The organism is uncultured Desulfobulbus sp. (assembly GCF_963662935.2).
GTDB lineage: Bacteria > Desulfobacterota > Desulfobulbia > Desulfobulbales > Desulfobulbaceae > Desulfobulbus.
On the sequence record NZ_CAXXTL010000002.1, the window covers coordinates 922,587 to 1,153,272 of the forward strand.

The 230,686-nt window shown below is 53.5% G+C and carries 206 protein-coding genes, 1 tRNA gene, 2 pseudogenes and 1 riboswitch (2 of these 210 only partly in view); of the genes and pseudogenes, 66 read left to right on the forward strand and 143 right to left on the reverse strand.

All coding sequences use genetic code 11. From position 1 onward, the window contains the following. From cysS to ACHZCX_RS08370, 3 genes are all read right to left on the reverse strand, one after another. A protein-coding gene (gene cysS / locus ACHZCX_RS08360; RefSeq protein ID WP_319586774.1) for a cysteine--tRNA ligase crosses the window boundary here: on the reverse strand, window positions 1–688 show its 5' end (the start). It extends 1,640 nt beyond the left edge of the window; the window shows 688 of its 2,328 coding nt (coding positions 1–688); the start codon lies at window positions 686–688; the stop codon falls past the left edge of the window. A 191-nt stretch (window positions 689–879) separates the two neighbouring features. After that, the gene (locus ACHZCX_RS08365) at window positions 880–1,353 is read right to left on the reverse strand and encodes a DUF721 domain-containing protein (protein WP_319586775.1); all 474 of its coding nucleotides are present in this window, start codon (window positions 1,351–1,353) and stop codon (window positions 880–882) included. Between the two features lie 947 nt (window positions 1,354–2,300). Continuing rightward, entirely contained in the window at window positions 2,301–2,504 is a 204-nt protein-coding gene (locus ACHZCX_RS08370; protein ID WP_319586776.1) for a hypothetical protein, read from the reverse strand. Between the two features lie 376 nt (window positions 2,505–2,880). On the opposite strand from ACHZCX_RS08370, the gene ACHZCX_RS08375 reads away from it, so the two are divergent. Further along, the gene (locus ACHZCX_RS08375; RefSeq protein WP_319586777.1) at window positions 2,881–3,390 is read left to right on the forward strand and encodes a hypothetical protein; all 510 of its coding nucleotides are present in this window, start codon (window positions 2,881–2,883) and stop codon (window positions 3,388–3,390) included. A gap of 160 nt (window positions 3,391–3,550) precedes the next feature. Continuing rightward, a complete protein-coding gene (gene ftsH, locus ACHZCX_RS08380) occupies window positions 3,551–5,365 on the forward strand; it encodes an ATP-dependent zinc metalloprotease FtsH (RefSeq protein WP_319586778.1) in 1,815 nt (604 codons plus the stop codon). A 62-nt stretch (window positions 5,366–5,427) separates the two neighbouring features. Here ftsH and ACHZCX_RS08385 read toward each other — a convergent pair whose 3' ends face one another. The 7 genes from ACHZCX_RS08385 to ACHZCX_RS08415 all read right to left on the reverse strand — a co-directional run bounded on the left by ACHZCX_RS08385 (window position 5,428) and on the right by ACHZCX_RS08415 (window position 15,801). Then, a complete protein-coding gene (locus ACHZCX_RS08385; protein WP_319586779.1) occupies window positions 5,428–6,111 on the reverse strand; it encodes a CBS and ACT domain-containing protein in 684 nt (227 codons plus the stop codon). Between the two features lie 109 nt (window positions 6,112–6,220). Then, entirely contained in the window at window positions 6,221–7,180 is a 960-nt protein-coding gene (locus ACHZCX_RS08390) for a helix-turn-helix transcriptional regulator (RefSeq protein ID WP_319586780.1), read from the reverse strand. Window positions 7,181–7,507: 327 nt separating this feature from the next. Beyond that, on the reverse strand, window positions 7,508–8,836 hold the full coding sequence (locus ACHZCX_RS08395; protein WP_319586781.1) for a glutamine synthetase family protein: 1,329 nt from the start codon (window positions 8,834–8,836) through the stop codon (window positions 7,508–7,510). 460 nt (window positions 8,837–9,296) lie between these two features. Further along, the gene (locus ACHZCX_RS08400) at window positions 9,297–11,477 is read right to left on the reverse strand and encodes a glutamine synthetase III (protein WP_319586782.1); all 2,181 of its coding nucleotides are present in this window, start codon (window positions 11,475–11,477) and stop codon (window positions 9,297–9,299) included. Window positions 11,478–11,578: 101 nt separating this feature from the next. Then, window positions 11,579–14,179: a [protein-PII] uridylyltransferase gene (glnD, locus tag ACHZCX_RS08405; RefSeq protein ID WP_319586783.1), complete on the reverse strand. Its 2,601-nt coding sequence runs from the start codon at window positions 14,177–14,179 to the stop codon at window positions 11,579–11,581. Beyond that, window positions 14,179–14,517 carry a P-II family nitrogen regulator gene (locus ACHZCX_RS08410; RefSeq protein WP_319586784.1) on the reverse strand — a complete coding sequence of 113 codons (339 nt, stop codon included), beginning with the start codon at window positions 14,515–14,517 and terminating at the stop codon, window positions 14,179–14,181. The genes glnD and ACHZCX_RS08410 overlap by 1 nt, the downstream gene beginning before the upstream one ends. 63 nt (window positions 14,518–14,580) lie before the next feature. Further along, entirely contained in the window at window positions 14,581–15,801 is a 1,221-nt protein-coding gene (locus ACHZCX_RS08415; RefSeq protein ID WP_319586785.1) for an ammonium transporter, read from the reverse strand. Window positions 15,802–16,378: 577 nt separating this feature from the next. Here ACHZCX_RS08415 and ACHZCX_RS08420 point away from each other — a divergent pair. Further along, a complete protein-coding gene (locus ACHZCX_RS08420) occupies window positions 16,379–16,771 on the forward strand; it encodes a PilZ domain-containing protein (RefSeq protein ID WP_319586786.1) in 393 nt (130 codons plus the stop codon). A gap of 32 nt (window positions 16,772–16,803) precedes the next feature. On the opposite strand, the gene ACHZCX_RS08425 is transcribed toward ACHZCX_RS08420, so the two are convergent. Genes ACHZCX_RS08425 through ACHZCX_RS08435 form a run of 3 tightly spaced genes read right to left on the reverse strand, consistent with a single transcriptional unit; the run spans window position 16,804 to window position 20,269 of the window. Further along, window positions 16,804–18,213, reverse strand: a complete 1,410-nt coding sequence (locus tag ACHZCX_RS08425; protein WP_319586787.1) for a mannose-1-phosphate guanylyltransferase/mannose-6-phosphate isomerase — start codon at window positions 18,211–18,213, stop codon at window positions 16,804–16,806. A gap of 48 nt (window positions 18,214–18,261) precedes the next feature. Beyond that, entirely contained in the window at window positions 18,262–19,635 is a 1,374-nt protein-coding gene (locus ACHZCX_RS08430) for a phosphomannomutase (RefSeq protein ID WP_394708815.1), read from the reverse strand. A 22-nt stretch (window positions 19,636–19,657) separates the two neighbouring features. After that, a complete protein-coding gene (locus tag ACHZCX_RS08435) occupies window positions 19,658–20,269 on the reverse strand; it encodes a CvpA family protein (protein WP_319586789.1) in 612 nt (203 codons plus the stop codon). Here ACHZCX_RS08435 and ACHZCX_RS08440 point away from each other — a divergent pair. Continuing rightward, window positions 20,260–21,210 (forward strand): 4'-phosphopantetheinyl transferase superfamily protein, encoded by a 951-nt coding sequence (locus tag ACHZCX_RS08440; RefSeq protein WP_319586790.1) that lies wholly within the window; start codon window positions 20,260–20,262, stop codon window positions 21,208–21,210. The genes ACHZCX_RS08435 and ACHZCX_RS08440 overlap by 10 nt on opposite strands. After that, a complete protein-coding gene (gene mutM, locus ACHZCX_RS08445) occupies window positions 21,203–22,054 on the forward strand; it encodes a bifunctional DNA-formamidopyrimidine glycosylase/DNA-(apurinic or apyrimidinic site) lyase (RefSeq protein ID WP_319586791.1) in 852 nt (283 codons plus the stop codon). Before ACHZCX_RS08440 ends, mutM begins: the two co-directional genes overlap by 8 nt. A gap of 84 nt (window positions 22,055–22,138) precedes the next feature. On the opposite strand, the gene ACHZCX_RS08450 is transcribed toward mutM, so the two are convergent. From ACHZCX_RS08450 to ACHZCX_RS08470, 5 genes are read right to left on the reverse strand one after another with little or no spacing between them, the layout of a single operon-like run. Beyond that, on the reverse strand, window positions 22,139–23,488 hold the full coding sequence (locus tag ACHZCX_RS08450; RefSeq protein ID WP_319586792.1) for a sigma-54 dependent transcriptional regulator: 1,350 nt from the start codon (window positions 23,486–23,488) through the stop codon (window positions 22,139–22,141). A gap of 1 nt (window position 23,489) precedes the next feature. Further along, window positions 23,490–24,071, reverse strand: a complete 582-nt coding sequence (locus ACHZCX_RS08455) for a hypothetical protein (protein WP_319586793.1) — start codon at window positions 24,069–24,071, stop codon at window positions 23,490–23,492. A 1-nt stretch (window position 24,072) separates the two neighbouring features. Beyond that, entirely contained in the window at window positions 24,073–25,521 is a 1,449-nt protein-coding gene (locus ACHZCX_RS08460) for a HAMP domain-containing sensor histidine kinase (RefSeq protein WP_319586794.1), read from the reverse strand. Between the two features lie 6 nt (window positions 25,522–25,527). Continuing rightward, window positions 25,528–26,487 carry a VanZ family protein gene (locus ACHZCX_RS08465; RefSeq protein WP_319586795.1) on the reverse strand — a complete coding sequence of 320 codons (960 nt, stop codon included), beginning with the start codon at window positions 26,485–26,487 and terminating at the stop codon, window positions 25,528–25,530. Window positions 26,488–26,515: 28 nt separating this feature from the next. Continuing rightward, window positions 26,516–28,093, reverse strand: a complete 1,578-nt coding sequence (locus ACHZCX_RS08470) for a bifunctional sulfate adenylyltransferase/adenylylsulfate kinase (protein WP_319586796.1) — start codon at window positions 28,091–28,093, stop codon at window positions 26,516–26,518. Between the two features lie 338 nt (window positions 28,094–28,431). Here ACHZCX_RS08470 and ACHZCX_RS08475 point away from each other — a divergent pair, with 338 nt between their 5' ends. The 10 genes from ACHZCX_RS08475 to ACHZCX_RS08520 all read left to right on the forward strand — a co-directional run bounded on the left by ACHZCX_RS08475 (window position 28,432) and on the right by ACHZCX_RS08520 (window position 41,813). Continuing rightward, a complete protein-coding gene (locus ACHZCX_RS08475) occupies window positions 28,432–28,686 on the forward strand; it encodes a ComEA family DNA-binding protein (protein ID WP_319586797.1) in 255 nt (84 codons plus the stop codon). A gap of 470 nt (window positions 28,687–29,156) precedes the next feature. After that, window positions 29,157–30,275 (forward strand): hypothetical protein, encoded by a 1,119-nt coding sequence (locus ACHZCX_RS08480; RefSeq protein WP_319586798.1) that lies wholly within the window; start codon window positions 29,157–29,159, stop codon window positions 30,273–30,275. A gap of 497 nt (window positions 30,276–30,772) precedes the next feature. Further along, window positions 30,773–31,777 carry an NAD-dependent epimerase gene (locus ACHZCX_RS08485; protein WP_319586799.1) on the forward strand — a complete coding sequence of 335 codons (1,005 nt, stop codon included), beginning with the start codon at window positions 30,773–30,775 and terminating at the stop codon, window positions 31,775–31,777. Beyond that, complete coding sequence (locus ACHZCX_RS08490) at window positions 31,774–33,096, forward strand: UDP-glucose/GDP-mannose dehydrogenase family protein (protein ID WP_319586800.1); 1,323 nt, start codon at window positions 31,774–31,776, stop codon at window positions 33,094–33,096. Before ACHZCX_RS08485 ends, ACHZCX_RS08490 begins: the two co-directional genes overlap by 4 nt. Window positions 33,097–33,845: 749 nt before the next feature. Next, a complete protein-coding gene (locus ACHZCX_RS08495) occupies window positions 33,846–34,634 on the forward strand; it encodes a hypothetical protein (protein ID WP_319586801.1) in 789 nt (262 codons plus the stop codon). A 190-nt stretch (window positions 34,635–34,824) separates the two neighbouring features. Next, window positions 34,825–37,278, forward strand: coding sequence for a PKD domain-containing protein (locus ACHZCX_RS08500; RefSeq protein WP_319586802.1), 2,454 nt, complete (start codon window positions 34,825–34,827; stop codon window positions 37,276–37,278). Between the two features lie 273 nt (window positions 37,279–37,551). Further along, window positions 37,552–38,007, forward strand: a complete 456-nt coding sequence (locus ACHZCX_RS08505) for a transposase (RefSeq protein WP_394708816.1) — start codon at window positions 37,552–37,554, stop codon at window positions 38,005–38,007. Window positions 38,008–38,051: 44 nt separating this feature from the next. Then, a complete protein-coding gene (locus ACHZCX_RS08510) occupies window positions 38,052–38,627 on the forward strand; it encodes a hypothetical protein (protein WP_319586803.1) in 576 nt (191 codons plus the stop codon). Window position 38,628: 1 nt separating this feature from the next. Next, complete coding sequence (locus ACHZCX_RS08515; protein ID WP_319586804.1) at window positions 38,629–40,284, forward strand: hypothetical protein; 1,656 nt, start codon at window positions 38,629–38,631, stop codon at window positions 40,282–40,284. 260 nt (window positions 40,285–40,544) lie between these two features. After that, entirely contained in the window at window positions 40,545–41,813 is a 1,269-nt protein-coding gene (locus ACHZCX_RS08520; RefSeq protein WP_319585365.1) for an IS256 family transposase, read from the forward strand. Between the two features lie 666 nt (window positions 41,814–42,479). On the opposite strand, the gene ACHZCX_RS08525 is transcribed toward ACHZCX_RS08520, so the two are convergent. Beyond that, complete coding sequence (locus ACHZCX_RS08525) at window positions 42,480–42,839, reverse strand: IS30 family transposase (protein ID WP_319586805.1); 360 nt, start codon at window positions 42,837–42,839, stop codon at window positions 42,480–42,482. Between the two features lie 168 nt (window positions 42,840–43,007). Between ACHZCX_RS08525 and ACHZCX_RS08530 the strand changes: the two genes are divergently transcribed. Next, on the forward strand, window positions 43,008–43,277 hold the full coding sequence (locus ACHZCX_RS08530) for a hypothetical protein (protein WP_319586806.1): 270 nt from the start codon (window positions 43,008–43,010) through the stop codon (window positions 43,275–43,277). A 225-nt stretch (window positions 43,278–43,502) separates the two neighbouring features. Here the strand turns inward: ACHZCX_RS08530 and ACHZCX_RS08535 are convergent, their stop codons facing one another. The 30 genes and pseudogenes from ACHZCX_RS08535 to ACHZCX_RS08680 all read right to left on the reverse strand — a co-directional run bounded on the left by ACHZCX_RS08535 (window position 43,503) and on the right by ACHZCX_RS08680 (window position 77,988). After that, complete coding sequence (locus ACHZCX_RS08535; RefSeq protein ID WP_319586807.1) at window positions 43,503–43,868, reverse strand: hypothetical protein; 366 nt, start codon at window positions 43,866–43,868, stop codon at window positions 43,503–43,505. Beyond that, complete coding sequence (locus tag ACHZCX_RS08540) at window positions 43,865–45,322, reverse strand: UbiA family prenyltransferase (protein WP_319586808.1); 1,458 nt, start codon at window positions 45,320–45,322, stop codon at window positions 43,865–43,867. Before ACHZCX_RS08540 ends, ACHZCX_RS08535 begins: the two co-directional genes overlap by 4 nt. 348 nt (window positions 45,323–45,670) lie before the next feature. Continuing rightward, window positions 45,671–45,951: pseudogene (locus tag ACHZCX_RS08545) on the reverse strand (transposase). A gap of 502 nt (window positions 45,952–46,453) precedes the next feature. After that, a complete protein-coding gene (locus tag ACHZCX_RS08550) occupies window positions 46,454–47,827 on the reverse strand; it encodes a glycosyltransferase family 39 protein (protein ID WP_319586809.1) in 1,374 nt (457 codons plus the stop codon). 334 nt (window positions 47,828–48,161) lie between these two features. Then, window positions 48,162–49,249: pseudogene (locus ACHZCX_RS08555) on the reverse strand (IS630 family transposase). A gap of 710 nt (window positions 49,250–49,959) precedes the next feature. After that, complete coding sequence (locus tag ACHZCX_RS08560; RefSeq protein WP_319586810.1) at window positions 49,960–51,147, reverse strand: glycosyltransferase; 1,188 nt, start codon at window positions 51,145–51,147, stop codon at window positions 49,960–49,962. 60 nt (window positions 51,148–51,207) lie between these two features. Next, window positions 51,208–52,332: a GNAT family N-acetyltransferase gene (locus tag ACHZCX_RS08565; protein WP_319586811.1), complete on the reverse strand. Its 1,125-nt coding sequence runs from the start codon at window positions 52,330–52,332 to the stop codon at window positions 51,208–51,210. Window positions 52,333–52,524: 192 nt separating this feature from the next. Then, entirely contained in the window at window positions 52,525–53,607 is a 1,083-nt protein-coding gene (locus tag ACHZCX_RS08570; protein WP_394708817.1) for a transposase, read from the reverse strand. 194 nt (window positions 53,608–53,801) lie between these two features. Beyond that, the gene (locus tag ACHZCX_RS08575) at window positions 53,802–54,419 is read right to left on the reverse strand and encodes a hypothetical protein (protein ID WP_319586813.1); all 618 of its coding nucleotides are present in this window, start codon (window positions 54,417–54,419) and stop codon (window positions 53,802–53,804) included. Next, window positions 54,416–55,057: a polysaccharide deacetylase family protein gene (locus ACHZCX_RS08580; protein WP_319586814.1), complete on the reverse strand. Its 642-nt coding sequence runs from the start codon at window positions 55,055–55,057 to the stop codon at window positions 54,416–54,418. The genes ACHZCX_RS08575 and ACHZCX_RS08580 overlap by 4 nt, the downstream gene beginning before the upstream one ends. A gap of 26 nt (window positions 55,058–55,083) precedes the next feature. Continuing rightward, complete coding sequence (locus ACHZCX_RS08585) at window positions 55,084–55,299, reverse strand: transposase (protein ID WP_394708779.1); 216 nt, start codon at window positions 55,297–55,299, stop codon at window positions 55,084–55,086. A 172-nt stretch (window positions 55,300–55,471) separates the two neighbouring features. Then, window positions 55,472–56,758, reverse strand: coding sequence for a hypothetical protein (locus ACHZCX_RS08590; protein WP_319586816.1), 1,287 nt, complete (start codon window positions 56,756–56,758; stop codon window positions 55,472–55,474). 76 nt (window positions 56,759–56,834) lie between these two features. Next, window positions 56,835–57,983: a glycosyltransferase gene (locus ACHZCX_RS08595; protein ID WP_319586817.1), complete on the reverse strand. Its 1,149-nt coding sequence runs from the start codon at window positions 57,981–57,983 to the stop codon at window positions 56,835–56,837. After that, a complete protein-coding gene (locus ACHZCX_RS08600; RefSeq protein ID WP_319586818.1) occupies window positions 57,973–59,166 on the reverse strand; it encodes a glycosyltransferase in 1,194 nt (397 codons plus the stop codon). The genes ACHZCX_RS08595 and ACHZCX_RS08600 overlap by 11 nt, the downstream gene beginning before the upstream one ends. A 107-nt stretch (window positions 59,167–59,273) precedes the next feature. Continuing rightward, the gene (gene asnB, locus ACHZCX_RS08605) at window positions 59,274–61,160 is read right to left on the reverse strand and encodes an asparagine synthase (glutamine-hydrolyzing) (RefSeq protein ID WP_319586819.1); all 1,887 of its coding nucleotides are present in this window, start codon (window positions 61,158–61,160) and stop codon (window positions 59,274–59,276) included. Between the two features lie 56 nt (window positions 61,161–61,216). Continuing rightward, window positions 61,217–62,305: a hypothetical protein gene (locus tag ACHZCX_RS08610; protein WP_319586820.1), complete on the reverse strand. Its 1,089-nt coding sequence runs from the start codon at window positions 62,303–62,305 to the stop codon at window positions 61,217–61,219. Further along, the gene (locus tag ACHZCX_RS08615; protein WP_319586821.1) at window positions 62,302–63,807 is read right to left on the reverse strand and encodes an oligosaccharide flippase family protein; all 1,506 of its coding nucleotides are present in this window, start codon (window positions 63,805–63,807) and stop codon (window positions 62,302–62,304) included. The genes ACHZCX_RS08610 and ACHZCX_RS08615 overlap by 4 nt, the downstream gene beginning before the upstream one ends. A 79-nt stretch (window positions 63,808–63,886) precedes the next feature. Continuing rightward, window positions 63,887–65,212, reverse strand: coding sequence for an O-antigen ligase family protein (locus ACHZCX_RS08620; RefSeq protein WP_319586822.1), 1,326 nt, complete (start codon window positions 65,210–65,212; stop codon window positions 63,887–63,889). Window positions 65,213–65,253: 41 nt separating this feature from the next. After that, complete coding sequence (locus tag ACHZCX_RS08625; protein WP_319586823.1) at window positions 65,254–65,943, reverse strand: acyltransferase; 690 nt, start codon at window positions 65,941–65,943, stop codon at window positions 65,254–65,256. A 57-nt stretch (window positions 65,944–66,000) separates the two neighbouring features. Continuing rightward, window positions 66,001–67,188 (reverse strand): glycosyltransferase family 2 protein, encoded by a 1,188-nt coding sequence (locus ACHZCX_RS08630; RefSeq protein ID WP_319586824.1) that lies wholly within the window; start codon window positions 67,186–67,188, stop codon window positions 66,001–66,003. Window positions 67,189–67,304: 116 nt separating this feature from the next. Continuing rightward, window positions 67,305–68,153 carry an exosortase A gene (gene xrtA, locus ACHZCX_RS08635; protein WP_319586825.1) on the reverse strand — a complete coding sequence of 283 codons (849 nt, stop codon included), beginning with the start codon at window positions 68,151–68,153 and terminating at the stop codon, window positions 67,305–67,307. Window positions 68,154–68,158: 5 nt separating this feature from the next. Then, window positions 68,159–68,809 (reverse strand): exosortase C-terminal domain/associated protein EpsI, encoded by a 651-nt coding sequence (locus ACHZCX_RS08640; protein WP_319586826.1) that lies wholly within the window; start codon window positions 68,807–68,809, stop codon window positions 68,159–68,161. 331 nt (window positions 68,810–69,140) lie between these two features. Then, window positions 69,141–69,794: an acyltransferase gene (locus ACHZCX_RS08645; protein ID WP_319586827.1), complete on the reverse strand. Its 654-nt coding sequence runs from the start codon at window positions 69,792–69,794 to the stop codon at window positions 69,141–69,143. Window positions 69,795–69,848: 54 nt separating this feature from the next. Next, window positions 69,849–70,676: a hypothetical protein gene (locus tag ACHZCX_RS08650; RefSeq protein ID WP_319586828.1), complete on the reverse strand. Its 828-nt coding sequence runs from the start codon at window positions 70,674–70,676 to the stop codon at window positions 69,849–69,851. A gap of 69 nt (window positions 70,677–70,745) precedes the next feature. Further along, the gene (locus ACHZCX_RS08655; RefSeq protein ID WP_394708780.1) at window positions 70,746–71,480 is read right to left on the reverse strand and encodes a hypothetical protein; all 735 of its coding nucleotides are present in this window, start codon (window positions 71,478–71,480) and stop codon (window positions 70,746–70,748) included. 257 nt (window positions 71,481–71,737) lie between these two features. Next, entirely contained in the window at window positions 71,738–73,282 is a 1,545-nt protein-coding gene (locus tag ACHZCX_RS08660) for a class I adenylate-forming enzyme family protein (protein ID WP_319586830.1), read from the reverse strand. Between the two features lie 167 nt (window positions 73,283–73,449). Beyond that, on the reverse strand, window positions 73,450–73,701 hold the full coding sequence (locus ACHZCX_RS08665) for an acyl carrier protein (RefSeq protein ID WP_319586831.1): 252 nt from the start codon (window positions 73,699–73,701) through the stop codon (window positions 73,450–73,452). Window positions 73,702–73,708: 7 nt separating this feature from the next. After that, a complete protein-coding gene (gene asnB, locus ACHZCX_RS08670) occupies window positions 73,709–75,673 on the reverse strand; it encodes an asparagine synthase (glutamine-hydrolyzing) (RefSeq protein ID WP_319586832.1) in 1,965 nt (654 codons plus the stop codon). 98 nt (window positions 75,674–75,771) lie between these two features. After that, entirely contained in the window at window positions 75,772–77,211 is a 1,440-nt protein-coding gene (locus tag ACHZCX_RS08675) for a hypothetical protein (RefSeq protein ID WP_319586833.1), read from the reverse strand. Between the two features lie 15 nt (window positions 77,212–77,226). Continuing rightward, window positions 77,227–77,988: a polysaccharide biosynthesis/export family protein gene (locus tag ACHZCX_RS08680; protein ID WP_319586834.1), complete on the reverse strand. Its 762-nt coding sequence runs from the start codon at window positions 77,986–77,988 to the stop codon at window positions 77,227–77,229. A gap of 182 nt (window positions 77,989–78,170) precedes the next feature. Between ACHZCX_RS08680 and ACHZCX_RS08685 the strand changes: the two genes are divergently transcribed. From ACHZCX_RS08685 to htpX, 5 genes are all read left to right on the forward strand, one after another. Further along, entirely contained in the window at window positions 78,171–78,590 is a 420-nt protein-coding gene (locus ACHZCX_RS08685) for a tetratricopeptide repeat protein (RefSeq protein ID WP_319586835.1), read from the forward strand. Then, a complete protein-coding gene (locus ACHZCX_RS08690) occupies window positions 78,548–80,470 on the forward strand; it encodes a tetratricopeptide repeat protein (RefSeq protein WP_319586836.1) in 1,923 nt (640 codons plus the stop codon). The genes ACHZCX_RS08685 and ACHZCX_RS08690 overlap by 43 nt, the downstream gene beginning before the upstream one ends. Window positions 80,471–80,500: 30 nt before the next feature. Next, window positions 80,501–81,022 carry a hypoxanthine phosphoribosyltransferase gene (gene hpt, locus ACHZCX_RS08695; RefSeq protein ID WP_319586837.1) on the forward strand — a complete coding sequence of 174 codons (522 nt, stop codon included), beginning with the start codon at window positions 80,501–80,503 and terminating at the stop codon, window positions 81,020–81,022. A 62-nt stretch (window positions 81,023–81,084) separates the two neighbouring features. Beyond that, a complete protein-coding gene (gene elbB / locus ACHZCX_RS08700) occupies window positions 81,085–81,741 on the forward strand; it encodes an isoprenoid biosynthesis glyoxalase ElbB (protein WP_319586838.1) in 657 nt (218 codons plus the stop codon). Window positions 81,742–81,914: 173 nt separating this feature from the next. Beyond that, entirely contained in the window at window positions 81,915–82,751 is an 837-nt protein-coding gene (gene htpX / locus ACHZCX_RS08705) for a zinc metalloprotease HtpX (protein ID WP_319586839.1), read from the forward strand. 35 nt (window positions 82,752–82,786) lie between these two features. Here the strand turns inward: htpX and ACHZCX_RS08710 are convergent, their stop codons facing one another. The 8 genes from ACHZCX_RS08710 to ACHZCX_RS08745 form a co-directional block, all read right to left on the reverse strand. Continuing rightward, complete coding sequence (locus tag ACHZCX_RS08710) at window positions 82,787–83,464, reverse strand: triose-phosphate isomerase family protein (RefSeq protein WP_319586840.1); 678 nt, start codon at window positions 83,462–83,464, stop codon at window positions 82,787–82,789. A 43-nt stretch (window positions 83,465–83,507) separates the two neighbouring features. Further along, on the reverse strand, window positions 83,508–83,723 hold the full coding sequence (locus ACHZCX_RS08715) for a hypothetical protein (RefSeq protein ID WP_319586841.1): 216 nt from the start codon (window positions 83,721–83,723) through the stop codon (window positions 83,508–83,510). A 13-nt stretch (window positions 83,724–83,736) separates the two neighbouring features. Further along, on the reverse strand, window positions 83,737–84,066 hold the full coding sequence (locus ACHZCX_RS08720) for a DUF167 domain-containing protein (protein WP_319586842.1): 330 nt from the start codon (window positions 84,064–84,066) through the stop codon (window positions 83,737–83,739). Between the two features lie 33 nt (window positions 84,067–84,099). Next, the gene (locus ACHZCX_RS08725) at window positions 84,100–84,396 is read right to left on the reverse strand and encodes a YggT family protein (RefSeq protein ID WP_319586843.1); all 297 of its coding nucleotides are present in this window, start codon (window positions 84,394–84,396) and stop codon (window positions 84,100–84,102) included. A gap of 97 nt (window positions 84,397–84,493) precedes the next feature. Next, entirely contained in the window at window positions 84,494–86,437 is a 1,944-nt protein-coding gene (gene metG / locus ACHZCX_RS08730; protein ID WP_319586844.1) for a methionine--tRNA ligase, read from the reverse strand. Window positions 86,438–86,506: 69 nt separating this feature from the next. Beyond that, window positions 86,507–87,502: a regulatory iron-sulfur-containing complex subunit RicT gene (locus ACHZCX_RS08735; RefSeq protein WP_319586845.1), complete on the reverse strand. Its 996-nt coding sequence runs from the start codon at window positions 87,500–87,502 to the stop codon at window positions 86,507–86,509. A 6-nt stretch (window positions 87,503–87,508) separates the two neighbouring features. Further along, on the reverse strand, window positions 87,509–88,501 hold the full coding sequence (gene holB, locus ACHZCX_RS08740; protein WP_319586846.1) for a DNA polymerase III subunit delta': 993 nt from the start codon (window positions 88,499–88,501) through the stop codon (window positions 87,509–87,511). A 3-nt stretch (window positions 88,502–88,504) separates the two neighbouring features. Then, entirely contained in the window at window positions 88,505–89,605 is a 1,101-nt protein-coding gene (locus ACHZCX_RS08745; RefSeq protein ID WP_319586847.1) for an HD domain-containing protein, read from the reverse strand. A gap of 211 nt (window positions 89,606–89,816) precedes the next feature. Here ACHZCX_RS08745 and ACHZCX_RS08750 point away from each other — a divergent pair, with 211 nt between their 5' ends. Then, a complete protein-coding gene (locus tag ACHZCX_RS08750; RefSeq protein WP_319586848.1) occupies window positions 89,817–91,115 on the forward strand; it encodes an amidohydrolase in 1,299 nt (432 codons plus the stop codon). A gap of 36 nt (window positions 91,116–91,151) precedes the next feature. Here the strand turns inward: ACHZCX_RS08750 and ychF are convergent, their stop codons facing one another. Further along, window positions 91,152–92,222, reverse strand: a complete 1,071-nt coding sequence (ychF, locus tag ACHZCX_RS08755; protein WP_319586849.1) for a redox-regulated ATPase YchF — start codon at window positions 92,220–92,222, stop codon at window positions 91,152–91,154. A 361-nt stretch (window positions 92,223–92,583) separates the two neighbouring features. Here ychF and ACHZCX_RS08760 point away from each other — a divergent pair, with 361 nt between their 5' ends. After that, window positions 92,584–92,754, forward strand: a complete 171-nt coding sequence (locus tag ACHZCX_RS08760; protein WP_319586850.1) for an ankyrin — start codon at window positions 92,584–92,586, stop codon at window positions 92,752–92,754. Between the two features lie 205 nt (window positions 92,755–92,959). On the opposite strand, the gene gap is transcribed toward ACHZCX_RS08760, so the two are convergent. From gap to ACHZCX_RS08780, 4 genes are read right to left on the reverse strand one after another with little or no spacing between them, the layout of a single operon-like run. Further along, window positions 92,960–93,964: a type I glyceraldehyde-3-phosphate dehydrogenase gene (gene gap, locus ACHZCX_RS08765; protein ID WP_319586851.1), complete on the reverse strand. Its 1,005-nt coding sequence runs from the start codon at window positions 93,962–93,964 to the stop codon at window positions 92,960–92,962. A 50-nt stretch (window positions 93,965–94,014) separates the two neighbouring features. Next, window positions 94,015–94,932 (reverse strand): hypothetical protein, encoded by a 918-nt coding sequence (locus ACHZCX_RS08770; protein ID WP_319586852.1) that lies wholly within the window; start codon window positions 94,930–94,932, stop codon window positions 94,015–94,017. Continuing rightward, window positions 94,919–96,574, reverse strand: coding sequence for a glycogen/starch synthase (locus ACHZCX_RS08775; protein WP_319586853.1), 1,656 nt, complete (start codon window positions 96,572–96,574; stop codon window positions 94,919–94,921). The genes ACHZCX_RS08770 and ACHZCX_RS08775 overlap by 14 nt, the downstream gene beginning before the upstream one ends. A 47-nt stretch (window positions 96,575–96,621) precedes the next feature. Beyond that, a complete protein-coding gene (locus ACHZCX_RS08780; protein ID WP_319586854.1) occupies window positions 96,622–97,155 on the reverse strand; it encodes a shikimate kinase in 534 nt (177 codons plus the stop codon). A gap of 151 nt (window positions 97,156–97,306) precedes the next feature. On the opposite strand from ACHZCX_RS08780, the gene ACHZCX_RS08785 reads away from it, so the two are divergent. From ACHZCX_RS08785 to ACHZCX_RS08825, 9 genes are all read left to right on the forward strand, one after another. Further along, a complete protein-coding gene (locus ACHZCX_RS08785; RefSeq protein ID WP_394708818.1) occupies window positions 97,307–98,251 on the forward strand; it encodes a DnaJ C-terminal domain-containing protein in 945 nt (314 codons plus the stop codon). 3 nt (window positions 98,252–98,254) lie between these two features. Continuing rightward, on the forward strand, window positions 98,255–98,560 hold the full coding sequence (locus ACHZCX_RS08790) for a chaperone modulator CbpM (protein WP_319586856.1): 306 nt from the start codon (window positions 98,255–98,257) through the stop codon (window positions 98,558–98,560). A 32-nt stretch (window positions 98,561–98,592) separates the two neighbouring features. Further along, window positions 98,593–99,948 carry a DNA recombination protein RmuC gene (locus ACHZCX_RS08795; protein WP_319586857.1) on the forward strand — a complete coding sequence of 452 codons (1,356 nt, stop codon included), beginning with the start codon at window positions 98,593–98,595 and terminating at the stop codon, window positions 99,946–99,948. After that, on the forward strand, window positions 99,945–100,385 hold the full coding sequence (locus ACHZCX_RS08800) for a glycine zipper domain-containing protein (protein ID WP_319586858.1): 441 nt from the start codon (window positions 99,945–99,947) through the stop codon (window positions 100,383–100,385). The genes ACHZCX_RS08795 and ACHZCX_RS08800 overlap by 4 nt, the downstream gene beginning before the upstream one ends. 22 nt (window positions 100,386–100,407) lie before the next feature. Then, a complete protein-coding gene (locus ACHZCX_RS08805; protein ID WP_319586859.1) occupies window positions 100,408–100,809 on the forward strand; it encodes a secondary thiamine-phosphate synthase enzyme YjbQ in 402 nt (133 codons plus the stop codon). Window positions 100,810–100,830: 21 nt separating this feature from the next. Further along, window positions 100,831–101,046, forward strand: coding sequence for a hypothetical protein (locus ACHZCX_RS08810; protein ID WP_319586860.1), 216 nt, complete (start codon window positions 100,831–100,833; stop codon window positions 101,044–101,046). Between the two features lie 43 nt (window positions 101,047–101,089). Further along, a complete protein-coding gene (locus ACHZCX_RS08815; RefSeq protein WP_319586861.1) occupies window positions 101,090–102,862 on the forward strand; it encodes a UbiD family decarboxylase in 1,773 nt (590 codons plus the stop codon). 54 nt (window positions 102,863–102,916) lie between these two features. Continuing rightward, complete coding sequence (locus ACHZCX_RS08820) at window positions 102,917–103,660, forward strand: pseudouridine synthase (protein ID WP_319586862.1); 744 nt, start codon at window positions 102,917–102,919, stop codon at window positions 103,658–103,660. 122 nt (window positions 103,661–103,782) lie between these two features. Next, complete coding sequence (locus tag ACHZCX_RS08825; RefSeq protein WP_319586863.1) at window positions 103,783–104,070, forward strand: HU family DNA-binding protein; 288 nt, start codon at window positions 103,783–103,785, stop codon at window positions 104,068–104,070. Window positions 104,071–104,085: 15 nt separating this feature from the next. Here the strand turns inward: ACHZCX_RS08825 and rimO are convergent, their stop codons facing one another. The 7 genes from rimO to hemL all read right to left on the reverse strand — a co-directional run bounded on the left by rimO (window position 104,086) and on the right by hemL (window position 109,335). Further along, a complete protein-coding gene (gene rimO, locus ACHZCX_RS08830; protein WP_319586864.1) occupies window positions 104,086–105,441 on the reverse strand; it encodes a 30S ribosomal protein S12 methylthiotransferase RimO in 1,356 nt (451 codons plus the stop codon). Next, complete coding sequence (locus tag ACHZCX_RS08835; protein ID WP_319586865.1) at window positions 105,438–106,154, reverse strand: nucleoside phosphorylase; 717 nt, start codon at window positions 106,152–106,154, stop codon at window positions 105,438–105,440. Before ACHZCX_RS08835 ends, rimO begins: the two co-directional genes overlap by 4 nt. A 78-nt stretch (window positions 106,155–106,232) precedes the next feature. Next, window positions 106,233–106,493, reverse strand: a complete 261-nt coding sequence (gene atpE, locus ACHZCX_RS08840; protein WP_319586866.1) for an ATP synthase F0 subunit C — start codon at window positions 106,491–106,493, stop codon at window positions 106,233–106,235. 72 nt (window positions 106,494–106,565) lie between these two features. Next, entirely contained in the window at window positions 106,566–107,288 is a 723-nt protein-coding gene (atpB, locus tag ACHZCX_RS08845) for a F0F1 ATP synthase subunit A (protein ID WP_319586867.1), read from the reverse strand. Window positions 107,289–107,302: 14 nt separating this feature from the next. Further along, window positions 107,303–107,743, reverse strand: coding sequence for an ATP synthase subunit I (locus tag ACHZCX_RS08850; RefSeq protein WP_319586868.1), 441 nt, complete (start codon window positions 107,741–107,743; stop codon window positions 107,303–107,305). Continuing rightward, window positions 107,736–107,963 (reverse strand): AtpZ/AtpI family protein, encoded by a 228-nt coding sequence (locus tag ACHZCX_RS08855; protein WP_319586869.1) that lies wholly within the window; start codon window positions 107,961–107,963, stop codon window positions 107,736–107,738. Before ACHZCX_RS08855 ends, ACHZCX_RS08850 begins: the two co-directional genes overlap by 8 nt. An 82-nt stretch (window positions 107,964–108,045) precedes the next feature. After that, on the reverse strand, window positions 108,046–109,335 hold the full coding sequence (gene hemL, locus ACHZCX_RS08860) for a glutamate-1-semialdehyde 2,1-aminomutase (RefSeq protein WP_319586870.1): 1,290 nt from the start codon (window positions 109,333–109,335) through the stop codon (window positions 108,046–108,048). A 272-nt stretch (window positions 109,336–109,607) separates the two neighbouring features. Here hemL and trxA point away from each other — a divergent pair, with 272 nt between their 5' ends. The 3 genes from trxA to bamD all read left to right on the forward strand — a co-directional run bounded on the left by trxA (window position 109,608) and on the right by bamD (window position 111,830). After that, window positions 109,608–109,937: a thioredoxin gene (gene trxA, locus ACHZCX_RS08865; RefSeq protein WP_319586871.1), complete on the forward strand. Its 330-nt coding sequence runs from the start codon at window positions 109,608–109,610 to the stop codon at window positions 109,935–109,937. Between the two features lie 70 nt (window positions 109,938–110,007). After that, complete coding sequence (gene trxB / locus ACHZCX_RS08870; protein WP_319586872.1) at window positions 110,008–110,967, forward strand: thioredoxin-disulfide reductase; 960 nt, start codon at window positions 110,008–110,010, stop codon at window positions 110,965–110,967. An 11-nt stretch (window positions 110,968–110,978) separates the two neighbouring features. After that, entirely contained in the window at window positions 110,979–111,830 is an 852-nt protein-coding gene (bamD, locus tag ACHZCX_RS08875; protein WP_319586873.1) for an outer membrane protein assembly factor BamD, read from the forward strand. A gap of 20 nt (window positions 111,831–111,850) precedes the next feature. Here the strand turns inward: bamD and ACHZCX_RS08880 are convergent, their stop codons facing one another. Both ACHZCX_RS08880 and ACHZCX_RS08885 read right to left on the reverse strand, forming a co-directional pair. After that, the gene (locus ACHZCX_RS08880; protein ID WP_319586874.1) at window positions 111,851–112,453 is read right to left on the reverse strand and encodes an AAA family ATPase; all 603 of its coding nucleotides are present in this window, start codon (window positions 112,451–112,453) and stop codon (window positions 111,851–111,853) included. Further along, a complete protein-coding gene (locus ACHZCX_RS08885; RefSeq protein ID WP_319586875.1) occupies window positions 112,440–113,456 on the reverse strand; it encodes a hypothetical protein in 1,017 nt (338 codons plus the stop codon). Before ACHZCX_RS08885 ends, ACHZCX_RS08880 begins: the two co-directional genes overlap by 14 nt. A 143-nt stretch (window positions 113,457–113,599) precedes the next feature. On the opposite strand from ACHZCX_RS08885, the gene larB reads away from it, so the two are divergent. The 5 genes from larB (at window position 113,600) to ACHZCX_RS08910 (ending at window position 119,208) form a co-directional block, all read left to right on the forward strand. Then, window positions 113,600–114,355 carry a nickel pincer cofactor biosynthesis protein LarB gene (gene larB, locus ACHZCX_RS08890; protein ID WP_319586876.1) on the forward strand — a complete coding sequence of 252 codons (756 nt, stop codon included), beginning with the start codon at window positions 113,600–113,602 and terminating at the stop codon, window positions 114,353–114,355. Window positions 114,356–114,534: 179 nt separating this feature from the next. Continuing rightward, window positions 114,535–117,102: a protein translocase subunit SecD gene (gene secD, locus ACHZCX_RS08895; RefSeq protein ID WP_319586877.1), complete on the forward strand. Its 2,568-nt coding sequence runs from the start codon at window positions 114,535–114,537 to the stop codon at window positions 117,100–117,102. After that, window positions 117,099–117,839, forward strand: a complete 741-nt coding sequence (locus ACHZCX_RS08900; protein WP_319586878.1) for a YkgJ family cysteine cluster protein — start codon at window positions 117,099–117,101, stop codon at window positions 117,837–117,839. Before secD ends, ACHZCX_RS08900 begins: the two co-directional genes overlap by 4 nt. Continuing rightward, a complete protein-coding gene (locus tag ACHZCX_RS08905) occupies window positions 117,836–118,531 on the forward strand; it encodes an HD domain-containing protein (protein WP_319586879.1) in 696 nt (231 codons plus the stop codon). Before ACHZCX_RS08900 ends, ACHZCX_RS08905 begins: the two co-directional genes overlap by 4 nt. 23 nt (window positions 118,532–118,554) lie before the next feature. Continuing rightward, a complete protein-coding gene (locus ACHZCX_RS08910; RefSeq protein WP_319588728.1) occupies window positions 118,555–119,208 on the forward strand; it encodes an HAD hydrolase-like protein in 654 nt (217 codons plus the stop codon). Here the strand turns inward: ACHZCX_RS08910 and ACHZCX_RS08915 are convergent, their stop codons facing one another. Next, a complete protein-coding gene (locus tag ACHZCX_RS08915) occupies window positions 119,209–119,841 on the reverse strand; it encodes a DUF4388 domain-containing protein (protein ID WP_319586880.1) in 633 nt (210 codons plus the stop codon). A 271-nt stretch (window positions 119,842–120,112) separates the two neighbouring features. Between ACHZCX_RS08915 and ACHZCX_RS08920 the strand changes: the two genes are divergently transcribed. Next, window positions 120,113–122,491, forward strand: a complete 2,379-nt coding sequence (locus ACHZCX_RS08920) for a ubiquitin-conjugating enzyme E2 (RefSeq protein WP_319586881.1) — start codon at window positions 120,113–120,115, stop codon at window positions 122,489–122,491. A gap of 47 nt (window positions 122,492–122,538) precedes the next feature. Here the strand turns inward: ACHZCX_RS08920 and ACHZCX_RS08925 are convergent, their stop codons facing one another. From ACHZCX_RS08925 to dnaG, 12 genes are all read right to left on the reverse strand, one after another. Next, window positions 122,539–123,510: a KpsF/GutQ family sugar-phosphate isomerase gene (locus ACHZCX_RS08925; RefSeq protein ID WP_319586882.1), complete on the reverse strand. Its 972-nt coding sequence runs from the start codon at window positions 123,508–123,510 to the stop codon at window positions 122,539–122,541. Then, the gene (locus ACHZCX_RS08930) at window positions 123,507–124,514 is read right to left on the reverse strand and encodes a YhdH/YhfP family quinone oxidoreductase (protein WP_319586883.1); all 1,008 of its coding nucleotides are present in this window, start codon (window positions 124,512–124,514) and stop codon (window positions 123,507–123,509) included. The genes ACHZCX_RS08925 and ACHZCX_RS08930 overlap by 4 nt, the downstream gene beginning before the upstream one ends. Before the next feature lie 106 nt (window positions 124,515–124,620). Further along, window positions 124,621–125,370, reverse strand: coding sequence for a biotin--[acetyl-CoA-carboxylase] ligase (locus ACHZCX_RS08935; protein WP_319586884.1), 750 nt, complete (start codon window positions 125,368–125,370; stop codon window positions 124,621–124,623). Window positions 125,371–125,455: 85 nt separating this feature from the next. Continuing rightward, complete coding sequence (locus ACHZCX_RS08940; RefSeq protein WP_319586885.1) at window positions 125,456–125,686, reverse strand: dissimilatory sulfite reductase D family protein; 231 nt, start codon at window positions 125,684–125,686, stop codon at window positions 125,456–125,458. 77 nt (window positions 125,687–125,763) lie between these two features. Further along, a complete protein-coding gene (gene dsrB / locus ACHZCX_RS08945; RefSeq protein WP_319586886.1) occupies window positions 125,764–126,906 on the reverse strand; it encodes a dissimilatory-type sulfite reductase subunit beta in 1,143 nt (380 codons plus the stop codon). 51 nt (window positions 126,907–126,957) lie between these two features. Continuing rightward, window positions 126,958–128,244, reverse strand: coding sequence for a dissimilatory-type sulfite reductase subunit alpha (gene dsrA / locus ACHZCX_RS08950; RefSeq protein WP_319586887.1), 1,287 nt, complete (start codon window positions 128,242–128,244; stop codon window positions 126,958–126,960). A 211-nt stretch (window positions 128,245–128,455) separates the two neighbouring features. Then, window positions 128,456–130,054 (reverse strand): glucose-6-phosphate isomerase, encoded by a 1,599-nt coding sequence (locus tag ACHZCX_RS08955; protein WP_319586888.1) that lies wholly within the window; start codon window positions 130,052–130,054, stop codon window positions 128,456–128,458. A 19-nt stretch (window positions 130,055–130,073) separates the two neighbouring features. Then, the gene (gene rpe / locus ACHZCX_RS08960; RefSeq protein WP_319586889.1) at window positions 130,074–130,736 is read right to left on the reverse strand and encodes a ribulose-phosphate 3-epimerase; all 663 of its coding nucleotides are present in this window, start codon (window positions 130,734–130,736) and stop codon (window positions 130,074–130,076) included. Window positions 130,737–130,857: 121 nt separating this feature from the next. Further along, window positions 130,858–131,823 carry a DNA-processing protein DprA gene (gene dprA, locus ACHZCX_RS08965; protein WP_319586890.1) on the reverse strand — a complete coding sequence of 322 codons (966 nt, stop codon included), beginning with the start codon at window positions 131,821–131,823 and terminating at the stop codon, window positions 130,858–130,860. Further along, entirely contained in the window at window positions 131,820–131,981 is a 162-nt protein-coding gene (locus ACHZCX_RS08970; RefSeq protein WP_319586891.1) for a hypothetical protein, read from the reverse strand. Before ACHZCX_RS08970 ends, dprA begins: the two co-directional genes overlap by 4 nt. A 6-nt stretch (window positions 131,982–131,987) precedes the next feature. Further along, window positions 131,988–133,586: a sigma-70 family RNA polymerase sigma factor gene (locus ACHZCX_RS08975; RefSeq protein WP_319586892.1), complete on the reverse strand. Its 1,599-nt coding sequence runs from the start codon at window positions 133,584–133,586 to the stop codon at window positions 131,988–131,990. A 210-nt stretch (window positions 133,587–133,796) separates the two neighbouring features. Further along, window positions 133,797–135,590 carry a DNA primase gene (gene dnaG, locus ACHZCX_RS08980; RefSeq protein ID WP_319586893.1) on the reverse strand — a complete coding sequence of 598 codons (1,794 nt, stop codon included), beginning with the start codon at window positions 135,588–135,590 and terminating at the stop codon, window positions 133,797–133,799. A 244-nt stretch (window positions 135,591–135,834) separates the two neighbouring features. Here dnaG and ACHZCX_RS08985 point away from each other — a divergent pair, with 244 nt between their 5' ends. Beyond that, window positions 135,835–136,560 carry a hypothetical protein gene (locus tag ACHZCX_RS08985; protein WP_319586894.1) on the forward strand — a complete coding sequence of 242 codons (726 nt, stop codon included), beginning with the start codon at window positions 135,835–135,837 and terminating at the stop codon, window positions 136,558–136,560. A gap of 46 nt (window positions 136,561–136,606) precedes the next feature. Here ACHZCX_RS08985 and ACHZCX_RS08990 read toward each other — a convergent pair whose 3' ends face one another. Continuing rightward, complete coding sequence (locus tag ACHZCX_RS08990; RefSeq protein ID WP_319586895.1) at window positions 136,607–138,049, reverse strand: DNA integrity scanning protein DisA nucleotide-binding domain protein; 1,443 nt, start codon at window positions 138,047–138,049, stop codon at window positions 136,607–136,609. 735 nt (window positions 138,050–138,784) lie between these two features. Between ACHZCX_RS08990 and ACHZCX_RS08995 the strand changes: the two genes are divergently transcribed. Further along, the gene (locus tag ACHZCX_RS08995) at window positions 138,785–138,979 is read left to right on the forward strand and encodes a hypothetical protein (protein ID WP_319586896.1); all 195 of its coding nucleotides are present in this window, start codon (window positions 138,785–138,787) and stop codon (window positions 138,977–138,979) included. A gap of 99 nt (window positions 138,980–139,078) precedes the next feature. Here ACHZCX_RS08995 and upp read toward each other — a convergent pair whose 3' ends face one another. From upp to ACHZCX_RS09010, 3 genes are all read right to left on the reverse strand, one after another. Continuing rightward, window positions 139,079–139,705 (reverse strand): uracil phosphoribosyltransferase, encoded by a 627-nt coding sequence (gene upp, locus ACHZCX_RS09000; protein ID WP_319586897.1) that lies wholly within the window; start codon window positions 139,703–139,705, stop codon window positions 139,079–139,081. A gap of 115 nt (window positions 139,706–139,820) precedes the next feature. Further along, window positions 139,821–140,678, reverse strand: a complete 858-nt coding sequence (locus tag ACHZCX_RS09005; protein ID WP_319586898.1) for a uracil-DNA glycosylase — start codon at window positions 140,676–140,678, stop codon at window positions 139,821–139,823. 71 nt (window positions 140,679–140,749) lie between these two features. Further along, window positions 140,750–141,079, reverse strand: a complete 330-nt coding sequence (locus ACHZCX_RS09010) for a septum formation initiator family protein (RefSeq protein ID WP_319586899.1) — start codon at window positions 141,077–141,079, stop codon at window positions 140,750–140,752. A gap of 33 nt (window positions 141,080–141,112) precedes the next feature. Between ACHZCX_RS09010 and ACHZCX_RS09015 the strand changes: the two genes are divergently transcribed. Continuing rightward, the gene (locus ACHZCX_RS09015) at window positions 141,113–141,526 is read left to right on the forward strand and encodes a DUF523 domain-containing protein (RefSeq protein ID WP_319586900.1); all 414 of its coding nucleotides are present in this window, start codon (window positions 141,113–141,115) and stop codon (window positions 141,524–141,526) included. Window positions 141,527–141,567: 41 nt separating this feature from the next. Here the strand turns inward: ACHZCX_RS09015 and ACHZCX_RS09020 are convergent, their stop codons facing one another. After that, the gene (locus ACHZCX_RS09020; protein WP_319586901.1) at window positions 141,568–142,299 is read right to left on the reverse strand and encodes a twin-arginine translocase subunit TatC; all 732 of its coding nucleotides are present in this window, start codon (window positions 142,297–142,299) and stop codon (window positions 141,568–141,570) included. 193 nt (window positions 142,300–142,492) lie between these two features. Between ACHZCX_RS09020 and serS the strand changes: the two genes are divergently transcribed. Continuing rightward, window positions 142,493–143,764 carry a serine--tRNA ligase gene (gene serS, locus ACHZCX_RS09025; RefSeq protein ID WP_319586902.1) on the forward strand — a complete coding sequence of 424 codons (1,272 nt, stop codon included), beginning with the start codon at window positions 142,493–142,495 and terminating at the stop codon, window positions 143,762–143,764. A 185-nt stretch (window positions 143,765–143,949) separates the two neighbouring features. Here serS and ACHZCX_RS09030 read toward each other — a convergent pair whose 3' ends face one another. Both ACHZCX_RS09030 and ACHZCX_RS09035 read right to left on the reverse strand, forming a co-directional pair. Continuing rightward, window positions 143,950–144,597, reverse strand: coding sequence for a hypothetical protein (locus tag ACHZCX_RS09030; RefSeq protein ID WP_319586903.1), 648 nt, complete (start codon window positions 144,595–144,597; stop codon window positions 143,950–143,952). Window positions 144,598–144,738: 141 nt separating this feature from the next. Continuing rightward, window positions 144,739–145,686 carry a D-alanine--D-alanine ligase gene (locus ACHZCX_RS09035; RefSeq protein WP_319586904.1) on the reverse strand — a complete coding sequence of 316 codons (948 nt, stop codon included), beginning with the start codon at window positions 145,684–145,686 and terminating at the stop codon, window positions 144,739–144,741. Between the two features lie 725 nt (window positions 145,687–146,411). On the opposite strand from ACHZCX_RS09035, the gene rpsU reads away from it, so the two are divergent. Together rpsU and xerD are read left to right on the forward strand one after the other, a co-directional pair. Beyond that, on the forward strand, window positions 146,412–146,603 hold the full coding sequence (rpsU, locus tag ACHZCX_RS09040) for a 30S ribosomal protein S21 (protein WP_394708819.1): 192 nt from the start codon (window positions 146,412–146,414) through the stop codon (window positions 146,601–146,603). A gap of 24 nt (window positions 146,604–146,627) precedes the next feature. Next, on the forward strand, window positions 146,628–147,569 hold the full coding sequence (gene xerD / locus ACHZCX_RS09045) for a site-specific tyrosine recombinase XerD (RefSeq protein ID WP_319586906.1): 942 nt from the start codon (window positions 146,628–146,630) through the stop codon (window positions 147,567–147,569). Here the strand turns inward: xerD and ACHZCX_RS09050 are convergent. From ACHZCX_RS09050 to ACHZCX_RS09115, 14 genes are all read right to left on the reverse strand, one after another. Next, entirely contained in the window at window positions 147,566–149,752 is a 2,187-nt protein-coding gene (locus ACHZCX_RS09050) for a PAS domain S-box protein (RefSeq protein ID WP_394708781.1), read from the reverse strand. The genes xerD and ACHZCX_RS09050 overlap by 4 nt on opposite strands. A gap of 66 nt (window positions 149,753–149,818) precedes the next feature. After that, a complete protein-coding gene (locus ACHZCX_RS09055; protein ID WP_319586908.1) occupies window positions 149,819–150,592 on the reverse strand; it encodes an MBL fold metallo-hydrolase in 774 nt (257 codons plus the stop codon). After that, on the reverse strand, window positions 150,589–151,083 hold the full coding sequence (gene dut, locus ACHZCX_RS09060; protein ID WP_319586909.1) for a dUTP diphosphatase: 495 nt from the start codon (window positions 151,081–151,083) through the stop codon (window positions 150,589–150,591). Before dut ends, ACHZCX_RS09055 begins: the two co-directional genes overlap by 4 nt. A 106-nt stretch (window positions 151,084–151,189) precedes the next feature. After that, window positions 151,190–153,277: a polyribonucleotide nucleotidyltransferase gene (gene pnp / locus ACHZCX_RS09065; RefSeq protein ID WP_319586910.1), complete on the reverse strand. Its 2,088-nt coding sequence runs from the start codon at window positions 153,275–153,277 to the stop codon at window positions 151,190–151,192. Window positions 153,278–153,500: 223 nt separating this feature from the next. Continuing rightward, entirely contained in the window at window positions 153,501–153,770 is a 270-nt protein-coding gene (gene rpsO / locus ACHZCX_RS09070) for a 30S ribosomal protein S15 (protein ID WP_319586911.1), read from the reverse strand. 151 nt (window positions 153,771–153,921) lie between these two features. Continuing rightward, window positions 153,922–154,689, reverse strand: coding sequence for a tRNA pseudouridine(55) synthase TruB (truB, locus tag ACHZCX_RS09075; protein WP_319586912.1), 768 nt, complete (start codon window positions 154,687–154,689; stop codon window positions 153,922–153,924). A gap of 12 nt (window positions 154,690–154,701) precedes the next feature. Beyond that, entirely contained in the window at window positions 154,702–155,451 is a 750-nt protein-coding gene (locus ACHZCX_RS09080; RefSeq protein ID WP_319586913.1) for a bifunctional oligoribonuclease/PAP phosphatase NrnA, read from the reverse strand. After that, window positions 155,448–155,690: a hypothetical protein gene (locus tag ACHZCX_RS09085; RefSeq protein ID WP_319586914.1), complete on the reverse strand. Its 243-nt coding sequence runs from the start codon at window positions 155,688–155,690 to the stop codon at window positions 155,448–155,450. Before ACHZCX_RS09085 ends, ACHZCX_RS09080 begins: the two co-directional genes overlap by 4 nt. Continuing rightward, window positions 155,674–156,069: a 30S ribosome-binding factor RbfA gene (rbfA, locus tag ACHZCX_RS09090; RefSeq protein WP_319586915.1), complete on the reverse strand. Its 396-nt coding sequence runs from the start codon at window positions 156,067–156,069 to the stop codon at window positions 155,674–155,676. The genes ACHZCX_RS09085 and rbfA overlap by 17 nt, the downstream gene beginning before the upstream one ends. 15 nt (window positions 156,070–156,084) lie before the next feature. Further along, the gene (infB, locus tag ACHZCX_RS09095; RefSeq protein ID WP_319586916.1) at window positions 156,085–158,829 is read right to left on the reverse strand and encodes a translation initiation factor IF-2; all 2,745 of its coding nucleotides are present in this window, start codon (window positions 158,827–158,829) and stop codon (window positions 156,085–156,087) included. 36 nt (window positions 158,830–158,865) lie between these two features. Next, on the reverse strand, window positions 158,866–159,072 hold the full coding sequence (locus tag ACHZCX_RS09100; protein ID WP_394708782.1) for a YlxR family protein: 207 nt from the start codon (window positions 159,070–159,072) through the stop codon (window positions 158,866–158,868). Next, window positions 159,072–160,478 (reverse strand): transcription termination factor NusA, encoded by a 1,407-nt coding sequence (nusA, locus tag ACHZCX_RS09105; RefSeq protein ID WP_319586917.1) that lies wholly within the window; start codon window positions 160,476–160,478, stop codon window positions 159,072–159,074. Before nusA ends, ACHZCX_RS09100 begins: the two co-directional genes overlap by 1 nt. Window positions 160,479–160,555: 77 nt before the next feature. Further along, complete coding sequence (gene rimP / locus ACHZCX_RS09110) at window positions 160,556–161,017, reverse strand: ribosome maturation factor RimP (RefSeq protein ID WP_319586918.1); 462 nt, start codon at window positions 161,015–161,017, stop codon at window positions 160,556–160,558. A 186-nt stretch (window positions 161,018–161,203) separates the two neighbouring features. Continuing rightward, window positions 161,204–161,279: transfer RNA gene (locus ACHZCX_RS09115), tRNA-Gly, on the reverse strand. Between the two features lie 289 nt (window positions 161,280–161,568). Here ACHZCX_RS09115 and ACHZCX_RS09120 point away from each other — a divergent pair. Further along, a complete protein-coding gene (locus ACHZCX_RS09120) occupies window positions 161,569–164,253 on the forward strand; it encodes a CBS domain-containing protein (protein ID WP_319586919.1) in 2,685 nt (894 codons plus the stop codon). 112 nt (window positions 164,254–164,365) lie between these two features. Then, window positions 164,366–164,992 carry a site-2 protease family protein gene (locus tag ACHZCX_RS09125; RefSeq protein WP_319586920.1) on the forward strand — a complete coding sequence of 209 codons (627 nt, stop codon included), beginning with the start codon at window positions 164,366–164,368 and terminating at the stop codon, window positions 164,990–164,992. A 52-nt stretch (window positions 164,993–165,044) separates the two neighbouring features. Here the strand turns inward: ACHZCX_RS09125 and ACHZCX_RS09130 are convergent, their stop codons facing one another. Together ACHZCX_RS09130 and ACHZCX_RS09135 are read right to left on the reverse strand one after the other, a co-directional pair. Next, a complete protein-coding gene (locus tag ACHZCX_RS09130) occupies window positions 165,045–166,313 on the reverse strand; it encodes an OmpP1/FadL family transporter (protein ID WP_319586921.1) in 1,269 nt (422 codons plus the stop codon). A 42-nt stretch (window positions 166,314–166,355) separates the two neighbouring features. Beyond that, complete coding sequence (locus ACHZCX_RS09135; protein WP_319586922.1) at window positions 166,356–168,137, reverse strand: AMP-binding protein; 1,782 nt, start codon at window positions 168,135–168,137, stop codon at window positions 166,356–166,358. A 155-nt stretch (window positions 168,138–168,292) separates the two neighbouring features. Here ACHZCX_RS09135 and ACHZCX_RS09140 point away from each other — a divergent pair, with 155 nt between their 5' ends. Further along, window positions 168,293–169,570 carry a serine hydrolase gene (locus ACHZCX_RS09140; RefSeq protein WP_319586923.1) on the forward strand — a complete coding sequence of 426 codons (1,278 nt, stop codon included), beginning with the start codon at window positions 168,293–168,295 and terminating at the stop codon, window positions 169,568–169,570. Between the two features lie 88 nt (window positions 169,571–169,658). Here the strand turns inward: ACHZCX_RS09140 and ACHZCX_RS09145 are convergent, their stop codons facing one another. Beyond that, a complete protein-coding gene (locus tag ACHZCX_RS09145) occupies window positions 169,659–170,030 on the reverse strand; it encodes a response regulator (protein ID WP_319586924.1) in 372 nt (123 codons plus the stop codon). 87 nt (window positions 170,031–170,117) lie between these two features. Further along, entirely contained in the window at window positions 170,118–171,062 is a 945-nt protein-coding gene (locus tag ACHZCX_RS09150) for a DUF1566 domain-containing protein (RefSeq protein ID WP_319586925.1), read from the reverse strand. A 97-nt stretch (window positions 171,063–171,159) separates the two neighbouring features. Between ACHZCX_RS09150 and glgX the strand changes: the two genes are divergently transcribed. From glgX to ACHZCX_RS09175, 5 genes are all read left to right on the forward strand, one after another. Beyond that, complete coding sequence (glgX, locus tag ACHZCX_RS09155; protein ID WP_319586926.1) at window positions 171,160–173,250, forward strand: glycogen debranching protein GlgX; 2,091 nt, start codon at window positions 171,160–171,162, stop codon at window positions 173,248–173,250. 3 nt (window positions 173,251–173,253) lie between these two features. Then, window positions 173,254–173,793: a GDSL-type esterase/lipase family protein gene (locus tag ACHZCX_RS09160; RefSeq protein ID WP_319586927.1), complete on the forward strand. Its 540-nt coding sequence runs from the start codon at window positions 173,254–173,256 to the stop codon at window positions 173,791–173,793. A gap of 116 nt (window positions 173,794–173,909) precedes the next feature. Next, entirely contained in the window at window positions 173,910–174,773 is an 864-nt protein-coding gene (locus ACHZCX_RS09165) for a DNA-binding protein (protein ID WP_319586928.1), read from the forward strand. A gap of 15 nt (window positions 174,774–174,788) precedes the next feature. Then, window positions 174,789–175,367: an HAD hydrolase-like protein gene (locus ACHZCX_RS09170; RefSeq protein ID WP_319586929.1), complete on the forward strand. Its 579-nt coding sequence runs from the start codon at window positions 174,789–174,791 to the stop codon at window positions 175,365–175,367. Window positions 175,368–175,391: 24 nt separating this feature from the next. Continuing rightward, window positions 175,392–175,835 (forward strand): NUDIX hydrolase, encoded by a 444-nt coding sequence (locus ACHZCX_RS09175; protein WP_319586930.1) that lies wholly within the window; start codon window positions 175,392–175,394, stop codon window positions 175,833–175,835. Between the two features lie 27 nt (window positions 175,836–175,862). On the opposite strand, the gene ACHZCX_RS09180 is transcribed toward ACHZCX_RS09175, so the two are convergent. The 3 genes from ACHZCX_RS09180 to ACHZCX_RS09190 form a co-directional block, all read right to left on the reverse strand. Next, window positions 175,863–176,690 carry a hypothetical protein gene (locus tag ACHZCX_RS09180; RefSeq protein WP_319586931.1) on the reverse strand — a complete coding sequence of 276 codons (828 nt, stop codon included), beginning with the start codon at window positions 176,688–176,690 and terminating at the stop codon, window positions 175,863–175,865. Window positions 176,691–176,889: 199 nt separating this feature from the next. Then, window positions 176,890–178,689, reverse strand: coding sequence for a translational GTPase TypA (gene typA / locus ACHZCX_RS09185; RefSeq protein ID WP_319586932.1), 1,800 nt, complete (start codon window positions 178,687–178,689; stop codon window positions 176,890–176,892). 220 nt (window positions 178,690–178,909) lie between these two features. Continuing rightward, window positions 178,910–180,289 (reverse strand): DEAD/DEAH box helicase, encoded by a 1,380-nt coding sequence (locus ACHZCX_RS09190; RefSeq protein WP_319586933.1) that lies wholly within the window; start codon window positions 180,287–180,289, stop codon window positions 178,910–178,912. Window positions 180,290–180,459: 170 nt separating this feature from the next. Between ACHZCX_RS09190 and ACHZCX_RS09195 the strand changes: the two genes are divergently transcribed. Continuing rightward, window positions 180,460–181,083, forward strand: a complete 624-nt coding sequence (locus tag ACHZCX_RS09195) for a hypothetical protein (RefSeq protein ID WP_319586934.1) — start codon at window positions 180,460–180,462, stop codon at window positions 181,081–181,083. 32 nt (window positions 181,084–181,115) lie between these two features. Then, window positions 181,116–181,457, forward strand: coding sequence for a histidine triad nucleotide-binding protein (locus ACHZCX_RS09200; protein ID WP_319586935.1), 342 nt, complete (start codon window positions 181,116–181,118; stop codon window positions 181,455–181,457). A 34-nt stretch (window positions 181,458–181,491) separates the two neighbouring features. Here ACHZCX_RS09200 and ACHZCX_RS09205 read toward each other — a convergent pair whose 3' ends face one another. The 4 genes from ACHZCX_RS09205 to ACHZCX_RS09220 all read right to left on the reverse strand — a co-directional run bounded on the left by ACHZCX_RS09205 (window position 181,492) and on the right by ACHZCX_RS09220 (window position 188,643). Beyond that, entirely contained in the window at window positions 181,492–184,320 is a 2,829-nt protein-coding gene (locus ACHZCX_RS09205) for a response regulator (RefSeq protein WP_319586936.1), read from the reverse strand. A 6-nt stretch (window positions 184,321–184,326) separates the two neighbouring features. Continuing rightward, window positions 184,327–184,872, reverse strand: a complete 546-nt coding sequence (locus tag ACHZCX_RS09210) for a YfiR family protein (protein ID WP_319586937.1) — start codon at window positions 184,870–184,872, stop codon at window positions 184,327–184,329. An 18-nt stretch (window positions 184,873–184,890) separates the two neighbouring features. Beyond that, window positions 184,891–186,921: a TonB-dependent receptor gene (locus ACHZCX_RS09215; RefSeq protein WP_319586938.1), complete on the reverse strand. Its 2,031-nt coding sequence runs from the start codon at window positions 186,919–186,921 to the stop codon at window positions 184,891–184,893. A gap of 423 nt (window positions 186,922–187,344) precedes the next feature. After that, a complete protein-coding gene (locus ACHZCX_RS09220) occupies window positions 187,345–188,643 on the reverse strand; it encodes a CBS domain-containing protein (RefSeq protein WP_319586939.1) in 1,299 nt (432 codons plus the stop codon). Window positions 188,644–188,913: 270 nt separating this feature from the next. On the opposite strand from ACHZCX_RS09220, the gene gltB reads away from it, so the two are divergent. Continuing rightward, window positions 188,914–193,365 (forward strand): glutamate synthase large subunit, encoded by a 4,452-nt coding sequence (gltB, locus tag ACHZCX_RS09225; RefSeq protein ID WP_394708820.1) that lies wholly within the window; start codon window positions 188,914–188,916, stop codon window positions 193,363–193,365. Window positions 193,366–193,387: 22 nt separating this feature from the next. Continuing rightward, window positions 193,388–194,806, forward strand: a complete 1,419-nt coding sequence (locus ACHZCX_RS09230; protein ID WP_319586941.1) for an FAD-dependent oxidoreductase — start codon at window positions 193,388–193,390, stop codon at window positions 194,804–194,806. A gap of 118 nt (window positions 194,807–194,924) precedes the next feature. Here the strand turns inward: ACHZCX_RS09230 and ACHZCX_RS09235 are convergent, their stop codons facing one another. The 7 genes from ACHZCX_RS09235 to ACHZCX_RS09265 form a co-directional block, all read right to left on the reverse strand. Next, window positions 194,925–195,752, reverse strand: coding sequence for a flagellar motor protein MotB (locus ACHZCX_RS09235; RefSeq protein ID WP_319586942.1), 828 nt, complete (start codon window positions 195,750–195,752; stop codon window positions 194,925–194,927). Next, window positions 195,753–196,541, reverse strand: a complete 789-nt coding sequence (locus tag ACHZCX_RS09240; RefSeq protein WP_319586943.1) for a flagellar motor protein — start codon at window positions 196,539–196,541, stop codon at window positions 195,753–195,755. It abuts the gene before it with no gap. Between the two features lie 219 nt (window positions 196,542–196,760). Then, on the reverse strand, window positions 196,761–197,021 hold the full coding sequence (locus ACHZCX_RS09245; protein WP_319586944.1) for a flagellar FlbD family protein: 261 nt from the start codon (window positions 197,019–197,021) through the stop codon (window positions 196,761–196,763). 98 nt (window positions 197,022–197,119) lie between these two features. Continuing rightward, complete coding sequence (locus tag ACHZCX_RS09250) at window positions 197,120–199,147, reverse strand: acetyl-CoA carboxylase biotin carboxylase subunit (protein ID WP_319586945.1); 2,028 nt, start codon at window positions 199,145–199,147, stop codon at window positions 197,120–197,122. 8 nt (window positions 199,148–199,155) lie between these two features. Next, entirely contained in the window at window positions 199,156–200,709 is a 1,554-nt protein-coding gene (locus tag ACHZCX_RS09255) for an acyl-CoA carboxylase subunit beta (protein ID WP_319586946.1), read from the reverse strand. 409 nt (window positions 200,710–201,118) lie between these two features. Then, entirely contained in the window at window positions 201,119–201,694 is a 576-nt protein-coding gene (locus ACHZCX_RS09260) for a VTT domain-containing protein (protein WP_319586947.1), read from the reverse strand. A gap of 543 nt (window positions 201,695–202,237) precedes the next feature. Beyond that, window positions 202,238–202,588, reverse strand: a complete 351-nt coding sequence (locus ACHZCX_RS09265; protein ID WP_319586948.1) for a DsrE family protein — start codon at window positions 202,586–202,588, stop codon at window positions 202,238–202,240. 220 nt (window positions 202,589–202,808) lie between these two features. Between ACHZCX_RS09265 and ACHZCX_RS09270 the strand changes: the two genes are divergently transcribed. Continuing rightward, window positions 202,809–203,780, forward strand: coding sequence for a hydrolase (locus ACHZCX_RS09270; protein ID WP_319586949.1), 972 nt, complete (start codon window positions 202,809–202,811; stop codon window positions 203,778–203,780). 35 nt (window positions 203,781–203,815) lie between these two features. Here ACHZCX_RS09270 and ACHZCX_RS09275 read toward each other — a convergent pair whose 3' ends face one another. The 14 genes from ACHZCX_RS09275 to ACHZCX_RS09340 form a co-directional block, all read right to left on the reverse strand. Next, entirely contained in the window at window positions 203,816–204,370 is a 555-nt protein-coding gene (locus ACHZCX_RS09275) for a hypothetical protein (RefSeq protein ID WP_319586950.1), read from the reverse strand. Continuing rightward, window positions 204,321–205,415, reverse strand: coding sequence for a nicotinate-nucleotide--dimethylbenzimidazole phosphoribosyltransferase (cobT, locus tag ACHZCX_RS09280; protein WP_319586951.1), 1,095 nt, complete (start codon window positions 205,413–205,415; stop codon window positions 204,321–204,323). The genes ACHZCX_RS09275 and cobT overlap by 50 nt, the downstream gene beginning before the upstream one ends. A gap of 8 nt (window positions 205,416–205,423) precedes the next feature. Beyond that, window positions 205,424–206,023: an alpha-ribazole phosphatase gene (gene cobC / locus ACHZCX_RS09285; RefSeq protein ID WP_319586952.1), complete on the reverse strand. Its 600-nt coding sequence runs from the start codon at window positions 206,021–206,023 to the stop codon at window positions 205,424–205,426. Then, window positions 206,020–206,796: an adenosylcobinamide-GDP ribazoletransferase gene (gene cobS, locus ACHZCX_RS09290; protein ID WP_319586953.1), complete on the reverse strand. Its 777-nt coding sequence runs from the start codon at window positions 206,794–206,796 to the stop codon at window positions 206,020–206,022. The genes cobC and cobS overlap by 4 nt, the downstream gene beginning before the upstream one ends. A gap of 10 nt (window positions 206,797–206,806) precedes the next feature. Then, a complete protein-coding gene (gene cobU, locus ACHZCX_RS09295; RefSeq protein WP_319586954.1) occupies window positions 206,807–207,472 on the reverse strand; it encodes a bifunctional adenosylcobinamide kinase/adenosylcobinamide-phosphate guanylyltransferase in 666 nt (221 codons plus the stop codon). Window positions 207,473–207,493: 21 nt separating this feature from the next. Continuing rightward, window positions 207,494–207,629, reverse strand: a riboswitch (cobalamin riboswitch). A gap of 101 nt (window positions 207,630–207,730) precedes the next feature. Beyond that, window positions 207,731–208,165, reverse strand: coding sequence for a CAP domain-containing protein (locus tag ACHZCX_RS09300; protein WP_319586955.1), 435 nt, complete (start codon window positions 208,163–208,165; stop codon window positions 207,731–207,733). Window positions 208,166–208,357: 192 nt separating this feature from the next. Beyond that, window positions 208,358–210,616: an ATP-binding protein gene (locus tag ACHZCX_RS09305; RefSeq protein ID WP_319586956.1), complete on the reverse strand. Its 2,259-nt coding sequence runs from the start codon at window positions 210,614–210,616 to the stop codon at window positions 208,358–208,360. 37 nt (window positions 210,617–210,653) lie between these two features. Beyond that, on the reverse strand, window positions 210,654–211,475 hold the full coding sequence (locus ACHZCX_RS09310) for a transporter substrate-binding domain-containing protein (RefSeq protein ID WP_319586957.1): 822 nt from the start codon (window positions 211,473–211,475) through the stop codon (window positions 210,654–210,656). Between the two features lie 132 nt (window positions 211,476–211,607). After that, window positions 211,608–212,351, reverse strand: a complete 744-nt coding sequence (locus ACHZCX_RS09315; protein WP_319586958.1) for a DUF3047 domain-containing protein — start codon at window positions 212,349–212,351, stop codon at window positions 211,608–211,610. Next, complete coding sequence (locus tag ACHZCX_RS09320; protein WP_319586959.1) at window positions 212,348–213,394, reverse strand: hypothetical protein; 1,047 nt, start codon at window positions 213,392–213,394, stop codon at window positions 212,348–212,350. Before ACHZCX_RS09320 ends, ACHZCX_RS09315 begins: the two co-directional genes overlap by 4 nt. A 150-nt stretch (window positions 213,395–213,544) precedes the next feature. After that, the gene (locus tag ACHZCX_RS09325) at window positions 213,545–213,895 is read right to left on the reverse strand and encodes a hypothetical protein (RefSeq protein ID WP_319586960.1); all 351 of its coding nucleotides are present in this window, start codon (window positions 213,893–213,895) and stop codon (window positions 213,545–213,547) included. Window positions 213,896–214,758: 863 nt separating this feature from the next. Further along, entirely contained in the window at window positions 214,759–215,208 is a 450-nt protein-coding gene (locus tag ACHZCX_RS09330; protein WP_319586961.1) for a hypothetical protein, read from the reverse strand. 118 nt (window positions 215,209–215,326) lie between these two features. Next, the gene (locus ACHZCX_RS09335; protein ID WP_319586962.1) at window positions 215,327–218,419 is read right to left on the reverse strand and encodes an efflux RND transporter permease subunit; all 3,093 of its coding nucleotides are present in this window, start codon (window positions 218,417–218,419) and stop codon (window positions 215,327–215,329) included. Between the two features lie 3 nt (window positions 218,420–218,422). After that, the gene (locus ACHZCX_RS09340; protein WP_319586963.1) at window positions 218,423–219,559 is read right to left on the reverse strand and encodes an efflux RND transporter periplasmic adaptor subunit; all 1,137 of its coding nucleotides are present in this window, start codon (window positions 219,557–219,559) and stop codon (window positions 218,423–218,425) included. Between the two features lie 318 nt (window positions 219,560–219,877). Between ACHZCX_RS09340 and ACHZCX_RS09345 the strand changes: the two genes are divergently transcribed. Continuing rightward, window positions 219,878–220,276: a hypothetical protein gene (locus ACHZCX_RS09345; protein WP_319586964.1), complete on the forward strand. Its 399-nt coding sequence runs from the start codon at window positions 219,878–219,880 to the stop codon at window positions 220,274–220,276. A 71-nt stretch (window positions 220,277–220,347) separates the two neighbouring features. Here the strand turns inward: ACHZCX_RS09345 and ACHZCX_RS09350 are convergent, their stop codons facing one another. Genes ACHZCX_RS09350 through ACHZCX_RS09365 form a run of 4 tightly spaced genes read right to left on the reverse strand, consistent with a single transcriptional unit; the run spans window position 220,348 to window position 223,087 of the window. Beyond that, the gene (locus tag ACHZCX_RS09350) at window positions 220,348–220,542 is read right to left on the reverse strand and encodes a heavy metal-associated domain-containing protein (protein WP_319586965.1); all 195 of its coding nucleotides are present in this window, start codon (window positions 220,540–220,542) and stop codon (window positions 220,348–220,350) included. Then, a complete protein-coding gene (gene rfaE2 / locus ACHZCX_RS09355) occupies window positions 220,539–221,855 on the reverse strand; it encodes a D-glycero-beta-D-manno-heptose 1-phosphate adenylyltransferase (protein WP_319586966.1) in 1,317 nt (438 codons plus the stop codon). Before rfaE2 ends, ACHZCX_RS09350 begins: the two co-directional genes overlap by 4 nt. Beyond that, complete coding sequence (locus ACHZCX_RS09360) at window positions 221,855–222,556, reverse strand: DVU0298 family protein (protein ID WP_319586967.1); 702 nt, start codon at window positions 222,554–222,556, stop codon at window positions 221,855–221,857. Before ACHZCX_RS09360 ends, rfaE2 begins: the two co-directional genes overlap by 1 nt. 18 nt (window positions 222,557–222,574) lie before the next feature. After that, window positions 222,575–223,087 carry a ferritin gene (locus tag ACHZCX_RS09365; RefSeq protein ID WP_319586968.1) on the reverse strand — a complete coding sequence of 171 codons (513 nt, stop codon included), beginning with the start codon at window positions 223,085–223,087 and terminating at the stop codon, window positions 222,575–222,577. Between the two features lie 167 nt (window positions 223,088–223,254). Here ACHZCX_RS09365 and ACHZCX_RS09370 point away from each other — a divergent pair, with 167 nt between their 5' ends. Together ACHZCX_RS09370 and fabB are read left to right on the forward strand one after the other, a co-directional pair. Then, window positions 223,255–224,010 carry an SDR family oxidoreductase gene (locus tag ACHZCX_RS09370; RefSeq protein ID WP_319586969.1) on the forward strand — a complete coding sequence of 252 codons (756 nt, stop codon included), beginning with the start codon at window positions 223,255–223,257 and terminating at the stop codon, window positions 224,008–224,010. Window positions 224,011–224,024: 14 nt separating this feature from the next. Continuing rightward, on the forward strand, window positions 224,025–225,245 hold the full coding sequence (gene fabB / locus ACHZCX_RS09375; RefSeq protein WP_319586970.1) for a beta-ketoacyl-ACP synthase I: 1,221 nt from the start codon (window positions 224,025–224,027) through the stop codon (window positions 225,243–225,245). Window positions 225,246–225,321: 76 nt separating this feature from the next. Here fabB and secB read toward each other — a convergent pair whose 3' ends face one another. Then, a complete protein-coding gene (gene secB / locus ACHZCX_RS09380) occupies window positions 225,322–225,786 on the reverse strand; it encodes a protein-export chaperone SecB (RefSeq protein WP_319586971.1) in 465 nt (154 codons plus the stop codon). A gap of 117 nt (window positions 225,787–225,903) precedes the next feature. Then, window positions 225,904–228,741, reverse strand: coding sequence for an excinuclease ABC subunit UvrA (gene uvrA / locus ACHZCX_RS09385; protein ID WP_319586972.1), 2,838 nt, complete (start codon window positions 228,739–228,741; stop codon window positions 225,904–225,906). Window positions 228,742–228,921: 180 nt separating this feature from the next. Here uvrA and glyQ point away from each other — a divergent pair, with 180 nt between their 5' ends. From glyQ to ACHZCX_RS09400, 3 genes are all read left to right on the forward strand, one after another. Next, window positions 228,922–229,797, forward strand: a complete 876-nt coding sequence (gene glyQ, locus ACHZCX_RS09390; protein ID WP_319586973.1) for a glycine--tRNA ligase subunit alpha — start codon at window positions 228,922–228,924, stop codon at window positions 229,795–229,797. Window positions 229,798–230,344: 547 nt separating this feature from the next. Beyond that, the gene (locus tag ACHZCX_RS09395; RefSeq protein WP_319586974.1) at window positions 230,345–230,545 is read left to right on the forward strand and encodes a hypothetical protein; all 201 of its coding nucleotides are present in this window, start codon (window positions 230,345–230,347) and stop codon (window positions 230,543–230,545) included. Between the two features lie 55 nt (window positions 230,546–230,600). After that, on the forward strand, window positions 230,601–230,686 hold the 5' end (the start) of the coding sequence (locus ACHZCX_RS09400; protein WP_319586975.1) for a cold-shock protein. 115 nt of this gene lie beyond the right edge of the window; only the first 86 of its 201 coding nucleotides appear in the window; it begins with the start codon at window positions 230,601–230,603; the stop codon falls past the right edge of the window.

Genomic DNA, 230,686 nt, shown 5'->3' on the forward strand with positions numbered 1-230,686 from the left:
AATGGGGCAGGGCCTTATCGAAGATGCCCGGCTTGTAAGACTCCTTCATGTTCTTCAGGCCCTGAATCTTGTGGCCGAGATAGGGCTCCACCGCAATCACCCGCACCTCCGGGTGGTGGTCGCGGAACCATCTGGACAGCCCCATGGCTGTACCCGAGGTCCCCAGGGTGACGATAATGTCGGAGACCCGGCCGCCGGTCTGCTCCCAGATCTCCGGCGCCGTGCTTTTGTAATGCGCCTGCCAATTAGCAGGATTATTAAACTGATCGGCAAGAAAATAGCGATCCGGATGTTCGCGGGCCAAGGCATAGGCTTTTTCGATGGCCCCGTCGGTGGCACGCTTGGCCGGGGTAAGAATAATTTCGGCGCCGTAGGCCTGCATGATTAGCCGCCGCTCAATCGAAGCCGATTCTGGCATAATCAGCTGACAACTGTACTGCTTGGCCGCGCAGACCATGGCCATACCTATACCGGTATTGCCGCTGGTGGCTTCAAGGAGGATTTTGTCGTGGGTCAGCTCGCCGCTCTTCTCACCGGCTTCGACCATGGAAAGAGCGACCCGGTCCTTGATCGAACCACCCGGATTGCGGGACTCAAGTTTGCCCAGTAGCTGGACCTTGTCGGCGGCGGGATTCAGCCGGCCCAGCTCCACCAGTGGGGTATTGCCTATCAATTCAACGAGTTTCATACTGTCCGAAGGAATTTCAATGGATCAAAGCGATATATGCGGCAAGCAACATAGCCTATTTCCGGGCAAAGCGCAAAATAAGCCCCCGGCCGGGATGAAATTTGTCAGGGATCGGATTTGAGGAAAAGAGAAGAGCAGGGAAAGGAACCAAGGCAGCGGGCACCTGGAGCAGGCGGTAGACCTGCTCTCATTTACTCAGAGTGAGCGGCAAAAGTCCGCCAAAGTCGCTGTAACGCCTCCCGACACTCCTGGTTGGCAATGCTCTGGGTCAACCGGCAAAACGATTGTTCCTGCTCGCCGTTGATAGCATGAGGCGGGGCAAGGAACCGCTCCGGTGGCGGTGGAGGGAGGGCTTGCAGCTGCCAGCGGATGTCGGAAAGAGGCTGCTCAGCCAGATCCCGGTTGATCCGAGCGAGCAGATCGACCTTGATAAACTGGAGATGGTGCATCCAGGCGGAATCCTGAACATGGATCCACAGGGTCTCCCGACGAAAGAAGGCAGGTGTGGTCAGCCGGGCGACCTCGACGCCGACAATCGCCGGCCAGTCCTGTGCAAGACGGAACAACCGCCACTGGTTGGTCCACTTTTTTGTGGAATAAACCCCGGAGAATAAATTTCCGAGCGCGATCAAATCGCCTTTCTTATAGTCCGATTTTACTTCCATTCTCACAATCACCAGCCATTTCCTCTTGCTCCCCTTGCCTCTTCTCAACCATGCTTTTCCCAATCAAGTGGGATCTTATCCGATTCGCAGTGATCCCGCATGGCAAAATCATTGCCGCCCATCCTGCCGAAAGCCCCCCTCAAATTCGCGTAACGCAGGGTTGCATTCCCCGCATGTAGGCAGCAGCCGGAATCGGGGAGTGGAGTATCTCATTCAGGCCCGCATAGTGGACGGCTATCGCCCCGGAGTCTCCACTGCAGTCGAGGAAATTACACCGGAGAGACAGGTCTGTGGTGTGCGTGAAAATCGGATACCCCCTGCCCCTCTGGCTGTCGAGAGCAGCCATCCATTGAGCGTGGGATGGAAAAAACCGATACACTCCATAGTCTGGACAACTCGGGCTCCTCTTCAAAACAGCCAAGCACTGGCAGAAATAGGAAAGCGAACATCGTTTTCCCCAGAGTGACCGAGAATTCTGCTGAGAGCGGGCACTGGGGAAATTTTCTTCAAGGCGGTACAACTTCCAGAGGGCTTCTTCCCCTCTTTGGACTCAACCCCTTCCACATCATAAGCATACTTCTATTACCAACGATCATCGTGCCAATAATGCCGGCGATAATGTGGGCGGCGGTATTCATTGTAGTACTCCGGAGGAGGCCCATGGTGGCGGTACCATCCCCTCGGAGAAGGCGGAGGCCTCCGATCCCATCGGTCCGCGTCGTAATAATCTGGCGGAGGCCGATAGTGTACAAGCCGGGGGTAATAGTCAACCGGCGCGTACACTCCCCCGAGGTCGAACCCGACATGCACACTCGTGCCAGCTTGGGCTGTGTCGACTTGGCTGGCCATTGTCATCAGGGCAAGTATCATGAGGCTGCTAACAACGAGCATTTTACTTTTCATTTTCGTTCTCCTTTATAAGAAATTAATGTGGCCGGTTATTACCTTCAACAACCTTCCTCCAACTTTTTCTTCGCCGCACGCAGACGCACCCAGTCGTCGGACTGCAAATTTTTTCTCTCAGGGCACTGCAGAATCACCCTGCCGCCGTTCGCCGACAACACCTGGCAGGTGCTCTCTTTTGCCGGTGATTCCAGGGTGACCAGCAGTGTCAACAGAAGCATCAAACCGAGAACTTCTTTGCTGTTCATCGAACATTTCTCCTTTTCCATGGCGAGTCAGGACAATCTTTATCTTTCGCCTCCACTGTAGGCGTTTTTTTTGAGAACGTCAGTGGACATCGGGCGGTTTGGCACCCGGCACCGGGCCATGTCGGGTCCATGTCGAGTGCGACATAATATTGATATTCTGTCTATACAGCCTTAATTCCCGATCAATCGTAGAAAAGTTCCAGCCAAGGCCAACATTGGAAATCTTGTCTGGTAGGAAGGAAATACTGCCTCGAAATACCCGCACCTTTTGCGGATCCAGCCGGTTATGGACTTCCCCGAAAAGGGAGGAATGTGGTAAGGGGAATACAACGATCAAGGAGGCTTACTTTTAAACCATCCATCGGGAGCAAAAGCGGTGAACACCCAGCAGCAGGATCGATTCATCTACATTATCGGCGAACACCAAAACGGCATCATCCCCGAAAGTCCGGAAGTCCTTGCCTTCACCAGGGAAAACATGCGACAGATAGCTACCGATGAACTGGCCTTGGTGATTGCCAATGTATTTGCCAAGGGACAATACTTTCCCGGCCCCGATGGCGCCCTAACCTCGATCATCCACGAATTTATCGGCAGGTCGGACCGCTACAGCCGGGCGAAATCCAAGATAAAAAAAGGCCGCTGCACCCTGATCTCCGCCTTTAAACGCCTGGATGGCGAAATATCGGTCAAAGTGACCGCCATCATTCCCGTACAACCCGGCGCCTTGAACATGGAGCAACCCGAAAGTTTCCACGACCTGCTGATAGCATCGCTCCCTGAATTTCAGGAGGCCTTGACTGAAGAAGCCTATGCCTCCGACTCCAAAATTATCGCCATCATCAAGGAAGCAACCTTGCACCACATTCACGGGAAACTGCAGTGATTATTCCGGCCGCTCTCCTATTCCAACGCCCTGCAACATCGCGCCGCGTTGCCCTCCCTGAAAAACACGGCTCCTTTGAGTGGCACTCTGACGGGTTCGTGCTTACCATCGCCAGTACAAAACGCCCGCTACCTAAGAGAATCCCTACGTGAACACTGACATGGAAAACAAACAAAAATTTAATGTAATCTTCGCTATTTTCGCCATCTTCGGCATCCTCATCATTCACGAAATCTGGGTCGAACAGCAAACCATCACCGCAGTACCCTATAGCCAGCTGGAAACCCTGCTGCAGGAGGGCAAGGTGGCGGAACTATCGATCCGAGAAAAGTATATTGCGGGCGAATTGAAGGAACCCGAGAACGGCAAGAAGATCATCGTCGCCAACCGGGTTGATCCCAGCCTGGCCGAGCACCTCTCCAAATACAACGTGCCCTATACCCAGATATACGAAAGCAAATTCGTAGCGACGCTGCTCTCCTGGTTCGTTCCGGCCCTGATATTTTTTGGGATCTGGATGCTGATCTTGCGTAAATTCGGTGACAAACAGGGCCTGGGTGGTGGCTTCATGAACATCGGCAAGTCCAAGGCCAAGGTCTACGTGGAGCACCAGACCGGTGTCACCTTCGATGATGTCGCGGGGGTGGAGGAAAGCAAGGCGGAGTTGCAGGAGATCGTCGATTTCCTCAAGGCACCCGACGATTACGGCAAATTAGGCGCGCGGATGCCAAAAGGCGTGCTGCTGGTGGGCCCCCCGGGCACGGGAAAAACACTGCTGGCGAGGGCGGTTGCCGGTGAGGCCGGAGTGCCCTTTTTCTCGATCAGCGGCTCGGAATTTGTCGAGATGTTTGTCGGCGTAGGCGCGGCCCGGGTGCGCGATCTGTTTGAGCAGGCCCGAAAATCGGCTCCGGCGATTATCTTTATCGACGAGTTGGACGCACTGGGCCGAGCCCGATCCGCCGCTGGCCTGGGCGGCAACGATGAGCGGGAGCAGACGCTCAATCAGTTGCTCGTGGAGCTGGATGGGTTTGACGTCTCAAGCGGCCTGGTGCTGCTGGCCGCCACCAACCGGCCGGAGGTGCTTGATCCCGCCTTGCTCCGCGCCGGACGCTTTGACCGGCAGGTTCTGGTCGACCGGCCGGACAAACTGGGCCGCATCGCCATCCTCAAGGTCCACATGAAAAAAATCCAGATGAGCACCGATGTTGACGCCAGTCAGGTCGCCGATCTGACCACCGGTTTTTCCGGGGCCGATCTGGCCAATCTGGTCAACGAGGCGGCCCTGTTGGCCACCAGGCGGCAGGCCGCGGATGTCTGCATGGTCGATTTCACCCAAGCCATTGAGCGGATCATCGCCGGCCTGGAGAAAAAAAACCGGCTACTGAACCCCAGGGAGCGGGAGATTGTCGCATACCATGAGATCGGCCACGCCTTGACATCCCTGGCTTTGCCCGGCACCGATTCGGTCTACAAAATATCCATCATTCCTCGGGGAATCGGCGCACTGGGATATACCCTGCAACGGCCTACCGAGGATCGTTTCCTCATGACCAAGGAGGAATTGGAGCACAAGATTGCGGTCCTTCTGGGTGGGCGGGCAGCAGAAAAGCTCATATTCAACCACTTGTCCACCGGCGCTGCTGACGATATCGCCAGGGCCACGGACATTGCCCGCAACATGGTCACCCGTTACGGGATGGATCCGGCTATCGGCTTTGTCGTCTACGAAGAAAACCAGCAGACCTTTCTCGGCCAACAACAAGGCCACGGCATCAACGGCTGCCAGATCAGCGACAGCACGGCCCACCAGATCGACGCCTCAGTGCGCAAGATCATTGATGACACCTTTGCCGTGTCCTACCGGATCATGGAAAACAACCGGACGGTTCTGGAACGATGCGCTAAGCTATTACTCGAAAAGGAAACGCTGCTCGAAAAGGAATTGGTCGAACTGACCGGAGATTTGCAGCGATAAGACAAAAAGGGCCGGAAGGTTTTGCTCCTTCCGGCTCCGCAGTTCTGCATAAAAAACGACGGTTACGAGGCTGCGGATTGCGGCAGAAAAGGACGCAGGTCCTGCTCGTAACGGGTGAGCACCCGGAAACCGTTTGCCTCCAAGGCGCCGATCGCCTTTTCCCCCTCCGCCCTGGCCACCCGAATCACCAGATGGGAGATGTCGGGACACCCCTGAACCGGCCAGCAAAAAAAGCTCTGGATATTGACGCCTTCCTGCTTGAGGATGGAGGTTACCTCGGCTAAACGCCCAATACGGTCATCAACCAGAACCCCGAGACGCACACTCTCTTCGTTTATGCCAATGGCCTGCAGAAGCACGGCCATGACATCGGTGCTGGTGACGATGCCGACCAGGTTGTCACCCACCATGACCGGTAGCGAGCTGATGTTGTGGGCTTGCATGATGGAGGCAGCTCGTTCGATGGTGGTTTCCGGGGTCACGGTCATCACCGTCTTGACCATCATCATACTCACCTCCACCTTCTGCAGGAGGTAGTGCAGTTCATGGGTGCTAAGCGAAGTGGCCGGCGAGGCCCAGTTTTGCTTCAAGTCGCGATCCGAGACGATGCCAACCAGTTTTCCTTTTTTATTGACGACCAGCAAATGGTCAATTTTGTGCGTATCGATACACTCACGGGCCTCGACCAAGGTGGTTTCCGGCGACACGGTGACCAGGTTGGTGTGCATGATTTGGCCGATATACATGGGTTCCTCCCTGCTTCAGGAATAGATCAACTGTCGTCCGCGCTGCTGTTTGTTCTCACCTCAAGATCCCGCCGCTGCGGGGATGATGGCAGTGCCTCATTCCTGGCCTCTATTCCTTACCGTCCGCTAAAGGCGAAGGGACAAAGACCTGCGATTTTTTGTTCCAGGCATACCTGCCGGCCATCCACAACTCCTCAATGGCCGTAAAATTGACCAAATTTTCGCCGGGAAGAGAGTAGGTTTCATAGGCCTTGCGGATCTCGCTGTCGCTGATGACGTAATCCTTGTCGCTGTCGGCCCAGTGGTAGGGGGCGACAACAACCCGCTCCGACCCGCCGATAGCATCGCCAGCACTCTGCCCCTCCCGGGAGATGAGATCCCCGGAAATCCTAATTTCTTCTTCAGCCCGCAGCTTTTTCCCCGGTTCCACCAGGTAAAGAAAAGCTGCCTTGCCATTGGTGAGCTTGCCGATCCATCGTGGATTCTTGCCGAATTGCTTGGGCGGTCCATCGGCGGAAGCCCCGATAGCCCCACAGTCACCCTGCAGTTCCTCCCGGATCAGCAGGGTATTCATTGTCTCTATCTCGCCTGTTACCTGAACGAGCACGGGGAAAGGGCTATTGGGGGCGGTGTGGGTGGGCATGATCCGGACGGCATTGATGCCGGATCGATTCACTAATAGCACGATCGCCACAAGGGCGGTAACGGTCAGGAGACCTCCGCAGGTCGCAATCACATTTCGACGGTGCAAACCAAAATACCGAAAAATGCCGGTCGGTACAGGAGGAGACGATTCGTCGGCCATAACCTGCTCAACGTTTTCCGGCACGTCGGGAACCGCACCCTGCCCCTCATTCTCCAACAATTCATCGAGAGAGACCTCCAGGGCCTCGGCCAGCTTTCTGGCATTGTCCAGCTTGATCGAAGGATAACGGCGATTTTCCCATCGGGAGATGGTATCAGTGGTAACGCCCACGACCGTTGCCAGATACAACTGGGTCAATCCCTTCTGCTCCCTGACCAACCTAATTTTATTGCCGTTGATGTCAACGCTGCTGCTGTTGTTCATGCAAATATATTTACCACTGGATGAAAGAGAAGCAAAACACACTGCCTCATTTTTTCGGAACAAAGATTGTGACGGGCCCGCACAGCAGCAGGAATGCATCCTGCTCCCTGCTTCTCCGGTTCCCCTTGCTCCAAATTGGCGCATTATAAGCGAAGCGGCGGATGAAAGCTACCCGCAGCACCAGGAAACTCTCTTGGCTGCCGGAAACACGAAAGGCCGCCTCCTTTTTCAGGAAACGACCTTCTCCTTGCCACGCATCCCGGTAACAAAAAAGGGCATTCCCGTAAGGAATACCCTTTGACCAACAAGGTTAACCTATTCGGTTAATCAATATCTGCTCAGATAGTTGTCCAACTCCCAATCAGTTACCGCCATGCGGAAAGTATCCCACTCTTTTTCCTTGCCTTCAATATATTTGCCCAAGATATGGGGTCCCAAGGCGTCCTTGGCGATCGGATTAGCCTTGAGCTCCTGAATGGCCTCATACAGATTTGCCGGCAGGCTGGCTATTCCGGCTTCCTCTTTCTCGGCAGCAGTCATTTCGAAGATGTCGACATTGACCGAATCCGGTACCGGCAGGTTGTTTTTAACGCCGTCCAGACCGGAATTGAGCATCATGGCAAAGGCCAGATAGGGGTTGCAGGTGGGATCCGGGCAACGCACCTCGGTCCGGGTACCCAGACCGCGAGAGGCTGGGATACGGATGAGGGCGGAACGGTTGGAGGCAGACCAGGCCACATAGACCGGAGCCTCGTAACCGGCGACCAGACGCTTGTAGGAGTTGACCAGCGGATTGGTAATCCCGGCGAACCCCTTGGCGTGCTTCATGATGCCGGCGATGTATTTATAGGCTACCTCGCTCAACTGCAGCGGCCCTTTCTCATCGAAAAAGGCGTTGGTGCCATCGAGGTTGAACAGGGACTGGTTGGTGTGCATGCCGGAACCGTTGATACCGAACACGGGTTTGGGCATGAAGGTGGCGTGCAGACCGAACTCGGCAGCGATCGAACGGACAACCCACTTAAAGGTGACGGTGTTGTCGGCGGCGGTCAGGGCGTCGGCATATTTGAAGTTGATCTCGTGCTGCCCCTCGGCAACTTCATGGTGCGAGGCCTCGATCTCAAAGCCCATGGCCTCAAGGGTCTGGATGATCTTGCGGCGGCAATCGATCCCGGAGTCGTCCGGCTCGACATCGAAATACCCGGTGACGTCGTCGGTGATGGTGGTCGGTAATCCATCCTCGTCACGCCGGAACAGGAAAAATTCGCACTCGGTGCCGACGTTCATGGTATAGCCCATGGCCTTGGCATCGGCCAGGATGCGCTTGAGATTGTTGCGGGGGCAACCGACAAAGGGGGTGCCGTCCGGCTTGTAGACGTCGCAGATGATACGGGCAGCGTTGTTCCCATCTTTTTCGCGCCAAGGCAGGACAACAAAAGTGTCGTAATCCGGTTTGAGATACATGTCGGACTCGTTGATGCGGACAAATCCCTCAATGGAAGAGCCGTCAAACATGATCTTGCCGTCGAGCGCTTTTTCAATCTGGCTGCGCGGCATGGCGATATTCTTCATCGCTCCGAAAATATCGACAAACTGCAGGCGGAAGAAATTCACATTCTTCCCTTTGATGATTTTCATTATTTCATCACGGGTCATAACGCATCTCCTTATTCTTTTTGGATTCTGATTACCAACAAACTTCAGCCAGGGTCAGCAGACGCTGAGGGGATCGGCTGGGTTTGCGGTGCTCCATAAGCCAACCGGTCAACCATGGGCATTCAGATGAAACCGGCAACTGCAACGATAACAAAATTGTCGTTCTCGCGGCGATATGCGAACGACGTTTTTAAATATGGAAAAGATCCATCCACGAACATAATCAGCAGATACAGTACGAGAGTTGCGCCAGCAGGTCAACCACCAATAGGGGAGTTGGGGTGTGGTTCGCAGTCTGGTCTCGGCTTTCGCGCTGGAAGGAATGGAGCCGGCGAATTCGGCTGCGTTGGCCTCAAGCGAGCTTTGACTGACGAGAGGAGGATGCGCTTACGTCTCGCGCGAAAAAAAAGGCCGCCCCCTGTCGGGAGCGGCCTTGAACGCTTTGGCGATGAAACCGGGATCAGCGGATAAACAGCATCTCCTGGTAGGAGGGCAGCGGCCACAGATCGTCAGCCACCACGGACTCCAGGGTGTCGGCGTAGCCGCGCACCGCCAGCATAGCGGGAAGCACCTTGTCGCACATGTACTTAGCGTGGGTCAGGGTGTCGCCGCCTTCGTGGGCCAGGAGCTTCTCCAGCTTATCCACCTCGGACTGCATGGCACGCAACTTGTCTGTGACATCCTCAAGGGTAGCCATCGTAAAGTCGTGACCGATGGCCTTGAGGCTGGCGCAGGTCTCGGCCAGCTGGCCCTGGTAGCGCATGGCCGCAGGGAAGATCACGGTGCGGGCCATGCGAATCACCAGGTTGGCCTCGGTGGTGATCGTCTTGACGTACTGCTCCAGGTAAATCTCCTGGCGGCTCTTCAGTTCGGCCTCGGAGAGGACGCCATACTTGGTGAAAAGGGCCACCACATCCTTGCTGGTGAGCACCGGCAGGGCCTCGGGGGTGGTTTTCAGGTTAGGCAGTCCGCGCTTGGCCGCTTCTTTATGCCAGGCTTCGGAGTAGCCGTCGCCATTGAAGATCACGGCGTCGTGCTCTTGCATGATCTTCTGGAGCAGCTTCTGCACGCCTTCGTTGAACTGGGTCTTGTTTACTTTGCCCAACTTCTCCAGTTCGGTTGCCACGTAATCAAGCGATTCCGCCATCATCGTGTTCAGGGCCACCTGGGCGCCGGCGATGGAGTGCGAGGAGCCCACGGCGCGGAACTCGAAGCGGTTGCCGGTGAAGGCAAAGGGGCTGGTGCGGTTGCGGTCGCCCGGATCCATTGGCAGCGGCGGCAGAGTATCGACGCCGATGTTCATGACGCCCTTCGTTTTGGACCCTTTGACCTCGCCCTTCTTGATCTGCTCGAACACGTCAGACAACTGCTCGCCCAGGTAGGCGCTCATGATGGCCGGCGGGGCCTCGTTGGCGCCCAGGCGGTGGTCGTTAGAGGCGGAAGCCACGGTGGCGCGCAGCAGGGCGCCGTGCTTGTGCAGGGCGCGGAGGGCGGCGGCACAGAACACCAGGAACTGGGCATTGGAGTGGGGGGTGTCGCCCGGATCAAACAGGCAGCCCAACTCTGCGTTGCCTAAGGAGTAGTTGAGGTGCTTGCCCGAACCGTTGATGCCGGAGAAGGGCTTCTCATGCAGCAGGCAGATCATGCCGTAGCGCTTGGCCACGGTGCGCAGGGTGGTCATGACCAGTTGGTTGTGGTCGGTGGCCAAATTGCCGGCCTCGTAGATGGGGGCAATTTCGAACTGGCCGGGGGCCACTTCGTTGTGGCGAGTCTTGACTGGCACACCCAGCTTGAAGAGCTCATGCTCGACTTCCATCATGAAGGAGAGCACGCGGCGGGGGATCACGCCGAAGTACTGGTCCTCGAACTCCTGGCCCTTGGCGGAAGGAGCGCCGAAGAGGGTGCGGCCGGCGATGAGCAGGTCAGGACGGGAGAACACGAAATTACGGTCGACCAGGAAATATTCCTGCTCAGGGCCGGCGTAGGAGCCCACGGGGAGCTTGGTGTTGACGCCGAAGAGACTCAGCACACGCTTGGCTTGCTTGTTCAGGGCCTGGAGGGAGCGCAGTAGCGGCGTCTTCTTGTCCAGGGCCTCTCCGGTCCAAGAGACAAAGGCGGTGGGGATGCAAAGGAAGGTCCCGTTGGGATTAGCCAGAAGGTAGGCCGGGCTGGTGACGTCCCAAGCGGTATAACCGCGGGCTTCGAAGGTGACGCGCAGTCCGCCGGAGGGGAAGCTGGAGGCGTCGGGCTCTCCCTGGATGAGCATCTTGCCGGAGAACTCGGCCATGGCGCCGCCGTCGCCGTCGGGAACGAGGAAAGCGTCGTGCTTTTCGGCGGTGAGGCCGGTTAGGGGGTAGAAGACATGGGTGAAGTGGGTAGCGCCCTTCTCGATAGCCCAGTCCTTCATGGCGTTGGCGACCACATCGGCAAGGGAGGCATCCAATTTCTCGCCGAAGTCGATGGTTTTCTTCAACGACTTGTAGACATGCTTGGGCAGACGTTCCTTCATGATCTTGTCACTGAAGACGTTGGATCCAAACACGTCGGTGGGTTTTGTTTCGCTGAAATTCAGGGGGGCATGGGATGGCTGGTAGTTGATGATTGCCGAAATGGCGTTCAGACGGGCCTCGATTCCACTCATAGTGCACGCTCCATAAAGGGTTAAAGATGATAATTTCTACAGCTCGGAAGTTAGTGTGTGAATTGATAAAAAAACCCGGCCGTTGCCGGATACGGTTGCTCCTACAGGTGGCGCGGAAGGCCTGCGGTTTCGGGTTCCGCCTCCGCCGCACCGATGATGTGCATGAGGGTCATGCGCACCTTGGCTATTACACTGGGATCAGACAATTTTTCTCCTGCCTGGGTTTTTACATAAAAAACATCAATCAGCTGCTCGACTTCGGTGGCAATACGTGCCCGGTGAATGGTTAAACCGAAATCGGCCAAAGTCTGGGTCAATTGGTAGAGGGTGCCCCGGCTGTCGCCGCCATAGACCTCGACAAGGGTGTAGTGCTGCGAGATCTGGTTATCGACAATGACCTTTCGTTCCAACTGCTGCACCAGTCGGGTGCCGCCATAATTCTGGGGCTGGGTTCGTTCGTGGAGCTGATAGCCAACATCGAGGCGATAGTTGACCGCCAGATTCATATCCCGCTCCACCGCCGGCCAATCCATTTCCTCAAAACTCCGCGTGAAAGCCGGGGTAACCTCGAGGGTGTCGACCACCGTACCGTCCGGCCAGGTGAAGATCTGTGCCGACAAAACCGTCAGATTGTGCAGGGCAAGCACACCGCAAAATTTCGCCAGCAAGCCGACCTTGTCCGGCCCCATGATCAACAGCGGCCAGGACCGCCCGCCCGGTTCCGGAAAGAGCAAAACCTGCTGTTTGAGGCGGGCCGCCTTGTCCGTGTGCACTCGCAGATGCTGCAGCACGGCCTCCAGACTGAAACTCAGAAGATAGTCGGCGGGCAGACTGTGGATATCTATCCGGGTCGGCTGCCCGTCCAGATAAGCTAAAATTTGATCCCGCAGCCAGCGGACCCCCTGCTCGTCCCCATCCGGTTCGCCCCCAGCGACATGACAGTTGCCGCCGAGACAGGCCTTGATGCTCAGATATAACTCTGACAGCAGGCTGGCTTTCCAGTCCGACCAGGCAGATGGCCCCGTTGCCTTGGAATCGGCGATGGTCAGCAGGTATAACATGGTCAGGCGCCCAGCATCGCCAATCAGTTCCGCTGCCTGCCGGATAAATTCACGGTCGCTGAAATCGCGCCGCATCGCATTTTCCGGCAAATACAGGTGGTAGCGAATAAGAAATTGCAGTGCCTCGCAAGACTCCTCCGACAGTTGCAAACGGCGGCCGATGGTGGCGACCATTTCCGCCCCGAGCACCGAATGGTCGGCCCGCTTGCCCTTACCGATGTCATGGAGCAGTGCGGCCAAATAGAGGACTTCAATCTCCTTGATCTCGGCAAACAACTCCGGGCTGCTCTTTCGCAGGGAACCTAACTCGGCCACGGCCTGTAACTGGTGCCGGTCGACCGTATAGAGATGATACAAATCATGCTGCGCCAGTGATTCCACCCCGGCGAATTCAGGGATGTAACGCGTCAGCAACCCCGTTGACAGCATAGTTTCCAGGACCGGAAAAATGGTGTCGACCTGGGTCAGCAATTCCAAAAAGACCCTGGCCACCCTTTTTGAAGAGCGGAAACGATCATCCACCAGGGATAAATGACTGGCCACGATCTGCCGGGTGCGGTGATGGAGGGACAAGCCTACTCGCCCAGCCTGGAGAAACAGCCGCATCAGAAGAAGGGGCCGTTCCGCCAACTCTTCCAGTGAGGTCAACCGCACGGTGCCGCCGCGGATAACAATGGAGCGCTCCAGTTGTTGTTCCACCGCTGAGCCGCTGGTCAAGCCCAAGACCTCGTGCACATGCTCAAAGAACAAATCCGTGACCATGGAAACCGTCTGCAGATGGGTATAGACATCGCGCATAAAGTGCTCGACCCCCAGTAGGCCGCCCTTGTCCCGGTAATCAAAGGCCGAAGCGGTCTCCTGCTGAAACTCGAAGATCAGGTGATCGTTTTTCCGGCGGCAGAGCAGGTGCAGCCGGTTTCGGATCTTGATCAACATGGACCAGGCATCCTCAAAGGCCCTACGGTTGGCGGCTTCCAGCATGCCTGAAGACTGAACGGCATCCAAATCCTGCAGGCCGAAAACCCCCTTGGCGACCCAGCACATAGCCTGGATGTCGCGTAGCCCCCCTTTTCCTTCCTTAATATGGGGTTCCAGCAGATAGGTGTGGCTGCCATATTTCTGCCAGCGCTCCAACTTAAAGGCATCCATAGTCCGGACAAACTCATGGCGGCGGCCGTCAACAACCTTTTTGGTGTACCGCGTTCGCAAGTCGTTGAAGAGTGCCGGGGAACCGGCAATCAAGCGGGCATCCAGCAGAGCCACCTGAAAATGAAAATCATCCAAGGCAAACTGCACCGCATCCTTGACACCGCGGACACTCTGCCCCACCTCGAACCCTTCATCCCACAGCGGGTAGAGCAGGGCCTCCGCCACTGCCTGCATCGACTTTTTCGAGCGCCAGTCGTGCAGCAGCAACAGATCGATATCCGAATAGGGATAGAACTCACGCCGGCCATATCCACCCAAGGCAATGACCGCGATGGAACCGCGCGCTTTGTGCACCGCCGGAGCGTTGTTAAACCGGTCAGCGATGAATTCGTCGACCAGCGCGGCTGAACGGTGCAATATTTCCTGGCCGCTGAGTCCCTGCCGCCATGCATCGACCAGTGCTTCCTGTTGCTGTCGCAACGTCGATGGCATTAAACGGCCTCGCTGCCCGTCTCCCCGGTCCGGACCCGAACAACCCTTTCCACCGGTAAGACGAAAATCTTGCCGTCACCGATTTTACCGGTTCTCGCCACAGAAAGGATGGTCTCAATCACCTGATCGACTTGTTCATCCTGGACAATGATATCAAGTCTAATTTTCGGTATAAAATCGACCACATATTCAGCACCTCGGTAGATTTCCGTATGCCCTTTCTGCCGCCCGTAACCCTTAACCTCGGAGACAGTCATCCCTTTGATGCCGATCCCGTTCAAAGCATCCTTCACTTCATCAAGCTTAAAGGGTTTGATGATAGCCTCTATTTTTTTCATGGCTCACTCCTCACATACGTCTCGTTCGATCCGGACCGTTGATTACCAGGCAGACTTTCGCCTTTAATTGTAAGCTGTTTCCGAATGTTCGGTATAGTCGAGGCCCTGGTGTTCGGCCTCTTCGGTGATCCGCAGTCCCATAACCATATGCACGCCCTTGAGGATAATCCAACTGACGACAAAAGCATAGCCACAGACCACCCCGACACCAATAAGCTGAGCCCACAACTGGGCACCGCTTCCGGCCAACAAACCATCCACCCCGTTCGGATTTGCGGCCTTGGAGGCGAAAACTCCGAGCAAAAGGGTGCCGGTAACCCCACCCACCCCATGAATGCCGACCACATCGAGAGAATCGTCGAACTTATATTTACTTTTCAAGTTGACGGCCAGATAACAGACAACTCCCGCGATCAACCCTATAAAAATAGCGGCGTTCGGTCCAACAAAACCTGCGGCCGGTGTAATGGTGGCCAGGCCTGAAATGGCTCCGGAAGCCGCTCCCAGAGTGGTGGGCTTACCCAATTTAATCCATTCCATCACCGTCCACATGGCCATCCCCGACATTCCGGCAAGATGGGTAGCCACAAAAGCCGTGGCCGCCACCTCATTGGCCGCCAAAGCACTGCCGCCGTTGAAGCCGAACCAGCCGAACCAGAGCAAACCGGTGCCCAGCATGGTCATAGGCAGATTGTGCGGCATGAAATTGGTCTGCCCGTATCCCTTGCGTGGCCCGATAACTATTACCGAAGCCAGGGCGGCAGCCCCGCAGGTGGCATGCACTACCAGCCCACCGGCAAAATCGAGCACCCCCAGTTTAGCGAGCCAACCGCCGCTGCCCCAGATCCAGTGGCAGACCGGATTATAAACACAGATGGCCCAGAGCAGGCTGAACACGACAAAGGCGGGAAAGCGCACCCGCTCAGCAAAGGCCCCGGCTATCAGAGCTGGGGTGATCACGGCAAACATGCACTGGTAGATCATGAACACAGAGTGAGGAATGGTGGTCGCATAGGTGGCGCTCGGGGCAGTCCCCACCCCTTTCAGGGCCAGCCAGGATAAATCACCGATAAGACCATTCATATCAGGGCCAAAGGACAGGGAGTATCCGACGTAGACCCACTCCAGCGAAACGAGCGAGATCAAAATCAGACTCTGCATAATGGTGCCCAGCGCATTCTTGCTCCGCACCATGCCGGCATAAAAGAGGGCCAAGCCGGGCGTCATCAACAACACCAACCCCGCCGCCGCCAGAATAAATGCCGTGTCCGCACCGTTAATCATTTCCACCCTCTTGGTATAAACAAATTTGTAAATTAAAATTCACTTAGCCTAACAAAGAAGGGGCAAGTATTCCTTCCCAAACCTCTCAACAATTGCCGAGAGGTCTTAAATAAAATCCTACTTTCAAAGTAGTTAACAACCGAAGCACACGCATACCCATCTTAAGCTAACGGTCCTCGATCACTACCCGCGCCAGCAACCCGACGAATCCCGAGGGGGCACGCGCCATCGCAAACACCTTTTTTACAAAAACCGGGCCAGTATTCATACATAACGACAAATCATTCAAATAACGAAACAATATTAAAAAATTAGAGGAATCAAATTTGGGAAATTATACATTTTTGAAAATTACAGATGGCTAAAGAACAAAAATGTCGGCCCAACTATTTGCTGGATCCCCAATTTGACAAACGGAAATCCGGGAGGTACACTTTTTTCGTGAGGTGTTATAATTAAAGGCGACAAAGACATCTTTCACCATACAGCAAACGCATTACGCCGATAGCAGCACACAAGATCGCGAATGGTTGTGAAACACGCAAGGGATCCCCATATATTGCACATAGGAACAAGAATGACCACAGAACGCAGACGATATATTCGCCCGGAATCACTTAATTTGCTTGATTACCTTATTGTAGACGAGCAAGGGCGGCCAAGTGAATATTCCATGGCTCGAACCTTGAATGTGAGCAAGGGTGGGATATTAATGGAGACGCACATACCGCTGCCCAAGGGGCAACAGGTGATGATAACTTTAGGACTCAAGGAACAACTTATTGATGTGATGGGAAGGATTGTTTACACATCCAGCTCATCTGGCCGGCACGAAAACGGCATTGAATTCTTTCATGTCTCCGACAACGACAAACGCGTGCTCGATAATTATGTTGCCGCTTTTCATAAGCTGCATGCCGGAGACATTGCCCATTACCCTATGTCGACCATCCACAGGGACCACCCGTAAAAGGTGATGCCCTGTCCTTTACCCCGAGCTCGTCACTCAGGAGCTCGGCCATATTCGTCATCAAATCTGACTATATCATCCTCGCCGAGATAACTGCCGATCTGCACCTCGATAAGCTCAAGAGGAATCACTCCGGGGTTTTCCAGGCGGTGTACCGTGCAGCTCGGGATATAGGTTGCCTCGTCTTCCTTGAGCAGAATAGTTTGCTCGCCATTCTGCACCTTGGCAGTTCCGGAAACAACTACCCAGTGTTCATGCCGATGGTGATGCATTTGCAGCGATAATCGCGCCCCTGGATTAACTGTAATCCGTTTGATCTGGAAACGTTCCTGCATTTCCAAGGTGGTATAACTCCCCCAAGGCCGGAAGACCGTGCGATGCACGTGGTACTCGCCCCGTTTGTCTTTTTTCAGCTTATCGACGATCTTTTTAACATCCTGGGATCGATTCATGGGCGCCACCAGCACGGCATCGGCGGTTTCAATCACCATGGTATCGTGCAGACCTATCGCCGCCACCAGGGTATGCTCGGCGCGGATCAATGAATTGTGGACATCCTCAAGCAAGACATCACCGCGCACCGCGTTTCCCTGCCCGTCCTTTTCACTGACCTCCCAGAGCGCCAGCCAAGAACCGATGTCGTTCCAGCCGAGATCGGCCTCGACCACAGCCGCCCTCGATGTCTTTTCCATGAGGGCATAATCTATGGAGTCCGAAGGGCAAGTGGCCATGGCCTCACTCCCCAATCGAAAAAACAGACCGTCCACTTTACCCGTGCCGACGGACTCGGCCATGCACTCGACAATGGCAGGTGCGTGGACCTGCAGCTCCGCCAGGAGGGTGTCGGCCGTGAAGGCGAACATGCCGCTGTTCCAGAGATAGTTGCCGCTGGCAAGATAGCGCTCGGCGGTGGCCAGATCGGGTTTTTCCACAAAACTCTCGACCGTGCCGCCTTGTCCCTTGGCAATATACCCGTACCCCGTTTCCGGATGATCGGGCACAATGCCGAAAGTGACGATCTGCCCCTGTTGCGCAAGCAGCACTGCCTCGCGGACTGCCTGTGCAAACTCCTCCGCCTTGACGATCAGGTGATCGGCGGGCAGCACCAGAAGCACATCCCCGCCCCGGCCCAGATTGCTCACATAGGCAGCCGCCCCGCAAATGGCGGGCGCGGTGTTTCTACCGCACGGTTCCAGCAGAATGCAAAAATCACGAAACAGGTCGAGTTCTTCCACCTGGGTTTTGGCCAAAAATCGGTGCTCCTCACCCACCACGATAATGGGCGGCAAAGCATCCTCGAGCGCAGCGACCCGTTGCACCGTGGTCTGCAGCAGCGACAATTCGCCGGTCAGACTGATCACCTGCTTGGGATAGAGTTCCCGTGAAAGCGGCCAGAGCCGGGAACCGGTGCCACCCGCCAAAATAATCGGTTGAATTGCCATCAGCGCACCTCAAGTATTCGTCCTGTTAATAAAATCTGTTGTTTCGGGTTATGACCGGATCAACTGCAACAGCTCGTCGGTTTTCCGCTGTAAAAGCACTTGGTCGCCACGGGTTTCGACATTGAGCCGCAACACCGGTTCGGTATTTGATTTTCGCAGGTTGAAACGGTAGTCAGGATATTCGATAGAAATACCGTCGGTCGTGTCCCGTGCGCCATTTGCATACAGCCGTTCTATTTCGGCGATAACCGCGTCGGGATCCCGCACCTTTGAGTTGATCTCGCCGCTCACCGGGTAGGCAGCCATGCGTTCGTCGCAAAGCGTTGACAACTTGGCACCTGAAAGGCTCATCAGCCGGCAGACCAGCAACCAGGGCAGCATACCCGAGTCACAGTAGCCAAAATCGCGAAAATAATGATGGGCTGACATTTCGCCGCCATACACCGCATCTAAAGCCCGCATATTTTCCTTGATAAAGGCGTGACCGGTCCGGGTCAGGACCGGTTTGCCCCCCGCCGACACAACCATTTCCCGGGTGTTCCAGACCAGGCGGGGATCGTGCAGAATAGTCGCGCCGGGATACTGCCGGAGCATGGCGGTCGCCAGCAAGCCGACAATATAATACCCCTCGATGAATCGGCCGGTTTCGTCATAAAGGAAACAACGGTCAAAATCGCCATCCCAGGCAATGCCAAGATCGGCGCCGTGCTCACGAACAGCACGGGCTGTGGTCTCCCGTTTTTCCGGGAGCAGGGGATTGGGAACACCATTGGGAAAATGGCCGTCGGGCTCATGATGCAAACGGATGAACTCAAACGGCAGATGGGGTGCCAGCTGATCAACGATCGGGCCGGCACAGCCGTTGCCGGCGTTAACCACCAGCTTCATTGGCCGCATCACCCGGCAATCAACGGTGGCCAGGAGATGGTCAATGTAGGCTTTCTTGTCAGCAGCTTGCGTGCAAGTGCCCCTTCTCGGTGCAACGTGGCCCATCACGGACTGCACCCACCCCGCATCTCCGGCCATTCGGGCTATCTCGACAAGCCCGCTATCGCTGGAAACCGGTCGGGCCTCGCGCTGGACGATTTTCATACCGTTATATTCGGCCGGGTTATGGCTGGCGGTAATCATAATGCCGCCCTCCACGCCAGCAGCAGCTCCACTGAACACCGCATGATAGACCTCCTCTGTTCCGCAGAGGCCAATATCGATGACATCAACACCTTGCACCAGCAGGCCAGCGATGATTGTCTCGGCAATGATGGGGCTGGTTAACCGCATATCCCGGCCCACGACCATCGTATGAACATCGCAGAACCGGGCAAAGGCCAAGGCTATCCGCAGGGCGATGTGCTCGTCGAATTCATCGGGAATTTTGCCGCGCACATCGTAGGCGGTGAAACAGGAAAACGGAATGCTCATAGTCAGTGGTGTATGGTTGTGATTATGGGGAACGCCGATCGCGTTCCTGCTGCGCCGGCTTGGCCTGCTCATTCTTCTTTTCCAATACTTTTTCCGGCAGCAGTTCATTAAAAATGGCCGGCTCCTTCTGCACAAAGTATTTGCGTAGACGGGGATCATCAATGAGTGAGCGCAACAATTCCGATCCCTGTTTCAGATAGGGTGAGCTGTAGGATTTGCGCAGTAAATCGTTGGTTGTCGACAGACTGGAAGCCAGCAGCATATAGAGCAGGGAGGTGACCACCGCCGCCTTGATGCCACCGAGAGCAAGGCCGGAAAGCCGGTCCAGCCAACCAAGCAGAGTGATTTGCAAAAAGCGATGCAGCACCTTGCCGATCAAAGTAAAGACAAGGGCGGCGGCAAGAAAAAGAATGGCAAAGCTGACAAGGAAGGTTACCTTCGGATTGTCGACAAATTTTTCGGTCCAGGGCAGAATTCTATCCGCATACTGGCCGGCCAGATAGTACCCCCCCACTAGGGCAAAAAAAGCGGCCAACTGACGAACAAACCCTATCCAAGCGCCTCGCAGGAAAAAAAATAGAAAAAGGAAGGCGACCAGAAAATCGAAATAGGTCAAATCATTGAATGTTGGCATATGAAAGTAAACAAGACAGTGAGAAAAGAGAAACGATCCCCTCACCGGAGACCGCTGCCGCCAGATGCATCTACATCGTGGCCAGGAAACGGATCCACGCGGATCCTGCAGCCAAGGGCGGACGGATTATACCGGATTCATGGGTCATGACAAGCATTTGTCCGGAATATATCCCGAAAACCTGCCAACCCCTTTTTACCGGCATGGACAGATTGACCGCACGCTGGCAACCGCTTGCACCGACACACTGCCAACTTGCCCTCCTGGATCTGGATACGCTACAACCCCTGATCGAACAAGCCGAAGCGCTCAGTTTTTTGACCACCCTGCTCTCGCCGGCCGAAACTGAGCTCTTTCGGCGGTTCCGCTATGCAAAGCGGCGACTGGAATGGCTGGGCGGGCGCCTCGCCGCCAAACACTGCCTGCACGGACTCCTCAACGAAGACGTATCGGGACGGCATTTATATGCCACCTATTCCATCCTGCCCGATACCCATGGCCGCCCTCGTTTGGCAATACCGCTGACTGAGTACCCTACAGCCTCCATCTCCATCTCCCACAGCCGGGGATACGCAGCCGCCCTGGTGCACCAGAGAGGTGACTGCGGCATTGATATCCAACAGAAAACCCCGAAGCTGGCCGCGGTTCAGGAACGATTTACATCAGACGAAGAACTGCGCCTGCTCCACCCAATCACAGATACTCTCACCCGGTTGGGCCTGCTCTGGACAGCTAAAGAAGCAGTCAAAAAATGCCTGCTTGCTGATCACCCTTCCTTTTTCGGGATAATCAAGCTGGCCGAAGCCAAGTACGAACCGATCGAAAGAATCTGGACCGTGCATTGTCGCCTGACGCATCCCGCCGCTCTTTCGGCCACGGTTCGAATTGCGGAACTTGATGAACATCTCATCGCCTGTGCCTCCGGAGAACCACATGCCTGAATTGCCGGAAGTGGAAGTCACCCGACGGGGATTGCTGGCAGACCTGCCTGGCAAGACGGTTGTCCATATCTCCTGGAGCGAGCACCGTTTACGCACAGCAATTCCACGCCAGCTTCTTCAGGAGCACATTCTTGGTCAAGAAATTCTCACTATTGATCGCAGAGCGAAGTATCTGCTGCTGAGAATGGGGGGGGGATCAGTCCTGGTCATCCACCTGGGAATGACCGGCAAGCTTGCTTTGGTCGGGGTGGACACCGCACCCCACAAACATGACCATCTCGTGCTGTCGCTGGATAGCGCCAGGGATTTACGCTTAAATGACAGCCGTAGATTCGGCGCCCTTATCGTCTGGCCGGCAGCGCATGCCGAGGCACATGAACGCGAATTTTCCGCCAAGGAAGGCATCGAACCTTTCGGCCCCGAGTTCAAAACTGAACACCTGCTCGCCCTCGCGGTCAAAAGAAAGACACCGGTCAAGTCCCTGCTCATGAATGCCCGGCTCGTCGCTGGTATCGGCAACATCTACGCCAACGAGATCCTGTTCGCCGCCCGAATCCATCCCTTGACCCCGGCCAGCCGATTGGTGGGTGAGGAGTGGCAGGGAATAATAACCGAAGGAAGACGGATTTTGCAGCAGGCCATTGATGCCGGCGGCTCCACCATTGCCGATTTTCTCGGCGCCAGCGGCCACCCCGGCTATTTTCAGTTGCAATTCAAGGTCTATGGCCGCAAGGATTACCCTTGCCCGCACTGTTCACAACCCATCGTCAAAACAACTCTGGCAGGGAGAGCTACCTATTTTTGCCCTTCCTGCCAGATCTCGCCCAACCGTTGTCGCTCTTAAGCAACACCACTTCTCGTTGATTTCACGTCACTTCTTTAAATATCGCTTTTTAATGTTTCCTAATTGCGACAGTGCCCCTGACCATTAATCCTTATACAATGAAGGAACAATGTGATGCCGGTTGAGCAGTTTATAGAAGTCCGTTCGGTTGCGCTGGGCCAGCCGGGCGGCCTGGGAAACGTTACCCTGTGTTGTTTGCAGCAACTGGATAAGGTATTGCTGCTCAAACTGCCTTCGTGCCTCAGAGAGCGGCAGTATTTTTCGCTGGTGTTGCTTTATAGCGTCATAAAGCAGATCCTCGGTAATCAGCGATGAGGTTGCCAGGGCTACAGCATTTTCCACCACATTATACAATTGCCTGATGTTACCCGGCCACTGGGCCTCAACGAGAATCTTCATTGCCTCCGGCGTGAACCGCTTCTCCTGTCCATCATTTTTCTCGGTGAGAATGGTCACAAAATGTTCGGCCAGCAGCGGAATATCCTCCTTACGCTTGTGCAGGGGGGGCAATTCCAAGCTGACCACGTTCAACCGGTAAAAAAGATCTTCACGGAAAGTATTTTCAAGGATAGCCTCTTCCAGGTTTTTATGGGTCGCCGAAATGATGCGCACATTCACCGACACCGGCCGGGAACTGCCCACCGGGCGTATCTGCCGGTCCTGAAGAACTCTCAACAGCTTGACCTGGATGTGGAGCGGCATATCGCCGATTTCATCAAGAAAGAGAGTGCCGTTGTCCGCTGATTGAAACAGACCGGCGTAGCTTTTCACGGCTCCGGTGAACGACCCCTTGACATGCCCGAATAACTCGGATTCAAGCAAGGTCTCAGGGATCGCCGTGCAGTTAACCGGAATAAAAGGCCCCTTTTTGTAATTGCTGGCCTTGTGAATGGCAATGGCCAGCAATTCCTTGCCGGTGCCGCTCTCGCCCCGGATAAGCACGGTGGAATCGGTTTCGGCGACCAGTTTGACCCGGGAAAGCAGTTCCTCCATGACGGCACTCTGACTGATAATCTCCTGCCGCCACTCTTCCCGGTTTTCCGAGGCCTCGCCGACCCCACCTCCGGTCGCCTCGATAGCCTTTTCTATTTCCAGTAAGAGCGCCGCCCCTTCGATTGGTTTAGTCAGAAACGAAAAGACACCCTGCCTTGTCGCTTCGACCGCTTCGGGAATAGAACCATGGGCTGTAATAATGATGACGGGAACCGATTTATTCAAATTACGGATCGCCTCGAACAGGGCCAGGCCGTCGATTCCCGGCATCCGCAGATCGGTCAGGACCACGTCGGGCTTGAAGGCGGAAAAAGTTGCCAGAGCCTCTTCCCCGCTGGCGGCAACCGCGACTTTATAATTCTTGCTTTCAAGGCGCAATCTCCACAGGCGAAGCAGATCTGTTTCATCGTCGACCAGAAGTATCTTGTATTGACGCCCCATGTTACCGCTCCCTGTTCTTGATTATACTTTCAATGTTTTTCAGCTGTTCTATCTGTTTTTGCAATTCTTTGATGCGCGCCTGATCGCTGGAGGCACTTTTTTCCAAAACCTCGTTGCGCTCCAGCAATTCCTTGTTTTCCGCCTCCAACCCATCTTTTTCATCTAGATTTTTATTGCTGAGCGCCCATTTGCCTATCTTTTCCCGGTCGATTCGCTGCATCAGCATATGAACCCCCTGGAGGCCAGGAGCACTCTCCGGATGCGCCTTGATGTACAATGAAAGTGCATCCATCCCTTCCTTGAACTGTTTATAGGAGGCGTACTGATGCAGACTCAAGCAGATCAGCCTGAGTACCTCACCATTCTCATCGCGAGAAGCATTGGCAAAAGCCGTTTTGTAAGCACCATTAAACGCCTGGCGGGACATCTTTTGCTCACCTGCAAGGCAGGAGAGAATCGTATCGGCGTCCGTTGCCTGCACGACAATTTTTTCCTTTGGTTGATCGGCCGCTTTTCTATACTCGGCACAACCACTCATCAGCAAAGCAGACAGGACAACCAGAACAAGGCACAAAGTTTTCATTTCATACTTCCTTCGAACACGGCAGGGTGACCTCAAAACGTGCCCCATGATCACTGGGCAACAATCGAAGCGTACCGCCGCAATTTTGAATATATTCCTTACTGACTGCAAGCCCCAGACCAGAGCCCTTGACAACGGACCGATTTTTCTGTCCCCCTTGAAAAAAAGGCAAAAAAATCTGCGATCGATCTTCCTCGCTGATGCCCGGACCCGTATCCTCAACGACAAGATGCAGGGTGTTTGCCTTTTTTTTCATGAAGATGCCGATTTCGCCATTGTCCGGGGTGAACTTCACTGCATTGGCCAGCAGGTTGTCGACTACTGTCTTCAATTGTTTCAGGTTGCCGTTTACGCTCACCGGAAGCAGTTCGGTCGTTAGATTGATGTTTCTGGCGAGCAGGGCGTTGCGATGGTCTTCGGCTACATCAACAAGCAGGGCGTCCATGCGAATATCCTGAATATCAAGCGGTACTTCCTTGGCTTGTGCCATGTTGAAATCCAGGATATTTTGAATAAGCTTCTGCAGTTTGTTGCAATTGTTGTCAAGGATGCCCACCACTTCAGCTTGATTGTCGCTCAAAGGGCCCACCAATCCATCTTTGAGCAATCCGGCCCCTTCCTTAATGGAAGACAAGGGCGTCTTTAATTCATGGGAAATATGGGCCAGCATCCTGACTTTTTCCCGATCCAAAGTGTTGAGCCGTTTCCTCAACCAATCAAGCTTGGCTCCTATCGATTCGAGATCGCGAGGACCGGAAACAACAATCGGCGTGGCAAAATCGCCCTCGCCCAACCGCTCTATCCCCCTGTCCAATTGACTAACCGGCTTATTAATCAACGAAATAAATAGCACCACTAACAGCACGCTAAAGCCGATCAAGCCCGACACCTGCCAGACCAGGGTGTTCTTGTTATTTTGCACCTGTTCCTTAAGGATATCAACTTCTTGAATCATCAGGGCATTACTCAGACGCTCCAGTTGCGAAACAATCGCGCCGATTTCACTGTAGCCGCCAAGCGCGGCCTCCTGTTCGCCTTTCCTCTTGACAGAATCTCCGGAAGCGTTCGTCAAGGCCGTGACCAGAAAACGCTCCTTGGCCTGTAATTGTGCAATCAGCGGGGCCAATTCGTTTTCCGAATTGAGACCGGCAAACTGGTGAAGCAGATCCTCTACTTCCAAATGCCGTCCGTTGACATCTTCCAAGTGTTCTGCCTCACCCAACACTGTGTACAATCGCGCTGCCCTTTCCTGGCGATGAAGTAAATCGGCGACCTTCCGGCAACTGTCAATTCTACCGGCCGACCGAAACACAGCCACCGCACCCTGCTGCACCAAGCCATCAAGAATCTGAATGGAACTGACCAAGGCCACGATCAAGGGTAAAGCAACAAAGATAAATCCGGTCAATAACAAGGAAAAAAAGGAACGCGGACGATATAATCGATTCACAACACCTCACTTGCTGAGATAGACATAATCAAGGTACAGCACTTGAGGCTGGGACTGCTGCACCACAAAAAGACCGAACCCCTCAATATGCTCCATATCCATTACTCGTCCCTTGGGGGCATTTTTCACTTTCTCCAAAGAAATAACGAGATCATTCCACCCATGCGTAAGAGTAAATTGCTGATTGAAACGATCGTTGAACTCCATATCGTGCTCTTTATGATGGACATCATGAATGCGGCTATTGACGATAAACCCGGCAGGTTGAGGATTATAAACGCTGCAGTGAAACGTCTGAAAGCCACGCCAGTCGTGGGGAAAATAAAAAAGAGCAATCCCGGAAAATTTGGCGGTGGACAACTGTACCCGAACCGCTTTCTGACCGTGCCGAACTATTTCACTTTCCTCTCGAAATTGCTGGGTATTGACCCACCGGTCGCGCTCAAAGGGTGTTTCGAAATCCGAGAGAGCCGGAAACTGTCGGGCGGCCTGGTATTCGTCAATCAATGACCTACACAATGGCCAAACAGCAATGGTCAGCAGAACCAAAACACCACCTTTGAGCAGATAGCGCTTGCAGCAATCTCCAAAAAGCTGCGGGCGGATAAAAAAGGCAAACGCCGTCAAACAACCCAATTGATTGCGGAGCACATCGCCTATATCGGGGGAGCGATTGCCACTGAACATCTGCAAAAATTCCACCAAGAACCCAAGAATAAAAACAAAAATGAAAATGGAGAGGAAAACTGAGAAAGGGGAACCTGCGAACTTTTTCTTCCCCCAAAAACCGTGAAGCCACAAGGAGAGCAACAGAAAAAAGAGAATATGCCCGAGATCCCAGGCGGACTGAAAGGATCGTGTCGAATAATAGCCCGGCCCTCCCCAAAAAAAGAAGGGGAGACCAATCAGTAGGAAAACACTAAGAAAAGCAAGGGAGAGGCTCGCCTGTCGACCCGATTCCATCATTTCCCTCTCCTTGGAGTCGCCCGCCTCATCAAGAAAGATATCCCTGTTCTTCCAGATAAAGCATTATTTCCTGAACAGCCTCGGCCGGCGTCATAGTGCTGGTATCTATGGTTAATTCCGGATTCACTGGCGGAATATAGGGATCGGAAATGCCGGTCACGCCCCTGATCAATCCTTTCCTCGCCTTGGCATACAGCCCCTTGCGGTCCCGCTGTTCGCACACTTCAAGGGGGGTCGACACATAAACCTCGACATAACCACCATATCGGCTGATCAACTCACGGTTCGCCGTCCTTGATGATTCATAAGGGGCGATCGGTGCACACAGCGCAATTCCGCCATTCTTGGTAATCTCGCTGGCGACGAAACCTATCCGAGAGACATTGAGATTGCGATGAACCTCGGAAAAATTCAGCTCAGACGATAGATTTTTCCGCACAATATCGCCATCAAGCAGGGTCACCGGCCGATCACTCATTTCCATGAACCGTACCATGAGCACCTTGGCTATGGTCGACTTACCGGAGCCGGACAGACCCGTCAGAAACACCGTAAACCCCTGCTGGGATCGCGGCGGAAAAGCACGGCGCAACTCCTTGATAACGTTTCCATACGAGTACCACTCCGGAATTTCCAGCCCCCACTCCAAACGCCTCTTGAGTTCCTGCGAGGTGATGGTTTTAACCGAGTCGCTTGCCCCAACATTTCCGAGAAAAATATATTGAGCCTTTTCTTCCACATAGCCCATGGGCAGTTCGGGAACCATTTCTATTCCGGTCTCGCTCTCCATATTGGCTACCAATTGCTGCGCGGCGCCTTGCCGGTAAAAAAGCGAAACATCCAGGCCGGCAAAAGGGTCACCATGGTCGTTGGCCACCATAAAATGACTGCATCCAAAATTTTTCCTGATCATCGCATGCCAAAGAGCCTCCCGTGGCCCTGCATAGCGATCCGCAAGGGACACAATTCCCAGTAGAATCATATTGGCGGGGAAATGTTGGACAAACTCCTGATAGCATTGCACCTGGGTGTAATGATCCCGATTGCCGGGATGATCCAACCCCACCGCCGGATGGATGAAAATGGAGGCATTCTTTTCACGAGCTGCCGCCAGCACCATCTCGCGATGCGCACAGTGCAGGTATTCACGAGTATGAAATCCGAGTACTCGCCGCCAGCCGTATTGGCTAAATCGTCGATGCGTCTCTGCCGGCGTTAAGCGAAGGTTGCGAAAATCATAGTGAATAGGAAGCGATACCCCCTCGACTTGCCCACCCACATACCATTCCGCTATGTTCTTATAGAGATTTTTTACGCCCGGATGCAGGTCAGGATTCTTGGTGCCGTAAACCGCCTCCGCCTCATATACTTTTTCAGGCCTCCAGATTTCACTGACCGTGAGAATGGCCAGGAGAAACCCCTCCTGATCGTTCAGTGCCACCCGCTGCCCCGGCTGTAAGGTCGTGGCCAATTCGGATCTAATATCCAGACAGATCGGCATGGGCCAAACCGCGCCATCGGCAAGACGCATATTCTCCAGAACCTGCACGTAATCACATTGATCGAGAAATCCGACCAAAGGATAGAAACCACGATTCAGGAGCAACTCAAGATCGCAAAGCTGACGACTGTTCGAATCAATTGAGGGTTAATCCAACCGCCTCAACTCGTAAGAGTTCCGCCCGGCGAAAATGAACAATGAGACTTTCAGAATAATCGGCTGATAAAAAGTTTGGCATATCCTTCCTCTCGGGCGCCGAGAATCAAAAAAAAGAGCCGACAACTGTTTGCCCAAATCCATTGCGGCACAACAGATTTTAAAGAATTACCACACTACTTTGAATAGTTGCGTTATATTTCAGTTTGACATTATCTGCGGCTTTTTCGTACCATTGAGCCAAGCAGGATTTACCAACTTCCCCTTACCCCACAAAAGGAGGCCCCATGAAAAAGTTGTACCTGACCCTTATTCTCATTCTCTTTTTTGCGACAGCCGCTTTTGCCAAGGTCAACATCAATACAGCCACCGTGGATGAACTGACAACACTCAACGGGATCGGCAAGGCGAAAGCGGAAGCCATCGTTGCCTATCGCTCCACCAACGGCAACTTCACAACGGTTGCAGATCTCACCAAAGTAAAGGGGATCGGCGACAAAATCATTGAAAAAATCAAGCCCGACGTCACAGTTGGTGAATAAGTAACCCAAGACAGCCGGTCCTGTGTATCTGCGAATGACCGGCTGTCCTTTTGTGACTTACGGAACTTGTAACTGGAGTTGCAGGTTTTGTAACCCCCTCCCATAATGACGCCTGCCTTCCCACATTGTATCGCCCCATCTTTTTATCCCTCTGCCGCACCCGATAGCCACAGATATAGAATTCAACACGATCAAACATGAAGATAATATTTGAAAAATGCGAAAATACCTGCTAAAAGTTTAAAAATTTTTATCGCACCAACCCAAAAAATAGAACCCGGGTTCCCTCAACCAACAACCTGTAACGAACACGCATTCCGTTTTTCATACGTGGTATTCCACCCGTTTGTCGGGATGATTTTGATTGGCATACCATGCTGAAAAACAAGAGCGCAAGCAACATCTGGTGCACCATTTGCATATTCGTTCCTGACTTTTAAGGTACTCATCTTTTTTAAGCAGGAGAAACAATGCCACGCCCCATAACCCTTTTCCTCGTTGCCCTCATTTGCTGCCTGCCGACTTTTGTCTCGGCTGCAACAAACTGTTCGATTCATGCGGAATGGTCACAGTATACTCCCCCCAGCGGATATACTGTGTCGGGCTATAGGCTCTATCAGGAGGGGCAACTGGCCTGCCAAACATCGAACTCTGCAGCCACCTCGATAGACTGCCTGGTTTCCATGGACACCAACACCGCCGATTTCACCCTGACCGCTGCCTTTGCCGACGGCACACAAAGTCCGCATTCGGCCCCTTTTTCCTTTTCCATCCCCTCCATAGAGATGGGAGCGGGAGAAGTGCTGGTTAAGATGGAAGCGGGAGAAGTGCTGGTTAATCATCTTTGGAGGCGGGTCTCTTTTGAATCAACCTTCAACGACCCCGTGGTAATTGCCGGTCCTCTCAGTTACAAAGGGGCGGATCCCAGTATTGTCCGGGTGCGAAATGTCAGCAAGACCGGTTTTGAAATCCGATTGACCGAGTGGAATTATCTCGACGGTGCCCACACAGATGAAAACGTCAATTACCTGGTTATGGAAAAAGGTCGGATAACCCTACCTGATGGTTCGTTTGTCGAAGCTGGCAGATTTACCGGCACCACCAGTTTCAAAACCATACAATTCAGCGGACCGTTTACCAAGACCCCGGTCGTTCTGACCACGGTTGCCTCAATGAACGAAACCGACACCATCAGCGGCCGCATCAAGAACATCGGCCTCACCAGCTTTGCCTACTACTTCAGAGAGCAGGAAAAAAACGTCAACACTCATGCCAATGAGACCGTCAACTACATTGCCTGGGAACCCGGAAAAGGAACCATCGGTTCACTGCAGTTCGAAGTAGCCACCACAAGTAATAGCGTCACTCATGCTTGGTACACAAAAGCATTTCAAAACACATTCAACCAGGCGCCCATAGTCTTGGCTGACATGCAATCAACAAACGGCACCGATACCTCGGCACTGAGAATGCAGCAGCTGACAGCAACTAACTTCGTCGTAAAGGTTGAGGAAGAAAAATCCCTGGACAGCGAAGTCTCCCATGGCTCGGAAGCTGTCGGGTATCTTGCGATCAGCCAGGTTGACTGATTCACACTTCCCCCCTGTTATTACGATTGAAATCAGGAAAAACATAGAATAACCTTCTGATTCTCTCGGACCAAAGTTGATGGTTTCGCAAAAAGTCTATTTCTGTCATTTCGACGAGTACAGCGAGGAGAAATCTAATAATAATTCTAGAGATTTATCGCTGCGCTCGAAACAACAAAACGGAGAATTCCTCCCGAAGCACAGAAAAGGAGCCTTGTAACAAGCTCCTTTTTTTGCTCTCACCTTTCATTCATTCCTCCGACATTATATAATCAGCCGAGGAGGAGGCAATCCGCCCCTTTATTTGTCCACTTATAAACACTGAAATATTCCACACCCTCCTGATTGTTGTACTGAAGTGGGTACTTTGGTATGTTGCCTCTTAATAGTCCACACCAAATCTACCATTAACCTTGGTGCACCTCTGGATATGCCACTGGTTCGGCAACCGGGCCGGTAAAACTTGAAAATGTGCAGCAAGAGGCCTTCTTTTCATCATGGAAAAAATTTTAATCACCGGCGCGGCCGGTTTTATCGGTTCATTCCTGTCCAGGAAATTGCTTGAACAAGGCTGGGAGGTGGTTGGCATTGACAACCTCAACGATTATTATGACCCCAGTCTGAAAAAAGCCCGCCTGCAGTGGCTCAACCTACCCGGATTCACCTTTGTCGAACTCGATCTGGCCGACCGGACAGGAATGAAGCAGTTGTTTACTGCCCACCGGTTCGATGCAGTGGTCAATCTGGCCGCCCAAGCCGGAGTCCGCTACTCCCTCACCAATCCCCACGCTTATGCCGACTCCAACCTCCTTGGATTTGTCAACATTCTTGAAGGTTGCCGTCACTCCGGGGTAGGGCACCTGATTTTTGCCTCCTCGAGTTCTGTCTACGGCGGCAATACCAGTATGCCCTTTTCCGTACACGATAATGTGGACCATCCGGTCTCGCTCTATGCCGCCACCAAAAAGTCCAACGAGATGATGGCCCACGCCTACAGCCATCTGTATGGAATGCGCACCACTGGGCTACGGTTTTTTACGGTCTACGGCCCTTGGGGACGACCGGATATGGCCTATTTTCTCTTCACTAAGGCGATCCTGGCCGGCGAGCCGATCAATATCTTCAACAATGGTGATATGGCCAGAGATTTCACCTATATTGACGACATCGTCGAGGGCGTGGCGAGGGTCATCGATCAACCGCCGGTCCCTAACCCTGCCTGGGATAAGAGCCAACCGGACACCGCCACCAGTTGGGCGCCTTACCGCATTTACAATATCGGTAACAACAAACAGGAAACACTGATGCACTTCATCGAAGTTCTGGAAGGCTGCCTTGGCAGGAAGGCCGTGAAAAATTTTCTCCCCATGCAGGATGGTGATGTGCGAGAAACCTATGCCAACATCGACGATCTTGTGGCAGATGTCGGGTTTCGCCCATCCACTTCGATCGAGGTCGGATTACAGCAATTCGTTACATGGTACCGGAGTTATTATTTATGAAAATAGCTATTATTGGAACAGGTTATGTCGGCATTGTCAGTGGAACTTGTTTTTCTGAGTTCGGGCACGAGGTCGTCTGTATTGATAAAGACGCGGCTAAGGTTGCCGCCCTTTGCCAGGGACAAATACCGATCTATGAGCCTGGCCTGGCCGACATGGTGGCTAAAAACATGACCGGGGGCCGACTTCATTTCACCACCGAGCTCAGCGAGGCGGTACCTGAAGCCGATGCCGTCTTTATTGCCGTAGGAACCCCGTCGAGCCGGCGTGGTGACGGCTACGCCGATCTCAGCTATCTCTACCAAGCCGCTAAGGATCTCGCCCCGCATCTTACCGGGTATACGGTTGTGGTCGATAAAAGCACGGTTCCGGTTGGCACTGCCCGCCAGGTCGCCCGTGTTATTAGTGAGACCAATCCGACAGCCGATTTCGATATGGCCTCGAATCCCGAGTTCTTACGAGAAGGAGCGGCAATCAACGATTTCATGCGACCGGATCGGGTCGTCATAGGGGTGGAAAACGAAAAAGCTGCTACAGTGCTTCGCGAAATCTATAATGCACTTTACCTCATCGAAACCCCGATCGTTATCACCGGGATTGAAACCGCCGAACTGATCAAATATGCCGCAAATGCCTTCCTGGCGGTGAAAATCAGCTTTATCAACGAGATGGCCAATATCTGCGAAGCCGTGGGGGCCGATGCCATCGCCCTGGCCAAGGGAATCGGGCTTGACGGACGAATCGGAAAAAAATTTCTGCATCCCGGTCCCGGCTACGGCGGCTCCTGTTTCCCCAAAGACACGGTTGCGCTGCTCCGTACGGTTCAGGAGCATGGGGTAAGCGCCCGAATTGTAGAAGCCGCAGTTGAAGTAAATGCCGCCCAGAAAGCACGGATGGTGAAAAAAATCCGTGATGCATTGGGCGGCAGCGAAACCGGATTGACAATTGGAGTGCTTGGCCTCACTTTCAAGCCGGAAACCGATGACATGCGCGAATCACCCGCCTTGACTATCCTCCCGGCCCTGATTGAGAAGGGGGCGAAGGTCGTGGCTCACGATCCTCAAGGGATGCGGGAGGCGGCAAAATTACTCCCCGATTCGGTTATATACGTCGAAAACCCTTATGAGGTTTGCCTCGGAGCTGATGCCATTATTCTTATGACCGAATGGAACCAATATCGGGCCCTGGATTTTAAACGAGTCCTAGCCACGATGAACAAACCGGTCTTTGTCGATTTGCGAAATGTCTACGAGCCGAACAAGATGAGGGCTATCGGGTTTGAATACCATGGTAACGGGCGGGGACACGAGAAAAGGTGACACCGTTGAGCCATTGCGTCAGCAATCACTGCTCTTTGGGAACCTTCAAATTGTGCATGCACAACTACTGGCTGCAAGTAAGTAAGTAGTAATCTTCATACATAACGGAGGGTCATGCAAAATGTACGTCCGCAAGTTGTGTCATATAATGGCCACAGCCGAAAACCCTGTGTCTTGAATGGGAGAATTTGCTGCACAAAACTGAACCTTGTTCGCGGGCATGGCCCGCGATGTTTATCCTGAAATGTTGCATCTACTCGGATATCAATTTCGACCAACGGGAGAAATCTCGTGTCGCAAAGGACGAGACTCCTCGCTACAGCCCGAAATTACAAGGGAAAACCGTTTCACTCTTTTTTAGATAATTGGGTCGAAACAAACAACCTTTTCATTTTGCAAAAGACTCTAACGGTTAATGCTGATTGTCTGATTCCTGTGAAAGATTGGCCACGCCATCATCCAAAATATAGGGCTAAACTTCACTCTGGTTTTATCAAAAAGTGCGATCTCACCAAAGCCCCCTTTTTAGGGCGTGAACATCTACCCTCTCCTCTCTCTCGCTTGTTCATGACAGCATATGGCGAACAGGAGAGAGGCAATCAAGCCGGCCTCTGCTCTTTTTTTTTCTCTCCCACCCTTTTATTCCTCTTTGCGGCATTATATAATTCATCTACCTCTAGGTGGGAAAAACACCCCCTCCTCCTTGATTTTCCCCCACCTCAATTTTCGGATTCCAAAGGAGATAGATTATGGCAGCAAAAAAACGTCTAGGCGAAATCCTAATTGATTCCGAACTTATTACCGAAGAGGTATGTAACCGGGCACTGAGAATGCAAGTTGGTGGAACCCGCAGACTTGGCAGGATCTTGGTAAAAATAGGCGCCATAACCAGTGACCAACTGCTGGAAACCCTGGCCACCCAGTTTGAACTACCAATCGTGGACATAGAACAAGAATACAATCCGGAAGCAAAAAAACTGCTTCCCCGATACCTCTGCTCTAAATACGAGGTATTCCCCCTGGAATTGGAGGAGGGTACAATTCTCCGCTTGGCGATGGCCGATCCTTCGGACAACGAGGCGGTAACCGACATCGAAAACTTCACAGGCAAAGCGGTGCAACCCTGCCTGGCGCGGCAAGGTGATATCCACGGAGCCATCACCCGTCATATTGGTTTCTCCCTGCGAGACATTTTCAACCCGCAAAGCTACACCCGTTATGCCAAGGTGGTCTCTTCACTCGCTCTGGTGCTGATTATCCTGGTCGCCGGATTCACCTATCGTTTTTATATCGAATCCAAATACGGTACCGTTACCCGGACAGCCGAGGCAACCATCTACAAAAACCATGATCTTATGGTAGGCATTGAACGGACCGGCAAGGCAACGCTGCTTGGCCGGGGCGCCTACGCCAATGGCTATTACTCCATTTCCTTCGACTCCACCGATGCTTTAACGAAATTCGTTGATTCAAAGAAAAATGATCTTTCGACCAACCAGTATGAGTGGGCTAAATGGGCCGCCTCTAAAGCGCATTGAGAATCTCAATTGACAACACACATTCCGAGTTCAATTACCAAAAAGTAACAAGACGTCTTGGCACGAAACGAACAAGACGAACAACATGTTGAAAAAAATAGAAAAATAAGAGTCACGTCCATGGCACGATGCATGCAAATATAGAGTAAACAGCCCTATGCCCCACAAAACCTTTTACAAGGTGAACACCATGCATCACGCCATCATTCGTTTCCTTCTCACCCTGCTCTGCTGCTTGCCAACGTACGCACTCGCGGCAACCGATTACTCCATTCATGCGGAGTGGACTGGGTATACCGCACCAAGTGGATTGACCGTAACTGGTTTCAATCTCTACCAGGAAGGCGTACTCGCCTGCCAGGCGCAAGGGGCATCGGCCACCTCCGTAGATTGCCTAGTGTCCCTCGAAGCCGACACTACCAATTTCACCCTGGCCGCAGTTTTCAGCAACGGAACCGAGAGCCCGAAGTCCTCATCCTTCGCTTTTACCCCGCCGGTCGTCATCACTCCCCCAGTAAGTGTAACCTCCACTATTCATGCGGAATGGGCGGGTTACACCGCGCCAAGCGGCTATACGAAATCAGGCTTCAATCTCTATCAGGAAGGTGTGCTTGCCTGTCAGACACAAAGTGCCACTGCCACATCCTTGGATTGCACAGTGTCCCTTTCCGCCGACACCACCAATTTCACATTGACCGCAGCCTTCAGCAACGGCACCGAGAGCCCGCATTCAGCACCCTTTGCTTTCACCAAACCGAGCGGAACCGTTGACCCGCTGCAAGCGGCGGTCACTGCCAATCCGACCAGCGGCACAGCGCCACTGGCGGTTACCTTCAACGGTTCAACTTCCACGGGGAACATCACGAGTTACCAATGGGATTTTGGAGACGGGTCAACAGGCACCGGCGCCAGCCCCTCACATACGTACACAACGGCAGGGTCACACACAGCCAAACTAACCGTCAGCAACGCATCCAGCCAGACAAGTGTTGCCACCACCGTGGTAACGATTGCGGCTCCTATCAATACCACCCCCCCGACTGCAGTTTTTTCCGCCTCAACAACAGGGGGCGTAGCACCACTGGCTGTCACCTTCAACGGATCGGGATCGACAGCCGCAAGCGGCAACTCCATCGCTTCTTATGCATGGAGCTTTGGTGACGGCTCAACCGCCTCCGGCTCAACCGCCTCCCATTCCTTTACATCGGCGGGAACCTATACCACCACCCTCACCGTCACCGATAACAGAGGCCTGACCAGCACCGCTTCCACGACGACAACCGTTACCGCCCCAGTCGTCCTTGTACCTCCGACCGCCGTTGTATCCTCCTCAACGGCTGCCGGTTCCGCGCCGTTGGCAGTCACCTTCAACGGATCCGGTTCCACCGCCGCAAGCGGCAGCACCATCGCTTCTTACGCTTGGAGCTTTGGTGATGGCACGACTGCTACAGGTGCCAGCGCCTCCCATTCCTTCACTTCGGCCGGAACCTATACTACCACTCTGACCGTCACCGATAACAAGGGCCTGACTAACTCTGCCAGCACCCCCATCGTGGTTTCCGCTGCTCCTGTTGTCAATAAAGTGCCGACAGCAGTCGTCAGCGCCACACCAACCAGCGGAACCTCGCCCTTGGTCGCCAGCTTCGACGGCTCAGCTTCTACTGATTCCGACGGCACCATCGCATCTTATATCTGGAATTTCGGTGACGGCAGTACTGCTTCCGGGCCAAAAGCCTCGCACACCTACACCACAAAAGCGACCTTTAACGCCACCCTCACTGTGACCGACAATAAGGGCGCCAGCAACACCAGCAGCACAACCATTTCAGTGCAGGATACACCTCAGGCCATCGCCCTCAATATTGAAGTGGGTGAAGTTTCAGTCACCTCAAATTGGGTACGGGTTCCTATCACATCCACCTTCGAAAACCCCATTGTGATAGCTGGTCCCCCCAGTTACAATGTGGCTGATCCTAGTGTCATCCGAGTGCGCAATGTCAGCAAGACAGGGTTCGAGATCATGGTGGATGAATGGAATTATCTCGATGGCGCCCACACTGCCGAAAGCGTCAGGTATCTGGTTATGGAAAAAGGCCGAACCACCCTGCCCGACGGCTCCATAGTCGAAGCCGGCAGCTTTACCGGCACCACCAGCTTCAAAACCGTAAAATTCAGTGGAACCTTTGCCAAGGCACCGGTTGTCCTGACCACCATAGCCTCGATGAACGAGACTGACACCATCAGCGGCCGCATCAAGGGCATTGGGCTCACCAGCTTTGCTTACTATTTCAGAGAGCAGGAAAAAAACGTCAATACCCATGCCAATGAAACCGTGAACTATATTGCCTGGGAGCCGGGAAAAGGAACGATCGGTTCACTACAGTTCGAAGTAGCCACCACGGGTAACAGTGTGACCAACGCCTGGTATACAAGAGCCTTCCAGAGCACATTTAGCCAAATGCCCATGGTTTTAGCCGACATGCAGTCCACCAACGGCACCGATACCGCAGCATTGAGAATGCAAAAGATAACGGCAACCAACTTTCAGGTAAAAGTTGAGGAAGAACAATCCAAGGATTCCGAAGTAGTCCATGGCACGGAGACAGTCGGATACCTTGCGATCAGCCTGACCGAAGATAAGTGAAAAACATTGATAAGTTCACAAAGCAGTGGACATACGGTACAGTGTACCTATGAAACAAATTCGTTGGGCACAAATAGATAACTAGGAACTTGAAGCGATCCGCATACACCCTGTGAACGAGTTGAAGCTAACGAAAGCCTCGAAGTGGTCATTAAAAAAAACTCGCTCTAACTAGAATTCGCGTATGAATTGATTTCCAAGTATCGCGAGGAAGGAGTTGTGGTTGCTGCAGAGCATCGAGGGGAGCGGAGATCCGCCGGGCTTAATCGAAAGATGTATCCATGCCGAAAGTCAGCAGATGGGTTACGCTCAAGAAGGCTAAGGGCCATTCACAGAGGCGCAACTCGATGGGCTGGCCGAATTGAATTCCATGGATCTCCACACCGCCGATGCCTGAAGGATAAAAGAATGCTCGGTGGGGTGCGCAAGGCTACTTCCATGAGAGCGGCTAAATGGCGGTTGACTTGGTTTCTCAAAGTGGCAAAATTAATAGTTATTGATGTTGACCTGCTGCAACAAGTTCGCAAGGCGTTAAAAAAATGTGGAGAAACAATGGAAAGCCATTCTTGCCGGTGGGTTGCAGGTCGCAGCAACACAAGAATAGAAGCACTAAACAGAATCTTTCAAGCCACCAAGTGCCGGGCTAGGAGGTATAGAAATTGTGAGACCTTTATCAGTATCATATACCTACTGGCCGTGCCCATACAAAACTGGCTCAATACCACGTGAAACGAAGAAGAGCCCAAATTACTCTCAAATATTCATTAATTTATATGTTCCTCACTGACGACATCGAAAGATACATAGCATTAATTGATGACAAAAGATTTTTTTACAAATTACACCTTATTCTTTTCACACCATCTATTTGGTTTATTATTAGTTTTCGATTCGGAAATTGGGTCAGACAAGAATTCAACATACCAATAGCTAAGGAATTATTAAAATTTTTTTCACTGATTTCACATACATTTATAAGCTTATTAACAGGAATCGACATACCATTTTGTACAAAAATAGGTAAAGGTTTTTATATAGGCCATCATGGTGGCATAATCGTCAATGGAAAAGCAACAATTGGTGATTTTTGCAACATTAGCCCCGGGGTAGTTATAGGGCAGTCAGGAAGAAAAGAGAAAAGCGGCGTTCCACATATTGGTGATTTTGTATATATAGGCTCAGGAGCAAAAATAATTGGACCTATAAAAATAGGAAACCATGTGGCAATTGGAGCAAATGCCGTTGTTACAAAAAATGTGGAAGATTGGTCGACTGTAGCAGGAAACCCAGCAATAGTAATAAATAAAAAGGGAAGCACTGATTTTATCAGATTAAAAAAAGAGGTATAATATGAAAATGAAAACAGGATCATCATTTGGACAAGTCCAATCTTTTAAGAAAAATATTACAAGAATATCAGTATATAAAAATTTTTACATATTGATATTCATTCTTTCATTTACATTTTTTTTAAGCGGAAATTCATTCGCCATTGATCGGTTTATGGCAAAAACTGGCACAAACACAGGCAACTGTGTCAGTTCTCCTTGTGCCACTCTTCAATATTCAATGTCGCAAATGGCGGCTGGCGACACGTTGATTATTGATGATGGGATATATACTGGCGCTGCAAACCAGATGACAAACTCCGCTCACCCCCCGACATCATCTACTCTATGGACAACCATAAAAGCAAAAAACGACGGCGCTGTTACCTTTGATGGCGAAACTATCAGATGTATGTTTTCAGTAACAAAGGGATCGCTTACCAACGTCCATTGGAGGTTTGAAGGTATAGTATGGGGGAGATCAACTAGTTCAGTTGTTGAAATTAACAGCCTTAGTTATGTCAAATTCCTAAGATGTGGAGGTTATGATGCGGGGGCTGGAAACGCAAACATATTTTTTGCGGGGAGATGTTCCTACGTTTTGTTTGATGGTTGCTATGCTTGGGGTAATGGTAGAACATCATTTACAGCGTGGTCATCTGACGTAAACAATGACTACATTATTTTTCGTAACTGTGTAAGCCGTATTGACCGTAGTTCGTCTGCTCCCATTTATAACTTTGGAATGTACTCAGTGCAGCACGGGTTAATTCAAAATTGCATAGCAATTGATACAGATCAGCCATCACAGTATTATACGGGAGGCGATTGGTCAGGAGGCATTGCGGTTCCTTCTACCGATAGAGATGCTAATGATATCAAGGCATATAACAGTATTGTTCTAAACAGCAATATTGGAGGTGTTTTTACCACTAAAAACACCTATTCAACGAATGATGTTGGTTTCCATAACAGCGTAGTTGCAGGAATATCTAATAAATCAGGAGCTAATCTTAACTCATTTCGGGGTAATAGAAATATCATAGACCATGTCACGTTTGTTAACGGGACTGGCGGTTATATAGGGCTTAATGCTTGGCCTTGGACCGGATCTCCTAACGGTGGGGTGAATATGACCAACAGCATCATTGCAAATTATACCGGGTCTTCGAATGGGACAACTTACGGAATAGCCGGTGATTATCAAGCATTGCATGGTAACTCAACGCCGTTATCAATGGACAGCACCCCACTAGGCACCCACTCTAAGACATCGGTAAATCCAATATGGAACGCATCAACTAATCCCACCGGAGCATTAAAATATATCACCCGTATTGAGCCCGGATCAAACTTATCAGGCCAAGGCTCTTCCGGTGATATCGGCGCAAATCTTACCACATTAAGGGGGACAACCGGCGCCTTGTGGGGTGAGACTGGTTACGATTCTGATACTGGAATATCGATGTGGCCCTATCCAAATGAAGCGTTAATTCAAGCAAAAATGAGCACCTATACCGGTGGCGGCGTGAATGGCGCTAGGGGTTTCTGCGCCACAGGGAAAACACTCACTAATTATATTTGGGGTTATTTGGGGAATGCAGCACCTGCATCAAGTACATCACCTGCACCTCCAACTATTCCAAGTCCAATGCTACAATCAATCAATATCCAATAATGCTACAAAAGTGCCCGACCCTAGGATTCCTGGAACAGAAGAGTGGAGAAATAGCGCCGAAAAATTGAACATGCCTTTAGTGGAAAATCTGCTGTCATTAACGCCCAAGGAAGGGCTAAACTGACGAGCAGACAATGGGAAAAGGAACGAGGTGACGAGCTATGATCGAAAGTGGTGTTTGAGAGAGCCATAAAAAACAAATGACGTATCCTGTTGAAATGAGTTCGCCAAAACTTAATTCCAACAAAAAAGGATACGTCATGAGTAAGAGTAAAATTATTGCCTTTAAAAAGCCAGGGGATATTTCCGAGGATCCATTAACCGAGTTGCTCCGCACCGGAGCCAGGCAACTGATCGCCAACGCTGTTGAAGCTGAACTCTATGGATATCTCCGCCAATTTATCGGCCTCAAAGATGAGAACGGCCACCAGCAAATTGTTCGCAATGGATATTTGCCGGAACGGGAGCTCCAAACTGGTATCGGCCCTGTTGCCGTCCGGGTTCCAAAGATTCGCGATAAACGTGGACAAGGCATCAAATTCAATTCGACGCTGTTGCCGCCCTATGTCCGGAAAACCAGGAGCATTGAGGAGGTGTTACCTTGGCTTTATCTCAAAGGCATCTCCACAGGCGATTTTCAAGAAGCATTACAGGCTCTTCTAGGCCGGGATGCAAAAGGGCTGTCAGCCTCCACGATCAGTCGCTGCAAGCAAATATGGGAGGAAGAGCACGACGCGTGGAACCGGCGGAGGATGGAAAACAAACGGTACGTGTATATCTGGGCAGATGGCGTGTACTTCAACATCCGCAGTGATGACGCCAAGCAATGCATTCTCGTCATTATCGGTGTCACCGAACACGGACGGAAGGAATTTGTCGCCATTGAAGACGGCTATCGGGAATCCGAACAGAGCTGGTCGGAGCTGCTGTTACGCCTCAAAGCGCAAGGACTCGGACATGCTCCCAAGCTGGCGGTCGGCGACGGTGCTCTGGGGTTTTGGAAAGCGTTAAGTAAGGTATTTCCCAAAACAGTCCAGCAACGCTGTTGGGTTCATAAGACGGCCAATGTGCTCAACAAAGTTCCGAAGTTGGTGCAGCCCAAGGTGAAGCAGGCGTTGCATGAGATCTGGATGGCCCCAACGAAACAGGATGCCTTCAATGCCTTTGACGTTGCTCTTTCGACCTACTCGGCAAAATACCCAAAAGCCATGGAATGCCTGGAAAAGGATAAAGAGCAGATGTTGGCTTTTTATAATTTTCCTGCCATTCATTGGCAACATATACGGACATCCAACCCCATTGAATCAACCTTTGCCACCGTGCGCCTGAGGACGGCAAAAACAAGGGGATGTATTGCCAGGCATACGATCTTGGCCATGGTGTACAAGCTCGGCCAAAGTGCTCAAAAAAGGTGGCGTAAGTTGAGAGGCTTCAAGCTACTGGCTGAGGTAATACGAGGTGTTCAATTCAAAGATGGAGAATCTGTCACCTCATTAACTGATAGCGAGCTCAACAGGGCCATCGTTTGAGATTGTTTCCTAAACACCAGACTTGACCATAACTCCGAGGTGACACTCAGCGTGTTTAAAACGAAATTTGCATTAGTGACACTGGACGGAAAAGACTCCGACTGAACTGACACAGCACTTTCAAGCACGCACCAGTCAAATAAACGATTGAAAATGTCACCTCAGTGATTGTGAGCCGTGTTTTTCGGCAAATGCAGCGAGTCGAATCCGCCGGTCGATGTGAAGGCGATGCCCAAGGTTGGGCAATTGACGCAGGAGAACGATTTTTTAGAAAGCGCTCTCTCCGTGGATTGCTGAGCGAAAAGCGATAATGATCGTAAACATGCTTTTTCGATCAAGCGTCAGGCCCAATTGGTCGGCACAAGTCGCAGCAGCGTCTATATTCAGCGCCATACCATCAGTGCTGCTGATTTTTGGAACTCATGCGGGGCATCAAAAAAAAACTGCATCCTGGAGCAACCATTCAGGGTGCTCCAGGATGCTTCGGGAACAACTCAACCGTGTGCCGGTCATGCGTGGGCCGCGGGCATGTTGGCACCCTCATCAAGCGAATAGGCGTTGATGAACAAAACCCATAAAATTTGAAAGTCAACAGCTTTGGGGAAAAGTAGCTTAAAAAACGTTTAGTTGCATGTTTCACGTCAATAATCATTTCAGGCGGCAGATTCAACTCTGAAGTGCAACAGCTAGCGGCGGTTTGGTATAGTGCACTTTTGTTGCGAAGAATACCTCATGCGGCGAACGATATCCCAATACTTTTCGCGGTCGATGGTTGAGTCGGTCAACCGCTCGCTGTACCTGCTCCCCGCTGATATTGCTCAAGTCCATGCGTTTTGGGAAATACTGCCGCAAAAGACCGTTGCTGTTTTCGTTTAGGCCGCGCTCCCATGAGTGATAGGGATGGGCAAAATAGATAGAAGTCTGGAGCGCCGCTGCTAAGCGTTCATGCCCAGCGAATTCTTTGCCGTTGTCGAAGGTGATGGTGTGACAACGGTCTTTGTGGGGCTCCAGTAAGTGCGCTGTCACAGCGGTCACTCCATCGCATGCTTGCTGCGAATGTGACCCGCCAGCACATAACGCGTTTTCCGGTCTGCTAGGGTGACCAAGCCGCCTTTATGATTTTTGCCGATGACGGTGTCACCTTCCCAATCGCCCACTCGCATCTTTTGTTCTATAATTGCAGGACATTCGTCAATGCTGGTGCAGGGCGCCGCCGTTTTTCTTGTCTGCATAGATGTGGCGGTAGACGGTTTCGTGACTAATCAGCAAGCCGCCTTCCAAAGCAAACCGACGTGCAACCTGTTCCGGACTGAAGTCCGATCGGATCAATCGCTCGACATCAGCCCATTCATGCAAAGAGATGCGTTTGCCATTGAGGCTGCTTCGTTTGCGTTCGTCCCGAAACGACTGTGCCTGTTTCGGACGCCAGCCGCGTTGACCTTTGTTGCGGCTAAACTCCTGTGAAATCGTTTATTTATTGACCCCAAGATCGAAGGCAATCTGGCTTTGATCCAAACCAGCTTGTTTCAATCCGTAAATCTGGTATCGTTGCTCACTGGCGAGCTGTTTATATGGTTTCATCGGTGCTCCTTTTGCTTGGTCGTTTAGGTGGCTTCGATCTTAACGCAGCTCACCACTTAAATCCTCTCACAAAAGTTGCACTTCAGAGTTGAATCCGCCGGTCTAATATCAGCTCCGGCTTACGATAAAAACACCTGCGCAGATCATCAAAACCCCTAAAGTGCGCATAAGGGTCACTTGCTCCCCAAGCGCAAAGCCAACGATGACCGTAAGCAAGAATCCTATGCCAACGAGAGGATAGGCTTTACTGACATCCCATCGAGCCAGAACCGCAAGCCAAAATATGGCACCCAGCCCATAGAGCAGGAAGCCCGCAAGCACCTTTGGATTCAACAGGATCGCCATACTGGTCTGAAACCTTAAAGGCTCGGCAAGCATAGCCCGCAGATTAAGACTCGACATTCCCGCCTTGAGAAGAAATTGTGCAGCTACCGAAAGTACGATGCTGGCCACTGCAAAGATTAACGTATTCATATTCCATTGAAATGTAAAAAGTGGGCCGCGATGGTTACGGCAACCATGCAGATCACCGTCACACGACTACCGAAATCCTTTACTGCAAATATTATAGGATCGTCAGGCATCTCTCGGCGCAAGGTCTTTATCCAAAGACGAGAAACCCAGTAGAGCAAACCTACGCCAACCAACCAGAGTAGCTGGGGAGAATCATACCGCGCCTGGGTCTCGGCGGAATTGATGTAGAGGCCAAAAACCACTACTGCATTAAGGCTAGTCCCAATACCAAGAGGCCACAGGACGGTGAGGTCAGCAACTAAATAGTTTCGGCCCTGGGTTGCAGTCTGCCCTGAATCTGCAAGTGAAACCAACTCAGTACAACGTTTGATTATAGCAAGGCCGAAAAAAAGAAATACCGAAAAGGCCATTAGCCAGGAACTGGTGGAAACCTCTATGGCGAGCGAACCCGCAAGAATCCTCAATGTATACAAGAGCGAAAGGATCAACACATCGATCAGAACATAGGTCTTTAAAATCCAGCTATATGCACTGGTGATTGCGATGTAAGTTAATAAGCTGATCAGGAATCCCTTGGAAAGGGTAGCCGCAATCATCAAGGAAACAACAAGCAAAATAAAGGAGGCAAAAACTCCAAGGGGAATCGAAATTCGAGCGCTAGCAAACGGCCTTGAGCGCTTTCGTGGATGCATACGGTCATTATCGATGTCCCAAATATCATTAAGAATATACGTTGCTGAAGCGGCAAATGAGAACGCTATAAAAGCGAAACACGCATCAATGACCTTCGTAGGATCAGAAAATCCGAAAGAAGTCAGAAGCGGAATAAAAACAAGAGAATTTTTTATCCACTGATACACGCGTATTGCCTTGATCCAATCCTTAGGTCCCGTTTGCTCGCGGGGAAATTCCCTCTCAACAAATGTTGACCTCTCTACCATAGACGCCAAGGAGCGTGAAACCGAGACCAAGACCGCTGCCTCGGCCGATTCCCAGATAGGCATGTCAGCTTTGCTATCCCCTGCGTAGGCAAAGCGTTCCCCCACAGATTTCCTGATCATTTCAAGCTTTGCAGAGCCCTTTAAGTTTCCCCCTGCCTCGGTTGCAATGATTTCATCGAACAAGCCAAGGTGTGCGGCAACTGCTTTTGCTATTGAAATATGCGCGGCGGTAGCCAAAACAAGCTTTCTTCCTTTTGCTTTTTCGTCCTTCAGATAAGCGAGTAATTGAGAATGATAAGGAAACAGGTTAACTTTTATAGTTACCCTTGAGGCAATATACCTTTTAAAGGCTGCCCGCCCGGCCATCAAGGAGCTTGGTAAATGAAGCAGGGATAGTGGGTCGCCTTTCACCAGTTGCACCAGTGACTCAACCAAGGTATCAGTAAGGGTAAGCGTCCCGTCTAAATCGACAACAAGTGGAATTAAATCGTTCGAGGTATAATGATTAACCATCGTCATTTCCCAAGGAGGCTTTATAAAAAATGTGATTGGTTTCCAAATAATCCGCTTTTGCCGGAATCGATTGAACACCCGGATCGCGTGTGGCCATTTAGCGTGCCAACAATTTGTTTTACTGACAGATTTTCAGACTTATGCAATCTGAAGAAAAACAAGCTTTTCCCCAATCTATGGGTTGGGGAGCATTGACATATAGGTATTTCTCCACAAAATTTCTTATTTACAATACTTCATCCTGAATCAGTGAAAAGTCATCAATACTAAGCAAACACCGACTTGAAGTAAGTAAGTTTGAAATCGCTGACTGAAAGTCCAGCAATACCGGCAGGCTGCGCAGCCGGTTCACGGCTCGACATTGAAGCCGTCATGAGGCTTGGGTTCAAAATAATGCGAAAGATACTCCAGAAGCATAACTTTCTTCAGTTCGCCGGCTGTGACACAGAGATAGCCCCGTGCCCAAAAATGCTGTCCCCAATACCGCTTTTCACATGCGGAAATTCTTCGAATAACCTTAATCTCGTACCGTTCACAAGTTTTGAGGACAAGTTCTCTTACTCGGGAAGCAAGGTCTCTCTCCAGCATGGATATCGGTACTTGGTGACCCAGACGAAGTGGTATCCGATCTTGTATTTTTTATGGCTACCTTAACGGTAGTCCATGGCTTCCATGTATAAGTCAGCTGCTAGCAGAATGCTACCCGCCTGAATGCGGTGGTTTAAACCTTCTTTTTCGAGCTAGTCAGTGACCACCGGCAAAGCCGATGGCTTGAAAGATCTGGAACAGCTCAAAGCGGCAGGTTCAACAGATTTACTTACCACCATTCGATGGTCAAGTTGTCGGCTATCACTGCGGTACCCGGTCGGGAATTCGTATTTTCTACTTTTCGATTCCTCCGTGTAGGGGTTGGTACAGCAAGTACAATACGAGATATGGAAACTTTTAAAGTTTTCATTTAAATTTTATCCATTACAAACATATTCCATGCCGCTTCTCATTAACACTTGTTCGCTAACGACGAGATCCCAAGTATCTTCCATGGCTCAGGCAACTGTCAAGTTTCAATAATCCTGGAACCGTCAAACTTCTGGGGTCCCTCGGCAAAGCCGAGGGTATAACTTACTGAAATCAGACTTTATTTATCCCAACCAAATTGTCTGCTGCAATAAATATCAGTATCGGGATAAGTTCGAGGTGATGCCTTGAAGAAGGTTCTATAAGAAAATGAATGGAAAATTTTATAAATATCCATATTAAAGCAATATAATAAAAGGAGGGTAAATATGAAACTTTGCTGCTGACAGCTTTCCATGACCAACTCAGCCAAAATAATACTATGACCACCCAAAACGTTTGAGTAATTAATGACATAATTTTTTTTTCTAGCTCTCTTCCATCAAGCACTGCTCCAAGCGTTGTTGTATCAGTTCCCCACATATATGCAGTTCGTTTTAACGATAACAGTATAACTCTAAAAGGATTATTTATAATATAATTAAAAGCCAATTTTGCCATTCTTTCGTCATGTGAAACAATATTTTCTGTATTAAGCGGAGGATAGAGATCACTAAATATTCCATCTGTATATGGATTATTTGAAGAAAGAAGAACTCTGCCAAAATTTGCTGAAATAAATGGCTTGTTGAATGATTTATAAGTATGATACATCCATGGTGCAATAACCATAAAAACTATAATAATAATAAATGACAATCGAACAGCAGATTTTTTAAGAGATAAACCAGATATCCAAAATCCTATGCCAATAATGAAAGGTAATAAAATATATGGGGGATGTGTCAACACCACAATACCACAAAGCAACCCAAGAAAAATTAAATAAAGGAGAATACTTTGCATTAAAGCAGATTGCGTTTTGGTGAAAATAAGCAAAATACTAGGAAATGCAAAAAGTAAAAAATTTTCATATCCAAGCGCACCAGCAAAAACCGCTGATGAAGGTATAATGCTAACTAAAAAACTTGCTAATCGCGCAGTACTTACATCGTATCCTCTTAGCAAGAAATATATTATGATCGATGCTACACCACTCAATATAGCATTAAAAAGAGGTACAGCGTACGAGGAAACACCGAAAAAGAAGAAAACAGTAGCAACATACCCAGACGGACCTGGAGGATATTGGCCACCTATCCCAAATCCATTCCCCTCAATTATTCCTAAAGCACCATCAAAATAACTCTGAAAATCACTTTTTATTATACCAGGGCGATAAATCCAAGGCAATCTCACTAAAATACTTAAAAGAAAAACACTAAAAAGGAATTGCTTTTCAGATATTACTGCAATACATTTAGCAATATATTTTTGCAACAATTTACGATAATAAAATGTGAAAAATGAAATCACTACCCCTAATATGACTGGGACATAACCAATCATCATCTCCTTATAAAAAGGAAAAGAGAAAATTCCATAAATAGCAAAAAGAGAAACAATAAAATTAATGAAAAGTATTATGCGTATAACTTTTAACCTCATAAAATTATCCCCGTTTACTATTTAGTTCAGTAATAGCCGAACACAAAGCTTAACCATCTTGCCAATACCTGTAATTTTACATTTAATCACGGCACGTTATGGCCAGCACAACTTGGTAAAATGTCCGCCGATTAACGACCGCCTTAATAATTTAGCGGGGTATCCACCTGACGCAAGTAGCTACTACCTGCAGCACCTAGTGTCCTGTTTGCTTAATCGTGTCTTTTAATTTTCAAAGGCCCGCGGAGGTTATCCTCAGAAATTACGAGGGTGATTTGCGACAACTTGACCCCAGAACCCTTGTATTGCATGACGGAATTAACCGCACGGGACACTAGTGTCCCGTGCGGTTAGTCTCGTTGTTTAATGAATGTTTTGCTCTTTCCACTTTATCAAGGATACCATCGGCGCTTTTTGTCCACTTGAAAGGTTTTGCCGTCTTTGAATTATGGTGGCTTATGAAACGGTGGATTTCGTTTCTCAGTTCTTTGACACTGGTAAAAACTCCGCGATAAAGAGAACGACGTTCCAGCTGTCCAAACCAGCCTTCTACAGCATTAAGCCATGATGCGCTGGTTGGGGTGAAATGCATGTTGAAGCGCGGATTGGCCTTGAGCCACTTCTTCACTTCAGCTGTTTTGTGTGTACTGCTGTTGTCCAGAATAACGTGGAGGTCAACATCTGACGGCATTGCTTTTTTTATTTGCCGAAGAAAATCGAGAAATTCTTTTGCCCTGTGCCGTGCTGTCGTCCTCCCAATAACCTTACCGGTTACAATGTCAAAGGCAGCGTAAAGGCTGGTGGTCCCGTTTCGCTTATAATCATGTGTCCGACGTTCAATTTGGCCTGGCCGCAACGGGAGCATCGGTTGGGTTCGATCTAATGCCTGAATTTGAGTTTTTTCGTCAACGGATAAAACAACCGCATTTTCAGGAGGATTCATGTACAGCCCAACGATATCTATAACCTTTTCAGCAAAGTGTGGATCATTACTGATTTTGAATGTCTTGAGCCGATGGGGTTTTAAGTCGGCAGCCTTCCATATTTCCCGCACTTGCCAGGTGGTGACATGAGCCGCTTTCGCCATGAGGCGGACACTCCAATGAGTCGCCTCTCGTCCACGGTCATTCTCAGCACTTCCTTGACTTCTTCTTTGGGAAGCTTCTTGGGCTGACCACTTCGAAAACGATCCTGAAGGCCCGTGAGGCCTTGATCTTTGAATCGCTTCCTCCAGCGGTAGACAGTCAGTGCAGTGGTCCCGAGCTGGCTTGCCACTTGCTCAACTGTCTTTCCAGAAGCCGTCAGCAGGATGATCTCCGCACGGAATACAAGGCTTTGCGCTGTTTTAGGTGAACGCAGCAGGGCTTCGAGGCTCCGCTGCTCGTCTTCATTAATTGTGTAGTTTTCATGTGTGCGTGGCATGACGCACTATAACACATAAATTGATAAATGTGCCCAATTAACCGCACAGTGTACTAGTGTCACGATCATTCGGCCGCATCTAATAGTGAAAGTTTGCTCTTTAACCACCTCATTAATCAGATTGCGACGACCGACCCCGCCGGATGTGTCGTTAGGTAGCAATTCGGTGTAACTCAATATCTAGGGGTCACTTGCGCTAAACGGAGAATCCATATAATTTACAAATCAACCTTCTAACCTAACCATATTCTGTAGGGTCATTGTATTTGAGCCTCGTCCGCAGAATCTGTGGGTAGATTTTTGATATTTAGCCCCAGAACCTGAGCCCCGCCGGAGGTGAAGGTGTGGGGTGCCTGCCGCCCCGTCACCCATGCCACTTTCAGGCTGAGCGTGGAGGCTCGGCTCTGTCAAGGCTGTGCGCACAGCGCACACCCGCAGGGCTTGGCCTTGATAGAGTCGGGGCTCCATGCTACCGACCGGACCGTACTAAAAAACGGTGCATGGGGTTGAGCCAACGACCGATCCCAATGCACCTGCTCGGATTGAATAATGTAAAACACACTGAAACAATACGTTGCGGTGCAGAACGTTACCGGTCAACCCACAGATTCTGCGGAGGAACCGTATTTGATCGTTGCCCTACAAACCAGCTCAAATGACCTATCTCCGCTGGGCCAAGATACCTCGTTTAGAGGGCAGGTCAGGCAATATCACTGGCCGCTACCAAGACAAATCTTATCAAATATATTTATAAAATTATGAGCTATTTTTTCCCAGCTAAAATTTAAACCATGTCGCCGAATATAATTCCGATCCCAATTTTTTTCTAATGCCAAACGTAAAGCAGATTCTAACGAGGATACGGAATCAGGTGTAAAAAGCAAACCAAGCCTATCATTAACAATGAGATCTGGTATTCCACCGACTTCTGACGCAACCACAGGAAGCCCACAAGCAAAAGCTTCCCCAATCACAACAGGTGCCCCTTCCCACAATGAAGGCAATACGAAAATATCAGCTGCGGACATCCAAAGATGAACACGATCATGAGGAACATTTCCTAGCAAAAACACATTTCTCTCAAGGTCGTTTTCCTTGATATAAATTTCGAGCCTCTCTCGTTCGGGTCCTTCACCGAGACAATATAAATTTAGCGAAAGGTTATCTGTGTAGCATATAGCTTTAAATGCCTTTAAAAGATTGATATGTGCTTTTTCTTTAGACAGTCGCGCGACACAAAGTATTACCTTAGCTTTCGCTGAAAGATTTAAATCATGTCGAGATTTATAAACATTCCGGGCAGGAAAGAGCTCAAGATCTACTCCACTATGGATGACTGTCATCCTATCAGCAGGAATATTATATGAGGAATAGAGCTTTTGTTGCAAATCTACACTTACTGGGACAAGATGGTCCATACGGTGGACTGTATAATTAACCAACATTTTTCTTAAGGTCGGCGAATCATGATAATGAATACTTTCATTCCCATGGACAACAAGAATAATTTTCTTACCTAGCAATTTTGCAAAAAAAAGGCCAACAAAGGCATCTGGAAATGTCCAGTGGGCAACTACAACATCACATTTTTTTATTTGATTAAATAATATTATGGAACAACCAAATAAATAAAATACAGCATCTAACCATTTCCAATACCTGGGAATCAATAAAAACCTCGGATGCATTATTTTAAGTCCGCTCTCCTCCCTTTCACTTATAATGTTCTTATAGTTTCTGTATTTTTTGAATTTTGACATAAAAGGAAAATATGGAACAGGGGCAACCACAAGTACATGAACCTTATGATTTAGAATTCTTGCTAAATCATAAACAAATTTACCAAGAAATGGATCTGCAGAATTAGGAAACATATGACTTAAAAAGAGTACCGACATTCTAACAACCTTTTCTAACCAAAATTGAAACACATCGCACGAATGAATAAATATCCATCATCATATATGGTTAACGTTTTTTTTACCTTTTAAAAAAAATCTTATTTTTTTGTCCATTTTTAACATTAAAAGCAAATTTCTTATTTTTACATAAAAAGATTGAAGGTAATGTTGTAATCTAGACAAAATTGCTCCTAACGACCATTTTTTTACCAAAAAAATATTATGCGCACTATAAAATTTGTTACCAAAAATTTGTTTATAATCATTATCACCATATCCAAAATCAAGAGTTTTAATATTTCCATCAGAAAACAATATTGGTAACATAAGCATATTTAAAACACTTCCGGGAGCAAACTTGCGCCATGATTTTTTATATCCAATTTCTTCATAATAATATATACCTTTGTGCTGATAACCTCTCAAATATGCTATAGCTTCTCCCGACACATAAAGTGCAAAACAATCCAGAGCACCCAACTCAGCCAATGCGACATTTTTCGCCCGATCTTCTTCACTGTTTCTACAAAAACATCCAAAGGCATGCGCTTGCCATGTATGCTGATAAATATCATTTAAAACAAATAGAAATGGCTCAACATCAACGACCTCTCGATAGCGCTGTAACCGCACATGACCATCGAACGTGCATGTTATTTTTTTAACACGACAATTGAGATTATAGCGTGTTTTATATCTCATTGCCCCAATATATTCGTCCCATGATTCGGGAAACTCCAACAGCCATACATTATCAGGATTTTTTGCAATTGGATCAATGCGAACATTATTATTTGCGCAAGAAAAATGAGATATCAGAGTTGACCCAACTGGAACCGCTTCAAGAAAACCAATATCGTAATGATCTGCATAACGATCAAGAGCATCTTTAAAATAACTATTGAAATCTATAAAATCACAACTATTATCAAAAGCGAAATTGTTACCAAAAATTCTCAATTTCCGCATAGGAACTGAAATCAAATCAACTAATCCTAGTTTTAAATCAAAATTTTCATACACTACATAAAATGGATAAATAGCAATTATATCTTTTTTATTTTTTATTAATATTATATTAAAATTCTTTATATTATTTTTTGTTGATAAAACTTGTTCTATATACACAGGTTGATGATACAAACTGCTAATCACTGACTGCTTAGAAAGGAAGCTAGACATTTCCTCTTTATGCAATTTTAAATCTAATAGAGATCGAATTTCAATCGTCGACAACATAATTATAACAACCAATCCTCACCAAAAAAATACGGTTTTTAATAGTTTATAAAACAATTAAAAGAATATGAGCCTCTTGCAAAATGAACTATTTGCCCAGTTGGGTACAAACCTCATTTTCTGATCTTTGATATTCTATCCGGCCAGTCGAAGCAACTGATCGGCAAACAGGACGACAACACCAAGCATCAGGTGGAGTTTTACCTTGCTGTGCCCTTTGACCATGACATTACTTGCGCCGAAGTCTTCTTTCAGCCTGCTGTTCGCCCGTTCCGCACAAGATCGAATCTTGTAGCGTTCTGCCTCATGAGGCGCCATGGGAACAACCTCCTTGCCCCGTCCATTTCTATCGACAATCGGGACATGCCCAAACTCCCTGCTGGTCTCTTCAATCCGCTGGGCGTGGTAAGCGGCATCCATCAGGTCGTAGAGGTAGGTTACCTTTTTGCTGGTCAGTTTGATCAGCGGAATAGCTACCTGGCTGTCATGCAGAGAGGCAGAGGTAACAAGGGCGCTGATCGGAAGACCGATATCATTGGTATCCAGATGCAACTTGTAGCCGTTCCATGCTGTTTTGTACCCCTTGGCATTCTGCTTGGCACCGCGGTCACAGGCAATCGGTAGTTCGCCAATGGCTTCCTCTGCGGTCTGGTCCACCTGGCGATCCATCCGCTTTATTAAGGGGTCCGCCTCACGTAGTTCGCCCTTGGCGGGACGTCCTCGTTTGCGACGCGGCTGCGGTTCTTTGGCAACCTTCTTCGCCGGTTTCTCGCGGCCAACAATCGCCGTGGAATCCCGGCTTATGTGACCGATAAGCTCATGCGACAGGTATTCTGCTACCAATGCATCATGCACCACATGGCCCAGACTGCCGGCGGCAAATGCGGTAAAGGCCCGCGAAAAGGTGGCCTCCGAAGGGAGACTGCTCAAACCTCTGAATCCACATATCCTTCGCAGGTTGGTTGCCGATTGCAGGGCGCGGTGCAGATCGCTGGTCGTCGGATGACGATAGAGCGCTTTGGCCACGAACGCACGGGCCAAAGCCTGCCGGTCAAGAGGCTTGCGACCGGGATACCGATACCGGGTGACGATTCTGGGTACATGTCGTTCAACCTGGACGATCTCCAGGATCGACACCAACCGCTTCTCCTGATCAGTAAGCGGCGATGGCAAATATTCGTTCAGATGGGGGAACAGACTTCTTTGGACACGCCCCATCAACCATGATATCTTTTCCGTGAGCTTCATGGCATTCTCCTCGGTTCTGTTTTGCTGGATACAAAACTTTACCGTGAAATGCCATTAAGCTCAATTATTTCAGATTGTTAAACTGAAAATTGTGCGGCAGTCGCCCCTCTCGGCTACCGATAGTTCTCGTCTTTTTGCAAAAGGCTCATATATCATAAAAAAGGCTAAATAAATTTCCACCTGAGAAACATTCTACCCCAAAATTTTATTAACAATGCTTTTTTTTCAAGACCTGCTTTCTTAATGCCTTTTATTGAGGAATTATTGGCAATAGAACATTCTATATATAAAAATTTTCCGCCATTTCCAGAAAGCCATTGATTAGTAGCTACTTGTACCAGGCTACGTATTGACCGAGGATAAAAACCTTGGCCCTTAACGGCTGGCAAAGTCGCGCAGCTGTGAATTAACCAGTCTCCGGGTTCCAGGAAAGAATGCTGATTTTTTATGCGTGTTAACCAACACCAGCTGACAGGCTGGTCACTTTCAAAACCTACTGCCAATACTTTATCGTCTTCCATATTCCTCGACACAAAGCCATTGCTTCCCATCAATTTGTCTAACATGCTGTGTAAAGGAGTTGGTATATCATTCAACGTATAAAAAATTTTAACACTCTCTATACAAACAGAATCGCAAGGTAATTCAGCTCTATAAAGGTTATTAAATTCAATACCTAAGCGACCTAAAAAAATTGTGACAAAAAAATACCAAATAGTTAAAATTAAACCTTCTTTAGCAATTCTACATTTTACTATATCCCAAAAAACTGGATAATTCATAGCTCACCCGCTTTAGCAAAGATAACACCTTTAGTCGACAAAGCCGGAACAAGAGTCTCTAAAACTAGAGGAACTTTTTCAGAATTATCATGCATTAGTAATACATCTTGATTGCTTAAAACAGAAAATAGTCGATTGTGTATCATCTCTGGGGTATCTTTGGCCCACACGCCATATTCACCTGATTCCACTGACCACAATACATTTTTCAGATTACTTCGCTTTATTGCTAGCAATGCTGAAAGACTCAGCGATCCATTAGGCGGACGGAAGTATCTTGGATATTCTCCTGTAATGTTATAAATAGTCTGCTGACAACTCTGAATTTCATTCAAATATTGGCAGTAATTCGTACTATAGGCAGAAATATGCGTATGTGTATGATTACCTACGATATGTCCATTTTTCACAATAAGCTTTACTAATTCAGGATATCTTTCTGCTTTACGTCCCAAAACGAAAAATATAGCTTGAGCATTATTTTCTTCAAGTATTTTTAAAATCAATGGTGTTATAATTTCATCTGGACCATCGTCAAATGTTAAAACTACACCTGATGATTTGTCGTTTTTATAAATAATCAGCCATTTTAATAAAAAAAATTTTATAAAATTTTTTAATCTATAATTAAAAAACATTAATCAATATTCTGAAGTTTTGAGTGTTACGACCCAGCCATCGTCTCGATGGCTGGGTCGGGTAAGCCGCCCTGATGTTCTTTGACATTGTGAAACTCTTTTTTACCTCCATAGGGCATTCGGCCTATGTGATTATTTTTCAAATAGTTCCACACCAATTCGTCGAGATTCAGTTTCGGTGAGTAAGGCGGCAAGTAGAAAAGCCTCAGTTTCCCCTTGGTTTCGGTCAAAATTTCCTGCACTTACTCCGAACGATGCACAGGGTGATTGTCCACGGTCAAAAATGAAATATAGGGGGCTGTTACATCGGCAAGCAAACAGCCAAGAAACTCGCAATACACTTTAGCCTCACGTTGATTTCGGTGGGAATCTACCCTAACATAACGGAATTGAAACAGAACTCCAATTAATTATTTATTCATTAAAACATTTGTTTGCAACATTCGATATTGTAAATCTAAATTTCCCGGACTCTTCAATAAAAGAAGAGTTACAAATTTCGATATCGACATGAATATTAGATCCTATGCATTGTTTTGTTTTATAAATCACTGGTTCTAAAACAGACAAACTGAAGTTTTCACCAGGAAGAATTCTTAACCTGATTACATTCGTATCTTCCTGCACAAATTGAAATTGTTCAACTCCTTCAACACCATAAAACAGATGCGTAAAGTATTCCCCATGTATCAACCCGCCATTAGCATCAACAAAAAAATCACTCACACGACCATTAACATCTTTAATGATCGGGAGATTACGCCCACAACCGCAACGCTTAAAACTTTTCGCAGCGACATCGCCCATTTGATAGCGAATAAATGGCATTCCGTAGTTCCAGAGATCAGTGACTATAATCTCGCCAATTTCGTCTTCCGCCGTTTCCTGACCCTTCTTCTCTATCTCTACATAAACACCATCCGTATTGACGTGCAGGCCATTTTGCTCAAGGCACTCACTGGCGATTAAGCCTACTTCTCTTGACCCATAACGGTTCAGAACCTTGCAAGCAAAGGCCTCTTCGATGACAGCGCGCTTTTGCTGAGTTAGCGTCTCGGCAGAACAAATAAGACCCTTTAGTTTCAGTCGACTCAAATCAATATTATTTTTTTTTATGACTGAGGCAAAAAGCACGGCCACATTAACATAAGCCATCACCATAGTAGGCCTTATTTTTTCTAATCTGCGAACATATTCAATAATTTTACGCTCTGATATGTCAAATGCGTTAAAACCATAGACTCGAAAGATATATTTTTCGACTAATGCATATTTTTTTGAAATTTGTTTTTCAAATTCTCTTTGCGCACCCCATAGCTTTACAACTTTTTCGCCAACATCCCATCCGCACCACCGATCGTGGCGATATTGATCTGCCACTCCTTCAAGCCATCGACGTTTATCCTTATAAAAATTTGTTGGTTTTCCTGTTGATCCGCCGGAAGAATCTAGAAATAAACTATTTATAGTATAATTTTTAGCAACCATTAAATGCATATTTTTCTGAACATCATTTTTTGTTAAATACGGTATACACTTTAAATCTGAGAAATCTTTTAAATCGTCAGGTTTGAATCCGACATCATCAAATTTTTTTTTGTAAAATTGTACGTTTGTATAACAATGATCTATTATTTTTTTTAATTTATCAAATTGTTTTTCCTTAATTTCATCAATACTACAATATTCATTATTCTCCATACACCTGAGCCTATGGACAGCACAATTTCCAGTATATTTGTAATATAACGGAATAAGAATACGTTTAGCTAGAAAATTATAAATCATTAAAATATCCTTTTTTAAATAAAATTTTAATATATATATCTTGATATTTGGCGATCATGTTCATAATATCGAATTTATTTTCAACAATTTCTCTAGAAATTATACCAAATGCCTTCCTTTTGACATCATCAGACAATAGAAGATGGATAGCTTTTTCAAGAAGAATAGCATTCTCGGGATTAACCAAAAAACCATTTTTACCGTCTTGAACCAGCCTGCTGTTATCTCCTACATTAGTCGCGACAATGGGGATACCGCATGCCATTGCCTCCAGTATGGTATTCGACATACCTTCACTTAATGATGTTGATACGAATATGTCAAGCAAGGGGGTGACCTGGTAGGGGTTGCTGATCTTTCCGGTGAAATGCACTTTGCCCTCTACACCTAACTCAGTGGCGAGCACTTCCAGTTCTCTACGCAATGAACCATCACCAATCAAAATACAATGAAGATTGTTGTTATTTTTAGACAAATTCGCAAAGACACGCAAAAGCATTGCAAAATTTTTCACTGGCTCTAGGCGTCCAACACTACCAATTAGGGATACCGAAGCCGGGATGGAAAGTTCTTGCTTGACGGTAGCTATTTCTTCACGTGTTAGAGGACTAAATGCCTGAAGATCGACACCATTGGGGATAGTGACAATTTTATTCTTATCTATTTTCAAGATCCTTAACAGTTCTTTTTCCAGGGAGTACGAAACGGGTACATATTTTTCCACCGCTAATGATATTATTTTGTACGCAATTAGTCGTCGAAACTTCTCGAGGTAAAATAATCCATGCTCTCCATTAACAAGAATTGTTCTTAACAAAACTGAAGGTACCGAACAATATAACAAAGTTAGCCAACCATGTGTATGGACTATATTGACCTTTCGCTCTTTCATTGCCTGATATATCTTCCAAAAGAGTCCGAGGGTGAAGCCACCTCTCCAGTTAAGACAAAAAACCGTTACGCCCTTATCGGTGATCCTCTTGCTCATATTTCCAGGATGAGACAGGCAACAAACAGAAAATATGAAGCGCTCTTTATCAATATGGTTGGCTAGATTAACAACTCCATTTTCCATGCCCCCAACTTCAAGACTATCTACCACATGCATTACATGACATTTTTTCATTTTACAGGGCATACACCTCCTCTGCCTTGTCGAAGACCCTCGCGAGGGTGTGTGTGAGTTCCTTCCGGGAAAAGGATGACACATCGGTACCGGAAGTCTTCCTGATAACCAGGATATTAGAAACGATATCCGCTAACGCATTACGAACCCCATCAAGATCATTCGCGTCAACCAAGGACAACTTGTTGTAGTTTCGGCTGAGCAGGTCTTTTGTCTCGCCCTCTGGTACGATAGCTAGAATTTGTTTCCCGGTCGCCATATACTCGAACACTTTACCTGTAATAATTTTTTCAGCCCCAGGCAAATCGCTTAGAGTTAGCACCAACACATCGGCGGCCATGGTTTCCTCCATCAGATCAGCATGCTCGACATAGCCAAACATGCGCAGAACTCCGGTCAGATCGGGATTCTGAAGATATTCCTGTTCACTATCGACAACTCTGCCAAATACCTTCACTCTTAGTACACTCCGCAGGGCAGGGTCCATTTTCAAAAGGTTTTTTAGCGCTGTCACAAAATTACTGAGAGACGTAGCTTTCCAGACTGTCCCAGCGTATACAAGAGTAATCGGCATGTTTCCGCCATGTACAACACCGACTGTCTCCTTGAAATTAAGGTCATCCTCATCGAAGCCGTTAGTGATGACGGTCGCCTTGTCTGGACTAATCTCTGGATATGCTGAGCAGAGACTATTGACGTAGCTCTTATTTGCTGCAGTGAAAGCCGTGCATTGCATAACAGCATAGCGCTCAAAAATCGTGTCAAGTCGCCTCGCCAAGGAATGCTTTATCGCATTTTCCAATTGGGCGCGATAAAATACCCATTCGTCACGATAGTCAAGAATTACGGGAACCCCCAGCATCTTTCCTAAGAACACTACCGGCAAGAAAGTCGAAAACGGTGGGGCGGTGACAAACAGAACCCTTGGCCTTTCTCTCCAGATCACCCGTATTAGTTTGAACATCAAACCAGGCCACCAAAGTACCTGGCTATCGGGCAGCATGAGAGGGGTAACGAGTTTCTTCACCAGTGACTTGATACGCGATTTGAGGTTTTTGCCAGAAGCGATAAACTCCTGTTTTTGGGCGTAGGAAGGTTCAAGGGTTCGTGCCCTGTACACAGTGACACCATCCGGAATGTCTTTGATTAAACTAGTGTCTATAACAGGTACTGAAGGATTTGAAACTGTAAGCACGACAGGCTCCCAACCATAGTCCCGTAGGTATTTAACAAATTTCACAGGGCGTTGCACCCCAGCTCCACCCACAGGAGGGAAACTGTATGAGACGACCAAGACCTTCCTCATAAATTGCCATGTGCCTCAGTGAAGTTACGCATGAACGATTCTCTCCACATTGCAAGAACCAACAAGGACATGATCAGCTTGCCGTTGTCCTCGGCGCGGTTTTGATGCCTGGATAACACAGCATCAAGGGAATCTGCATCAAGCAGTTGCAACAAAATATCAGAGCTTCGAATTTTTTCACTGATGACCGGAAAAAGGTCTTTCCCAAACCATTCTTCGATTGGAACAGGGAACCCCATTTTTTTTCTGTGGACGATTTCGGAAGGCAACTTATTGCCAATCATGTTTTTGAGAATATGCTTACTGGAACCCTTGTTGATTTTCATGGAGGAAGGGAGCGACATGGCAAATTCAACAAGTCTATAATCAAGGAACGGAACTCGCAATTCGATGGAAGCGGCCATGGTCATCTTGTCCGCCTTCAACAATAGATCGTCGACCAACCATGTTTTGGTATCGACATAGAGCATTTTGTTTACGGTATCGGAGCAGTGGGAAACCCTATCAAAATAGAGCTGAAACGTATTTTCAAGATAAGAACCTTTTTGCGAAAAAAATTCTGGAGAATATAATCGCTTTTTTACTGATTCGGTGAGATAGCTTGATGTTCCCTGATACCGCTTCTCCAAAGGGAGAGAAAGCCAATCCAAATACTTCAGGTGCCTGAGCTTCTTGAATCCCTGCGGAAAACAATTGATCATGTGCAAGAGCTCATCCGGAACAAAGCGTTGCGCCTGCCCAATTCTGGCCATGAAGGTGTACAAGTAATACCCGGCAAACAGCTCATCGCTTCCTTCGCCGGAAAGGAGAACAATCGCTTTTTGTCTGGCAAGTTTTGAAATGTGGTAAAGCGAAATAGCTGCGGGTTCGACGACCGGCTCTTCAGCAAAGTTGACCATTGCAGCGATGGAGGAAAAAAAATCCTCCGCCTCTAGTTTAAGAACATGATGATTGGTGTGAAACTTCTCAGCAACCAGCTTCGCGTAACGTTCTTCGCTTTCTTTTGAGTCATACCCAACAGTGAATGTGCTGATAGGCGAATCCGTCAAGCCGCTCATAAGCGAGACGACTACGCTGGAATCAAGTCCACCACTTAGAAACACACCAACAGGGACATCGCTTATCAGTCTCTTCCGTACACTATCTGTAAGGAGCGATTCGAGACGCTGCCTGGATTGTTCAAAGCTCTCGCTAGTCGGCTCGATATTGGCGAAGTCCCAATACTCACTTTCTTTTAGATGGCCATCTTTCAGTGTCAAAAAATGGCCTGATTTTAGTTTGAAGATGTGCTTAAACATGGTCTCAGGCGCAGGGACATAGCCAACGCTGAGATAGGCATCAAGGACATTGGTATTGACCTCGGTCGAGACGAATCCGGTGTACAGGATAGGCTTGATCTCGGAAGAAAAAAGTAAGATCGCACCGTTCCAGTAATAGTAAAGTGGTTTCACGCCAAGCCTGTCGCGAACAATCCAAAGAAAATTATTTCGCGAATCCCAAAGGCCGAAAGCGAACATGCCGTTGAACCGTTGCAGGCATTCGATGCCCCACTCCTCATATGCGTGAATAATCACTTCTGTGTCGCTGCGACTTTTAAACCGGTGCCCCCTCTGCTGCAAATCATTATAGATTTCGGGGAAATTGTAGATTTCCCCATTAAAAACGAGAGCTATTGAGCCATCTTCGTTGAACATCGGTTGATGGCCAGATGGCGACAGGTCGATAATGCTTAATCGCCTATGCCCCAGCCCTAGATTGTTGTTGACCCAGTACCCACTGTCGTCTGGCCCCCTATGTGCCATAAGGCTTGTCGCCCCGACAACCATACGGGGATCGACCTTTCGCTGGGCATCAGCAAAGGCTATTCCAAAAATTCCACACACTTTCAACTCACCATTTAGTCAATTTAGGGGCCCGATGCAAACGCATCGAAAAACGTTTATCTGTTAAGCGGATGCGGGATGATGTAATCTCTGTAGTGGTTTGGGTCCCCAGATTTACCATCCTCGGCCGCCTTGACCATATTGTAGGCCTCACGCGAGGAAACATAGTGTAAAATGTAATTGACACCATCATTGTATTTTTTCTCAAGGTAAGAAAACATTTTATCCGTTGTCTCACTTAAAACATGCTGGTGGTCTTGCCCTCCATGACAAAAAACCTTTACAAATACCCAATCTGGCCGCCCCTCTACACAAATTCCCTGGCGAATCCAGGAATCGACACGCACAGGGTCAGCATGGGTGCAGCTCATACCAATCTCTCCATTCTCAATAGTGGGATGCCACTTGAACCGCCAGTCTTGCCAATTAATTGTGAGAGGTCCCTGGAAAATCATGAATTCCTGTTCCGCCTCCTGGATTCCGACATCCGCCTTTCTACCTTTGAAATAGGCTGCTCTACCCTTTTGAAAACTAGCGTAGTGGATAGAGTTAATCATGCTTGGCTGAGCGAGGCAATGTAAGGCAGGAAAGGTGAAATCACCGTAGCAGCCTGCGGATTTCAGAAGCTCTATCTCATTATCAACACCACAGAATTGATCTCCACGCGAATTATTGAGAGACCAATTGCCATGGATAAACCCAAAACAACCATCCATCCCCTCCTTGATTGGCCGCATGAAACCGAATTGCTGAAAAGTTTTCAATCCGGTTCGCAATTTTTCCTGGAAGCTTTCTGGCGTGTCATGGCTGTGATGCAAGTGCAACTCGACCTCTCCAAATCCTGCCGATACCAAAGCCTTCAACTTCTCCAACTCATCTTTGCGCATGAGGTCAAGTGCATAATACCAAGTGTGTTTTGGGAATGCTCCATCCGCGTCTCTGTGCTGCGACGCAAGTATAGGATATTTTAACAGCCATTCGGTAAGCCTTGGTTGTTTGCCAGCGAGCTCAAAATGATCAACGAATTGAAAAAGAACATGCGTAGGCCCCTCGTGCCTAGGCTTAAGCACGCTGGTAAGGGTTTGCAGAAAATAGCTTCCTAACCAATTTGACAAATAACGGTTATCTATTCTACTGATCTTCATGCCGAAATCCAGCTGTAATTTCGCTTCCCAGGAAAGATAGCTAGGAAAAATTTCTTAAATTTTTCAGGAATGGGTAGGGTGTCTAGAGTCCAATACCCGAAATAATTGGTTAAATAAACAAACGATAAAAAAGTAAAAAATAAAAGATAAAAAAGCTGCGACCATTCATTGCTTAAGACAAATATTTTTTTAGAAAACAGGGGTAATAACAGGCAAGAAAAAGACAAAATTGTTACCTTTATTATATATCGGAAGGGTAATAGATTGCGCCAAAGCAAGGAAAGAATAAATTTTGAATATGCTATCTCAGCACCTACAAGGAAACACCGTGTCAACACAAAGGCACTAATTGCTCCCATCAATCCGAAATATTTAATGCCAAAATAGGTTGCAGGTACCATAAGGAGAAGTGCAATCAATGAGACGAAAAACATGAAACCAGTCCGGGCGTAAGCTCTGGTAATGAGCCCGTAGCGCGTGGACTCCAAAAGAATTGCTATAATTGACACCCGGAAAATCGGCACTGCATCTACATACTTCATTGTGAAAACAGTTGTTATGAATTCGTTGGCATAGGCAGAAAAAAAAATTACTATGGGAATTCCGATTAACATGGACTGCTCGATGGCCCTATGCCATAGCCTCACAACCTCCGAGGTCATGTTCATACTTTTTCGCTGGACTATGAGTGGTAATACCACGTCGCCGATAGAACTGAAGATCACCACAATGACAGGCAATTCGTAGCAGCCTGTTGAATAGATGGCAAACATCTCCTCCCCGAGATAATGAGAAACGAGGAATTTATCTAGCGTTTCTGCCAGCATGGTCCACATCCCTCCGAACCCGATCGGGATGGCATATTTCAAATGAGGTCGCCAATTGTTTTCCACCAGATCAAACAATGAGATCCGGTAACTTACCCTGAAAAACCAGAGTGAAAGGAAAAATTTACCGAGGAGTACGAACAAAAACCCTTTCAAAAGAAGCACGTAGCCGCCAAATAAAGCAGATGCAATAAGGACCGGAACCTGAATGATCTTGGCAATGATCATCACTTTGATGGAGAGTATTACCCGACCATCAGCAAGCAGCACTGTGTCGATAAGCGAAGAAGCGGCAAGCATGAATGCTAATACGCCAATAAGAAGACCGGTTTCAAGATAGTTAGCGTTATTGAAAAAGCGAGAAACGTCTTCGGCGCGTAGCCACATGAACAAACAAAACAAGCCTCCGGTCAGCATCATCACAGCTATTGTTCGCGAAAGATATTTCCCTTTAGCTTCCGGAAAATGAGGTAAAAAATAATAGAGACTGATAGGACAGCCCAACGGGAGGAACATGGCGGCGGTTGTCACGATGAGCATGACCTGCCGATACTCGCCGTATTCGCCTACCGAAAAAATCCTTACCAGGATCATTGGCGTAATAACAGAGAGGAGGAGGGAAGCCCCCCTGCCGACCATCAATGCAATACTATTTTTCGCAGTAGAATTTGACATAGGCTCCTTTGAACCGTCTGGTCACCTGCGAACTTTGGCTTCGACAGGTTTTCTCTTTAAAAAGTAAGCAGTTCATTGCCTATATATTGGTCGCAATAATCGGCACCACTTCACACTTCAATTGCCCTGCAGGAGTGGAATGAGTTGAAACTCGAGCTAATCGATCTTTTTCAATTAATTGCAACCAAGAATGGACCTGCGCGAAAATCAAATAGAACAGCAGTGATAATAGCTGATTACCCCAAAAAAAATAAAACAAAGAACTCAAATACAGCCCGACAACAACAGCCACATTTGTTGTCGGCGATCTATTATTTTTGTGACTACATAGTACTTGATACAGACTTAATCCGACCTTGTATAGATAGTAAATTAAAAAACACGCGCCAATCAATCCAGTTTCGGCGAAAGCCTGAACAAATGTATTATGCGCTACCATTCCCCCGAGTTCATTTTGTAAGTTTTGAAAACCAACCCCTATTAAAGGATATGCTTTGAATACCTGTATTCCACCGTACCTCAGGTCTAAACGCTCTTCAGTAGAACCCTTACTATCAGGCCGTTCTGGAGCGAATGAACTAGAGAAAACAACTACGGCTCCCAGAAATAACATGATGATCAACTTGCTGAAATTAAATTTTATCAGAAAAATCAACGCTAGAAAAAAAATCACAAACGTTGCCAGCCCAGCTCGAGAGCCAGTTAGATACACAACCAAGACAAAAATAGGGATCAGAACCGCAGTAACAGCATAGTACAGTTTTTGCTTAAACTGCACACAGAGAAAAGTGGCATTGATACTACCGACACATGCTATAAATGCTGTTTCGTTAGCGTTGCCCCATTGTCCCCAAGCTTGAAGTCTGGCGAGGTCAGGACGCCCTAAAGAAAAACCATGAAAAAAATTATAAAGCACACTACCAACTGGCTCGGAGTAATGATAATATAGAGCTTCTGCGCAAATGAGAAAACAACTGATCAGTACCACACAGCTGAGCAATTTTGCACCTTTTGTGTTGGTAGAAAAAGAGATAATAGCGAAATACAGGAGTAGACCTGGAGAAATAACCAACATATTATTTATGAATTGATGACGGCGAAAGAGAATAGTCTGGAAAATTATAATTGCTATGAACAAAAGTAATGGAATAGTGCACTTTAATTGTTTTCCGTGCGAGTCTTTATTCCCAAAAAAAATCAAAGCCATAAACATGGTACAAAAAACAACAATTGGGTAGGACGAGATAAAACAATGAAAACGTTCGTTCGGACGCAACAGCATCACAGCAGCAGTGACAGCTGTCATCCTTTCAGGACCAACAACCGATAAGAGAATTATCGCTAACACGATTAACTCAATTACAATATTGGGTTGATACAGATAATGAACCGCTACGTCTTCCATGGATTTTTTATTTGTCCCTAGACAACGATATTATGCCGCGTTTAATAGATAAGGGGAGTGACTAGCGCCTGGGGCCCCTTCACTATCGAATCATGAGGGACATCCTTTGTTACAGTTGTGCCGGCAGCAACGATAGAATTCCTGCCGATCATTACACCTTTGAGGATGGTGCATTTTTCCCCGATCCAAACGCTGTCTTCAATGATGACTGGTCTACTTGTTGCGGGTGGCGGAGCAAGATGCCTCTCAGCAGGATTCAAACAATGCTGATCACAACTATAAATACACACCCCACCAGCAATCAGAACATTATCTCCTATCGTCACATCGCAACCGACTGAAATCTGGAGTTGGTCGCCCAGAACAGTATTGTTGCCCACGCGAAGTGTTGGACTTTCGAACACTTTAGACCCGGTAAATGTAGACCTACCATGCAATGAAACATTATTGCCGAGAATTATACGTAGGTGCCCTTGGATGAGTGGAATCCCACCTACCAAGTGAAGCCCCTTTCCTACTGACTCACACTGACTTTTAAAGAGCGGCTCATAGTAAATGAATTTCCATAAACCGCGCCAAAGGTTTCGCCGAAGTCGAAACTCGTAATAAAGAAAACGATGCAAAGGGTAAATTACTGGAAAATTCACAGCACGAATCCTTTTTAATATCAAATACAGTTTATTGTAAAAAGGAGTCTCTCTTCGTCTGATTTTTAATAGAAAGCTACTCATATATATCCTGAGAATTTAAGAAAGAATACACGACGCCTTCCCCTTACAGTGGGGAAATCAAACTTCTTGCTTGTTTTTATGTGCTGGTTGCCAAACCGTATGACACTGACCCGTTGCCCACTTCCAGAAACCAATGGTAACCGCGATGTTCATTAGCACAAAAAAATAGATTAACTTGACGACCTTGTATTTTCGCGTGGTGGGGATCAGCCAGGCAAGCAGCGCAACTGTATAAACAACCAACTGTAATAGCATAGCAACTTCAAAAAAAAATCCTTCTGCCAATACACTCGCTACTAAAAAAAGCGATAATCCCAGAGGCACTAGCAAACGGAATATCTTGTGGGAAAGAAACCTCCACCAAAGCGGATTCTGCCATGGCAAGAGAAGGGAAGGGGCAATGCTCAAGAGTTGCCAATTGCCCGCCAAAGTTCGAACCTTGCGTTTCCATTCCTGCGCGACATCTCTAGAAAAATTATCGTAGGCAATGGATTCCGAGTTCAACAGACTCCGATAACCTTGCATGACAATATTCATCGGGGTTAAAACATCGTCCAAAAGCGCTCCTTGTGGCAACGTCCGGTAAAGTTTCCGTCGAATCGCATAGATTGCACCGGTCGCCCCAACTACCGAACCAGTGATGCTCTCTGTTTTCCTAATCCATTTCTCATATTTCCAGTAAACACCCATTTCCTCCCGAATGGCACTTTCAGTATCCTGCAAGAAAACCAATTCTCCACTAACGCAACCAACATTTGGGTCAGCAAAGGTATCGTTCAAGTTGCGAATTGCATTCGGGGCAAATGCTTGCCGGGCATCGGTAAAAATGACTAGTTCACTCCTAGCCGCAGCAACACCGACATTAAGTGCCATCGATTTTCCTTGATTCTCTGGCAATGAAATAATCTCGAGGTTGGAGAAACTCAACTTGGACAGTTCATCCATTGTGCGATCTGTCGAGCCGTCGGTGACTACAATTATTTTTAATTTTTCTTGAGGATAATTCTGCCTGTTAATATCAACAACTCGTTTAGAGATGTTTTTTTCCTCATTGTACACTGCGATAACAACGGCAATATCATGCAGTTCGCATGTGTCCACTTCAAAATTATTTCGACTCAAGAAACACTTTTTTCTAAATGCAAGCCAAAATGGGTATCCAAGATAAGTATATAAAATAAAGAAAAGACTGGACCAAAAAATAATTTTCATAAATATATAATAATGTGCATGCAGTTTGTACAATCAGACTCTTTTTTAATATTCAACAATTTTCAATAAAATTTTATAATTTAAGGCATGGCTACATTCAAAGTAACAGAAAAAAGATAAGGAATGATCGATAGGGGAAAACCTACCATTCACATCTTGTTGCTTTGAAGAATTATTTTCGTCAGAACCAACAGCATCAATCCAAACGCAAAAGTGAAAAGTCCAGAAAACTCATGAAGGAAGCCTTGGGCAACTTTTTCTCCATAAAGACTGGCGAGACTGGCTGTTCCGGTGAGCCGGATAATGTTGGCGAATATAGCGACGGGTGCGGCCACCAGAAAAAGTACCCATTTTTTCCAATCAGCGCAGTCGCTGAACCAGGCAAGGGCAGCACTGAGCGCGAACATAGTTGTTAATGAGCGCAATCCAGAGCATGCGTCAACCACCTCCAAAGTAGTCTGCGCCAGATGAAGAACATTGCCTTCACGAAGCACCGGAATACCTGTCACCTGGATCACCTTTTCTGTAATGGCACTGGAATACAGCTGCATGGGAAAGGCGATTTTATTCCAAATAATAGCGGGTAGCGGCACCATAAAAATAAGGTAACCAATCGGAAGCAATAGCTTGCGGACCATTGCTGCTCCCAGAAGGAACAGCGCGATGCCTAGAAGCACGAAGATAATCGAGGTTCTTTGCAGAAAGAACTCTGACCCAACTTTGCCTATATAGAGCTGTGCTAGTCCTATCAGCAACAAAAGCAATCCCCAGTTAGCCGGTCGCAACGAGATATTATTCAATTCAGCCCGCATGGTGAATATCATGTATCCGCTAATCAAAGGGATAAAAAAACCATGGGAATAATTGTCATTGGTTGACCACTCCTGCGTCAGAACAACTAGCACAGGAGAATACAGCCCTACAAGTGCTCCGAGAATGAGCAGGAGACAGACAATATTAAGGGAGTAAAGCCGGTGCTGAAACAATGCTGAAGGCATGCTACCTAACTCCCTGGAAGAAAATTGTCGAGTTCCGTGACAGCAAGACCAGCGAAATGCTGCAGGAACGTCTCAACTTGTTGTATATCACCATTAGGTACGGGTGCAATGAGGCGAACAAAGGTACCGTCTCTTCGTTTCTTCAAAATGGCGTCGAGCACCAGATAGATCTTTTCCCAATACTCCGAATGGATAATTCGTCCCCGATTTTGATACCAGTATAACACCACTTGGTATTCATTGCGGTTCCTGATAATCATCTCACTGACGATCATCGGGGCCCGCCCTTCCTTGGGAACGATTTCGACCGTTTTCACCGCATCAATACCCCAACCTCCGCCAGGAATGCAATTTTTCGGTGAATGATAACTGCTGCCACTACCCACCGATTCATAAAATGCTGCATAAAAATTAATCGGTTGCCCTGACGGGGACGAATAATTGAGTTCAATATAATCATCAACCCCGAGCATCTTGACGACAGCATCCGAAGACTCACGAGAGGACTGCACCTGCCACTCCCCAAGCATTGCGGGAAATTTAGCAAGCGGCTGTTTAATAGGAGTCCGCAGGGGGCCGGAAACATCCCGAATAAGTAAAAAGGTACCACCAAGGAAAATGATGATTATAAGAGTGCGCAGAGGAGAGATTTTCATAGTGAGGAAGGATGAAGAAGTTATACATTCGCAACCATTCAGGTTGGAAATTTAATCGTGCAAAGAAAAGAAGAGACAACTTGAACGCATTTGTTTCAATTTTGATTGCATATCCTGCTATGGTATAAAAAAAGCTGGAGACACCATCCATAAGCATACTCATGGACAACTAACCCATCAAAACCACCCGTCACCTTTTTACATAAAATAAATTTCAACTCAAAATTGCGCGTGGTACGCTGGTTTCAACTGAACACAGGGCGCCCCCACTTTTCCTTCGCCATTTCATCATCTTACAACAAGCAATCATTGGTGCTAACGACCTATTGATTTACTCTGTACGATTCCATAATATGTACAAATCAGGGCGAACAGATTTCCTTTGGACAAAACAAGTATCGTTAAATACTGCTTTCCTGACCTCCGACTTTAATTCCTCAGTCAAATTCTCATGTCGCAAATCTTCACTGAAAAAAACGGGGTTGACTTTAGCCTTCTCCTGGACATTTTCAATTACATCGTGAAAGTTCGCATAAAATCGGGCAGGCACTCCTGCAACACAAGTATCCGGTGGGATACTCTTATTGACAACCGAACCAGCCGCCACAATGACATTGGGACCAATAGTCACACCAGGAAGTATGATACAACTATCCCCTATAAAACAGTTCTCTTTGATATCAACTTTCCCTAAACGTACGAAATTACCCCCAAATTTGACCGGCGCATCATCATGAGCAAAAATACGAACATTCATTGCAATCGAGGAGTTATCACCAATTGAAATTAGATATGGATATGAACCGTCGATCAAAACACCTGTTTCTATCGTGACATTTTTCCCTACAACTAGCCCGCGTTTGATTAAAGTTTGGACATTCGACAGATAATCCTCTTTGTACTTGTCATATACAACAAACTTTCTTTTACACTTTATCACAAATTCAATAATGCTATTAAAAATATTAGCTATATAAGAATTCATTACACTTCTCAAAATAGGAGATTTATCTGAAAAACTAATAAAAAAAATTATTATTCACATTTTTTTCTTCATAAAAACAGAAGAAAGAACATCTAAAAACTTTGCTGCTATATATTGTTGCCCTTGAGCGTTAAGATGCCCTCCATCATTTGTTATAGAAGGATTTAATACTTCTATTTGACTTTCTTTATACGAATGACCTCCAGATCCATTATTTTCAAGTTGAGCTAAATCAAACAAAAATCCATTATTTTTAAAATGATTACGAATAAAATCATTAAACTGTTTTCGTTTATAATTTTCCTCGTAACCATAAAGAGTTCGTCCTAGAAAATTTTTTAACCAAGCCTTAGCGCCACTTTCAACAACCGTGAGGGGACAAGTTATCGCTATAAAAATGGTATTGGGAAATTTTTTACCCATCCTATCAAGGCTATCGATGTAATCTCTAGCTAATTTAATAGCATCGGTTGTAGAATCTATATCAACATAGCAAAGTTTAAACATAGCTATGTCAATATTTTTAAGAGTGTTTGATTCCATCTTTGTTTCGAAATCTTCTATCTTGGATAGAGGATCTGTATTTTTTCCAATTTCAAAATGAATAATACCAGGATCGGTTGTTTCGACTCCTAACTCATTGACATGCAAACTTATTTTTTCTTGTTTCGCTAAATCTTGCACCCCTGTCAAAATGTTATTCCCAACAGATTGGTGTCCAAATACAATTCGTTTTTTTTCCAGAATCTTCCACTGATTTGCGTTGATATGATTTTTATTACCCATCTCCATGTTCCCTTTCTTATTTTCTTCGCATGCCAAAAGTGTGACCAGAATAATAAAAAGACTAAATATAATTATAAGGGAGCTTTTTTTTTTCACGATAACAATCCTTCCCAATTTGTCGCCCATTAAACATTTGAATAAAAAACAGATAGATACGCAAAGAAACTAGCTGTTTTGTAATATATTTCTCGAATACTCCACCATGTGTTGGAGTTCTGGTTGCTCTATTTTTTCCAGCCCTTCCACGCGGGTCATAACACCTTCCCTTACCATATTGGCAATTTCCCACACATAGGGATGAAAACTGTAGCGCTGGCGGTGAATATGATTGGCATAGGCGTTGAGCAGACAGTTCGACGAATTCGGGTCGGTATCGTCCGGTTTGACCCAACCGAGGGTTTTAATCCGTTCGATTATCGTTTCCTCATCGTATGGAAGAAAGGCTAATGGATGAACATTATGGGGAAACTTTTCCGGATTGGTGGAATGACTTCCTCCAAGGAAATAGGGGTTGATGGCGTCGCCGGCTATCTGGTGCAGCGGTTTATAAATTGCTTGAAGTGCCTGCTGCATCAGGGCGGGATTAGTTTTCATCACCGATGCCTGGACAGGCGCTTGACCGGGCGACCAGCCAAAACCGACGAACGGGATTTCCTTTTCAATGGCGGTGCGCAGAACTAAATTCTTGATCAAACCAATGCAGGAGGTGCAGATGGTGGAGGCCCGCTCAAGGGTTTTCATTGAGTAGAGCTCTTGTTTTGCTGCCGTCCTAAAAATAGCATGCAGCATTTTCGGGTTTGGCCTCACAACCAGCAAGTCGGCGCCGAGGTTGCCGCAAACCGTATAAATATTTTCAACAGCCCGGGGTGAAATAAATCCATTGTCAAAGGTCAGGGCCAATACCCTGAGCCGATACCGGTTGACTAAGACATCCAGGGTATAGGTGGAGTCCTTGCCGCCGCTGTATGCAACAAGCACATCGTACGAAGAAGATTTTCTTTCCGTGGCAAGAAGATCACGGAACTTTTGTTCATATTTCTGTTTGAGCGCTTCTGTGGCCTCCGCTCCGCGATAAGAGCGGCAGTGATTGCACACCCCGTGTTCATCAAAAGAAATGCCTGGAAAAGTCTCGGGTAAAATGCATCGGGTGCAGAGTTTCATGAAGTGATCACCGTTGAACGCAGTTCATTTTTTTTAATCTTGCCGGAGGTTGTTTTCGGCAGGTCATCGAGAAAAACTACATCATGTGGTATTTTATACTGAGGCAGGAGCTTTTTGCAATGCGCCTTCAGTTCTTTTTCGCTGCTGGCGGCACCAGGACGGAGAACAACACACGCCCGGATTCGCTCGTCAAGTATTTCATCGGGAATACCAATCACAGCCACTTCATGCACGGCAGAATGTTCCGCGAGCACATCCTCGATTTCCTTGGGTCCGATCCGATGCGATCCGGATTTGATCATATCGTTCTTTCGACTGATAATATACAAAAACCCTTCTTCGTCCAATCGCGCCAAGTCGCCGGTCCATAATCCTTCGGATCGCAGCACTTCCCTGGTTTCTTCGGGACGATTCCAGTAGCCGGCCATAAGGTTCTCCCCTCGGGCCACTATCTCACCGGTTTCTCCGATGCTCACAGGTTTCCCTACTGCATCCCGCAAGGTCAGGTCTACACCAGGAATACCTTTGCCTATTGAACCGGGCTTGCGTTCAATATCGTCCGGATGGAGATAGGCGAGCCGGGCGCTGCCCTCGGTCTGACCGTACATGATGTAAATTTTTGCTGCAGAAAAGACTGTTTTCAGTCGCCGGGCCAGTTCAGGTGACATGGCGGCTCCGGCCTGGGTGAGATAACGTAGAGCAGGAAAGGAAAAGGAAGCTATTGCCGATCGGTTGAGGAGCAGGGCAAAGGTGGAGGGTACACCCGAAAAGCCGGTTACCTCGTGTTCAACCATCTGCTGCAAAATAACATTGGGATAGAGAAAACTCTGGTTCACCACCAAGGAACCGCCAACAGCTATATGTGTCAGCAGGACTGAATTCCCGTAGGAATAGAAAAAAGGCAACACGGCCATTACCCGATCAGTTGACTGAAGATCGAGGTAGGAAACAATGGAGGCGGTATTGGCGGTCAGATTGGCGTGGCGAAGAACAACCCCTTTAGGTTTGCCGGTGGTCCCGGAGGTATAAATTATCTGCGCAAAATCACAGGAGGAACGATACTGCAAAGAATGCATCGCCAAAGGCGAGGAGTCGCAAAGATCGTTAAAATCCTGCGTTTGCCACGGCGTCGTTTCGGATGGTTGTTCTTTCCGGCCAGAAACAACTAGCACTTGCAGGGACGATACCAGAGGAAGAGCGGCCTGCAGATATCGGTTGAATTTACTTGCGGCGAAGAGCACCGAAACCTGGCAATCATTGAGCACATAGGCTAATGACGAATCGGATGTCTGGGTGTTTAACCCCACAACCACGCCGCCGGCCAACAGTATGCCGAAATAGGCGGCTATATATTCGAAGGGATCATCGTTGAGGATTGCACCCCGGAAGCCTGGCTCTAACCGGTATTCCTGCAATCGGGAAGCAATCCCCATGGCGGCGGAAAATATTTCGCTATAGGTGAAAATCCTGGTGTCATGAAATAACACCGGTTTATCAGGATTACGCTCAACAGCTCTCAGCAAATAATCAGTTACAAGCATCGCGTTCATTCCAGTTTACACTCAATATGACACTTAAATCTGTCATTTTCGACCGGGAGTAATCTTGAGATCCTCACCTGCGTTCAGAATGACAAAGATAGCAGCGTCGTCATGCGAAGTATGGCCGGCTAGAAAAGACATCGTCAAGCAAATGTGAACAAGGTGGATCAAGCCGTTTTTCTGGTAATAAACTGCGACAGCCGGTTGACGGAATCCAGATTCTCTGGGATCAGCTCTTCATCATCGACTTTCATGGCAAAGGTCTCCTCGAGCCATTCCACGAGTTCGAGCACACCGGTGGAATCGATGATCCCTTGTTCTAAGAATGAAGTATCGTTGTCGAGGGCGTTCTCTTCAGCATCAAAAAGAAAATTGCTAAAAATAAACGCCCTGATTTTGTCGCTATTGGTTTGCATCATATCCTCACTAATCGATAATTCTTCGGGTATTGGGTAGAGTTTCGGGACAATGTTCCCGCCAGTTTTCAATAAATTGATCGTACAAACATTGGGTCGACAACACACCGACCAATGCCATGTTCTCACGGAATCCTTGCCGAGCCTTTACACGGCATTTTTCGACAAGATTGGTAACCATATCGGCATTAAACAGGCCGGATTTCTTCAAACTCTCAGGCGCAAGGAGGTGCTCCACGTACGACGGCGTTGCAGCACCGAAAAAACTCAGAATATCAGGCGCCATGTAAGGCTGTTTTTTCCGGTCGATAATCTCGGGAGGCAGCAGATCCCGCATAGCTTTCTTCAATAGATATTTTTCGTTCAACCCTTTCATTTTCAATCGAACGGGTATTCGAGCGGCGAACTCCACCACCCGATGATCCAAAAAAGGAAACCGCCCCTCCACCGAATGAGCCATACCCACCCGATCGCCTTGCGAGGATAAGAGATAATTAGCAAGCAACAGCTTCGATTCCACATATTGGGCGCGGGTAAAAAAATTAATACCCTTTAATTGCCCTGCGAAATATTCCATTGCTTTATTCAGAGGTGAGTAGTCCACCATTTTGCAATCATCTGATAAAAAACGAGTAAGGAACTGGCCGTTTTTCCATCGCGGTTGATGCCCATAGAACAAATCTGCCTCTGGGTTGACATCGGTGGCGAAGAACTGCTTGGCATAACTGGCCGAGCGGGTCGGCGAAAGTGCAAGGTAAGGGTAGAGGCGTTTCAACAGCATCGACCGACAGGCTGAATCAGGCTGGGCGGCGATGAAAGCCCGAACCTTCGCCTCCTTGAAGAGATCATAGCCCCCCAGAATTTCATCCGCCCCTTCACCGGTGAGCACAACCTTGTAATCATGCTGCCTAACTAAACCGGAAAGAAGGTAGAGAGGGGTCGGCGCTGTCCGAAGAATAGGGGTTTCGGTGTGATACATCACCGTGGGAAAGGCTTCGGCTATAGTTGCATAGCTACAGACCACCTGGTCGTGATCGGTTTGCAGGTACTCGATAACCTTGGCTTGCTCATGACGCTCATCATACACCTCATCCTCAAAAACCACGGAAAAGGTCCTGAGCGGGTTGCTCGTATAATGCCTGATGATCGAAGTGATGGTAGAGGAATCAAGTCCGCCACTGAGATAAGCGCCGACCGGCACATCGGCACGAAGCTGCAGACGAACGGAATCTATCAGCAGAGCACGGAGTTCTTCGGCAAGCTCTTCGTCCGAAACGGCGGAGACAGGAGCGTGATAGTCAATATCCCAATACTTTTGCTGATTGCCCAGTCCTTGCCGGCTCAGCAGCAGCGTGTGCCCCGGCTGCACCTGCAACACACCGTTGAAGATGGTGTCCGCCCCGACCGGGCTCCAAAAGGTGAAAATATCCTGAAGAACCTGCGAGTCGAGGTGCCGGGGAATGGTGGTATCTGCTGAAAAGATTGCCTTGATTTCCGAACCAAAATAGCATCTGCCCCTGTGCAGACAGTAAAACAAAGGACGGATACCCATCCTATCGCGGGCCAGCAGCAACGATTGTTTGCGCGTGTCGTAGAGAGCAATGGCAAACTGCCCGTTCAGTTCCTTGACGAAATCCGCCCCTTTTTCCTCGTACAGATGCACCAAGACTTCCGTGTCGGAACTGGTGGTGAACCGATGCCCCTGACGGACAAGCTGTTCGCGAAGCTCAATATAATTAAAAATTTCGCCATTAAAGATAACCCAAATCGACTTATCCTCATTGCAGATCGGCTGCCAACCACCTTCCAGGTCGATGATGCTCAAACGGGCATGGGCAAGACCAACCTGTTCGTCCTGAAAAAAACCGAACCCATCCGGACCCCGATGCCGTAACGACCAGATCATCCGTTCCAGCAGGCGCAAGGAGCCCTCGGTCGGAGCTTGCAGGTTAAAATAGCCGGCGATTCCGCACATTATGCTCTAGACCTGGACAGAAAGGGGGGACCAACATTTTGCATACAACAGAGGAGAGGAAAGTTCATTTTTTTTCAAGAGTACCCTGGGTACGTTTCTCACCAGCGGAAAATCTCATGGGCAGCGGTCAGGGTCAGGAGCACCCGGTGCTCATCGTAATTATCACCAGGTTCCGAGTTGTCGGCATAGCGATAGGAAGCAGCAAGGGTATAATAGCGAAGAAAACCGTAGCCGACAGTCAGTCCGGCATCGTATGTCTCCCTGGTATAATTCAAGCGGTCTGAGTCAAAGGCCGTGGTTATTCCACCGGGCTGCTCATAATCGCTCCGCTCATAACCTGCGGTAAAACTTGCCTCTAACTCCGGCGTGAACCGGTAGGAGTACCCCAGTTCTGAACGCCAGGTTTTGCTCAAACCGGACTGCAGGCCATCGAAATTGTCGTACTCATACCCGTAAGATGTGCTTGCTGACAAGGTTGCCTGCTGGAAGGTATAAATCAACCCGGCATAGGCATTGTAACCAGTCTCATCGTCGCCTTCCTCGAAGGTAACCAAGGAAGGACCACCCGATAAAGTCATCCGCAAACGAGGACTGAAGTCATGGTTCCAACCTAAAGTGAACTCATGAATGGTAGAGTTATTTAAACTCTCGTCCTCATACACTGTTTCCGCATACGAATACTCTCCAAAATAGACATCATGGGGCCGCCAACTGTAGTTGGCCCGGATTCTACCATGATATTCTTCAAGATCTTCGTTCGCAACATTTAGCGCGCTCGAACTAGGAAGCACGCTCGAACTAGGCTCGTCATAGATGCCCTTGACATAGCTCACCTCGGTTTCTGCCTGCCACTGGGCATTGAAGCGATAAGAAAGACGGCCTATCCCTTCATGACGGTCATAGTCCGATTCATTGTTGGCCACCCCATTGTCATCATAGCGAAGCACACCAAAATTATACCCCACGCCGACAACGGAATCCTGCGCATAGGTGTAATCGGTGCTCAGGCCAAAATCGTTGCGCCAATACCGCTGCCGCCCATCAATGTCGGACAACTCGCGGGGGGCATCAGCGGGAGGGCCAGCACCTATCGACGTAACCGGTTCCACCCCCCCAGGGATGATAGCTGCCCCACGCCGCTCATTATCGGCAACCGGATCTTCTCCTTTAAAATAACTGTCGGTTGCCCGGACCAGCCAATTACGATTGATATTCTTCTCGGCCAGCAGACCGAGATCATGGCCGACAAAATGACTGCTGTCGATATCATCATAGGTGAAAGTCGGGGCGTAGGTAAACTCGAGGAGGTCGCTTACATCACGCGAAGAAAGCCGCACCCTGGGGCTCGCAAAGAGGTTGCGCGTGTTCTCTGAATCAGAATTGACGGACGTAGAGCCCTGCTTGTAGTTGCGGTCCTGAAAATCATACCCGATCGACAATTCGCCGATCATGATATTTTGCCGCGCCCAAACATCACCTGCCGGGAGGAGTCCGGTCAATGCCAGCAGGGCAGCTCCCGTATGCTTCAAGTTTCCCATTCCGATACCCGCCGGTTAATGGACAATGATGATATCCCCTGATTGTATATAAATATTTTTATCCAGTTTTTTACCTTTGACCAGGTCATCGTAATCGAATTCGAGGGTGTTTTTCCCACCTTCTCCTTGGGAAGTTTTGACACCGTCGCCAGCCCTGACCACCGTGATGTCATGATTTGCCCACTCGGTGAATCCACCGCTCCGGGCTATAACCTGAACCACGGTGATCGGATACTCGATGTTCAAAACGCCTGGCGTCCTGACCTCGCCCATAACCGTATAGCGTCGGCTGTTGCTCTGGATGAGCGCCACCGAAACCATGGGATTGGAGTAAACGGTTGCGTACAACTTTTTCAAATAGTCAGCCACTTGGGTCATTGTCATACCGAGAACATTGACATCACCCACATGCAGCAAGGAAACACGTCCATCCATCCGGACAACCACTCCGCCACCCGCGTGGCCCGGAACATCACGTCCTGCTTGCGGTTCCCCCTCTATTCCGGTGACGGGGCCTGAGGCCGCTGCGGTGGCCGCCATGCTGCCCTCACCGTAGATGCTGACCGACAATACATCGCCATGTCCGATGATATATTCCTTATCTTCTCCTGGAAAAGCCGTTTTGCCGACGACCTCGCTGCGCAACTGTTCCTTCAGTTTGTCAGCAGCGACAGCATCGGCCGCGGCTTGAGCGGCAACCGCGCCCTGAACCATACCCGCAAGCAATACAATCGCCGACATCAACCAAATCTTCAGTGTCTTTCCTTCGCTGCGCATAACCCCTCCTCAATTGCTTTAAGCATCTTCATTTTACACACATACGTTTCTTCTACAAGGTGTCTCAGTTTATCACAACACAGAAAAAAAACTAACTTTTTCTAGGAAGAGGACTCCTCTCTCGGTTATATTTATAACCACTCGAAAAAAGCTTTATTTCTCATTCAGCCAGAGGGCTTGCCATGCAAAGATTTTCCACTTTGACCCTGATTCGTACCTGCTCCGTCCTCCTTCTCCTGTTCATACTTGCCGGTTGTTCCGGAGATCCGGAAAAAAAGAAAGCCACCCATTTTAAAAAAGCCATGGTCTACATGGAGGAGAAAAAAGACAAAGAAGCGGTCATTGAGCTGCGCAACGCCATCCAGATCGATCCCAAATATGCGGATGCCCGCTATCAGCTGGGGCTGCTCTATCTTAAAAGCGGCGAAGCCCGCCAAGCCTTTGAAGAACTCCAGCGAGCTGCAACCCTTGACCCCAACAACTTTGACGCCAAAATCAAGACCGCTGAGTTTTATCTGCTCTCCCAGAAAAAGAGGATGCTCGTAAGAATATTGACGAGGTGCTCAAACAAGCTCCTGACAACAAAGACGCCCTGGCCCTAGTCGCCAACCTGGAGTTGATCGACGGCAAACATGAGGCTGCCCTAGCGGCCATCGATAAGGCCATTGCCGCCTCGCCCCAAGAAGATCGTTTGTATGGAATTAAAGGACGTATCCTGACAAGCAAGCAAGACTTTGCAGAAGCGGAAAAGACCTTTCTCAAGGCCATTGAACTGGATGAAAAGAAAATGGCCAATCACTCCACGTTAGCCGCTTTTTACATGGAGCGGAAGGAACTGGGCAAGGCGAAAAAAGCCCTTGAAAAAATGGCGGCAACTTTTCCTGACTCAGCCCAGCCTTATCTGCAGATGGCTTCTCTTGACCTTTCGCAAAACGATCAGGATGCCGCAGAGCAGCACCTGAATCAGGCGCTGAAGGTGGATCCAAAAAACAGCAAGCTGAAGGTATCCCTCGCCGATTTTTATACCAAGAAGGGAAAACTTGAGCAGGCGGAACAGCTATACAAGGAGGCCATTGAAGTCGCCGAAAAAAAGGATGATTTTGAGGCGCAACTCGCCGACTTCTACTTTGAGCACGGCAAGTTTGACCAAGCAAAGGCAGAGATGGACAAGGTCATTGCAAAAGATGAGAAGAACGCTGCCGCCAAATTGGTGAAAGCCAAGTTCCTGTTGAAAGACGGCAAGAATCAGGAAGCCTTGGACTCAATTTCAGGGTTAGTCAGAGAATACCCTAAATGGGATGAGCTTTATTTTGTCAAGGCACTGGCCCACAGTAACCTCAAAGACCTGAAGCAGGCCAAGGAATCCCTGCTCGAGGCCACCAAGCTCAACCCCGGTTTCGGCAAGGCCCATTCCTTGCTGGCTCTCCTCTCGCTACAGGAGGGTGATTTTGAGGCCTCAAAAAAAGAGGCCGCCACGGCCCTCAAGATCAATCCGCGTGATTTCCAGGCTGCTCTCACCCTGGCCAAAGCTGTGCTCTTTTCAAAAGAATACGAAACAGCAGAAAAAATGTTCACTGAACTCCACAGCAAGGTTCCGGAAAACGTGGAGGTGCTCGGCAGCCTCGGTCTCACCTATATGGCTATGAAACAGGACGGTAAAGCCAGGCAGACCTTTGAAAAACTGCTCGTCCTGCAACCCGAAAACGCCAAGGCTTTCACCTTCGTCCTGCAAATGGCCCAGAAAGAAGGAGCCAAGAAGGAAGAACTTATTAAAATGACCCAAGCCCAGATCGATAAGGCTCCGAAAAGCGGCGGCCTGCAAGTTCTGCTGGCCAATCTCTACCTGAGCATTAATCAACCGGACAAGGCCCTTGAGATCTACCAGAAAGCGCAGGATCTTGACCCGGAGAATCCGCAAGCCTATGCCATGAGCGCTCAGATCCTGACCAAACAAGGCAAGACGGATCAGGCCATTGCCGAATACAAGGACCTGCTGACCAAACAGCCCAAGTCCATCGGTGCCTACATGGGGTTGGGCAGTATCTATGAGCAGACCGGTAAGAGTGATCTGGCCAAGGAGGCCTACACCAAGATCCTGGCGATCAAGCCCGACTTTGCCCCGGCAGCCAACAATCTAGCCTGGATGATCGCCGAGAGCAAAGACCCGGATCTCGGGGAAGCCCTGCGGTTGGCCATGACTGCCAAGCAGCAGCAACCCGACGACGTAAACATCATCGACACCCTAGGGTGGGTGCATTACAAACGAGGTTCGTTCGGCCTAGCCCGTAGTGAATTCGTCCAGGCCGTGCACAAACAAGACGACATGCCCGTTCTGCGTTATCATTTGGCCTTGGCCCTTTACGGCGAAGGCAAGAAGCAGGAGGCGGTCAAGGAGCTTGAAAAGGCGCTCGGTCAAAACCAACCCTTCACTGAAAAGGAAGAGGCCGCCGCCACCTTGCAGAAGTGGCAAAGCGAGCAATAAAAAAACGAAGGCTAACAAAGGGGCAAGCTCTTGGAAAAAAAAGCACGGGAAGAAATCGTCAGCAGCCGGATGATCCAGAAAAGAGTGCAAGAGCTTGGCCGGCAGATCACTCAGGACTACCAGGGCAGGCAGCTGGTTCTCCTGGGGGTGTTGAACGGCGCCTTCATTTTTGCCGCCGACCTGTGCCGGGCCATCGATCTTGATCTTACAATCGATTTTATCAGGGTGACCAGTTACGGCAAATCGACTGTGTCCTCCGGAACAATCCGTCTGCTCAAGGAACCGAGTATCGACCTAGAGGGCAAAGATGTCCTGTTGGTTGAGGATATTGTCGATACCGGCACCACCATGGCCTGGCTGTGGGATCATTTCCAGCAAAGCCCGGCCCTATCCGTTCGTATTTGCTCGCTCATCGACAAAAAGGAACGCCGGACTGTACCGGTCGAAGTCGACTACATCGGTTTTGCGCTTGACCGGGGGTTTCTTGTCGGCTACGGCCTGGATTGCGCTGAAAAATACCGCAATCTTCCGGCCATTTACTCCTTGGAGTAAAACAAAAATCGGCCTGTTTGCATGCGGACAGGCCGCACCCGCCACTTCTAATGGAGGCTGTTATGCGAAAAAAGAATTTTGCCGTGATCCTCTCCGGCTGCGGCCATCAGGATGGGGCCGAAATTCATGAGGCAACCCTCACCCTCTGGGCAATCCATAAAAACGGCGCGGAATTTCAGTGCTATGCGCCTGACATCAAGCAACATCATGTGCTCAATCATATGACCGGACAGGAGATGAACGAGAAGCGCAATGTGCTGATCGAGTCGGCCAGAATTGCCCGGGGCAAGATTGCCTCGCTGGCCACCTTCTCACCCGAATCAGCCGATGCCCTGATCATCCCTGGTGGCTTTGGCGCGGCAAAAAATCTGAGCAGTTACGCCTTTGACGGTGCCAAATGCACGGTGAACAATGATGTGGCCACGGCCATAAAGGCGATGCACGCGGCCGGCAAACCGATCGGCGCCCTGTGCATCGCCCCGGTGATCATCGCCAAGGTGCTGGGCGACGTCACCCTGACCATCGGCCAGGATCCGGGCACCGCCGACAATCTGGCCGCCATGGGAGCCAGACATCAACCGACCCTGCAGGGTGAAATCGTCGTCGACCGTGAGCGCAAGATCGTCAGCACCCCTTGTTACATGCTCAATTCACGAATCGACCAGATCGCCGAGGGTGCGGACAAACTCGTCCTGGCGATGCTGGATTTGATGGAATAATCTTTTTCAATCACCTTCGCTCTTTTCTCTCTTTGCGGGAGTCCTAAATGGGGGAGGAAGCTTTTGCGACCTCCCCTTCTTGACTGCGGCCGCCAGCGGTTTATCTTTTCAGCGCAAAAACCGGTAGCGATTAAGCCGCCGGTCATTGCGACACAAACCACCGAGAGGAAAATATGAACACCATGAAAACCTTCATGCTCATGGCGACGCTCACCGCCCTGTTTATGGTGGGCGGTCAAGCGATGGGCGGTCAGCAGGGCATGACGATCGCCCTTGTCCTGGCCCTTGGCCTTAATTTCTTTGCCTACTGGAATTCCGACAAGTTGGCGCTGGCCATGAACCGTGCCCGCGAGGTGTCGGTAGCTGAAGCGCCTGATCTGCATGCGCTGGTCGCTTCGTTAGCTGGAAGGGCCGGTATCCCCAAACCCAAGGTCTATGTGGTCGACGATCCGACCCCCAACGCCTTTGCCACCGGTCGCAACCCGGAACATGCGGCAGTGGCGGTGACCACAGGCATCCTCCAGACGCTGGACCGTTATGAACTCGAGGGAGTGATTGCCCATGAACTAGCGCACATCAAAAACCGCGACATCCTAATCGGCTCGATTGCCGCCGTCATGGCAGGAGCGATTTCCTACCTGGCCACCATGGCGCAGTGGAGCATGCTGTTCGGAGGCGGCCGTAGCGATGATGAAGGAGGAAGTAACCCGCTAGTGATGATTGTCACCATGTTGGTTGCGCCGCTGGCCGCTTCCCTGATTCAGATGGCCATCTCCCGTGGCCGCGAGTATATGGCCGATGCCACCGGGGCGGAAATCTGCGGTCATCCCAAATCGTTGGCCAGCGCCCTCAACAAGCTCGCCAACTCTAATGCCCAACGGCCAATGAACATTAACCCTGCCTCAGCGCAGATGTACATCGTCAACCCGCTTAGCGGCGGCTCCATTGCCAACCTTTTTTCGACCCACCCGCCCATGGAAGAGCGAATCCGCCGTTTGTTGTCGATGTGACCCGCGCCTCCAGCGAGGTTGCACGGAACGACAACTTACAGACGGTTGACCAAGGCAGCAAAGGCAGCCGCGTCCAGGCAGGCTTGGCCCAGCATGATGCCGCTGAGTCCCGGAAGAAGCCAAACATTTTCGGCATTGTCCACAGTCACCCCGCCCCCGTAGAGTACCGGCCGACTGTCCGTTTTTTTGGCTATTTGGGGCAGCAGGGCGAGGATCTCAGCCTCACCCCTAGCCATCTCCAGCGTGGCTGGAGTGTCCGGCGTATAGGCCCAAACCAGCCGACCTAATTCCTCAACAGCCATGGCAGCGGTCTGTGGTGTCAGCAACTCCCGGTCAAAACAGACAAGGGGTTGCAGGTCTTCCGCCAATGACTCATAGGCCTGCCGGGCCACATCCTGGACTGTTTCATGAAAATAACGCCGCCGCTCCCGGTGGCCGATTAGGGTGTATCGCACCAGGCCGCGGAGCCAAGCCGCCGGTGTCGATCCGGTATAACTGCCCTGCGGATACGCAGAGACCCCTTGGGCCGCCAGACAAACACCGGCGAGATTTCTCGTCCGTTCAGCCACGCGCTCCAGACAAAGCGACGGGACCGCAAGAATTACCTCAACATCTATGCGAGGCTGGTAAACGCCGGCAAAGGCATCGCACCACTGCATCGCCTTTTCCGGCGAGAGACTGGCCTTCCAATTGGCCAACACCATTTTCTTCATAGTCGTTCCTCCAGATTCAGGAAGGTGCAAAAACAAAAAACTCTCAGGAACCTTTGTTACCGTCATCCTGGCGCAGGCACTCCCGGTTCAGCTGGCGCACTTGCGGCACAGTCTTCTTCGCTTCACGGGCGGGAACAGGGTTGTTTTGTGGATACAGGGTTATCAGGGCGCCGATAACGGCGAACAGCAGCAAGGTCAGCGCCAACACCAAGGCAAGGAACCGGAATGTCGGCAACCGCTTTTCTTCGGCTTGGGCCATTGCGCGCCCTACCTCAACTTTCCGGGATAACAAGAAGGGCAGCGAGCGCGGTACGAATCTGTTGCACATCGGCCGCCTTGATAACAACGGTTTTGCTCCGGCTCTGCTGGCCGCTTTTGATGACGAAGGCTGATTTGGGCAAATGGAAGAGTTTGGCCAGATAGGCAACGACTGCCTTGTTGGCCTTGCCATCGACCGGCGGTGTGGTCAAACGAAGCTTGAGCATGTCGCCCTGCAGACCGGCCAAACCATTGGCGGCAGCTCTTGGCTGGACATGTAAGCGAAGCAGCAGGGAGCCATCGGGCAGGGTCTGCAAACAGGGAATTTCCGCCGGAGAGCCCATATCCTCAAATCAAAACCGAGAATAAACAAACATTTATTGCAAATTCACTGCAATCTGCTGCAAGGTAGGCACGAGAAAACTCTGGAGGAAAATGATGATCAGAATAAGAATCATCGGGCTCAGGTCGAGGCCCCCCATGATGGGCACAACCCGACGAATTTTCTCCAACAGCGGGTCAGTCACCTGGCGGAGGAAACGGACAATGGGATTGTATGGATCGGCATTCACCCAGGTGATGACGGCCCGGGCAATAACCACCCAGATGTAAGCACTGAGTGCAAAATTGATCAGTTTGGCGACTGCCATGAGGAAGTTACCGAGCATGAACATAGGAAATACCTGCAAGCTGAAGGATAAGGGGGGGTTGTTTGTTTTTTCCGTTCCAGCGGTCGGCGGCATTCGCTTACCGGCGCCGACGGCACTTCGATCAGGCCACCCGGCTACCGACGGCAACGGAGCCCGCAATCGTGGCCAGCACCAATTTCTCGGAGCCATCGGCCAATTGTTCCTTGGCTGCCAGGACCATGCCCTGCGAAGGAATGCCCATCAGTTTGGCTGGTTTGAGATTGGCCACGATGATCACCCGCTGCCCTATCAGGGCCTCTGGACTGTAATACTGCGCAATGCCGGCGACAATGGTCCGCTCCTCCGGTGCCTTGACGGTCAACTTGAGCAAGCGATCCGACTTGGCCACCTTCTGGGCGGCGACAATCTCCGCCACCCGCAATTCCATCGACTTGAACTGATCAAAGCTGATCAGCCCTTCGCCCAAGGCAGGTTCCGGTTCTGTCTTCGCCTGCTGTTTTCCGGGAGCGGGCGCCGGATCCTCCAGCTTTTTCTCCAGCCGGGGAAACAACTGGGTGCCCTTATCGATCACCGTGCCCACCGGAATCTCACCCCAGTTCAGGGCATCGTCGATGACAGCGTCGATGAAATTGTCCTGCATCCCTAAGGCAGCTGCCATTTTCGCAGCCGTTGCCGGCATGATGGGCCCCAGCACCAAGGCAATCTTCCACAGAGCCTCAGCCAGGAAGTAAAGCACGGTCCGTAGCCGATCAGCTTGGCGCGGATTCTTGGCCAGTTCCCAAGGGGCATTGGTGACGATGTAGCGGTTGAGCAGACCAATCACTTCCCAAATGGCCTGGAGCGCCTTGTGAAACTTAAAATCGTCCATGTATTCCCGATATTGAATCACCATGGCGGAGACGGCGCTCATCAGCTCGCGGTCATCAGGGGTGAACTGACTCACGGTCTCACGCTCCGGGATCATCCCCTGGGCGAACTTGTCGATCATGGTCAGAGAGCGGGAAAAAAGGTTGCCAAGATCGTTGGCCAGATCGGAGTTGTGACGGGTGAGAATGGCGTCATTGGAAAAGGAGGAATCGAGCCCAAAGCTCATTTCCCGCAGGACAAAATAGCGGACCGTATCCACCCCGTAGGCATCGACCAACTCTTTGGGCCGCACCACGTTGCCGATCGACTTGGACATCTTGGTGGCGTCAACATTCCAATACCCGTGGACATGGAGGCGCTCATAGGGCGCGAGTTCCATCGCCCGGAGCATGGTCGGCCAGTAGATGGCATGGGGTTTGAGAATGTCTTTTGCAATGACGTGTTCGGCCGTTGCCCAGTATTTCTCGAACTCCGAGCCGTTGGGATAGCCGATGCCGGTCAGGTAGTTGATCAGAGCGTCAAACCAGACATAAGTGACGAAGTTTTCGTCGAAAGGCAGCGGAATGCCCCAGGTGAGCCGTGAGGTCGGCCGGGAAATACACAGATCCTCGAGCGGCTCGCTGAGAAAAGAGAGCACCTCGTTGCGGTAGCGCTCCGGGGTGATGAATTCCGGGTTGCTCTTGATGTGGTCGATCAGCCAGTCCTGGTACTTGGACATCCGAAAGAAATAGTTCTGTTCGGAAATGGCCTTTGGCTCCACCAGATGATCGGGACATTTGCCGTCCACCAGCTCCTTCTCGGTGAGAAAGCGTTCGCATCCCTTGCAGTACAAACCTGAATATTCGCTGAAATAGATATCCCCCCGGTCATGCACCTGCTGCAGGATATCCTGCACGGTCCTGATGTGGTCGGCATCGGTGGTGCGGATAATGTTGTCCGGATGGATAGCAAGCAGCGGCCAGGTCTCCCTGAAAGTGGCGGCAATCCGGTCAACGTACACACGGGGAGTTTCCCCGGCCTTGGCGGCAGCTTCGGCAATTTTCTCACCATGCTCGTCAGTCCCGGTCTGGAAACGGACATCGTCGCCGCAAAGGCGGCGGAACCGGCTGTAGGCGTCAGTGACAATCGTCGTGTAGGCATGCCCCAGGTGGGGCATGGCGTTGACATAATAGATTGGGGTGGTGACGTAGGTTGGCATTCTGATTCGTTAGGTATTGAAAAATGAAAGGGGGGGGGGCGCCGCACATCCACGTTCGGCCGTGTGGTCTTAGTCGGAGGGGAGATCGTCCTCCGGCCCGTCCTGCATGCCCCAGATATCGATACTTGATTTCCGGGATGAACCAGTCCCTCTCTTGCCCTGCCCTTTACGACCAGTGCATTGAGGAATCGGATCGGCTAACCGCCACTCCTCCTCGGTGAACATCCGTTCCTCGCCTTCGGTTGAAACCGCAGCCACCTTGCCGAGCAAGGGAAACTGCCGGTTGACCTGGTAGGTCTTGCCTTCGAACTGAATCTGCCGCCCGACCCGTGGCATGCCTTTCTTCATGGTCTTATAGGTTTCGTATTCGTAGGTCAGACAGCAAAGCAAGCGATTACACAAACCCGAGATCTTCGCCGGATTAAGCGGCAGATCCTGGGCCTTGGCCATCTTGATCGAAACCGAATCGAACTTGTTGAGAAAGGAGGTACAGCACAACTCACGGCCGCAGGGCCCGAGTCCACCGGTCATCTGAGTTTCGTGGCGGACCCCGATCTGGCGCATCTCCACCCGGGTCCGGAATTCCTGCACCAGCACCTTGACCAGCTCGCGAAAGTCAACCCGGCTTTCGGCGGTAAAATAAAAAATGATCTTGGAACCGTTAAAAAACCGTTCCACCCGGACCAAGTGCATCGGCAAACGCAGCTTTTCAATATGGCGTCGACACAGACGGAAGGCCTCCTGTTCCAATTGCGGCAGCAGAGCCTGCTTTTCTCGTTCCTCGTTACTCGCCCGGCGATGAATACGATAGCCCACCGGCCGGTCCATGGCGGCTTCCACCACCACGGGGGTACGGCTGACCACGATCGCCGGTTCCGGCCCCTGCTCAGCCCGAACCATCACCCGGTCTCCCCGGACGAGATCGGCAAGATGGGCGCTGGCGGTCAGCTCCTGGCCCTGTTCGCGAAATCTGATTTTATAATAATGAAGAACCGCTTCCTCACTGCTGCTTGCCCCAATCAGGGGCGGCTCGGCAGGCTGCTGTTCGATGTGCGCGTCTGTCATGATATTTCAGGCCAAGTGGGTACTGCAGTCAAAAAGATCCAGGAGAAGCACTTCGCTGGTCAGACCACGGTTACAGTTTCTGGCAAGTGCTTGTTCCGCCAGATCAATAGCGGCCATCTTAGCAGAAAGCTGTTGCAAATTCCAGCGTTCTCTTGCCCGCTTCACCTCGGGCGCTTCGCTGCAGACAGAGGTTCCGGTTCGGGCGGCCATGGTATCTTTCAAAAAAATGCGCAGCAGGGCCAGCAAGGGGGCAATCCCCTCCTTGGCCTCGGCCAGGTCGACCGCCAGGGCTAGCGCCTGCTCTACTCGCTCGGCGGCTTTATCGCGCTTGGCGAGCAATGCCTCGACAATCCGCCCATAGAGAGCAAGGATACCATCCGCCTCGAAAGCAAGCGCCTGACCGGGGCACCCGTCGGCCAAGGCCGCCAAGGCCAGACTCCTGGAATCATCGAGCTCCGGCCGGTGCGTGCGGATAATTCCGGCTGCCAAAGCCAGCGGCAAAGGGGCAAAGGGGATGACCTGACAACGGGAAACGATAGTGTCCAGAAGCGATCCGGTAGAGTTACCCACCAGCAGGAGAAGGTTGTTGGCAGGTGGCTCTTCCAACACCTTGAGCAGGCTGTTCGCCGCCTCCCGCCGCATGGTGTGCACCTCCTCAAGTAGCACGATGCGCAGCCGGCTCTCAAACGGGGCGAAATTAAGCGCCTTTTTTAATTCCCGAACCTGGTCGATCTTGATCGCCGCTCCGTCCGGGCGGATGCGCAGGAAGTCGGGATGATTGCCCGACTGATACTTCAGGCAACCGGGACAGGTGCCGCAGGGGTGGTCCGCAAACGGAGCTCGACAAAGGAGAATGGCAGCCAGATCAAGCGCCACGGTGGTCTTGCCGACCCCGTCCGGACCGGCAAACAGGTAGGCATGGGCCAAACGGTTGCTCGCCAAAGCACGACTCAACAGGGTGAGCGCCTTGGTCTGACCGAGAATAGCGGAGAAGGCCATGGCTCAGAACAAGGTTTGCTGCCGCTGCGGCGCCGCCTTCTTGGCTCGCGGCGGGGGGGCAGGTTCCGGTGGCGGAACGTTGTCCACCTCCTGGAACTCCTCCGGAACATCACTCTGAACCGTAGTTGATTCCTCCTCCACGCCGCCAGCCCGAAGATAGAGATACCGTTCCAGATGCCGTTGGTACTCGCTCCATTGCCAACCGCTGCCGCTCATCTTCGCCTGCAGCCCCGCCATGTAGTTCATCTTGGCGTCAATATCGTCTAGATGATGGAGCAGGGTAGCCTCGGGGGTCATCGGCAGGACCGGAGAACCGAAACCGTACTGGCCATGATGACTGAGGATGATGTGCATCAGCTGGTCAGCCTGTTCCGCACTGACCCCGTCCACCTGGTCCATCGCCTTGCGCACCAGCTCGACCCCCAGAACCAGATGCCCGACCAGCCGCCCCCGGTCGGTATAGCCAAAGGGTGGACGGGCGAAATCGAACTCCTCGATCTTGGCCAGATCGTGAAGCAGGGCGCCGGCGATGAGCATGTCCCGGTCAATGAGCGGATAATGGCTTGCCGCCTTTTCCGCCATGCCGACAATGGATAAGGTATGCTCGATTAAGCCGCCGATGTAGGCATGGTGCAGCTTCTTCGCAGCCGGGGCCCGTTGAAACCGGACCAGCGTTTCCCCCTGAAAGATCGCCCGCAAAAGAGCTCGCAGCGACGGCTCGACAATGCCCTCGATCACCGCATCCAATTCGGTGGCCATCTCAGCCAGCGGCCGGGCGCTTGTGGGCATGAAATCCGCCAGATCGACCGCCGAATCCGCCACCCGCTGGAGGGCATTGACGCCCAGCTGCATTTGGTCGCGAAAGGGCTTGGCCACGGCCTGAACCAGGACGAAACTGCCCTCCTCAGCCTGGGCGTCGAACTGGAGGGCATTGTCCCAGATTCTGGCTTCGATCTCCCCGGTTTTGTCCATCAGCCCGAGGGCCAGGTAGGGTTTGCCCGCCTTGGTTTCGGCCAGCGATTTTTTCGAGACCAGAAACACATCCTGGAACGGCTGCCCGGCAGTCAACTGGGCGACAAAAATTTTCTTTGCAGGTACTGGCATGATACGGTCTCCTCATCCCCGGCTTCCCATCCAATGGAACCTTGGCCGGCGAGATCGAGCAGAAGAAGATTGAGAGTAAAACGGAAGAAGAGGTGATCTCCGTCCGCCTCTTGCCGCTGCCGGCATTTCGGGTATAGTGATTTCACTTCTTCCTGGCCGGTCCGACCGGTTCCCTGTGATACACCATCTCCGAGTTCACGTGCAAGCAGTTATGAAAATCGACCTTCTGATAACCAACTGCGCGGTTCTCCCGGTTCCCGGCAGAGAGACCCTGATTACCCCCGGATTCGTCGCCATCGGCTTTTCGAAAATCCTTCTGGCCGGTCCCATGGCTGAATGTCCGGCGGCCGGGACGGGGACAGTGCTGGACGGACAGGGACAACTGGCCCTTCCCGGCCTTGTCAACGGCCATTGCCATGCGCCCATGACTCTGTTTCGAGGCCTGGCCGATGACCTGGACCTGGCCACCTGGCTCTATGGCCATATCTTTCCCGCCGAGGCCCGGCAGGTCAACCCCGAGATGGTCTACTGGTGCAGCAAATTGGCCGCCGCCGAGATGCTGCTCAGCGGCACCACCACCGTTGCCGACGGCTATTTTCTAGAGGATGAAGTGGCGCGCGCCTGCGCGGAAACGGGCCTGCGGTGCGTGGCGGCCCAGGCGGTGATCGATTTCCCGGCCCCAGGGGCGGAGGACCCCAAACGCAACATCGAGGTAGCGGCATGTTTTCTTGAACGCTGGCAGGGACGTGACCCGCTGATCACCCCGGCGGTCTTTGCCCATTCACCCTACACCTGCACCAACACCACCCTTCGCCGGGCTAAGGAATTAACCCGGAAATTCCAGGTGCCGTTTTTCATCCATGCGGCCGAAACCAAGGAGGAACATAAACAAATTGCCGAGCCGCTGGCGCCGACCCCGATCGGCCACCTGGAGGCGCTGGGCATCCTCGACCGGGACACGGTCTGCGCCCACTGCGTCTGGGCGAACGAACGGGATCTCGATTGCCTGGCCGAACGCGGCGCCAGCGTAGTAACTTGCCCCCAGAGTAACGCTAAATTGGCCTCGGGCCAAGCCCCGCTCACCCCCCTATTGCAACGGGGCCTGCGGGTTGCCCTGGGTACCGACAGCGCTGCCTCCAACAATAGCCTCGACCTCTTTCGGGAGATGGATTTCGCCGCGAAGATTCATAAAATCAACCCCTGCAATCCCGTTGCCATTCCAGCTCGCCGCCTCCTGGAAATAGCCACCTGGGGAGGCGCGGACGCCCTCGCCTTGGGCGCTGGTCAAGGCACACTCACCCCCGGGGCCCCGGCCGACCTGATCCTCGTCGACCTCCAGCAACCGCACCTCCAACCCTTCCACAGCCCCAATCTCCTGGTGTACAGCCGGGCTGCCGCTGATGTCCGCACCGTCATCGTCAACGGTCAACTGGTGGTGGCCAACCGAAAACTCCTCACCATTGACCTGCGTGAAACCTGCCGCCAGGTGCGAAAACTCGCGGGTGGGTAAAACGGGAACAACAACCCCATCTGACGTTCGCTCAGCTCAGACATTGAACCTGATATTGAGAATATCGCCATCAACGACAATGTAGTCCTTTCCCTGGACATAGAGCTTGCCGGCCTTTTTCAACTCAGCTTCGCTGCCATGGGCGATCAGTTCGTCATATTTGATTACTTCCGCCCGGATAAACCCCTTCTGGAGATCGGAATGAATGGCGCCGGCAGCCACCGGGGCCGGCGAATTGACCCGGACAAGCCACTGATGGACTTCATCCTTGCCGACCGTAAAAAAAGAAACCCTGCCGAGCGCCTTCAAACACAATTTGGCCAGGACTTCAAGGGCCGGTTCCACGATGCCGAGATCACGCAGGAAATCCTGCCGTTCTTCCTCGCTGTCAAGCAGGGCTATTTCCGATTCGACCTTGGCAGAGACTGTCATCGCCTCCATCTTGCCGGCCGAACAGATGCCGCGTACCCGCTCGAGCAGGGAGGTGTCATCGAGGTTGTCCTCGGCCACGTTGAAGACCAGAATCAATTCTTTCCGGGTGATCAGTGGATAGCTCCGGATCAGCTGTTCCTCCTCTTCGGTCAGGTCCATCAGGCGCAGCGGCTGTTCGTTCTCGAGATGCGACTGCATTCGTTTCAACAGATCGAGTTCCTTGACCTGGCGCTCGTCTTTTATTTTTTTGAGGCTTGTTTCCAGTCGTTCGATCCTTTTTTCCAGGAAAATTTGATCGTGCAGCAGCAATTCCGAGTTAACCGTTTCGACATCGCGCAGCGGATCGACCGAACCCGACGCATGATAGATCGAATCGTCCTCAAAAGCGCGCACCACATGGCAAAGTGCATCGACGTCACTGATATCACGGAATATGTCGCCCTTGGCGATCGATTCCTGTTCCATCTTGGGAAGCAACACTAGATCGATGCGCGCCCGCGTCTCCTTTTTTGGCTGATAGAGCGCGACCAGGCGATCAAAGCGCCCGTCGACAATGTCTGCCGTCCCGGGAATCGGCTTCGGCGGACCACCCGCCTCGTGCACCTCGCTGCCGGTCAATACCTGAAAAAGCGTCTTCTTACCCGTTTGCGGCAAGCCAATGATTCCAACTTTCATATGTTCCTCTAACTGGTCGTAACGGACGTAAAAGTCCAAAGCTGTAAGCGCTGACAGCGATCCCGATGCAAGAGCTTCACTGTTAATAATTTCTGGCACGGTGGCCTCACCGGCGAGTTACCTTAAACCATACAGAGAAAAAAATCCCTGTTCTTCCGGCCAAGGAGCACTTTTTCCCAAGCATTCAGGAGGCAAACTGCGGCACCGATCAAGGATGCGGTCGGTCACTCAGCTCCTTGTGTCGATTGGCTCCTCATTCGAGGAGCTTGCATTAAATTGAACCCATTGATTTTTTCAGATTTTGCTTTATAGTGCGACAACAAAAAAATATTTCGCTTTCTACTATCTAACGGAGGTTGCAATGGCTGACGAAGCAAAAAAAAATGTGTGCCCGACCTGTAATGGCAAGGGAGTTATCGATGGCGTGTGCGAAACCAGCGGTGAATGGCAGGGAAAAAATGCAGACGGACAAGTCTGTACCCCTGACCAAAAATGCCCGACCTGTAAAGGTACAGGAAAGGTAGAAGGCTGATCTTTTTCCTGTTGTCGGAAGCATGTGCAAACATGCTTCCGAAATGTATTGCCCGTAAAAAAACCGGGTTGTTCCTCTCAAACCAGCCGATGTTTGAGAGGAACAACCCGGTTTTTTTTATGGTTCTTAAGAAACGAAAGGGGTCACCCGGCTGAAATTTCCCTGCCGAGCCCCCCTTCCATCACCGCAATAAAATCAATTTTGATCACAAGGCCTTGTTGGCTTCCATATGTAACACCAGATCCAGCATACGGTTGGAATAACCCCATTCGTTATCATACCAGCTCATGATCTTCACCGAGCTGCCCAATACCTTGGTGCAGAGGCCATCGACGATTGAGGAATGGGGATCTCCTTGAAAATCAATCGAGACCAGAGGCTCTTCGGTGTACCCCAGATAGCGGTTGGCGGCAGCGGCCAGGGCCTTGTTGACCTCCGAGACCGTCGTTTCCCGCTCGACCTCGATCACCACATCAACGAGCGAAACATCCGGGGTAGGAACACGAACCGCCAGACCGTCAAATTTGTTCTTCAACTCCGGAATGACCAAAGCCACTGCAGCCGCAGCGCCGGTCTTGGTCGGCACCATCGACATGGCAGCGGCCCGTGCCCGGCGAAGATCGGAATGCGGAAAATCAAGCAAGCGCTGATCGCCGGTGTAGGAATGCACGGTTGTCATTAAGCCCCGTTTAATCCCGAAATTATCCAAAATAACCTGAGCCACCGGCGCCAGGCAGTTGGTCGTACAGGATGCATTCGAGATCACATGATGCACGGTGGGGTCATACTCATCCTCGTTGACCCCCATGACAATAGTCTTGACCTCGCCCTTGGCAGGGGCCGAGATAATAACCTTGGCCGCACCGCCGTCGATATGCGCTTTGGCAGACTCCATGTCACAGAAAAGTCCGGTGCACTCAAGTACGTATTCAGCACCGAGGCTCGCCCAGGGGATCTCGCCCGGTTTTCGATGACTGGTGATGGGAATACTCTTGCCATCAACCACAATGCTGTTTTCCCCAGCGGTTACCTGTTGATCGGAACGACCCATAACGGAATCGTATTTCACCAGATGGGCGATGGTTTTCACATCGGTGAGATCGTTGATGCCGACAATCTCGATGTCGGCAAAGGCGGGATCTTTGCTCAATGCCCTAAAAATGTTCCTTCCAATCCTGCCAAATCCGTTTATGCCTACTTTTATTGCCATGGTATGCCACTCCTTATAAAAAAGTTACGGATTATGTACCTGACTTTTCCCTACGATTCTCCTTGATCCTTCCCCAAAATTGCATGGAGTTGCGCCACTCGGACAAAAGCCTCATGGCAACACCGGTCACAAGCCAGAGCCCTTTCGTACAGCCGCAGGGCCTGCTCATACCACTGCCCCACGAAAAAATTCTCGGCTGCCAGACAAAAACCAGCGGCCGCGCCGCCAGTAAAGATGCCGGCAAACAGTTCATCAAGGGATTCTCCCCAGAGTTCCGTTAAAACTTCTTCCTTCTCCACCAACAGACGAACGACCAGCCTGTTTTCGATCAATGCTGGCAGCATCAACCGGAGCAGGTAATTCACCTGCCCAAAGAGGAAACCGACTCGCTCCATTTGCCGGGAAACATCTCCCGTGATTTGGCCAATCAGCATCCTGACATCTTCAACCAGAGACACGCCGGTACGGTCCCGCTGATGCAAACCCATCTGCTCAACAAGGGTATCCACGGTTGTGGTTCTTGCTCCGTAATTATTGAGGAGATAGAGATTTTCCTTGAGTTTCATGCACTCATGGAACAGGGAACCGGTCAACCAGTCGAAGAGAACTCCGTGAAAATGTTCCTCCTCCTGAGAATGCGGCCAGATCTGATGACAGAGATCTTTCAACTGCCACAGCGGACCGGTGTCCCTTTCGGTCCCCACCATGACGGTGAATTGCTGCAGCAGCTCGGTTTGAACCGCATGCCGCTCTTGGTCGGGTACGGTGCCCTCTGCCACTTTTTGGTGCAGACACCCCTCAATGTAGCGATCGTAGAGTTGTTGAAACCAGGTGATGAGATGGAGAGAGTCGCTCAACACCTGGCGAACGAAATACTCTCTGCGGCCACCAAACCAGTCGCCAGCGGCCATTCCCCCTGTCGTGCACCCAACGCCATGACTCCATGGCACCACCTTAGTGCTGCCCATCCGACATCCTCATCGCCTGGTGGTACAGGTGCAAATATGCCTCCAGCACCTTCTCCCAGGTGTGATTGCGCACAATCCGATCAACCGCCGCCATCTGCATCGAGCGAATTTTGGCGGGATCTTGCCTGTACAGCGCCAAAGCCTGAGCGATGGCCGTTGCCAGGCTGGCCGATGCATTTTCGTCATAGGTAAAACCGGTCTCTCCGTTGATCACCTTAACCAGACCACCCACCCGATGCACGATCGGCAAGTTGCCGAGTAATTGGGCGATGTAATCGGTGAGACCACAGGGTTCATACCGCGAGGGAATTAAAAAGAAATCACCGGCGGCATACACCTGGTGGGCGAGCGATGGATCGTACCCTTTCAGGAAGCAGACCCTCCCTTGGCCCGTCTCAGACGTTGCCAAGTGTTCAAGCTCCTTCTCGAACTGAGGGGCTCCGGATCCAAAAATAAGGACCTGAACCGACGGTTCCTCCGGCAACAGTTCGTCCAGAGCATGGATCAGAATATCCACCCCCTTTTGCTCGGTTAAGCGACCGATGAAGGTGCAGAGCGGCATATCCGGCGAGACAACCAAGGTGCCATACTGCTTCACCTGCTCCCAGGGACCATGCGCCGCGATTGTTGCCAACAGGGAGCGTTTGCACTGCTTTTTTCCTTCTAGTTCGCCTCGAGAGACAGAGTACCCCGCCGCCAGATCCAAGCTCTCGGGAATGCTCGGATCAAAGGACGTGGGATCAATCCCGTTGGTAATGCCGGCAAGGATGACGCCCCTCTCGAGAAGGGCATGCCCCAACCAGCCAGTCCGGGCATCGTCCGGTGTCGCTTGCAACTCCTGGGCATACTGCTCACTGACCGTATTGAGAATTGCATACTCCGAGGCGGCCATGAAGGGATCGAAACTGCCCCCCAATCTTCCTTTCATGATCACCTGCATCGGCAGGCCGGTCACGGCCTGGGCAAAGGCGAGATCGCCGATCTCCTGGTGATATCCCAGACCGGCATTGTGGATAGTGACGACCGCTCCAGTATGACGAAAGTAATGCCGGTAGCCACTGTTCTCCCGCATCATCGCCGGCAGGGTCGCCGCGTGCCCGTCCTGGCAATGGATGACATCAGGACGTTCATCAAGGAGGATCATCAGATCGAGTGCAGCCTTCTGCAGGAGAATGTTCATGGCAAAATAGTCGTAATGCCCCCCCCCTTTGTGCTGCCAGGCCACCTCCCGCTCATCCTCCTCGGTATAGGTGTACACGCCCCGTTTGGTGGCGAAACGATCCGCCTCCACCAGGAAAATGGTTACCCCGTTCACGATCGCCTGCCAGACAGCGACCGATTCCCGTCGCTCCTCCGCAGGGTAATTCATGTCCACTGCAAAAATGTGTTCATAACGGCGCCCGCCGATGCGACCGCTGCCTTGCCCGACACGAAGACGAGAAAAACCAAGACGAGCAGCATCCATGAATCCGTAGCGCGGCAAAATAACCCGGACCAAGCAGTCGCCGCGGGCAGCCATTGTTTCCGCCAACTGACGACAGACATCCTTGACGCCGCCCGCTCCGGCCAGTTTGTCGTATTCCCGGCTGACCATCCACACCAGGCGGATATCTCTATTCTCGTCCTCTGATCTCGCTTCCACGTTCATGCTTTCCTTTGATTTCACGCTGTAGGATGCCCCCCTGCTGCTCACATGTGGCAGGCTTTCTCGATTATCGCGCTCTGTATTTCTTCCGCCAGCCGTTCCGGCGTCTTGCCGGCAGTCTCCAGCCGCAGATCCGAACCGGCCCAATACAGTGGAATTCGTTTATGCAGCAGTTCCTCAATCTCGTCTTGAATGGCATGGCCGGTGAGCGAGGGCCGCTGCTGCGAAGAGTTGGGATCATCCCGCAACCGCTGTCTGATGGTGGCGATGTCGGCATCCAGCCAGACAACCAAGCAGCCTTTCCTCAGCTCCTGCCACTCTTGCCGGTGTTCGATGGCCCCACCGCCGGTGGCCACAACGGTATTCTCCATTGCCGCCAGTTCCCGCAGTAACCGGCCTTCGGCCTGGCGAAAAAAAGCCCAGCCATGACGGGCCACGATATCGGCAATGGGAGCCCCCAGCCTTTGGCACAGCAGGACGTCGGTATCGAGAAAGGCCCACTTGAGTTGTGCGGCCAGCGTCCGGCCAACCGAGGTTTTTCCAGTGGCGCGAAAACCGGTCAGGACAATATTCTTCATGTTTCCATTCATATCAATACTGTTAGCATAAAAGAAACAGGACCGGCTCTTCAAGGAGAAAGCGGTAAATGGTTTTTTTTTCTTTTCTTTTTAACAAGCTCTTCTTACTGTTGAGTGCAGAAAACTCATGGACAGTTCCCGGGCCAACAGCATGGAATACAAAGACTACTATACAATATTGGGCGTTGCCCGCGATGCGACCCAAGACCAGATCAAACAGGCCTATCGCAAGGTTGCACGCAAATTTCACCCCGACATCAGCAAGGAATCCAACGCCGAAGCCAAATTCAAGGATGTCGGCGAGGCCTATGAAGTATTAAAAGACCCCGAAAAACGAGCGACCTACGACAAATTCGGCGCCAACTGGCGCGAAGGCCAGAATTTTGAGCCACCTCCCAACTGGGATGCCGGTTTTGAGTTCCGGGGCGCGGGGTACACCGGCGGCGACACCGGCGGTTTCAGTGATTTTTTTGAATCCTTGTTCGGCCATGGTCAGACAGAAAGGCAACGTCCACACGCCTTCCGAATGCAGGGCGAGGATCAACACGCCAAGGTCATCATCAGCTTAGCGGATGCCTTTAGGGGCGCTCGGCAGACCCTTACCCTGACCCGCCCGGTGGTCGATGCCAACGGCCACGTCACGACCAGCCCGCATACCCTGCATGTGGTCATCCCAAAGGGCATTATTGCAGGCCAGCGAATCCGCCTTGAGGGCCAGGGGCTTCCAGGCTATGGCGGTAGCCCGGCCGGAGACCTCTACTTAGAGATAGCCTTCCAGGAAGACCGCCTTTTTCATGTGGACAAACGCGACATCCACTTGGCGCTCCCGATCACGCCCTGGGAGGCAGCCCTAGGGGCCATCCTCACCGTGCCGACTCTTGGCGGCAATGTACAGCTGAAAATTCCACCCGGCTCGCAAGGTGGCAAAAAACTCCGCCTCAAAGGCAAAGGGTTATGCTCCGCCAGCCAGCGCGGCGACCAGATTGTCACCCTACAGATCGTCGTCCCCGAGGCAAAAACCGAGGAGCAGCGCAGTCTCTACCGGGCCATGGCGGAAAAAATGCCGTTCAATCCGCGTTCCGAACTGGGGACCTGAACAATGACCGAACAAAGACTCTACATCCAGGGCATAGTCCTGAACGAAGAAACTCGCTGCACCCTTGCCGACCTCTGCAGGCTGTGCAGTGTCAATGCCGAACTGATCCATGAGATGATCGAAGAGGGCATCATCACCCCAGAGGGACCTTCCACACGGGAATGGCATTTTACTTCGCTGGCGATCAAACGGGTGCGGACCGCGATCAGGCTCCAGCAGGATCTTCGAGTCAACTTGCCCGGCTGTGCCTTAGCCCTCGACTTGCTCGATGAGCTGGAAGAACTACGCCGCCTCAGCCGTCACCGCTGAGTGCCCGAAGTCTTCCTCCCTTCTTTAATTCCGTGAACCCGATCGCCGCGTTCCTCAATCAACTGCAGATCCAATCCCTCCTCCTGGGGGGAGCGGTTGGGGCCATAGTTGTCGCCATCATTTTTCTTCTTGTCCTCAACCGCTCGCAACGGCGCCAATGGTCTTCCTCCTTTCGCCTGGAACGGCTGCAGGAACAATCTCGCGCCAATGATTCGGAGATTCAAAGGTTGCGCTCGGAACGCAACGAACTCGCCAAGGAATGCCGGAAAATCGACGCCGAAAACGCCTCGTTGCAGACCGCCTGCACACTCATGCAGCAACAGATCCAGGAACGAAACGCCCTGCTGGCCGAAACCCGCAAACAGATCGAGCAAGACTTCCAGTTTCTGGCCGGAAAAATCATCAGCGAAAAAGGGGAGTTGCTCAACAGACAGCATGAATCCTCCCTGACCTTGCTGCTGCGCCCGTTCCGCGACCAGTTGCTGGACTTCAAGAACAAGGTCGAAGAGGTGTACGACCGCGATTCACGGGATCGGGTTTCCATGATCAAGGAGATCGAGCACCTCAAACAACTCAACCGGCAGGTCAGCACAGATGCCGCCAATCTGGCGGAGGCCCTTCGCGGCAGCAACAAACTTCAGGGGCAATGGGGCGAAATGATCCTCGCCAGGCTGCTTGAAGCATCCGGCCTGCGCAACGGAACGGAATTTGCTCTCCAGGTCAGCCTGAAAACCCATGACGGCACGACCTTTCAACCGGATGCGCTCGTCTATCTCCCGGAGAACAGGACGGTCGTCATCGATGCCAAAGTCTCGCTCAAGGCCTTTGCGGATGCCCATAACACTCGTGACGAGGCCCATAAACAACAACAGGTCAAGCTGCATCTCGACTCGATCAAACGCCAGATCAATCTCCTCGCCGGCAAACAGTACCAGCAACTGACCGGGTCCGGATCCCTTGACTTTGTTCTACTGTTTATCCCGATCGAAGGGGCGTTTCAGCTTGCGGTTGAACAGGAACCGGACATCCTGATCAGTGCCATGCAGCGGAAGGTCATCCTCGCCAGCCCCTCGACCCTGCTGGCTATCCTCCGGACTGTTCACCATCTCTGGCGCATGGACGAACAAAACCGCAATAGTTTAGTCATTGCCAAACAAGCGGGGAGTCTTTATGATAAATTCGTCGGTTTCACCGAGGCCTTTGAGGAGATTGGCCTCCGCCTCAACCAGACCCAGCAGGCCTGGCACACGGCACGAAACCGATTGAGCTCCGGCCAGGGTAATCTAATCGCCCGGACCGAAGCACTCAAAGACTTGGGAGTGCAATCGAGCAAGCAATTGCCGGACTCCCTCAAAACCATAGCTTCTGTTGTAGGAGAATCACCATGAAACACCTAAGTATTATTGCCCTGCTTTTTTTACTGCTGTTGTCCTCCTGTGCCACCAAGGGCCAGACCGGCGCTGTCGGCGGCGCTGCGGGCGGCGCCCTCATCGGCCAAGCGATCGGTCATAATACCGGCGCGACCCTGATCGGCGCGGCGGTGGGTGGCTTGCTCGGTTACATCGTCGGCAATGAGATGGACAAATATGACCGCGAGCAGTTAAATCACACTTACGAACGCGGCGTTTCCAACCAGCGTTCCTCCTGGGTGAACCCCGATAACGGCAACCAGTATGCAGTTACCCCGCAGCCGGCCTATCAAAACCCCACCACCCAACGGGTCTGCCGAAAAGCTGAAATCGAGGCGGTAATTGACGGCAAGCCGCAGAGAACCTATAGCACGGCCTGCCGTGACGAACGCGGCGCCTGGCAGTTGCAGCAGTAATCTACGTTCCCGGGGAAAAACAATGCCCAGGGGCGAATTGTCGGTTACCACCGGCAAACGGCAGGAAATGATCGACCTAACCGGTCGGCTGCAGCAGGCTGTGTCGGCCAGCGGCATCGAGGAAGGGATTGTTTACCTGTACAATCCTCACACCACGGCGGCATTAATCATCAACGAGGGGGCTGATCCGGATGTTCAACGGGATATTCTCGGAGGACTGGACCGGATCGTCCCCGCTGAATATCCATACCGCCACGGTGAAGGCAACTCACCTGCCCATCTGATGACTGCCCTGACCGGCTCATCTGTCACCGTTTTTCTCCACCAGGGCCTCCTGCAACTGGGTACCTGGCAACGCATTTTTTTCTGCGAATTTGACGGACCCCGTAACCGCCAGGTCTGGTGGAAAATTCTCGCAGGGTAACTTCCCGCCGACGGAGAGACAATGTTCTTCGGACTTAATCGCACTACAGACGAACAATCTCTTATCACCTTTCTCCATCAGTTCAGCGATGATCGCCTCACCCGTGAGCTTGTTCCCCGAATGAGCGAAGCTGAGATTCATCAGGTGGTTGACCTGCTGACCCTGATCATGCGCAATCACCTGAGCAGCGACGAATATCATCGTCTCTTCCTGGGCGAAGAGCATCACCACCACTGAACGTTTCAGCAACTCTAAACACCCTGCGGCAGCGACACCAACAATGCATGCACTGACCAATTTGCGCGAATTTCTCGAGGTGCTGCGGGTTAACAACCAGCTGCTCACCATTGACACCCCGGTTGACCCCTCCCTTGAAATTGCGGAGATCCATCGCCGGGTCATCGCCAAAGGCGGACCGGCGCTCCTGTTTACCCGGGTCAAAGATTCCAAGTTCCCTGTGGTCACCAATCTTTTCGGCACCAACCACCGGCTGGAATTGGCCTTCGGTCGTCGACCGCTCGATTTTGTCCGGGGATTAGTCGATCTGGTGGAACATTCGATGCCGCCGTCGCTGCCGACCCTGTGGAAAGCCCGTAGCCTGCTGACTCAGGGGCTCCACGTCGGCCTCAAGCAGGTCAAGACCGCCCCGGTTCTTGAATGCTGCCAACGGCCGGCACGACTGAGTGAATTGCCGATGCTCACCTCCTGGCACTCGGACGGAGGGGCCTTTGTCACCCTGCCCCTAGTGTACACCGAACACCCCGACGGTCTCGGTCACAACCTCGGCATGTACCGCATCCAACGCTACGACGACACCACCACCGGCATCCACTGGCAGATTCACAAAGGCGGCGGTTATCATTACTTCGCCGCCGAACAGCAGAACAAAGCACTGCCCCTGACGCTGTACATCGGCGGCCCTCCAGCACTGATGCTCGCCGCCATCGCTCCGCTGCCTGAGAATATCCCGGAATTGATCCTCGCCTCCCTGTTGCAGGGGAAGAAACTGCGGATGGTTGCGGATCCCGACGGCGGCCATAATCTGGTCGCTGAGGCCGAATTTGCAATTAAAGGAAATGTTCCGCCCCATCTCCGCCGCCCTGAAGGACCGTTCGGCGATCACTACGGCTACAATTCCCTGCAGCACGATTACCCGGTCTTCCAGACCACCCACCTCTATCACCGCAAGGATGCCATCTATCCGGCCACGGTGGTCGGGCGGCCCAAGCAGGAAGATTATTTCATCGGCGACTTCCTCCAAGATCTGCTTTCACCGCTCTTTCCATTGGTGATGAAAGGGGTCATTCAGTTGAAGACTTTCGGCGAAACCGGCTTTCATTGCTTAGCCGCCGCCAGGGTAGCAGACCGCTACCCCCGTGAGGCGTTCGCCGCCGGCCTCCGCATTCTCGGTGAAGGCCAGCTTTCGTTGACCAAGTTCCTCCTGGTGACCGATGGCAGTATCGATGTCGCCCATTTTCCCAGGCTCTGGCAGCATATCCTGGAACGGATTCAATGGGATCGGGATCTCTTTGTTTTTGCCAATGTCTCCCAGGACACCCTTGATTACACCGGACCATCGGTCAATAAAGGATCAAAGGCCATGATGCTCGGTCTGGGGCAGGCTAAATGCCGGGATTTACCCCAGGAATTTACTGGATCATTGCCGCAACAATGCAGCCGCCCGAACGTCTATCTGCCCGGAACCCTGGTCGTCCAAGGAACATCCTACGCCGATTCACCGGCTCTGGCGGCAGAACTTGCCCAATTCCCGGGAGTGGCCACATGGCCCGTTATCCTCCTGGTTGATTCGACCGAGGCGGCAACCTGTTCCCTCCAAGAATTTCTCTGGACTTTTTTCACCCGCTTCGAGCCAGCAGCCGACATCTACGGCCGGGAGCAGAGCGTACAGCGGTTCCATGTGGGCCTGCAGCCACCCATTGTTTTCGACTGCCGCATGAAGCCCTGGTACACCGAGATTCTCGAAGTCGATGCCGCAACCAAACAGAAAGTGGACGAGAAAATCGACCAGATGCTGCCCGCGCAGTACCGATAACCCCCTCAATTTTACAGTCATTAACCGCAGGTGTTCATCATCTGAGCTGAGAATATGGAAGAACGGTTGCAAAAAATCCTCGCCAAGGCAGGTATTGCCTCACGGCGGAGCGCCGAGCAATTGATCCGCGACGGCCGGATTCGGGTCAATGGTCAGGTTGTCATGGAGATGGGGTGCAAGGCTGACCCTGCACATGACCGAATCACCTGCGACGGCAAACCGATGGCCTTTGAAGAAAAGGTGTATGTCCTCCTGAATAAACCCGCCGGGTATGTCACTACCCTCTCCGATCCCCAAGGCAGGCCCGTCGTCACCGATCTTATCACCGAAATTCCGCTGCGCCTCTTTCCCGTCGGACGGCTGGATCTTGACACCGAAGGGGCATTGCTCATGACCAATGACGGCGAACTGGGTAACTCCATCCTCCATCCCCGCTTTGAAGTCAAGAAAACCTACGAAGCACTGGTTGTCGGCTGCCCTACCCCGGACAAACTCAACCGCCTGGAACAGGGAATCGAACTCGACGGCTTCAGAACCCGGCCTGCAGCCATCCGGGTACTGAAGCGGCACAAAGACCAGACCCTGATCGAGATAGTCATCCACGAGGGTAAGAAACGGCAGGTTCGGAAAATGTTCCAGGCGCTGAACCATCGCGTCCTGCACTTGAAGCGAACAGCATACGGTCAGCTCAAACTGGGCACACTCCCCCTCGGAAAATACAGGGTCCTGACCCCGGATGATCTAAAAAAAATCTTTTCAGGAAAAATTCCCTTTACAATCAAAAACATACCTGATTAAATTTCAACAACATCCTGGAATCAATTTTTCTTCTATCTTGCGGTAATTTTCTACCGGTTTCCAGGCGGGAAAAGCAGGCGTTTTTCAGTTAATCCGAAAAGGATCCTGGGGGAGAGTAAAGAATGAACAAATCCGAGTTGATTGAAGCCTTGGCCGAAGCAATGAACATTCCCATCCGCGAAGCCGCCTCGATAACCAATACCATTATCGAAACCATGAGCGATGCCCTTGCACGGGGCGAATCGATAGAAATCAGAGGGTTTGGCAGCTTCGTCGTCAAAGAGTATGAATCGTACACCGGCCGGAACCCCAAGACCGGAGAAAGGATCAAGGTGAAACCAAAAAAGCTCCCCTTTTTCAAGGTCGGAAAGGATCTGCGGGAACAGGTTAACAAGGACAACGGCGAGTAAGGCATTTGCCGATATTCAGTCCTCCTTCTGCCCCCCTTCAATGACCTCGCCGACTAGATCGTAGGTGTGCGCCTCGGTGATTTGTACAGAGACAATATCACCGGGGTTCACCTCCCCTGATGTGATATATACACACCCATCGATTTCCGCGGCCTGAAGCCGAGTGCGCCCCTCAAGCAGCAAATCGCTCTCTCCGCTGACACCCTCGATCAACACCTGCTCTACCCGGCCGACAAACCGTTTCTGACGCTGCTCGCTGATGACAGCTTGTGCCTCCATCACCCTTTGGTAGCGAGCCTCCTTCTCGTCGTCCGTCACCTTCTGCGGCAAGCCGGCAGCCAGGCTGCCCTCCTCTTCTTGATACTGGAAGACACCGACATGATCAAGCTCCCATACCTTCAGGGAGTCCACTAAGAGTGCCACATCCTCCTCGGTTTCACCGGGAAAGCCGATAAGCATGGTTGTGCGAATGGCGCATTCGGGAACATGGGTCCTGATTCGGTGAACCAGATCATCAAGCGTGGCCTGGCGATAGTGACGGTTCATCAATTGCAGCACCCTATCGCTGGCATGCTGAAAGGGGATATCCAGGTAGGGGAGGATACGCGGCTGTTGTGCCATCAATTGCAGAAGATCATCAGTGACGCTGGCGGGATAAGCGTAAAGAAGACGCAACCAGGGTATTGCAGTGTTTTCGAGAAGCGATTCCAACAGGGTCACTAGGTTGACAGGCGCCCCCAGGTCCAAATCCCGCCCGTAGGCAGTCAGATCCTGGGCAATCAAGGAAAGTTCCTTTACGCCGGATTGTTCCAGACGGATGGCCTCGGCAATCAGGTCGGCAGGAGTCCGGCTGCGAAGCCGTCCACGAATGGAAGGGATCATGCAGTAGGCGCACCGGTTGTCGCAACCTTCGGTAATCTTCAGGTAGGAGCGGAAAAAAGGGGTGGTAATTCTTCGCGGAACCGAGCTATCCATGAGATAGGTGGCGGCCCCTGGTATGGTGACAACCCGTTGCTCAGATGCAATGCTTTCGATCAGTTGGTTGATGCGCGGAAAATCGTCGAGACCGACAAAAAGGTCAACCTCAGGCAACTCCGCCACCAACTCGTTGCCGTAGCGTTGAACCATGCAGCCGGTGACCACCAGGAGTTGGTGCGGATTATCCTCCTTGCAGGCCCCTAGCTCCAGGATTGTGTCGATCGCCTCTTCCACGGCGGGACGGATGAAGCCGCAGGTGTTGATCAACACAACCGACGCCTGGTCGACCTCTTCCACCACTGTATATCCACCCTGCTCTAAAGTCGCGAGCATGACCTCGGAATCAACAAGATTTTTGGGGCATCCCAAACTCACCATATACAGGGTTTTCATGAGATCTCAACGGTATGAAGTATGGCGCAGAGCTTTTCGAGCACGCGCCTTGAATCGGTACGAAATTTTTTGAATTGAAAGCGGGGCGCCCATTCCCGGTGAAACAATTCATCGGAAACCAGCATGGCAGCCGCGAGGTTGATTCGCCGAAAGGCAGCGACGGAACAGAGGGCCGTGTACTCCATATCGACAGCTAGGATACCTTGGTCGCTGTATCGTTCCACCTTTTCTCGAGTTTCACGATAAACGGCATCCGTTGTCCAAATCGGCCCTTGTTTCGGTTGATACCCTTCGCGGGTCAAGGCGTCAACAAGCTGCAGACGCAGGAAATCGCCACTCCCCGTATTCTGCGACTGATAATGGGTGCTTGTCCCCTCTTCGCTCAGTCCCGTTGTCGGTACAAACAGCTCACCCACACTCAGAGACGGGTTTAATGCCCCGCACCAACCGTAAACGATAATCCGAGAAGCGCCCAAAGCGATCATTTTTTCAAGGCAAATCACGGCCATAGGTGCACCCACAGCCGGGCCCGCAAGAAAAAAAGTGGAATTGCTGTACAATTGAGCATTGAAAAATATGTGTTTTTTCAAGCCGAACTGGCTAGCCAACCCGGTAAAACCGGAGCTGTCGGAAGGATTAACCGCCAAAATGCCGGTTGCGGGCAGGTCTGGTTCGCCCTTGCTCTTTATTGGATTTATAATGCAGGTAGACATGGTGCAGAATAGCAATAAAAAAGGGCTGCGGCAACACCGCAGCCCTTTGTCGGGAAGTATCCCTGTTTTCGGCTGGAATTACAGTCCGAGCGCAGCCTTGAAGGGGTTGGCATAGAGCAGAATAAAGGCAATAACCAAACCATAAATGGCGATGGACTCGCAAAGAGCCATACCAAGAATCATGGTGGTGGTGATAGCGCCCTTTGCTTCTGGGTTGCGGGCAACGCCCTCGCAAGCGCCGCGCAAACCGTTACCCATACCAATGCCAGCGCCAAAGCCGGCAAGACCGATGCTGAGAGCAGCGCCGATACAAATCAGAGCAAGACTAAGTTTATCCATTGTTGTGTTCCTCCGTACTTAAGTTATATGAAGTTGGCCTTCTTCTCCGTTAAACGGAACTTTAAAAATCTATCAATGTGCGTGTTCCATCGCGCCTGCACAGTACAGCAGGGACAGCAGAACAAAAACCACGGCCTGAATCACCGAAACCAGGACACCCAGGCAAAGAATAGGCAACGGTGCAAAAAAAGCGCCGGCCAGCATGAAGAGCACGCCCAGCAGGACTTCTTTGGCGAGAATATTACCGAAAAGACGCATGGAGAGTGAAATCAGCCGGGCAAAATTACTGATCACCTCAAGCAGGAACATGAACGGCGCCAGCACCTTGCTAGGTCCCATGAAATGCTTGTAGTAGCGCAATCCGTGATATTTGAATCCCAACACATGATGGGTCACCCAGACAATGATGGTCATGGCCATGGTGATGTTCAGGCTCGAAGTGGGCGACATGAACCCGGGAATAAGCCCGATTATATTGGCAAGAAGGATATAGAAAAAGAATGTGGCCATCATCGGAAAGAGCATTTTGGCGCCCTTTTCACCCAAATTCTCGGCACAAAAATCCATCAACCCGCCAACCATCACTTCCCAGAAATTCTGGCCGCTCCCAGGAACCATCTCCAGCTTTCCCATGGTTAGCTTGGGCACGATGATAAGAAAGGCCATAACCATCCAGGTGTAGGTCATGTACGGTTCACATATCTTTTCCAGGAGGCCGTTCCCGATCGGGGTATGGGGAACCGGCAATCCTAACGCTTGTAGAATCAGAGAAATAAATAATATCGGATGTTCCATGACCTGCACTCTCCTCAAGCTTTGCTCGGCACCGAGCACCTTCCCGCGCTCAAGCCGATAATAACAACACTGACCATGACCGTAGCAAACCCCAAGGTAAGCCCGATCACATTGATCGTTACCTGTGAAGCCAGCACGAATAACAGCAAACCAAGGACCAGCAACCGGGCAAACGACCTGAGAAAGAATCGGGTTTTCTCAATGTTGTCCCTTGATCCATCGGCCTCACTGAGCCGCTGCATCAACCGTTGGGCGTCCTTCTTCAGCAACCAAAAGCTGCCATTGACCAGCAAACCGCCGATCAGAATCGAACAGGCCAAGGACTCACCGTAAACAGCATAGCTCCCTGCCACGAGCACGCCCAGCAAGAGCAGACTGAACAGGATTACATGCCGGACCACGGCTGCATCGCTTTCGCTGGATAGAGCGCTCGCTGGTGCGCCTTGCTCATTCATCTTGAATCTTCCTGGTCAACTCCCAGAGTCCTTTAAATCCGGCCAAAATACCGAATCCTAAAAAGATAAAAGTAAGATACGGAGCTGTTTTTCCGGCAAAAACCTTATTGTCAAGCGCCCAGCCCATGCCAAATCCAATGAGAATGGAAAAGACAAAAGACATGCCTGCTTGACTGTAGACCGCCAACTGCCTGAACATTTCTCTGCGGTCTTCCGACATCGCTTCCTTTACCTCATTAGCCGGACGTGACAATAGCTGCTACTGGTAGCATGCACCACCGGCAAACGCAATATTTTTTTAATTAATCTATCAATTTTTTGAATGACGATTCAGTCACGCTCAGGGCTTTTTTCAAGTGTTCCCGATCATGGGCAGCAGACAAAAATGCCGCCTCAAACTGGGAGGGAGCCAACCAGATCCCCCCGGCGAGCATCTGCCGATAGTGCTGTCCATAGCGTGCTGTATCGGCACGCAGGGCGGACTCGTAATCCGTGACCGGACCCGGTGTAAAGAAGCAGGTCATCATCGAACCGATTCGGTTGATACTTGCCGGTACCGGCGACGCTGCCACGATTTTTTCCATTTCAGCGCCATACCACGCGCTTTTCTCCTCCAGGTCGGCATAAAAACCCGGCCGATTAACGACCTTCAGCATGGCCAGCCCCGCAGCCATGGCCAGAGGATTGCCCGAAAGCGTCCCGGCCTGGTAGACGGGACCATCGGGTGCGATCAATTCCATGATCTCCCGCTTTCCCCCGTAGGCACCGACAGGCAAACCGCCCCCTATGATCTTGCCGAGACAAGTCAGGTCCGGCAGGATGCCGAAGCGTTCCTGCGCTCCTCCCAAAGCGAGTCGAAACCCCGTAATGACCTCATCAAATATCAAAACAATACCGAGTTCACGGGTCAGCTCACGCAACTTGACAAGGAAATTCCGATCCGGCACCACCACGCCCATGTTCCCAGCCACGGGCTCCACAATGACGCAGGCTATGTCAAGGGCAACATCCCGCAGAGTCTGCTCGAGGATCCCTTCATTATTATAAGGGATAGACACAGTGTTTTTGACGATTTCATCGGGAACCCCGGGGCTGCCGGGTATGCCCAGAGTAATAACCCCTGAGCCCGCTTTCACCAGAAAAGAATCCGCATGCCCGTGATAGCAGCCGTCGAACTTCACCACTACCTTGCGCCCGGTGTATCCCCGGGCCAGCCGGATGGCGCTCATTGTCGCCTCGGTGCCTGAGTTGACGAACCGCACCTTCTCGATCGAAGACACCGCCTCGCAGACCATGGCTGCCAGTTCCACTTCCAGGGGAGACGGGGCGCCGAAACTGGTCCCGTCCATCGCGGTGCGGCGAATTGCCTCCACCACCTCCGGGTGAGCATGCCCAAGGATCATCGGCCCCCAAGAGCCGACAAAATCGATAAACTCGTTGCCGTCGACATCGGTGATCATGCATCCCGAGGCCTTGCGCACAAACAGGGGATCGCAGCCAACGGCGCGGCAGGCCCTGACCGGTGAATTGACACCACCTGGAATAAGTGCTCTCGCCTGGGTAAAAAGCTGGGCTGATTGATCGGTCTTCATCGGGCTCCCTATGTTGGTTGCCGTTAAATGTATGATTGCTGAAAAAGGACTGTCCTATATAGCACGGGTTTTTTTCCAATGTCAAAACCAAAAAGACATGAAAGGCAGGCGGTTTGGTCAGAACCCCCAAAGAAAGCAATTTTTTCTTGTCACCATCAGGTGTGCAAGGTAGAATGGCCGACAATGCAAATCACTATTACATAACCATCGAAAATTCATTATTTTTTTACTCAGCTTTTATTTCGACGGCTATCCAAAAGGAGAAGAAAGAGATGGCAAGTGACAAGGTAATCCACATTTCCGACAGTGAATTCGAAAGCAAAGTAATCGGCAATGCCCTTCCCTGTTTAGTTGATTTCTGGGCACCATGGTGCGGGCCCTGCAAGGCTATCGGACCAGTTATTGATGAGCTGGCTGCGGAATTCGACGGCAAGGTGGTTATCACCAAGATGAATGTGGACGATAACCCTGCCACACCTGGAAAATTTGGCATCCGGGCCATCCCCACCCTCATCCTGTTCAAGGGCGGAGAGGTGGTCGACCAGATCACCGGCGCCGTGGGCAAGTCGCAATTACAGGATCTCATCAAAAAAGCCATCTGACAGTCTTGCTTTCCGGCACGGTTTTTTGCGCCCTGCAAAGAACCGTGCCTTCTTTTTGGCGGTAGTCACCATGCAACAGGCACAGTATCAACTGATCATCGTCGGCGCTGGCCCGGCGGGCCTAACGGCCGGCCTGTATGCCGCCCGCGGGCGCCTCAAAGTCGTCCTCATTGAAAAAGGTGCCACCGGCGGTCAAGTCCTGGTAACCGACTGGGTTGACAACTATCCGGGATTTGTTGAAGGCATTTCCGGATTTGACCTGATGGACAAGATGACCGCCCATGCCGATCGATTTGGCCTGGAAAAAAAATTCACCCCTATCACCTCCCTGGATCTGTTTGGAAACGTCAAATCGGTTACCCTGGAAAATGGGGAAATCCTCACCGCGAAAACCATTATCCTCTGCACCGGCGCCAAGCCGCGCAAACTGGGCACTCCCGGTGAGTACGAATTCACCGGTCGAGGCGTCTCCTACTGCGCCACCTGCGACGGCCCCTTTTACCGGAACCAGGAAATAGCCGTTGTTGGGGGCGGCAACACCGCCATCCAGGATGCTCTGCATCTGACTAAATTTGCCTCGAAGGTCACCATCATTCACCGTCGCGGCGAATTGCGCGCCACCAAAATCCTCCAGGAAAAAGCCTTTTGCAATCAGAAAATCGATTTTCTCTGGAATACCCAGGTGCTGGAGGTCAGAGGCGGCAAGAACGGCGTCGAAGAGCTCCTCCTCAGGCACCATAAAGGCGATGAATCAATCCTGAAGGTGACGGGTATTTTCATTTTCATCGGCATTGCCCCCAACAACGAGATCCTTCCCTTAGCTCAGCTGCGTACGGATGACAGCGGCTTCATCATTACCGATGACGAGATGGCCACCTCCATCCCCGGTGTCTATGCAGCCGGCGACATCCGCAGCAAACGATCCCGGCAGATTGTGAATGCCGCCGGAGAAGGTGCTGTCGCCGAGTTGTCCGTCGAGCATTACCTCGGCAATCAGGCGCCGGATCAACCCCTCAACTGTAGCGAATAGAGGTTCCTACCATGCCCCGTAACACATCGTCTCTTTATGGCTACAAGCATCTTGTGCTGGCCCTGCTCATCGTGGCCGCCACCACCCTGTCAGGCTGCTCGACCTTCAGCGGCATGTTCAACAAATTCAGCTTCGGCGAAGACGAAGACCCCAAATCACTCCCTCCCGAAACCCTGATTGTCCAGGGGATGGACGCCTACAACGTCGGTGACTACAGCGAGGCCGTTAAAAATTTCAAACTTATTCTCGACGAACACCCGTTCAGCGCCCAAGCTATGCTGGCGGAACTGAAAGCGGCCGACGCCCACTATTACAACAAACAATACGCCGAGGCCAAGACCCTTTATAAAGCTTTCGAGGAACATCACCCCACCAACGAGGCCATTCCCTATGTATTATTCCAGATCGGCATGTGCGACTATAGCCGCTCCGATCGCATCGACCGCGATATCTCCGGTCCCCAGGAGGCGATCAAATCGTTCACTCGCCTGATCAACGCCTATCCCCAATCGCCCTATGCCAAGGAAGCAAAGACAAAAATTAATGATTCCAAGGAATTCATAGTCAACCATGAGTATCTGGTCGCGGTTTTTTATGTGCGGGCTGCCCGCTATGACGAGGCAAAGCACCGGCTCAAATATCTGCTGGCCAGGTATCCCGACTCGAACCTGGCGCCTCAAGCCAAGGCCCTGCTCGATCACCTGGAGGCGGGAAACAAACCAACGTGGGGGATGAACCGGTGGTTGCCGGAATTTATGACCAAGGCCCCAGCGGACAGAAAAGAAGAGGCTGCACCCGTTGAAAAACCGGTGGCAACACCGAATACCGACAGCAGCCAGAGCGACACCAAAACAAAAGAGTAGAAAATAATTGTACGGGCGGCTCAACCTTGCAAACAAGGCTGGGCCGCCAGCCATTGCAGCGTCGCCGCAATAGCTTGCTCCGTGTTCAGCCAGAGGCAATCGTCTTCAATTCTGGTATCCGGTCTTTCAAAGGTTTGCTTCTGGTGTAGATAGATTTCCCAGCGGCCATCGGATACAGCTTCCGGATCCCGAGCTCTCAGTTCAAGCCTTCGCTGCACCTCCTTCTCTGAACAGGTGCAGAAGATAAAGACACACCTCACCCCCATCCCCGCAGTCATAGATCGTACCCTATCCCGGTCAGCCCGCCTGCTGTACGAGCCGTCCAGTACGACCATCTTCACATCCCGAGAAAAATCCTGCCGAGCGAGATCAAGCATGGCCTCGTAGGTCTTCTCGGTGAACGCTGCAGTGTAAATTCCCTGCCCAACGCCATCCGGGCGCTTTTCAACAGCCTGCAAACCGGCCAGTTCCTTGCGGACCCGGTCGGTATTGTAATAAGTAGCCCGGCAAAAGTCGGCCCAAGCCTTACCAAGGGTTGATTTTCCCGACGCGGTCATCCCGAAAAAAACCACTATGATTTTCCCGGTCACCGACTCCCCAAGGTTGATTTCATTTGTTGGCATATCGCTGGGCCAAAAGAAAATACCTCGCGGCATTTTCGAGACTGGTGGTCCGTACTGGCGGGTCGACCGCCGGATCGGCCGCGGTAAACAGGCCGATTTTACCGCGAACATAGGCGCGGTAGCATTTGTAAAAGTTCAGCATCTCCAGCAACCCAGAGTCCACGGTTGTTTGCACAAAGGTGTCGATAAACCGGGCGGCCAAAGGATCCAAGCCATAAAAATCGAGGTCCATGGCCAAAAAGGCGACGTCACTGGCCACATCGCAATAACGGAAGCGCTGATTGAATTCGATGCAGTCGTAAATATAAACCTTCTCGGCCAGACAAATATTGGAGGAATAGAGGTCGCCATGGCAGTCGCGAATGTACCCGCCATCGATCCGCTGCTGGAACAACGCTTCCTTCTCGAGGAATGACCGGGCGTAGGCGGAGATGCAATCAAACTGCTCTTGGCTCAGGGCCCCTTGGCCAATAAAGCCCTGGGTCTGGTCGAAATTCTCCAGAACATTGACGCCGACTGCGGCGGCTGTGCCGAACCGGGCAATCTCGGCGCCACCATCGGCCCGCCGGTAAAAATCAGCCAATACCGTCACCAGCGCATCCACATGTTCTGTACCCAGCTCGCCCGAACGAATCAAATGGACCATCATCCGCTCTTCTGGCATTCTCACCATCTTGACCCCATACTCCACTACCGCTCCCTTCCCGTTCAAGGCATAATGCCCATCCGGCTCGAGGGTAACCTCGACCATGCCGAGGTAGATGTCAGGGCACAGCCTACGATTGAGGAGTACTTCCTGCTCACAGCAAACGCGCCGCTTTTCCAGATCGGAAAAATCAAGGAACCCGAAGTTCATTGGTTTTTTAAATTTATAGACGAATTCACCGGCCAGAATCACCGAAGAAATATGTGTCTGCACCAGCTTTATCTCAGGTGCGGAATGATCGTAACACTCCGGTTTCAGGAGTGCCTGGAGAAAGAGGGGAAGATTGTCGTTGGCCATGGGATGAGATCTCCTGCTGCGCCGGGCAGCTCGGTTGTAATGATAGTTGGCGGCAATTTAACAGAATGGAACAGGAGCGTAAACTGTTTACGCGCCGTTTTTGCCATGGTAGAATCTCCGGCCAACTCAGGGAACCCCTTTATATGAATGAACAATCGCTCACAGCACTTTTACTGCAAGTCCGTACCGGCACCTTGGATGTCAGCCAGGCCCTTGACCTGCTCCGCCGATGGCCGGTGGAGGTCCTGGAATCTGCCCGGATCGACCATCATCGCACCATCCGCACTGGTCTGCCCGAGGCGGTGTTCGGTGAGACCAAAACTGTTGACCAGCTCACCGAAATCCTCACGGCCATGCTGCGAACCTCGTCGGTGGTTCTAGCCACCCGGGTCGCTCCGGAGAAGGCGGATGCAGTCCTCGCCCGCCTGCCAGCACTGACCTACCACCATACAGCACGTATCCTGACCGGTAACGATCAGCACATTCCCGCCGACAGCGGCCAGGGGACCGTGGTCATCGTCACCGCCGGCACCTCCGACCTGCCGGTGGCGGAAGAAGCGCGCATTACCCTTGAGTTATTCGGACACTCCGTCGCCACCATCTATGATGCCGGAGTTGCCGGCATCCATCGTATCCTTGCCCATTCGGCCCTGCTGCAACAAGGCCGGGTGATTATTGTCGCCGCAGGCATGGAAGGTGCCCTTCCCTCGGTGGTGGCCGGCCTAACCGGAGCACCGGTCATCGGGGTGCCGACCAGCATTGGTTATGGCGTTGGCGCAGGCGGGTATTCCGCCCTGCTGGGCATGCTCAACAGTTGTTCTCCCGGGCTGGCGGTGGTTAATATTGACAACGGATTCGGGGCAGCCTGCATGGCCGCAGCCATTAACCGAAAAACCTGAACAATCTCTACCGCCCCCCTTCCTATGCTTGTACGTTCTCGCTGTCATGAGAACCGAACCTTTTTACCGGAATAATTCCATAGCATCATTGCAGGAAGCGGTGTATCGACGTATAATCTTTCCGTTTTACACAATCGGAGTCACTCTCCCTCTCTCATCCAGCCACAGGTACTTTGTCAATGAATTCAACCTTAAAGCTAAAAATCGGGCTCGTGCTCTTTCTGCTTTTCTTTTCCGGACTGGCCCTCACCCCTTCCCTGTATCACGACCTGCCGGACTGGTGGAAAAAATACATGGCACCCGCCGGGCTGAAACTGGGCCTCGATCTTCAAGGCGGCATGCATATCGTCCTGCAGGTCGACCTGGACAAAGCAGCGGAGAACTCCCTGGATCTCTCGGCCTCGGATTTCAAGGCAGCCCTGACGGAAAAAAACATCAATGCCGTGCGGATGGAATCCGGTAGCCTGAAGAAAATCCTGTTTACCCTACCCAACACCGGCGCCATCGATACGGTCAAACAGATCCTGACGGAACGATTCCCCAACCTCGACAGCCAGGTGCAGGCCGAAGCCGGCACCTTTCCCCGCATCACCCTGCAACTCAAGGGTGACGAGATTGACTTCATCAAGAAAAATGCGGTCAGCCAATCCCTTGAAATCATCCGCAACCGGATCGATCAATTCGGAGTGGCTGAGCCGATCGTTCTGCGTCAGGGGGAAAACCAGATTGTGGTCCAACTTCCCGGCGTCAAGGACCCGCAACGGGCTATGAAACTCATCGGCGAGACCGCGCAACTCGAGTTCAAAATGGTGGCCGAGGCGCCCGGAATCAACCTGGCGCAGTTGATCGACGAGGTGAGCAAGGCTGGGCAATGGCGCGATGGCGAGAGCAGAAAACAACTGAATCTGGCCCTGCAAAACAGGCTGCCCCAGGGGGCTGAAATTTATTTCGAGAAGATTGTCGACAATAAAACCAAAAAAGAGTCCAGAGTGCCCATCCTTCTTGAAAACCCGGTGCTGATGACCGGCGAGATGGTCAAAAATGCCCAGGTCCGCATCGGCGGCACCTTTAACGAACCCTATGTCAGCCTTGACCTGACCTCTCGTGGCGGCCAGGTCTTTGCCGCGCTCACCGAAAAAAATGTCGGTAAACGGCTGGCCATCGTCCTGGACGAAATTGTCCGCTCGGCCCCGGTGATCAAGGATAAAATCCTTGGCGGCAGTGCCCAGATCTCCGGCAGCTTCACCCATAATGATGCTACGGATCTGGCCATCGTGCTTCGAGTCGGCGCCCTGCCGGCTCCGGTCGATGTCGTCCAGAACCTGACCGTTGGCGCTAGCCTCGGCCAGGATTCAATCGACAAAGGAATTTATTCCGGTCTGTTTGGCACCTTGATGGTTGTCGTTTTTATGGCGATTTATTACCGACTTTCCGGCGTCATAGCCAATATGGCCATGGTATTGAATATTTTCCTTCTTTTCGTTGGACTTGCCCTCTTTGGTGCGACCCTGACTCTCCCCGGTATTGCCGGTATTATCCTGTCCATCGGTATGGCTGTTGACGCCAACGTTCTGGTTTATGAACGAATGCGCGATGAATTTGCCCTCGGCAAATCAGTGCGAGCTGGAGTTGAGGCTGGTTTCAATAGGGCCTTCTGGAGTATCTTCGATGGCCACGTAGCCACTTTGATAACAGCACTGGCCCTTTTTCTTTTCGGGACAGGTCCCATCAAAGGTTTTGCCATCACGCTTTCCTTGGGTTTGATGATAAATCTCTTCACCGTTCTTTTTTGCTGCCCGATCGTTTACGATATCCTTTTCAATTTCAAAAAGCTGAAAAAACTCAATTTTTTTCACTTGGTCAATAAATCGAATTTCAATTTCATGCGGGTCAGAAAAATAGCTTTTGCTGTCTCCGCGTGCTTTGCAATCCTCGGAATTATCGCTTTTGTTCAGATATTACGGGGCCATGCCAATATGGGGGTCGATTTTTCCGGAGGTGCACTGCTGCAATATAAAGCGGAGAAACCTTTTGCCCTTGATGAGGTTCGCACCGCTTTGCAGAACAATGGCCACCCGGGGGTCGAGCTCCAAGAGGTAACCGGTGAAAATCGACTCATCGTCAAGATCAAAAAATCTGAAGAAAAGGTTGGGAACATAGACGAACAGATCACCTCGGTGCTTCACAAGGAACAAGCCGACAAAAAATTTTCCCTGGAAAGCAAATCAGAGATTGGATCATCAACCTCTGCTGATCTTCGCAGCAAGGCGATCATATCGATCATTATTTCCATGATCGGGGTAATGCTGTACCTGGCACTCCGTTTCGACTTCAGATTTGGTCTGGCTGCGGCAGCAGCAACCTTCCACGACGTCCTCGCTGTTCTTGGCATTTTCTGGCTGCTCGACAAGGAGATGACCTTATTGACTATCACCGCTCTGCTCACCCTAGCCGGTTATTCCCTGAATGATACGGTGGTCATTTTTGATCGTATCCGGGAAAACATGCAGAAAGACGAATCTCTCAGTCTGTACGAGAATATCAACAACTCCACCAACCAGGTATTAGCCCGCTCGATCATTACCGTACTCACGGTCTTTTTTACGGTTGCCGCTCTCTTTTTCTTTGGCGGGGCGGCCATTCATGACTTTTCGTTCGCCCTATTGCTGGGCTTGCTGTTTGGTTCCTTTTCCTCTATTTTTGTCGCCAGCCCGCTTCTCGCAATTAAGTGGAGAACCAATCCGTGACCGCTGACAATTTACCGGAACATTTTCAGCCCGTCACCGCTGACCAGCAGTTTACCTTTGCCTGCCATCCAGGGGTCCCCTGTTTCACTGAATGCTGTCGGGAGTTGGATTTGGCCCTGACGCCCTATGATGTTCTCCGCTTGAAACGGCAGCTGCAGCTCACCTCCGGTCAGTTTCTTGAGCAGTATGTGATTATCGAATGGGATGAGGAACAGTTGTTTCCCACCTGCTATTTAACCATGGTGGACGATAGCCGGGCATCCTGTGTGTTTGTCAACGAACAAGGCTGCTTCGTGTATACCGACCGCCCTGGAAGCTGCCGAGCCTATCCGGTGGGTCGAGGGGCGGCAAGAGGTGAGGGTGACACTCCGGCTGAATCGCTGATACTTCTGCGGGAATCGCATTGCCAGGGATTTGCCGAAGGTGGCCAGCAGACGATGCGAGCGTATCTGCTTGACCAGGGGCTGGAGGTCTACAACCGCTTCAATGATGCCTTACTGCCGCTGTTGCAGCATCCGAATATCCAAAGCCGAACCTTCCGGCCCTCGCGGCAACAGCTCGACCAATACATACTGGCCTTGTATGACCTGGATCAGTTCCGTCGACAAATGGCGGACGGCCGCATTGCCCTGCAACGACCATTGACGCCTGCGCAATTGCAGGGACTGGCCGGTGATGACGAAGAACTGTTGCTGCTCGGCGTGCGCTGGCTGCTGCAGGAGTTTTTCGGCGAGTGACCGAAAAACGTGGCAAGCCCCTGCCGATGAGCACCCCCAGCCCCATAGCCGTCGAGCTCCTGAAACGGCTCAAAGAGATCTGTCATTCTTTTTGTGTGACCGAAGGCGGCTCGCACGGTCCCGATCATAGCGAACGGGTCCTGCAGAATGCTTTGACCATTGGTCGGCAGATGGGCGCAGAGTTGAGGGTCCTTACGCCCGCCGCTCTTCTCCATGATATCGGCCGCAAGGAAGAGAGTCTCAGCCGTGGGCTGATCTGCCATGCCCGGCGGGGGGCGGAAATGGCAGTGCCCTTGTTGCGCGAATTGGAGTATCAGGAATTTGAAATTGAGGCAATTTGCCATTGCATCCGCACCCACCGCTTCCGTAGCGGCAGGCGACCCGCATCGCTGGAGGCTGAAATTCTTTACGACGCCGACAAGCTCGATTCCATTGGGGCTATAGGTATTGGTCGGGCCTTTCTCTTTGCCGGCCAGATCGGCGCCCGCCTTCACAACCCTGAGCAGGATCCCACCGACACCTCGCCTTATTCGCTCGAGGACACGGCCTACCGGGAGTTCCGGGTCAAAATGTCGAAAGTTCGCGAACAAATGCTCACCCCGGCTGGGCGCGAATTGGCGGAACAGCGACATGCGTTCATGCAAACTTTTTTTGACCAACTTACCAGAGAAACCAGCGGCATGTTGCCGTGAATCCCACCGAGTCTCCTTTCCCTATGCTCAAACTTGTCGTTTTTGATTGTGACGGTGTCATGTTCAGCTCCCGGGAATCCAACCGGATGTACTACAACCACCTCCTCCAGGCTTTTTCCTGCCCGCCGATGGACGAGGAGGAACTCAATTACGTCCACATCCACAATGTCAACAACTCAGTCATCCATATTTTCCGCAACCATCCCCATGTTGCCCTGGATGCGGTGAACACCTACCGCAGCAGCCTCGATTACTCTCCTTATCTGCAGTATATGACGATAGAGCCCGACCTGATCACGTTTCTAGAGGTAATCAAACCCCAATATCGCACCGCGATCTCCACCAACCGCGCCGACACCATGGAGATCATCCTCGATACCTTTGCCCTTCGCCCCTGGTTCGACATGGTGGTGACAGCCCTCGTTGCCCCGCGCCCCAAGCCGGCGCCGGATGGACTGCAGATGATCCTTGAGCGTTTCCAGGCCCGGCCGGAAGAATCCATCTATATCGGGGATTCAGTGATTGATCAGCAGCATTGTGCCGGTGTTGGAGTTGACCTGATAGCGTTCAAAAACAATATGCTGGAAGCTCGCTATCATGTGAACGACTTTATGAGCATTGTCAACCTGCCTCCTTTTCGGGAAGGCGGTCCGGTTGGCAAAGAGGTGGCGGGGTGATTATTCGCCTTCGTCGAGGCGGCGCAGTCCTTCCATGAGAATCATCATGAAGTCGCCGATTTCACGAGTTTTCATCAATGCGTCGGGCAGACCTGGAATAAAATGGAAGGTCCCTTTTTTTTGGGCCAGCATCGCATACACTGCTTCCTGATTGTCTAAATCTTCGTATCGGGCAGCAAGAAGACCGCCTTCCCTGAAGGTCACCCGGGCCGATCCGTTATCAAATTCCAGAAGAAGCCTCCCGGTTTTCTGATGCATGTGAAAAACCTGCAACAACTCCGCCGGCACAATCGCCTCGATCTGGCCACTCATCACCGACTCGGTGTTCTGCTTGAGGGCTACAGCGTTTTTGCCGACATTTGCGGCAACTGGTTTATCCGTCAGCTTGAATTTAATCAAACCAGTACAACCGCCGCAGGTGAACACCGCATTTTGCTGTTCGGCAAAATTGGTATCCGTGTACGGCATGAGAGCAAACAGTAATCCTGTCAATTCCCGCACCAGGATAAGGCAGGAAGAGCGCCCCAATGGCAGCTCAGCCGCCTTGTCGGTCAGGAGAAAACACTCGTCCTGGACATAGAGCGGACAATTCCTGACGTTATAAATTTCAAAAGCGGCTTTGAAGCTCTTCATCAACCTCTGCACAGTTGTGGTTTCAGATGTGGTTTTAGTGTACACGCGAATCGTACCACACTCAACCGAATCTTCCTGAGGTGAGCTGCTCTTTATCTTTTTCGTTGCTCATGTAAAGCTCGCTTGTTTCCACCCGATAAATGCTATACAATCTTCAACAAAGTGGCCGCAGCAACCAATTCAAGACGGTATTGGAATCCGGTTCACTCACCTTATTCCGACAGCCCGACCGGTAGCGTCGCGCTACAGTTCAACAACACAGGTTATTTCTATGGCCATGGGCTCACAGCAGATAGCTGAAGATTATGAACAACTTAAAGATCTTCTTGAATTATATCCCCATATTTTTATCGTTAAGACGGATGGGCAACCACCGGACAACTACGAAATTGAATATAATTTACGCGGCTATGTCAAGGAGGAGGACAACACCGTTACCATCGGTCAAACGCATAGGGTTCGCATCAGCCTTCCCTTTGGCTACCCCCATTTTGCACCGATCGCTAAACCACTGACCCCTATCTTTCACCCCGATATAGATCCAGCCGCCATTCGCCTTTCCGAGTACTGGCAGCAGAATCCTTCCTTGCCGGATCTTGTGCTCCATATTGGAGAAATGATCTGCGGCAGCATCTATAATCTTGAGGACCCTTTCAATCAAGAGGCTGCAGACTGGTACAAACGCCAGCAAAAACAATTGCCCTTAGACTCGATCAGCATTGCCGATATAGAAGAAACAGACGCAGCCCTAGATTCCCTGGTCGACGACACCTTCGCCTCCCTTGGGCTAGAAAGTGACGATTTTCTTGCACCCGAAAAACTGGTGGATGACAAAGATATCCAACATATCAGGGATCTCGTTGCGGAAAACAAAATTTTCACCGCCAACAAGTTGCTTGCAGAATTGCCGGACTCCGCCATTTTTCCAGATCGGGAAGATATTCAACAAGGTGTAGGCAAGGTGCTCCGGAAAACCGATCAACTGTTTAAGTTGGCGGAGCAGCTTGAGGATATGTCCAAGTTTGACGAAGCTATAGAGGTAGCGGACAACCTGTTGGCCATTGCTGCAGATGCTCCCGGCGCTGCAGCCTTGCGCACCCGGATTGAACAGTCATTTCAACTGGCGCAGTCAGTTGGCATTTCTTTTAAGAAAGAAGAACGGGTGGAGAAAACGCAGGCGCCACAAGAAACAACCCCGCCCCCCCTTCCACCTAAATCTCTTACCAAATCGATTGAGTGGGGAAAAGCCATCCCCTTCAAACCAATCTTGGTGGTTACCCTGACGCTAGGTCTCTGCATCGCATCGATTTCCCTTTATTTCAAGGATCAAAATACACTCAGCCAATCACAGGCCAGTCTCCTGAAAGGTAAGTTACTCATTGACAAAAAACAGTTCGACAGCGCCCAGGAAACTCTCGAAGGAGCCAAAGCTGTCCTTTCCAATTTGTCCATTCTCCATTTTCGTAAAAGTTCCCAGGAAAAAGAAATCAACACCCTGATAACGTCCACTGAAATGCAAGAGGGCCTCAAAGGAAGAGTGCTCTACCAGGGTGAATATATCCCAACAGGGATGGCATCGGCTCAGGAGGAACTGACGGTCCTCACCGATCAGGCCCAAATCCTCGCGGGGCAAAACAAACTTCCCGAATCGCTCACTCTCTATCGTCAGGCCTTGAAGTTTGCCGCCGACCGCAACCTCGGCAAGCAACAGGCCCTCATCAATGAAATTATCCAATCGCTGGAGTTGCGGCACACCTTGGCCGTTGCCGAAAATGCCGAACAGAACAAGAACTGGGATGAAGCAGCAGTCGCTTACAGGAAGGCACTGACTCTATCGGGAAACATAAAAACCCTGGGGACAGCAAGCGATATTACCCATCGAATGACCGCGGCCACCTTCCGCCATGAGCTTGATCAGTCAAAAAAAGCCTTTAACCAATCGCAATGGAAGGAAACGATCAAATATCTCGAACAGGCGCAGCAAGCCATCAATGTCAACCCCAACATTGTTACCGACAAGGAGCGTCAGGATCTGCATCGACTGCTCATTAATTCCCGTTTGTACCTGATGCTCTCAACCGCGCGGGAGGCTTACCAACAAAAAAATTGGCCGCAAGCCATCGAGGAGTACCAGAACGCTCTCAATCTGTTGACAAGCGAGCCGGATTCGGCAGAAAACATGCTGGGAGAGTCCCTCGGGAAGATTGAAAAGACCCTCCTGATGGTTCAGATCTCGCAAATCCAAGATCTGGTACTGGTGGCGGAAGGCAAGGCGGACGCGTCCGCCGCGTTAGCCCACTATAAAGAAATCCAACGGCTTATTAAAACAAGCAACCACCAGGGAGACCCTGCAGTAAAAACTGTTCTGCAGAAGATCAGCGAAAAAATGGAAAAACAGCAGGAACTGCTCACCCAGAATGAAAAAACCGCTTGGCTGGAAGAACATTTTGAGGAGATTTTTCGCGCTAACTATCCCACCTTCAAGGGTTCAAAGCTCCTGCAACCAAAAGCGAATTTCTTGAAGAAAGTCGGTAACAAGATGATTTTCAGCCTAACTTGTCTGGAGCGGAGCCAAGGAAGTTCGTCGAAATTGGAGTTGAGTTACCAGTTTGATGCTAGCACCGGGAAATGGTCGGTCAATAACGACTGAAGAAAAGCAAATAAAATCCTTCGTGTTTCCTCAAACGAAGAAACGATCTAAATCATAAATCTGAACTCCCCCTTGCCCAGTAGATCGTGTAAGTGCAGGATCCCTTCAAGACGGCCCACCTCGTCAACAACTGCGAGCACCGTGATTTCATGCTGCTGCATAATACTCAAGGCATCGGCGGCCATCAGGGCACTCGAAATGGCCACCGGGTTACGTTTCATCCCTGCATCCAAATCAATCTCCTGTATATTTTTGCCCGATGAAAGCATACGCCTGATATCACCATCAGTGATAATGCCGAGCAACTTTCCCTTGCCATCCTTAATAAAAACAGCCCCAAGATTTTTCTTGTTGAGCTCGACGACACCCGCCAAGAACGGGGCATCGCTGCTGATAACCGGCACCTTCTCTCCCGTCAGCATAACCTCCCGCACCGCAACTTTCAGCCGTTCCCCTAAGCTGCCCCCCGGATGATTCCTCCTGAAATCCTCGGCCCGGAACTGTTTTCTGTTCAAAAGAGCCACTGCCAAGGCATCACCCATGGCAAGAGTGGCTGTCGTTGAACTCGTCGGAGCCAGACCAAGCGGACAGGCCTCTCGCGGGACGGCGACATTGAGGGTGACCACCGCATGGTGTGCGAGATTCGACTCGACCTGGCCACAAAGGGCAATAATTGGAACCTGCCGTTCCTTCAGACTGCTCAAAAGCCGATTGAGCTCCGCAGTCTCGCCGGAATATGAGATGGCCAACACCACATCTGTGGAGGCGACCATACCTAAATCGCCATGCATAGCTTCAACCGGATGCAGAAAAACGGATGCCGTGCCTGTTGAATTAAGGGTTGCTGAAATTTTTTGCCCTACCAATCCTGATTTCCCAATGCCAGTGACCACGAGACGGCTAGGACAGGCCATGATGATATCGAGAGCTTTCTCAAATTCCTCACCTAGATTATCGCGAACGGCGAGAATCCCTTCGGATTCGATCAACAAAACCTCTTTTGCCAGTGCAATACTCACGCGACTCCCTCCATATCAACGACACATCTTCCTTTGCTTCGCCCGGCGAGCATAGCTTGAATTTCCTCATCCAACTGATTGAGCTGAATAAGGCGGCATATACGTGACAACTCGTTCAGTTTCCATTCCCGCGCCAATTTTTCCCAAACTAGAACGCGTTTTGTCATAGGACAATTGGCAGAATAAACGCCGACCAGATGCACCCCCCGTAGAATAAAGGGATACACCGTCAGCGGAAGATCACCTGATGAGGCATTGCCGCAGCTGGTAACAACACCATCGAAACCGGTACTTTTAATAGCAGCAGCCAGCAAATCGCCACCAACGGTGTCAATGGCTCCGGCCCAACGGATGGGCAACAATTGTTTTTCTCGGCAGGCTAACAGTTCCTGTCTGGTGAGTATGGTCGTCGCCCCCATGGCATATAAAAACTCGTGTTCCGAGTCCTTACCGGTGACTGCGGTGACCTCATATCCCAACATATGCAGTAACAGGAGAGCTACTGTCCCCACGCCTCCCGTTGCCCCGGTCACAAGAATAGGCCCATTGGCAGGAGTGATGGAATTATGCTCGAGATGCAATAGACACTGCGCGGCTGTGAATCCCGCAGTCCCAATTTGCATGCTTTCCAGAAGTGTTAATCCTGCGGGTTTGCGTACAATCCAGCTCCCCGGAACTCTGATGTATTGACCAAACCCGCCGGAGGTATTCATTCCCAGGTCATATCCCGTGCAGATAACTTCCTCGCCAACCTGCCAAGCAGGATCGACCGACTCGACAATCCTACCGGCTGCGTCGACTCCGGGGGTGTGCGGATACCTTTTGGTCACTCCACGGTTACCGCTCGCCGAAAGGGCATCTTTGTAATTAAGGGATGAATATTTGACCTGAATAAGGACATCGCCCGCGGGGAGCTCATTGACTGATTTCCGGCAGATGCGGCGTTGAAAATTCCGAGCATCATCCTCATAGACTACAAGTGCTGAAAAATCTCGTTCATCCATCGCAGAGTACCAAAGTTATACAGCGGATAGAATCCTCCAGAAGCATCAAAATCCTGGCCTGAAAAAAATCATGTGACAACAAGACCGAAAGGCAACCGCTCGTCCTTCATCCCTGGGGACGGAGCTGTCCGCCGATTACCCTCAGTTCCACTCCATGCTCATCTTGGATCACGTATAATCCCTGAGGTGAAATACCTTTGCCGAAACCATGAATGGTCAAAGCTTCGGTCGCATGGACAACAGGTTTGTTAAAAAGAAGATCATACTGCTGCCACTCCTCGAGCAGGAGCTGCGATTCGTCCAAAAGCCTCGTCACATTTGTGGTAATGGCTTGCAGCAAGAGCGTAAGGAGAGATTCCAGGTCAACGGTTACCTGTAAATGCTCGAAGAGCGTTGTGATAATTGGTTGGATCTCTGCTGCAAAATCTTCTTTTTTATTATTGACGTTTATTCCGACTCCGATGATAACTTGGGTCATGTTGGAGGGGCTGTGGGGTAACGATATATTTTCACAGAGAATACCGGCTGTTTTTTTACCCCCAAGGTAAATGTCGTTGGGCCACTTGATAAGGGGTTGCAGGTTGAAGGATTGGTGAAGAACATTGCGACAGGCAAGACCTGTAGCCAACGTAATCAAGGGGAGCTTTTCAATGGGGATAACCGGTTCAAGGAGCAACGAAAAATACAAGCCGCCTACAGGGGAATTGAAACTCCTGCCGTATTGCCCCCTGCCTGCTAGTTGCGAAGCAGCAACCACAACTGTCCCGGAAGGTTTACCTTCCGCCGCCAACTCCTTTGCAACCCGATTGGTGGAATCGATCTGTGGGTACGAAATAATCATTGCAAGCGACAACACTAGGTAAGAACGGGGAGGAAAAAAAAAGCAGAGATCCGTTCAGGACCTCTGCTTATAAAAAATGCCCGGTTGGGGGGACGAGGATTTAATGCTCCTCGTCTTGAATACGATCCGGGCGGGCATACATGGTCGTGGAACCAGAGGACCAGAACATCAGTTCGCCATCTCTGACCAGTTCATTGGCCACGTTTTTAATTTCACGGGGCTTAGCATCCGTATCACATTCGTAAAAGTCCTTAATATATAATTGAGGCTTGGGGGACTTCTTCGCTTTTTCGATAATGGCTAGTTTCAAATCTTCTTTACTCAGTGCCATAATGCGCTCCTCGGGTTGTGTGAAAAACACAAAAATGATCGGCTCTGGGCACAGAGCCGATCATAAGATTGCTGTTATTACTTGGTGTACGCGGCAGTATGACTGGTGAACTTGAATTGAGTGGTGGTACGCCAGGTGTCGTATGCCAAACGATAATCGTCGACAGATTTCTCGGTGAAGGGAATTCCTGTTTTCTCAAAGAATTTTTCCCAGCCGATACGCTCTGCCCACTCGCCGACACGCTCGTACTTCTTCGCATCTTTGGCATAGGCTTCAACGATCTGACGAACAACCGCAACGGTTTCGGGCCAGCGTGGGGTGGTGTTCGGCAGGAATGGCACGACCAGTTTGGAAAACTTCGGTGCTGACTTGGAGTTGGAAACCTTACCACCAACCAGGATGGCAATACCATCACCATCTGGATCGGCCAGCGGCATAGCCGGACACATGGTATAGCAATTACCGCAGAACATACAACGCTCGGCGTTTACCTTTACCGATTTCACTTCCTCGCCGGCAGAGTTTATTGCCTTGGCGGGCTTAACAGCGCCGAGCGGACATGAAGCAATGGCCAGCGGAATCTCGCAAACACCGGTGATCCGATCGTTATCGATCATCGGCGGCTTACGATGGATACCAAGAATAGCGATGTCAGAGGCATGAACAGCACCGCACATATTCAAACAGCAGGCAAGAGCGATACGGACCTGAGCGGGAAGCGTCATGGAGCCGAAATACTCGAACAAATCATCCATAACACATTTAACCGGACCAGATGCATCAGTAGCCGGTGTATGGCAGTGAATCCAGCCCTGGGTATGCACGATATTGGTGATACAAGCACCAGTACCGCCGATCGGGAACTTGTTACCGTAGCTTTTGAGGGTAGCTTTCAACAACTCAACTTTCTCTTGAGCATCCACCATGAACTCAACATTGTTCCGGGTGGTGAAGCGGAGATAACCACCGCAGTGCTTGTCAGCGATATCACACATATCACGGATATAGTTGACAGTGACCAAACGGGGCGAACCGCAACGTACTGTAAACACCTTGCCCCCTGTCTCGGAAACATGCACCAGAACACCTGGCTCCAGGATCTCATGATAAAGCCATTTGCCTTTATTCTCTTTGATGACCGGTGGCAGAAAATCCCCGTAATACCGCGGTCCCAAGTCGGTAATCCGACCTACCATAGGATTCTTTGGATCGTAACCCATTATATTATCTCCTTATAAAAGTAGTTCCGTTAGAGTAATCGATGACGGTTATCAGGCTGCGTGGCGTTTTCTAAACTCAACGACGTCACGCTCCCAGCCACCAGGTACTTCCTCTGCACTCCAGAAGACATAGGGGTTGGAACGAGGCTCTTTGACATGTTGTGGCAACGCTTGAATTTCCATGGCCTTGAGGAAGGTCGGCAGACCGACGCGTTGCATGGTCTCACCAACACGCTCACGGTTTTTACCAACTTCCATCCACCAATCCCACACCTTCTCGATCATATCGACAAGTCCTTCAAAGTCATTCTCTGCGCTGACTTCGACGAAAGGAACAACAAGGGTGGCGAACTGTGCACCATCAAGGATCGGAGCTTTAGCGCCGATACAGATGGAAGCGCCTTTTTGTACACCAGGACGAAGCGCACGGGGCATAACGTTGATGCAATGCATGCAGCGGGTACACTCGGCATCATCGATCTTCAATTCGCCGCCTTCCATCCACATACAATCGGTGGGGCAGAGGGCAATAACTTCTTTTTGGATATCGAACTTACCCCATTTGCCGCCCTTGTGGGCACCAGCGTTGGCAGGATACTCGGCATCACCAGCGATATATTTTTTGACAGCGGCCTGATCGATGCGGATGTTGTCTTTCCAAGTGCCGATAACAGCAAAGTCGGAACGGGCGATGGCGGCAACACAGTCATTCGGACAGCCGGAGAATTTGAACTTGAACTTGTACGGGAAGGCCGGACGATGGATCTCGTCCTGATATTTCTGGGTCAGGCTGTTGCACGCTTCTTGCGTATCATAACAGGACCACTCGCAACGAGATTCACCCAAACAGCAGGCGGGGGTGCGCAGGTTGGAGCCGGAACCACCGAGATCCTGCTTCAGGTCATGGGTCAGATCCCAGAACAGAGGCTCGAGGTTCTCAGTGCGGGTCCCGAGGAAAATCAAGTCACCGGTGGAACCGTGGAAGTTGGTGACGCCAGAACCGTACTTCTCCCACAGGTTCATCAGAGCCCGAAGATTCTCGGTGGAGTAATACAGACCAGAAGGTTGGGCGATACGGACGGTATGGAAATGCTCTACGCCGGGAAACTGTTTCGGCATGTCAGAGTAGCGACCAACGATACCACCACCATAACCAAAAACACCGACGATGCCGCCATGCTTCCAATGGGTGATCTTATCTTTGTACGAAAGCTCAAGCTGGCCAAGAATGTCCCAGCACTCAGGCTTGGTTGCAGCCTGCTGTTTGAGGTCGGTGACGAAACTCGGCCATGGACCTTTTTCCAGTTCGTCCAATAGAGGCGTTTCATGCTTTGCCATCAGTGTTCCTCCTAGAGATTATGTGGTTAAAAAAATACCTGTCGATTTAAGCGGCCTGAACGATAAATGCACGTCAATACAGGCAAGAACGCACAGGACCATATTGAATGCTCATTCAGAGGGCGAGCATAAACTTCCGCAAAGTCTTTGTCAACAAAAAATCATAAGCCATTGTCGCACCATGAAAACCGGGCGGGCGACCAGCCGCTGCTCATAACATTCCCGACTGCTGCAGCATGATTTCTTCCATGCTGCCCTCTCCCGCCGACCCCGATCCCTTGGCAAGTACCCGTAACAGGCGTGAAGCCAACACCTTACCCAGCTGGACGCCCTCCTGGTCAAAAGAATTGATGTTCCAGCAGAAGCCCTGAAAGGCAATCCGATGTTCATAGATCGCCAACAGCGCCCCCATGGTCCGAGGTGTCAAGCGATCTGCCATCAAGACCGAATTTGGGCGGTTGCCCGGAAAACTCCGGGCCGGGTTATCATCCTCCTTCCCCAGGGCCAGGGCCAGGGACTGGGCCAGCATGTTGGCGATCAATTTCTGTTGCGAGCTGGTCCCCTCCACCTCAAGATCACGGCCGTACTGATTGTGCCTAAAACCAACGAATTCCACCGGGACGACCTCCGTCCCCTGATGGATCAGTTGATAAAAAGCATGCTGGCCATTGGTGCCGGGCTCTCCCCAGACGACTGGCCCGGTTTGCCACCCGACCGCAGCCCCCTGTCGAGTGACCGATTTGCCATTGCTTTCCATGTCGCACTGCTGCAGATGGGCAGGAAAGCGAGAGAGCGCCTGACTGTATGGCAGCACGGCAAGAGTTGCGTGCCCAAGAAAATTATGGTTCCAGATGCCCAGCATGGCCAGGAGCAGGGGGATGTTAGCGCGAATATCGAGTTGCTCGGCGGCCAGGTCGACCTCGTGTGCCCCCCGCAACAGCTCCATGACTGCGTCAAAACCCAACGCAAACCCCAGGGTCACAGCCCCAACCATGGAGGTCGCCGAGTAGCGCCCGCCAATATAGTCATACATATAGAAGGAGCGCAGATACTTGGCAGCATCGTCCATGGGACTGCCTTCACCTGTGACTGCCACCAGATGGCGGGCCGGCTCCAACCCCGCCTGAATAAGTGCACCTCTGACCAACCGCTCATTGGTCAGGGTTTCCAAGGTGGTGCCACTCTTGGAAACAATGTTGAACAGCGTTTGCGGCAGATCGAGCTCCTGCAACACCTCAGCCACATCGTCTGGATCGACATTGGCGATGAACCTGGCCGAACGAGTGGGAAGATTATAGGCCTTCAAGGCCAGGTATAAGGCGCGGGGGCCTAAATCTGAACCACCGATCCCCACTTGAACCATGGTCGTAAAGGGTTGCCCCTGAGCATTGACGATTTTACCGTCTGCCAGGTCGTCAAGGAATCCGCGCAGCTTGGCTAATTCCTGTTTGGCCTTGGCGCTAGCGTCCAGCTCCTGGGACGGATCTTCGAAAACGTCCCGGCAGGCGGTGTGGAGAACCTGGCGATTTTCACAGGCATACCCCTCAAGACGATTCAACACCGCACCCTGCTTCATCGCCTTGATGGCCGTGATCAACCCGGCCTCATCGGCAAGCTCCTGCAGGGCGTCTAAGGTTTCCGAGGTGACACGCTGGGTCCCATAGAGCAGATCAAAACCGCAGAATGAGGTCTTGAACGCGCTGATGCGCTGCGCAGTCAACCCGTCCGCTGCCGTTAGATCATGCGGTTCCCTGGCCAGAGCGGTGAGCTTGGCCACAGCCTTATGTGATGAAAAATCGTGAAAGTGCATCTGCCCTCCTTTTTCCTGGTTACGCCTGCGCCAACTCCTTCATTCGGGAAATAACCGACCGGTAATCTTTTTGCCCGTAAATCGCCGAACCGGCGACAAAGATATTGGCTCCCGCTGCTGCCATCCTGGCGATGGTCACTGGACTGATCCCGCCATCAACCTCGATACCGGCTTCAGGATTGACGCGATCTAACATTTGCCGCAATCGCGTGGCTTTTTCTAACGAAGATTCGATGAAAGACTGACCGCCGAATCCGGGGTTGACGCTCATCAGCATCACCAAATCGACTTCGGTCAACACATAGTCGAGGGTCGACAGGGAGGTAGCGGGGTTGAGGACTGCTCCAGCCTTTTTGCCCCGCTCCCGGATAGAGGCCAAGGTTCGATGGAGATGGGTGCAGGCCTCGACATGGACAGTGACCCAGTCGGCACCGGCATCAACAAAATCATCGATATACCGATCAGGCTCGGTGATCATCAGATGGACGTCGACCGGCAGGTTGGTCACCGCTCGCACCGCTTTGACAATCAGGGGCCCGATGGTGATGTTGGGCACAAAATGACCATCCATGACGTCGATATGGATGACATCGGCCCCTGCTGCTTCAACCGCCCTGACTTCCTCACCGAGCCGGGAAAAATCAGCGGAAAGGATGGAGGGTGCGATCATAAGAGATTTCATGACAGTATCCTGAAGAGTAACTGAAGTTCTGGGGGAAAGAGGTGAGGATCATTGGACCTGGGAATATACCAGATTGCCTGAAAAAAAGCCGGATATTCGTGGAGAGTTCTGCAGGAGAGCGTCAGGCGAAGTGAACGCGTTCATACTGCTGCCCCGGCAACTGACGGATCAGACCCTGCAACTCCAGTTGGAGCAGGAGGCCGTGGATTTCGACAAGGGGCAGGCCGCTCAGGCGTACTAGAGTATCAATATCGCGGGGGTAGGTGTCCAAACTATCGAGCACTAACTGCTCAGGGGCGGTGATAGTGCCGTTTTCGTCTGACCTTGCCCAATTGAAGCCAGCGCACGCCTCCGCCTTACTCCAGGAAAGCCCCTCCACAATGTCGGCAACCGTATGGACAAGATGGGCGCCCTGCTGGATCAAGCGGTGGGTGCCAGCACTCTTGGGAGAATCGATTCGTCCGGGAACGGCAAAAACTTCGCGGCCCTGATCCAGGGCCAGGCGGGCGGTGATCAGTGATCCTGATTTTTCGGTGGCCTCGACCACGACCACGCCCTTGACCAAACCACTGATGATGCGGTTTCTCGCCGGGAAACGAAACCCCTCGGGCTGCGTTCCCAGCGGATACTCGCTGAGGAGCAGGCCATTGTCGGCGATCTCACGGAACAGATCGGCATGCGCGCGGGGATAAACCACATCGATACCGCAACCAAGGACAGCGACCGTACCGCCACCAGCAGTCAATGCCCCGCGATGGGCCGCAGCGTCGATCCCATAGGCGGCACCTGAGACGATGGTAATGCCCAGGGCAGCCAATTCGGCGGCAAGGCCTTCGGCTATACGCCTCCCGTAATCGGTGGCGGTTCGAGCACCGATGACAGCCACGGCTGGTTTGTCCAGCCAATCGAGTGTTCCCCGGCAGTAGAGCAGAACCGGACTATCGGGGATGGCACGAAGGGATTCGGGAAACACGGAACTGGCGGGAGTGAGGAGAACAACATTGATCCTGTCGAGCCGCTCAAGCTCGGCGAGGGCGCGTTGCCTGGCTGCCGCCACCATCCCTGTGTTGCGCAACAGGTCAATCACTCGGGGCCGACGCCAGGAATACCCTTGACCCCGGTTTCATCCCGCAACACAGCACCCGGCGTACCCAACTGGTGCACCAGACGGTTGATCAGGGTGCATCCCAAGCCGGGAAGGAACGAAAGGGTCAGCCAGTCTTCGACTTCGGAGCTTTGAGCCAAGGAGCTTTAATCTGTCATGAAGGCCTGCAATTCTTGACTTCTGGCCGGATGCCGTAATTTTTTCAATGCCTGAGCTTCAATCTGCCGAATACGCTCCCGGGTAACCGCAAAGCACTGCCCGACCTCCTCCAGGGTATGATCGCAGCCTATTTCGATGCCGTATCGCATGCGCAGCACCTTCTCCTCACGTGGTGTCAACGACCCCATCACCTTGCACAGGCAGCGCTTCAGGCTTTCGGTGATTGAATTATCCTGCGGATCGGGGTGAGCATGGTTCTCGATGAAATCACTGAGCATGGTATCCTCCTCATCGTTGACCGGGGCATCGAGGGAAATGGCGTCCTTGGCCGTCTTCAAAGCGATATGGACCTTTTCCACCTCAGTCCCCAACTGGGCGGCCATCTCATCGGGCGTCGGCTCCCGGCTTTCAATCCGCTGGAAATCCTTGGAAAATCTGAGCATCCGGTTGATGGTTTCAATCATGTGCACCGGCAGACGAATGGTTCGCCCCTGGTCGGCAATGCCCCGGGTTACTGCTTGGCGTATCCACCAGGTTGCATAAGTGGAAAATTTAAATCCTCGCTTGTAATCATATTTTTCCACGGCCTTCATCAACCCGATATTCCCTTCCTGAATGAGGTCAGGCAACTGCATGCCGCGATTCATGAACTTCTTGGAAACCGAGATCACCAGACGGAGATTGGCCCGCACCAGGGTTTCTTTAGCCTGCTTGGCCGTCTCCCGGCCCATTTCGATCTCTTGCTGCACTGTAATGAAGGCCGGCCAGGAAATGCCGATGGTTTCCGCCAGTTCCAGGGTGACGCGTTGCTCGACCTCGGCCGGGTTGACCTCGCCCGTCTCCGGCTGCAGCTGATGCCGCCGGGCGGCGAGCAGCAATTCCTGCTGCCGGGCAACGATTCGGACCCGGTTAAACTTCTGGGCCAATTCCTTGACCGCGTCGGCCACGGAGAGCAGTCCCTTGGAGCAGAGTCGATGCGCATGAAAAAGGTCTGCAATATCACCGCCCACGGTAAGAATTTGCTCGACAAGGGTCGCTTCCCTGACCGCATTGCCTGCATTTTTCCGTAACTCAAGAAAAAGCTCACGCCTTCTGGCATCGAGTTCGTTGGCCTTCTCCACCTGTTCGAGGAAGGCGTCACGCACGGTGGTCAGTTCCTTTTCATCGTTATCGGAAAGACCACGAATCACCGAATTGATGCGGACATTACCCCGGAGCAAATTCTCAGCCAGATCGTTCAACGCTGTAATCCCAAGGGTCAGGCGCAACACTGCCTGCTGGATGCGGGTTTCCCCATCCTCCACCATGCGGGCCAACTCCATCTCCTCCTCGTGGCTCAGCAGCCGCTGGCTCCCCATCTCCCGAAGGTAGATATTCATCGGGTCGACACTGCTTCCCACTCCTCGCCGGTCTTCACCCCGCCGGTCATCGCCGAGCCGGCGCTCCAGAGGCGATCGCCGCTCGATGGCGTTACGGATGGCCCAATCATCCTCTTCTTCGGCTTCCTGGGGCCAGCTTGGCTGCAATCCTTCGGCAAACACTTCAGGCTCCTGGTCATCTTCCAAAAGAAAATTTTCTGCTTCCATCACCCCTCCCTGTAAGACCACCATCAACGCAACGAAATGTGCCCCCGCCCCCCTGGATCAACGAAAAAATTCGTTTCATACCGGATAGATAGGGAGGAAACCGCAACCAGATCGCCTCAACTTGCCAAAATCACTGGAGATACATCTCCATCACTCCAAAATACAATTTTTTAAACTTATCAGATTTCCATCTTTTTTCAACATGTTAAATTAAAAACCTCTTCTTTTTTGTTCTATTTCCTGTTTCTGGCGGATCAAATCCATCAGCAGCTCAGTGTTACCAAGGCCTTCGGCCCGATTTATCTGTTCTTGCAGATCGGCAACGGCTCGCTTGTGTTCAACTGAGAACAGCCATTGCACCAGCTCATCACACATCCGCCGGGCATGTTCCTCCTTTTGCCCTTCTTCATACGGCGAAACCTGCATCAACAGTTGCACAATATAACCCCGTTCATACTCATCCGCGGTGAACTCCAGCAACTGCTCCGGTTGACAGGAAGCAACTCCAGCGGCCCGCTCCAGGAGACTGATGAACCGAACGGCAGCAGGCTCCTGGATGATACGATCCAAGCCAACCTTTTTCAGCTCGCCCATGTATTCCGGATAAAGGATGAGGAAATCGACCAGTTGTTTTTCCTGTTTGGGCAGGTGCGCCGGCCCCGGAGACGAGGAAGAATCATGCGGTGCGGCGAGAACCTGCGCCGCCTTCTGCTCGGAAAGAAAATACCCCTGCGAGACACCCAGTTTTTCACTAAAATGGGCAACCATCAGTGCCCGCTGTTCCGGATCGGCTGATTCCTTGATCAGCCCTTTTAACTCGGCGGCAATCTTATTTTTCCCCGCCAAGGTCAAACCGTGCTCACGAACAAGGGTATCGAAGGCGAATTCCGCCAAAGGACGGGCGCCTTCCACCAGGGCGGCTATCGCCGCCGGTCCTTCGGCGCGCACGTAGGAATCAGGATCATGCCCATCTGGCAGAAGAGCCACGCGGCCCTCCACCTGCTCGGCCAGAAAAAAAGGAATGCTGCGCATGGCGGCCTTCAGACCGGCGGCATCGGCATCAAACAGCAGGACTGCCTCGTCGCCATAGCCCCGAAGGGTGTGGATATGATCGCTGCTTAGCGCGGTTCCCAAGGGCGCAACCACATTGTCGATGCCATGGACAGCCAACAAAATTAGGTCGAAATTCCCCTCAACCACCAACGAGCGGCGCTGCTTACGAATAGCCTCCCGATGCTGGTGCAAGCCAAAAAGCAGACGGCCCTTTTCGAAAATCGGGCTTTCCGGGGAATTCATATATTTGGGCTTGCCCTCGCCGAGAATTCGGCCGCCAAAGGCCGCAACTCGGCCGGTCATATCAACGATGGGAAACATAATCCGCGACCGAAAGCGATCGTAATGTCCGCCCCGCTCCTTGCCGACCGCAAGGCCTGCCTTCTCCAGGTCATCCGCCGGTATACCCTTGGCCACCAATTGATCGGTGAGAAAACTCCAGCCCACCTGTTCCGGATCCGGTGCAAAACCCAGGCGGTAACGGTCGACGATCGCTGCCGGCACACCGCGCTGTTCGAGGTAGGCCCGCGCCACCTTCCCCAGTTTTGGGTGGCGCAGGCAGCCCTGATAGGCTACGGCCGCCGCTTCATTAGCCTCGTACAGGATCTCGCGCCGGCGCAACTGGATCTGCTCGGCTTCGCTCAATTGCCGCTCCGCCATCTCTATGCCGTACTTTTGCGCCAACGTCTTCAGGGCTTCGGGAAAATCCATGTGATGGTACTGCATCACAAAGGAAAAAACGTCGCCGTGTTCACCGCAGCCAAAGCAGTGAAAGAACTGCCCCTGGGGATTGACCGTGAAGGAAGGCGTTTTTTCGTTGTGAAAGGGGCACAGACCGGTAAAGCGGTTCCCGGCCCGTTTCAGCTCGACATACTCGCCCACCACCTGAACAATATCGGCGGCGTCCTTGACCGTACTTTTGATGTGTTCACGGGCCGCTGGAACGGACATACTTGCTCACACTACCTTTTTTTGACCATTCCCCCGGTGGAGGAGCTGGCATGGGTGACAACCAATAGAGGGGAAAATCCAGCCAACCAAGAGACGGCTGTTATCCCGAATGCTTTTTTTTCCTTTGTCAATTATGATGTCATCGTCCAAGGATGAAAGGCACCTCTTATCCTTGAGGCGAACGCCCTTTTCGGCTTGGCCCTTTGCCCCCCAACCATCATCGGCTAGATACGAGAGGTCCTTTATGCACGACATGGAAGAACAGCTCTCTCTGGAGATCAAAAAGGAGATCGCGGATCGATATTTCGGTTTCCGTAAGCTGATCGAGGACGACAGCCGACAGTATAACCAGCACATCCGGGAGGCCTACCGTCAACTGGAAAATGAGGTTGGGTTTGATCTGATTAGGCTCTATATTCTTCTGCGGCAGGAATCGCGGATTCACGACTTTTTCCGCCTCACCGGGTTGCGCGACCAGGTCTTTCTTGACCCGTATCTGCTCCAGTCGCCGACCATCCGCCAACGCCTGTTCAAGGGACAGGCCATTCACGGACTCACGCGCCGCTCCCGTTTTCACAATCTTTTTATGGATATCTACAACCGGCTGTGCACAGGAGTGGCAGCCTACGGAGCCACCCTCAAACGCCTCGTTGAGGAAGGCAAGACAATAACCGAAGAAATTGAGCTTTTTCATCGGAAAAACGACCTGGGATCCATGATGGGATTTCTGCGCCGTCTGGACAGCGGCTCTACGCAGCAGGAGGGTCCGCTGACGGGCGGCATCGCGCCGCTGCGAGACAACTATTTTGAAGACAAAATGCGACTCAATGCCCCAGCGGCAGCCGAGCAGCTGCTGCCAGCCTTCCCGGCCCTACCTCCGGTCAAATCGTGCAAGAACGCCCTCCAGGATCTAATCGATGCCGCCTTCGAGGCTCAAGGCAGGCCCGAGGTGAACGAATACCGCTCATGAAGTTTTTCTGCCCATCCGAGCTTGCATTGCTACGGCGACCTGATCTTTACAGACCAACCCAGTAGTCGAGCCGGTCGAGATGGTAGAAACACCCGCCTTGCTGGTTCCAGGAGCACACGCCATGGACGTCCATCCCCTGATGAATGACCGAAACCGGCCGGTCCGAGGAAACAACCACCACTATAATATTGGGGTGTTCGGCGGTAAAACGCAGGGCTGAGTTGTACCGCGCCCCCCGGGCAAGATCTTCCCCGGCAAAGGCCCTGCCGTCAAGCAGACAGGCAAAACCGTGGAGATGCATGTCCGCGCCGATGTGAAGCGCCCCGTCCACCTTGGTGAGGGACTTGGTCAGCTTCAGCGTGTAGGGCTTGCGTAGGTCCAAGGGCGGCGAGAGGCTCTGCCCGGAGATGGGCACCGGGCTTTCATTGAGATCGATGACTATGGTGCAGCCGTGTTTCCTTTGCTGGGAATGGTGCACCAGACTAACCACAATCTTAAAGATGAAAAAACTATCGGACCGTTCCAGAGTGGACTCGAGCAGTAACTCCTCCAACTGCACCAGCTTGGCCTGATAGGTGGTCGAACTGAACCTGCCATCGGCAAAGCTGCACACCTTGGTGCGGTTAACCTTGAAAAAGCCGTAGCGGCCACGAAAATCAGCGCAGAGCGAGAAGGCCGGCAGGGTATCGCCGCAGATGCCGAGAATCGCGCGACCATCACTCACCAGGTAACGGCCCGACCGCTCGACGGTGAGCAGCAACTTCCGCACATGTTTAAAATTGACCAATTGCGGCCGGAGCTCTTCCTGAAACTTAACCAGAAAATGCAGCTGGTTGAGCATGCACGGATCAACAAAGAGTAATCGTCCCTCGGGCCAGGATCCTTCCTCCTGGGTTTCAGAAATCATCAGCACCGCATCCAGCACCGGATAGATCCGCATGGAGCTATCCCAACCGAGCTGCAGGTTCATCTGATCGATGATATAATCGCGGACCGCATGGGTGGCATATTCTTTAAGGAAGTAGCCGGAAATGCCGGTATAGAGATCCTTGTCATTGGCAAGATCGTGGGAAAAACGCCAGACCGCATGCTCGAGCCAGCACTCGGTCGGACCTGTGGAGCAGAGATCGGGATGCTGCTCGGTAAACCACTGCTGAAAAAAGACCGATCCCGAATACCCGCCACAGGAGAGGAGCCCGGCCAATCCCGGATCCTTGACGGGGAGGATTTCCGCGAACTGCTTCCGGTCAAACTGGAGTTTTTCGTTTTCCCGCCACTTTTGATTGTCTAGATACAGACTTTTGAATATCGGCTCATGCCCCTTGAGCAGATTCTGCGGATCACAGAGCATCATCGGGCTGTCAGGTCGCAGGGCAAAAATGACGGCTGCCCGGCTTGTGCCAGAAAAATGGGTCAGCCCATCACTCAGACCATTAAGAATATCACTGACGCACCGGCGAATGAAGGATTGCTGGGTCTGATTAAGCATGAAGGGCGTCACAAGGAAAAGAGGAAACTGCTGCCGGCCCTCGTTATTCCGCTCAAAGACCACGACAGGGCTATTTATGGTCTCAAGGTACCGACAGGTGCCTCAAGCGTCAAGACGATTTCGGGCGGCGATACCATTTCGTCTCCCAAGGGACAATCGAGAGCGATGAAAACCTCAGGCCTCAACCTTGACATTGGCGCCTTTATGCCAAACTTCTTTTGAAAATGGTTATCAATTACCCAAAGGAGGTTAATTATGGCTTATATATGCACAACCTGTGGAGCAGCGGCTGAAACACCTGGACATCTGTGCAGCCCTTCCGATACAACATCTTCTTGCGGCTTTTGCGGTACTCCTGAAGCCGGCGCCCGGCATGTCTGCCGGGATAAACTTGTTGCCATGCAGTTTTTTTGCTCTTCCTGTGGCAGAGTGGCAGAGGAGGAGAACTTTCTCTGCAATCCCTCTCCCATCATAGAGTAATCTTTTATTGTGACGATTCCGCTCTCGGTTCGGACAAGCATCGGTCTTTCACTGATGCTTGTCCGAACCCGCTCTCGCTTTCCGAGCCTCATGGATTGCCTCGTCTTCATGGACGACCCTCTATTCCGGCTCCCAAAAAGAGCTTGGCCAAAGGTGTTTTTCCGCCTATCATGACCAAACTCATAAAAGAATTCGCCTCCCCTCACAATCAGGCTCTTTCAATTCCAATCAGCAGTCTCGTTAAATGGTGCACCCATGGAAGACAACATTGCCGAAGAACTCGTCAACATTATCAAGAAACAGCAGAAATCCGAATATGAGGAGGCCTTTGAGCGAGCCTTCGAACTGACCAAGGCCTATGCTGGTTCCGCCAACGCCCAGGCATCCACTATTCCCTTTGTCTTTGAAAAGCTGTTTGAGCTGTTTGTCACCGGAAAAACCAGATCGTAACCGGGAAAAGCTCAAGCCCCCCAGCCCTCATTGCCCTCTGGCCGGTCCCTTTCGCCTTCGCGACGGCCTGAGGACACCCGGCACTTCGTCCCCTCCCTTTTACTTCGTACCGAAGATTTTATCCCCGGCGTCACCGAGTCCAGGAAGAATATAGCCATCCTGGTTCAAGCGCTCGTCAATGGCGGCCACGTAGATATCAACATCGGGGTGACGCTCCTCTAACCTCCGAATTCCTTCAGGGGCCGCCACCAAAAAAATACCAATGATATCCAGACAGCCCGCCTTTTTCAGCATGTCAACAGTTGCGACCAGGGTGCCACCGGTGGCCAGCATTGGATCGAGAATCATCGCCTGCCTCCGGTCGATATCCTGGACCAGTTTCTCGAAATAGGTCACAGGTTTGAGAGTTTTCTCGTCGCGATACAACCCCACCACTGAAACTTTAGCGCTGGGCAGGGCTTTCAGCACCCCATCCATCATCCCCAGACCAGCCCGAAGGATGGGAACGATGGTGATTTTCTTGCCCTTGATCCGGTCGACCGTGACTGGGCCGGACCAGGTTTCAATAGTCACCTGCTCGACCGCCAGGTTTCTTGTTGCCTCATAGGCGAGCAGCATGCCGACTTCCGCCGCCAGTTCGCGGAAATCCTTGGTGGAGATGTCTCTCTCCCGCAAAAGTCCCAGCTTATGCCGAACAAGGGGATGCGAAATTTCGTGAACAGCCATGCAGACCTCCTGATGGGTAATGGACGGAGAAGAGAGGAACTCACTGCCGGATGTCCGCTCGGCAAAGCTTTAAACACAACGGCAACGGGGTTGTCTGACCTCACAGGCGGGCAATTTACGAAGCCCGTAACCGGCGCTGAATCATCTGTAGATCCTGCCAGGCTGCTTTTTTCAACTCCTCATTCTTGAGCAGAAAGCGGGGATGGAAGGTCACCGCAACCTGAAGCGGGTCAGTCGCATCATTGTCCGTCCCATAGCGGTGGAACCTGCCGCGCAACCGGAAGACGGACTCCTCACTGCCCAAAACGGACCGGACCGCCCACTCCCCCATGACGCATATGATCCGGGGCCGAACCAACTCGATTTCCCGAAGAAGATGTCCCCGGCAGCGGTGGACACTCTCGACATCCAGCAGCTCCGCGGACTCGGGGCAACACTTGATTGTATTGGTCACATAGACATCTGCCTCAGTCAGCCCAATGGCGCGCATCATATTCCACAGCATCGTGTCTTCGGCCACCCCAAACATGGTATCGACTGAAAAACCGCTCTCCTGCCCGGAATAGTCGCCGACCACCAGCAGAGGCGAGCCCACCGCGCCGCGGCCGAGCACCAATCCTTGCCGGACTGCAGCCAGGGAGCACATCTGGCAGCCCTCGATATCTCGACGATCCGCAACCAGTTGCTCCCCAGAGGCCTCTTTGGTCCAAGGTTGCGATTGCTCACGGCACAAAGGCGGCGGAGTAGCGGGCAGAGCCGGCCGGGCACTCTTCTTTGGCCCCGGTGTCGCTTTTCCTTTTTTCGGCCACGGTGCGAGTTCAGGTATCAATGGATAACTCTCGACACCCATCTGCTCATGGAAGCGTAAGAAGGTGCGGAGCGCAGCGGCCATCGCCAGGACAGAGGAACGATCCGGAACCACCGTGTCCGGGGTTGGGTCATCGCCACCCATTGTGGGTTCAGTTGCCGTCATTACCGCCTTGAAGCTCCATCGCCCCGGCTCTTCCGCACCCATAAAACAGATGCCGCCAGCCGATCAAAGACTTATTCTTTTTTCTTTTTGGGAGGTTCAAATTCAAAGACCGTTTCATTTTTCTTCAGAAGGCCGTGTTTTTTCCGAGCCACCTCTTCTAAATATTTATCATCGGATCGCAACCGTTTGATATCCTCTGAGAGTTCAGTATTTCTTGAGGCAAGCAGGCTGTTTTCCTCGGTCAAAGCGGCGATTTCTTTTTTCAACTGCAGGTAATGGAGGAGACCGCGACCAGGTGCAAAAAAAATCCACAACAGAAAAAAAACGAAAACAATCGCTCCAAGAAACCAGAGCACCTTCTTGTCTTGTCGATTATCTTCTTGCTGCTTGCGTATAGCCATACACTTCCCGGTTTACATCCCTTTTGAATTGCCATGGAACAGCTGAAAAAATGCCTGGTCAGCGCCTGCCTCACCGGATTGTGCACCCGCTATGACGGACAATGCAAACCTAACCCTACCTGCCTGCGCCAACTGATCGGGTACCACTGGATTCCGATCTGCCCGGAACAGTTGGGGGGCCTGCCCACCCCGCGCCCTGCTGCCAGCCTGACGGGCGGTGACGGATACGATGTCCTGGCCGGCACGGCCCGGGTGATTGACCAACACGGCAACGATCTGTCCGTGCCGTTTCTTCGCGGAGCAGCCATGGTTCTGACTATTGCCCAAGCGCAAAATATCGATCTCTGTTTGCTCAAGTCCGGCAGTCCCTCCTGCGGCATAGCCCCTGTGCCGGGCGTGACCACCGCGCTTCTCCGGACTCACGGCATTGAGGTCGTCTCCTTCTGATGCAAACGGTAAGCGGACCAGACTGCAAACCGTCGCACCATTCAAGAGTCGGAGGCGACTCTTTCCTCTTTTTTCTCCTCCAGCCCCATCAACCTGATTAACAAAATGCCTGACTCGTAGAGCAGATACAGCGGCACCCCCATTAGTGCCATATTGACAAGATCGGGGGTTGGCGTCAGCAGGGCTGCAACAATGGCGATCGCCAGCACTGCATATCGCCTGTTCTTCTCATAGGTCTTCCGGGAGATGACTCCCACCAAGGCACTGAACACCATAAAAACGGGCAGCTCAAAAATCACCCCAAATCCAAAAACGAACAAAGTGACGAAATTGACGAATCGGCTGACCGAAATGAAGGCCTGCAGTTCCTCCGACTGATAGCTGAGGAGGAAACGGATACCGAAGGGCAGGGTCACCAGGGAACAAAAAATCGTGCCGCCGTAAAAAAGCACACAGGTGGCGACAACAAACCAGAACAACTTTTTTCCCGTGACGCCAAAGGGTTTCCCCACTGCCTTCCACAGCACATACATGCAAAAAGGCATGAGCACATACAACGCCCCGAAAAAGGCCAGATTGACTTGGGCGAGAAAAGGCCCCGCCACGGAAAAAAAATAAAGTTTCTCTCCCAGATGTTCTTGCAAGCCGGTCAGGAGCCTGCCGGAGATAAAAAAAAGCGCAAGGGTCGTGACCGCAATCGACATTCCCAGTGATTTCAGGAAACTGCGTAATTCAAAAAGAAAGATTGCAAAGGATTTCAGCGGTTGGGCCATGGCGTCGGGGAAAATAAACTCGTTATTTGCGAAAGAGACGAAAGTCGGAAAAAAGTAGCAAAACAGAAGGATAAAAGCAATTGAATACCCGTTGCGTTTCCCCGGATGCCATGATAAAAGCCGTTCACATCGGTAAACAACCGTGCATCAGGCACTTATCCTCCCCCACTTTTTCAACCCCAACGATACCATCATGCTTGAATTACGCTTTGTCAGGGAAAACCTGGATCTGGTCCGCAAAAAAAGTCTCCTTCGAGGAGTTGATCCGCAACTCATCGACCTATTTTCCGAAACCGACAGCCGCCGACTTGGGACGCTTGCCGAGGTCGAGGCCCTGAAAAACCAGCGCAACACCGTTTCCAGAACCATCGCCGCACTGAAGCAGTCCGGAAAAAATGACGAAGCCGCGCCCCTGATTCTGGAGATGCGCGAAGTCTCCGACCAGATTAAGGAACTGGATACCGTCTTAGCCGAAATTGAGGTGCAGTTGCAGGACGTCATCATGTCCATTCCCAACATCTGTGATGATTCGGTACCGCCGGGGAGAACTGAACAAGATAATGTCGAGATCAAACGATGGGGTGATATTCCGGCCTTTTCTTTCCAACCGTTGCCGCATTGGGAGATCGGCGAAAAGCTCGGCATTCTCGATTTTGAAACCGCTTCTAGGCTGGCCGGGGCTCGCTTTTCCCTGCTCAAAGGGTTCGGCTCCAAACTGTCGCGGGCCCTGGTCAATTTTTTCCTCGATCTGCACACCCAGCGACACGGGTATACCGAGGTGCTGCCGCCCTTCATGGTCAATTCGAAAACCATGACAGGAACCGGCCAGTTGCCGAAATTCAAGGAAGACCTGTTTAAACTCGAGGGCTGGGACCTCTGGCTGATTCCCACCGCCGAGGTACCGGTCACCAATATCCATGCGGAATCAACCCTCGACGAGGCCGAACTGCCGCTGAAATATACCGCCTACACCCCCTGCTTCCGCTCGGAGGCCGGCTCCTACGGCAAGGACACCCGGGGATTGATCCGCCAACATCAGTTCGAAAAGGTGGAAATGGTCAAGTTCACCCGTCCGGAAAGCTCCTGGGATGAGCTAGAAAGTCTGCTGGCCGACGCCGAAGCAGCCCTGCAGCTGTTGGAACTGCCCTATCGGGTCATCAACCTTTGTGCAGGCGACCTGGGCTTTTCCTCGGCCAAGACCTATGACATTGAGGTCTGGCTGCCGGGGCAGAACAACTACCGCGAGATTTCGTCCTGCTCCAATTTCCTTGACTTTCAGGCGCGGCGGGCTGGCATCCGCTATCGTCCCAAGGGCGAGAAGAAGAGCCGTCTGGTCCACACCCTCAACGGTTCCGGCCTGGCTGTGGGCCGGACCCTGCTGGCTGTCCTCGAAAATTACCAGCAGGCAGACGGCACGGTGCGCCTGCCCAAAGTCCTGGAGCCCTATTTCGAGACCCGTTTTTAAACGGCAGAGGGGGGTGCTTATAATCGGGCCACCCCAAGTGGTCGCGTAGAGTCCAAAGAGACTTGGAGGGGAGCAAAACCGGCTCCCCTCTTTTCTGCGGATATGATATCCGATTCAACCAATTTTAGCCCACTTCACCCTGGCCGGAGAGAAACACTCCGATGAGTCAGCTTATCCCCACCGGGTTACTCAACCCGCTTGAAACTCTCGAGTTCCCATATTTCCAACCCGGGGTTTTTGAGGTCGTTGTAATGCCTTTTGACCCACCGCCCCACTTCTGGCGCATACCAGTAGGTCTCGTCGACACGACTCGAGACATTATTGCCGCGGCTGTTCCTTCCATCATACGACGTTTCGACTTCAACCTTCAGCGTATTAAACGTACCCGCTTTCATCACAAGCCTCTCCGGGGTGATCGACTTAATCTTAGCCTGCAAAGTGAAGTTGACCATAGGATCTTTTGGGCTTTTCCGAGAGAACGCTGAACCTGAATACAATTTTCCAACCTCAAGGGGAAACCGGAAAATCTCTCGGCTCGGAGAAAATATTGACGCGCCGTCTTCTACTACATTTCCGTTGGGATCATTTTTCTCCGTCCACGTTCCTTTCGATGAACTTTGAACTTCAACTTCATACCCTCCCCCGGGTTGCAGACTAACGACCTTGTACGTGACTGTACCCGTATTTGTTCCGACAGATTTGATGTATGTCCATGTATCACCAACCTTGATTACCGGACGGTCAACTTTTGTCGGCAGGTCGGCTGCATAGGAAGACGGAATCAATGTCATTAAGAAGAGAGTAAACAACGACAGAATGCCCCATGTTTTCATAAAAACCTCCTTAAGAAGATATGGTGGATGATGCCCCCCGTCGATTGGACAACCAAAGCAACCAATATAGGTACACCCTATTACAAGTCCCTCTTTTGATCGGTGAGCGTACCGGGAAAGTCCTGTTGGGATTGACTGTGATCACCCCCGCAAACCGGCCGGTTTTTCCTGGGCAAGCTCGATCAAGCGATCAAGCAAAGCACTGAAGGAAATCCCCGCCTCCGCTGCAGCCTGGGGCAGCAGACTGGTAGGCGTCATACCCGGAATGGTATTGGTTTCCAGCAGATAGAGCTCATCCCCCGCAAGGATCATGTCTGTGCGGCTGTAGCAGCGCAACTGCAGGCTGCGATGGGCGATCACGGCGTATTCCTGTGCCTTTTGCCGAATCTGCTCGCTGACCTGCGCCGGACAGATCTCCTTGCTCGCACCCGGCTGGTACTTAGCCTCATAATCGAAAAACTCATATTTAGCGTCGGGAATGATCTCAATCAAGGGCAGGGCCAGCAACTCAGCATTGCCCAGCACTCCGACCGTCAGTTCTCGACCTTTGATGTACTTCTCGACCATGACCTCGTTGTCATGTTTCAGGGCCAGACGCAGGGCACCCGGCAATTTTTCAATCTCCCGCACGATCGACATGCCGATGGAAGACCCCTGCCGCACCGGTTTGACCACGCAGGGCAGGCCGACTTCGGCAACGATCCGGCTGGTGTCTTCCAAATCGCGCAACTCCACCATCACCCAGGGCGCCACCGGCAGGCCATGCAGCCGGTACATGATCTTGGCGAGATTCTTATCCATGGCCAGGGCGCTGCCCAGCACCCCGGCTCCCTGGTAGGGAATGCCAAGCAGATCGAGGAAGCCCTGAATAGTGCCGTCCTCGCCGTTGACACCGTGCAGCAGGAGAAAAGCAACGTCAATCCGGGCGGCATCATTGGCTATCCGTGCCAGATCGGTTGCCGGATCGTAGCGAATGACCTCGTATTTGTTCGGATCAAGCGCCTTTTCCACCCCAGCCGCTCCTCGGAGCGACACCTCCCGTTCATCAGATGTTCCACCAGCAATCAATGCCAATCGAATTTTCGCCATGGTCGACCTCCCGTTGAATGAACATGGTTCTCCGCCCTGTTACCACAATTGTTGACCATGTTACCATCGGGACACAGAAAAACAATCAAAAGGGTGCATCCAGCACAAGGCTCAACGAAAAATGAACGGCTACCACGCGCTGGCCAATTTGGCCAAGCTTCTTCAGGCAACGTGAACACTGACGATTTCTTGCTACGGTCAAGGCAGATGAGGAAATTTGAAGAGATCGGACAGCATAAAGTAGCTTTCAAAGCGCATGAAGAAGCTGGCATTCAAAGCCAGAGAGAGGAGCCGACCGGTGGTCGCCAAATCCAGCGCGGCCGGACGCAACAGCCCGTCGCCGAGCCACTCCCAAACCAGGATGGAGAAGCAAAGACCATTTCGACCGCAATACCGAATAAGTTATGAATGAGTTGCCACCTGCCACCATCGGCGGTAAGCCGGAGATGCGGGAATCATAAACATAGGTTTTTTTGTCCTATCAGACTGGTTGCAGACGTCGATTTTCCGCAAACACGTTCAGCCAAGGTGCCACCGATATAAATCTTCTCCCCACAGACACTCAGCTGCAGCCATATGTCCATAAAATTCGGCGGTTATTAAATAAGCGACAATACGTTATTTGATTTGACAAGTACCGATAAAACGGATAATTTAGCTTCCTTTTGAAACCACACTCTTACTAATGGCCCCGGCCAACCACCAAAGGAAGTGATGCAATCATGATCGAAGTAGATGTCAGAGGTGACCTTGAATACGCGATCAGGCAGTTGAAGAAGAAACTGCAGATCGACGGTATTAAACGTGAGCTGAAACGGCGTGAATATTACGAAAAACCCAGCGTCAAGAAACGCCGTAAAGCAGCGGAAGCCCTGCGTAAACTTCGCAAGTTTAACCGGATGAGAAGCCGGTTCTAACCTGCACGCCCCAACGGTTCGCCGTTGGGGCGTTTGTTTTTCTCCCTCTTTTCGCCGACGCCCCTGCAAACCACAGAATACATCGAGTATCTGCAGCTTTTCCTGCAACACCTGACCATCCAGAGACGGCTCGCCAAAAATACTGTCGCCTCCTATGGCTCGGATCTGCACTCTTTTTTTCGTTTCCTTGCCCGCACCACACCATCCGTCCCTGAAGACATCAGCAAGGAACAGGTGCAGCAATTTTTCCAGGATTGCCATCGACGCCAGATCAGTACGCGGTCGAATGCCCGCAGACTGGCGGCCCTGCGCGCTTTCTTTCTCTTCCTTCAGGATCGAGGCGCCCTGACAGTCAATCCCCTGGCTGAAATCGATGCACCCAAAATCGGCCGCTCCCTGCCCAAAGGCTTGAGCATTGCCGAGGTCGACACCCTGCTCCGCCTTCCGGAGCAAACGTCACCCATGACGCTGCGCAATCATGCCATGCTGCACCTGCTCTACGCCTCGGGATTGCGGGTTTCCGAGCTGGTCAACCTGCCAGTGAACGGCTGCAATCTGAGCAGCGGTCATCTCCGCATCCTCGGCAAAGGGAACAAGGAGCGGGTCATCCCCTTCTCGGCCCTTGCCGGCGAAATGGTGCAGGCCTATATCGACCGCGGACGGCCGTTGATCCTCAAGGGTAAGCCCAGCCCTCTACTGTTCTGCTCCAACCGGGGAACCTCCATGACCCGCAACCGCTTCTGGCAGATCATCCGGGAGGTCGCCTTGGCCGCCGGAATCAGCAAGGAGATCAGTCCGCACATGCTCCGCCACTCCTTTGCCACCCACCTCCTGGCAGGCGGCGCCGACCTCCGCTCCGTGCAGATGATGCTCGGCCATACCGACATCTCCACCACCCAAATCTATACCCATGTCGACACCGACCGCCTGAAATCTATCCATCAGCGATTTCACCCCCGCGGTTAGGTCCCCCGCGCCTCGTCTCCAGCAACAGGTATTGGTGCCGTTGGCAAGGTGACGCTAAAAATGGTTTTCCCCGGTTCGGACTGGACCTCAATGGTGCCGCCATGGGCGCGAACGATGCCGTAGGAGACCGGCAGGCCAAGCCCGGCACCCTCAACCGCCGCCTTGGTGGTGAAGAACGGCTCAAAGATGCGCCCGACATTTTCCGGAGCAATTCCAGTACCGCTGTCTTCCACCCAGACCTTAGCCTCGTTGCCGCGCAAGGCAGTCTTGATCGTCAAGGTTCCCCCTTTTTGGGCCATGGCGTCGGCGGCGTTGATGGTCAAATTGATGAAAACCTGGCGAATCTGATCCTCAACTGCAGAAACCCAGAGTGCGCGATGATCATAGACCCGGTTCAGGGTGATTTTTTTCTTGCTGAGGAAATTGTGATTAAGGGTCAGAATGTCCTCCAGAATACAGTGCAGATCAAAAACCGTTCGCTGGCGGGTGGACGGCCGGTTGAACTGCTGCAGATCGCGGATCAGTTTACGCATGCGATCACATTCATTTTCCGCCAGATGGAGCAATTTTTTATCTTCCGAATCCTCCGCCAACCGCTGCTGAACATCGCGCAACGCAAAACGTATCCCCAGGAGAGGGTTGCCGAACTCATGGGCAATTGAAGCGGCCAATTTGCCGATGGCTTCCATTTTTTGGGCATGGTGCAACTGTTCAATCAGATGCTGTTCGCGGGTGATGTCGCGCCCCATGGCCACCACATTGGTCAACTGCCCCCGCCGGTTGAAGATGGGAAAGATCGACGCTTCGAGGATAACCCTCCGGCCCTGGAGATTGGTATTGGTGAAGGTGCCGGTCCACGCCTCCCCTTTGTAGATCCGTGTCCGTACCAGATCGATGTGCTCGTCGAGATGCAGATCCTGGAGACAGCTGATTGCCAATTTTCCTACCAGTTCTTTCCCCGTATACCCCAGGATCTGTTCAAATGCCGAGTTCACATACTCGATGATGCCCTGGGCATCGGCAATGAGGATTAAGGCCGGCGCCTGCCGGATCACCTTGGCAAAGAGCTGTTTTTCCTGCTCAAGCTTCTGCTGCCGGCTGATATCGGCATAAAAGACAACAGCACCCGTACATTGCCCATTCTCGAGAACCGGATAGGATCGCAGGCTGATCAGCAAAGAGGAACCATCCGGCAGACTGAGCGGCATTTCATCGGCCAGCAGCGCCTCCCCCTCGGCGATGGTGGCCCGCACCAGTCCGCTCAAGAGCTGTGACTGCGCCGTCTCCCGCTCGCCGGAAGAGAGCAATACCAGAATATCTTGGCCGATAAAAGAATTCGAATCGGTGCCCGAGAAGTGCTCAAGTCCGGCCCGATTGATAAACGTGCAGCGTCCCTGGGCATCCACGCCGAGGATGACCTCCTCGGTGGCATCCAGGAAAAGGCGCAACCGTTGTTCCTGGGCCTCCATTTCAAGCAACGCCCTATGCCCACTCTCGCAAAGGAAATTGAGGGCCGTTGTCACCTGATCCAACTCATCGGCGCGGTGGGACGAAGGACGGTCCAGCCGCAACGGTGCCAGCGGTCCTTTTTTCGGATCGATTTCCTCCGCGTATAGGGCCAACCGGACCAGGTGCTGCGTCAGACTTTGCTGGAACAAAAAGAGGATGAAACCGGCGACGACAAAGGTCTTCACCGCATTACTGGCCAGCAAAATGACGATGCGCTGCAGCAGACGCTGATGGATGCCTTCCAGGGAAGCGGTCACATGCAAGCGGCCAATCTGTTCGGAGCTGCCACGGACCAAATGGTGCAAGGGGAAAATATGGGAGAGGCTGTCATTGGGAGTGCGCTCACCCTTGGCCCAGGCCATCTGCCCGTCCATCTCGACCGCCGCAAAAACAACATTCTCCCGTTTGATCAGACCCTCGAGCTGCAAATTGACCTGAAAATCATCAAGAATCCACACGCTTTCCTCAAGCGGCCGAATACTGGTCTCCTGGATAGAGTCAAAAAAGGTATAGATTCCCTGGATATCGCGGCGGTAATCGAGGTACAGCTGGAGGGCAGTGGCCAAGATGGCCACCATCGTGCTGAACAAAATGACGAGAAAAGTCAGCCGATAGGCAATGCTGTTTTTTTTCCAACGCGGCAATGGCGGCAACCTCACGCAATAGAGTTCCATCGTACCCTGAGATACCCTCTTTTTGCGGCGCACCCCCTTCGATGAGCCGAAGTGGCTGGAGCCGACTTACGGTAGGATCTCCAACAGAGGGCTGACCTGACCCTGCCCGGCAAGGAGCACTCGCAGGGTTTTCACCCCCGGTAGCTGCTGGCGGGCCTCACGCAGCACCAGGTCGGGATGATTGTTGATCTCGCTGAGATGGGCCAGCACTACTAACCGCAACCGCTGCTCAGCCAATTGAGCGGCGAAGGCAAGCGAATCCGTGTTGGCCAAGTGCCCTCGACTGGAGAGCACTCGCTGCTGCAACGGTAACGGATAGGGCCCGTCCTTGAGCATCTGCACATCATGGTTGGCCTCAAGAACCAAGGCCTGACATTGCCGCAGGTGGTGACTGATGAGTTGGGTTATTTTTCCGGTATCCGTGCAATAGCCCAAGCTGCCGGTGCCGTCACTGACCACAAACCCGACCGGGTCGGCGCTGTCGTGGGAGACCGAAAAGGGATGAACCTGCAGTCCATTGATGGCAAACGGTTCTCCGGCAGCAAACTCACGGCGTAACGGCACCACGCCCACCCGCAGCTCCGCAACCCTGTGGGTGGCTTCGTTGGCGTAGACCGGCAAATTAAGCCTTCGTGCCAGCACCCCCACCCCCTTGATATGATCATCGTGCTCATGGGTGACGATGATGGCGGTGAGGGTTTCCGGGGCAATGCCCAAGGTGCTCAGGCGACTGACGATCTCCTTGCCGGAAAAACCGTTATCGATGAGCAGACGGGTTGAACCGGCCTCCACCAGGGTGCAATTCCCCTTACTGCCGCTGCCGAGAACCGAGAATTTCACGAATTGCTGATGCCGGTGACGGGGCGATCGTCCTCGCGCAGACCGGTGTGACCGAATCCGCCGCTGCCCCGCACCGTAGGCGCAAGAGTGGGGACGACCTGCACTATTGCTCGGGCCACCGGCGCCAGGATTAGTTGAGCAATACGGTCACCACGCCGGATCGTGTAGGAGGTCCGGCCAAGATTGACCAAACCAACCTTGACCTCGCCCCGATAATCGGCATCGATAGTGCCCGGAGCATTAATCACGGTGATGCCATGCTTGACCGCCAGTCCGGAGCGCGGGCGCACCTGGATCTCATAGCCCTCGGGAATGGCCACGGCAAAACCGCAGCCCACCAGCCGAATATCTCCCGGTTCAAGCACAACCGGTTCGATAAGAGCGGCGCCGACATCCATGCCCGCCGCCAGCTCGGTCGTATAGGCCGGCAAGGACAAGCCGGCAGCCTGTTCGGGATCCAGCCAGGTAAAGGCAACGGCTATCGCCTGCATTGGGCTTCCTCAAACATCGGTTTCTTCGTTGATTCAAGACAAAAAAAGCCGATGACCGCTTGCACGGTCACCGGCTCATTCTTCACGGCAGGACTCCACCGAACACTTACACTTCACCCTCGGCCAGGGCAGCCTTGCGGCTCAACCGGATACGGCCACGGTTATCAATATCGATGACCTTGACCTTGATCATATCGCCTTCCTTGACCACATCGGTCACATTCTTGACCCGGTCATTGGCCAACTCGGAGATATGGACCATACCGTCGGTGCCGGGAAAAATCTGCACAAAAGCGCCGAATTCCTTGATGGTTCGGACTTCGCCTTCGTAAATCTTACCGACCTCGGGAACGGCCGTGATCTGCTGGATCCGTTGGATCAGGGCATTGGCCATTTCATTGCTGTTGCTGAAAATTTTGATGGTGCCGTCATCTTCGACATCAATCTTGGAATCGTATTCAGCAGTCATCTCACGGATAATCTTGCCGCCAGGTCCGATGATGTCACGGATTTTGTCAGGATGGATCTTGATGGTCACATATTTGGGCGCATGTTCGGAAACTGAAGCCCTGGCAGTACCGAGAGCCTCCTCCATTTTTTCCAGGATATGAATCCGTCCCTTCTTGGCTTGAGCCAAAGCCTGGGACATGATATCGCGGTCAACACCGTCGATTTTGATGTCCATCTGCAGGCCGGTAATGCCGCCGCGGGTGCCGACCACCTTGAAATCCATGTCGCCGAGGTGATCTTCATCGCCGAGGATGTCGGTGAGTACAACGACCTTATCCCCCTCCTTGATCAGCCCCATGGCCACACCGGAGACCGGTGCTTTGACCGGCACACCGGCATCCATAAGCGCCAGACTACCGCCGCAAACCGTGGCCATGGAGGAGGAACCGTTGGACTCCAGGACCTCAGAAACCACCCTTAGGGTATAGGGAAAGGCGTCGCCGGCAGGCAGAACCGCTTCGATGCCACGACGGGCCAGGGTGCCATGACCGATATCGCGACGGCTTGGGCCACTCAGGCGGCGAACTTCACCCACACAGAAGGGGGGAAAATTGTAGTGCAGCATAAACCGGCGGTAGACATCGCCGCCCAGGCCCTCCAGATGCTGTTCGTCGCGTTCGCTACCCAGGGTACAGATCACTAGAGCCTGGGTCTCGCCACGGGTGAACAGAGCCGAACCGTGGGCGCGGGGCAGGATGCCGACCTCACAACTGATGGGCCGGACATCTCCGAAGGACCGGCCGTCAAGCCGCTGGCCCTTACTGACGATGCGATCCCGCATAACGTACTTCTTGTAGGCGCTCAACAGATCGGTCACCTGCGACGGTTTTTCGTACAGTTCAGGATCGATCTGAGCCAGCACCTCCGCCTTGAGCCGAGAATAGCGACTGGAACGGTCCATTTTGTCCGCGATATTCACCACCTCTTCCATCCCAGCAATGGCGGCGGCTTCGACCTTCTCTTTGAGGGGCACATTGACTGTTGGAGCAACAACCTCCCGCTTAGCCTTGCCAACCTCTTTCTGTAACTGGAGCTGAAGATCAATCAACGGTTGGATCCCGGCGTGGGCAAAAAAGATGGCCTCCAAGACCACATCCTCGTTCATTTCTCCGGCCCGGCCCTCGACCATGACCACGGCGGAGCGAGTCCCGGCAACCACCAGGCTGATCTGGGATTTTTCAAGCTGAGTCTTGCTCGGATTGAGCACATACTGGCCGTCAATATACCCGACCCGCGCGGCTGCAATCGGTCCGGCAAAGGGGATATCGGAGAGCATCAGGGCGGTGGAAGCACCGTTCATCGCCAAAATATCAGGGTCAAGATCCTGGTCCGCAGAAAACACCGTTGCGATCAATTGGGTTTCACTGGAATAGCCGTTCGGGAAGAGTGGGCGCAGGGGACGATCGATCATCCTGCAGGTCAACACTTCCTTCTCGCTGGGTCGGCCGATTTCCCGCCGGAAATAACTGCCGGGAATGCGGCCGGCGGCATACATCCGTTCTTGATACTCGATGGTCAACGGCAGAAAGCCCAGGTCCTTGGACTCGGTTTCGGCAACCACGGTGACCAACACCATGGTTTCGCCGCTGGAAACCACCACGGAACCGTTGGCCTGCTTGGCCATCTTCCCTGTTTCAAAGACGAGAGTTCGTCCGCCAATCTCGGTTGTAACTGTTTTTATCATAGATACTCCTGTTCCGGTTCCACCGGAATGTGCAAATGGGTGACGATGGGGCTGGTGCAGCTCAATTCTGTCACAAAGGCACAAAGGATGCAGCGACAATCTCCATCCTTTGCCAATTCTCTCTGTGTCCTTTGTGTCTTTATGACTTTTCCGCTGCCGCAGCGCAGTCACATCGTGAAAAAGCGGACGGCGAGCCACGATGGCCCGCCGTCCGGAAACGAATTTACTTGCGGATACCGAGTTGCTGAATCAGACTTCGGTACTTGGCAATGTCTTTCTTCATTAAATACTTAAGCAAGCTACGACGCTGGCCAACAAGCTTCAACAGGCCGCGGCGGGAATGATGGTCCTTGGCATGCGTTTTAAAATGCTCGGTGAGATAGATGATCCGTTCGGTCAGGAGGGCAATCTGCACCTCACAGGAACCGGTATCGGTCTCATGAATCTTAAATTTCTCAATTAATTCTTTCTTCTTTTCCGCTGTTTGTGCCATGGGGCACCTCCACTTTCCTTCTGCTACCAGAAAAGCACTTCCCTCAGCCTCTCTGGAGTCTGGATAAAGGGTTCCTTGTCCCGTGTCAGAGGGGCGACGCAGGGGAACGACATCGTACTTCTATACTCTAGGCCGATTCACAGTGGCAAGTTTAAACCGACGGCTGCCCGGTGATATGCAGCATCTCGTCGATACCGCGTCGTCCTTCTTGCAAGAGTTGCAAACCGTTTTCCGCAAACAGTGCCGAGCCGGACAGACTGTCGTCCACGGAGAGCAAGCCACTTCGGGTTCGCCGCAACTCGATCAGGTGGGCCCCGCACCCGAGAGAACTGCCGATATCAGCCGCCAGCACACGGATATAGGTCCCTCGACTGCAATCGACGGCGATGGTCAGCTGGTGGGTTGCCGCATCATAACCCAAACAATCAAGCCTATGAATCTCAATCTGCTTGGCAGCCTTTTCAATAAAAATACCTTTCCGGGCATAGGTATACAGCGGTTTGCCCTTGTGCTTGGCAGCCGAATAAGGCGGCGGGGCCTGCATCTGCGGACCGGTGTGCCGTTGCAGACAGGCGACCAGGGTGGCCGAATCAAGTTCCGGGACCGGGGCCGTTTTGGTGACGGTACCCTCCGGATCCTGGGTTTCGGTTTCCACCCCTAACTGAAGCTGAGCAAGATAGGTCTTGCGTCCGTTCATGAACTGTTCGATGTGCCTGGTAGCCGTCCGGCCGACGCAGACAATTAGCAATCCTGTTGCAAAAGGATCGAGCGTGCCGGCGTGCCCCACTTTTTTGATGCCAAGCAGCCACCGAATCCGGCGAACAATGGCAAAGGAGGTCAGTCCCTCCGGCTTGTCCACCAGAAAAACACCATCACTCCATGCCTGTGTTCCCTGATGAACAGGTTCAACCGCGCTCATGGGCGCCTATGCTTAAACCCCCTGACGGAGCAGCGGCAGCAAGGCATCGCGCACCCCTTCCATATTCTTTCCCTTGATGCGAAAGCCACTGGCATTGCGGTGTCCACCACCGCCGAACTGGGCGGCAACCAAGGAAACATCGCACTGCCCCTTAGCCCGCAGGCTGACGGAAATATGATCCGGCTCGACCTCCTTAAGAAAAACAGCGACTCGCACCGAACTGACCGCCCGAGGCAAGTTGATGAAATACTCGGTGTCTTCCATAGTAGTGAAGGTTCGTTCCAGCATCTTCTGGGACACCCGGATGATGGCGATCCGGTCTCGCTCGTGCATCTCCAGGGTGGCCAACACCTCCTGCATCAAGCGCAGCCGCCCCAAGGTATAGTTGTCGTAGAGATTGCTGGCAACCAGGTCAGGGCGCACGCCCCGGCTGACCAGTTGGCCGGCCACGGCAAAGGTGTGACTGCTGGTGGATTCGTAGCGAAACGAGCCGGTGTCGGTGTTGATTGCCGTGTACAGGCACTCAGCAGCTCTGGTAGAGATGTCCGCCCCCAAGGCCACGGCCAAATCATACACCATCTCGGCGGTGGAGGATCGATGCGGCTCTATCCAGACGCTATCGCCGAAGCCTTCGTTGCCCTTGTGATGATCAATCACCACCAGGGGCCTAAAACCGATCAATTCCGGGCTGTATTTACCCAATCGTTTGGCATCGCCGCAATCGAGACAGACGGTGAGAAAATCATTTTTGGCCTGGGTCACAAACTCCCTGACCTTGGCCAAATCGGTCTGGATCTGGCCGCATCCGGGGAGAAAACGTAGAGATGCGAAACCGGCTCCTCGAGATAGCGTAAAACCTTTTTCCCTGTCCCCTCCAAAATCTCAGCTAACCCGAGCAGCGAGCCCAAAGCGTCGCCATCGGGGTTGAAATGGGTGGCCAGGAGAATATGCCCCTTGCTCTTGACGGCCTCCAACACTGCCTGGTCAGGAGTGTTCATCATTGCGTTCCTTTTCGATCTCCCGAAACAGGGTCTCGATACGATCCACCTCTTCATTGAGATTGTCGTAGACAAAAAGCAACTCGGGAGTGTAGCGCAGGTTGAGGATCTTGGCCAAGTGGCTGCGGAAAAACCCTTTGGCCCGATTCATCCCCTTCAGGGTCGGCCCACTGGGGGTTCGCGCTGGCACGGTAAAATAGATCTTCGCCTGTTTGAGATCCGGGGTCACCACCACTCGTGAAATGAGGGCTGCCGACAACCTCGGGTCGCTCACCTTTTGCAGCAACAGGATCGACAGCTCGTTCTTGATAGCCTCGGCCACCCGCTTAGGCCGCGAGCTTTCGGGCCGCCCCAGTCCCGGCAGTTTAAAATCAAATTCCATGTCCATGCTCGTCAATTACAGAACTCCCGCCACCTCATCAAGGACAAAGGCCTCCAGATTGTCGCCAAGCTTGAGATCGTTGAAGTGCTCAACACCGATACCGCATTCAAAGCCGGTCAACACCTCTTTGACATCATCCTTGAACCGCCGGAGCGACGAAATTTTGCCGGTATAGACCACGACGCCCTCTCGAAGGACCCGCACCCGGGCATTGCGCTCAATCTTGCCGGCAATGACCGAGCAACCGGCAATGGTACCGATTTTGGGAACCTGGAAGGTTTCGCGGACCTCTGCGGTGCCAATGACTCGTTCCTCAAAGGTTGGCTCCAACATACCCTTCATCGCTTTTTCGATATCTTCGAGGGCATGATAGATGACGTCATAGGAACGGATGTCAACCCCTTCCCGGTCAGCCAGCTCCTTGACCTTGACCGTGGGCCGGACATTGAAGCCGATGATGACGGCGTCCGAGGCAGCGGCGAGATGGATATCGTTTTCAGTGATTGAGCCGGTCCCCTCATGGAGGGAACGGACCCGGATGACCTTGGTCGACAGACTTTCAGCCGCCTGCCCGAAGGCCTGGAGGGTCCCCTGCACATCAGCCCGAAGAATGACCCGCAACTCCTTGACGTCCTGCTCGGCCATTTTCTCGAAGAGATTGTCGAGCGACACCTTGGAGGCTGAGGCCAGTTCGATTTCCCGCGCCTTGAGTTGGCGGGAGCTGGCGACCGACTTGGTCATCTTCTCGTCGGTCAGAACGACAAATTCGTCCCCTGCCTGCGGCACGCCGGAAAAACCCTGAACCTCAACCGGGATGGACGGTCCGGCTTCCTGGACCTGCTCGCCCCGCTCGTTGGTCAGCATCCGGACCTTGCCGCTGTAGATACCGGCCACAAAATGATCGCCGGGTCGCAGGGTTCCGTCCTGAACCAGGACCGTAGCCACCGGCCCCCGACCTTTATGGAGCTGGGCCTCGATAACTGTCCCTTTGGCCTTGCGCGACGGGTCAGCCCGCAGTTCGAGAATCTCGGCCTGCAACTGGATTGATTCCAGCAGTTCATCGATACCAATACCTTTTTTAGCCGAGGTTTGGCAATAGATGGTGGTGCCGCCCCATTCCTCAGGAATAAGACCGAAATCGCTCAATTCCCGCTTGACCCTCTCAGGGTCGGCATTGTCCTTGTCGATCTTGTTGACCGCGACCACAATCGGCACCTCAGCGGCTTTCGAATGGGCGATAGCCTCCTTAGTCTGGTCCATGACACCATCATCAGCGGCGACGACCAGCACGACGATGTCGGTGACCTTGGCGCCCCGCGAACGCATTTCAGTGAAGGCCGCATGCCCGGGCGTATCGACAAATGTCAAATCGCCGGAGGCTGCTTGGACATGGTAGGCACCGATATGCTGGGTAATGCCGCCAGCTTCGCCGGCTGCCACGTCGGTTTTACGGATAGCATCGAGAATCGAGGTCTTGCCGTGATCGACATGGCCCATGACAGTGACCACCGGCGAACGCGGCTGGGCCTCGCCGCCCTTTTCGACCTCCAACTCCTGCAATGCCTCTACTTCCAGCTCCTCGGTCATGGCCTGCTCGACCTCATAGCCGAAATCGCCAGCCACCAGGGCTGCCGTGTCAACATCCAGAGCCTGATTCAGAGTAGCGAGAAGTCCCATCCGCATAAGGGCGGCAATAACCTCGCTGGCCTTGATCCCCATGCGTTTGGCAAGATCGCCGACACTGATGGTGGCCACCACCTTGATGCGTTTCTTGATGGCCTTGGTCTCGGCAATCTGGGTAGCCTGCAGGTCTTTCTTGGAGCTGTCCTTCTTTTTCTTGCCCTTGCGCGGACGCATAAATTCGACATCACCGTCTGCGGTGAATTCGATCCTGCTTTTTCCTTTTTTCGCGCCCTTAGCGCCTTTTTTGCTCAAATCTTCTTCATCCGCCTTGACGGCGACAACTCTCTTGGCCTTTTTCTTGCCTTTGCCGTCAGCACGCGCCGCATCGTCCTTGACCACCGGGGCCACAACAGGGGTTTCCCCAGGGGTCGGCCGTGGTGAACGAACCGGTTTTTTCATCACCGGTTTGTTGCGTTTTTCAGGAACCGGGATAACCACCCTTCCCACAATCCGTGCCAACTGTTTCGGCTTCTGGACCTCTCCCTCGCCGGAGACTCTGCTCACTGGCAGAGGTACAGGCTCCCCGCCGTCACCCGTGATTGCGACTGTCTCTTCACCATCCACCGCTTCGGGTTGCACAGGGGGCTGGCCTTCGGTGGTTGGCTGCAAAGCGGCTATCGGTTCCTGGTCGATGGCGGCGTCGCCTGGTGCTGTTTCCTCAACCAGAGTATCCTCTCGTGCATCGGCGGCTTCTTGCGCAGCCTGTTGCGCCTTCGCCGCCTTCGATTCCTCCTGAAGACGCAATTCCAGTGCCTGGATTTCCACCTCTAGCGCAAGGGCTTCGACCTCGTCCTGTTTTTTGGCGGCTTCATCTTTGTCGGCCTTGGAGCGACGACGAATAACCGTCTTGCCTGTGGCCACGGGTTCGGGTTTCCGGTTTTTCAGCTCTATACGCCCTTCCGTCGCCCCGGCTCCAGCCTCACCTTTCAACTTCTTTCGAATATCTGCTGCCATATCGTCGTCTACACTTGAACTATGACTTGCAACGGGATAGCCCATTGCAATCAGCTTGTCTGCCAGTTCCTTGCTCTTCAGCCCGGCTTCCTTGGCGAGATCGTAAATACGAACCTTGCTCATTAAACGCTCCCTTCCTCTATAACCCGCCAAGCATGCTCAGTCCGCTTTCCGGATCTTTTTGCTCTTTGCCAACCGTTCACGACAGGTAAGTTGGTTGCAACAATATATTCCCCTGCCGGGTGTATTGCCCTGCTGATCCTCAACCAGCTTGCCATCGACCAGGACAAACCGCAGCAGATCGAAATGAGGGGCTTTACGGCCACAGCCCCGACAGGTGCGCTCCGGGACATGCCCCCTGGCCATCAGGCCGGATCTTTGCCCGGATCCTCGGACAGGTCAGGATCGACTGATTGGCTGCCTACGTCGCTAGGAGCGTTGTCCGGTCCGTCCTCTTCGTCCTGCTCACCATCCTCTTCTGCAGAGAGGAGGGCCGGAGGGGCGAAAGCAACTTCCGGCGGTTGGATCAGGGCAGCTTTCTGCTGCAGTCTTTTGGCCTTCTCCTGCTCCAACCGCGCTAGGCTCATCAACTGTTCAGTCTCCATCCCCGCCAACCGGCCTGCCGAGGTGATGCCGGCGGCAAACAGACGGTCGGCAAGGCCTTCGTCCACACCGTCAACGTCAGTGAGACTGCAGTAGCCGTTGTTTTCCATATTCGAGTAGCGCTGCTCACTCTTGACATCGATTTTCCACCCCAGCAATCGGGATGCGAGTCGCACATTCTGCCCCTGGCGACCAATGGCCAGCGACAACTGGTCATCGGGCACCACGACCAGAAGGAATTTCTTATCGTCGTCGACAATAACCATGGACACTTCCGCCGGCGCCAACGCATTGTACACATACTTGGCTGGGTCCGGGCTCCAGGGGACTATATCGATCCGCTCACCCTGCAATTCCTGGACGACATTCTGCACCCGCGAGCCCTTGAGGCCGACGCAGGCACCCACCGGATCGACATCCGATTCAATGGATGAAACCGCGATCTTTGCCCGGAATCCCGGTTCTCGGCTGACGCCCATGATCTTGACGATGCCCTCGGCTATTTCGGGCACCTCCATCTCAAAGAGCTTGACGAGGAATTCGTTGCAGGTCCGGCTCAGGATCAATTGGGAATCGCGGAACTTCCCTTCCCGGGTATCGCGGCGGACTTCCAGCAGGTAAGCGCGAATCCGGTCGCCTTGTTTATAGGAACGTTTCGGAATCTGGCCATCGCGGGGTAAAATGGCATCGGTACGCCCGAGGTTGATGACCATGTCGCCGCGCTCGAACCGCTGGACAATGCCGTTAACAATGGTCCCCTCGCGGTCACGGTACATCTCGTAGATGACGTCACGTTCGGCATCGCGCATGCGATGAATAATCACCTGCTTGGCAGATTGGGCGGCAATGCGCCCGAGGTCAGCTATATTGTCCAGCTTTTCCCCAAGGTCATCTTCCAACTCGGCATCAGGGTCAAGGCTGCGCGCATCCTCCAGCGAGATCTCGGTCTCTTCGTCGTAGACCTCATCCACCACCGTCCGGTATTGGAAGACCTCAACTTCACCCTGGTCATCGTTGAACTGAACCTCTATCTCCCTGCGATTACCAAATTTTTTCCGTACGGCGGAACGAACGGCCTCTTCAATGGCATCGATCAGTAAAGCACGATCAATCCCCTTATCCCGGCAGATCTGATCGACAATTCGTTTTAGACTTTCTGTTCCTACCATTCTCTACTCCAACTCAGACAATCGTTTGGTGTTCCTGCGGCCCGATAACCGCTGTTCAAAAGCGGTCTCAACGGGTGCTACAGCGTCAAGCGTGCCTTTAATATATTTTCCAAATCTATGCGGACAGTTTCCTTTTCCAGTGCCAAGATGACGGAGTCCCCTTCCAAACCAAGAAGTGTGCCGATGAGCACCTTCTGCTCTCCCATGGGCTCCCGCAATTTGATCCGCGCCAGACGATCGGCATAGCGGACAAAATCTTCCCTTTTCCTGATCGGCCGCTCCAGCCCAGGCGACGAAACTTCAAGGTGATAGGCGTGAACGATGAGGTCTTCCACCTCAAGGTAGGCGCTGATTTCCCGGCTCACCTTGGCACAGTCATCAATGGTTATGCCGCCTTCCCTGTCGATGAACAGCCGCAACACCCACCCATGACCTTCCCGGCGGAACTGGATCTCCACCAGCTCTATCCCCATGTCGGCCAGCAGAGGTTCGGCAAAGCCCTGAATGGTCGTTATCAATCGGTCCGCCGTGTCTTCCACTGCTTTTATTACCGTTTTATTTGATATTTCGAGAAAAATACTCTCCCGTTCTCTCTGCCGATGCAGACGATTCCCGAGAAAAGGCAATAAAAAAAGCGGGCAGAGCCCACTTTCACGTACACCGGCGAATCCGGCAGCCGATCGCAAACGATCCAGGCGGCCATTGGCACCAAGCCAACTTCCGTCTGGAGCGGGCAACGGGGTTCGAACCCGCGACCCCAAGCTTGGGAAGCTTGTGCTCTGCCAACTGAGCTACACCCGCTCTGCTGATTCATAGGAAGTCAGTTAAAATAGAGCATCAATGATCAATTGTCAAGCAACAACAAAATGATGCTCAACATTTTTATCCTGAGGCCCAGGGTCCCACCAGAGGAGGGAAAGCCAAATATTCTCTACGATGTAGAGCAGTTACATCAAGCTAGACGCAGGCAATAGCCACCGCGCACACCCAACCCCCAAAGCAAAGATCGATCATGCCGGACTCAGGGGCATCTTCCGGGCGACGACGCGGTTTTCTTTACAGACAGCGCCTTTTGTGTATAATCGGGGCCATGGATATCATCACCACCCATATCGGCGCCGACTTCGACAGCCTGGCGGCCATGGTCGCCGCAAAAAAACTGTACCCCGAAGCCGAACTGGTCTTTCCAGGTTCGCAGGAAAAAAGTGTTCGCGATTACCTGGCCCAGGAATTTCGCAATATCTATGAATTTAAAAAGGTCAAACATATCGACCTGACCAAAGTCCAGCGCCTGGTCGTGGTTGACACCCGGCAGGCGGAGCGGATCGGCAAGCTGGCCGAATGCCTCCGCAACCCCAACATTACTATTCATCTTTACGATCATCACCCCAACGCCCCCGGCGACCTGCACGGCACCCTGGAAACAACAGAACCCTTCGGCTCAACCACCACTCTTTTCACCCGCATCTTTCAGGAACAGGGTATCGTGCCCACCCGAGACGAGGCCACCTTGATGGCGCTGGGCATCTACGAGGATACCGGCAGTTTTCTCCACTCCTCCACCTGTCCCGAAGATCTGGCCGCCGCCTCCTGGCTGCTCGCCCACGGCGCCAATCTTGACATCGTCACCCAGTTTGTCTCTCGCGAACTCTCTTCCGAACAGATCAGCCTGATCGGGCTATTGCGGCAGGAGGCACACGCCTATATCATTCGCGGGGTGACCGTGGTGATCAGCAAATTGACCGTGGCCGACTATATTGACGATTTCGCACTGATCGTCCAGCGGTTGATGGTTATGGAAAACATCGATGTCCTCTTTGCCCTGATCAGCATGGGCGAGCGGACCTACCTGATTGCCCGCAGCCGCATTCCCGAGATCAACGTCGGCTCGATTGTCCGGGAGTTCGGAGGCGGCGGCCATGCCTCCGCCGCCTCGGCCACCATCCGCGACCTGACCATTGCCGAGGCCGAGGAACAGCTTGTCGGCCTGCTCCATCGCCATATCCGCCCCAAGGCCATTGCCGGCGAACTGATGAGCTCTCCGGTGATCACCGTCACCCCGGAGGTGAGCATCGATCAAGCGAACCGGTTGATGACCCGCTATAACGTGACCGTCTTGCCAGTGGTGCGCACCAACGAGGGCCAGGAAAACGGGCTCCAGCCCGTCGGCCTGCTGGGCATGATCTCCCGCATGGTGCTGGAAAAAGCCATCTTTCACAAACTCGGCGGCCTGCCGGTGGCCGAGTACATGACCACCGAGATCGCCACCCTGCCGGAAAGCGGGACCCTGGCTGACATCCAGAAGCTGATCATCGAAAATCGCCAGCGGCTCATTCCGGTGGTTCGAGGGGAGGAAATCGTCGGCGTGATCACCCGCACCGACCTGCTCAGCCTGCTGGTCAACGATCCGGCCCACCTCTCCACCGACCTCTTGCGTGGCGACGAGCGCCCTTCGGTGGAACGAACGCGCAACCTCAGCAGCAGCATGGTCCAGATCCTGCCCCGCGCCATGACCGTCCTCCTGCGCGAGATCGGCGAAACTGCCGCCGACCTCGGCTGCAGCGCCTATGTGGCCGGCGGCTTTGTCCGCGACCTGTTGCTCCAAGTAAAGAACACAGACATTGACATCGTCATTGAAGGCGACGGCATCCGCTTTGCCAAAAACCTGGCCGAACAGCGGCACGGCATTGTGCATCCCCACGAAAAATTCGGCACGGCCACGGTCATCTTCCCCGACCAGACCCGCATCGACGTGGCCACCGCCCGGCTCGAATATTACGAGCACCCGGCGGCTATGCCCACGGTGGAGCTCAGTTCGATCAAACTCGACCTCTACCGCCGGGACTTCACCATCAACGCCATGGCCATCCATCTCAATCCAGATCGATTCGGCACCCTGGTCGACTACTTCAACTGCCAGAACGACCTCAAGGAACGAAGGATTCATGTGCTTCACAACCTGAGCTTTGTCGAAGATCCCACCCGCATCTTCCGGGCGATTCGCTTCGAGGGGCGGCTCGATTTCACCATCACCCGCCACACCGAGAAACTAATCAAAAACACGGTACAAATGAACCTCTTCGACCGTTTCGAAGAGCCGCGCTTCTTCCATGAACTCAAACTCATCCTCTCCGAGGACGACCCGATCCCGGCCCTTAAGCGCATGGCCTCTTTCAAACTCTTTCCCTTTCTCTGGCCCGACCTTCGTCCCAACCTGGAAATCGACCGCCGCTTCATCCATTTCCTCACCCAGGCCGGTCAGGCAATCTCTTGGTTCAAGCTCCTCTACCTGCCAGACAAGATCGAAACCTGGATGGTGTATCTGCTGGCGATCATGAGCCGGTCGCGGACCAAGGAACTGATCGCCTTCTGTCACCGCTTCGATCTTCCGCCCAAGCAACGGAGAAAGCTCATCCTGCAAAAGACCGAAGGAGAGCGTCTCGCCCATGAAATGCAAAAGCGCCCCTTTCTTAAACCCAGTGAGACCTATTGGCTCTTGAGCGAACTCGACACCGAAGGCCTGCTCTACCTGATGACCATTGCCCGCAAGCGCTCCATTCAACAGGCGGTTTCCCTTTTTGTCACCACGCTGCGCAAGGTGACACCGCTGGTCGATGGCGAAGAACTCAAGACCATGGGCTATATCCCCGGCCCGCAGTTCCGAGCCATCCGCAATCACCTGATCGAAATGCAGCTGGACGGCGAGGTCACCAGCCACGAGCAGGCCCTGGCTTTCATCCGGACCTCCTACCCGATCATCCTCCGGCAGCCCTGAGCCCGCATCTTTTTTGCTCGCTTTTCATCCTTTTCTCCTTATTTTCTACCGGCGAAACAGCTCCCCATACCCCACTTGAGCATTATCTTTTTCTCAGGAGACCTGATTACCCATGAATTTCGACATCAACACCTTCATGCAGCAACTGATCATCCAGGGGCCGCCCTTCCTGTTCGCCCTGACCGTGCATGAACTGGCGCACGGCTATGTGGCCTGGCGCCTGGGTGATCCGACCGCAAAAAATGAAGGCCGCCTGACCCTTAACCCGCTCAAACACCTCGATCCGCTCGGGGTGCTGGCCTTCATCATCATGAAAATCGGCTGGGCCAAGCCGGTGCCGGTCAATCCCCGCTATTTCAGAAATCCGCAGCGCGACATGCTGCTGGTCGCCCTGGCCGGTCCGGGTTCGAATGTTGCATTGGCCATCGCCAGCGCTGCCCTGGCCCATTTGTTCGTTGCCCTGCATTTCCTCCCCTTCTTCATCCTGCAACCCCTGGTGGCTATGTTGGTGGCCAGCGTCTGGATCAACATTATGCTGGCGGTCTTCAACTGCATCCCCATCCCGCCGCTCGACGGTTCCAAGGTGCTGATGAGCCTGCTCCCGCCAAATGCAGCCCGCGGCTATGCCAAGCTTGAGCCCTTCGGCTTCCTCCTCCTGCTTGCCCTGTTTTACACCGGCGTCATCGGCTGGGTGATCATGCCGATCATCCGCTTCTCCGAATCCTTGCTGTTGGGATAAAAAAAGGGCCCGGATTGCTCCGGGCCCTTTGGTTACGATGGGAAATTTGCGATTAAAACTTATAGGTGAATCCAACGCTCACCAATTGAGCCGAGGCATCCTCAAAAGTGCCGTTCACCCTGCCATCATTGGCGAGGTTGTTGACACTGCGACTCTTTTTGTAGTCATAGAGATAAGCGCCGCCGACTTCCATGTCGTTATTGATCTTGTAACGTACACCAAAGGAGTACAACAGGGCATCGGAATCGGGGAGTTCAAACCCGACGGTGCTGCTTGGAATGGGATTTTCATCGATGCCAAAGCCCGCCATCAAAATCCAGTTGTTCTTCAGGTCGTAGGTGACACTTAATCGCCAGGAGTCGGTGTCTTCCCAATGCTTGGCAACTGGATTATCAAAAGCCCTTGTGAGCACCGGATTGATTAAAGATACCGGGTAGGTAAAGTCTAGACTCTCATAATCCGACCAGAATGTCCGGTCGTACTCGAGTTCCACTGTCAACTGATCGTAAAAAGTATAGGACACTGCCGCAGCCAAAATCGCCGGCAAGGGGATCTCAACACCAGTGTCGCCGTTATAGACGCCGGGAGAGAAACTAGAACTCAGGTTCGCGTTCCCTTCGACTCCTAAATCGACCTCCGAACGGTACGTGAGACTGAGGTTCATTTTGTCTGTGGGTCGAACGGTCATCGCTAGGTTGTATCCGGCCTCCCAGGCATCGCCGTCCATATCCCTTGAGATGAGTGACGATCCTATAACTGTGCCAGAGCTATTTGTGACAGGGATTCGCCCACGACTCTTCACCTTGCCGTCGACATAAACCCCGCGCACACCACCGCCCACTGAAAAACGTTCATTAAACTTATAGGAAACCGTGGGGTTAAACTCGAACACCTTCAGGGTGAATTCTTCAGCAAATGTCCGAGGATACGAATCCTGCCATCTTTTGGACAGGCCTGCGGGCGCAGTTACCGAGAAACCGAACCGGAATTTGTTGTATTCCGGAGAGACGGCGAAGAAGGTTGGCACCAAAAAGTCTTCCTCTTCCGAATCACCGCTGTATGCCGGACCACGCACATCAGTATAAGAAATCGAACTGAGATGAATCCACGTGGCGGCGGCCTCCACTGCCCACCGGTTCTCCAACCAGGACATGTTGGCCGGATTAAAGTAGGTAGCATCTGCGCTTGGTGTGTAGGCCACATAGCTGCCGGCACGGGCCGTGGAATTCACCGACTGCTCCGGAATGCGGTAACCGGAGGCAAGAGCCGATCCTGCGGCTGTCAGCAGGATCAATCCCGCCACTCCCAGTGTTTTTTTCATTGTTTCCCCCTTTTTGCTGATGGTTGAATTGGTCCGTCCTGGCTACACATGCATATTGTCGGCGGAATAGAGATACCGCTTGATCTTGTGGGTGGCGGTTTTGACAAAGGGTTCACGTCTCTCCAGCACCCGGGACAGTCGGGAGGAGGTGGAGAGCTGATTATTGAGGGCGGTTCGCATCTCTTCAAACAAACCCGAGATAAACTGATGCCGCTGGGTTCGGCTCTGGCCGGCTGTCTTGCTGTCGACAAACTCGTAATCCGGATACACCCAAGCCTCGAGCAGACCCCGGTTCTCGACGACCAGCGATTCGACCACAAAAGGGTAGGAATTGATATTGTGCTCAATCGCCTCGGGATAGACGTTCTCGCCGTTGGACAAAACAATAACCGACTTGGATCGCCCTTTGATGTGCAGATTGCCCGCAGCGTCGATCAGGCCAAGGTCGCCGGTCCGCAACCAGCCGTCCTCGGTGAATGTATCCCTGGTCGCCTCCGGATCGTTGTAATAGCCGCGCATGACGTTGTGCCCTTGCGCCTGAACCTCACCGACCCCGGTCTCGGGGTGGGGGTCGGCGATGCGAATCGCCACATTGGGTACCGGCTTTCCCGTTGAACCTGGGTTGACCGAGGGATCACCATGCGGCCCTCCAGCCAGGAGCGGAGCGGCCTCGGTCAATCCGTAACCGACGATGAAAGGAAACCCGGAATCGCGGAGAAAGGTTTCCACCTCGGGATTGAGGGCCGCGCCACCGATACCCATCACCTGCAAACGGTTACCGAAAAAGGCGAGCAGCTTGGCGCCGATCTTGCGATAAATCATCTTTCTACTCACACTGAACCGGCAGAAGAAGGTCAACAACGTGCTTTTCTCCACCGCCGGCGCCACCCGTTTCTTATAGATTTTTTCAATAATCAGCGGCACCACCAACATCACATGGGGTTGCTCCCTCTCGCAGATTTTCTGCAAAATGGCGGGAGTCGGGGTCTTGCCCGCATAGGCGATCCGGCATCCTTTCAAGATCGGCAGCAAAAAACCCACCGTGAATTCATAGGTATGCGAGATGGGGAGCACCGAAAGAAAGACCCAGCCAGGGGCAATATGCATAACGCCGCTGGCCGAATAGGCGTTGGCGCAGAGGTTGGCGTGGCTGAGCATAACTGCCTTGGAAAATCCTGACGTACCGGAAGTATAGAGGATGGCGGCAAGCTCATTTGCCTCGACCTTGGGAAAGTTGAGCGTTTCGTCGCGAGCTTGTTCGCCGAATTCCGCCAATGCCTCGGCGAGGAAGTCACTGAAAGTCCGCAGGGCGATCAGTCCGGTATCATCGCGGTAATCATCAAAGGTGACGACATGTTTCAGCCGCTGCTTAAAATCGTAGATCTTTTCGATCTGCCGCTGGGTGAGGAAGATGAAGTCACACTGCATCTCGCCAAGGATGTGATGGACATCGGCTTCGGGCAAATCGGGGAAAATCGGTACGGTGCTCGCGCCCAGCCGGACCACCGCCAGATAGACGGTCCCCCAGTTGTGGGAATTTTCCCCCAGCAGCGCCACCCTGTCCCCCTGTTTGACACCAAGCCGGCGAAGCAGGGCGGCGATGGCAAGGATGCGCTCGTGCCAGGCCTTATAGGCAAGCGGCTCTTCCAGCGCCATTCCGATGGCCGGCAGTTGACGGTATTTGCGGCAACAGATGTCGACCAGATCGTTCAGCGTCGTCGCATTCTCCTGAATCACCGGCAGATGCTCCATAACGAACTGGTCGGGGATTCTCCCCTCGCATTCATCCCTGCTCGGTTCGGTGGTTTCCGGTGATGTTTGCATGCCTTCCCCTCGCTCTTTTCTTGTGTCCATCAACAAATTATCGTTGGCTTGTTTACCATAAGGACCGGTGATTTTCAAAGAAAACGGGCAATTCGCTTGACAGGGCGATGAAAGAAATATTAAATTTACACATTTACCCCTCAACCGGCGCGCCTATGTTTGCTATGCAACGATACCTTTCCCTTGTTCTGCTTTTTCTCATCGGCATCATCTTTCTTGTCCATCCAGCGATGGACGTGCAAGGAGCGCAATCTCCCGTTCCGCTCAAGACCAGCAAACAACCGACAACGACAACCACTGTCAAGTCGAGCAAAAAAACGGCAACCACCACCCAATCATCGGCGGCTGCCAAGACGCAAACCACTCAACAGCCCGCCCAGAAAAAACAGCCGGCCGCAAAATCAACGGCATCTGTGGCCGAACCGTCAAAAGCCAAACAGCAACAAACTGCAGCAAGCAGCCCCACTCCGGCCAAGCCAAATGCCGTTGCTGGTGGCGTCAAGCAACCCCAGGTGGTCAAACCAACACAACCCGCCGCTGTTGCGAAGCGGGCATCACGTTCGCCGCAAACAGTAAAGACTGGGAAAAAGGCGGCTTCCCGCTCTGCCGAGGCGCCGGTTTATTCAACTGTGCCCGCCGGTTGCGTTTCGGAAATCGACAAGCAGATCAGTGCCAGGAGCGTCATGGTGATGGATGCGGAGAGCGGAGGAACCATTTTTGAAAAAATGCCGGACAATCCCCGCCAGCCAGCCTCGACCATTAAAATCGTCACTGCGATGATCGCCCTGAAATCACTGCAAAATGACGATATTATCGACGTCAGCTCCCATGCCGCCAGCATGCCGAGTTCCAAGATCTTTCTCGATGTCGGCAGAAATTATCGCGCCAACGACCTGATTAACGCCGTGCTGCTGGCCTCAGCCAACGATGCCAGCGTAGCCCTGGCGGAAAAAATTGCCGGTAGCGAAGACAAATTCGCCAATCTCATGACCCTGAGCGCTCGGATGTGGGGAGCGCGCAACACCATCTGCCGCACCGCCTCGGGACTGACCGCTGTTGGCCAACAATCGACGGCGCGCGACCTGGCGAACCTTTTCCGTTACGCCATGCAACACGACGAGTTTGCCCGCCGAGTGCACGAGAAGTTTATTTCCACCTCGTACGGTAAGTCCCTGCGCAACCACAACAGGGCGTTGTGGCGGTTGGACGGCGCTGTCGGCGGCAAGACCGGTTACACCGTTGCTGCCCGCCAAACCTATGTCGGCCAATTTACCCGCGATGATCAAACAATCGTCGTGGCGATTATGGGTAGCGAGTCCATGTGGGCAGACCTGGAAAAGCTCGTCAATTACGGCTTCCAAAAGAAAAAAGAGGGGCAACTGGCCCGGGTAGGCTTTGAAAGCGCCACCGGCAAGACATCCCAGGTTAATTGACGTCCCCACACCGCGGAGAGAATAAAAATAAAAAAGGCCTGCAGCAATGCAGGCCTTTTTTTATTCTTTTCTATTTGAAGCGGTTGTCTCATTCAGGCGCTATCTGTTTCCTCACCAATTCGAGAAATGCGTCCCGTTTGAACGGTTTCTCCAGCGTGGCAATATCTCCCAGATACCCAGCCATGGTCAGGTAACGTTCCGCTTTAATAGCGCCCCCACCCGAGATGGCCAGAATTTTCAGGTCAGGATAATCGCGCACCAGTTCCATGATAAACTTAAGACCGTCTTTCACCGGCATGATCATATCGGTGATCACCAGATCAAAGGCATGCCGTCCTACCTGAGCAAGGCCCTCTTCACCATTTTCAGCTGTATGCACGGTATACCCTTCCTGCTCCAGCATCTGGGTCAGCATGGTGCGTATCTGCATTTCGTCGTCAACCACCAATATCCGTTTCAAGGACCTTCTACTCCTCTACTCGTAAAGGCATCTTTTAGTTCAACAGTTATCCTACAAGGCGCCTCCCCTCGATTCAACAGCTTTTTTTCAAAGCACTTCTTTTTCTTGGCGGCATAATCGGCCAAAACCACCGGGAATAGTCCCCGAGGACCAGAAAGCTCGCCCCTGTTTGTAGTCGACAAACCACTGGCCACCCGGTTTCCTGGTGGCATCGGCAAAAATAAACGGCTGCTCACCAGAAAAACAGGCATGCAGATACTGACTGTTGGCTGATTTTTCCTGTTCGAGCAGAGAGAGGGCCTCGGCCACGGACGGCAAACGCCAGTCGGAATATCCGGCAAATTTCTCTTCGTTGATGCGCTTTACCTCCCGCCGCATTGCACGCTGACTCATGATGTCGGTTCCGCCGCGTTGCCACATCAGACCGGTTACCTTGTCGGTTACGGTCAAATTATCCCCGTTATCAACTAGGACCTTGCTAAAATGCCCCTGTGGATTGCGCTCCTGCTCGGCAAAATTAAATTGGCTGACAAGGGCAACAACATCCTCCTCACTCATTTCGGCGGGCTCGTTGGGCAAAGCAATCTGCACAGCCACTGCAAGCACGTCATCCCTCCCCGGAAGTCCGGTGTCCATAATTATTTCGTCTTCGGGGATTTCCAGACGAATCACCCTGGGATCATTTTCGCTTTCCATCACGTTCGCGATCAACCACTGCTTTATCTCTTCGTTGATCGGATGAGTTCGCTCAAACAAAGCTACCTTGCCCTGTTCCTTGACGCATCGACGGACCATCTCGAGCGGGGCAATTATTTCCGCTACCACGCGGGCATGTTTAATACCTCGCTCCATCAGACACAACTTTGGCTCCTCGTCCCAGGCATCAATAAAAAAATAATACACCCGTTCATTCTTGCTCCGCACCCGCTCTATACCTCCCCAGCTTTCATAGGTTCCGAAGGTGTATTCCGGAGTCATATCCCAGTCAATTGCCGGCATACCTTTAATCACCAATTTATTCCGCAAACCCATATTTACCTCCGCAACGGTTTGAAAAAAAAGGACAAGCAAGTATGATGATCTCAGTTCATCATGGGTTAATTATAATGATAATAGTTACTATTTCAATATGAAAAACGATTTCCAAAAAAAAGCCGGCTCACCACTGCCTCTCGGCAGCACGCTTACCGCACGAGGAATCAATTTCTCCCTGTTTTCCCGGCATGCTCAGGCGGTCACGCTGGTCATCGCCCCGGATCCCGAACGGTCGGACTGGGTTGAGATACCGCTTAACCCCAGGGTCCATAAAACCGGTGACATCTGGCATATCCTGCTCGCCGACGCGCCGCCGGATCTGCGCTACGGTTATCGAATAAGCGGTCCGGATGACCCCAGCGGCACGGGACACGCCTACGATTCCACCCGCATCCTCCTCGATCCCTATGCCAAGGAAATTCATTCCCCGGACTGGGGTAGACCGCGCTCCTGCCTCGGCTCGGAACCGTGTTGCCTGCTCGACCTGTACACCTACGACTGGGAAGGTGACCGGCCGCTCAACATCCCGCTGCGGGACTCGATCATCTACGAACTCCATGTGCGTGGCTTCACCCGCCACCCCTCGTCCGAGGTCAGCTGTCCCGGCACTTTCAAAGGCGTCACCGAAAAAATCCCCTATCTTAAACGGCTGGGGATCACGGCGGTCGAATTGATGCCCGTGACCGAGTTCAACGAAAACGAGGCCACCTTTGTCAACCCGCAGACCGGAGAACGCCTGAAAAATTTCTGGGGCTACAGCCCACTCTCTTTTTTTGCCCCTAAATCCGGCTACAGCAGCGATCTGGAGGCTCCCCTCAACGAATTCCGCGACATGGTCAAGGCGCTGCACCGAGCCGGTATCGAGGTTATCCTCGACATCGTGTATAACCACACCGCAGAGGGTGGCGCCGATGGCCCAACCACCAGTTTCCGGGGCATTGACAACACTATCTATTACCTGCTCGACCCCTGGACCAGGGCGTATCTCAATTTTTCCGGCTGCGGCAACACCTGCAACTGCAACCACCCCATTGTCCGCAACCTGATCATGGATGCCCTGCGCTGGTGGGTGGTCGACATGCATGTCGACGGTTTCCGCTTCGATCTGGCCTCGATCCTCGGCCGGGATGTCAATGGTCAGGTGCTGGCCAATCCGCCGGTAGTCGAGATGATCGCCGAGGAACCGGTCCTCGCCGACACCAAAATCATTGCCGAGGCCTGGGATGCCGCCGGTCTCTACCAGGTGGGCAACTTTTCCCCTCATCACCGCTGGGCCGAATGGAACGGCCGCTTCCGCGACGATGTCCGCGCCTTTATGTGCGGTCATGCCGGTATGGTCCCGGCCCTGGCCACCCGTATCGCGGGCAGTTCCGATCTGTATCAGCACTTTGACCGCCGGCCCTGCAATTCGATCAATTTCATCACCAGCCATGACGGCTTCACCCTGGTTGACCTGGTCAGCTACAATGAGAAACACAACCTGATCAACGGCGAAGACAACCGGGACGGCGACAACAACAATCTCTGCTGGAACAGCGGCGCCGAAGGACCCGCTACGGATAAAAAAATCCTGGGCCTGCGATCCCGACGCATCCGGACCATGGCTGTCATCCTCCTGCTTTCCCAGGGTGTGCCAATGCTAGTTGCCGGCGACGAATTTGGCCGCAGCCAGCAGGGCAACAACAACGCCTGGTGCCAAGATAATGCCATCAGTTGGCTCGACTGGTCCCAGGCTGAAAAGAATCGGCATCAAGTGCGCTTCTTCCGCAAGCTCATCCAACTGCGCAAATCCCACCCCATCTTCAGGCGGGATGATTTTTTTCTGTTCGACAATGGCCCTAACGACACGGCCTGTTCCCTCGAAATCATCTGGCAAGGCCTACAACCGGGCCACCAGGACTGGTCCCATGAGTGCAAGACCTTGGCTTTTCTGCTCAACGGTGCGACCCTGGAGCAGGAAGATGACGACTTTTTCGTCATGCTCAACGGCAGCGCCACCGATGCCGCCCTCTTTACCGTGCCCCCAGCCACCCGCAACAGAGCCTGGGTGCGGATCATCGATACCGGCCGACCACCGCCCCTCGACTTCATTGACCCGAAGCGCGGCGATGCGGTATTGTATGGCCAAACCGTTTCTGTAACCAGCATGGGCTGCGTTGTCCTGCAGTCAAAACGAACGAGGTAAGCAATGATCAAACTGCTGATGCTTGGCGATTCTCTGGTGGAATGGGGTGACTGGGAAAAACATCTGCCCGGTGCCGCCGTGATCAATCGAGGAATCGCCGGCGAGATGACCGAGGAACTGTCGGCACGTCTGATGGATGAAATTGAGGATTGCCCCGATCCGGATGCGGTCCTGGTGCAGTCCGGCACCAACAACCTGCTTATGGGCTACATGTTTTTCCCTGCGATCTTCACCACCATGATGCAGCGGCTGCGCCTCTGTTATCCGCAAACCCCGTTGATCCTCTGCTCGCTGACACCCATGCCGATCGTCGCCCCCCAGGAGATTGAACAAGTGAATCGGGAATTGGTACAGGTCGCCACTACCACCGAAAACTGCGTTTTCCTCGATCTGGTCGGTCCCTTTAACGAGCAGTGCCTGCCCATCACCCAACCGGGTTTTCTCGCCGACCAGGTCCATCTCAGTACCAGGGGCTATCAAGTCTGGGCCGGGGCGATCAGCCATTGCCTGACTGAGCTTTTCCCCAAAAGGTACCGAGGTTGACAGGGGCGCCCCTGATTCTTATAAAAATCCCTTGACCCAGGCACGTGGCTGATTCGTTGCCATCTAAGCCTGCATTGACCACAACAATTTCATCCCTTTACGTTGGAGATGCATCCATGTTCACTTGGCAAAAAGTTCTCACCCGCACTGCCCTTTTCCTTGTTTTAATCGTTCCGACCCTCGTTCTGGCTGCGGAAAATCAGGTCTCACCGCCAGCAAAGGCGACAGCGGAAAACTCGCTTGATGGGCTTGTTCTGCACGGCAAGGTTCTCGAAACCATGAACAGCAGCGGCTACACTTATCTGCAACTCGACGCCACCCAAGGAAAAATCTGGGTCGCCATCCCCGAAACTCAGATCAAAACCGGGCAGACCGTCACCTGTACGCCAGGCATGACCATGTATAATTTCACCTCTAAAACCCTCAACCGCACCTTTGAAGCGATCGTCTTCTCTCCCGGCCTGGACAAAGGCGCTCCGGCTGTAGCGGGTCAAACCACTGCCGAAGCCAAACCCGGCAAAGAAGGCACTGGCTTTGATGCTGCCCTGCACGCCGAAGGCAGTGGGGGCAAGGGCGACATCCAGGGATCCGCCGGCGAGGTCATGTCCATGGGACCGTCGACCGGCAGTGCCGGCGCTGTGGTGCCCTCGGCTGAGATCAACGTCAACAAGGCAACCGGTCCGAACAGTTACTCGGTGGGAGAGTGTTTTGAGCAAGGCAAGGAGCTCAACAGTAAGGCCGTCCGCGTCCGCGGTAAGATTATGAAGATCTCCCGGATGATCATGGGCAAGAACTGGCTGCACCTCCAGGACGGCACCGGCAACCCGCTGAAAAATCAGCATGATCTTGTCGTTACCACCACGGAGGATGCTGCCGAGGGGACGGTCGTCACCGTTGAGGGGACACTGAGTGCCGAGCGCGATTTCGGGGCGGGATACAAGTACGACGTCATCGTTGAAAACGCCAAGGTCGAAAAATAGGCCTGCCCGCCACCCATGATGGCTACCAAAATCCACCCCGCCGAGATCGGCTTCGATTTCGACGGGGTCATTGCCGACACCGTCGAGGCCTTTATCCGCATTGCCTGTGAGCAGTATGCCCACTGCGGCATTCGCCCGGAAGACATCACCGATTTTTCCGTGGAGCAGTGCCTGGATATGAACGCGGGTGTCGTCGAGTCGATCTTCCTTCAGATCCTCCAGGATTCGGTGGGTACGGGTTTACTGCCCATGCCTGGAGCGGTGGAAGTGCTCGGCGAGCTGACCGGACAAGCGCAGTTGACGATTGTCACCGCCCGGCCAGAAGCCGAACCGGTGCACCATTGGCTGCAAACGATTTTCCCGGACCCGGTCTGGCCGCATATCCGGGTTGTTGCAATGGGCGATCACGACGACAAGGCGCGGCACATCAAAGACCTGGGGCTTTCCACCTTTATCGACGACCGGGCCGAAACCTGCCTGCAGTTGCGTCGCGCAGGCATTCGTTCTATTGTTTTCTCCCAGCCTTGGAACCTCGACCGGCACGATCTGCCGACAGTGTGCAGCTGGGCAGACATCCGCACCCTCTGCTTGTAAAACCAATCTTCCGGAGTTTACCCCATGCACTGCCCGTCTTGTGGCACCCAGATACAGACCTTTAAAAATCCCACCCCCACCGTTGACATCATTATTGAAACCGTAGGCGGCATCGTCTTGATCGAGCGGAAGAATCCGCCCCATGGCTGGGCATTGCCCGGAGGATTTGTTGATTACGGCGAAGCCTTTGAGGACGCGGCCCGGCGGGAGGCCGCCGAGGAAACAGGATTAGCGGTCACGTTGATCCTCCAGTTCCACACCTATTCGAACCCAGAACGGGACGCTCGCCAGCATACCGCCTCGACGGTGTTTATCGCCACAGCCGACAGCCCTCCGGTGGCGGCAGACGACGCTAAGAACGCAGGTGTCTTTCATCAAGACAACCTGCCCCCTCTGGTCTTTGACCACGACCGCATCCTGCGGGACTATTTTGCGTTCAAGAAGACTGGAAAACGGCCGCTTCTCTGAGCGGGCGGGACAAAAACGGGAACAGCCTTATCGGCGTTGGGATTCTTCAACCTGCAAGGCCCCCAGCCTAAGGACGGGAGCTGGGGGGGCGTTTTTTTCGATGGGTTGGATGGGCTGATTGACCGGCTTCACTTCTTCCTGCACCGGTTGTGTGGTCACGGCTGGTTGTTCGGTCGTCTCCGGGGAGGTAGCCACGAGTGGCCTGATCAGAATTTTCTGGGTCGCCTGGGTCGGCGATAATGCCGGGGTGGGGCTTTCCTTACCGCCACGCCAGACGAAAAACAGGAGCAGGAAGAGTACCACCAGGCCGGCTGCCAGCCAGAGACGGCGTCCCACCCTTTTTTTCCGGTGCGTGCCGGCAGCAGGGACGGCAACCCCCTGCTCTTCCTTGTCCGAGGGAGGAATGTGCGGCATAATTGGCACCTCCTGTTCCGCCATTGTGTTGGCGTTCCTGGAGGCAAGCGCTGCCGCCAACCGATGTTGCCTATGGCCCGCATGCGGCGTTTGGGAGGAAAGCTTGGCGATAATCGCCTCAGACCCTTCCAGAGCCCTTTTCTCCTCAGCAAGACCCGGCACGTCGATGGCAATGGCCTCTATCTCGTTGTACAGCCGGACGATCTGATCTTTCTGCCCCTCATCGAGGAACACTCTCGCTTGGTGCTGGAGTGTGGCCACCTGGTCCATCAACCCGGTCAGCTCCCGCTCCAGGGCCAGCCTCTCCTTCGCGCCGAGGGCATCGCCCAGCTGCCGGCAGAGAAAACGGGCTTCAAAAAGGCGTTTTTCTTTGATCCGGGAACGGATCAAAGAAACGGGATTTTCCACCGAAAGCACGGGGTCGGGCTGACTGGTAGACATCGGCACGCAACCGTTAAAAAAGAGCTTTCAAGACCGCATAAGTAACGAGCCCTGCGCCCGCAGAGCCGTACATCAACAGTCAGGGAAGGCAGTCGCCGTCCGACCGCCTGATCATCACCGCAAAGGCGGCGATTCCGGCCAGAATCGCCGCGCCGATCATCAACAGTTCCTGCACATTACCCCCCTATCGGCAAAAAATCTACCCCCGAATCTTGGCATCCTTCTTCTTGCGAAGGCGAATAGCCTTGGGGGTGATCTCAACCAGTTCGTCATCGTTGACATAGGCGATGCAGTCTTCCAGGCTCATCACAACCGGCGGGGTGAGAATGACCGCCTCATCCGAACCCGAAGCCCGCATGTTGGTCAGCTTTTTTCCCTTGGCCGGATTGACGATCAGATCGGCCGGTCGGCAATGCTCGCCGATAATCATGCCCGGGTAAGTGTCGATCCCCGGCCCTAAAAACAGCCGGCCGCGATCCTGGAGATTGAACAGGGCATAGGCCACGGTGGTGCTGGGCTCTTTGACGATCATCACCCCGTTGACCCGATTCTGAATATCGCCGGCATAGGGTCCCCACTCGGCGAAGATGTAGTTCATCACGCCCATGCCCCGGGTATCGGTCATGAAGGCGGAGCGGTAACCGAGCAGGCCACGGGTGGGCACCTTAAACTTCATCCGGGTCATCTCTTTTTCCACCTGCATATCAAGCAGAATTCCTTTGAGTTTGCCCAATTTCTCGATGACCACACCCTGATACTGCTCATCCACATCCACCGACAACTCTTCATACGGCTCCAGAGTGTGACCGTCAACCTGACGCATAATCACCTGGGGCCGGGTGACCTGAAACTCGTAATCCTCCCGCCGCATCTTCTCGATAAGAATCGAAAGATGTAATTCGCCGCGCCCGGAGACCCGGTAACCGACCGCGTCGGTCAGTGGCTCCACCTGGAGAGCCACGTCGGAGAGGGTTTCGCGGGTCAACCGTTCTTCCAGATGGCGAGAGGTGACGAACTTGCCGTCCTGACCGGCGAAGGGCGAGTCGTTGGGAATAAAATTCATCGAGATGGTCGGTGGGTCGATCTCGATCAACGGCAAAGGCCGCGGATCAACGGGATCGGTGAAAGTAACGCCCACGGTGACGTCTTCCATACCGGCAACGGCAACGATATCGCCCACCGAGGCGCTGTCCATCGGCACCTTCTGACTGCCGGCAAAACCGAAAATCTTATTGATCCGCACCGGACTGATCGAGCCGTCGCGCCGCGCCACGGCCAGACTGGTGCGCAGATCGAGGCGGCCGTTGGTGATCTTGCCGATACCCAACCTCCCCATGTAGGGCGAATAATCGATGGTGTTGACCTGCAGTTGCAGCGGCGCATCGGGGCTACCCGATGGTGGCGGCACATGCTTGACGATCATATCGGAAACTGCATGCATCCCGGTTTCCGGGGTGACCGGCTCATCCGGGTCATTGACGGCAAAGCCAGCCTTGGCTGAGGCATAGACCACCGGAAAATCGAGAACACTGTCCGGGGCGTCGAGACGATCGAGCAGGCCAAAAACCTGATCAACCGCCCAGTCGCATCTTGCAGCCGGTTTATCAATTTTGTTGATCACCACTAGGATGGGGAGCCCAGCGGCCAGGGCCTTCTTGACCACGAAAAAGGTCTGCGGCATAGGACCTTCCTGGGCATCGACCAACAATACCGCGCCATCGGCCATGCGCAGCACCCGCTCGACCTGCCCGCCAAAGTCGGCATGGCCGGGGGTGTCGATAATGTTGATCTTATAATCGCCATGGACGTAGGACCCATTTTTCGAGGCAATGGTGATGCCGCGCTCCCGTTCAAGGTCCATGGAGTCCATGAGCCGCTCCGCCACCTGCTGATTGTCACGAAACATGCCGCTCTGCCGGAACAACTGATCGACAAGGGTTGTTTTCCCATGGTCAACATGGGCGATAATGGCGACGTTACGAATAAACTGCTGCTCCATACTGCTCCCGCCCCGTGAGGGGGCTTTTTTTACATGTGGTGAAAAGAAATGAAATCCCGTGAACCTCTCGGGAAACAGAACAATTCGGATAAGCACCGAGACAAAGCCGGCGAGGCGCGAACACAACAAATCGGCCGGTTGGCAAACGGATATAGATAAAAAGGGGATACTATTTACAGCAAGAAGAACAAAAAGACAAGGAGATTGATGACCAGACCCCTCACCAGCCTGAAAAAAATTCCCGGCGAGCCGCGGCCGAGCGCCGCAGAACAGCTATGTTTTCGTCGACATAATCGATGACCCTGGCTCGCTTGCCCTCGGCCGGCCGCACGATCCGGCCGACCACCTGCAACAGCCGCCCCTCAAATTTGATCGGGGTGGACAGCACCAGGGTCGTCAATCCTGAACAGTCAAAGCCCTCGCCAATAAGCTGCAGCGTGGCGATCAGCACCGCGAACCGCCCCGCCTGAACATCGGTTACGATTCGCACCCGCTCTTCCGGCGCGGCCTGGCCGGTCAGAACCGGCGCTGTCACCCCCTGCGCCAGGAGGAGGTGCGCCAGTGCCTGGCAATGCGCCACCCGGTCCGAGACCACCAGAATCGTGCCCTGATGGCCCTGCCGGAGTAGGGCAAGAATGTCCGCAACGATTAAACGATTGCGCTGAATGTCGGCAGCCAGGGCCTTGATCAACTTGGAGTACTCTCCCTGATAGCTGTAAATAAAACCGGTCGGCCGCTGTTCCAGCTCCGGCCGAACCACCGCGCCGCTGGCCGCCAGCATCCGCCCGTCGACCGTATGCACCCTCTCGCCCATAAAGATATGGATCAACCGGGTCATGCCGTCTTCCCGCCGGAAGGCGGTGGCCGACAGCCCCAGCATGTACTTGCTGTCAAAGGCGGACACCACGTCGGTGAACAGGCTGGCCGGAACCCGGTGGCACTCGTCGACCACAATCTGACCAAAACATTGAGGCAGGGTTTCTAGATTTTTTTTGGCTGTGTTGACGATGGCCACGGTCACCGGCCGGATATCGAAAAGGCCATCACCGGCCAAACCTGCCTCCAGGCCGAGGAACTGTTGGATTCGCTGCCGCCATTGCTGCATCAGCTCTTTGGAATGGACAAGGATCAGGGTCGGCTGCCGGCGGCGGGCGATAACAGCCAGGGCCATGACCGTTTTCCCCGAACCGGTGCCGGCCTCAAGCACACCGAAGGAATGGGCAACCAGCGCCGCCGTGGCCTCTTCCTGATACGGTCGCAGGCCACCATGGAAGCTGAGTTCGACCTCCGGCAAGCTGTGCCGCTTATCGACGATTTCCGGGCTCTTCCCTGTTTCCCGGCGGCAAAGCCGTACTGCCTGGTTGCCGAAACCGCGCGGAAAGAAAATCCGCCCCACTTCTTCCCGATAAAAAAAGAGCTGCGGCTTGAGCTTTTTGCCGATCCAGCGTCCGAACTGCTGGGCCGCCTGATATTTCGGATTGTCGATGGTCAACTCAGCGCGGATGGCAGAGAGCAAGGCAGGGGGGGCGCCGGTCAAGCAGCATTCCCGTTGGACAGTGAGGAGGGGGCGGGGCGGGGCGTGACCTGACACACTGATCACGGCGCTGCCTCTCTCGGAGCGAAGGGTGCCGGCTTTTGCTTGCCGGTCTTGACAGGGAAACGAAAATAGAGCATCTTGGTTTGTTTTCTCTTGACCTCAATCAACCTGATCCTTGGATCATCAGCGGCCGTACCGCCGACACTCTTGCTTGTTGTACCGATATGTTCAATATGAAATCCTTGTGTACCGCCTGCCTGCTAATCCTCCTGCTTCTGTCACCCTTCCCGGCCGTAAGCGGCAACGGTGACAATAAAAACCAAAAACCCATCGTCCTCACCCTGCCGGCGGAAACCGTGCTGGTTTCCCTGCAAAAGATCTTGCCGCTGGACATTCCCTCGCAAAGCCGACAGTTGCAGGGCGACATCACTCTCGAATCTCTCGACCGGCTGGTCATCCATGACAACATCATCACCGTGCATGGCATCCTGTCCGGAAAAAATCTGGTGGTGGTAACCCAATTGGCAGGCCAGGATATTCAGCTCAGAGTAGGCGAGGTCCGCCTGCCCATGACCTGCGACCTGCAGACCCGCTTTGATCCGGCCCAGCGGAAACTCTTTGTCACCCCCCGCTTTTCTGACACCGCCCAAAACGCCAACAATCCCCAGGATTCACTGACGCCCCTGCTCGGCGCCTTGGGTGGGCGGGAATATCCAATCGATCTCGAGGCTCTGCAGATGATCAACATCAAGATCGGCGCCAAATCGATCCCGATCGCCATGGAGCCGATCAAAATTGCCGGCGTAGACAATGCCCTGATCTTTCACCTGATGCCCCGGGTCGGCAACCCTCGGTAACCCAACTCCCTTTACAACACGAGAGGTTCATCATGCCCGACAACTGCCTGTTCTGCAAGATCGTTCGCGGGGAAATTCCGGCAAGCAAGCTCTACGAGGACGACGAAGTCCTGGCCTTCCGCGACATCGCCCCGCAGGCTCCAGTCCATTTCCTTGTTATCCCTAAAAAACACCTCAGCGGCCCCTCGGCGGTGAGCGAAGAGGATGAACGGGTGGTGGGCAAGCTTATGCGGATCGGCAACGAAATCGCCCTCAAAGAAGGTACGAGCCACTACCGGGTGGTGTTCAACAACGGCTCGCAGGCGGGGCAGACCGTGTTCCATCTGCATATGCATATCCTCGGCGGCCGCAACATGGCCTGGCCTCCAGGCTGAACAGGAACCCCAGACATATTGAGCCGAGCTGTTCTCAGGATGGCCCGAGCATCTCTTCCAGCATCGCCGAGAGATTGCGGATAGAGAATGGTTTTTTCAGCATTCCCTGAAATCCGTGCTCCTGGTAGCGCTGCATGACCAGATCCTGAGGGTCACCACTGGATACCAGCACACACGCCGCCGGATCAAGGGCGTGAATTTCCCTGACCAACGCTTCCCCCCCCATGCCGCCCGCCACCTGCAGATCGGCCATCACCAGGTCATAGGGCTTTCCTTCAGCAAGCGCGCGCGCATACAGCGCCAGGGCCTCTTCACCGGTGGCGGCCAGACCGCAAGAGCATCCCAGATAGTCGAGCATGCCGCTGACCACATCCCGGATAACGTCTTCATCATCCATGACCAGAATCCGCCCCCGGACCGGTTTCCTTTCAGCCGCGCTGTCATCCTCCATCGTCGGAGGCAACAAACCTTCCGGGACTGAAGGCTCCGCCAGCAGAAGAGCGTTAAGCCCGCCCCGCAGGGCCTCCAGGTCCTCGCCGGCTGCCGTCCCGTTTTCGTTACCGGCATGACCAAACATCGACTGCGCCCGCTCCGCCCAACCCGCAAGACCACACTGCAACAGCGTCCCCTTGAGGGTATGCGCCGCCAACCCCAGTTCCTGAAAATCTCCTTGCTGCAGGGAGCGTTCACAGTGCGCCAACAGTCCGGTTACGCTCTTACACGAAGTTGCCAGCAACCGTTCGGCCTGTTCCGGTGAGAAACCCGCCGAAGTATGGAAATAGGCCCTAACCTGTTCAATCGTGACCGGGATCAGGGGCGCAGCGCCACTGTCCTTTTCCCCGACTGACGACCAGACATCGGCAACCGGGTAATAATTCTCTAACTCCAGGCCCTTGATCGACATCAGGGCACCAATCAGCTGCTCCGGCTGGAAGGGTTTGGTGACATACTCATCCATGCCCGCCACCAGGCACATCTCCTGATCGCCGCCCATGGCATGGGCGGTCATGGCGATAATCGGCACATGTTTCCCGGTCAGATTCGCGCTCAGGCTATCAAGCAACCCTGGATCAAGTGCACAAGGGGGCGGCTGTTGCTGTTCGACGGCGCGGATCACCTTGGTCGCTGTGAGCCCGTCCATAACCGGCATCTGCACATCCATGAGCACCACATCAATGCCTTCCTCCGCCGCCAAGACCTGCAAAGCGGCCAGGCCGTGAATGGCGGTACTGACCTGATGTTCGCGCTCCAGCAGCATTCTGGCCAAATCACGATTCACCTCATTGTCGTCCACCACCAGGATGCGAAGCCCGGTTATTCTCAGAGGTTCAGCGTGGCCAAGGTCTGGTGCCGATACCGCCGCCACCGCTTCTCCCGGCTCGAGGCAGACGGTAAAATGAAAGGTGCTGCCCATACCCGGAGTGCTCTCCACCCACATCCTGCCGCCCATCATCCCGGTCAATTGCCTGCTGATCGCCAACCCCAGTCCGGTGCCACCGTAATTGCGGGCATAGGACCCGTCCGCCTGCTCAAAGGTGTTAAAAATACGTTCCTGCATCCCCGCTTCTATACCGATGCCGGTGTCGGTGACGCTGCAGTGCAGGACACAGCCAGCCGTCGAGTTGCCAGCAGATTCCCTGTCGATCCTGATGGTCACGCCACCAGTGTCGGTGAACTTGATGGCGTTTCCCACCAGATTGAAAAAGATCTGCCGCAACCGCATATCGTCCCCGACCAGCACCGGCGGTAGATCCTCATTTGCAATATATTCGAGCCGCAAGCCCTTTTCCGTTGCCGGTACATTCAAGGTCGAAAGCACCGTTTCCATGAGTTGTCGGAGCGCAAAAGATTTCTTGCTCAACAATAGCTGTCCGGCCTCTATTTTCGAAAAGTCCAGGATATCATTGAGAATGCCGAGCAGGTTGTCCGCCGCGTTTTTCACGGTCTGCAGCAGCTTTTGCTGGTGGGGATCCGATTGATTGTCCAACGCCAATCGGGTCATGCCGATGATCGCATTCATCGGCGTCCGGATTTCATGGCTCATGTTGGCCAAAAAAAGACTTTTTGCCTGGTTGGCGGCCTCAGCCGTCTCCTTCGCCGCCAGCAAATCGTGCGTCCGCTCCTCCACCTGCTCTTCGAGATACAGGTCGCGCTGCTGGATTTGCGCGATCATATCGTTGAACCCGTTGGACAGCAGCCCCAGTTCATCCGTACTGTTGACCGGCGAGCGGACGGAATAATCTTTTTCACGCGAAATGGCGTCCATGATCCGGGAGAGGATGCTGATAGGACCGACAATCACCGCCAGCAAACGATGGGAAAAGAGCATGGCCATACCAAGTCCGAACAGCAGCATGCCAATCATCAATCCACCCAGAATCAGGAGGTTACGGTTGACCTCCGCGAGACTGACCTGCATGAACACCGACCCCATCGTTTCCTGACCCAAGGTAACCGGCTGGAGAATCTCTGCATGGAGCCCATGAAAACGAAAAATCCCCACCGGGAGGCCGGCCGCCGTTTGACCTTCATGATCGGTGTGGATCAACTGCTTGTTCGTATATTCGGCATACAACTCACCCTTGGTGTTAAAAATACGGCCAACCATGACATTGGGTTTGGCAGCCAAGGATTGCAGGATCGTCTCCAGAGCTGGTCGATCTTCAAAGGCGATGCCGGCGCTGCAATTTTCGGCCAGGACCATGGCCAGGGTCTGCACCTCATCGGCAATCTGCTCGCGCACGAAATACCATTGACTGGCAAAGGAAGTTAGCATGACCAGCAACAGGGCAAGGGTGCAGGAAAGCAGCACGATCCCATGCAGTTTGTAGCGGATTGGAAGTTGGGAAAACCATTTTTTCATAGAGCGTTACAGTACTTCAATGGCAAGATTGAGGAGTGAGGAACTGATGCGAATCCCGCTCTCCTTCGCTTTGGTGTTATTGACGACAAAGGAGAGTCGCCCGTCTTTGTCCTTCAATTCAAAGATACCGCCGGAGGTGGCAAAACCTTCAATGTCACTGACCGTAACAATGGGTTGACCGGCGATCAAGGGGAGGATTCGTTTCAAATTGGCCTGCTCCGACTTGCTGACAAACAGCAGCCGGCATTGTCTGAGCCCCTCTGTAACAGAAACGGCGTGCCGGAGGCGGATATTTCTTCCCGCAATTTCCTTGGAATCGACGCCGTTCAACGCCGGACCAAAGGGATCGCTTCCAAGCACACAGAGGGAAAACTGGGGATCCGCATTGCTGTTGCTGCTTTCCGGCCAAGTGGTGAATCGGGCAAAATTGAGCAAAAAGGCAGCTTTTACCTTGTACTCCAGATCCCGATCCTCGGCCCGTGACACGGCACCGCCGCCGAGCAGGCAGAAAAGCGCCGTCAGCACGGCAACTATGAACAATTTAGAGTGCATCGGAGGTAAGCGCCGCCTTTAAAAACGCCAGGTGACTTTGCCGTACACCCCGCGTTCTATTTCGGTGGCCGGGGTTGAGTACTCAGAAAGATAGTGCAGCTGACCGCTGTTGGTCAGATTCTGACCGGCAAGCATGACCTCCAGATTTTTGTTCGGGGTCCAAATCAGGTTGGCGTCAAACAGACAGTAGGCATCCAGCGGTACGGCAGCGCCCAAGAGATCCGCACTGTTTCTGCCGGAGATGTCGTCAACATATCGCAGCCAGAGATTTAACCGCCAATCCGGAGCCAGGGCAATGGAGGAACGCAGGGAGGCCTGATGCTGCGGACTGGAACCTTCCACCAGCTCACTGCCGGTTTGACTGCCGACCAGTGCATCGCTGGTCAGATCCAATTCCAGATACGAATAGGTCAGGACAAAGGAGAGCCAGGAAGTGGCCTTCCAGTCAGCTGCCAGCTCGAAACCTCGGCCGGATCCTTGCTGGGCATTGACAAAGGTATTATCAACGCCGGCGGTAGTCGCCGATGGCATCACCGTATAGATTTCATCGTAATCATTATAAAACAGGGCAAGGTCGAAAGAGAGGTTCTCCGTCGCCTGCCACCGGTAACCGGCCTCATAGGCGTTGACGATTTCCGAATCAAACTGCGGATTCCCGACTAAAGCGACGGTACCGATTCCTCCGGCAAGATAGGGTTGGGGAAACCTCGCTATCGCCACCCGTCCATACTGATCCAAGATTGCCGGGGTACGGACGGCGCGGGAAGCCGAGACCCAATAGGAATGATGTTCCACCGGCTTCCACAACAACTTGGCGCTGGGCTGCCATTCTTTACCGGTGTAGTCATTCTGCTCATATTTGGACCCCAGAGTCAGCCAGAGCCTATCGGCTAGAAGATTGATTTCGTCCTGGAGAAAGGCGCTGTACAAGGAATCGTTCCGATCCGGCAAAAACACTTGAAAGGTCGGCTCAAAGGAGCCCTGAACCGACCGGTATCCGGCCCCCATGGTCAGCGCCTGCCGCTGCCCGAGTTTGGTTTCATACTGCAGGTCAAGATCAATGGTATCGAACTCAATCCGGTAGATAGCCTCGTCACGCTGCACATAATCGTAATAGGCCTTGAAGGTCAACGCCCGGCCATTGCCCAATTCCTGATGCCAGCGCCCCAACAGGTTGCCGCCCTTGGAATCGATCTCATCAAAGAGGGCTGAGGGTAAGAACGACTCGCTCGTCCAATAGGGGAAAACCAGCTGGTTGCCGCTGTTCTCGTACAGATCGCCTTGCAGGGTCCATTCCTTGCCGGTCCCCGGTTTGCCGTCCATGCGGAAGCCGCCCTGAGCCGGCTGCCAATCGTCATCGGCATCTGTGCCGGTTTCTTTGAGAATGTTGCTGGCATGATCATCATAGGTCAGATAGAGGCGGCCATAGGTGGTCTCACCGATCTTGCTGCCGTACCGAGCGGCGCTGGAAAAGGTTTCCTGGGTGCCGGCTCCGACCCGGACCAGTCCGCCCTGGGTATCTTCGGCTTTTTTGGTGATGATATTGATCACACCGTTGACGGCATTTGCGCCCCACAGAGTCCCACCCGGCCCGCGGATGACCTCAATGCGGTCGATGTCTTCCAACAGTGTATTCTGGGTGTCCCAGAACGTGCCGCCGTAGGCCGGAGAGTAGACCGAACGGCCGTCCATCAGCACCAGCAGTTTATTGGAGGTGAAGCCGGCGAAACCACGGGAGGAAACCGACCATTTCGAGGCGCTGATCTTGGCGACCTGCAGTCCCGGCGCCATGGCCAGGGCGTCGGGGATGGTGGTCACTCCAGAGCGGCGGATATCCTCCTGGGTGATGACAAACACCGCCGCCGCCGCATCGGACAAGGGTTGGGCCTTCTTCGCCACCGAGGTCACGGTGATGTTCATCAATTGCCCGATATCCATATCCAGATATTCGTTTTTCCCGGTATCCGCCGCATGGGCCTGACTGGCAAGTCCCACGCAGAGGACACTCAACACTCTGGCAAACTTTGATGTATGACCCGCTCGCATCATTGCACTTGTTTCCTGATAAAATTCTCTCCTACCGATTCCCATGACAACCCGGCACAGCCAGCCAACGCCAACAGATCTGTGTCGTTCCAAGAACCCATCACGCTTCTCAACGATTTTTTTTGGGGTGCAAACAACGAAAAAACCACATCTCAACATGAGTCGAGCAAGGTGATTCCGCAAAAAGTCTATTTCTGTCATTCCGATGAGCACAGCAATAATAAATCTACTAATAATTCAAGACAGTTATCGCTGCGCTCGAAATGGCAATACGGAGACTTCTTCCTATTTGCGAGTTTATCAAGCAAACCAACGGGTGCTCAAATGATAGCTTCTCTCATCTTCGTTGGGCAAGAAAGACTTGACCACTTCGACTCATTCACTTAGGGCGCACTGATCCTGGTCTCACGACCCTACCGTTGCATCTCAAGCCGGCAACATCCCGTAGAGATAATTGATAATGTCGGTGCGGGTGACGATACCGATCACCTTTTCCCCCTGCACCACCGGCAGATGACCGATATTTTTGCGCACCATCAGGTCCGCCGCCTCGCTGGCCAGGGCCTCAGGCGAGATGGTCGCCACCTTGCGGTTCATAAAGGCCTTGACCGGGCTGTTCCACTGCTTATTCTGCTTCAATTTTTTCAGATCCCACAGCACCACAATGCCGCGCAGGCACTCCTCCTCCTCGACTACCACACCGCGAATTTTTCCCTCTTCCATGATGTGCCGTATCTCGTGCATCGGCGTATCCGGCGCCACACTGGTCACCGGAAAGGACATCATATCGGCCACCAGAGCACCGCCCCGCTGGACCTCATGGAGAGCGGCGATGATCTTCTGCCGGATTTCACCGGCGGCCACATGGGAATCGTTAATCGTGGCTGAGCCGGCACCGGGATGGCCACCACCGCCGAACCGCTGCAGGATGGTGTTGACGTTGATATCGGGTGTGCCGCTGCGGCCGATGATAAAATAGCCGCCGCTCTCGTTGACAAAGACCACGAATACCGCATCGGCATTGACGATCTTACTGTACAACTGCACCACCATGGCCAATTCGACATGCTTGTTGATATTGACCACGCCGATGCCGACCCGCTTGCCCTTAATCTCGTGCTGTTCGGCGTCGCGCATCAGGCGAAACAGCACCTTTTTCTGGACCTCACCATAAGCCATGTTAAGAAAATCAACCGCAATGTTCAGGTCCGCGCCCTGCTCGAGGAGAAAAGCGGCTGTCCGTGCATCCTCGGGGGTGGTGGAGCTGAAGGTCAACTGACCGGTATCCTCGTAGAGTCCAAGGAGAAACAGGGTGGCCTGCAGAGGGGTGAGGCGCAGGTCTCGCTGTTGGATTTCACGAACCAGCAGGGTGATGGTGGCCCCGATCTTTTCGACGCATTGCCAGTGGGGGTTGAGGTCGCCGATGCCTAGGTGGTGATCCCAGAGCAGTAGCTCAACCCCTTCCCGGTCCTTAAGATGGTCCACCCGGTCGAGCCGCCGCCACTGGTTGGTGTCGGTGACAATCAGGCGGGTCACGGCATCGAGGTCCACTTCTCCGGACAAAATGATGTCAAAAGAAGTCTTGTGGAGCGAAAGAAAGCGGTGGACATTGGGGTTGACGTTTTTAGGGCAAACAGCGACGGTGCCAGGATAAAGAAGGGTCGCGGCGACAATTGACGCCAGCCCGTCAAAATCGGTATTGCGATGGGTGGTGGCTATATGCATGGGATCAAATTCAGGTTGACTGCAGTGGACAGGAAAAACGATATGAAGGGGACATCGGGTCGATTGCCGATAAAATATATTCTTGATTTCATACTTCGGACTTATGGTGTCAGTCTATAGGAAAGGAGCAAACTGTCAACGAAAGAGTCGACGGTACAGTCATCACCTGGCAACTCCGAGATTTGCCCCTATCTTCCAGGAACAATTCCTGTTGCGTTCAACCACGGGCGGTGCTTTACTGATCGCTCAGATTTCTTTACCGTACAGAGGATCATGAAAGGGCTCTACGATCTCAACGAATACAAGGATAATTGCGGTTTTGGCCTGATTGCTCACCTCAAGGGCAAGCCCAGCCACCGTCTGGTGCAGACCGCCATTAAGGCGCTGACCTGCATGACCCATCGAGGCGGGATTGCCGCTGATGGCCGCACCGGCGACGGCTGCGGCCTGCTGCTCCAAAAACCGGACGGATTTCTCCGCAAGAAAGCGCTGGAATGCTGCAAAGCCGAACTCACGCCCCTCTACGGCGTCGGTTCCCTGATGCTCAGCCAAGAGCAAGAAAAAGCCGAAGCGGCACGACGTATCCTGGAGGCGGAACTGGTTGCCGAAGGGCTGCAAGTCGCCGGTTGGCGGCAGATACCCACCCAACCCGACTGCCTTGGCCCCATTGCCCTTGCGAGCCTGCCGCTCTTTTTCCATATTTTTATCAACTGCGAGGGCATAAGCCGTGAGCAACTGATTGCCCGGCTGCTCATTGCCCGCAGAAGAGCGGAAAAACAGTTGGCCTCGGACCCCGATTTCTATGTCGTCAGTCTCAGCGAAGGGGTGATTGTCTACAAGGGATTGATGATGCCAGCCGACCTGCCCGGCTTTTTTCCCGATCTAGCCGACCCGGAACTGGAGAGCGGGATCTGCGTTTTTCACCAGCGCTTCTCGACCAACACCATGCCGCGCTGGCCTCTGGCCCAGCCTTTTCGCCTCCTGGCCCACAACGGCGAGATCAACACCATCACCGGCAACCGGAACTGGGCCGAAGCCAGAACCGGCAAATTCAAGACCCCGCTCCTGCCTGATATCGAGGCCATCGCCCCGCTGGTCAACCGCACCGGCTCGGACTCCTCCAGCCTGGACAACATGCTCGAGGTCCTAGTGGCCGGCGGCATGGACCTGCACCGGGCCATTCGTATGCTCATCCCGCCCGCCTGGCAGAATGTCGAACATCTGGACGCCGACCTCCGCGCCTTCTACGAGTTCAACTCGATGCACACCGAGGCCTGGGACGGCCCGGCCGGGCTGGTCATCTCCGACGGCCGCCATGCCATCTGCGCCTTGGACCGCAACGGCCTGCGCCCCTCGCGCTGGGTGCTGACCAGGGACGATCTGCTGACCGTGGCCTCAGAGGTGGGGGTGTACAAATACGATCCCGGCGAGGTGGTGGCCAAGGGGCGTCTCGGTCCGGGCCAGATTCTCTCCATCGACACCCAGACCGGCACCCTCCGCCACACCCGGGAGGTCGATGAGGAACTGAAACGCCGTCATCCTTACAAACAGTGGCTCAAGGACAACACCCTGCGGCTCGAGGGCACCCTGGGCCAGGACCGGGCCACCCGGGAACTGGAGGGCGACCTGCTGCGGATGGCGATGAAGATGTACCAGGTCAGCTTTGAAGAACGCGACCAGCTGCTCCGTCCCTTGGCGGAGTCCGGCCAGGAGGCCACCGGCTCCATGGGGGACGACACGCCCATGGCCGTTCTCTCCCGCCAACAGCGGCCGCTCTACGACTATTTCCGCCAGCAGTTTGCCCAGGTGACCAACCCGCCGATAGATCCCCTGCGCGAGGCGGTGGTGATGTCGCTGGAGACCTGCATCGGCCCGGAGCAGCAGTCGATCTTCGAGGAATCCGAGCAGCACGCCAGCCGGGTAATCCTGACCTCGCCGGTGCTGTCCACAGAGAAATACCGGGCCCTGGTCCATCTCGACCGCTGGGGGTATCGGCTGTGTCGGCTATCGCTCGGCTATGATCCGAGCCACCTCACTCTGCGCCAGGCCATTGAGCAGTTGTGTCTCCAGGCCGCCGCGGCGGTTCGCTCCGGCTGCGTCCTCCTCCTGCTCACCGATCAGGACTGCCGCCCGCCCCTGCTGCCGATCCATGCCCTCCTGGCCACCGGCGCAGTCCATCACCACCTCAGCAAAGAGGGGTTGCGCTGCAATGCCAACATCCTGGTGGCCACGGGCACGGCACGAGACTCGCACCAGATCGCCACCCTCATCGGCTTCGGCGCCACCGCTGTCTACCCCTATCTGAGCTACGCCGTCCTCGGCGACCTCTGCCGCAGCGGCGAGTTGGACTTGGCTCCGGATATGGCGGTCAAAAACTACCGCAAGGGCATGAAGAAGGGGCTGCTCAAAATCATCTCCAAAATGGGCATCTCCACGGTGGCCTCGTACCGGGGGGCGCAGTTGTTCGAGATCATCGGGTTGGATGAGGAAGTGGTCGATTGCTGTTTTCCCGGCACACCGAGCCGTATCCGCGGCGCCCGCTTTGCCGACCTTGAGGCCGACCAGAAGGCTTTGGCCAAGGAGGCCACCAGCTCCCAAAAAACCATCCACCCCGGAGGCCTGCTGAAATTCATCCACGGTCAGGAGTACCACGCCTTCAATCCCGATGTGGTCATGGGGCTGCAGGCCGCGGTCAAGAGCGGTGACTCGAACCAGTGGCAGACCTGCGCCGATCTGATCAACCACCGAGAGCCTGCCACCCTGCGTGACCTGTTGCACCTGCGCCGGGATCTCAAACCTATCCCCATCGATCAGGTTGAGCCGGTGGAATCGATCATCCGCCGTTTCGATACCGCCGCCATGTCGCTGGGCGCCCTCTCGCCCGAGGCTCACGAGGCCCTGGCCGAGGCGATGAACAGCATGGGCGGCCGCTCCAACAGCGGCGAGGGCGGCGAGGATCCGGCCCGCTACGGCACAGCCAGGGTGTCGAAGATCAAACAGGTGGCCTCCGGCCGCTTCGGCGTTACCCCGCACTATCTGGTCAATGCTGAGGTGCTGCAGATCAAGATTGCTCAAGGCGCCAAGCCCGGCGAGGGCGGCCAACTGCCGGGCAGCAAGGTTAACGAGCTGATCGCCCGCCTCCGCTACTCGGTGCCCGGCGTCACCCTGATCTCACCGCCGCCGCACCACGACATCTATTCGATCGAGGATCTGTCCCAGCTGATCTTTGACCTTAAGCAGGTCAACCCCGGCGCCCTGGTCTCGGTCAAGCTGGTGTCCCGGCCCGGTATCGGCACCATTGCCGCCGGGGTGGCCAAGGCCTATGCCGACCTGATCACCGTTTCCGGCTATGACGGCGGCACCGCCGCCAGCCCGATCTCCTCGATCCGCCACGCCGGCTCGCCCTGGGAACTGGGGCTGGCCGAGGTCCACCAGACCCTGCAGGCCAACGATCTCCGCGACAAGATCCGCTTGCAGACCGACGGCGGCCTCAAGACCGGCCTGGACGTGGTCAAGGCGGCCATGCTCGGGGCCGAGAGTTTCGGCTTCGGCACTGCCCCTATGGTGGCGCTCGGCTGCAAGTACCTGCGCATCTGTCACCTCAACAACTGCGCCACCGGCGTGGCCACCCAGCGCGACGACCTCCGCCGCGACCACTACCAGGGCACGGTGGCAAAAGTGGTCAACTATTTCCGTTTTCTGGCCCAGGAGACCAGGGAATGGCTGGCGCTGCTCGGCGTCCGCAGCCTGGAGGAATTGGTTGGCCGGGTCGATCTGCTCGAACCGGTCGCCGGTACCACACCCCGGCAGCAGCAGCTTGACCTGCGCCCGCTCATCCACACCGATGGGTTGCTGGCCCAGAAACCCCGTCACTGCGCCATCAGCCGCAACCAGCCTTTTGACAAGGGGCCGCTGGCCGAACAGATGGTCCGCGACATTCTGCCCGCCATCGAAACCCGCAGCGGCGGCGCCTTTGCTTACACCCTGACCAACTGCGACCGCACGATCGGTGCCCGGCTCAGCGGCGAGATCGCCAAACGTTACGGCAACCAGGGAATGCAGGATGCGCCGGTCAAGCTGAAGCTCACCGGCATCGCCGGCCAGAGCTTCGGCGCCTGGAACGTCGGTGGCCTGGAACTCTATCTCAACGGCGATGCCAACGACTATGTCGGCAAGGGCATGGCCGGCGGCAAGATCGTCCTCCGTCCGCCGCACCGTTCGACCTTCAAGACCGAAGAGACCAGCATCATGGGCAACACCTGCCTCTACGGCGCCACCGGCGGCAGGCTCTATGCCTCGGGCCAGGCCGGAGAACGGTTCGCGGTGCGCAATTCCGGTGCGCACGCGGTGGTGGAAGGGGTGGGCGATCACGGCTGCGAATACATGACCGGAGGGCTGGTCACCGTGTTGGGTCCGGCCGGTGCCAATTTCGGCGCGGGTATGACCGGTGGTTTTGCCTATGTGCTCGACCTGGACAACAATTTTGTCGATAAATACAACCATGAACTGGTCGAGATCCAGCGCATCCACTCCGGTTACATGGAGGAGTATCGCAACCACCTCCACCAGGTGATCGAGGAGTTCTGCCGCGAGACCAACAGTGATTGGGGCTGGCGGCTCTTGGACGACTTTCTCGACTATATCGGTAAGTTCTGGCTGGTCAAACCCAAGGCCGCCGACTTCTCCAGCCTGCTCGACCGGCTCAAGCAGCGCGGCGAATAACCTTTTTTATCACGGCACCCCCATGAAAGAGCGCCTCAACAATGTCTTCCAGTTCCTGGACGTCGAACGGAAATTGCCGCCCAAGGTAGGGCTGGTCACCCGGAAAACTGCCTTCCGGGAAATTTACGAACCCGTAGCCGAAGCTCACCTTCAGCATCAGGCGCACCGCTGCCTGGCCTGCGGCAACCCCTACTGCGAGTGGCAGTGCCCGGTGCACAATTACATCCCCAACTGGCTGAAGCTGCTGGCTGAAGGCAACCTGTTGGCGGCGGTGGAACTCTGTCACCAGACCAACACTTTGCCAGAGATCTGCGGCCGAGTCTGCCCCCAGGACCGGCTCTGCGAAGGGGCCTGCACCCTCAACGACGGTTTCGGCGCGGTGACCATCGGCAATATCGAGAAATACATCACCGACCAGGCTCTGGCCCAGGGCTGGAAACCGGACATGTCCGGTGTCACCTGGACCGGCAAACGGGTGGCGGTCATCGGCGCCGGACCGGCCGGTCTAGGCTGTGCCGATGTCCTGGTTCGAAGCGGGGTGCGGCCGGTGGTTTTTGACCGCTATCCAGAGATCGGCGGCCTGCTGACCTTCGGCATCCCGGAATTCAAATTGGAGAAATCGGTTCTGGCCCGGCGACGGCAACTATTCACTGGCATGGGTGTGGAGTTCCGCTTGGGTACCGAGATCGGCCGCGATGTCAGTGCGGAGCAACTTTTGAATGAGTTTGATGCCGTCTTTCTCGGCATGGGAACCTATCAATTCATGAAGGGCGGCTTTCCCGGCGAGGATCTACCGGGAGTCCATGACGCCCTACCCTTTCTCATCGGCAACGTCTGCCAGCATCGGGGTTATGAAGGATTAGCCCCCTTTGTCGACACCTTCAGCAAACGGGTGGTGGTCCTCGGCGGTGGCGACACGGCCATGGATTGCTGCCGGACCGCAATCCGCCAGGGAGCGGCCAGCGTCACCTGCGCCTACCGGCGCGACGAGGCCAACATGCCCGGATCCAAGCGGGAGGTGACCAATGCCCGGGAAGAGGGGGTGCAGTTCCTCTTTAACCAGCAACCCATTGGGATTATGGGGGAACATCGGGTGGAAGGGGTGGAACTGGTGACCACCGAGTTGGGGGAACCCGATGCCAGCGGCCGACGGCGGCCGGTGATCGTTTCGAACAGTCAGGTCACGGTGACCGCGGATATTGTCCTCATTGCCTTTGGATTCCGCCCCAACCCACCAGCCTGGCTGGGACAGCACGGAATCAGCCTCAATGACCGGGAGCGGGTGGTGGCCAAGGAATCCGGCGAATACCCGCTCCAGACCAGCAATCCCAAAGTCTTCGCCGGTGGCGACATGGTGCGCGGCTCGGACCTGGTGGTCACCGCCATCTGGCAGGGACGCCAGGCGGCCAAGGGCATCCTCGCCTATCTGGGAGTTGATTAACCACTAGGCCGAAAGAGATCGACAAGCGGTGCCCCCATAAAAAAAGAGCCGGGAGTCCCAACCCCTGCAGGGCAAGGAGGACTTCCGGCTCAAACCTTCTTTCGCGGCACTCTTCCGGTTAGAAAGGCAGTTTCTTTGGAGGCGCCTCTTCCGCAGGCGCTGGTTCTTCGATTTCGCCCTCGGTCGCGCCGACCAGCACGACATCAACCCGGCGATTTTGCTTTCTCCCCTCCTCCACACTGTTATCGGCAACGGGCCGATATTCCCCGTAACCGGTTACGGATATCTTCTCCGGCGCGAAGCTGTGCCTATCCATAAAATAATGGGCAAGAGTGGTTGCCCTGGCGGTCGACAGTTCCCAGTTCGAGTGAAACGTTGACGAACGCATCGGGATATTATCGGTATGGCCCTCGAAACTGATCGGATTGCCATAGGGAAGCAGGACCTCGGCAATTTTGGTGAGGAGTTCATAGGCGGCCGGTTGGATGGTGGCACTGCCTGAATCAAAAAAACCAGCCTCACGCAAACTGATAACCAGGCCTCTCCTAGTGATATCAATGTTCACCTTGTCTTGCGCATTCTTATCAATGAGAAATTTTTCAAGGGACACCAACATCTCCTTAAAATCTTTCTTGGTTGCCTGGACTTTGGACGAGCCGTCACCCTTTGCCTTCGGCTTTTCCGTGTTTTTAAGCTGCTGTTTCATCGAAGGAATGGGCATCATATCCGATTTTGGAATGAATTGCGGTTTCCCCGAAGATGCGCCTACGGTTACGCCAAAAGCGCTGCGATAAGAGGCGGCGACCTGCTCCACCTTCTGCTTATCGGTCTGCGACATGGCGTAGAGGGTCACAAAGACCGCAAACAACAGGGTAATAAAATCGGCATAGGAGACCAGCCACCGCTCATGATTGGCCGCTTTTTCCGGCTCTTTTTTTCTGGCCACTTATTTCTTGCCCCCTTCCTCATCGGCAACCGCTGAAGCTTTCCCCGTCTCGCCCCCAAGATACGATTTCAGCCGCTCTTCGATAAAACGCGGGTTCTCGCCATTCTGAATAGCGACGATTCCGGCAATGATGATCTCCTTGCGCACTATCTCGTCCTTAATGCGATGTTTGATCTTGGTGGCCGCGGGCAGACAGATAATATTGGCGGTGATCAGGCCGTAGATCGTGGCCACGAAGGCGACGGCGATACCGCCGCCGAGCTTGGAGGTGTCGGAAAGGTTGCTCATGACGTGGATGAGGCCGAGCACCGCGCCGATGATGCCGACGGTCGGGGCATACCCGCCCGCCGCCTCGAAAAATTCAACGCTCATTTTGGCGTGTTCTTCAACCGCCCCCAGGTCGATCTCCAGCAGTTCCCTGATTTCCTTGGGGTCAACCCCATCGACCGAAAGGGAAATAGCCTTCTTCACAAATCGATCCTTGTGATTCTGGGCGTCCTGTTCCAGGGCAATGATGCCATTTTTCCTGGCCTTCGCCGCAAAACCACAGAGTTCGACAATGAGATCGTCATTTTTAGGCGAGTTGGCGATCAGTTTTTTCAGGTCCTTGAAGGCCGTAATAACGGTATGCAGGGGGAAACTGATGAACGCCGCGCCAAAGGTGCCGCCAAGCACGATTAAAGCGGCGGTTGGCTGCACTAAGGCATTCATGTGTAAGCCTTCGAGCATTGCGCCGCCAATGATGGCGCCCAACCCCATGAGTAAACCGATGATGGTTGCGATATCCATAACTTTTTAAGAGTGCTGATTGAAAAGGACGGCCGGTACCATTGGGCCCGAATGCCCTGGAATGGCTCGATAAGGTATTGTACGGAGAGGATCGGAGATTAGAAAGAAAAAAATCAGGAAAAGGGGATCATCGTTGAACATCCGCACTACTTCATTGCAGCGTGACGAGTGAGAGGATTGTTCCAACTCTTTTTTCAGGCACCACGGCCCGCTCACGATTCATTCGCCGGTATCGATGCCATGTCTCGATTGCTGCAAAATCCTGACGCGAAAGGCGACAATTTTATCGATGACCTCCTCCGCTTTTTCCAGGACCAGAACATGATCGTCGTTGGTCAGTTTGATAATCGTATCGGGCGTCTCCTCAATGATCTTGATGAGATCAGGATTGAGATAGAATTCTAATTTATTGAGCCGGGTCAGCTTGATCATGGCAGCAGAGAGAAGGAAAGTGAAAAAATGAGGCCAGGCCGCGAGCACAGGCTCCCACCGAGCGCCTTCCCCGCATGCAAACGGAAAGGCTCTCGGCAGGTTCTCCCCGCCCGCTGCAAAAGCAGGCTGGCCGAAGCGGACTCACTCTACGCGGTTTTCTCTTCCACCTCGAATTTAATCAAGGTTTCATCGGCCTCCACCGCCTGGCCCTTCTTCACCCGGACCTCGGCAATCACGCCGTCCACCGGCGAGGCCACGCCGCTTTCCATTTTCATCGATTCCAGGATGACCAGGTTCTGGCCGCGGAAGACACGCTCACCCTTCTGGGCCAACACATCCACCACCAGGCCGGGCATGGGGCACAGCAGGATATTGTCCAAGGCCTTATCTGCCTTCTCGGGCATAAAGGTCATCATTGCCCATTCTTTCGGAGTATAGATCTCGAACAGCCGCGAGATGCCGTTGAAGGACATGAACATGAACGATTCCTCAAACCGCAAACGGAAACGGTAATCCTGACCATTGACCGTGAGCTTGAGGCGGCGGCGGAAAAACTCGAAGGTGGGGATGATGACCTTGTGGGTGGTGCCGTCCACCCGGATGGTGCAGGTTTCACCGCTCACCGGGGATCCCTCCAGGGTCACTTCAAACAGTTCCCCCTGGGACCGGACCTTGTACGGATGGGTCCTGCCCATATCCCGCTTGCCGCCGATATCGGAAACCATGTGGCGCAGCGACTCGCGCACCGCCACCGTGCGGGTATGGTAGATCAGCGTTGCCGCCAGGGCTGCCAGTTGCAGATATTGCAGGGAAGGCGAGCGTTTTGACACCCCACCTTCGAAATGCTGGTCGATGAAGGAGGTACTCAGATTGCCTTCGGCGAACTCGGGCAAACAAAGCACGCTGGTAACGAAATCAATGTTGGTGGACACCCCCTCGATATGGTAGCCGTTGAGGGCCTCGACGAGACCTTGGCGCGCATCTTCCCTGGTTTTGCCATGGCAGATCAGTTTAGCCAGCATGGAGTCGTAGTAGACATCGATTTTGCTGCCAATATTGACGCCGCTATCCACCCTGATACCCCTGCCCCTGGGTGCGGCATAGCGGGTAATCATACCGGTCGAGGGAATGAATCCCCGCGTTGGTTCCTCGGCGCAGATTCGCGCTTCAATGGCCCAGCCGTTAAAGGTGACACCACTCTGGTCAAAGGACAAAGGTTCGCCGCTGGCAATGCGTAACTGCCATTCCACCAGATCGAGCCCGGTGACCAGTTCGGTGACCGGATGCTCCACCTGCAGGCGGGTGTTCATCTCCAAAAAATAAAAATTATGCTGGCTGTCCATGACGAATTCTACCGTGCCCGCATTGACATACCCCGAGGTCCGCGCCAGATCGCAGGCGGCCTTGCCCATCCGCTCCCGCAGGTCCGGAGATACAGCCGGTGAGGGTGATTCCTCAATCACCTTCTGGTAACGCCGCTGGATCGAACATTCCCGCTCGCCGAGATGAACCACATGACCCTGGCTGTCGGCCAGAATCTGGATCTCGATATGACGGGGCTGCTCGATGTAACGCTCGACAAAAACCCTGGTGTCGTTGAAAGCCTTCTGGGTCTCCTGCCGACTGGCCGCCAGCGCCGCCTTCATGTCCTCAGGTTTGGCAACAATACGCATGCCCTTGCCGCCGCCGCCAGCTGCCGGTTTCAACAGGATCGGATAGCCAACTGCCTCCGCCGCGGTTAGGGCCTCCGCTTCGTCCTTGATGGCCTCGATAAAGCCGGGGATAACCGGCACACCGGCGTTTTTCGCCAACTCCTTGGAGGTGATCTTGTCGCCCATGACATCGACCACATCGGTTGGCGGGCCGATAAAAACCATACCCGCTGCTGCCACTGCCTTGGCAAAATCAGCCTTCTCCGAGAGAAACCCATAGCCGGGATGCACGGCTTGGCAACCCGTGGACGTGGCCGCGGCAATGATTTTATCGATATTGAGATAGGACTTCTGCGACTGCGATTCGCCGATGTACACGGCCTCATCCGCCAGTTGTCGGTGCAGGCTGCGGCTGTCGGCGTCGGAATAGACGGCCACGGTCTGGATGCCCAGCCGGTTGCAGGTACGAATGATGCGAATGGCAATTTCGCCGCGATTGGCGATGAGAATTTTATCAAACATAGCGTACCTCAGAGGGGAATATTTCCGTGTTTGCGATCCGGGCCCTTGGTTCGCTTGCTGTCCAGCATCTGCAGGGTGCGGATGAGATGCGAGCGGGTGTCCCGGGGAAAGATAACGTCGTCGATATAGCCCCGCTGGGCGGCAATAAAGGGGTTGGCAAAGGTGCTCCGGTATTCTTCCATCTTCTCAGCCAGCACTGCTTCGGGGTCTTCCGCCTGGTAAATCTCCTTACGGTGAATAACCTCGGCCGCGCCCTTGGGGCCCATGACCGCTATCTCGGCAGTCGGCCAAGCGTAGTTGACGTCGCAGTGGATGTGCTTGGAGTTCATCACCAGGTAGGCGCCGCCGTAGGCCTTGCGGATGATCACCGAGATTCGCGGCACTGTAGCCTCGGTAAAGGCATAGAGCAGCTTGGCCCCATGGCGGATGATGCCTCCGTGCTCCTGGTCCGGACCGGGCATGAAGCCGGGGACATCAACCAAGGTGATCAACGGGATGTTGAATGAATCGCAAAAGCGGACAAAGCGGCCGGCCTTGAACGAGGCATCGTTGTCGAGTACCCCGGCAAGCACCGCCGGCTGATTGGCCACCAGGCCAACGGTCTGGCCGCCGAGACGGCCAAAGCCGCAGATGATATTGCGGGCGAATCCAGCATGAACCTCCATGAACTCAGCCCCATCGAGGATGCTGAGGATCAACACGTTCATGTCGTAGGTCTGGTTGGAGTTCGTGGGGATGAGGTAATCCAGGGCCGGATCGGTACGGCCGGGTGCGTCGCTCAGGTTAAGGATGGGCGCCCTGAGGCGATTGTTGGAAGGCAGATAGCTGATCAGCCTCCGCACCTCGCGCAGGGCAAGGACATCGTTGGCCACAGTAAAATGGGCCACGCCGCTCTTACTGGCATGCACCCGGGCCCCGCCCAGGTCCTCCGAGGTGATGTCCTGATGGGTGACGGTTTTAACCACACTCGGCCCGGTGACAAACATGTACGAGGAGTCTTCGACCATAAAAACGAAATCGGTGATCGAGGGACTGTAAACGGCACCACCGGCGCAGGGCCCCATGATACAGGAGATCTGCGGCACCACGCCACTGGCCCGGACATTGCGGTGGAAGATCTCGCCGTAGGCAGCCAGGGCATCCATCCCCTCCTGGATGCGGGCGCCGCCCGAGTCATTGAGGCCGATGATCGGTGCGCCTACCTTGACCGCCAGATCCATGACTTTGCAGATTTTCTGGGCATGTGCCTCGCCGAGCGAACCGCCGAGCACGGTGAAATCCTGGCTGAAGACAAAGACCTCACGACCGTCGATGGATCCGTGACCGGTGATGACGCCGTCACCAAGATACCTTTTCTCGTCGCCCAGACTGCCGCCCCGCCCAATTTTGAGGACATCGAACTCTTCAAAGGAACCATCGTCCAACAGCAGGTCGAGTCGCTCCCGCGCGGTCAGCTTGCCCTTGTGGTGCTGATCGGCCTTTTTCGATTCCCCACCGGCGGAAACGGACTCCGCCCGTAATCGTTCAAGGGTCTCAAGAGTTGCATTATATTGCGTATCCATTGTCCTCACCTAGTGCCGGAATCTGCCTAAGGCCCAGAAGAGGGTCCCAACAGATTCTCGATTATTGATCGATCATGTTTGTTTTGTGGCGGCTGTTTCCGACTGATACCATCGCCTGCAGGTTCTACCGGATGGCGAGGCTGTCGGCCCTGTTGCCCGCAAGAAGATGGCGGCTGAACGGCAAGCGACTCTCCTCACCTTTGGTCGACCGCCCCAGCTGGCCATAAACAGTCTAATTTATCACAGAGCACAGGTTTTCGTCTGCAAAAAAAACGGCCTACCGAGAAAGGTTGCAAGGCTCAACGCAAAACCCACGGAACACGCGAGTGTCACGGCTCGTTATTCTCAATCCCAACAGACTGCGGACAAGGTGGAAAAGACGCGTCCATTCTCCTCCACGAACCGTTGCCTAGTTGTGCGCGAGTTGTATATACCGATCGAAAAAATCAAGGTGCCCAAGGAAATAACCGGCAAGGACGCAAATGAACACCCAGCCTGTTCCTCCTAAGACGCTGAACGGAAAAAAAACGCGCCAGCGCATTTCGGCCATTCCAGCCACAAAGGGAACATATGTCCGAAGAAAGGGGACGAATCGGCAAAGCGTGACCGCTTTGGTCCCGTATTTCTCAAAAAAATCATGTGCCTTATTCAGATTTTTCTGGTTGAAAAATCGGCCATCTTTTCCGGCAAAGGCTTTGTGTCCAAACCAGATGCCCATAAGACGGTTAAAATTATCCCCAAGTATGGCTGCAACCGAGAAAAGGATAAGGACGATATACAAGTCCATTGCCTCGGTCGCGCAGAGGGTGCCGATGGCGAACAACATTGAATCTCCAGGCAAAAAAGGCGCCACCACCAAGCCAACTTCACAGAAAATAATAGCGGCTATGAGTCCATAAATCAGTGCGCCGTGGTTATCCACAAGCACGGTTAAATTTCCATTAATATTTACCGTAAAATCAATAAATTTATTAAAAATATCCATATTTTTACCGCAGGGGTTGAGAGACGTTTGACAGCATTCTATGGCAGAGAAAAAGAGTCACACCGCGAGTATTCCTTGTTGTTCCAATAACTACTCTTCAATGATATTTATCCTATCAGGGATAGGATTATTTTCGGTGAAAATCCTATGATTCATAGAGAGCATCGACAATATTCGTCGTTTGTTGTAAGGGCAATGAAAAAATGTTCAATTTTGGTCAAAAAACCCTACGTTATGGTGATTTTACCCCAAGAGATTCACGTCTTGGTTCCCGACAAGGGCGCCCTTGAGAGTATCAATGGTTTCCGGGGATTGGGCGTGCTCAAGTTAAGGCATTGCACCCCCGGTTGAGCATCTGCACTTAATTGTGTATATGAACAACCACCTGATCACTAACAGAAAATCTGAGACCTGACCACGGCAAGCTGGTCGGCGTGGTCTATATGTCCGACATCTTCTACCACCTGTTCAGCGGGTACAATAAAAACGGCCGGTGTCCATAACTTGGACACCGACCTGCTGAATGGAGGAGTGCGAGCCGAATCAGAAATTGAACACCTTGGCTTCGGCCGCCATGTCGATCAGGTGGGGCCCGCCATCGAGCACCATGTTGCTATAAAACTGGGCCTCGTCGAGCTTACGGTTTTTGGCGCAGGGAGTACAAACGCCCACCGGCACCTCGTTTTCGATCAGGTAGGGCAGGTAGTCGCTGACGCTATCTCCGGTATCTGTCTTCTGACCGCCGTCACTATTCTTCATCGCCCAGTCGACACCGCTGTCGATTAAAAAAAGATTGACCTTGTGGCCCTTGGAATGGGCGATCTTGGCAAATTGAAAGCAGCGGGTCGCCTTTTCAACGTTGTTGTCACGCAGCACAAACAAAAAATTGGCCATAATTTCCTCCTAAATCCTTACGGAATGTATGAAAGGGCCGGCCATTGTGCCGCCATGGCAATCTAACCGGTTCCCCTGTGAGTTCCACAATAGACTGATCACTACTCGGATTCCCAGGGCATGACAACCCGAAATCACCGCGTAAGAGCGCTATGCAGCGATAGTTTTTCGCTTCCTGCCCCCTGAACCATCACCCAGTTTCCACCGCCCCAAACCCGACATGATGCCAACCCCTTTCGCCCCACCCTTCTGGCTCCGCAATCCGCACATCCAGACCCTGTGGCCCAAACTGTTCCGGCCGCTACCCGCCCTGCCTCTGTGGCGCGAACGGCTCGAGCTGGCCGATGGCGATTTCATTGATCTCGCCTGGGCCTCCGGCGGTTCGGGCCCCATTGTCCTCATCCTCCATGGTCTGGAGGGGACCCTGCGCTCTCATTATGCCCTGCCGATCATGGCTACGCTCCTCCGGGCCGGCTTGCAGCCGGTATTTATGCACCTGCGCGGCTGCAGCGGCGAGCCCAACCGGTTACCCCGCACCTATCACTCCGGGGCCATTGAGGATCTGGCCGAGGTTTTGACGCTGCTTCGGGCCACCGGCCGGTCGGTGGCCGCAGCCATCGGCTTTTCCCTGGGCGGTAACCTCCTGCTCCGCTACCTGGGAGTCACCGGTTCATCCGCCCTGCTCCAGGCCGCGGTGGCCGTCTCCGTGCCCTTTGTCCTGGCCGATGCGGCCCGGCGGCTTGAACAGGGCGGGTCCCGGATCTATCAGCACTACCTCATGACCCGCTTGAAACGGGCCTACCGGCAAAAATTCACCGCCATGGCCTCGCCGCTGCGGGTCGATCTGAACCGGATCTACACCCTGTGGGAATATGACCAATGGGTGACCGCGCCGCTTAACGGATTTGCCGGGGCCGACGACTATTACGCCCGGTGCAGCTCGCTGGGTTATCTCAAAGATATCACCGTACCCACCCTGATCCTTCACAGCAGAGATGATCCCTTCATGTATCCGCACAATGTTCCCAGACCCGATCAGGTTGGCCCCGGCGTGCGATTGGCGATCCAGCCCCACGGCGGCCATGTCGGTTTCATTGAGAGCCGCTTTCCCTGGCGGACCGGCTGCCTGATCGATCGGCTCGCCCCCGCCTTCCTCAATGAGCATCTGGCGGCTGCCGACCCTCTACCCTAACCGGGGATCGAAGACGCGCAGCCTGTCGGCGGCGTTCAAGGCGTCTGCCAGGTCAAAGATTTCGAAACAGACCAGCATTTCCGCATTGAGGAGGGGCACCGCCTGCTGCAGTGTGTGTTCATCAAGCGGCAGGTGATCGGTCTGGCCGTCGGTGCCGGAAAGGTGGAGTCAACGATGTGCGGGTGAAAGTGGCTGGGCAGCGGTTTGCCCAGCAGGCTGTGGGTGAGATCAAAGGTGAAGCGGGGGTGAAACTCGACCTGGTCGATTAGGTTTTCCATGGCCACAAGCTCCGGCCAATCCACCTCCCGCCAGCCTGGCAAGGGATGCAGGGTCATATTGAGCAGGGGAAAGCCGCTCTCCGCAAAAAATTGGGCGACAGCCAGCGCTCCTGCAACCTTGTCGGTGGGCAAATGGACCGTGTATTCCAGGTCAAGAGCCGCCAGACCGTCGAGCCAGGAACCGACCTTGGCGCGCATCGGCCGGTCCCAGGTGTAAACCAGCAGTTCGACAAAGTCGACCCGCCCCTCAACCAGACGGGCGTTATCGAGGAAATTTTCCCCGGTAAGCCATGATGTGGTCCCCAATTTCATCGCGTGATTTCCCGATGGCGGCAAAGGTGCCCATTTCCTCGATCATCCGGAGCGCGGCCTCGATGATGCTGAACACCAGGGCGCAGCCCGTCCCCTCGCCCAAACGCATGTTCATATCGATCATGGGCTCCAGGCCGGTGATCTCCTTGAGCAGTTTGGCGCCGGGCTCAAACGAGATGTGCGACGGAATCATATACTCGATGGCCTCGGGCTTGAGCCGCATGGCCGTCAGCGCCGCGACGTTGGAGATCAGGCCGTCGGTGACCACCGGCACCCGGCGGGCGGCGCAGGCCAGATAGGTCCCGGCCATACCGGCGATATCGAGGCTGCCCACCTTGGACAACACATCGAGGGCATCGTCCGGGTCCGGCCGGTGCAATCGCACCGCCTGCTGCACCACAGCTTTCTTGTGTTCAAAGGCCTCGTCCGTCAGGCCCGCGCCCCGGCCGACCACCCGGTCGATATTTGCCCCAGTAAAGGCGTAAAGCACAGCGCTGCTGGCGGTGGTGTTGCCGATGCCGATCTCGCCGGTCCCCATCAGATCGTACCCCTGGTCGATGGCCGTATTGGTCACTTCGATCCCCACCTCGATGGCGCGGATGGCCTCTTCCCGGCTCATCGCTGGCTCTTTGAGGAAATTGGCCGTGCCGTAGCGGATTTTGCGGTTGAGCACCCTGGGCAGATCGACATCGACCTGGATGCCGATATCAACGGCAATGATATCGGCCTTGGCATAGTTGGCGAGGAAATTCACCCCCATGCGGCCGGAGGTGACAAAGTCGGCGCCGATGCGGGTGATATCCTGGGGATACATCGCAACCCCCTCGGCACAGACGCCGTTATCGGCCATCATCACCACAATCGCCTTCTTGCTGATCGCGTTATGCACCTTGCCGGTGATCCCGGCAATCTGGCGGGCGATGTCTTCGAGCTTGCCGAGGCTGCCCGGCGGCTTGAGGCAGTAATCGATCTCCTTCTGGGCGGCGGCCATGACCACCCGGTCGGTGGGCCGGATGGCCTCCAGGGTCTGCTTAAGCAAGTGCATAGTGTGCCCTACCTGTAGTTAAAACGGATGAGAATGGGCAATTGGCCCATGATTTCGATCTCGCACAAGGTGGCGTTATCGACCTTGAACTGCCAGTAGCCCTTGGAGACCGATTCGCTGAAGAAATGGGCCAGGAGCGAACGGATGCAGCCGCCGTGCGAGACCACCGCCACCCGCTTGCCCGCATTATAGCGGACGATCTCCTCAACCACGCTGATCACCCGGTGCTTGAAGGCGGGGAAGGCCTCGCCGCCGGGAATCCGGGTTTGTTCCCAGTCGGTCAGCCACAACTTCCAGATATCGGGATACTGCTGGGCGATCTCGGAGAAATGCATGCCCTCCCACTCGCCGAAATGGAACTCCTGGAGACTGGAATCGGTGATGACCTGCGCCTCCTCACCAAAAACCAGCGAAGCGGTTTCCACCGCCCGCGAGAGGGGGCTGGAAAAGATGGCATCAACCTCAAGGGCGTTGAGCCGCTCGCCAAGGGAGGCGGCCTGCAGGCGGCCATGATCGTTGAGGGGCGTATCGGTGCTGCCCATGAGGACGCCGGTTTTGTTCGGTTCGGTTTCGCCGTGGCGAATAAGATACAGTTTGGTCGGGTTCATAATAAAAATTTCCAGACAAGAAGAAAAACAAGGAAGCTGAGAATTTCGGCCAGCTCAATACTGGCACCGATGGTGTCGCCGGTGATGCCGCCCAACCGCCGCTTGAGGTAGGCGGCAAACAGAACAGCCAGGAGGATCGGCGGCAGATGGAGGATGAGAACCACCAGGGGAACCAGCGACGGGTGCACCCCCCAGAGGAATAGAATGGAGGTCACCAGAAACAGGGACATCAGGGTGGCGGCCGCCGCCTGGGCCAGGCCGGTCTGGTTGACATAGTCGCCGATCCCTCGCTCCTCGCGGGCATAGCGGGCCGCCGCCGAATGCCAGGTCAGGGCCACCCGGCCGAGTACCGGGGTGATCAACACGGCCGGCACGCCGCCGGTGCCTGGAATAGTCTGAAGGAGGATGTACTTGAGCAAAATGGTGAGCACCAGGGCGATCACGCCGTTGGTCCCCAGAGTGGAATCGCGCATGATCTCGAGCATCCGCTCGCGGGAGCGGTAGCTGAACAGACCATCGGCGGTGTCGGCGATGCCGTCGAGGTGCAGGCCGCCGGTGACGGTAATCAAGCCAATTACCGCGACCATGGCCGCCAGCTCCCGACCAAGCAAGGCATCGACAAGCAGATAGCCAGCGGCGGCCGGCAGCGCGGCCAACAAACCGACCAGCGGCATCCATTTCATGCCCTGGACAAAACGCTCGGCGGTGAATTCAACCTGCACCGGAATTGGATACCGGGTCATGAACTGAATCATGAGAATGAGCGCCCTCATGAAGCCACCTTCACTCTCCCTTGAGCCGCAAGGGAAGACCGGCCACCACCAGATAGACCTCCGAGGCAGCCTCTGCCATCCGCTGGTTGACCCGGCCGGCGCAATCACGGAAAAACCGGGCCAGCGGCGCAATCGGTACGATGCCGTAGCCGACCTCGTTAGTGACAGCGACCAGATCGGCCCGGCTACCGGCAACAGCCCCAATGATGGCCTCGATCTCGGTCATCACATCCGCCTCGACTTCGTTTAACTGGTTTACGGTCGGCTGGTCCCAATCCATGGGATGCACCAGCATCCGGTTGCTGATCATCACCGTCAGGCAATCCAGGAGCATGGCGGCAAAATGAGGGCCTTCGCTGGCAATCACCTCGGAGGGGCCGGTCGTGGTCTCGAAGGTTTGCCAGGATGCGGGCCGCTGCAGCCGGTGCTTTTTGATGCGGTCCGTCATCTCGTCATCAAAGGCCCGGGCCGTAGCGATATAGGCGATATCGGTGCCGATGCCGGCAATCAACTGTTCGGCAAAACTGCTCTTGCCGCTTCTGGCCCCACCGGTGACAAGGATAATGCGTCCCATGAACACACCAAGGAGTAGTTGCCGCGCCTCGCATAGAGAGGCAGCGACATGGTTGATCGAGCAGAGAGATTCTTCAGAGGAGGAGGCGAGAGTCGTTTGCACGGCGCCGGTGTCTCATTCCACGAAGACCCACGTTCAAGAGGAGTGTCTGGCTTTTCCGCTCATCGCGAAATCACAGTTGCGGGACAGCACGGGATTTGCACCCGTTTCCTCCATACGAAAGACGGCACCCAGCCCAGCCGGTGCACAGGCTGTTTATATCGAATTCAGGAAAAAAAAGATAGGGGCAAATAACACGGGAGTGGCACCCTCTGAGGAACACGTCAGCGTAGCCGCTTCAAGTCACAAAGGGCGAGCGGGTTATTTACAGGCGAAAAAGGTGACGTAATTGCCAACCTCGGCGATCCCGACCTTGGAGACCCCATCTTTCAGCATGTTCTGATCATGCCCGCTCGATCCGCGCCAGCCATCGAACTGTTTGAGGGGCGTGCTGTAGTTCCAGCCGACATTTTCGACGCAGAGCCGGCTGCCGGAACGCTCAAACCGCTCGTCGAACTTGTTGTGGCTCATCCGCTTCTGCTGGAACATCGCAAAGCTGTGATTCTTGGCCAGATGGTTGAGATGGGCATCGAACCGCAGCGGATTCAACCCGTTGTCCTGGCGGTACAGATTGATCTGCTCCAGCAGGGTACGACAATACAGCGAGACGCCCTCATCGGGCAACTCCCGGGCAGGCGCCGGTGAGACCGCCAGAGACAACAAAAAAACAGCAACCAACATGACCTTCATATTCATCGATCTCGTTACAAATTGGATAGCAAACCTAGGTGATTCACGTCTTGGTTATTAAATAAGAACGAATGGAGAAAAAATCCACCCGACAGCCACTCCGTTTTTCCCAGCGACTGCCTCGCTCCCAAACGTCGAAGAAATCCCTTTCGTCTTTTTTTAAGCAAAAAAGAGTGCCCATTGGGAGCGTGCCCACGATCACCCTAAAACCTGCCGCACCTTCTGCAGCAGGGTGCGGACGGCAAAGGGTTTCTGGATGAAATCGACGCCTTCGTGGAGCATGCCCTGGTCGGCGATGACATTTTCTGTATATCCGGACATATAGACAACTTTAAGATCAGGAATGCGACTTGACAGCCGCCGATGCAGCTCACGGCCGTTCATCTTCGGCATGACCACATCAGTCAGGAGGAGATCGATGCCAGCCACCTGGGCCGCCCGCTCCAGGGCCACTTCCGGGTTCTCCGCCGCTATGATTCGGTAACCGTGGCCAGCCAGGGTTTCGCAGACCAACTCCAGCACCAAGGCATCGTCCTCAACCACCAGGATCTGCTCGCCACCCCCCGATGCCAGACCCACTTCAACTTCCGCCACCGGGGCCTGCAGAGCTCCTTCGGCCTTAGGCAGATAAATCTTGAAGGTGGCACCGTGGCCGGGCTCGCTGTACACCCACAGATGGCCATGATGTTGCTTGATGATGCCAAACGAGGTCGCCAGCCCCAGCCCCGTGCCCTTGCCGCGCTCCTTGGTGGTAAAGAACGGTTCAAAGATGCGATTGCGGACGGCCTCATCAATTCCCGTCCCGGTGTCGCTGATCGACAGCATAACATAATCTCCCGCTTCGACCTCCGCGTGGTGCTCGGCATAGGACTGATCAAGGTGCGCCTCGGCTGTTTCGATGGTCAGGGTGCCACCCTCCGGCATGGCATCGCGGGCATTGACCGCCATGTTGAGTACCACCTGCTCAATCTGGCCTTTATCCGCCCGAATCGGGACCGGGAGGGGACTGAGCACGGTCCGTACGGTGATGGCCTCGCCGATCAGCCGTTGCAGCATGCTTTCGAAGCCGCGAATCAACTCATTGAGGTCGATGATTCTGACCTCAAGCATCTGTTTGCGGCTGAAGGCCAGGATCTGCCGAGTCAGGTCGGTGGCCCGCCCCGCCGCCTTGAGAATCTGCCCTAGATCGGTGAAGAGCGGATTATCAGGAGGTAACCGTTTCCGCCCCAATTCAGCATAGCCAATGATCGGCGAAAGCAGGTTGTTGAAATCGTGAGCAATACCTCCGGCCAGGCTGCCCAGGGTCTCCAGTTTGCGGTGTTGGCGCACTTGCTCCTCCAGCTCCTTGCGCTGACTGACGTCACGGAAGCTCCATAACCGGCCATAGCGAACTCCCTCGCCGCTTTGCACCGGGACACTGTAGTACTCAACCACTTTACCGTCCGTCAGGACCATTTCGCCCTGCACCCTTGTATCGGGCACCTGCCCCACTTGAGTCAGGGCTGCCTGGAAGGGCTCCGGCTCCTGTACCTGGGCCTCGATTTGGGAGCACAGCGGTTGCATCGAAGCTCCGGGCAGACAATCGATCGGCACCTGCCAAAGAGATCGGAAATGACTGTTGCCAAACAGACAGATATTGTCCTCGCCGACAATGCAGATGCCATCGATTCCTGCCTCAAGCACGCATTCAAGCAAGGTCTTGCGGAACAGCAGTTCCTGCTCTGCCTCGTGCCGGTGGCCCATATCCTCGCGGATGCGCAGCCGCATCCCGTTGATGGCCGCAACCAACTGGTCCAACTCGTCCGGCTTCCCGGACCGGCTCGGTGCTCGCTGCAGGCGCAACTCTTGATCCAAAGATTCGAGGCACAGACTGCTGGTGTACCGGGCCATGCGCACCAGGTGACGATTAAGGGCCACTTGGAAAACAACCAGAATCGCCAAGGCCAGGGGAACGATGAGCAGGGCATTGGTAAGAAAGATGGTCATCGCCCGTTCCTGGAGGCGGGCGTATACCCCGTCAAGGCTGGCGCGCACTTGCAGGATACCAACCGGAACCGGTTTCTGGGCCTGATAGACCAGCGGATATTCCCGGCTGATCGTGCCCCGCTCCCCGCCATCCCCCTCGGTAATGTCGTAGGCCTTGGTATTGAGCTGCTCCCTTACCCGTGCATAGACGATATCCTGCAGTTGGAGCACCCCGCGCAGTTGCAGGCGGATTTGTTCCTCATCCATCTGATAGGCCCCGGCGGTGAGGGCCGGGACATAGCTGCTTTCGATGAATTGCAACCGCGATTCGATACCGGCGAGATCACGCCGGTATTCGGTGGTGAGTTGAAAAGCAATAGCCAGAAGGATGCACAACAGGCTGCAACCGCCGATAACTGCCAGCAGGCGCATTGACAGGCGGCGGCTTTTCAGGGTGCCAAAGAAAGAAAAGGGAGGGGTTATTGATTGCACAGTGGCTGGGTTCCAGGCCTAATCCGGCGCGTTGAACTCATTGGCCTTCAGGGGAGCACGGTGCCATGATGGCCTGGTAGCGGCCATTTGCCTTCAATTGCTGCAGTCCCCGGTCGAAAAGTTGCATCCGCTGTTCGTTCCCCGGAACAACCCGGGAAAGCAGGAGATACGGGGTGAACTCGGCCAGAGGCTTAGGATCTTCCGCCAGCTTGGCCCGCTCCTCCGGGCTCAGATCCTTTTTGATCAGAAAATACCCCACGGCCCGCTCGATGGGAAAGAGATCAATGCGGCCGCTCAGCAGTTTCTTGAAATTGAGCAGATCGCTCGCCGCCTCGGTGAACATCGCGGGCTGCTGCTTCCGCAAATCGGCAAAAACATCATTGTAGGCATAGCCGATGGTCAGACCGATGGTGCGATCCTTGAGGTCGTCAAGGTGTTCCCAGGAGTACGACGTCTCCCGGTGGTGAAAAAAGACCCACTCCTGCCGGGAAAGGGGGTCACTGTTGACAAAATGGGTTTGCCGCTGCTCAGCGGTTCCCGCCCATTCGACTGCCCCGTCGACCACGCCGTTCTGCGAGAGCAGCAGCCCCCGCGCCCAGGGCAGAAACTCATACTCCACCCGGACGCCCTCCATGGCAAAGGCCTCGGTGACCACTTGGGAATCGCAACCCTGGCCCGGCAGATGCCGACCGGTGTAGGGTGGCCATTCGCCGTTGGCCAGACGAAGGACTGACGACGAGGCATCCGCGGCGAAGACCGATGGGCAGCCGCCCCAGAGCGTTTGCCAAGCAAGTCCAGCCAGCACAGCACACCACAAAGGCATGAGGCTCTTGGTCTGGTTGTTCTTGCTTGCTCTCATTCGCACCTCAAGGGGGAAGTCGGGTGTGGGATACATGGCGACGAATCGCCCGCCGATCCTTACAAAATCAGGGATCGATAATAAAGGCTATGGTAAAGACCTACAAAAGAGGCGAGGCGATGTCAAGCACTGTTACTGTGCGCGGGAGAGGCGGATGGTTTGCACCCAGGCGCTGGCCGCTTCGTGGGTATTGTCGGAATCGTTCATCACCGCCAGGCTGGCCATTGCCGGTGGATCCTCGCCAAAGGCCATGCGGTAATCGCGGACAATATCCACGGTATATTCCTGCCAGGTGTTGACCTTGCCAGCGCCGGCACTGACTGGAATCATCCGGGCCTCGTCGACGTAGGCGTTGATAATAAACGGCTTGCCGGTGGCCTGATTGTCCCAGATGTAACTGATAGAGCTGTCCGGCGGGTACTGACCGTAAACCGTCTTCGCCAGCTTGTAACGGAGCTTTTTGGAGAGCGATGCCCGATCCGGGTCATAGACAAACATCACATAGAGACGGGCGGGGTAATCGTCGCCCTCCTTGCTGCCGCTGTCACCCTTTCGATAGACATTGCTCACCTTCCAGCGCCAAGTGAGCATCGGGTACTCATAGACATTGAACGGTTGCTTCAGGACCAGGGCCGAGGCCGAATTGTTGCTCTCCATCAGCAGACAGGTCCCGGTCTCGCAGCGAGCGACCGTGTAGGTGGAGTGCCGCGGGATCTTGGGAAAGGTGAGAGGCTGCCAGCGCTCAAGCGACTCGAAATGTTCATTGAGAAAGACGGTCTCGGCAGCACGGACCGTCCACGGCAGCACCAAGAGCGGCAGTATCAAGGCAAACAGTGCGGCACCCCATGTTCGGCGGCGTAAAGAATCGGCGCTCATAATTTCCAGCCGTTGAAACGCAGATAGCCTGCAAAATCATTCATGTCCGAAGCGCTCCGGTTCCAGGGTTTCAAGCTGGTGTAAAAGGGGTTGCCGCTTTCCCTGGTGTCGCCGTATTCTTTATCCATGCCGACGAAAAAATCCAGGCTGACCAGGCTGAGCAAAAGCGACTCCCAGGGCTTGATCGCCCCTTTGACATGCCCGGTCAGCGGCCAGTCGTTATAGTAAAAGCTGGTGAGGCTGCCGTCTGCCAAGGACAGTTTTTTCAAAGTCTCCAACCCAACCACCTCGGCCTTGCGAACCGTTCCGGGGACCAGCGACTGCCTGGGCAGGACCTGGAGATCCATGATCCTCTGCACATCCGGCCGAACCTGTACCTGGAGGATGTCGTTTCCGCCGATCGATGGCAGCCGAGCCGGCAGCCGTTCGCCATACACTGCCAACGGCGCGGTCGGCCAGTTGTCGGGATACGAGGAGGTTGGAAGCGATTGAGTGGGGATGCTCGCCGCATAGCAGCCGCAGGTGCTGGCCGTGGTCACCAACAAGACCTGTTGCCGCGCGTCCAGAGTGAGAATGACCAGCAGCCCTACATGCTTGCCGGCACCGAGATGAAAGGGGATCAGGCTAAACGGCAGTTCAGGGAAATGAATCCGGTAGACAAGGTTGGTATAGACGCCCTTTTCGGTGGTAAAGGGTCGGGTGTCGGCATAGATGACCGGGACCTCGGGATCAATGGAGATTGCCTCAGCCCCCTTGGTTCCAGCAGCCAAAACCCGGCCTATTTTGTTGTGGCGCTCCTGAACATCCCGCAGGGCAAAGACGGGTGCCCTGGTCAATACCAGCGGCGCGCTTGCCTCCGCCTGAACGACAATCGTTTGCTGCTCCGGGACGAGACCCGTTGAACGACCGGCACATCCCGCCAGCAGCGCCAGCGCCAGCAGCAGAGCGACGCGCAACCAGCTCGATCCGATGTCGGCGAGACCTATGGTTTGCTTGGGATTGCACCTGAGGGTGTTGCCGGCATTCTTATTTGGCTCATTCATCCCCGGATTCTTTGCAAGTACCTGCCAGCTGGTTCTTCGGTTTCCTTCCATCCCCTCCCCCTTGCTGAAAAAAACGAACCACCAAGCAGAATTACCGGCAGCTTCGCGACGGTTCGCTGTCGATCTCGTGGACCGGCGCATCAGGAAAATTCATTGACAGTAATGCCAAGGCCCGTTGCTGATCTCGCGCACATGGTCGTTGCGGATTCGTACCTTGGCGCAACTCCCGACCCTCAATGGCCCTTCCGACTGATCAAATTTTGTTTTGGCTTCAGTGCGGAAGGTACGACCACGGATCACCCATTCCCCTTGCAGGGTATCCGGTCGCGACTCGATGATGCCGTAATATTTCGACTCAATAGCATAGATCGCCATCGGCTGTTTCACGACACCGCCGCCCGGCCCGACCGCCAGTGTTCTATCCGGCGCGGCAACCAGGAGCAAGGAAACGGTCAATGCGAGCCCGTTCAGCATCTTGTTGTTGAACTCCGCACGCCACATTGTTCGACTTCCGTACTTCATGGTTCGACGGGACAGCCCTTGGTACAAGATGGGCAGGCAACGTTGAATAAGCTTACCATTTTCCGAGGGGCGAATGCAGTGAGAAAATCGTGATGGCCGATTTTCGGCCTATTGGGAGGGGTTTGCCCAATAGCGTTGGAATGGGGGCATAAAAATGAGACTGCCGCAAGAAGCGTTGAGGCCCAGAATCCACAGGCGAAGTGCAAGATCGATAAACTGTCCCCCCATTTCTCCTTTCTATGACAGCAACAAATGAGCAGCAGAGATTGAAAAAAAGCTACCGGTTCCAGAAATGCTCGCCCCGCCTGGACGTTGATTTGTTGGGTGAGAAGTGTCCGGGGACGATGGGGCCCTTGCCGCTGAGCCGGGCGGCGGGATGCGGAACCGGGGCAAAGGGGCAAACTGTCTGAGCGCAGCGAGTTTTTGCCCCGCCGGTTCCGCATCCCGGCGAACGGGGTCGTCTCAGCGGCCGGGCTGCCTTTTCTTTTGATTCTTTTCTTTGGGCACACAAAGAAAAGAATGCCCCTCCCGCAGGGAGACAGGTATTGATGGTTGTTTCAGAGGGTGGGGAAAAGAATTGAATAAGGTTTCGTGTGGTTGGCGCAAGAAGCGTTGAGGGCCAGATTCCCCATGCGACATGCAAGATCGATAAACTGTCCCTATTTCTCCACCGTTTCTCCCCACACTTGATTTACAAGCAAGATATATAAACTGTCCCCGTTTCTCCCAGAAGGCCTTGTCAGTTTTCAATGTAACGGCAGGAAAACAAACCATATCTTGGTACCTAACGCCCGAGTTAAGATGTGCGGAAAATCAGTATTGGCTTGAGTGAATTGTTAACACTAATCCATTTCTGATTGAACCGCTTTCTCAATGGCTTTGGCTTCGGCGATATGCTTACGTGCTTCTGCCCATGTTTTATACGATTTAGTCACTGAAAAAATGAGAGCAGCAACAGCTGGGGCGAATGCAGCCAAAAAAGTTACGAAAGAATCGAGGCTTACTATCGACCAAGCATAGAACATGCCACCAATCAAAAAAGCGAGTGCAATGAGTGCGGAAGTTCCTGCAATTCGAATTTGACGTTTAAGCGGTTTTATCCATTCATCAGAAATAGATCTTGTGAGTCGGCCGGCGGTGAATCCGCTTGCGAACATCATCGGGGTGGCCCAATTCTCATCAAACTCTGGTCGTTTAGCCCTGTACTTTTCAACGGCGGCTTTTGCCGCGGCGTGACCTTTGGTTTTCGCGAATTCGTTGAGTTTTGTATCCATGAGCGCTAATAGCAACATTAAGGGTTTCTTGAAAATTTAATGCAACAAGTAGCCCGGATGCAGTGCAACGGAATCCGGGGTGAACATGTCATGCCCATTTTCCCGGATTCCGCTTTGCTGCATCCGGGCTACGGGCTCAACCAATCTCGCTACCCGCCTTCCCTTCTCGATCCTTCGAATGGTCCTTAGCCACCAGCATATAAATTGAAGGAATAATAAACAGCGTAAACAGCGAGCCGATCGCCATCCCGCCCACCAGCACCAAACCAATCGAATTCCGCGCCGAGGCCCCGGCTCCTGTGACCAGGGTGAGGGGAAAGTGACCGGCAATGGTGGCGCCGGTGGTCATCAGGATCGGCCGCAACCGGGTCATTGAGGCCTCGAGAATCGCTGCCTGCTTGCTCAAGCCCTGCCGCTGCAGTTTGTTGGCAAACTCGACAATCAAAATACCATTCTTCGACACCAATCCCACCAGGGTGACCAGCCCAACCTGGGAATAGATGTTGAGCGTCGTAGTCCAGCCCTTGGTCCAGAAGGGCACATTGGGATCAGGCATCTTGAGAAAGGTGAATATCAGGGCGCCGAACATGGCCAGGGGCACCGACCCGGCGAGAATGACAAAGGGATCACGGAAGCTGTTGAACTGGGCCGCCAACACCAGAAAAATCAGGACAATGGCCAGGCCAAAGGCAATCACAAAGGTGTTGCCCTCCACCCGCAACTGGCGCGACTCGCCGGTATAATCGAGCGAATATCCTTGCGGCAGAATCTTGGCTGCCTCGTCCTCAAGAAAGCGGAGGGCCTCGTCCAGGGGCCGGATCGGGTAGGCGCTGATGAGGACCGCATTCAACTGCTGGAAACGGTTGAGGGAGCGGGCTGTCGTGGTTTCCTTGAGGGTGGCGACGGTGGACAACGGCACCAGCTGCCCGTTCGGACCGGTGACGTGGATGCCGTTCAACTGGTCGGGATTGAGCCGGTCGACCCGCATGATCTGGGGCACGACTTTGTAGCTGCGGCCGGCGATATTGAAGCGGTTGACGTAGTTGCCGCCCATCATGGTGGTGAGATCGGCACCCATCTGCTGGAGATTGAGGCCCAGATCAGCCACCTTGTCGCGATCTATGACAATCTCCGACTGGGGCTGGTCGAACTTGACGTCGATCAACGGGGGAAAGGCGAACATCCGGCTCTTGGTTGCCGCCAATTGAATTTTCTGGGCGAATTCGAGGATTTGATCCAGATCGGCGGTGGAGGCAATGACAAACTCCACCGGAAACTGGCCGCCACCGGGCAGGGCGGGCGGAGTGACGGGAAAAACACGCACGCCGGTGATGCCGTGCAGTTTACCGGCAACCTCGGGCATAATCTCAAAGATGGTCCGTTTGCGTTCCTGCCAGGGCTTGACCACCATGCCGCTGAAACCCGAGGACGGCTGGGTCAGCTGAAAAACAAAGTTGGTTTCAGGCACGCTCAAAAAGGCCTTATTGACCGCCGCCGTGTACAAACTGTTCTGATCGAGGGTCGAGTTGGCCGCCGAATCGACGATGCCGAAAATAACCCCCTGATCCTCGACCGGGGCCAGCTCCTTGGCCGACATCTGGAACATGGGCACGGACAACAGGCCCAGGACGATCCACACCAGATAAACCGCCGGCCGTTGCCGAAGGGTGGCCCCCAGCCAGCGGCCATAGGCTCCGCGCAGCCGTTTGAAGTCACGCTCGATCTTGCCGGCAAATCCATGCTCGGTCATGCCCGCCTTGAGCAGCTTCGACGACATCATCGGCGACAGGGTCAGGGCCACCACGCCGGAGATAGTCACTGCTCCGGCCAGGGTGAAGGCGAATTCGCGGAACAGCGATCCGGTCAGACCTCCCTGGAGGCCAATGGGGGCATAAACGGCGGCCAAAGTGATGGTCATGGAGATCAGCGGGCTGACCAGTTCGCGGCCGCTGAGCAGGGCGGCATCAAGCGGCGTTTTCCCCTCGCCGAGATGGCGCTCGACGTTCTCGACCACAACAATAGCGTCGTCGACCACCAGACCCACGGAAAGAACGATGGCCAGGAGCGTCAGCAGGTTGATGGTGAAGCCGAAGACCTGCATGAGAAACATCGCCCCGATCAAGGAGAGCGGGATGGTGACCACCGGAATGATGGCCGCACGCATCGAACCAAGGAAGAGGAAAATGATGACGATAACGATCAGAAGCGTCTCGCTCAGGGTCTTGACCACCTCTTTGATGGCGTTTTCGATGTAGGCGGTGCCGTCATAGGCAATTCGGGCGGTCAAACCGTTGGGCAGCTGCTTGCTGATCGCATCCATCTCCACCCGCACCCGCTTGATCACGTCCAGCGAGTTGGCGTTGGGCAGGGGCCAGATGCCCATGAACACCGCCGTCTGTCCGGAAAATCGCACCTCGGTGTCGTAATCCTCGGCCCCGAGCACCACCTGACCCACATCCTCAATGCGAACGATAGCCCCCTTATCTTCCCGGATTACCAACTTTTTGAAATCATCCACCGACCGCATGTCGGTATTAGCGGTCAGGTTGACCTGGACCATCGAGCCCTTGGTCTTGCCGACGGCGGCGAGGAAGTTGTTGGTGGCCAGGGCTTGTCGCACCTGCACCGGGCTGACGTTAAAAGCAGCCATACGGGCTGGGTCGAGCCAGATGCGCATGGCAAAGGTTCGCGCCCCCAGCACCTCGGCCCGCTGCACGCCTTGGAGGGCGGATAGCCGCGGCTGGACAACGCGAACCAGATAGTCGGTAATCTCGTTCTGCGCCAGAACATCGGAGGTGAAGCTGAGATAGGCCGAGGCGAATTTGGAATCCGCCGACTCGACGTTGATGATAGGGATTTCAGCCTCGGGCGGCAGGTCGCCGCGCACCTGATCGACCTTGGAACTGATCTCGGACAGGGCCTTGATCGGATCGTAGTTGAGCCGCAGGCGGGCATTGATCGTCGACCGGCCCTGGGCGCTCTGCGATTGGAGGTAATCAATACCGTCGGCGGCGGCAATGGCCCGCTCCAACGGCGTGGAGATGAAGCCGCGCACCAGCTCGGCGCTGGCACCGGTGTAGACGGTGGTGACCGTGACTACGGCGTTATCGCTGCGCGGATATTGGCGGACATTGAGCGTACCGATGGCCTGGAGCCCGGCAATGATGATCAGCAGACTGGTGACCATCGCCAGCACCGGCCGCTGGACAAAAAGATCGGTGAATTTCATGGATCAACCGTCCTTCGGCTGGGGCGCCAGTTTGAATTCCGGCGCGAGCGCGTTATCGATCACCACGCCCTGACCGTTGCGCAGTTTGAACACCCCGGTGCTGACCAAGGTCTGCTCCGGCGCCAGTCCTGAGGTCACGGCGACAAAATCACCGCGCTTCTCACCCAGGCGAACAAACTGCTGGCGCACCACCTTGCCGGCTGTGCCCCCCTCCTCCGCCTTGGCCTCCTCGATAATGAACACCGAATCGCTGTAAGGGGCATAGAGTACCGCCGTGGCCGGGATTGTCAGGACCGGGCTTTTTTCAGGGAGGACCACCGCCACATTGGCGAACATGCCGGGCCGCAGCCGTTCATTCTGGTTGGCAACCGTGGCCTGCACCCGGATATTGCGGCTGGAGGCATCGACGTCGGGATTGATCGCGGTGATCGTGCCGCTGATCACCTGGTCCTTGGGCAGACCATCGGAGGTGAGCCGCACCGCATAACCAACGCGCATCTGCGGCAACTGCTGCTGGGGGACGAGAAAATTGACAAAGATCGGATCCAGGGCCTGGAGCGAGACGATGGCCTCGCCCTCCTTGATGATCTGACCGATATTGACCATGCGGATGCCGAGCCGGCCGCTGAAGGGAGCGCGGATGGTCTTTTTAGCGATGGTTGCGCGGATGGTATCGGCCTGGGCTTGGGCCTGTTTCAGTTGGGCCTCGGCGTTATCATAATTGGATTCGGCGACCACCTTGGTTTCGAGCATCTTTTTCGAGCGCTCCAGGGTGATTTTCGCCAGGGCGGCCCCAGCCTCGGCGGAGCGCAACTGGGCGGTTTCGAAGGCTACATCCTGTTGCACCAGCAGGTCGCCCGCTTTAATCTGCGTCCCCGGCTCAAAGGGGATGGCAATCACCTTGCCGGTCAGCTCGGCGGTGATCGTCACCCCCTGGACCGCCTCCAAGGAACCGACGGCCGTGATTAACGACTCCCAGGTCTGCGGTTGCGCCTGGATCGAGGTCACCACCTCCGGCGGAATCTTGGCCGCCTTGCCATGCTTGATCAAGGTGCCGATCTGCAAGGCCTTGGTCCCCGCCAACAGGCCGACCACCACCACAATACCCGCCACACATAATAAAAAAACTTTGATCTTCATCCCCACCTCTCCACAAAAGAAAAGCGGCCCAGGAAGTACACCGGAACCGCCAAATTCGCGATATTGCCACGATAACACCGCGACAAACGATGGTCAACAAGATGTACCGAACCCATCGAATCCTAACGGGCGACATGAACGGGGCAACAGGGCCCATGCCCTGACGCGAACACATGGCACAGACATCCACCCGGAAAGTTTACCGAAACCTTACTGTACCCTGCTGGAAGGCTGCTGTAGAGTGTAGGCGAAGAGAGAAGGGCAGGGAAACCTGATGCTCTCAAAACGAGTAATCATCCTGGGAGGGAGGGATTGCACATGAACATCACCAATCACATTGACACCGTTCGCCAGCGGCTTGAAATCCGAGTTGCGGGCCGGATCGGCGCCGAGAACGCCTGCGGCATCATCCAGCACGCCATCGTCGAGGCCTACGGCAGCAACTACCGGGAGGTGGTTCTGGATCTCCGCCAAGCCGGGCTCGACCACTCGACCACGCTCTTCCGTCTCCATTCCCTGCTCCAGATGTTCAAATCAATCATCCTGCAGAAGGAATTGCGGATAACCATCCTTTTTAGTTTGGATAATGCCGAGCAATGGATGTATCTGGACAAAGCGGAAGAATTCGACGGGATCAATATGCGTTACTTCACCAACCGGGAGGCGGCTCTGCATTTTCTCGGCAAAGACGAGGAGATGTGCGCCTCTGTCCATTGATACTTTGGGGAGGTGGGGTTCGATTTCTCAGGTCTGCTCGACAGACCGCCCCATCCGGGACGGAACATCGTCTACGCATCGACCACCGCAAAACCTTGGGCGGCAATGGCGCGCCGCACTGCTTCCCTATCCGGTGAACCCTCAAACCGGGCCTCGTTCTTCCCCAGATCGATGGTCACCTCGGTTGCGCCCAGTTCCTCCAGGACTTTTTTCGCCGTGGCGGCACAGTGTTGACATTTCATGCCTTGAATACGCAGGGTTGTCATGATTGCTCCTCGGTTGTTGATGAAGAAGAGTCCTGCAAAGGGGTTGGGCGTGCCGCTCTGATGGTCTCGATCAAGGTGGTGGTCGAACGGTCATGCTCAAAAGCAATGCGCGCCACCCGGCCACCGGCGGCTTTGACTTCGGTCGCGCCGACGATCTGCTCCTCTTCGTAATCCGCCCCTTTTACCAACACGTCCGGCCGGACGGCAGTGATTAGCCGAATCGGTGTTTCCTCCGCAAACAATACCACAAAATCGACACAGCCCAAGGCGGCCAGGACCCGGGCCCGATCGGCCTCGCTGTTCATCGGCCGGCCCGGTCCCTTCAGCAACCGCACCGAGGCATCGGTATTGAGCCCCACCACCAGGCAATCGGCGGTGCGCCGGGCCTCTTCCAGGTAACTGACATGACCGGCATGGAGGATGTCGAAGCAGCCGTTGGTAAAGGCGAGCCTACTCCCTTGCCGCCGGATCAGGGCCAATTCGGGCAGGAGTTCATCCAGGCTGCGGATTTTCTGCCGGTCGGATTGCAACCAGGGACGATCTCCAGCCGGATAAAACCGGCGGCGCTGCTCGTCGACCAGGCTGTTGTCGAGCGGACAGCCGATCACCGTCGCCTCTGTCCCGGCCTGACGCAACACGGTGCCGTCCGGACCGACGATCATCGAATGGCCGGCCATTGCCATCTTGCCGGTGAGGCCACACCCGTTGGCCGCCACCACGTAGACCTGATTTTCAATGGCCCGCGCCCGCACCAGGGTTTGCCAGTGATCAAGCCGGGCCAGTGGCCACTGGGCAGAAACTGCCAGCAGACGGCTGCCGGCAAAAACCTGCCGCCGCGCCGCCTCGGGGAAACGGAGATCATAGCAGACCAGACCACCCAAGGGACCGTGCGGCGTCCGGATGAGCGGCTCCGCCTGCCCGCCTTGATAAAAACAATCTTCCTGCCAAAAGGCAAAAAGATGCTGTTTGGGGAGACTGCCGATCACCCCCTTGGGCCCAACCAGAAAAAGCCGGTTGAAGGGCAGCACCTCGTCTTCGCTCACATCGGTGAGCGTACCGGCAAGAAAGACTTGATACCGGGCCGCGATCCGCTCCATGGCGGCAAGGATGTCCGGGGTCCGTCGCCCCATTTCGGCAGTTCGTTCGTAGTCAAAGCCGGTAGCCCACATCTCGGGCAGGAGCAGCAGAGTGTCTGGGGCGGGGCGGTAGTGGTCGATCAGCTGCTCGACCTGATCGACATTGCGCTCCACCTCGCCCAGGGCAATGGAAAACTGGACGCAGGCGGCAGCGGGAAAGAGGTGCGGTTCAATCATCAATTCATCGCCTCCAGGGCCATTTGCGCCAGAGCTCCAACGGTGGTCTCTTTGAGAACACCATCGCGGTACAGACTTAAACCTGCCGGGTCACCGGTCAACCGCAGCAACACGGGCTCGGCGACCTTCAGGCGCAAGTTACCCACGGTCAGAGCGGCCAGCCCGCGGGTGGTTGCATCTTCGGATTCGAGATAGGGTGGAATGTCGGCAGCAGCGCCTTTGGCGAGCAACAGTTCCGGCCGGCAGTCGCTCAACCGGGCCGCACCCCAGAGCAGTCCGCGCTGCAACAGGGGATGTTCGATGTAGTTGCCGTCCTGGCAGATATCCTCTCCGTCTTCACGCATGTAGGAAATCAGCATGTGGATATACTCTTCGGCCAACCCGGCATGGCGGCACATGACCTCGGCCATGGACTCGGGCACCCCCCAGCCAATGCCGCCGGATTCGTCATTGAGGCTCCAGAGAAAACGGCGCATGACAATCCGCGCCTCCTCCATCTCCACTTCGGCCAACCGAGCTACGGCCTCGCCCATGCAACTGATTGCAAACCAGCGGACATGCGGATTCTCCCGGCAGATCGATGAGAAGAGGGCATTGACCGCATCTTTGGCCGCAAACTGCCGCATTTCGCCCAGGACAAAAGCAAGGTCCTGGCCGTTCAACAGCTCCAGGACCTGGTGCTTATTTTTCCGACAGCCCAAACGGCGCTCCCGTTTCTATTAGGCGGCGGCCACCGGCATCGTAAAGACGCGCTTGCCCAATTCCGCATCCACCATGAACAGACCAGAGGGGTTATCCTTGATCAACTTCAGTTTCTCAACGATCTCGCTGGCACTGGCCTCTTCTTCCACCTGCTCGCCAACAAACCACTGGAGAAAATTATTGGAGGCATGGTCTTTTTCGCTGATCGCCAGATCCACCAGATTATTGATCAGGCTGGTGACATGCTCCTCGTGTTTGAGAATCGCCTCAAAAGCGGCCAGCGGTGAAGCCCAGGTGGACTCCGGCTTGGCAATGGCCTCCAGAGTGACCTTGCCCCCGCGCTCATTAATGAAATCATAAAATTTCATCCCATGCATCAGTTCTTCCTGTACCTGCACCCGCATCCAGGCGGCAAAGCCTTTGAGGCTGATCGACTGGAAATAGGCTTCCATTGACAGGTAAAGGTAGGATGAAAACATTTCGGCATTGACCTGGTCGTTCAGTGCTTTGACCATCTTCTTCTTCAACATGGTATTCTCCTTTTTGAGTCAAGGGTTCAGAATAGGGGTGTGAGTTCCCGAGGTAACATTGGTTTCAACTATAAGCACAACCATGAGGGATTCCAGACCTTTCTGGAAAATTGTTGTTTTTTAAAGGCAAACCTGTTTCCCTAGGCATAATGGAAGAGGAGAAAATTATGCAGAAAACCATTTGTATTACCGGTGCCACCTCGGGTTTCGGCAAGGCCTGTGCCGAACGTTTTGCCCAAGAAGGCTGGCGACTGATCGTCACCGGCCGACGTACCGACCGGCTCAAGGAGTTGACGGAGCAATGGCGGGATGTGCCCGTCCATGCGGTGGAACTCGACGTTCGTGATCTCGCTGCAGTGGAGGCCATGGTACGCGATCTGCCCGCCGGATTTCAAAACGTCGACGTTCTGGTCAACAACGCAGGCCTGGCGCTTGGCCTGCAAGGTGCTCATCAGGCCGATTTGCAGGACTGGGAGACCATGATCGACACCAACATCAAGGGACTGTGCTACCTGACCCGCTGCCTGCTGCCCGCCATGGTGGCCCGCAACCAAGGGCACATCATCAACATTGGTTCGATCGCCGGCACCTACCCCTATCCGGGCGGCAACGTCTACGGGGCGACCAAAGCCTTTGTCAAACAGTTCTCCCGTAATCTGCTCACCGACCTGATCCATACCAAGATCCGGGTGACCAATATCGAACCCGGTTTGTCAGAGAGCGAGTTTTCCATCGTTCGGTTCCACGGCGATAAGGACAAGGCCGATGCGGTTTACCGGGGGACCGAGCCGCTGACCCCAACGGATATCGCTGAGATCGTCCATTGGGTGACCAGCGTGCCGCCGCACGTCAACATCTGCACGGTCGAAGTCATGCCGGTCTGCCAGAGCTGTGGCCCCCTGGCCATCCATAGAGAAGTCTAAACGCGGAGAATCGAATGCGACGAGTTGTGATCACGGGCATGGGCATTGTCTCACCTCTGGGCGACACCACGACCGAAGTCCTGGCCTCCTTGCGGGGGAGCCGGTCGGGTATCCGCTTCCATGCGCCCTACCGTGAAATCGGGCTGCGCTCCCAGGTCGGCGGCTTCACCCAGGTGGATATCAAGGAGCAGATCGACAAAAAAAATCTGCGTTTCATGGGCAATGCCGCCGCCTACGCTTCGATTGCGATGCATCAGGCGATTGTCGATGCCGGGCTGAGCGAGGAAGAGGTCTCACACCCACGAACCGGCCTGATCATCGGCTCCGGCGGCACCTCGGCCGAAAACGTGGTCGCAGCGGCCGACATCATGCGGGAAAAGGGTCTGAAGCGCCTCAGCCCCTTCATGGTGCCACGCACCATGAGCAGCACGGTGTCCGCCTGCCTGACCAGCGCCTTCCGCATCAAGGGCCTCTGCTATTCGATCTCCTCGGCCTGTGCCACCGGCTCGCACTGCATCGGTGCGGCCATGGAACAGATCCAGATGGGGAAACAAGACATGGTCTTTGCCGGCGGTTCCGACGAGGAGCACTGGAGCCAGACCGCCATGTTCGACGCCATGGGCGCCCTGTCCACCCGCTTCAACGATACCCCCGAGCGGGCCTCACGCCCCTATGACCGCAACCGGGACGGTTTTGTCGTGGCCAACGGCGGAGGGATTGTGGTGCTGGAGGAATATGAGCGGGCCAGAAAACGGGGCGCAAAAATGTACGGGGAAGTGATCGGCTACGGGGCCACCGCTGATGGTTCCGAGATGGTCAGCCCCTCGGGCGAGGGAGCGGTACGCTGCATCCGCCTGGCCCTGGAAACGACATCGGGCCCCATCGACTACATCAACGCCCACGGCACCTCGACCCCCGTTGGCGATCTGGTGGAACTGCGGGCCATCCGGGAGGTCTTCGGTGAGAACAATCCGCCGATCAGCTCGACCAAGTCCCTGTCCGGCCATAGCCTGGGAGCGGCCGGGGTGCACGAAGCCATCTATTGCCTGCTGATGCTGGCCGACAACTTTATTGCCGGCTCGGCCAACATCGAGGAAATGGACCCGGATGCGGTGGGCATGGGTATCGTCGAAACCAACCGCGACGCCGCCCTGACCACGGTGATGAGCAACAGCTATGGCTTTGGCGGGACGAACGCCTGCCTTATCTTCCGGAAAGTTAGCGCCGACTGCTGATCCCCCTGTCGAGTGGGGATCAGAGCCGGTGAGGAGAAGCAACGGATGTTGCGTCCATCCTTTTCAAGACGCCTGCTCAGGAGTCTTTGTCCTTGCGCTGGGAGTTCTCATAGAGGGCGATGAAGTTGATCGGCTCCATCAAGAACGGCATGAAGCCGCCATCCACCGCGGCCTGGCAGACAATCTGACGAGTGAAGGGAAAGAGCATCAGGGGGCAGTCGACGGCCAAGACGCGCTCATGGTGCTCCTCGGGGATGTTTTTCATCAGGAAAACCGAGGCATGCTCGATTTCGACGATAAACATCACTGAATCCTCGTTATTTTTATCCAACACCTTGGCGGTGATGGCGATGGAGACCTCGCTGTGGTCGTCGTCGAGCTTCTGGTTCTTCAACTGCAGATTGAAATCCACTTTGGGGTCCTGATTTCTCGCCAGAAACACTTTGGGGGCATTGGGACTCTCAAAGGAAAAATCCTTGATGTACATCTTCTGCATACGGAAAATCGGGATTTCCTGCTGTTCGGGGGCCTGGTCTGCCATGGGGTATCCTTGTAGTCTAAGTCAATAAAAACCGGCTTCCTTTACCAGGCCGCCGGCAGATTGTTCGTCGGCTGCATGGTAACAGGCGACGGTCTGAAAACACAATCAAAAAACCGTTCACTCTCCATTCAGAAACTGCTTCAAAAACATGCCGGTATAGGACCTGGGCTGGAGGGCAATTTCTTCCGGCGTGCCGGTGGCAATCACTTTCCCGCCCCCGCTGCCGCCCTCGGGACCGATATCGATCACATAATCGGCGGTCTTGATCACGTCGAGATTATGCTCGATCACCACCACCGTATTGCCGCCGTCGACCAGCCGCCCCAACACCCGGAGCAGATGCTGAATATCAGCCGGGTGAAGACCGGTGGTCGGCTCATCGAGAATATAAAGGGTCTTGCCGGTGGAGCGGCGGCTCAGCTCCTTGGCCAGCTTGACCCGCTGGGCCTCGCCGCCGGACAGGGTCACCGAGGACTGGCCAAGGGAGAGATAGCCCAGGCCGACATCGACAATGGTCTGCAGCCGGTTCTGGATCGGCGGCACATTCTGGAAAAATTCCAGGGCCTCCTCCACGGTCATCTGCAGGATTTCGGCAATATTTTTTCCTTTGAAGCGGATATCCAGGGCTTCCTGATTGTAGCGTTTGCCCAGGCAGCGCTCGCAGGTCACATAGATGTCGGGGAGGAAATGCATGGCAATGCGGATGACGCCGTCGCCCTCGCAGGTCTCGCAGCGCCCGCCCTTGATATTAAAGCTGAACCGGCCCGGCTGATAACCGCGCGCCCGTGCTTCGGGCAGACGGGCCAGCAGTTCCCGGATGGGCGTCATCACTCCGGTGTAGGTGGCCGGGTTGGAGCGGGGGGTGCGGCCGATCGGGCTCTGATCGATGTCGATCACCTTGTCCAGGTTGTCCAGCCCGGCAAGGAGCTGGGGGCCTTTCCCGTACCCTTTGGGGTCGATGAAGTAACGCTCAGCCTCGCGGAACAGGGTCTCGACAACCAGGGAACTCTTGCCCGACCCGGAGACCCCGGTGACGCAGGTCATCGCCCCCAGGGGAAAACGGACCGAAAGCTTTTGCAGATTGTTGACGCAGGCACCCCGCACCTCAAGGCCATGGGCCGCTCCCGGACGGATGGGACGGCGCTGTTCCGGCACTTCAATCTTGAGGCGGCCGGAAAGATAGCCGCCGGTCAGCGAAGCCTCACAATCGAGCAGACCGGGGACCGGACCGGAATACAAAATCTCACCGCCGTGGACCCCTGCGCCCGGCCCGATGTCGAGCACGTGGTCGGCATTGGCAATGGTGTCGGAATCGTGTTCGACCACAATCACCGTGTTGCCCAGATCGCGGAGGTTGACGAGCGTCTTAATCAGCTTGTTATTGTCGCGCTGATGCAGACCGATGCTCGGCTCATCAAGGATATAGAGCACTCCAGCCAAGCCGGACCCGATCTGGGAGGCCAGCCGGATGCGCTGGGCCTCGCCGCCGGACAAGGTGCCGGCCTTGCGATCGAGCGACAGATACCCAAGTCCCACGCCCTGGAGGAAGAAAAGCCGCTCGCGGATCTCTTTGAGGATGGGGCGGGCGATGATCGCCTGCCGTTGATCAAAATCCAGGGTTTCCAGTTCCTTGATCAACTCCTCGATCGCCATCCGAGTGAGCGCTGTGATCGACCACTGCCCGACCCTGACTGCCAGGGCCTCAGGTTTCAGGCGCGCCCCGTGACAAGCGGGGCAGCCCTGCTCATTCATGAACCCTTCCACTTCTTCACGCAGGCGGACGGAACTGGTTTCACGGAAGAGCCTGTTCAGGCGGGGTAAGACCCCTTCAAAGGCAATCTGCGATACCAGTTTGCGCCGCCCCCGACTGTGAACAAACTCCAACTTTTCCCGGCCCGTGCCGTGCAGCAACCCCTTTTTCACCTTGGCGGGCAGATCAGCAAAAGGCATATTCGGATCAAAACCATAGTGGCGGGCAAAGGCCTCGATCCACTGATCGGATAGAGTCGACAGTCGCCTCCGGGTCCAGGGGACGATAGCGCCCTCCAGCAGCGAAAGCGATTCATCGGGGACGATCAGGTGCTCATCAATGAACTGATTGACGCCCAAACCGCTGCAGGCGGGGCAGGCACCTTGCGGATTATTGAAGGAAAACAACTGGGTGGAGAGTTCCGGCACGGAGATGCCGCACTGGTGGCAGGCGGCGGATTCGCTGAACAGCACCTCCTCGCCGGTGTCTGGAAAGACAGCCAGCATGGTTCCTGAACCAAGGGCCACGGCGGTACTGATCGATTCGTCCAGGCGCCTGCGGATTGACGACTTAATCACCAACCGATCGACCACCGCCTCGATGTAGTGGTGCTTATTCTTATCGAGCACGACCTCCTCACTGAGCTGGCGGATCTCGCCATCCACCCGCACCCGGACAAATCCCTCCTTGCGCAGCCGCTGGAAAATCTGTTCGTGCTGCCCCTTTTTCTGGGTGACCAGGGGTGCCAGGAGAATGACCTTCTCACCCTCCTGGCGGCCGAGCAATGTCTCCAGCATGTCGTGCACCGACTGCGAACGAATCGGCTGATCGCACTGTGGGCAATACGGCTGACCGGCCCTGGCAAAAAGCAATCGAAGATGGTCATAGATCTCGGTGACCGTCCCCACAGTCGAACGCGGATTCCGGCTAGTGGTCTTCTGCTCGATGGAAACGGCAGGCGAAAGCCCTTCCAACAGATCGACGTCGGGCTTGTTCATCTGGCCGAGGAACTGCCGGGCATAGGTGGAGAGCGACTCCACGTAACGCCGCTGGCCTTCGGCGTAGAGAGTATCGAAGGCCAGCGTCGACTTGCCGGAACCGGACAGGCCGGTGAACACGATCAGCTTGTTGCGGGGCAGGTCGACGGAAATATTTTTCAGATTATGCATGCGCGCCCCACGGATGCGCAGAAATTGCGGTTCCATATACTTTGCTCTGGGAAAAAACGGACCTGAAGACCGACAGCTGCCGGAGAGTCAACCAATAGAACCTTCAGCGGCTTGATGGGACCTGACAATTTCGTTTACCCTGGCCCCGTCCTATGGTAGATTGCCGCATACTTGTAGCCATGATCCTTTAACAATCAATACTGTAAAGATTTCGCCATGTATTTTCAGGATATCATCGCCACCTTGAACAGCTATTGGGCCGCCGCAGGCTGCGTTGTCATGCAGCCCTATGATATGGAAGTCGGCGCCGGCACCTTTCATCCCGCCACCCTGCTCAGGGCACTGGGACCCGAACCCTGGAAGGCCGCCTATGTCCAACCCTCCCGTCGCCCGACCGACGGCCGCTACGGCGAAAATCCCAACCGCTTGCAGCATTATTATCAGTACCAGGTGGTGATCAAGCCCTCGCCTAAGGATATTCAGGCCATGTACCTGGAGAGTCTGGAAAAATTCGGGCTCAACTTGCTGGAGCACGACATCAGGTTTGTTGAGGACGACTGGGAATCACCGACCCTGGGGGCTTGGGGGCTCGGCTGGGAGGTCTGGCTCGACGGCATGGAAATCACCCAGTTCACCTATTTTCAGCAGGCCGGTTCCATCGACCTCAAGCCAATCACCGCGGAGATCACCTATGGCCTCGAACGGATCGCCATGTATCTGCAGAAGGTGGATTCGGTCTACGATATTGCTTGGAACAAGGAGGTGACCTACGGGGAAATCTTCCACCAGGCGGAAAAAGAATTTTCCGCTTTCAATTTCGAGGAAGCCAATATCGCCGACCTGACCATGGCCTTTGACAACTATGAGCGGGAAGCCCTGAAGCTGGTTGAAAAAAATCTGATCCTGCCGGGCTACGACTATTGCCTCAAGTGCTCCCACACCTTCAACTTGCTCGACGCCCGCAAGGCCATCAGCGTTGCCGAACGCACCCGTTATATCGGCAGAATCCGCAACATTGCGCGGCATGTGGCCCAGCGCTATGTCGAACAACGGGAAGCGATGGGTTACCCTCTCTTAAAAGAAAAGGGGTGATCCCCGCAGGGCCGATGAGACCCCAACAGGCCTATAGCCATTGAGAACCACCGGAAAGGATTAAAAAAATACCTGGCGTTTCAGGATAGTTTACAGTAGACAGATCCGTATCTGGTAATTGCTTATTACTTTTTCTGTTTCTTGCTCCAGGCAGAACCGTTCGATTATCTGTGGTCCACATTCACTCCCCGTCACCTTCTGTCCACACCCCGCGTCGAACGTCTTTCTATTGTCTCTTCTATCGTAATCTCCCTGCGAACTTTCCGGTAAAGGTAAGAGACCAAGGGTTCCGGGGTCGCCCCCAATGTCCCAAGGGCACCCGTCGTTTCTTCTTTGTTCCGCCTTACCCGCATCCTTCACCCTGCTCCGATTCGGCCTGCAGAGTTCCCTGCAATGCAAGTGTCAACGATTGCCCAGATACCCGTCGCCCCCGACACCCCCTTCCCCAGCCCCACGGCTCGCAGATCACATCTGCTTCCCCTCTCACTCCAGGTCGCTGGGGAGCACCTCGGAAAACGCCGACCTTTCCGGAAAAAAAAGGGGACGCATGGACGAAACGACGATGTTGACAACCCAACTTTCGCGGCATCGGGAAAACGCGGCAATGATTTCAGGAATCAAACAGCGAAATGCCGCTCACTGGCAAGACGTGCATATGTTTTTTTCGGGGTTGTACCAGACGATCGCTTTCCAGCGCTCCGTATACGCGGTGCGGGGAAGGAATCCGAAGGATAACTCTTTATTTTAAAAAATGATCCACTCACGGGTCAGCTTGTCGATCACAGACACAAGGAGGAACGGTAATGGCAGAAGGAACGGTGAAATGGTTTAATGATTCCAAGGGATTCGGATTTATCGAGCAGGATGGCGGCAAAGATGTTTTTGTCCA

Coding starts and splice junctions, on each gene's coding strand:
- ACHZCX_RS08365 (WP_319586775.1), bottom strand. CDS start 1,353: ATGGAAGTAAAATCGGACTATAAGAAAGGCGATTTGATCGCGCTCGGA.
- ACHZCX_RS08370 (WP_319586776.1), bottom strand. CDS start 2,504: ATGAACAGCAAAGAAGTTCTCGGTTTGATGCTTCTGTTGACACTGCTG.
- ftsH (WP_319586778.1), top strand. CDS start 3,551: ATGGAAAACAAACAAAAATTTAATGTAATCTTCGCTATTTTCGCCATC.
- ACHZCX_RS08385 (WP_319586779.1), bottom strand. CDS start 6,111: ATGTATATCGGCCAAATCATGCACACCAACCTGGTCACCGTGTCGCCG.
- ACHZCX_RS08390 (WP_319586780.1), bottom strand. CDS start 7,180: ATGAACAACAGCAGCAGCGTTGACATCAACGGCAATAAAATTAGGTTG.
- ACHZCX_RS08395 (WP_319586781.1), bottom strand. CDS start 8,836: ATGACCCGTGATGAAATAATGAAAATCATCAAAGGGAAGAATGTGAAT.
- ACHZCX_RS08400 (WP_319586782.1), bottom strand. CDS start 11,477: ATGAGTGGAATCGAGGCCCGTCTGAACGCCATTTCGGCAATCATCAAC.
- glnD (WP_319586783.1), bottom strand. CDS start 14,179: ATGCCATCGACGTTGCGACAGCAACAGGAAGCACTGGTCGATGCATGG.
- ACHZCX_RS08410 (WP_319586784.1), bottom strand. CDS start 14,517: ATGAAAAAAATAGAGGCTATCATCAAACCCTTTAAGCTTGATGAAGTG.
- ACHZCX_RS08415 (WP_319586785.1), bottom strand. CDS start 15,801: ATGATTAACGGTGCGGACACGGCATTTATTCTGGCGGCGGCGGGGTTG.
- ACHZCX_RS08420 (WP_319586786.1), top strand. CDS start 16,379: ATGACCACAGAACGCAGACGATATATTCGCCCGGAATCACTTAATTTG.
- ACHZCX_RS08425 (WP_319586787.1), bottom strand. CDS start 18,213: ATGGCAATTCAACCGATTATTTTGGCGGGTGGCACCGGTTCCCGGCTC.
- ACHZCX_RS08430 (WP_394708815.1), bottom strand. CDS start 19,635: ATGAGCATTCCGTTTTCCTGTTTCACCGCCTACGATGTGCGCGGCAAA.
- ACHZCX_RS08440 (WP_319586790.1), top strand. CDS start 20,260: ATGTTGGCATATGAAAGTAAACAAGACAGTGAGAAAAGAGAAACGATC.
- ACHZCX_RS08435 (WP_319586789.1), bottom strand. CDS start 20,269: ATGCCAACATTCAATGATTTGACCTATTTCGATTTTCTGGTCGCCTTC.
- mutM (WP_319586791.1), top strand. CDS start 21,203: ATGCCTGAATTGCCGGAAGTGGAAGTCACCCGACGGGGATTGCTGGCA.
- ACHZCX_RS08450 (WP_319586792.1), bottom strand. CDS start 23,488: ATGGGGCGTCAATACAAGATACTTCTGGTCGACGATGAAACAGATCTG.
- ACHZCX_RS08455 (WP_319586793.1), bottom strand. CDS start 24,071: ATGAAAACTTTGTGCCTTGTTCTGGTTGTCCTGTCTGCTTTGCTGATG.
- ACHZCX_RS08465 (WP_319586795.1), bottom strand. CDS start 26,487: ATGATGGAATCGGGTCGACAGGCGAGCCTCTCCCTTGCTTTTCTTAGT.
- ACHZCX_RS08475 (WP_319586797.1), top strand. CDS start 28,432: ATGAAAAAGTTGTACCTGACCCTTATTCTCATTCTCTTTTTTGCGACA.
- ACHZCX_RS08480 (WP_319586798.1), top strand. CDS start 29,157: ATGCCACGCCCCATAACCCTTTTCCTCGTTGCCCTCATTTGCTGCCTG.
- ACHZCX_RS08485 (WP_319586799.1), top strand. CDS start 30,773: ATGGAAAAAATTTTAATCACCGGCGCGGCCGGTTTTATCGGTTCATTC.
- ACHZCX_RS08490 (WP_319586800.1), top strand. CDS start 31,774: ATGAAAATAGCTATTATTGGAACAGGTTATGTCGGCATTGTCAGTGGA.
- ACHZCX_RS08495 (WP_319586801.1), top strand. CDS start 33,846: ATGGCAGCAAAAAAACGTCTAGGCGAAATCCTAATTGATTCCGAACTT.
- ACHZCX_RS08500 (WP_319586802.1), top strand. CDS start 34,825: ATGCATCACGCCATCATTCGTTTCCTTCTCACCCTGCTCTGCTGCTTG.
- ACHZCX_RS08505 (WP_394708816.1), top strand. CDS start 37,552: ATGTATCCATGCCGAAAGTCAGCAGATGGGTTACGCTCAAGAAGGCTA.
- ACHZCX_RS08510 (WP_319586803.1), top strand. CDS start 38,052: ATGTTCCTCACTGACGACATCGAAAGATACATAGCATTAATTGATGAC.
- ACHZCX_RS08515 (WP_319586804.1), top strand. CDS start 38,629: ATGAAAATGAAAACAGGATCATCATTTGGACAAGTCCAATCTTTTAAG.
- ACHZCX_RS08520 (WP_319585365.1), top strand. CDS start 40,545: ATGAGTAAGAGTAAAATTATTGCCTTTAAAAAGCCAGGGGATATTTCC.
- ACHZCX_RS08530 (WP_319586806.1), top strand. CDS start 43,008: ATGCTGGTGCAGGGCGCCGCCGTTTTTCTTGTCTGCATAGATGTGGCG.
- ACHZCX_RS08535 (WP_319586807.1), bottom strand. CDS start 43,868: ATGAATACGTTAATCTTTGCAGTGGCCAGCATCGTACTTTCGGTAGCT.
- ACHZCX_RS08540 (WP_319586808.1), bottom strand. CDS start 45,322: ATGGTTAATCATTATACCTCGAACGATTTAATTCCACTTGTTGTCGAT.
- ACHZCX_RS08550 (WP_319586809.1), bottom strand. CDS start 47,827: ATGAGGTTAAAAGTTATACGCATAATACTTTTCATTAATTTTATTGTT.
- ACHZCX_RS08560 (WP_319586810.1), bottom strand. CDS start 51,147: ATGTCGGTACTCTTTTTAAGTCATATGTTTCCTAATTCTGCAGATCCA.
- ACHZCX_RS08565 (WP_319586811.1), bottom strand. CDS start 52,332: ATGTCTAGCTTCCTTTCTAAGCAGTCAGTGATTAGCAGTTTGTATCAT.
- ACHZCX_RS08570 (WP_394708817.1), bottom strand. CDS start 53,607: ATGGGGCGTGTCCAAAGAAGTCTGTTCCCCCATCTGAACGAATATTTG.
- ACHZCX_RS08575 (WP_319586813.1), bottom strand. CDS start 54,419: ATGAATTATCCAGTTTTTTGGGATATAGTAAAATGTAGAATTGCTAAA.
- ACHZCX_RS08580 (WP_319586814.1), bottom strand. CDS start 55,057: ATGTTTTTTAATTATAGATTAAAAAATTTTATAAAATTTTTTTTATTA.
- ACHZCX_RS08590 (WP_319586816.1), bottom strand. CDS start 56,758: ATGGAGAATAATGAATATTGTAGTATTGATGAAATTAAGGAAAAACAA.
- ACHZCX_RS08595 (WP_319586817.1), bottom strand. CDS start 57,983: ATGCCCTGTAAAATGAAAAAATGTCATGTAATGCATGTGGTAGATAGT.
- ACHZCX_RS08610 (WP_319586820.1), bottom strand. CDS start 62,305: ATGAAGATCAGTAGAATAGATAACCGTTATTTGTCAAATTGGTTAGGA.
- ACHZCX_RS08615 (WP_319586821.1), bottom strand. CDS start 63,807: ATGTCAAATTCTACTGCGAAAAATAGTATTGCATTGATGGTCGGCAGG.
- ACHZCX_RS08620 (WP_319586822.1), bottom strand. CDS start 65,212: ATGGAAGACGTAGCGGTTCATTATCTGTATCAACCCAATATTGTAATT.
- ACHZCX_RS08625 (WP_319586823.1), bottom strand. CDS start 65,943: ATGAGTAGCTTTCTATTAAAAATCAGACGAAGAGAGACTCCTTTTTAC.
- xrtA (WP_319586825.1), bottom strand. CDS start 68,153: ATGCCTTCAGCATTGTTTCAGCACCGGCTTTACTCCCTTAATATTGTC.
- ACHZCX_RS08640 (WP_319586826.1), bottom strand. CDS start 68,809: ATGAAAATCTCTCCTCTGCGCACTCTTATAATCATCATTTTCCTTGGT.
- ACHZCX_RS08645 (WP_319586827.1), bottom strand. CDS start 69,794: ATGAATTCTTATATAGCTAATATTTTTAATAGCATTATTGAATTTGTG.
- ACHZCX_RS08660 (WP_319586830.1), bottom strand. CDS start 73,282: ATGCTTGTAACTGATTATTTGCTGAGAGCTGTTGAGCGTAATCCTGAT.
- ACHZCX_RS08665 (WP_319586831.1), bottom strand. CDS start 73,701: ATGATGCAAACCAATAGCGACAAAATCAGGGCGTTTATTTTTAGCAAT.
- asnB (WP_319586832.1), bottom strand. CDS start 75,673: ATGTGCGGAATCGCCGGCTATTTTAACCTGCAAGCTCCGACCGAGGGC.
- ACHZCX_RS08675 (WP_319586833.1), bottom strand. CDS start 77,211: ATGGGAAACTTGAAGCATACGGGAGCTGCCCTGCTGGCATTGACCGGA.
- ACHZCX_RS08680 (WP_319586834.1), bottom strand. CDS start 77,988: ATGCGCAGCGAAGGAAAGACACTGAAGATTTGGTTGATGTCGGCGATT.
- ACHZCX_RS08685 (WP_319586835.1), top strand. CDS start 78,171: ATGCAAAGATTTTCCACTTTGACCCTGATTCGTACCTGCTCCGTCCTC.
- elbB (WP_319586838.1), top strand. CDS start 81,085: ATGCGAAAAAAGAATTTTGCCGTGATCCTCTCCGGCTGCGGCCATCAG.
- htpX (WP_319586839.1), top strand. CDS start 81,915: ATGAACACCATGAAAACCTTCATGCTCATGGCGACGCTCACCGCCCTG.
- ACHZCX_RS08710 (WP_319586840.1), bottom strand. CDS start 83,464: ATGAAGAAAATGGTGTTGGCCAATTGGAAGGCCAGTCTCTCGCCGGAA.
- ACHZCX_RS08715 (WP_319586841.1), bottom strand. CDS start 83,723: ATGGCCCAAGCCGAAGAAAAGCGGTTGCCGACATTCCGGTTCCTTGCC.
- ACHZCX_RS08720 (WP_319586842.1), bottom strand. CDS start 84,066: ATGGGCTCTCCGGCGGAAATTCCCTGTTTGCAGACCCTGCCCGATGGC.
- ACHZCX_RS08725 (WP_319586843.1), bottom strand. CDS start 84,396: ATGTTCATGCTCGGTAACTTCCTCATGGCAGTCGCCAAACTGATCAAT.
- metG (WP_319586844.1), bottom strand. CDS start 86,437: ATGCCAACCTACGTCACCACCCCAATCTATTATGTCAACGCCATGCCC.
- ACHZCX_RS08735 (WP_319586845.1), bottom strand. CDS start 87,502: ATGACAGACGCGCACATCGAACAGCAGCCTGCCGAGCCGCCCCTGATT.
- holB (WP_319586846.1), bottom strand. CDS start 88,501: ATGGCCTTCTCCGCTATTCTCGGTCAGACCAAGGCGCTCACCCTGTTG.
- ACHZCX_RS08745 (WP_319586847.1), bottom strand. CDS start 89,605: ATGCCAGTACCTGCAAAGAAAATTTTTGTCGCCCAGTTGACTGCCGGG.
- ACHZCX_RS08750 (WP_319586848.1), top strand. CDS start 89,817: ATGAAAATCGACCTTCTGATAACCAACTGCGCGGTTCTCCCGGTTCCC.
- ychF (WP_319586849.1), bottom strand. CDS start 92,222: ATGAAAGTTGGAATCATTGGCTTGCCGCAAACGGGTAAGAAGACGCTT.
- ACHZCX_RS08760 (WP_319586850.1), top strand. CDS start 92,584: ATGGCTGACGAAGCAAAAAAAAATGTGTGCCCGACCTGTAATGGCAAG.
- gap (WP_319586851.1), bottom strand. CDS start 93,964: ATGGCAATAAAAGTAGGCATAAACGGATTTGGCAGGATTGGAAGGAAC.
- ACHZCX_RS08770 (WP_319586852.1), bottom strand. CDS start 94,932: ATGGGCAGCACTAAGGTGGTGCCATGGAGTCATGGCGTTGGGTGCACG.
- ACHZCX_RS08780 (WP_319586854.1), bottom strand. CDS start 97,155: ATGAAGAATATTGTCCTGACCGGTTTTCGCGCCACTGGAAAAACCTCG.
- ACHZCX_RS08785 (WP_394708818.1), top strand. CDS start 97,307: ATGGAATACAAAGACTACTATACAATATTGGGCGTTGCCCGCGATGCG.
- ACHZCX_RS08790 (WP_319586856.1), top strand. CDS start 98,255: ATGACCGAACAAAGACTCTACATCCAGGGCATAGTCCTGAACGAAGAA.
- ACHZCX_RS08800 (WP_319586858.1), top strand. CDS start 99,945: ATGAAACACCTAAGTATTATTGCCCTGCTTTTTTTACTGCTGTTGTCC.
- ACHZCX_RS08805 (WP_319586859.1), top strand. CDS start 100,408: ATGCCCAGGGGCGAATTGTCGGTTACCACCGGCAAACGGCAGGAAATG.
- ACHZCX_RS08810 (WP_319586860.1), top strand. CDS start 100,831: ATGTTCTTCGGACTTAATCGCACTACAGACGAACAATCTCTTATCACC.
- ACHZCX_RS08815 (WP_319586861.1), top strand. CDS start 101,090: ATGCATGCACTGACCAATTTGCGCGAATTTCTCGAGGTGCTGCGGGTT.
- ACHZCX_RS08820 (WP_319586862.1), top strand. CDS start 102,917: ATGGAAGAACGGTTGCAAAAAATCCTCGCCAAGGCAGGTATTGCCTCA.
- ACHZCX_RS08825 (WP_319586863.1), top strand. CDS start 103,783: ATGAACAAATCCGAGTTGATTGAAGCCTTGGCCGAAGCAATGAACATT.
- rimO (WP_319586864.1), bottom strand. CDS start 105,441: ATGAAAACCCTGTATATGGTGAGTTTGGGATGCCCCAAAAATCTTGTT.
- ACHZCX_RS08835 (WP_319586865.1), bottom strand. CDS start 106,154: ATGTCTACCTGCATTATAAATCCAATAAAGAGCAAGGGCGAACCAGAC.
- atpE (WP_319586866.1), bottom strand. CDS start 106,493: ATGGATAAACTTAGTCTTGCTCTGATTTGTATCGGCGCTGCTCTCAGC.
- atpB (WP_319586867.1), bottom strand. CDS start 107,288: ATGGAACATCCGATATTATTTATTTCTCTGATTCTACAAGCGTTAGGA.
- ACHZCX_RS08850 (WP_319586868.1), bottom strand. CDS start 107,743: ATGAATGAGCAAGGCGCACCAGCGAGCGCTCTATCCAGCGAAAGCGAT.
- ACHZCX_RS08855 (WP_319586869.1), bottom strand. CDS start 107,963: ATGTCGGAAGACCGCAGAGAAATGTTCAGGCAGTTGGCGGTCTACAGT.
- hemL (WP_319586870.1), bottom strand. CDS start 109,335: ATGAAGACCGATCAATCAGCCCAGCTTTTTACCCAGGCGAGAGCACTT.
- trxA (WP_319586871.1), top strand. CDS start 109,608: ATGGCAAGTGACAAGGTAATCCACATTTCCGACAGTGAATTCGAAAGC.
- trxB (WP_319586872.1), top strand. CDS start 110,008: ATGCAACAGGCACAGTATCAACTGATCATCGTCGGCGCTGGCCCGGCG.
- bamD (WP_319586873.1), top strand. CDS start 110,979: ATGCCCCGTAACACATCGTCTCTTTATGGCTACAAGCATCTTGTGCTG.
- ACHZCX_RS08880 (WP_319586874.1), bottom strand. CDS start 112,453: ATGCCAACAAATGAAATCAACCTTGGGGAGTCGGTGACCGGGAAAATC.
- ACHZCX_RS08885 (WP_319586875.1), bottom strand. CDS start 113,456: ATGGCCAACGACAATCTTCCCCTCTTTCTCCAGGCACTCCTGAAACCG.
- larB (WP_319586876.1), top strand. CDS start 113,600: ATGAATGAACAATCGCTCACAGCACTTTTACTGCAAGTCCGTACCGGC.
- secD (WP_319586877.1), top strand. CDS start 114,535: ATGAATTCAACCTTAAAGCTAAAAATCGGGCTCGTGCTCTTTCTGCTT.
- ACHZCX_RS08910 (WP_319588728.1), top strand. CDS start 118,555: ATGCTCAAACTTGTCGTTTTTGATTGTGACGGTGTCATGTTCAGCTCC.
- ACHZCX_RS08915 (WP_319586880.1), bottom strand. CDS start 119,841: ATGAAGAGCTTCAAAGCCGCTTTTGAAATTTATAACGTCAGGAATTGT.
- ACHZCX_RS08920 (WP_319586881.1), top strand. CDS start 120,113: ATGGCCATGGGCTCACAGCAGATAGCTGAAGATTATGAACAACTTAAA.
- ACHZCX_RS08930 (WP_319586883.1), bottom strand. CDS start 124,514: ATGGATGAACGAGATTTTTCAGCACTTGTAGTCTATGAGGATGATGCT.
- ACHZCX_RS08940 (WP_319586885.1), bottom strand. CDS start 125,686: ATGGCACTGAGTAAAGAAGATTTGAAACTAGCCATTATCGAAAAAGCG.
- dsrB (WP_319586886.1), bottom strand. CDS start 126,906: ATGGGTTACGATCCAAAGAATCCTATGGTAGGTCGGATTACCGACTTG.
- dsrA (WP_319586887.1), bottom strand. CDS start 128,244: ATGGCAAAGCATGAAACGCCTCTATTGGACGAACTGGAAAAAGGTCCA.
- ACHZCX_RS08955 (WP_319586888.1), bottom strand. CDS start 130,054: ATGCACTTTCACGATTTTTCATCACATAAGGCTGTGGCCAAGCTCACC.
- rpe (WP_319586889.1), bottom strand. CDS start 130,736: ATGAAATCTCTTATGATCGCACCCTCCATCCTTTCCGCTGATTTTTCC.
- ACHZCX_RS08975 (WP_319586892.1), bottom strand. CDS start 133,586: ATGGAAGCAGAAAATTTTCTTTTGGAAGATGACCAGGAGCCTGAAGTG.
- dnaG (WP_319586893.1), bottom strand. CDS start 135,590: ATGTCCGTTCCAGCGGCCCGTGAACACATCAAAAGTACGGTCAAGGAC.
- ACHZCX_RS08985 (WP_319586894.1), top strand. CDS start 135,835: ATGCACGACATGGAAGAACAGCTCTCTCTGGAGATCAAAAAGGAGATC.
- ACHZCX_RS08990 (WP_319586895.1), bottom strand. CDS start 138,049: ATGCTTAATCAGACCCAGCAATCCTTCATTCGCCGGTGCGTCAGTGAT.
- ACHZCX_RS08995 (WP_319586896.1), top strand. CDS start 138,785: ATGGAAGACAACATTGCCGAAGAACTCGTCAACATTATCAAGAAACAG.
- upp (WP_319586897.1), bottom strand. CDS start 139,705: ATGGCTGTTCACGAAATTTCGCATCCCCTTGTTCGGCATAAGCTGGGA.
- ACHZCX_RS09005 (WP_319586898.1), bottom strand. CDS start 140,678: ATGACGGCAACTGAACCCACAATGGGTGGCGATGACCCAACCCCGGAC.
- ACHZCX_RS09010 (WP_319586899.1), bottom strand. CDS start 141,079: ATGGCTATACGCAAGCAGCAAGAAGATAATCGACAAGACAAGAAGGTG.
- ACHZCX_RS09015 (WP_319586900.1), top strand. CDS start 141,113: ATGGAACAGCTGAAAAAATGCCTGGTCAGCGCCTGCCTCACCGGATTG.
- ACHZCX_RS09020 (WP_319586901.1), bottom strand. CDS start 142,299: ATGGCCCAACCGCTGAAATCCTTTGCAATCTTTCTTTTTGAATTACGC.
- serS (WP_319586902.1), top strand. CDS start 142,493: ATGCTTGAATTACGCTTTGTCAGGGAAAACCTGGATCTGGTCCGCAAA.
- ACHZCX_RS09030 (WP_319586903.1), bottom strand. CDS start 144,597: ATGAAAACATGGGGCATTCTGTCGTTGTTTACTCTCTTCTTAATGACA.
- ACHZCX_RS09035 (WP_319586904.1), bottom strand. CDS start 145,686: ATGGCGAAAATTCGATTGGCATTGATTGCTGGTGGAACATCTGATGAA.
- ACHZCX_RS09050 (WP_394708781.1), bottom strand. CDS start 149,752: ATGGAACTCTATTGCGTGAGGTTGCCGCCATTGCCGCGTTGGAAAAAA.
- dut (WP_319586909.1), bottom strand. CDS start 151,083: ATGCAGGCGATAGCCGTTGCCTTTACCTGGCTGGATCCCGAACAGGCT.
- pnp (WP_319586910.1), bottom strand. CDS start 153,277: ATGATAAAAACAGTTACAACCGAGATTGGCGGACGAACTCTCGTCTTT.
- rpsO (WP_319586911.1), bottom strand. CDS start 153,770: ATGGCACAAACAGCGGAAAAGAAGAAAGAATTAATTGAGAAATTTAAG.
- truB (WP_319586912.1), bottom strand. CDS start 154,689: ATGAGCGCGGTTGAACCTGTTCATCAGGGAACACAGGCATGGAGTGAT.
- ACHZCX_RS09085 (WP_319586914.1), bottom strand. CDS start 155,690: ATGATGAACACTCCTGACCAGGCAGTGTTGGAGGCCGTCAAGAGCAAG.
- rbfA (WP_319586915.1), bottom strand. CDS start 156,069: ATGGAATTTGATTTTAAACTGCCGGGACTGGGGCGGCCCGAAAGCTCG.
- infB (WP_319586916.1), bottom strand. CDS start 158,829: ATGAGCAAGGTTCGTATTTACGATCTCGCCAAGGAAGCCGGGCTGAAG.
- ACHZCX_RS09100 (WP_394708782.1), bottom strand. CDS start 159,072: ATGGCCAGGGGGCATGTCCCGGAGCGCACCTGTCGGGGCTGTGGCCGT.
- nusA (WP_319586917.1), bottom strand. CDS start 160,478: ATGGTAGGAACAGAAAGTCTAAAACGAATTGTCGATCAGATCTGCCGG.
- ACHZCX_RS09120 (WP_319586919.1), top strand. CDS start 161,569: ATGGATATCATCACCACCCATATCGGCGCCGACTTCGACAGCCTGGCG.
- ACHZCX_RS09125 (WP_319586920.1), top strand. CDS start 164,366: ATGAATTTCGACATCAACACCTTCATGCAGCAACTGATCATCCAGGGG.
- ACHZCX_RS09130 (WP_319586921.1), bottom strand. CDS start 166,313: ATGAAAAAAACACTGGGAGTGGCGGGATTGATCCTGCTGACAGCCGCA.
- ACHZCX_RS09135 (WP_319586922.1), bottom strand. CDS start 168,137: ATGCAAACATCACCGGAAACCACCGAACCGAGCAGGGATGAATGCGAG.
- ACHZCX_RS09140 (WP_319586923.1), top strand. CDS start 168,293: ATGTTTGCTATGCAACGATACCTTTCCCTTGTTCTGCTTTTTCTCATC.
- ACHZCX_RS09150 (WP_319586925.1), bottom strand. CDS start 171,062: ATGGGTTTGCGGAATAAATTGGTGATTAAAGGTATGCCGGCAATTGAC.
- glgX (WP_319586926.1), top strand. CDS start 171,160: ATGAAAAACGATTTCCAAAAAAAAGCCGGCTCACCACTGCCTCTCGGC.
- ACHZCX_RS09160 (WP_319586927.1), top strand. CDS start 173,254: ATGATCAAACTGCTGATGCTTGGCGATTCTCTGGTGGAATGGGGTGAC.
- ACHZCX_RS09165 (WP_319586928.1), top strand. CDS start 173,910: ATGTTCACTTGGCAAAAAGTTCTCACCCGCACTGCCCTTTTCCTTGTT.
- ACHZCX_RS09170 (WP_319586929.1), top strand. CDS start 174,789: ATGATGGCTACCAAAATCCACCCCGCCGAGATCGGCTTCGATTTCGAC.
- ACHZCX_RS09175 (WP_319586930.1), top strand. CDS start 175,392: ATGCACTGCCCGTCTTGTGGCACCCAGATACAGACCTTTAAAAATCCC.
- ACHZCX_RS09180 (WP_319586931.1), bottom strand. CDS start 176,690: ATGTCTACCAGTCAGCCCGACCCCGTGCTTTCGGTGGAAAATCCCGTT.
- typA (WP_319586932.1), bottom strand. CDS start 178,689: ATGGAGCAGCAGTTTATTCGTAACGTCGCCATTATCGCCCATGTTGAC.
- ACHZCX_RS09195 (WP_319586934.1), top strand. CDS start 180,460: ATGAAATCCTTGTGTACCGCCTGCCTGCTAATCCTCCTGCTTCTGTCA.
- ACHZCX_RS09200 (WP_319586935.1), top strand. CDS start 181,116: ATGCCCGACAACTGCCTGTTCTGCAAGATCGTTCGCGGGGAAATTCCG.
- ACHZCX_RS09205 (WP_319586936.1), bottom strand. CDS start 184,320: ATGAAAAAATGGTTTTCCCAACTTCCAATCCGCTACAAACTGCATGGG.
- ACHZCX_RS09210 (WP_319586937.1), bottom strand. CDS start 184,872: ATGCACTCTAAATTGTTCATAGTTGCCGTGCTGACGGCGCTTTTCTGC.
- ACHZCX_RS09215 (WP_319586938.1), bottom strand. CDS start 186,921: ATGATGCGAGCGGGTCATACATCAAAGTTTGCCAGAGTGTTGAGTGTC.
- ACHZCX_RS09220 (WP_319586939.1), bottom strand. CDS start 188,643: ATGCATATAGCCACCACCCATCGCAATACCGATTTTGACGGGCTGGCG.
- ACHZCX_RS09230 (WP_319586941.1), top strand. CDS start 193,388: ATGAAAGAGCGCCTCAACAATGTCTTCCAGTTCCTGGACGTCGAACGG.
- ACHZCX_RS09240 (WP_319586943.1), bottom strand. CDS start 196,541: ATGGATATCGCAACCATCATCGGTTTACTCATGGGGTTGGGCGCCATC.
- ACHZCX_RS09250 (WP_319586945.1), bottom strand. CDS start 199,147: ATGTTTGATAAAATTCTCATCGCCAATCGCGGCGAAATTGCCATTCGC.
- ACHZCX_RS09255 (WP_319586946.1), bottom strand. CDS start 200,709: ATGGATACGCAATATAATGCAACTCTTGAGACCCTTGAACGATTACGG.
- ACHZCX_RS09260 (WP_319586947.1), bottom strand. CDS start 201,694: ATGGATATTTTTAATAAATTTATTGATTTTACGGTAAATATTAATGGA.
- ACHZCX_RS09265 (WP_319586948.1), bottom strand. CDS start 202,588: ATGGCCAATTTTTTGTTTGTGCTGCGTGACAACAACGTTGAAAAGGCG.
- ACHZCX_RS09270 (WP_319586949.1), top strand. CDS start 202,809: ATGATGCCAACCCCTTTCGCCCCACCCTTCTGGCTCCGCAATCCGCAC.
- ACHZCX_RS09275 (WP_319586950.1), bottom strand. CDS start 204,370: ATGAAATTGGGGACCACATCATGGCTTACCGGGGAAAATTTCCTCGAT.
- cobT (WP_319586951.1), bottom strand. CDS start 205,415: ATGCACTTGCTTAAGCAGACCCTGGAGGCCATCCGGCCCACCGACCGG.
- cobC (WP_319586952.1), bottom strand. CDS start 206,023: ATGAACCCGACCAAACTGTATCTTATTCGCCACGGCGAAACCGAACCG.
- cobS (WP_319586953.1), bottom strand. CDS start 206,796: ATGAGGGCGCTCATTCTCATGATTCAGTTCATGACCCGGTATCCAATT.
- ACHZCX_RS09300 (WP_319586955.1), bottom strand. CDS start 208,165: ATGAATATGAAGGTCATGTTGGTTGCTGTTTTTTTGTTGTCTCTGGCG.
- ACHZCX_RS09310 (WP_319586957.1), bottom strand. CDS start 211,475: ATGAGAGCAAGCAAGAACAACCAGACCAAGAGCCTCATGCCTTTGTGG.
- ACHZCX_RS09315 (WP_319586958.1), bottom strand. CDS start 212,351: ATGAGCGCCGATTCTTTACGCCGCCGAACATGGGGTGCCGCACTGTTT.
- ACHZCX_RS09320 (WP_319586959.1), bottom strand. CDS start 213,394: ATGAATGAGCCAAATAAGAATGCCGGCAACACCCTCAGGTGCAATCCC.
- ACHZCX_RS09325 (WP_319586960.1), bottom strand. CDS start 213,895: ATGTGGCGTGCGGAGTTCAACAACAAGATGCTGAACGGGCTCGCATTG.
- ACHZCX_RS09330 (WP_319586961.1), bottom strand. CDS start 215,208: ATGTTGCTATTAGCGCTCATGGATACAAAACTCAACGAATTCGCGAAA.
- ACHZCX_RS09335 (WP_319586962.1), bottom strand. CDS start 218,419: ATGAAATTCACCGATCTTTTTGTCCAGCGGCCGGTGCTGGCGATGGTC.
- ACHZCX_RS09340 (WP_319586963.1), bottom strand. CDS start 219,559: ATGAAGATCAAAGTTTTTTTATTATGTGTGGCGGGTATTGTGGTGGTG.
- ACHZCX_RS09345 (WP_319586964.1), top strand. CDS start 219,878: ATGAACATCACCAATCACATTGACACCGTTCGCCAGCGGCTTGAAATC.
- ACHZCX_RS09350 (WP_319586965.1), bottom strand. CDS start 220,542: ATGACAACCCTGCGTATTCAAGGCATGAAATGTCAACACTGTGCCGCC.
- rfaE2 (WP_319586966.1), bottom strand. CDS start 221,855: ATGATTGAACCGCACCTCTTTCCCGCTGCCGCCTGCGTCCAGTTTTCC.
- ACHZCX_RS09365 (WP_319586968.1), bottom strand. CDS start 223,087: ATGTTGAAGAAGAAGATGGTCAAAGCACTGAACGACCAGGTCAATGCC.
- ACHZCX_RS09370 (WP_319586969.1), top strand. CDS start 223,255: ATGCAGAAAACCATTTGTATTACCGGTGCCACCTCGGGTTTCGGCAAG.
- fabB (WP_319586970.1), top strand. CDS start 224,025: ATGCGACGAGTTGTGATCACGGGCATGGGCATTGTCTCACCTCTGGGC.
- secB (WP_319586971.1), bottom strand. CDS start 225,786: ATGGCAGACCAGGCCCCCGAACAGCAGGAAATCCCGATTTTCCGTATG.
- uvrA (WP_319586972.1), bottom strand. CDS start 228,741: ATGGAACCGCAATTTCTGCGCATCCGTGGGGCGCGCATGCATAATCTG.
- glyQ (WP_319586973.1), top strand. CDS start 228,922: ATGTATTTTCAGGATATCATCGCCACCTTGAACAGCTATTGGGCCGCC.
- ACHZCX_RS09395 (WP_319586974.1), top strand. CDS start 230,345: ATGGACGAAACGACGATGTTGACAACCCAACTTTCGCGGCATCGGGAA.